The sequence below is a fragment of the Cupriavidus sp. H39 genome, assembly GCF_050271075.1.
Classification (GTDB): Bacteria; Pseudomonadota; Gammaproteobacteria; order Burkholderiales; family Burkholderiaceae; genus Cupriavidus; species Cupriavidus necator_B.
On sequence record NZ_CP189846.1, the window covers coordinates 1,806,735 to 2,031,439 of the forward strand.

A 224,705-nucleotide genomic window follows, 5' to 3' on the forward strand; every position below is an offset into this window, starting at 1 on the left:
CGGCTGCTGCAGGAAGGCGTGCCGATCCGCAACCTGCGCACCATCTTCGAAAGCCTGGTGACCTGGGCGCCCAAGGAAACCGATGCCATCGCGCTGACCGAGCTGGTGCGCGTGGACCTGGGCCGGCTGATCACCAGCCGCCACGTCGGCGCCAACCGGTCGCTCGACGCGGTGCTGTTCGAGCCCGCGCTGGAAGCGCGCGTGCAGGGCGCGATTGAAAAGGCGGCGCGCGGCAACCTGCTGCTGCTTAGCCACGACGTCACGCGCGATATCCGCGAGCAGGTGCGTGTGCTGCTGGAGAAGGCCGCGGAGAAGGCGGGCGCGGCCGGCGGTGCCGGGGCCGCGCGCGTGGTGGTGGTAGTCAGCGTCGATGTGCGCCGTTATATCAAGCGGCTGATCGAGCCGGTCGCGCCGCGCATTCCGGTACTGTCGTACCAGGAGGTCGATGAAGACGTGACGCTGGTGCCGGTGGGCTGGGTGCAGAACCCGGCCGGAGAGTGAAATGGGCGCCGACACCATCCTCGATATCACGCGCCAGGCGCTGCTGGTGGTGCTGTGGGTCACGCTGCCGGTGGTGCTGATCGGCACGCTGGTGGCGCTGGTCGTGGCGGTGCTGCAGGCGGTGACGCAGATCCAGGACCAGAGCATCGGCACCTCGGCGCGGCTGATCGCGGTGCTGGTGTCGCTGGTGCTGCTGGGCGGCTGGCTGGGCGGCGAGGTGATGCGCTTCGCGCAGCGCGCGCTGCAGACCATGCTGACCTTCCTGTAAGCGGGGGCGGCACCGATGCGCGGGCAACGCAAGAACAACGGACAAGCAAACTGACATGATGCTGGGGCACCACGGGGAACTCGGATCGACTGGCCGCGCCGCGCGCCCGCCTGCACGGCGGCCATGGCACGCCGCGGCGGCGCTGCTGTGCCTGGCGGGCGCGCTGCTGTGCGGCACGCAGGCGGCGCGCGCGGCGGACCTGCGCTGGCCCAACAAGCCGTTCCAGGCCTCGGCCAGCGACAAGCGGCTGGCGGACTTCCTGCGCGAGCTGACGGCCTCGCAGGGGACCACGGCGGTGATCGATCCCAAGGTGGAAGGCACCATCAGCGGCAAGTTCAATGAGTCGGCGCAGCACGTGCTGAAGAGCGTGTGCTCGATGTTCGGGCTGACCTACTACTACGACGGCTCGCTGCTCTATATCGACGTTGCCAGCGAGGCGCGCAGCGAGGTGCTGCCGATCGCGCGCGGCTCCGGCGCGCGCCTGCGCGATTCGCTGGAACGCATGCAGGTGCCGGACTCGCGCTACCCGATCACCATCAACGATGCAGAAGGCACGCTGATGGTGTCCGGTCCCAAGCGCTACGTCGAGACCGTGCGCGCCGCGGTGCGCGCGGTGGACGACCGCTCGATCGCCGACGAGCGCGCCGAGATCCAGCTGTTTCCGCTCAAGTACTCGTGGGCGTCGGACTTCCGCATCAACCGCGCCGGCAAGGAGATGACCGTTCCCGGCGTGGTCACGGTGCTGCGCAACCTGTACGGGCGCAACCGGACGCTGGCGGGCGGCACCGGCCCCAGCCTGGGCACCAGCCGCGGCGCCACGCGCCAGGCCAAGCTGCGCATGGGCGAGGGCGGCGGGGGCGGCATGGGCATCCCCAGCGCCGACCCGGCGCAGATGCTCGATGCCATGGGTGGCGGCGGCCTGGGTGCGGGCATGCAGAACAACTGGGGCGGCGGCCAGCTGCCGCAGTTCCAGGCCGATACCCGCCTCAATGCGGTGATCGTGCGCGACACCCCGGACAAGATGGCGCAGTACCGGCGCCTGATCGAATCGCTCGACGTCAAGCCCAGGCTGGTCGAGATCGAGGTCACCATCATGGACATCAGCCAGGCCGACCTGGACAGCCTGGGGGTCGACTGGCGCCTGCATACGCCCCATGTCGACCTGCAATTGGGCGGCGGCAACGGCAATGCGGGCCTCAGCTTCGGCAACCTCGCCAATGAAGCCGGCACCACCGCGGCGACGATCGGCAGCGGCCTGCAGTTCACCGGCGCCATCGGCAGCGACGTCACCCGCTACCTGCTCACGCGCGTCAAGGCGCTGGCCGAGCGCGGGCAGGCCAACTTCGTGGCGCGGCCCAAGGTGCTGACGCTCGACAACACCGAGGCCGCGCTGGAGAACCTGCAGGAATTCTATGTGCGCGTCGACGGCTTCCAGGACGCGGGCCTGTTCAACGTGACCGCCGGCACGGCCGTGCGCGTAACCCCGCTGGTGGTCGACGAGCAGCAGAGCCGCGCGGTGATGCTGACCATCGATATCGCCGACGGCAACCTGTCGGGCGAGACCGTCGACCGCATTCCGGTGGTGCGGCGCCGCTCCATCACCACCCAGGCGATGGTGGAAGAGGGCAAGAGCCTGCTGATCGCCGGCTACACCACCGAAGAAAAGATCAACGCCTCCTCCGGCGTGCCGCTGCTGCAGGACGTGCCGATCATCGGCAACCTGTTCAAGTTCCAGGAGAAGCGCCAGAACAACATGGAGCGCTTCTACCTGCTGACGCCGCGCCTGGTGATCCCGGGGATGAGCTGATGGCCGATTCCCGCAATCCCCGCCACGACCCCGCCCCGGCTGCCTCCGGCTGGACCCTGCGCTTTCTCGGCGGCGACGTCTACGGCCGCCAGGTCACGCTGCGGCGCGGCGCCAATGTGCTCGGCAACGCCGCCGACGTGGACATCAGCGTGCCCGGCGCCGAAGTGCAGCCGCGCCACCTGGTGCTTAACGTGGGCGAGCTGGCGGTTTCGGCCGAGCGCGTCGGCGAGGCCGCGGTCCACGTCAACGGCCGTGCCACCACGCAGCGGGCGTTCGCGCTGGCGGGCGGCGACATCCTGACCATCGGCGCGCTCGACGTGGAGTTGCTGCGCGCGCAGCCGGGCATGTCCGAAGCCACCGACACGCTGTTTGCGTGGGCCGAGTCCGGGCGGCGCGCGGCGCGCGATGCCGACGCGCAGCAAGAGGGCGGGCGCCGCCCCGGCCGTGCGCTGATGGCGGCGCTGGGCGTGGCCGGCGTGGTCGTGCTGGTCGGCGCCGGCTGGCTGGGCGCCACCTATGCCAACGGCGGGGCACCACGCACGCAGCAAGTCGACCCCGCGGCGGTGCGCAAGACCGTGGCCGCGTACCCGGAACTGGAGGTGGTGTCGCTGCCCAACGGCACGGTCACGGTCAAGGGCTTCGTCAATTCGCGCGTGGACCGGCAACGCATCGTGCAGGCGCTGGCGCCGTTCGGCCGCGGCGTGCAGCAGCAGGTGCGCTCCGCCGACGACCTGATCGAGCATATCCAGCGCTACCTCGACGAGCCCGGCGTCGGCATCGCCTACCAGGGCCAGGGCCGGGTGCTGCTGAGCGGCACGGCCGACCCCGTGGCCGGGCGCGACAAGGTGCGGCGCGTGATCGAGGATCTGCATCCGGGCGTGCTGGTGTCCGACAAGATCGATTACCGCGAGACCGCCGACAGCCGGCGCCGTCAGGTCCGCGATGGCCACATGGAGAACTGGCAGGGCGTGTTTCCCGCGCGCGTGGTCAGCATTACCGAGGACGGCAACGGCACGCGCTCGGTGCAGCTGGCCAACGGTGCGCGGTATTTCGAAGGCGCGGTGCTGAAGAACGGCGCCGAGATTGAACGGATCGACGCGGACGGCGTGGTGCTGAAGGACAGCCCGGTGCCGCCGCAGGCACGGCGATGACCGCGGCCGCGCGCGCCGTGCCGATGAATTTGCGCCCACGGGCGCAAATGCCGCTTGCCCCCGGAGGGCAGGTGTTTGACGCCAACCTACCTGAAGGAGATTGTCATGGCTGAAGTCGACCTCAATGCCAAGATGCAGGAAATCCAGCAGAAAGCGCAGGAGTTCTCCGTGAACATCCTGGGCCTGCAGGACACGCTGACGCGCCAGAACGCGGTGGTCAGCAGCGAGATGGCCCACAACACGCAGAAGGCCAACCTGGTGCAGGGCGCGATGCAGGACGTGAAGCAGACCTCGCGCACCAACTGACGGCAGCCGTCACGCGCCCCGGCCTGCCGGGGCGCCCAACGCATTGCAAGGAGAGCCATATGGACCCGACCGCCATTGCCGCCGCCGGCGCCGTTCCCGACAGCGCCACCGTCGCCGCGCACCAGTCTCCGGCCGCGGCCCCCGCCGCGCAGCCCGACCCGGCCGATGCCCGGCAGTTCGCGCAGATGGTCCAGCAGGGCCGCGCCGCCGACGGCTCGCGCACCGCGCACGTGACCCAGGCGGCGGACCCGACTTCGACCACGCTGGGCAATGCCATCCGCGCCAGCTATGTCTCGGCCGGCGAGGAATCGGCGCGCCAGGCCGCGCGCCTGCAGGAACTGCGCGACGGCATGTTCGCGTCGATCTATGAGGGCAGCACCAACGAGGTGGTGTACCAGGCCATGATGCTGCAGACCCAGTCGCTGGAGCTGTTTTCGTCCATCCACGTGACCTCCAGCATCGGCAGCGCCGGCACCAACCTGTTCAACAGCCTGCTGAAGAACCAGCAATGATGTCCAAGCCACCGCTGTGCCAGCGCCTTGCGCGCGCTGCCCGGCTGGCGCCGGCGCTGATGGCGCTGGCGCTGGCCGCGTGCAAGGTTGACCTGTACGCATCGCTGAACGAACCCGAGGCCAACCAGGTGCTGGCCGCGCTGACCGCCGAGGGCATCGACGCCGAGAAGGCGCGCGCCGACACCAGCGGCGGCACCGGCGAGGGCCAGTGGCGCGTGCGCGTCGAGGAATCGCAGTTGCCCGCCGCGCTGGAAGTCCTGCGCAGCGAAGGCCTGCCCGGCGAGCGTTTTGCTTCGCTGGGGCAGGTGTTCCAGAAGCAGGGGCTGGTGGCCACGCCGACCGAAGAGCGCATGCGCTACATTTTTGCGCTGTCGCAGGAGTTGTCGGAGACGCTGCGCAATATCGACGGCGTGGTTACCGCGCGCGTGCATGTGGTGATCCCCGCCAGCGATCCGCTGTCGGACAAGATCCGCCCGTCTTCCGCCGCGGTGTTCATCAAGCACCGCGCCGACACGGACCTGCGCCTGCTGGTGCCGACCGTCAAGGACATGGTGGCGCACAGCATCGAAGGCGTGACCCACGACAACGTATCGCTGTCGCTGGTCGAGGCGCGGCCGTTCGCGCCGCAGGCAGGCGGGCCGGGGCCCGCGGCCGGCTTCGCGCTCGGGCGCTTCGCCGCGATCGCGGTCGGCGCCGCCGTGGTCATTGCGCTGGCGGTGGCCGCCGTGGTGGCGTGGCAGCGCGGCGCCTTGCGCTGGCCGCAGCGCCGCGGCGCGCCGCGGAGCGCAAATTGACGCCGTTGGCCGCCGAGTCCGCGGTTGGCGCCTACCTGCCTGGCGCCCTGTCCGCGGCGCTGGCACCCGCGCCGCCGGCGTTGCCGGACCCGGCGCTGGCGCGCGCGGTGGCTGACTTCGTGCAGCGGCCGCTGGCGCAGCTGCATCCCAGCTGGCTGCCGGCCGACTGGCCGCTGGCCTGGCGCGGCGCGGACCGCTTCGGCGCTGCCGCCGCTGGCGTGCTGGCGCAGCCGCTAGGACTGGCCGGCGCGGGCGGCAGCCGCGACGCGGTGATCGATCACCTGCTGGAGGCGCCGGCCTCGCTGGCGCGCTTGGTCCTGCTACGGCGCAACGACCTGCGCCTGCTGGCGTGGTGGCTGGGACTGGCGGTGCACCAAGCCGGCTTTGCCAGCGAGCGCCGCATGCTGCCGGCGCAGCTGGCCGACAGCCTTGCGCCGCTGCCGGGTGCGCTGGCGGCGCCGCTAATCGGCAGCGCGCCGCGCGCGATGCGCCGCGCCGCGCGGCGGCTCGACCGCCACGCGGTGGCCTTTATCCTGAAGCGCGTGCCGGCGCTCCCAGCGCTGCCGATGAACCTGGCGCCGCTGCGCGCGCACCCGTCCGGCGCCGGGCGGCTGATGGCCGAGCGCGGCTATCGGCTTCTGTGCGGGCTGCTGGCCGCCGAGGCGCCACACGCCCAACACGCTGAGCCGCTGCTGCAAGCGCTGCGGCGCAAGTTTCCACGGCGGCTGGCGGCCTTGTCGCCGGCACCGCTGACCCCCGCGCAGGCCGCGCAGCTGCGCGAACTGCTGCTGCTCAACCTGATACCCGAACGGTTCCCCGCATGGCACTGGCTTTTCTGATCACCAGCGAAAACCTGCAGCTGCTGTCCGAGCGCAAGGTGCTCAAGGAGGCCGAGTACGCCGCCTTGCTCGACGCCGCCGCGGTGATCGAGTCGGCGCGGCAGGAGGCCATGCATATCCGCACCGAAGCCCAGCGCGAGGCCGAGGAGCGGCGCCAGCACGGCTACCGCGAGGGCTGGGCCCGCGCCCACGCCGACCACGCCGCCGCGCAGGTCAGCACCGCGGCCGAGGCCGAGCGCCAGCTGGGCGCAATGCGCCGCACCATGGCCGAGATCGTGATGAAGGCGGTGCAGCAGATTGCCGGCGAACTCGACCCCGACATCATCCTGGAGGTGGCGCTGCAGCGCGTGGAGGCGCTGGTGCGGGCCGAGCCTTTCATCACCATCCAGATTCCGCTGGGCCGCGAGCAGGCCGTGCGCAGCCTGCTCGACCGGCTGGCCGAGACGCAGGAGTGGCCGCGCCGCGCCAACGTGGTGGTGGAGCCGGGGCTGGACCCCGATGCCTGCCGCATCCAGACGCCGGCGGGCACCATGGAAGTGGGCCTGCAGGCCCAGCTCGAAGCCTTTGCGCGCCGCCTGCGGGCGGGCTGATTTCCATGTCCAGCGAACTTCCCGCCACCGATATCGAAGCCGCGCTGCAGCACGCGGCCGCCGACCTCGAACGCGCGTTCGAGCATTTCACGCCAGTGGCCATGCGCGGGCGCGTCAGCAAGGCCGTCGGCATGCTGATCAACGCCACCGGCATCCAGGCCCATGTGGGCGAGCTGTGCCAGCTGGTCACGCCCGGCGAGCCGCCGCTGCTGGCCGAGGTGGTCGGCTTCGTGCAGCAGACCGCGCTGCTCACGCCGCTGGGGCGCACCACCGGTGTGTCGGCGCTGACCGAAGTCATTCCGTCCGCGCATGGCCACCAATGCCCCGCCGGTGCCGCGCTGCTGGGCCGCGTGCTGGACGCGCTGGGCGAGCCCATCGACGGCAAGGGTGCGCTCGACGGCGTGGCGCGGGTGCCGGTGGACAACGAGCCGCCCGATCCGCTCACGCGCCGGCTGATCCGCGAGCCGCTGGCCACCGGGGTGCGCGCCATCGACGGGCTGCTGACGCTGGGCGAGGGCCAGCGGGTGGGCATCTTCGCGCCGCCCGGGGTGGGCAAGAGCACCTTGCTGGGGATGCTGGCGCGGGGCGCGTCCAGCGATGTCAACGTGGTCGCGCTGGTGGGCGAGCGCGGCCGCGAGGTGCGCGAGTTCATCGAATACAACCTGGGCCCCGAGGGCATGGCGCGCACGGTGCTGGTGGTCTCCACCTCGGACCGCTCGCCGATGGAGCGCGTGCGCTGCGCCTATACCGCCACCGCCATTGCCGAGCATTTCCGCGACCAGGGCCGGCGCGTGCTGCTGCTGGTCGATTCGCTGACGCGGCTGGCGCGCGCGCAGCGCGAGATCGGCCTGGCCAGCGGCGAGCCGCCCACGCGCCGCAGCTATCCCCCGTCGGTGTTCTCGATGCTGCCGCAGCTGCTGGAACGTGCCGGCACCGGCGTGCAGGGCTCGATCACCGCCGCGTACACCGTGCTGACCGAAGGCGAGGACGATAGCGACCCCATTGCCGAAGAGGTGCGCTCGATCCTCGATGGCCATATCGTGCTGTCGCGCAAGCTGGCCAGCGCGGGCCAGTATCCGCCCGTGGACGTGCTGCAATCGGTCAGCCGCGTGATGCCGCAGGTGGCGGCCGGCGCGCACGCGCGCGACGCGGCGCGGCTGCGCCAGTTGCTGGCGAAGTACCAGGAGATGGAGCTGCTGCTGCAGATCGGCGAATACCGGCCCGGCGCCGATCCGGTCGCAGACGCCGCAGTGGCCGCCATCCACAATATCCGCGCCTATCTGGCGCAACCCGCGGCGCGGCTCGATACCTTTGCCGGTGCGGTGGACAAGCTGGCGCACGCGACCCGCGTGCGCGAGCCGGGACCGATTGCCGGAGAAGCGCGATGATGCCCGGCAACGCCGACCCGCGCCTGGGCCAGCTGGAGGCGGTGCGCCAGCGCCGCCAGGAAGACGCGATGCGCGCGCTGCAGCAGCACCGCGCGCAGGTGATGGCGGGGCTGCGGCAGGCCGAGGCCGCGCAGCAGGCGGTGCAGGCCGCGCTGGCCGAGCGCGCGGCCTTTATCGAACGGCTGCGGCAGGGCGCAGCGCGGGGCGGGGTGTCGGTGTCGGGGCTGCTTGACGCGCAGGGCTGGCAGGGCGCCTTCGATGCCCGTATCGCCCGGACCAATGCCCGTCTGGCCGAGGTGCTCGACGACGTGGCGCAGCGGCGTGCCGCCTTCGACGAGGCGCGCCGTGCGCTGTTGCGCGCGCAGGCACGGCTGGACGGGGCGCGCGAACTGGCCCAGCGCGAACGCCGCGCGCTGCGCGCCGGCGCCGGGCGCCGCGACGATGAGGCCGTCGACGAAGCCGCCGCGCGCGCCTGGCACGCCGCCCGGCACGCCTGAGATGCAGGGAGAACTGCTCGATCCCGCCTTGCTGTTCCATTGGGGACGCGAGGTCATCATGCCGATCGTGATGGTGATGCCGCGCCTGCTGACCGCCTTTACGGTGCTGCCGTTCCTGTCGCAGCAGGCGATCCCCGGGGTGGCGCGCAACGGCATCGTGCTGGCGATCGCGCTGTTCGTGTCGCCGGGCGCGCGCATCGACCTCGACGCCGTTGCCGGCGGCCTGTGGCTGGTGCTGATCTTCAAGGAGGCCTTCATCGGGCTGCTGCTGGGCATGGCCTTCGGGCTGTTCTTCGTCGCGCTGCAGATGATCGGCGAGCTGATCGACTTCCAGACCGGCTCGGGCAATGCCACGTTCTTCGACCCGGTGACACAGCAGGAGGACGGCCCGATGGAGAACCTGCTGTCCCACTTCGGCATCGCGCTGTTCGCGGCGCTGGGGGGCTTTATCGCCATGACGGGGGTGATCGTGGAGTCGTTCGCGTTCTGGCCGGTGATGTCGTTCGGGCCCGAGATGTCGCTGGCGTCGATGGGCTTTGCCAACCTCTATGCCGGCACGCTGTTCTCGTGGGTGGTCAAGCTGGCCGCGCCGATCCTGCTGTTGCTGGTGATCGTCGAGCTGGGCTTTGCGCTGATCGCGCGCTTCGTGCCGCAGTTCGATGTGTTCCAGTTCGCGCAGCCGGTCAAGATCTCGGTGGCGTTCCTGATGCTGGTGCTGATGCTGGCGGTGATGGTGGATACGCTGCAGGGCTTCCTGCGACCGGACAATATCCTGATCGAGATGCTGCGCCGGGGCGCGGCACCATAGCGGCAACCGACGGCGGTCATGAGCGACAGCGAAAAGAACCTCGAGGCAACCCGGCGCAAGCTGGACGAGGCGCGCAAGCGCGGCGAGGTGCCGCGCAGCAGCGACGTCACCTCTGCCGTGGTGTTTCTCGGCGTGCTGGCCGGGCTGTGGCTGCTGGGGCGCTATTTCGTGCGGCTGTTCCAGGCGCTGTGGCACAGCGCCATGGGCAGCGTGCCGCAACACCTGGCGGACCAGCAGATGCTGGTGCTGGGCGAGGCGGCCGCGCGCTTCCTGCTGATGGGCGTGCTGCCGATCGTCGGCCTGGCCCTGGTGTGCGGCATCGTCGGCGCGTTCCTGCAGGTGGGGCCACTGGTGGCGTTCGAGCAGATCAAGCCGGACCTGGCGCGGCTGAACCCGGCCGAGGGCCTGAAGCGCATGTTCGCCGTGCGCAACCTGGTGAACCTGGTCAAGATCCTGGTCAAGATCCTGCTGCTGGCCGCGCTGGTCTACGTGCTGGCTCTGGGTGCGATCGAGGACGGCGTGCGCACCGGCTATGCCCGCCCCGCGGAAATCCTGCTGCTGGTCGCGTACATCATCCTGCGCATGTGCTGCTGGGCCGCGGTGATCTACCTGGTGATGGCCGTGGTCGACTACGTGCACGAGCGCCACCAGTTCATGAAGCGCCAGCGCATGAGCGTCGACGAGTACCGGCGCGAATACAAGGAGACCCAGGGCGATCCGATCATGGCCGGACGCCGGCGTGCCGCGTTCTTCGAGGCTGCGTTCTTCGGCGTCAGCGAGCGGGTGCGGGTGTCGACCGCGGTGGTGTATTCCACCCAGTATGCGGTGGCGCTCCGCTATGACGGCCCCGGCACGCTGCCGCGTGTGGTGGCCAAGGGCAGCGGCCAGGTGGCGGCGCGCATCCGCCAGGCCGCGGCCGACTACCTGGTGCCGTCGGCCTTTGATTCGGACCTGGCGCAGCGGCTCTACCTGAACGTGCCGCTGGACCGGTATATCGACCGCACGCTGTTCGAGCGCGTGGCGGAGTTGATGCGGTGGGCGAAGGGGGAGTGAGGTGATTGGGTGGGGATGTCCACGCTGCGGGTTCTCTCCCCTCTCCCGCTTGCGGGAGAGGGGCGGGGGTGAGGGCCGGCGCTGGCAATATCGACGGGCTTCACTTCGTCGACATGCTGGCCCTCACCCCAACCCTCTCCCGCAAGCGGGAGAGGGAGCACGCAAGCGGTCCAGCAAACACTGAAGCAAACGGCAAACGGCAAACGGCAAACACCAAACCCAAAACCAGAAAACTAAGCCGCAATCACCCCCGCCGCCTCCTTCTCCCTATCCACCAACAGCGGTGCTCCCGGCGGCCGCAGCAGCGTGGCCGCGCTGGCCAGCTGCACGCGGTTGCGCACGCCGAAGTGGCTGCGCAGCCGGCGCATGTGGTAGTCGACGTTGAAGATCGACATGTCCATGCGCCGCGCGATCTCCTTGTCGGACAGCCCCTGCGCCAGGCAGGCCAGGATATCGCGCTGCACGTCCGACAGGCCTTCGCGATGGCGCCCGGCAAACGCGGGGATCTCCACATGGCAGGTCAGGAACTCATGCAGCGCCAGCCCCGTCGCCAGCGCCTGGCCCACCACGGAATCGCCGATCCAGCGCCGGCTTTCGATCCCCGACATAAAGCTGATCAGCACGAATTCGCTGTTGCCGGGCATCGGCAGGTTGAGGAAGATGCCGCTGCGCACGCCGGCGTCGCGCAGGTCTTCCAGGAAGCGGCGGCGGCGCAGCGGCGGCACGTTGCCCAGCGGCGTCTGCGCCAGGTCGTCGGCATCCCACACGGTGGGCAGGCAGAAGGTGCCGGGCTGCGGCGCGCGCGGATCGATTTCATAGTAGCGCTCGCGGAAATAGCGCTCGCGCCAGCCGGGCGGGGAATAGCTTTCAAAGAAGGTACGCGGCTGGAGCTGGCCGCCGACCTGGGTGGCGGTGGCGTAGCCAAGCCAGTCGAAGCCGATGGCGCGGATGGCCGACTGCATCACGGCGCTGCGCCCTTCGTGGGTGGGCTCTGCCTGCAGCGCGGTCACCAGGCCGGGCGTGGCGCCGTGGCGCACGCGCTGCCTGACCGGCACCAGGTGGCGCTCGCCGAATACCTTGATGCCGTTGTTGGCCACCAGCGCCGGGGCGGTGCCTGGCGCAGGGGCCGGACGGGCCGTGGGGCGCGCGCTGGTTGCTGCGGTGCCATACCCGGACGCCCCCGCGTCACGGTACGGCATGACTTCCACATCTTTGATCATGTAGGCCTCCGACAACGAGTCTTGGCGTGCGACCACGGCCTTGTGAGCCGGTCCACGCGCGCAAATAGGGCAGGCCTGCGCGGCGGCGCTGCGGGGCGCGGCGCGTCGTGCCGGTCGTGGCCGTCGCTCCCGTGCTGCAAGGAGGGCGGCCATCGCCAGCGCGTATCGCGGTCTGCGCTGCATTGCCGTCGAGCTGGCGTGCCCGACTTACTGCTGACCCGATTCCCGTCGGAAGTCGATTGGGCAGGCCTCCGTAGCGGCGCTGCCCTTGTTATGTTGTCATGCATGCTGTCATGCGCCGCGCGGCGCTGGCCGGGGCGACGCATGGTGCGGCAGGTGCAGTGGTATCACAGCCACTTTCCCTGCCGCAGCTAGGGTTTTTGCTCTTGCGCCGCTACGCTTCCAGCGCCTTGCCGCGCGTTTCGGGCAGCGTCAGCGCGGCCAAGATCAGCACGCCATAGGCCGCCGCGGCAAAGATGCCGATGGCGTGGCCCAGCGACATCTGCTGGCTGACATGGCCGATGAGGAACGGGAAGAAGGCGCCGATGGCACGGCCCACGTTGTAGCAGAAGCCCTGGCCCGAGCCCCGCACGCTGGTCGGGAACAGCTCGGTCAGGAACGCGCCCATGCCGGCGAAGATGCCCGAGGCGAAGAAGCCCAGCGGGAAACCCAGCAGCAGCATCACGGTGTCGTTGACCGGGATGTGCGTGTAGGCCAGCGCGATGGTCATCGAGCCCAGCGCGAACAGGATGAAGTTGCGCTTGCGGCCGATGCGGTCGGTCAGGTAGGCGCTGGTGACATAGCCGATATAAGAGCCGACGATCACCATCGCCAGGTAGCCGCCGGTGCCCAGCACGGTCAGGCCGCGCTCGGTCTTCAGGAAGGTGGGCAGCCAGGTGGTGATGGCGTAGTAGCCGCCTTGCGCGCCGGTGGTCAGCAGCGCCGCGCGCAGCGTGATGCTGAGCAGGCGCGGCGAGAAGATCGCCGCGAACGAGGTCTTCTCGCTGGCCTGCGATTCGCGCGCCTTGTGCTCGGTATAGACCTCGGGCTCCTTGACCATGCGGCGCAGCACGATCACGAACACCGCCGGCAGCAGCCCGATCAGGAACAGTGCGCGCCACGCGGTTTCGGCCGGCAGCAGCGAGAACACCAGCGCATAAAGCAGCGCCGCCAGCCCCCAGCCTACGGCCCAGCCGGCCTGCACCATGCCCACCGCCTTGCCGCGGTCCTGCGCGCGGATAGCTTCGCCGATCAGCACCGCGCCGGCGGTCCATTCGCCGCCGAAGCCGAAGCCCATCAGCGCGCGCGCCACCAGCAGCTGCTCATAGTTCTGGGCCAGCCCGCACAGGAAGGTGAAGAAGGCAAACCACAGGATGGTCAGCTGCAGCGTGCGCACCCGGCCGATGCGGTCGGACAGAATGCCGGCGACCCAGCCGCCGGCGGCCGAAGTCAGCAGCGTGGCGGTGCCGATAAAGCCCGCGTCGGCGCGGCTGATGCCCCAGGTGGCGATCAGCGTGGGAATCACGAAGCTCAGGAACTGCGTGTCCATGGCGTCGAGCGCATAGCCGACCTTGCAGCTCCAGAAGGTGCGCCGCTCATTGGCGGTGATGTCGCGGTACCAGGAGAAAAAGCCGCGCGACGGGGCGGTCTCGGCGCTGGCGGGGCTCGATGGTGGCTGGGGGCTCTGGATACTGCCGATCTGCGTTTCCATGCATTCCTCGTCGTGGTATGTCTGGCTCGGCCGGCAAGGCGCGGTGCGCGGCGCGCTTGCCTTGTTGTGGCGGCATGCCATGCCGGCTTGCCGCGGCCGCGCATCGGTGGCGCGGCGGTGTGCGGTTGCAGCGCGTCCTGCGGTGCCTGCGCTGACTGCATTCTTGAAAGGCACGGCCGCCCGCGTCCAACTAGTTTTTCGGGCGGCGGCCGATAAGAAAAATTGATTCCTGTGCTGAATGCCCGTGAATTCGGGCCTGGCGCCGGTTCCGGTCCGTGGCGCGAAGGCCACGGCCCGCGGGTTTTCCCCGATCCCGCGGCCTGCGCTTGCCCGGGCTCTGCCAACATGCCGGAGCCGCGCGGGCATAAGCATACGGCGCGCCAGCGCGGGCGGGTTGGCGCTGGCCCTACGGAAATACGTAGGCTGGCGCGCGGCGCCGTGCTTCGGCTACGAGCCTTCGGTAATAGCACGCGCGGCCGCGCTCGGCTAGGCTTGCATCCATTCCTGTTCCCGTGCGCGTGCCGCCTTGCCGATGCCGATCCTGACCCGCCTGCCCCTGTCCACGCTGCGGTTCGCCGTGCCCGCGTTGCTGGCCGCGTGGCTGGCGCCGGCGCAGGCACAACTGATTCCCGTGGAACGCTCGGTCGAGGTGCTGGCCGATCCGGTCCGGGTCTGGCAGCTGGCGGGCAGCTACTGCGCGGTGCCGGACTGGGACACCGTCTACAAGGACTGCCGCGTGGTGCTGGGCAGCGGCAGTCCGGGCACGGTACGGCGCATGTCCCACAAGGCCGGGGGCCTGCCGGCGGTCGACGTGCTGACCGACAAGGGCCCGTACTCCTACAGTTACCGCAAGCTGTCCAGCCATACCCGCGGACGGCTGCAAGCCACGCCCGGGCAGGGCGTGGGCACCACGCGCGTGACCTGGCAGATGTGGCTGGACCCGTCGGCCGTGCCCGACGGCGCGCGCGCGGAATACCCGGCCGCGCTGGGCGAAGACATGCTGGCCGCGCTGCAGCGCATGAAGGCGCAGGCGGAAGCGGCGCAGCAAGAGGCGGAGGAAGACGCCGCGCGCGGTCCGGCGCTGATCCCGCCGCGCCAGGCGCCGACACCGTCGCAGCCATCGCCGCTGGGGGCCTGAGCGCAGCGCGTCCCGATGTTGCGCGGCAGCGAGGCTCGGTACCGAGCCTCGCTGCCAAACGCTTGTTTGCCAACGTGTCATCGCGTAGATTCTGTCGCTCAACATGCCGACGCCGGAGCGGCAGCCCCGCACCCATCGCCCATGAACCTGCGCTTTCTCGAAACCTTTGTCTGGGTCGCCCGCCTGCGCAGCTTCCGGCTGACCGCGGAAAAGCTGTTCAGCACGCAGGCCTCGATTTCCAGCCGCATCGCGGTGCTGGAAGAAGACCTGGGGGTCAAGCTGTTCCTGCGCGATTCGCGCGGCGTCACGCTGACGCCCGAGGGCCAGCGCGTGCTGGAGTATGCCGAGAAGATGGTGAACACCATGCACCATATGCGGCAGTCGCTGGACCGCTCGCGCGCTATTGCGGGGCGCGTGCGCATCGGCGCGATGGACTCGGTGATCCATACCTGGCTGTCGACCGTGGTCAAGCGCGCCATGCAGGCCTATCCGGCGCTGGAGATCGAACTGACCGCCGATGCCGCGCTGAATTTGTGCGACCAGCTGCAGAAGGGCTATCTCGACGTGATCTTCCAGACCGACCTGCTGCGGCTGGAAACGGTGCGCAATATCGAGCTGGCGCGCTACCCGATTCGCTGGATCGTCGCCACCGGCTCGGCCTGTGACCGCCCCTATGCCTCGCTCGATGAACTGGCCGCCGAGCGCGTCATCACCTTCGTCAAGAACTCGCGCCCGCACCAGGACATCCTGAGCCTGTTCCACCTGAACGGCGTGGCCTCGCCGCGCATCAACTGCGTGAACTCGGTGGCGGCGATGACGCGGCTGATCGGCGACGGCTTCGGCATCGGCGCGGTGCCGCCGGCACTGGTGCGCAAGGAACTGGCCGACGGCACGCTGTCGGTGGTGGATGTGGAAAACCATCCGCCGGCGCTGGATATCGTCGCGTCATGGCGCATCGGCGCCGGGCTGGAGGTCAACGAATCGATCGTGAGCCTGGCCACCGGCGTGGTGGCGGAGTTCTGCGCCGAAGTGGGCGAGGACATGGCCGTGCCGGTGCAGCCGCAGTCCGCGGCGGCCCACGCGGGCTCGTAGTCATCGGATTCCTTTATCGCGCTCGATCCGAAAGATTTGTTGGACGCCGGCGCCGGCGGGCGCCCAGAATCGGCAGGTCAACCCGATTTTCGCGCCGCCCGGCGCCCGCCTGCCGACATGAACCAGCCGCTCCAGCACGCCGCCTCGCTCCTGCCCGAAGACCCCGCCGCCTTGCGCCAGCTGATCCGCGCGGACCGCTACCACGGCCACACCAGCGGCCTGGCGCGCGGCCATGTGCAGGCCAATATCGTGATCCTGACGCGCGACTGGGCCTATGACTTCCTGCAGTTCTGCGCGCTCAACCGCAAGGCCTGCCCGCTGATCGACGTGACCGACCCGGGCGACCCGGTGTTCCGCAACCTCGGGCACGATGTCGACATCCGCACCGACGTGCCGATGTACCGGGTCTACCGCGACGGCAAGACCTACCACGAGACCACCCGCATCACCGAGCTGTGGCGCGACGACTTCGTCGCCTTTGCCATCGGCTGCTCGTTCTCGTTCGAGCAGGCGCTGCTGGCGGCCAATGTGCCGCTCAAGCACATCAACCTGGGCCGCAACGTGGCGATGTACCGCACCGCCATCGAGACCCGCCCGGCGGGACGGCTGTCGGGCAAGCTGGTGGTGTCGATGCGCCCGCTCAAGGCCGCCGATGCGATCCTGGCCACCGAGATCACCGCGCGCTATCCCGACGTGCATGGCGCGCCGGTACATATCGGCGACCCGGCGCTGATCGGCATCGAGGATATCGAATCGCCCGACTACGGCGACGCGGTGCCGCTCGACGCCGATGAAATCCCGGTGTTCTGGGCCTGCGGCGTCACGCCCCAGGCGGTAATCCGCGAGGCGAGGCCCGAGATCTGCATCACCCACGCGCCGGGCTGCATGCTGGTGACTGATCTCGACAACAACCGCCTGTAGCCCGGGGGGGCAGCCTCCGGGCCTACGAATTCCCATAGTTGGCCTGCGCCGCCGCGGCGCGCAGAATCGGCGGGCATGATGCCCGCGGCCTGCCCGTGCGTGCCAGGGCATCGGCAACCGTCTGACCTGCCGGCAGGCGCCGGCGTCGCCAGGAGACTTGCGTCATGCTGGATTTCATGGATGCCATCCGGGCCGCCGCGCGCGCGGCCGCCGAGGCCGCGGCCCGTGCCGCCGCCGAAGCCGCGCGCGAGGCTGCCGAGCGGGCCGCCCGCGAAGCCGCCGAACGCGCCCAGCGTGCGGCCGAGGCGCGCGAGACCCAGCGCCAGCAGGACACCCAGAACACCCAGCAGGCGCAACAGCCCCAGCCAACGCAGCAAGACCCGCAGGCAAAGGCCGCGGACCAGCCCGACAAGCCGCAAGCGGTCGCCGTCACGCCCGCGCTCTACACCACCAACGCCACCGGGGTGCAGGCACCGAAGGCGATGCAGGTCGATGCGCCGGCGCCCGAGAAACCCAAGACCGACCCCGCCGAGGAAGCCCGCAAGAAAAAGGAAAGCGATGCCAGGGCGCTGACCGATGGCTGGCAGCAGGAAGCGCAGGACGCCTATGACAAGGTCGTGGCTGACCTCGACGGCCGCGCCATGACCGACAAGCAGTGGCAGCCGCTGGGCCTGAAGTACGGCAACGTGATGGGCGGCGCGCAAAACGAGTTGCGCGTGGCCGCCAACAACGCCGCGGCCACCGGCAAGGACGTCAAGGCCGCGGTCGAGGCCAAGGCCGAAGAGATCCGCAAGCGCTATGACGACCCCAATGTCGCGCTGAACGTCGAAGAGACCAAGACGCAGTTCCTGAAGAACGAGGGCACGCAGCAGGCGCGTGACACCCAGGGTGCGCGCTTCAACGTGATCCTGGCGCAGGAAAAGGCGCAGCGGGCCACGGCCAGGGTCGACGAGGAACAGGCCGCGTATTTGAAGATCCCGGGCGGCATCCGCCGCTTCGAGCTCGAGGCCGACGACCAGCTGGTGGCCGCGCGCGACGCCCTTGAAACCGCGCAGCAGGAACGGGTGCAGGCCGAGGATAGCTTCCTCGACGCCATGCAGAAAGAGATCGACACGATCGCGGCCAACGGCTACAAGCAGGACGCCGACCAGGCCCTGAAGGATCTGCGCAACGCGCCGCACGACCGCAGCCTGTCGATGGCGGACCGCTCGTATGACCTGACGCAGGCCAACAGCAAGGTCAGCGACGCCGACGCGCAGCTGAAGGCGCTGGGGTCGGGGCAGGGCGTCAAGGTGCCGGACAGCTATCGCGAGCAGGCGGTGCAGGACCTGAAGGCCCGCTACGGCACCGACGGCGGCATGGGCCAGCTCATCGACCGGGTCGACCTGCGCGGGCGCATCGCCGGCGAGATGGCGCACCTGACGCCATCCACCGACTTCGAGCGCGAGCTGGCGCAGAACGACCCCACCACGCTGGCAATGGCCCAGGCGCAGGGGCTGACGCTGGACCCTGAAGCCAAGTCCGACCCCAACTCGGCCACGCCGCGCGACCTGCCGCAGGCGGAGCGCGCGCTGATGGAGCACAACCCGGCCGGCTACGTCATGCTCAAGTCGCTGGGCGCGGATAGCCTGGTGCCGGACGCCAACCTGCCGGCGACCGACCCGGCCAGGGACGCCTACGACAAGGGCGTTGCCCAGAAGGGCCTGCTCGGCTACACCGTCGAGCAGGTCAAGGCGCGCAGCGAGGATCCCAAGCTCAGCCAGGCCGAGCGCGACCAGGCCGCCAGCGGCCTGAACCGGATGCTCGGCTTCATGGAGGGCTCGGTGCCGCTGCGCGTGGACGCCATGACCCGCGGCATCGAGCAGAAGCTGGACAGCGGCGACGTCACCGGCGCGCTGCAGATCCGCAAGGCCGGCGCCGATGCCGCGCAGACGCCCGAGGAACGCCAGCTTTACGTCGACGTCCACAACGACCGCTTCAGCGGCGACCTGTTCAAGGCGCAGATCGAAGCGTCAATGGACAAGGGCCTGAAGGACCAGACCACCGACAAGGACGGCAAGCCCATCATCGGCCAGGAGAAGATGTATGCCGACAAGGTCGGGCTGTACCTGCAGCAGGTGGCGCCCCACCTGATCGAGGAGGATGCCGGCACGCTGCTGGACACGGTCCGCAGCGGATACGGCGAGGACTGGCGCGGGCGCAACAACAGCATGGCGTCCGGCTACAACGACTGGGACGATTTCTACCACGGCCTGGCAGCGGTGGTGGACGCCGCCGACGCCGGCTACTACGCACGCAACCAGAACGCCGAGCCGGGCAGCGGTCCGGCCGCCACCAGCACCGCCGCATGGCTGGCGGGCAGCGACGGCGACATCCGCCTGCTGCGGTATGAGAACCAGATGGGCAGTCCCCGCCAGGGCCGCATCTACGGCGGCGCCGAGGATGCGGCGGCCAAGGGGCACTTCGGCCTGTCCGCCGCCTACGAACGGGCGCTGCAGGACAGCGACGACACCCCAGCCGCAGCCGACAAGGACCTGCAGCGCGCGGTGCAGCGCGGCAGCGAAAAGTATGGCCAGACCGAGCAAGCCAACGAAGCCAACCAGCGCTTCGCGCTGGACAAGGATGAGATCCTGCGCCAGACCTTCGACAGCCTGGCGATGCGCAAGGAAGAACTGAGCGCGAAGGCCTCGGACGAGAAGGGGCTCTCCGAGGCCATCGCCCTGGGCGCGCCGCAGGGCGACGCCAAGGCGATCAAGGAGCAGATCGCCGAAGACGCCAACGCTGGCACCACCGTCAAGGCCATCCCGATGTACGTGACCGGGCCAGGCGGCGTGCCGTACCAGACCGCGGTGTTCGCGTTCGAGGGCAAGGACGGCAAGACCCTGTGGGTCGACGACCAGGGCGCGGTCTATGGCAAGGAGGAACTGGACGCGAAGCGCGATTTCCAGGAGAACAACCTGCTGTCCGACAAGGGCACGGTGTACTTCGCCGAGAACCTGGAGCTGGGCCGCGATGGCCATGCCGGCTATGCGTCGATGGACGCGCACATCGTCACCACCAGCGAGAAAGTGTGGGGCTGGGTCAACCTCGGCGTGGCCGCGGTGGGCGCGGTCGCGGGCGGGGTGCTGGCGGTGGCCTCGGGCGGCACGCTGACGCCGCTGGTGGCAGCGGCGTGGGTCGGCATGGTAGGCAGCATGGGGTACGGCGTCGGTACCTCGTGGGCCGCGCTGGACAATATCTCGGACCATGGCCGCTCGGTCAATCCCTTCGCCAGCCAGGAAGCGATGGCGCAGTGGCTGAACGTCGCCGGCTCGCTGGCGGGCATGGGCGGCATGGGCCTGGCCAAGACCGGCGCGCTGGCGATGAACGCCGGCACCCGGCTGGCCGGCAGCACCAACCCGCTGCGCCAGATGGCGGGCGGCATGCTGACCCATAGCGCCGGCCACTACGGCACCGCCAGCCGCGTGCTCAATGGCGTGGGCTTCGGCATCGGCGGCGTGCAGACCCTGCAGCAGGCCGCCACGTTCGCCGCGCACGGCAGCGAGATGAGCCTGTCGGAAAAGCTGCAGAACGGCGCCATGCTGCTGATGGGCGCCACGCAGATGCTGCCATTTGCCGTGCAGAAGCGCATTGGCGAATCCGTGCGCGACGGCTACCAGGCGACCATGCGTGGGCGCGGCGCCGCCGCGGGCGACCCGGCCGGCATCGGCAGTCCGGGTCGTGGCGTGGCACCGGACGCGCTGGGGGCGTTCCGCGAGGGCGATGGCGCGCCAGCCGCGACGCGGCCCACCACGCGCCGCGGCCCGGCCGGCCGCGACGCCGAGGGCCAGCCGCTCGCGCGCACCGACGCCGATGGCCACTCCGGCCGTTCCGGCAAGCAGGCGGACGGCGAAGCCGCGCCGGGCGCGGCCAGGCCTGCGACCCCAGAGCGTAGCAACGGCAGCAGGCCGGCGACCGACGGCGGCGCCGCGCCGCCGCGCGACCTGCGCACGCCGCAGCGGCTCACGCCCTGGCAATCGGCCAGGCTCAGCACCGCCGCGGCGTTCGACATGGCGGTCACGCGCGGCGCGATCCTGCAGGAACGGGTGATCCACGGCATGATGGACCGCGCCATGAGCCGGGCCATGGCGCGCTACATGACCGAGTCCGCCGCCCGCAGCCAGTCGGGCGAGCGCAGCGGCGGCAGCCGCGCCGACGCGCCCGTGTCCGCCTCGCGCCGCCGCACCGCCAGCGGCACGCCGGCACTGGCGCGCGCGCCGCGGCACCACACCGTCGACGGCGAAGCCGGCGTGCAGCGGCGCACGGTCAGCCACGGCCCCGCGGCGGTGGCCCATGCCGACGCTGCCGATGCCCCCGCGCGCCTGTCGCTGCGGCAGAACGCAATCTCGCCGCTGGACAACGTGCTGTGGATCGACGGCAGCATGGAAAACATCGGCGTGCCCTACGGCGCCGAGCTGGCCGCGCGCGCGCTGGTGGATCTGGACTCGGTGATGATCGTCACCGGCCCGCTGACCGCCCATGGCCGCGCCGAGACCAACGGCCCGGTCGGGGCGGCCTCGCTGGGGGCCTACCTGGCCTCGCTGGGCAAGGACGTGGTCTATGTCACCGACCGCGCCCATGCGCGCACGCTGCGCAAGATGCTGCGCCAGGACCTGAACCAGCCCAATGCGCGCGTCGAGACCTTCTCGGCCCGGGACTTTGGCAGCGCCGGGCGCCAGTCGCGCGCGCTGCTGGCGATGCACAAGCCGCAGGCGGTGGTGGCGGTGGAAGTGGCCGGGCGCAACACCAACAACGAATACCGGCTGCTGAACGGCGAGCAGGTGCGCGGCAACGCCATGCTCGACCAGTTGCTGATCGACGCCAACGACATGGCCGACATGGTCACCATCGCCGTGGGCGACCACGGCAACGAGGCCGGCATGCGCGCCGCGCGCGACCGCCTGCTGCGCGACATGGCGGTGGAAGACCAGGTTGCCGACAGCTGGTCCGACGTCGGCGCCGACCACCTGGTGACGGGCATGAACTCCAACCTGGCGGCGCAGGCCATCGGCTTCGGCGTGCAGCGCGCGCTGGGCCACGACCGCGGCATGCCGAGCGCGGAAGCGGTGGGCGCGCTGCTCGACACCATGGCGCGCCACAAGGCGCGCGACGGCGTCACGCTGGAGGTCGGCGCCACCAGCGTGCGCGGCTACGACAAGACCGTGCAGAAGGGCGTCTACGAACTGCTGCAGAAGGCGGCCGAGCGCCTGCCCGCGGGCCTCGACATGGCGCAACTGTTCGAGGGCATCCAGCGGCGCTTCCTGCCCGACGGCATCGACCCGGCCGACTTAGGCATCCGCGTGCAGGACGACGCCATCGTCATTACCGCGTTCGACTCCAGCAACGGCGGCCTGCTGGCCGCGCAGAACATCGCGCGCCATACCTATGCGATGACCGGCAAGGCGGTGCAGGTGGTGGCGTTTACCGACCATGCCGCCGGCACCTACGGCGGGCGCGAGCGCGGCGACCTGGTGAACCTGGTCCACGCCGGCGTGGTGGCGGCGCAGAAGGCCAAGGGCGCGGTCGACCTGTTTGCCTGCAACACGGCGTGCACGGCGTTCCCGGAGGCGCTGGCCGGCACCCACCAGGCCAAGGTGGTCAACCTGATCATGCAGACCGCGCCCAAGATCGTCACCGAGGGCGGCGCGCGGCCGGTGGTGGTGGCCACGCCCGGCACGGTGAAGCTGCACGCCTACCTGAAAGCGGTGACCGAAGCCAGCGGCGGCAGCGTCACGGTCAAGGAGATCGGCGCGACCGAGTGGGCCGATGCGGTCAACAACCTGATGCACCTGGCCGACGGCCCACAGCTGGAGCAGCTCAAGGGGCTGGTGGCCAAGTACATCAACGCCGAGCAGATCCCGGCCGACGCGACCTCGCTGTGGTTCTGCTGCACCCACTACCCGGCGCTCGAGACGCTGGTGCGCCAGCAGCTCGATGCCATCGGCCGCAGCGACGTCAAGCTGATCGACCCGATGCAGTACCAGGCGCGCAAGGGCGTGGAAATGCTGGTCGACCAGGGCCTGATCGACCGCGCCGCGCTGCTGGAGCAGCCGCTGGACCCGTCGGCGGTGCCCGACGACAAGACCTTGCCGACCATTGTCTTCACCACCGGCCAGCCGTCGCGGGTGTCCGGGCTGGCCCACGCCATGGGGCGTCGCCCGGATATCCGCGTGTTCAAGACCGCATTCGGTGAGGCGGCGGACGTGTCGCCGGCGCTGGCGCTGATCGACGGCGGGCGCCACCTGTCGCCGGTCGACCGCATCAGCTTCAACTACATCGGCCGCGGCCTGCGTGAGTTCTACATGCCGGGCGGTGCCGAGCGCGCCGCGGCGTCGCTGGAAGACGCCAGCAACGTGATGCTGGTCACCGGCTTCTCGGTGGCCAAGGACATGCCGGAAACCGATGGCCCGCCGGGCACTGCGGAGCTTGGCCGCGCGCTGCGGCTGCGCGGCAAGCAGGTGACCTATGTGGTCGACTCGACCAACCGGCCGATCCTGGAAGGCATCCTGCGCGAGATGGGCGAGCCGCTGGACAATATCCGCGTGTTCGACGCGCCGATCGACGGCGCGGCCGAGCCGGCGCGCGCGCTGCTGCGCGAGGTCGGCCCCGACCGGGTGATGGCGATCGAGCTGCCATCGCGCAGCGCGCGCGGCACCAAGCACAATATGCGCGGCATCGGCATCGACGGCTTCAACCCGGCGCTCGACCAGATCGTGCTGGAAGCCAATGCCATCGATGGCATCGAGACCCTGGGCGTCGGCGATGGCGGCAACGAGGCCGGCATGGGCGGGGTGGGCGGGCTGATCCCCCGCGCGCTCGACGGCAGCGATATCGCCGCGGTGGTGCCGGTGGACCATGTGGTCACCGCCAGCGTGTCGAACTGGGGCGCCTACGCCGTCTCCGCACTGCTGCTGCGCCGGGGCAATATGCCGGAGCGCTTCCAGGGGCCCGAGGAACTGGGCCGCGTGTTGCAGGCCGCCGCCGATGCGGGCGCGGTCGACGGCGTCTCGCGCGAGCGGGTGGCGACGGTGGACGGTTTCTCGACCGCGGTGCACCAGGCGGTGATCACGCTGTACGGGCGCGTCGCCGCCGGCGGCCAACCGCGCGGCCCGGGTGCCGCGCGCGCGCCGCTGCCGGGCGGGCCGGCGCTGGCGCGCACGCCGCTGGCCGAGGCCGCCGAGGCCGTGGTCGCGCACGGCGGGCAAATGCCGCGCAGGGATGCCGGCGATGCCGACCACGCCGGCAGCCAGCCAGTGGCGGCCATGCCCGCCGCGCGGCCGGCGCTGCGCGATGGCAGCTGGTCAGTGCGCGACAGCGCGCCGAGCCGCACAGCCATCGAGACCACCGTCGACGGCATCCATCAATCCGGCGGGCGCCTGGCCGGCGTGCATTACGTGGTGACCCATGGCGAAGGCCTGTCGGTGCCGCTGCGCGCGGGCCTGCCGGAGGCGTCGTTCACGTCGTTGCAGCAGGCCATGCGCGACCTGGGCCCGGCCCTGCAGGCGGGGGGCAACTTCCGCATCGCCATCGTCTCGCAGCGCGAAGCGGCGCGGCACGGCGCGGTCGATGCGCGCAGCGTGATCGGCACCGTGCCGCTGTCGCTGCGCGGGCACAAGCCCCACGCGGGACGCTTTGCGCTCAATCCGGACTACCACGGCGATATCCGCGCCGCCTTGCCCGACGACTTCCGCGCCGGCCTGCCGCTGGTGCGCCAGCAGGACGGGCGCCGCATCGACGTGCTGGCCCAGCTGGAGCAGTTCCCGCGCGGGCGCGCGGACCTGGACCTCGCCCAGGAGGCGGGGCAAAAGACCTTTGGGGACGAGGCGGTGGCGGTGTCGGTGCCTCAGGTTCCCGGGCACTTCACCGTGCGCGCCGAAGGGTTGTTCGGCGGCATCGCGATGCAGGCCGGCGGCGGGCGCGGCGATGGGCCGTCGCCGTTGCTCGATGCGCCGGCGGTGGTCGACCGCATCCGCGCGCATCCGGATTACCAGGAAGGCATGCCGGTGGTGCTGTACGGCTGCTATGGGCAGGACGGGGTGGTGTCGCTGGTGCAGGAGCTCGCCACCGGGCTGAACGCGCGCGTCTACGGCGCGGACGGCCGGCTGGACGTGGATGCATTCCACGCGCCTGGCAGCGAGCTGGCCTATGGCGCGCGCCTGCGCGTGGCAGCGGATCCCGCCACGCTGGCCGGTTCGGGCGCGCCGGTTCACGTGCAGGATGGCGGCCGCTTCCACGGCGCCATGCCGGCGCTGCCGATGGCCGCGGTCACGAGCGGCGGCAAGCCGGTGCGCCAGCATGCGCCGCGCGCCGCGGGCGATCCGGTGCCGGCTACATGGCAGCACGCTCCAGACCGCTGGGCCGAACTGGCGCTGGGCGAGCCGGCGGTGCGCGTCAACGCGCCCCGCGATCACCTGGTGGTGGTCGGCGCGGTGCGCCCGGAGGGCGGCCTGCGCGGCGACGAGGGACAGGGCGTCGGCGCCCATGAGCTCGCCTTCCTGCTGGCGCACGACTGGGAACCCGGCCAGCCCATCGTGCTGGCGCTGGACGGCGCGCATGGCCCGCAGGGACGCATGCTGGCGCAGCAGGTGGCCGACGTGATGCGCACCGAGGTGCTGGTGCCGGAGTTTGCGCTGCGCCGCGGCGCCTACGCGCGGGATCCGGCCAAGAGCCAGATCGACCTGGCGCAGCCCGGGCGCTGGCGCCGGCTGTCGCCGCAGCCCGATCCCTACGCCGGCCACAGTTTCAAGATCGACCACCACGGCAACGTGTTCCTGCGCCGGCCCGACGGCACCCGCGAACGGGTGCGGCTCGAGACCTACCTTGGGCCGCGGCTGGGCAGCGGCGGCGCCAAGACCGTGTTCGCGCTGGGCAAGGACCTGGCGGTGGGCATTGCCAACGAGGCCTGGCTGGGGGACATGGTGCACGGCGAGCGCGCTGCCATGGCGCAAGCCGCCGGCGAACACGGGCTGAACACCGTGCGCAGCTTCGGGCCGGCGTCGTTCGAGGCGTTCGGGCGCCCGGCCATCGGCTATGAGCGCTACGCGGCCAGCACCAAGGACCTGTTCGATGCCGCCGGCCAGATGCGGCCCGGGCATGCCGGGTTGCTCAACGGCCAGTCGGCGCGCGATATCGCCGCGCTGGTCGACACCATGAAAGCGCGCGGCTTGCACCTGGGCGACGTGGAGTTCGCGCTGTTCCCGGACGGCACGGTGAAGGTGGCCGACCTGACCCATGTCGAGACCGGCTCGACGGCATCGCAGGGCAGCGCCGTATACCGCATGCTGGACCGGATGCTGGACGCAGCGCGTGCCAGGAGCAGCGAAAGCGGCCAGCGCGGCCAGGGCGGCGAGGGCGGGGTGGTGCGCGCCACCATCTCGCACGGGCCCGCCGGCAACGCACCGCCACCTGGGGGCAATGGACCGCGGCCCTGGAAGGTGCGCACCGCGCTGGCGGCGTCGGCGGCCGGCACATTCGCCGCCGCCTCCGGCGCCGCGGCGATCTCGGCGCAGACCGGCGCCAACCTGGTGCTGACCAGCGCCGGCTGCTTTATCTACCGCGGCAGCGTGGCGATGGGGCGCACCTTGCATGCCAACAAGGTGATCCGGCGCGCCGGCACCCACGCGCCCGCCGATATCGCCTGGCTGCGCCGCACGCTGACCGAGAAGCCCGGCACCGCGGTGTGGGGCATCAACGACAAGAACCAGCAGAAGTTTGCCAAGGCGCTGGACCAGCTGGAGGCCTACGCCCACCACGCCGACAAGAAGGACCTGCCCGAGGCCCCGGACAAGATCCGCGAGGCGCAGGCGGTGATCGGCACCATCGGCGCCTCGATGCTGACGCCCGACACCCGTGCCGGCCAGGTCAACGACTCGCTGCAGCTGGCCACGCTCGCGATCAACAACGGCAACACCATGCTGTGGTTCGGCGAGCACGGCGTGACCCAGATCGGCGAGCCGCTGACCTACAGCAGCGCGGTGTTCCTGGCCGCCAATTCGGTGCTGAGCACGGTCAATTTCGCTGCCCGCGCGGGTTATCACACCGGGCTGGCCCAGCCCGCGCTGCTGGGCGCGCGGCTGCGCAAGTTCGTGATGAACGCATATTCGGTGGGCGCGGTGCCGCTGGCCGTGGCCGACATGGTGCATACGGGCGGCGTGGTCGGCGCGATCGAGGCCGGCAGCCTGGCGGTGTTCGGCATCGGCGCGCACCTGCAGTCGCGCAACGAGCAGAAACTGATCAACACCGAGAAAAACCGGCTCGCCAGGGCCGCCGATCCCGACGCCGTGGAGCAGCCGGTCACGCCATGGCTGGTGCAGAAATGGGATTTCTTCGGCCGCGCCATGCCCAAGGGGCTGGTGCTGCTTGGCGGCGGTGTGATCGTCAATTTTGGCGCCAAGATCCTGATGGAGCTGCTCAAGGACGAGGACAAGGGCAAGGGCGTGCCGCCTGCGGCGCCGACGCCCAGCGGCGGCCCGTCGACCGCGCCGCCGACCGGTCCTGGCACGCCCCCGCAGGAGCCGCCGAAGGAGCCACCGAAGGAGCGCCCCGCATCCGGCTCGGTACGCGTGCAGCCCTATAGCCCCGGGCAGGTTGCCAGCTCCACGCTATGGGGTATCGCCGGCGCGCATCTCGACACGCTGCTGTCCGACGGCCAGAAGGCCGAAGCGCAGGCGCAGGCGATGACGCCGGACCAGCAGGTGGCCAACTTCGCGCTGCGCGAACTGATCAACCTGAACCCGCGCTATCGGCTGGCCGACAACCCGGACCATCTGGAGCCCGGTTGGGAGCTGGACGTGACGCGATAGGGCAGGTTGCGCGCCGCGCGTCTCAGCCGCTGCCGTGGCGCTCCAGGTAGTCGGCGAACTCGTCGCGCACCACCGCTTCGATGCGCGCCAGCTCGGCGTCGGTGATGTCCTCGAACAGCTTGCGTTTGCGCCGCGACAGCTCGCCGTGGTTCTGCACGATCAAGTCGATCAGGTTCGACAGCCGCGACTGACGCAGGTCGAGCCAGCTTTCGAGCCGGGTCACGCTGGCGTCGTACGCGCGCAAGTACTGGATCTCCTGCGCCAGGTCTTGCTCGACGCACTGCTCGATGCACTCGAACACAAATTCGCACAGCGCGGTGGCGTCGAACGAGGCATAGAGCCAGTAAGGCTGCGGCGACTTGATCAGGATGGTGTCGCTGTCCGCATCCAGCGCGTAATTCAGCAGCGCCGTGCGCGGCGCCGAATAAGCCTTCAGCAGGCCGGCGTAGACATCGATCTGCTTGAGCATGCGCGCCGACACCGGCAGCACCACGCCTGCGGGCGTGACGCCGGCCTGGCGCAGCAGATGGTGGATCAGGAACCGGTGCAGGCGGCCGTTGCCGTCATAGAAAGGGTGGGCAAAGACAAAGCCGAACGACACGCAGGCCGCCACCACGATCGGGTTTGCCGCCTGGGCCTGGACCAGGTCCGCCACCGCGGCGATGCCGTCCATCATTGCGCCCAGTTGCGCGGGCGGCGGGGGAATATAGTCGGCGATATTGCGCAGCCGCCCGCCGCGCGACAGCCAGTTCTGCTGGTCGCGGAAGCTGTATTCGGCGCGCAGCCCGGAAATGATCTCGTTCTGCCACTCGCACAGCTGGGTTTCGGTCAGCGGCGCACGCTGGCCGGCATATTCCAGCAGCCGCCGGAACTTGGCGACGCGCTGGTTATCCGGAATCTCATGCTCGATCGAATACGTCGAGCGGGTTTCGGCAAGGTAGAGATAGTCCACCGCCCGCGCCAGCAGCTCCGGCTCCAGGCGCCGGATGGCCGCGCCCACCCGGCCGGGCAGATCCGCGGCAAGCCAGCGCGCCAGCTTTTCGGTCCGGCGCACCACCGGGCAAAACGCCGCCGGCCCGAGATGGTTGTTCTGGATGCCAAACTGCAGGTCCGGCGTTGAGGGGCCGGTAAGGTATTCCGCTTCATCCAGCGCCAGCACCCGGGGCGCGCCGGCCGGCAGCCTGTAGTCGAACTGCGCCCCGGCCAGCCATTTGGCGTAGAAGGCGCTCAGCCGGGCATAGCGCGAGCTCGGCGTGGCTGCCAGCCATGCGCGGATGTCCTGCACCGCCTGGGTATGTTCGAACAGGGCTGCTAGTACGGTCAGGTCCAGCTGTTCCTTTTTCAGCGCAAAGGTGAGGTGATCCACCGTGGTGTCGCCGCCGCGGTAGCGGTTGCGGGGGTAGATCGTGCGCGTGGTGCCGTCCGGCCCGGTGTGCGTGCTGAGCACGCCGGTCTTGTCGGCCAGCGCCGAGGTGCAGCGCAGCGGGGGGACGCGCAGGCCGAACTTGCGTACGAGGGCGTCGTATCCCAGTGGGGCATGAGCCATACGGGCGTCGGTGGAGTAGGGTCAGATCCCCGCGGAGCTTACCATAGCTTCTACAGGACTTACCAATATGTCTACTTCTGACCGAGTTCTAAAAATTTTGTCTATGAGGGCGGGCCCGTGGGGGCGGCTGGCCGACCGGTGAACCGGCTTTACGAGGTGTTCTACCGGGTTTGCTGTTTCATCTATTCCGGACGCCGCCGATGACGGTTTTGTCTACGTCGATCCTGAAACGCGGCAACTGCCGGGACGCCAGCTTAATGACAGCCTTGTCATAATAAGGCCGGTTTTCCCATAACCATGTCCTACCCCCGGCAAATTCGCTCAGGGTTTTCTCTGGTTTTGCTCATTAATAGTCGCCAAACCCATTTTCCCTATTTGATTGGTTCACATAATCGCCTATAACTGCAACTACATGTTGCGGCCGATGTCACGCACCATGACTCAGCCCGCCAGGTTCGCCTGCGGGCATTTTTTTATGTTGGCGATAGATTAGGGGCGGCATTTAGCCCGAACTTGGCCGTCCTGGCGCATGATAATCATGACAATTCTGTAATGATGACAACTTTGTCATCATTACATTAATGTAATGATAATCCCATTTCCTGGCCGGGAAGCATTCAGAAAAAATCCTCATCTATTCCGGTGGTGTGCCGCAATGCCGCGCCAGTAAAGGAATTCCGGTCACCCGCTGATAGCGTCGGAGAACCATGCATGCGGCTTCCGATGCGATTTCTTCCTGAATATCCGGACTCAAACCAGGTCTCTCATTAATTCAGTGAAAACCCTGCCCCGCCTTTCGCTTGACTTACTTGATATATCACATACTGTGTATCCCATCGCCGCTCCTGGATAAGCGAGAGGTGAGGGCGGAGACCTCAGGTCGGCGTCGTTATAAGAGGCAAATAAATGCCAATGACATAGGAGACATGACATGCCAGCAGCCACCCCTAAGCCCAGGCGCAGCGCGTCCGCATATTCCCCCGCCCGGTCGCACGTTAATGGCCAATCGATTCAAGGAGCGCGTAATGAGTAATCCATCGGCAGCGGGGCTGGGCGTCAATCACCAGGTCCCGGAAGGTACTCGCTGGATGCAGTTGATCGTGGGGGTGGTGTGCATGATCGCCACCGCCAACATCCAGTACGCCTGGACCCTGTTCGTCCCCGAGATCCAGGACACCTATGGCTGGTCGCGCGCCAGCATCCAGATCGCGTTCACGGTCTTCGTGCTGGTCCAGACCTGGCTCGCACCCATCGAAGGCTACTTCATCGACAAGTTCGGGCCGCGCATGATGGTCGCGTTCGGCGCGGTGTTCATCGGCGCGGCGTGGTGCATCAACTCGCAGGCGACCACGCTGATGGGCTTCTACATCGGCGCGGCGGTGGGTGGGCTTGGGGTAGGCTCGATCTACGCCACCTGCATCAACAACGCGCTCAAGTGGTTCCCGGACCGCCGCGGCCTGGCCGTGGGCCTGACCGCCGGCGGCTACGGCGCGGGCTCGGCGGCGACCATCCTGCCGATCGCGGCGATGATCGAGTCGCAGGGCTTCCAGCACACCTTCCTGTTCTTCGGGCTGCTGCAGGGTTCGCTCGCCTTCGTCGCGGCGTGGTTCCTGCGTTCGCCCAAGTCGCATGAGGTGAAGGCGTCGCAGAAGCTGGTCCAGGCCACGCGCGACTACACGCTCAAGGAAGCGCTTTGCACCCGGCTGTTCTGGCTGATGCTGGTCATGTTCGTGCTGGTCGTCACCGGCGGCATGATGGCCGTGGCACAGCTGGGCGTGATCGCCAAGGACCTGGGCGTGAAGGAGTTCAAGGTCGACCTGCACTTCTTCGTGATGGCCGCGCTGCCGCTGGCGCTGATGCTGGACCGGATCATGAACGGGATCTCGCGCCCGCTGTTCGGCTGGATCTCGGACAACATCGGCCGCGAAAAGACCATGGTCATCGCCTTCACGCTGGAAGGCCTGGGCATTATCGCGCTGGGCTACTTCGGCAGCAACCCGTACGCGTTCCTGATCCTGTCGGGAGTGGTGTTCCTGGCCTGGGGCGAGGTCTACTCGCTGTTCTCGGCACTCGCCGGCGACGCCTTCGGCACCAAGCACATCGGCAAGATCTATGGCGTGCTCTACACCGCCAAGGGCATCGGCGCGCTGTTCGTGCCGATCGGCAACCTGATGATGGAAGCGACCGGCACCTGGTCTACCGTGCTCTACACCGTGGCAGCCATGGACCTGACCGCGGCCTTCCTGGCCATCATGGTGCTGCGTCCGGTGCTGAAGAGCCACGTAGCGACGGCCAGGAGCCTGTACTCCAAGGAGACGGCGGCGGCTGGCACGCAAGTACCGGCCTGAGTGGAGCGAACCCGGCGCGTAGGCCGGGCACGCAGGCGTTTCGGCACAGAATGGGCGGGCTTCTTCGGAAGCCCGCTTTTTTTGTTGTTGGGGCTGTGGTGGGCGCTTCGATCGGATCGGGCCCGCCCCCATGACTAGCCGCACATCGGGAAAACCATTATTTGAGACCATGTCAAAAATAAATACATTATTGGCGCGGTCTCAAATAACGCGGTAGAAGCGGGCCGGCGTCTCCAGTGGAAAAACGCGCCCGCACATCCCGAGGGCCGCACGCCGCCGACGAGACCTCCAGACGGCTCCGGCGGCGCCTTTCCCATACCCGGAGGAGCCATGAAACGAATCCTGTCCATCGCGGGCGCCATGCTCGCGGCGGCGACCACGCACGCCCATGCGCAATCATCGGTCACGCTGTATGGCGTGGCGGACGTTGGCGTCGAATACCTGAACCACGTTCCCAGCGCGGGGCAGGGCGAAAACCTGTTCCGCATGACCTCCGGCAATATCGCCGGCAGCCGCTGGGGCATGCGCGGCGTGGAGGACCTCGGCGGCGGGCTGAAGGGCGTATTCGTGCTCGAAGGCGGCATGGTGCTGGACACGGGCATGGCATCGCAGGGCGGCCGCCTCTTCGGCCGCAAGGCCTATGTCGGGCTGGACAGCGCGAGCTTCGGCCAGTTCACGCTGGGCCGGCACCACAACCTGATGTTCGACCTGATCATCACCTTCGACCCGATGTATTTCGCGCCCAAGTACTCGTCCTTCAGCCATGACCCGTGGCTGGCAGGCCGCGTCGATAACGCGGCCAAGTACTCGGGAAAGTTCGGCGGCCTGACGCTGGCGGGGCTGTACAGCTTCGGCGTCGATGCCACGGTCGCCAACGGCTCGGAGCTGCCCGGCAACAGCCGCGTCGGCCGCGACATGAGCGCGGGCTTCAGCTACCAGGCCGGCAAGGTACGGTTTGGCGCGGTCTACGACCAGCTCAACGGCAATGTCGCAGCCCGCGCGGGCCTGACCGAGCGCCGCTATGTCGGCGCGGCGGCAGTCGATCTCGGCCCGGTGACGGCATACCTGGGCTACCGGCGCCTGGCGAGCCAGCTGCTGGCGTCGATGTCGCGCACCGACCTGGTCTGGACCGGTGCCAACTGGAACATCACGCCAAGCCTGGCGCTGACGGGCGCCGTGTACAAGACCAACGACCGTACCTCGGCGAAGGACCCGGTGTCGTTCGTATTGTCGGCCGACTACCGCATGTCGCGGCGCACCGATGCCTACGTGACGGCGTCCTACACCAAGAACAAGGGCGGCTCGGCGCTTGGGGCGAACGGGTTTGACGGTTCGGTGCTGCCCGGCGCCAACCAGATCGGCGCCGTGATCGGCATGCGCCACAGCTTCTGAACCGGCACGGCAGGATCTTCTGCGCGGCGCAGCCGTACTTTGGCGGCACGCGCCAAGCGGTGCATGCCGCTTCTTTTCCGGTGCGATTGGCCAAGCAAGGTTTACCATTATTTGACACACTATCAAATAAATCCTACATTATTGAGACCGTAGCATTTAGCCCAGGAGACATCGTGACAGAACTAGACAAGGGACAGGTCACCGCAGGCATGCGGGGGGCATCATGGGATGCGCGCCTGATGTCCCGTCCTTACCAGATGGTGCCTTATGCACTCGGCACGGCTGACGGGCAGCGCACGCTTGGCTTCCTGTTTACCGTGACCGGCAAGGAACAGACCGTGGTATCGCTGATGCACCCGCGCGAGATGGCGATCACGCACTACCTGGTGCCGTTCGTGCTCGACGCCGGCTGCGCCTGCTGGGTGCAGGGTCCGCGTTCGATCGGCAACGACCTGCGCCTCGAGCATGAACTGGCGCTGCTGGACGTCGCCGCCGGCATGGCACACCTGCGCGAACTGGGCTACGCGCGTATCGTGTTGCTGGGCAACTCCGGCGGGGCGGGGCTCTATACCTTCTATAACCAGCAGGCACAGACGCCACCCGGGCAGCGCATCGCCCGCACCCCGGGCGGGCGCCCGACCGGCCTTGCCGAGGCGCAGATGCCGGAGGTGGACGGCATGATCCTGGTTTCGCCGCATCCGGGCCAGGGCAAGCTGCTGATGAGCGGCGTCGACCCCTCGGTGACCGACGAGGACGATCCCATGCAGACCGATCCGTCGCTGGATCCGTTCTCCGCGGCCAACGGCTTCGATGCCGCCAGCGGGCGCGGCCAATACGCAGCCGCGTTCATCGAGCGCTACCGCGCGGCGCAGGTCGAGCGCGTCGCGCGCATCGATGCGTGCGCCAGGCAGATGCTGAAGACCAAGCAGGAGGCGCGGCAGCGCGTCAAGGCCGGCACCGGCTCGGATGCGGACCGCCGCATCGCCGCGCACGCGCCGGTGTTCCAGGTCTGGCGCACCGATGCGGACCTGCGTTCATGGGATATCTCGATCGATCCGTCCGACCGCAAGACCGGATCGCTGTGGGGCAAGGATCCGTTCGTGTCGAACTGGGGCAGCGTCGGCTTCGGCCGCGTGGTGACGCCGGAATCATGGCTGTCGACCTGGTCCGGACTGTCGTCGAACGCGGCGCTGGACCGGACCCTGGGCGCCCTGCACCAGCCCACGCTGCTGCTGGAATACACCGGCGACCAATGCACGTTTCCGGCCGATATCGAGACGATTTACCGCCAGATCCCGAGCGAGCGCAAACAGCATCTGCGCGTGCGTGGCAATCACCACGGCATGGCGCTGAGCCGGGACGAAGAGCCCGGCCAGCGCATTGCCGGCCGCCACATCGTCGCATGGCTGCGCGCAAACATGGTGTAGGCGCGCCGCAAGAAACCAGGCCACAGGGCAGCGCGCCGTCCCCCCCGACATTGCCGCGCGCAGTTCCACGACAGAAAAGGGTAGACAGACATGTTGCAGAACTACAGCGTACGCCCCCCGCAATTGCTGGAAGGCGTCCGATATCCCGACGAAGACCGCCTGCGCCGCTATGTTGCCGAAGGCGTGCTGACCCGCGAGACGCTGGCCGGCGCTTTCAAGGCATCGTTCCGCCGCCATGCCGGGCGCCTGGCGCTGGCCGGTCCGGAAGGCGAGCTGACTTATAGCGACCTCGACGAGCAGACCGACCGTCTCGGCGCCGCGCTGCTGGCGCTCGGCATGAAGCCGCTGGACCGCGCGGTATTCCAGTGCGGCAACTGCAACGAGCTGTTGCTGACGTTCTTCGCCTGCCTGAAGGCGGGCATCATTCCGCTGTGCTCGCTGCAGGCGTTCCGCAAGCTCGAGATCGGCTACCTGGGCCAGCTGTGCGAGGCACGCCTGCACTTGGTGCAGGGCGACGACCCCAGGTTCGATGACGTGGCATTCGCGCAGGAAATGCAGGACGAGGTGCCAAGCCTTGCCTATATCCTGCAGGCCCGAGGCGAACGGCGCGGCAAGGCCGTGCTGCTGGCCGACCTGATCCGCGACATGCCGCTGGAACAGGCGCGCGCGCGCCTGGCCGAAGTGAGCCACGATCCCTTCCAGGTGGCGGTATTCCAGCTTTCCGGCGGCACCACCGGCGTGCCCAAGATCATTCCGCGCTTCCAGAGCGAATACCTGTACAACATGCGGGCGGTCGCGGCCTGCAATGGCTACACGCAGGACGACGTGCTGTTCTTCCCCACGCCGTACATGCACAACCTGAACATGGGCTGCTTCTTCGGCCCGTTCCTGCTGAGCGGCGCCACCGTGACCGTGACCCCGGATATCGGCGAAGAGAACCTGCAGCGGCTGGTGCGCGACTACCGCCCCACCTGGTTCGGCGTGGCCGGCCCGATCCTGACGCGCATCGCGCCGGAGCTGGCCAAGGCCGATGCTGCGGAGCGTGCCCGCCGCAACTTCATCGCGCCCAAGAATGCCGCGGGACTGACCCGGCTGACCGGCTCGCCGACGCACCATATCTTCGGCATGACCGAAGGCGTGATCATGTTCGCGCGCCGCGACGACCCGCAGGAGATCCGCGACACCTCGATCGGCAGCCCGGTCTCGGCGTGGGACGAAGTGAAGATCGTGCATCCGGGCACTGAAGCGCCCGTCGCCGACGGCGAGGCCGGCGAAGCGCTGTTCCGGGGGCCTTACACCATTCGCGGCTACTACAAATCCGAGCAGGAAGACGCCACGCGCTTTACCGCCGATGGCTTCTACCGCTCCGGCGACCTGATGTCGTCGCGCGTGGTCAATGGCAAGCGTTACTACTTTTTCTGCGGCCGCATCAAGGACGTGGTCGACCGCGGTGGCGAGAAGATCAATGCCGAGGAGCTGGAGAACGTCATCAACCTCCATCCCGCGGTGCTCGCCTGCGCCGTCGTCGGCATGCCGGACCGGGTCTACGGCGAGCGCGTGTGCGCCTTCGTCGTGCCCAAGCCGCCTGCCACGAGCCTGACGCTGCCGCAGCTCACCGACTACCTGCAGCAGGCCGGCCTGGCCAAGTTCAAGTGGCCGGAGCGGCTGGAAGTGATCCGCGAATTCCCGCTGACCGCTTCCGGCAAGCTCAGCAAGGCGCTGCTGCGCCAGCAGATCATCCAGACGCTCGAGGCCGAAGCGGCTCGCAGCAATACCACCGAAGGGAAGTGATATGACCGAAACGACCAACCCCGGCGCAGCGCCGTCCGTGCAGTTGCACGGTGTCCACCACACGGCGCGACCCACCTGGAAACTGGCCGAAACCGTGCATTTCTACCGCGACCTGCTCGGTCTGCCGCTGGTGCATGCGATCTCCGCCAAAGGCTGGGGACCGGACAACCATGCTGATTTCCTGCACTTCTTCTTCGACAGCGGCAACGGCAGCACCATCGCGTTTTTCTACTACATCGGCACCGAGCGGCCCGGCTGGCTGACCGTGCGCGAACACTACCAGGACCGCGCCACCCATACCGCCTGGCGCGTGCGCGACGAGGCCGAGCTGCTGCAATGGCGCCAGCGCGTCGAGGCGGTGGGCATTCCGCTGCGCTACCAGATCCGCCATGAGGTGATCGAGTCGATCTACTTCAACGACCCCAACGGCTACCCGATCGAAATCACATGGCAGGTGCGGCCGTTCAGCGCAGCGGATGCACTGGACGCGAAGCTGACCCTGGACGCCGCCATCGCCCTGGAAACAGCGTCCGGCGACGGCACGCCGTTTGGCTCGATCGAGCCGGTGTGGCAGCGCAAGGGCGCGTCGATCGGCAACGGGGCGACGGCCGCCGGCAAGGCGTCGGTGTTTGTGCTCGACGTGCCGGAGTTTGCCGCGCTAATCGACGTCGCCGGCAAGACCGAGGGCTACGCCACCGCGGCGCTTGGCAATGGCTATGTGCGCATCGACGGCAACCCCGGCATCAGCTTCCGGCGCAAGGCGCTGGGCTTCAAGCCGGCGGTCTGGTATGGCGCGCTCACCGGCGGCCTGGCCGGACGCATCGAGCAGTTCGACATGGATGCCCTGGTCATCGCCCCCGGAGATGCAGCATGAAGATCGCCATCATCGGGGGCGGGCCGTCGGGCCTGTTCCTGTCGATCCTGCTCAAGGAGCGGCTCGCCAAGGTCGACATCGACATCTACGAGCAGAATCCGGAAGACGCCACCTTCGGCTTCGGCGTGGTGCTGGCGGATACCGGCCTGTCGAGCCTGCGCGCGGCGTCGCCGACCGTGGTGGACGAACTGGCCCGGGCGATGCGCTTCAGCGACCGCCATTCCATCGTCAGCCACGAGTTCCCGATCACCATGAAGCGCCCCGGCGCGGGCGGCGGCGCGATCCCGCGCATCCGCCTGCTGCAGATCATGCAGGCCCGTGCGCGGGAACTGGGCGTGCGGATCAGCTACAACCAGCGCATCAGCGATTTCGCGGCGCTCGAGGCCGACCTGGTGGTCGGTGCCGACGGTGTCAATTCGCTGCTGCGCGGCGCCAATGAGGAGGGGTTCGGCACCCGGCGCCACAGCCTGACCAATCATTTCGCATGGTACGGCGTGGAGAAGGCGTTCCCGAACCCGGCGCTGGTATTCCGCAAGCACCAGGGCGGGTACTTTGTCGCGCACTACTACCCGTACTCGGACTCGATGAGCACCTTCGTTGCCGAATGCGATCACCAGACCTGGATCGATTTCGGCATGGAGGCGATGACGCCGGAGCAGCGCCAGGCGCTGTTCGAGCAGGTGTTTGCGCCGGAACTGGGCGGCTACCGGCTGGTGTCGAACAACTCGGTGTGGCGGCAGTTCCCGGTGATCGTCAACGACACCTGGCATGTCGGCAACCAGGTGCTGATCGGCGATGCGCTGACCAGCGCGCATTTCTCGATCGGTTCCGGCACGCGCATCGCGATGGAGGATGCGATGGCGCTGGCCGATGCCATCGTCGCCAACCCGGGCGACGTGCAGGCAGCGCTGCGCCGCTACGACACGGTGCGCCGCCCCGAGAAGGCCAAGCTGATCCGCGCCTCCGAGGCCTCGTACAACTGGTACGAGCGCATCCGCGAGTGGATGGAGCTGCCGACGCCGCATGAATTCGTGTTCCGCTTCATGACGCGCACGGGCCGGGTCGACCTGAACCGGCTCAGGGAGCAGTACCCGAACCTGCTGGCCGAGCTGACCGCGGCCGGCGTATCGGTCGATGCGGTGGCCGCGGTGGCGGCGGAGCGGCAGCCGTGATCCGCGCGACCGAGTACGTGCTGAGCACCGCGCCATTCGTGGTGCGCCGCACGGTGCGCTGGGGCGACTGCGACCCGGCGGGCGTGGTCTACACCGGCCGCTTCACTGACTACCTGCTGGGCGCGGTCGGGCTGTTCTCGGACCACATCGCGGGTGGTGCGGGGCGCCTGGGTGCCGCGCACGGCGTCGGCACTCCTTGCAAGGCCATGCGCTTCGAGTTCGTCGGCACGCTGTGGCCGGACGACGTGACCGACATCGAGTGCTGGGTGCAGGCTATCCGTACGCGCTCCTACGACATCCGCTGCATGGCGCGCCGCCCGGATGGCGCGCCGGTGTTCGACGCGGTCTTCTCGCCGATCTGCGTGCGGCTGGACGAGCGTGTCGGCACGCCCATACCGGACTCGCTGCGCACGGCGCTGTCGGCGTTCCTCCGTCCCGCCGCGTAGCGCGGCTTTCCCCCGCCATTCCCGCAACCATCATGCAATACAGAATCGGACAGATCGTTCCCAGCTCCAACATCACCATGGAGCGCGAGGTGCCGGCCATTTTCGCCGGCCGCATGCAGGCCTTGCCTGAGCGCTTTTCCTTCCATTCCAGCCGTGTGCGCATGCACCGCGTGGTCGCGGAAGAACTGGAGAAGATGAACCGCGACATGGGCCGCTGCGCGCAAGAACTGGCCGATGCGCGCGTCGACCTGATGAGCACGGCCTGCCTGGTAGCAACCATGTGCATGGGCCAGGGCTACCATCGCCAGGTGATCGAAGACCTGAACGCCGCCATCGACGGGGTGCCATACCAGCCAGCGATCATGACCTCGGCAGGCGCGCTGGTGGAGGAACTCAAGGACTTTGGTGCTAAGCGCATTGCACTGCTGGCGCCGTACAGCGACGCGCTGACGCGGACGGTGGTCGACTACATCGAAGGCGAAGGCATAGCGGTCAAGGACGCCATCAACTTCTCGATCCTCGACAATCTCGATGTCGGCGCCCGCGACCCGATGCAGTTGTTGCAGGACGTCAGGCGTCTGGATACCGCCGGTGTCGACGTGGTGGTGTTGTCGGCGTGCGTGCAGATGCCATCGCTGCCGGCGATCGAACCGGCGCAGCTGGCACTCGGCATCCCGGTGACTTCCACCGCCGTGTGTACCGCGCGCCAGATGATGCGCCGCCTGGGCCTGCGCGCCGAGGCGCCGGGCGCCGGCGCACTGCTCGGCAGCAAGGCCGGGCTCGCCTGAGCGGACCACTGGTGTCATCACCGCCGCCCGCAGAGGCGGCCTGCATCCTGGAACCGGAGACAAGCTATGCAGCAAGCCCCACAACCGGCGCCCCGCGCCGGCAGATGGACCTATGCCGCCGTCATTCTCGGCGCGGCGCTGGGAATGCTGGCGGGCTACGCCCCGCTATTCAATGCCACCGCCGGCGTGTTCGTGCGGCCGCTGGCTGCGGAGTTCGGCTGGGGGCGCTCGGAAGCGTCGTTGTCCTACGCGGCCTCGATGTTCGGGCTGGCGATCGTCAGCCCGCTGGTTGGGACCATGATGGACCGCTACGGCATCCGCCGTGTGATCGCGGTCTCGGCGCTGGTGTTTGGCCTGGCCACGGCGTGCATGGCGCTGCAGAACGGCAGCAAGGCACTATGGGTCAGCCTGTCGGTAGTGGTCGGCGTGTTTGGCGCGGCCACGTCCGTGCTGGGCTACCTGGCGGTGCTGCCGCAATGGTTCGACCGCCGCCTGGGACTGGCCCTGGGCATCGCGATGTGCGGCCTAGGCGCCGGTACCGTGCTGATGCCTGCCACCGCGCAATATCTCGTGACCGGCTATGGCTGGCGCACCGCGTATGTGGCGCTCGGGCTAGGCTCGATCGTGCTGTCGCTGCTCGCCTGCGCGCTGCTGCGCGAACGGGTTCCAGGTCGCGCGGCAAGCCGCCGCGCGCCGGCGCCCGCCACCGCAGGCGTTCCGCTCGGGCAGGCGGTGCGCAGCTACCGCTTGTGGGCGATCTGGGTCGTATTCGTGCTGGGGTCGTCGGCGACGCTTTCGCTCGGTCCGCATTTGCCGGCAATGTTCGCGGACAAGGGCTTCAGCCCCGCCGATGCGGCCCGCAGCGCCTCGATGGTCGGCGTCGGGCTGCTGATCGGCCGAATCCTGACCGGCGTGCTGATCGACCGCATCCACGCGCCGCTGGTGGCGTGTGTGTTCTTCTTCGGCGGCGCGATCGGCATCTACCTGCTCGGCGTCACCAATGATTATCAGGTACTGCTTTTCGCCACCGCGCTGATCGGCCTCACCATCGGCGCGGAGGGAGACCTGATTTCCTTCCTGGTGCGCTCGTACTTCGGGCTGCGCGCGTTCGGCGCGCTGTTCGGCATTGCATTCTCGGGCTACGGCTTTGGCGCGGTGATCGGGCCGGTGGGGCTGGGCGTGTGGTTCGACCGACATGGCAGCTACGCGTTGCCGCTGCTGTTGCTGCCGTGCATGCTGCTGGTGGCAGGGGCGCTGGTCTTGTCGTTGGGCCGCTACCAGCGGCATGGCGCCCGCGGCGCCGGCGTGCCGGAGCCGGCGGGAGCCTGAATTTTTCGAACGGGGTGGGGCGGAGTAGAATTCCCATGGCCGCAATTTCCTTGCGGCCATGCCTACGAACGGTCAAACCGAAGATGCCTGCCGCCCGCAAATCCCCAGCCGTTGCCAGCAAGACCGCCGCGTCGTCAACCGCGCCGGCCGCGCCGCGCCGCCGCGGCCGTCCGCCGAAGACGGATTCCCCGATCGGCGCCGAACCCATGCTCAGCCGCGTGGCGATCCTCCAGCACGCGATCCGGCTGACCAAGACCGTGCCGCTGGACCAGATCTCCATGGTCCAGCTGGCCAAGGATTTCGGCGTCGCGCCAGGCCTGATCCACTATTACCTGGGCGGGCGCGACCAGCTGGTTTCCGGGGTGCTCAACGACTACTACCGCCAGCGCGTCGGCCGGCTGCCTTCGCTGACGGGCGACTGGCGCGCCGATGTGGAAGCGATCGCCCGGCTGAGCTTCGAGGTGGCGGTGGAGAACCCCGGCGTCAGCATCTACGTTGCCTCCCACAACCGCTTCCGCCTGTTCCAGGACGTCGAGCCGGGGGAAACCGACTACGGCATGGAGTTCTTCAACCGCATGACGTCGGCGATCATGCAGGGCGGCTTTACGGCCGAACAGGTGGCGCTGGGCTACCACCTGATCGCGCAATACCTGGTTTCCGCCAGCATGGCGGAAGCTTCACGCCAATTGCCCGTTTACCACCAGAGCTTTATCCAGAAGAAGCTCGAATCCGCATCCGAACTCCAGTATCCCGGCGCGCGCTTTGTCAGCAAGGCCTTCTCCAGGCTGTCTTCCGATACCGCGTTCGAAGAAGGCCTGCGCATCACGCTGGACGGCATCGAGGCATGGCAGCAGGACAAGCGCCAGCCCGCGCGCAAGCCACGCAGCAAGGCCGCCTGAAGCCGGTTTCCCGTAGCCACCGGCGTGCCGCCCGAGGCGCGCTGAGTCGCCCCGTAGCCCCCTCCGTCCGTAGTGGTAAGTCCGTATTTGATACATAGGCAATTAATCTAGAATTAATTGACGCTATATCAAATAAGCATCGCCGCGCCGCCCCCGGCAAGCGATGCATGGCCACTACATACGGGAGACCACATGAATCGTCGCGCCTGCCTCGGGCTGTTTCTTCTCGCCGGGGTGACTGCCCCGGCCTGCGCCAACGCTGCCGCGTATCCGGACAAGATGGTGCGCATCGTGGTGCCATCGATCGCTGGCAGCGCGCCGGACATCATCGCGCGGCAGGTGGCCGAGCGCCTGACCGCAACCTGGAAGCAACAGGTCATGGTCGAGAACAAGCCCGGCGGCAACGGCATCATTGCCATGAACGTGCTGCGTCAAGCGGCGCCGGACGGCTACACGCTGGGGCTGTTCCACGCCGCCGCGGCGGTGATCACGCCCATGATGTACAAGGAGGCAAAGTTCGACATCCAGCGCGATACGGAAGTCGCGTCGACGCTGGCCTATACACCGATGATGTTCGTGGCCGATCCCAAGGCCGGCTACCAGAGCCTTGCCGACGTGCTCAAGGCCGGCAAGGCACATGCGGACGAAATTGCCATCGGCAGCCCCACGCGCGGCTCGGTGCCGCACCTGACCGCCGAGATGATGGGCCAGCTGCAGCAGGCCAGGTTCCGGCAGGTCAGTTTCAGCGGCACCACGCAGGCGATCCAGGCCGTGGTGAAGGGCGATGTCCCGGTCTACGTCGACGGCATTGCACCGCTGGTGCCGCTGGTGCGCAGCGGCCGGCTCAAGGCGCTGGCCGTCACCGCCGATACGGCGTTGCCCGGGCTCGACGGCATCCCGCTGGCGAAGGATGTGGCGCCTGGGCTGGTGGTCAAGGGCTGGTTCGCCTTGTTTGCCCCCAAAGGCACGCCCGCCGCGGTGCTCGACGAAGTCAACGCCGCGGTTGGCCGGACGCTGGCGCAACCGGCCTTTGTCGCACGGCTGAAGGATCTTGGCACCTACCCGATGGCACAGGGCCGCGAGCCGAGCGCCCGCTTCGTGCAGGCGGAAAAGCTGCGCTGGGAGCGCGTGATCCAGCAGGCGGGCGTGAAGCCGGAGTAGGTGGTCAACCAGGACGAGCAGACCATGAACAACAACACAATCCGTACTGCGCCGACCTCGTGGCCGACTACCCGTCGCTGGTGCTGTTCGGCACATCGGACAGCCTGAGCGGGCGCAAGCTGCCCGTATGCGTGTTCGGTCCGGGTTCACGTGGCAAGCTGCCGCCGATCAACGGCAGCGCCAGCGGGGTCTCGGCGATTGTTTCGCCGGACAACCCCCCCGCGGCACCACTGCCATGACCGAGGCGATATACCCCGCCTTTGCCACCGACATCAACGACAACATCCTCGACAGCCCAGCCCCAGCCGCAACCTGATCCGGCTGGCCCAGGGCGCCGACGTGCTGGTGCACGAGGTGATCGTGGTGCATTCCCATACTGCGGTGGAAGATGCCGGGGCGGTGGCGCAGGCCGCCAGGGTGAAGGTGCTGGTGCTGTCGCACCTTGCGCCGGCGGACAGCGCACAGGGACACTGGGCCCGGGCAAAGCAGGGTTTCGATGGGGAGGTCGTGGTCGGCAAGGATCTGCAATGGATACCCTTGCGGCCGACCCGGCCCGGCTCCTGAGCGAGCCCGGGACAGGTGCGGGCGCGGCGCCGACATCGCCGGCGCCTGCGTGCCCGTCATGGCTGGCTCTGTGATAAAGGTACGCCTGTGCCTACCCCATCGCGCTCCAACGCGAATCCGCCATGTTCCAGGTGCTCGCGCCTTGCCCATCCCTGTCGCCCTATGTCGACGGCTACTGGTTCGTGCAGGACCTGGAAGGCGCCTACGCCGGCAGCGATATCACCACCTGCCCCTACCCCGGCGCGGTGTTGTCGGTCAACTTCGGCCGTCCCAACGCGATGGTCGGCGGCCCCACCGTGCCCACGGTGTCGCTGCTGGGCTGCCAGTCGGCCAGCCGGCGCTGGCGGTCGTGGTCCGACACGTATTTCGTCATGGCGATGCTGAGCGGGGCCGGCCTGGCGCGGCTGTTTCCCGGCATCGGGCCTGATTGCAGGGACCAGTTGCTGGATCTTGCCGGGTATCTCGGCGACGGGGCCGTCCATGCGTTCAGCGCCGACCTGAGCGCCGCCTGGATGCCGGCGAAAATCGTTGCCAGGCTGGACGCATGGTTGCTGCGGCGCCTCGCGGCGCTGCGGCCGCCGGCCGCGCTGCAGTCGATGCGCGCGGCCCACGCGTTGTTGCGCCAGGGCCGGCAGGTACAGGAAGTCGCCGCGATGATGGCGGTCAGCCGGCGCCAGCTGAACCGCTGGTTCGAGCAGCAGCTGGGACTGGGCCCGAAGCAGCTGATGGACCTGGAGCGCCTCCAGCACAGCATCCAGGCAGTCCAGCGGGGCGCAGCCGATGCGCTGGATGGCTACTGCGACCAGGCCCACCAGATCCGCGCGTGGCGCCGGCGCGTGTCGCAGACGCCGGGCGCCTATGGGCGAAGCGGCCCGTCGCCGCTGGCGGCGTCATTCGGGCAGCGCCCGGCCGGTGCGCCGGCGTTCTACCTCTGAGCCGGGCGCAGGGGCTCGCTGCCCGGCCAACCGTGTCCCAAACGTTCAATACAGCGTTCCCGCGCGGTCGCATGCTGGCGGCCTGAACGGAGAGAACCATGAACGCTGCAACCCTGCCGCCGGAGCGCGGTTTCATCACCTACACGGATGGCACCACCGTTTTCGAAGGCTACGTCGCCAGGCCGGCGGGCGTGGCGGCATCACGCACGCCGTGCGTGCTGCTGGCCCATGAGTGGAGCGGCCTGAACGCGGCGATGCGCCGCTGCGCTGACCGCTTCGCGGCAATGGGCTATCTGTGCTTTGCTGCCGACGTGTACGGCAAGGGCGTGCGCGGCGACGAGCGCGGCGACAACGCGCACCTGATGGGCCCGCTGATGGCCGACCGCGGCTTGCTGCGCCAGCGGCTGCTTGCCGGGTTCCAGGCGGCGCAGCGCTTGCCGGGCGCGGACCCGCGGCGGATGGCTGCGGTGGGCTACTGCTTCGGCGGCCTGTGCGCGCTCGATCTGGCACGCGCAGGCGCGCCCGGCCTGGTGGCTGCGGTCAGCTTCCACGGCGTGCTGCAGCCCCCGCGTCTCGGCGCGCAGGGCCCGATCGGCGCCAGCGTCCTGCTGCTGCATGGCTGGGAGGATCCCATTGCGCCGCCCGCGGACGTGCTTGGCATCGCCACGGAGCTGACGCAGGCCGGTGCCGACTGGCAGTTGCATGCGTATGGCCATGTGCGTCATGCGTTCACGTTCGAGGGCGCCAACTTTCCGGAGCGCGGCATTGCCTATGATGCCGCGGCCGACCGGCGTTCGTGGGCGGCATGCGAGGCGTTCCTGGCGGAGCGTTTCGCGGTGGGCGCCACCGGCACGCCGGCGTAGGCCGCTCAGAGCGCCTGTTGCCGCGGCAGCCGCGCGCGGCAATGGCACCAGCGTCGGCGAGACCCCCCGGTGCCGATGCGGTTTCCTCCCTGACGCTAAAATCACAGGATCTTTGTCCTTCGCGAGAACAGCATGGAAGAGCTGGCCGGCCGCATCGCCTTCATCAAGGAGGCAGAGCGCCTGAAAAACGTCCTGCGCAGCGCGCATACGTCGACCGGGCGGCGCGAGAGCACCGCCGAGCATACCTGGCGCCTGTGCCTGATGGCGATCACCTTTGCGGACCAGCTCGGCGCCGTGGATATGGCCCGGCTGTTGCAGCTCTGCGTCATCCATGACCTGGGCGAAGCCTTGCACGGCGACATCCCCGCGACCGAGCAGGCCGGCACGCCCGGCAAGTCGGAGCAGGAGCGCGCCGACCTGGTCGAGCTGACCAGGACGCTGCCGCAGGCGCTGCAGGCCGAGTTCCTGGCGCTGTGGGAAGACTATGAATACGCCGGATCCCGCGAGGCGCGGATCGTCAAGGCGCTCGACAAGCTGGAGACCCTTATCCAGCATAACCAGGGCCTGAATCCGCCCGGTTTCGATTACGCGTTCAATCTCAGCTACGGGCAGAAGCACACCGCCGCGGAACCGCTGTTCGCGGCGCTCCGGGCCATGGTCGACGAGGAGACCCGGGAGCGCGCCGCCGGGAGGTGAGGGGGACGTGGAAGGCGCGGGCGCGCTTTACGCGCGGCCCTGCATAAGTTTGCGGCTTTGATGGGGCGTCAGCCCCTTCCACCGGCGATACGCGCGAAGGAAGTTCGACACCTCGCCGTACCCCAAGGCCTCGCCCACCTGCGTCAGCGTCAGGCCGCTTTCCAGCAGTTCATCGGCGAGCGATTCGCGCACTTCCTCTTGTAGCTGGCGAACGCTCGTCCCTTCTCCCGCAAGCCGCCGATGCAGAGTGCGTGAAGTCATGTTCAGGTCGGCGGCCAGGGTTTCCAGGCCAGGCAGCGAACCCGGCCTCGCGACAAGCCGCGCGCGCCTCAAGCGCGGCAAAATTGCTGTGCCGCCGCCGTAACAGCGGCGTTGCCGGCAGGATGAGGCGTGCCATGCCTTGTGTTTCCCGACGCACTAACCGCCCGCCGCCGCCGCGGCGATCCTGCCGCCGGCTTGATCCGGATTAAGCGCCCGGCGCCTGCGCCTCCTAGACTGCGTAAGTACCCGTCAACGTCAGGAATCTCACGGAATCACGTCATGGACTTCAGAACCATAGTGGTCGACCTCGGTGACGATGCTGCCCGAGCAGCGCGCATTGCCACCGCCGCCCGGCTCGCCGCGCGATCCGGCGGCACCGTGGTCGGGCTGACGGCAACCGGAACTCGCCTTGAGCCGTTCCGCGGGGCAGGTGAAGAGGCAGGCAAATACGCTTCGCTTGCCGGCAGCCATCTGCACCAACTGGTTGCCAGTCACAAGGAAGCGCTTGGCGCCGGGACCGGGCAAATCTCGCCTGGCATTGCCACGCGGCATATCGTCATCGATGCCGAGCCCGGCTGGGCGCTTGCCGAACAGGGCCGTTACGCGGATCTCATCCTGCCCGCGCCGCCATCGTCCGAAGCCGATGTGCCCGCGCTGATGGCCTCGGCGGCGGACTACGCGATGCTTAATGCCGGTAGACCGATTCTGCTGGTACCAAGCCACGCCGGACCAGGCCTCGGTGGCCATGCCGCCATCGCCTGGAACGGCGGCCGCGAGGCCGCGCGGGCTAGCCGACGCATTGCCATGGCTGGCACATGCCAGCGCGGTTTCCGTCCTGGTCGTCAGCGCGGGAAAGCGTGGTCCTGCCGTGGAGGAACAAGCCTACCGCGATAGCGCGAACCGACTGGTAGCCTGGCTGGCCAGCCATGGCGTCGGTGCCAGTGTGCGGACCGGCGAGGGCGACCCTGACCTCGTCCTGCCGAAACTTGCGCGCGCGGCTCAAGCCGACCTGCTGATCGCCGGTGGCTATGGCCGCTCAAGGCTGCGGGAAATGATGCTGGGCGGAACGACCCGCGCCTTGTTGCGGCAGCAAGGCGTGGCAGTGTTCATGTCGCATTGACGCGCTCGCGGGCGCGGGGCCGGCCGGGAGGGTCGCCGTGCGTGCTCGGTATGTGGATCAGCCTCGGCCATGCGGTGACGCGGCCCGACAGTGGCGGGTAAAGTGGCCGCTGGTTCGCTCAGGGCCGGATTGCTGGTGCAGCCAGTCACCGATGACAGGCATGGCAACTATCCTTTTCCGTAGCGTCGATCCGGGCGATGGCGGCGAACGCCTGGTCGAGGTCCGCCAGCAGGTCCGGCACCGCTTCGAGTCCAATATGCAGGCGGATCACGGTGCCGTGCGCGGACCAGTCGGCAACGCTGCGCGCGCGGCGCATGTCGGCCAGCATGGCCAGGCTTTCGAAGCCGCCCCAGGATGCGCCGATGCCGAACAGTTTCAGGTGGTCGACAAAGCGCTCCGGGGCGACCGGGGCCTGCGACCGTAGCGAGAACGAGAGCAGGCCATTGGTGCCGTGGCAATCGCGCAGCCACAGCACGTGGTTGGGATCATGGGGCAGGGCGGGGCAGAAGACCTCTGCCACCTCGGGCCGTTCGAGCAGCCATTGGGCGACGGCGAGCGCGCCCGCCTGATGCTGCGCGAGCCGCGCCCCGAGCGAACGGATGCCCCGCTGCACCAGGTAGGCATCGTCCGGGCTCACGGTCATGCCAAAGGCATCGGCCATCGTGGCCAGCGGCTGCCACGCGGCCTCGGTGGTGCACACGGTGCCCATCATCACGTCGGAATGGCCCCCGAGGTATTTGGTGGCTGCCATCAGGGAGATATCGGCGCCCAGCTCCAGCGGACGGTAGAGCATGCCAGAGCCCCACGTGTTGTCCGCCGCAACCAGGGCGCCGTGCGCATGCGCGCAGGCCGCCAGCGCGGGCAGGTCGCACATTTCGTAGGCAAGCGAGCCCGGCGCTTCCACATAGACGAGCCGCGTCTCGGGACGCAGCTTCCCCGCGAGATCCGAGCCATTGGCCGCATAGAAGTCGGCCGCGATGCCGTGCTGCCGCAGGAAACCACTGGCCAGATTGCGTACTGGCTCGTACACGCAGTCGGGCAGCAGCACTTGCTGCCCGGGGCGGACATAGGCCAGGATAGTCATCGCAGCCGCGGCCAGGCCTGACGGAAACAGCCGAGTCCGGTGGCCGCCTTCCAGCGTCGTGACCATGTCCTCGAGCGCGAAGTTGGTGGGATTGCCGCGCGCGCCATACGTGAACAACCGTTCGGTGTGGCGCCGCGCGCGCATTTCGCGCTGCTGCGCGACGGATTCGAACAGCACGGTGCTGGCGCGCACCACGGGCGGGTTCACGGGCTGGCCCCCGGGCACGCTGGCGGTGCGTCCGGCGTGGGCGATACGTGTGGAGAGCGCTTTCGTCATGGCTTGCCTGCAGGTTGGCGCGAGGTGCGCAAGGGTCGTCGCAAGGCGCGTGCCCGGTTCAGTCGACGTGGGCGCCCGAGAGCTTCACGATCTGCGACCACCGCGCGATGTCATCCTTCAATTGCGCGGCGAACGCATCCGGGCTGTTGGCGACCACGGCGCTGCCTCCATCGTTGATGGTCTTCACCACGTCAGGCATCTGCAGCACCTGGACGATGGCGCGGTTCAGCAGCGCGACGCGTTCCGGCGAGGTGCCGGCCGGCACGAAGAAGCCATACCAGTCCTCGAAGCGTGCGTTGCGATAGCCCAGTTCCTCCAGCGTGGGCACGTTGGCGAAAATCCCGAGCCGGCGCGGGCTGGTCACGGCCAGCGCCCGCATGCGACCGGCCTGGATGAAACCGGCCACCGACGATGTCGAGGTGATCAGCACATCGACCTGCCCGCCCAGCAGATCGTTGATAGCCGGCCCGGCGCCCTTATAGGGCACGTGCTGCAGCCCGACGCTGCTGTTCTTGTCGAGGACCACACCCACCAGGTGCGACAGCGTGCCGTTGCCGGGTGTGGCATAGGTGATTTTCTGCGGCTGCGCCCTGGCCTGCGTGGCCAGTTCCTCGAACGTCCGCCATGGCGCATTCGTTGCGACCACGATGGCCAGCGGCGCGGCGTTGATCTGCGTGACCGGGACGAAGTGCTTGACCGGGTCGAATCCGGGCGTGCGATACAGCGTCGGATTGACCGCCATGATCGACACCTGCGAGGTCAGCACCGTATAGCCATCTGCCTTCGATTCGGCCACATAGCGCGCGCCGATATTGCCGCCCGCGCCACCACGGTTGTCGGTGACCGCGCTCTGGCCCAAGACCTGCGACAGGCGCGTGCCCACGATGCGTGAGACGGCATCATTGCCGCCGCCGGCGGGGAACGGCGACACGATCCGCAGCGGCTGCGACGGAAAGCCGTTGACAGGCGCCAGCGGCTGCTGCGCCAGGGCGGCGGCGGAAAGTGCGAGCGTGCATGCGGCGACCACTTGCCGCGACAGGCGGGATGACATCGGACGGAACATGGGGCGACCTCGGATTTTCTATGGCGGGTTGTGGGGCCTGGCTCGGGGACTTCAGGGGCTGCGGATTCAGCCCAGGGACGGGAAACGGAATGTGGCCAGCTCCTGGGAATCGAGTTGCGCAATCAGGCCCGTTTCCCAGGCCAGGTATTGCCGCGCGGCGGCCTTGTTGCCGTCGTGGCGGTCATGCACGAAAAAGAGGTAATCGATACACCGTGCATCGGGCAGCGTGTCGGCGCCTTCGCGCACGGCATGGCCGGCATCGCGCCACGCCGCAAATCCGCCCCGCAGCCTGCGCAGATCGCGATAGCCAAGCGCGTTGAGGTCGGCCGCGGCCAGCTCGGCGGGATCGGCGGCATCCGCGTCGCCGACCAGCACCAGCGTGGTGTCTTGCTGCACGCCGCTCAGGTCTTGCGCCAGCCGCGCGCGAGTAGACCAGCGGGAGCCGGCAATGTGGCCGGCGCGATAGGCCATGCTGCCGCGCAGGTCGAGCGCGAGCATCGACTGGTTCGCGATGCCAGCTGCCACTTGCGCGGCGTTGACGGTGGGCAGCGCGGTGATGTCTTGCCCTGGGCCATGCGCGGCGCGCAGGCCAGTGGCCAGCCCCGCTTCGAGGCCGCCCGCGAGCACTACGGCGTCGTGCCCCATCTGACGCAGCCAGCTGGCTACCACCGGCGCTCGCACGCCCTCGGCGTCGAACAGCACGAGCCTGGCGCGGCGTACGCCGACAAACTGGTCCGTGGCCTGGATCAGCTGGCCCCCGGGCGCGTGCTGCGCGCCCGGCAGGGTCTGCGCGGCGAACTCTTCGGCGGTACGCACATCGCACAGGAACGTCGAACGGTGGGCTTCGGCCAACCAGGCGCCCGCCTGCGCCGCCTCGATGTGCGGCACGCCGAAACGCCGTGCCAGCGTCCTGGCCGCATCTCTAGCGGTATCGAGGCCCAGGGGGTTGCCGTTGTCCGGATAGCGCGCCGTGCTGCCGTGTTCGAGCGCGAAATCGTTCAGGTACCAGCCCTGGGTACCGTTCTCCAGCGCATAAACCGGATTGGCGATGCCGAAATTGATCAGCGTCTGCGCACCGATGATGCTGCGCGTGCGGCCAGCGCAGTTGATCACGATGGGCGTGGTGGCATCGGGCACGAGGTCGCGCAGGCGATAGGCAAGCTCACCGTTAGGGCAGCAGATCGCGCCCGGAATGTTCATCTTGCGGAATTCGCTGGCCGGACGCCCGTCGAGCACCACCGGCGCCCTGGGGCCCGCTTGCATGGCCGCCAGTTCCCGGGCGCTGACGCGCGGCGTGTGGTAGTGATGCTCGGCCAGTTCCCCGAAGGTCTTGGACGGCACGTTGACGCCGGCGAACAGCGTGTAGCCGGCTGCCACCCATGCCGCCATGCCCCCGTCCAGCACAAAGACATTGGTGTAGCCAAGGCGCGCCAGGGCCCTGGCGGCGGCCTGCGCCACGCCGTCGCCATCGTCGGCCACCACGATGCGCGTGCCGGGGCGTGGTGCCAGGCGTCCCACATCGAGTTCGAGCCGGCTGTAGGGCAGGGGAACGGCATAGAAGGGATGGCCCTCGCCATACTGGCCATGCTCACGCACGTCGAACAGCGCGATTTCGTCCGCATCGTGCAGCCAGCCCTTGAGGGTGGTGGCATCCACGGCGGAACAGGCGGCTTGGGAAGCTTGCGTCATGAAATTTGGGCGAAAAGGGGGGTGTGTCCTCGCGCCACGCGGAGGATCCGGAGGGGTTCTCGGAAAAGGGGGCGGGGACGCCGCCCCGTCAGGCAGCGGTCTAGCGGCGGGTCTGTACGCCCACGTTCATGACCTGGCAGCGCCCCGTTTCCAGGTCGAACGTCAGCCGCTCGGTCAGCGTTTCCAGCGAGCGGCCGTACATGTGCAGATGGCGGATGACCGCGTCGCCGCGGATTTCCACCGAATGAATGTCGTCGGGCAGCAGCGCGATGCCGTGGCGCGGGCCAACTTCCACGGTACGGTCGTGCTCGAGCGTGCCGAAACCGGGCTGGCTGCCGTCATCCGTACGGATATAGACATCATTGAACTCAACGCCGCTCACGCCAGCCACGCAGGCCCACGTGGTGTGGTTATGCGGCGGAACGCGTTTGCCGGGCCGCATCACGTTCAGGTACAGCGCGTAGGTCTGGTCCGGATCCTCGGCGATCAGGTAACGCGCCTGGCGTTCTTCAGCTTCGGGCGGCGGGTAGTCGGCTTCGCCCCAGAACTCGGTGCGGGCGGCCAGCTCCTCCACCAGCGGCAACACCTTGGCGAGGCTCTCACGGGTGACACCGCCTTTGGCTACGATATTTCTAATGGATGCGATGGTTTCGCCAACGGCTGACTGGCGCTGTGCTGCGACGGACATGGTGCGATCAATCCTTGCAATCTCGGTTTTTCGGGGATACAACGATGCTTCGTGTTTCACTGTAATGAACCCCTGCTAAGAAAACCACTTAATGCGCGACAAAAACCCATCAGCGGATCTAATGAATGCGTAATCTGGATCTCGACCTGCTCCGCACCCTGGTAGCCATTGCCGACCACGAGACGTTTGGCGCAGCTGCCGGGGCAGTGCAGCGCACCCAATCGGCGGTCACCCAGCAAATGCAACGGCTCGAAGAGCAACTCGGGCTGGCCCTGTTCGAGCGGCACGGCCGCGGCAAGCGACTCACACGGCATGGCAAGAAACTGCTCGAATACGCGCGCCAGATGCTCAGCACCAACGACGAGGCGCTGCGCATGCTGCGCGAAGGTGACCTGACCGGATCGCTGCGGATCGGCGCGCCGCATGACGTCGCCGATACCATCCTGCCGGCACTGCTGTCGCATATCGCGCGGTCGTCGCCGGCATTGCGGCTGGAAATCCATGTTGGCAGAAGCCCCTTCCTGATGGAGTCGCTGCGGCGCGGCGAGATCGACCTGACGGTGTCCACGCGCGAGGACAGTACGCTCGACGGGATTGCGCTGCGCACCACGCCGACGATCTGGGTCTGCGCCGCCGACTTCGCCTACGAGCGCGGAACAGCGGTGCCGCTGATCCTGGCCGACGAACCCAGCCTGTTCCGCAAACTCTCGCTCGAGGCGCTGACGCAGGCAGGCGTGCCCTGGCGCATCGCCTACCTGGCCCCGAGCCTGATCGGCATCAAGGCGGCGCTGCGCGGCGGGCTGGGCATCACGGCGCGCAGCATCGACCTGCTGCAGGCGGACATGCGCATCCTTGGCGAAAGCGACGGCCTGCCGCGGCTGCCCGATGTCACGTACTACCTTTGGGCGCGTCCCAACGCGGTCAATCCTGTCGCGCGACATGTCTTCTCGATGCTCAAGACGGCCTTGCAGCGCGGACTGGCCGGCGCCTGACGGCATGCGAGCGTTTCCCGGGCGGTTGCAGAGACGTGATCGTAGGGCGGGTCACGCATGCCGCAAAGGAACAAGTTCGCGTATCGATATGCGACGGGGTGCTTCATTGGCTGGCGGGGACAAGCGGGCGCTGGCGGAAACCCCCCGGGCGAACAGGGATGACCTGCTCGCTCTGCCGTGGCAGCCGGTCAAGGGGCCGCCAGCCAACCTGCAAACCATTCACGCGAAGGGCGGCTCGAATGCCCGCACGGGCGGCGCCACTTCGTCGAAACGTTCGACCTGCACCGCGGTGAGCTGACCGCTGCAGCCCTGCGCCAGGGACGACGTGCCTTGGTCCCGCGTGAGCACGTTCGGATTGCCGTGGGCGCACAGCGGCTGGCCTTTCGCGTCGGTGGCGGGGTCGAACCACGCGCCGGTGGCCAACTGCACCACGCCCGGCATCACATCGTTCGACAAGGCGGCACTTGCAAGGCATGCGCCCCGTTCGTTGAACAGCCGCACCAGATCCCCCTCGGCGATGCCACGCACCGCCGCGTCCGCCGCGTTCAGCGTGCACACTTCACGCCCGTCGCGCTTGTTGCCGACACTGTGCGCGCCGAAATCGAACTGGCTGTGCAACCGGGTGGCTGGCTGGTTGGAAATCAGCGTGAGCGGATGCGCTGCCGTGAGCCCGTCGGTGGGCGGAAGCCATGCCGGATGGCCGGGACAATCGGCATAGCCGAAGCCCGCGATCACGGTGGAGTGGATCTGCACCTTGCCGCTCGGCGTGGGTAGAGGATGCGCGTCCGGGTCGTCGCGGAACGCGCGTAGAATGCCGCCGTCGTCCGCCTGCTGGGGCAGCATCAGTTCGCCTCGCTCCCAGAACGTGTCGAAGTCCGGCGCGTCCAGGCCCATCTCCGCGAGGCCGGCACGCGTGCGCTCATACAGGTGGCGAAGCCATTGGCCGCTGGTCCGTCCTTCCGTGAAGGCGTCGCGCCGGCCGAGTCGTTCGGCCAGATCCGCGAAGATGTCGTAGTCGTCCCGTGCCAGCCCGCGCGGTGCGGCGATCCGGTGCATGGCCACCATCAGCGGGTCGGTCGGCGTGGCGCCGATGTCCTCGCGCTCCAGCGTCATCGTGCACGGCAGCACGATATCGGCGTGCCGGGCGGTGGCGGTCCAACCGATCTCGTGCACGATGAAGGTGTCCAGCGTGCGGAACGCGCGGCGCAGCCGGTTCAAGTCCTGATGGTGGTGGAAGGGATTGCCACCGGCCCAGTACGCCAGCCGAATGTGCGGATACGCGAGGCGCTGGCCGTTGTAGTCGAAGGGCTCGCCCGGATGCAGCAGCATGTCGGCGATGCGCGCCACGGGAATGAACGCCTTGATGCCGTTCGTGCCCTGCGGCAGCGCTGCGACCGGCACCGCGTTCATGCGCTTGCCGTAGTGCGCCAGCGTGCCCAGCGCATAGTTGTAACCCCCGCCCGGCAGACCGATCTGGCCGAGCACCGCGGCCAGCACGGCGCCCATCCACACCGGCTGTTCGCCATGCTGGGCGCGCTGGAGCGAATGCGCGACAACAACCAGTACGCGCCGGCCTGGCAGCGAAAGGGCGAGGTCGACAATGGACTGCGCCGGCAGCCCACATATCGGCGCCGCCCACGCGGCTGTCTTTGGCACGCCATCGGCGCGCCCCGTCACATAGCCTTCGAACTCGGCCCACCCTTCGCAGTATCGGGCGAGGAAGGCCTGGTCGTGCAGGTCGCGGGACACCAGTTCGTAAATCAGCGCGAGCATCATGGCGGTGTCCGTGCCGGGCCGCGCAGCGAGCCACTGCGCCTGCGCCTCGTCCGGCATGTCGGTGCGCAGCGGGCTGACCGAGACGAAGCGACAGCCGCGCGCCGCGGCCCTGCGCATCGATTCCCGCTCGATGTGCCGGCTGATTCCGCCGCTAGCGACGCGCGAGTTCTTCAGGGCCATGCCGCCGAAGGCGAGCACCACGTCGCTGTGCGCGACGATCTGTTCCCACGTGACGTTGCGGCGGGCGACGTCGTCCATGCTGCCCAGGATGTGGGGCAGGATGACGGCCGACGCGCCGGCGCTATAGCTGTTGACCGAGCGCACATAGCCGCCTAGCACCGTATTGAGAAAGCGATGCACCTGGCTCTGCGCATGATGGAAGCGTCCGGCGCTGGACCAGCCGTACGAGCCGCCGAAGACCGCTTCCAGGCCGTGCTCCGTCGCCACGCGCCGCAGCTCCCGCGCGATGCGGTCGAGCACCTCTTCCCAGGACATCGGCACGAACGTGTCTGCGCCGCGCCGGTCGTCCGGCCCCGGACCATCATCCAGCCAGCCCCTGCGCACCATTGGCGTGGTGACACGCACGCGGTGATCTAGCGCGTTGGTGAAGTTTTCGATCAGCGGATTGGGGTCGGGATCGCCAGGATGGGGCCGCACTGTCAGCGTACCGTCCGCCCACCGCGCCGAGAAAACGCCCCAATGGGCGCTGTGCGGTTTGAAGTCGGGGTCGCGTCGGGCAGGATCGCGGGATACGGGGTCGGGTGGGGAGGGGAGCATTGGCAATTCGGTTCGGTGAAGGGGCGGCGGCGACGGGTTAGTCGGCGCCAAGGCCGCCGCGCTGGACGGCCCGTCGATACCTCGCGATATCGTCCTGCACAAACTTGCGGAAGGCGTCGCCGTTCAAATGCGCCTCGTGCGCGCCATCGGCCCGGAATACGCGCAGCAGGTTGGGCTGCCGCAGTGCGGCCTCGACATGCCGCGCGATGGTGTCCGTCACGGCCTTCGGCGTGCCGGCGGGCGCCGCGAGGCCATACCACTGCGTCATGGTGACGTCGATGCCGGACTCCTTCAGCGTCGGCACGTCCGGCATGGCGGGCTCGCGCCGGGTTGAGGTGGTCGCGAGCACGCGCAACGCGCCCGACCGGATCTGGCCCATCAGCGGCGTGAAGGGCGCGAAAAGGCTATCGACCTGCCCACCGATAAGATCGGTCACCGCCGGTCCCGATCCCTTGTAGGGCACGTGGAGGATATCGAGCGCGGCCTGCTGCTTGACCATCTCCATCGTGATCTGCGCCGCGCCGCCGGCGCCCGTGGACGCATAGCTGACACCACCTTTGCGCGCCTGTGCAACGTATTCCTGGAGCGTCCTGAATTTGGACGTGCCGCTGACGATGAGCGCATAGGGTGTTTCCACCAGCTCGCTGATCAGCACGAAGTCGTCCGGGACGCGATAGGAAAGGTCCTTGCGGATGGCCGGCGCGCTGGCAAGGTTGCCGCTCATTGCCAACAACAGCGTATAGCCATCCGGCTTGGCACGCGCAACCACCTCGGCGGCGATATTGCCGCCGGCGCCGGGCTTGTTCTCCACCACGATGGTCTGGCCCATTTCGCGGGACAGCGCATTGGCAATGGCACGGCCATACAGATCGCCACCACCGCCTGGCGGAAAGCCAACCAGCAGACGCACGGGCCGGCTGGGATACGCCTCGGCGGCGCTCGCGACGCTTGCGGTAAGCATCGGCGCCAGCGTGCCCAGGGACAGCAGGCCGGCGAGCATGGCACGACGCGCGGCGAGCCGCCGCGTGGGTACGATCCGGATATCGCGGGCAGGCATGGCAGAACGGTCTCCTTGGTATCGTTGTTGTCCCGGCCTGGGTGGCGGGGCAGGGCCCCGGATGGCGTTACGGTGCAGCGCCTGTGGCGATGGGGGCGTCGGGCTGTGCGCACCACTCGCTCCACGATCCGGGATACAGTGCGGCCCCGGGCAGGCCGGCGATCTCCAATGCCAGCAGGTTGTGGCAGGCGGTCACGCCGGAGCCGCACTGGCTGACCAGTTCGGTGGGCTGCCGGCCGTCCAGCACGCCCCGGAATTCCTCCCGCAGCGTTGCCGCGGGCTTGAAGGCGCCCGTCGCATCGAGATTGTCGCGAAACAGCCGGTGTCGGGCTCCGGGAATATGGCCGCCTACCGGGTCGATGGTCTCGTTCTCGCCGCGGTAACGATCCGGCGCCCGCGCGTCGACCACCAGCCGCGCCGACGTGCCGATGTTGGCCCGCACCGTGGCGTAGTCCACGGTGCGGGTTAGCGACGGCAGCATGGACAAGTCTCCCGCCACAGGCGTTGACGGCACTTCGCGCGTCACCCGCAGGCCAGCTTCCTTCCATGCGCCGAGCCCCCCGTCAAGGACGGCCACGGCCTCGTGACCGAGCCAGCGCATCAGCCACCACAGGCGGGAAGCATACATGCCGCCGGCATTGTCGTAGGCCACCACCTGAGTGTGGCGCGATGCGCCCAGCGCCGCCATTGCCAACACGAAATCCTTGGCGGCCGGCAGCGGATGACGGCCATTGCATCCGGTCTTCGGCCCGCTCAGCGTGTCTTCCAGATGGACGTAGTGCGCACCCGGGATATGGCCTTCGTCGTAGGCGCGGCGCCCTGCGCCGGTATCGCCGAGCTCGAAACTGCAGTCGAGGACGAGCAGGGAGCCGGCCGTGGCGTCGGCCTCCAGCTGCGCCAGTTCGGCGGGAGAAATCAGGGTCCGGAAGATCGTCGACATATCAGCCCTGTTCCTTGAAGGCGGCGTGCGCGTCCATGGCGCGGAGCGAGTAGACATAGGCCGCGCCGGCATTGAGATTGTTAGCGAGGGTTTCGGTCCAGTTTTGCAGCATGGTGTGTCGGTATCCTTCGGTTTGGTCAGGGAGCGATCTGGGCCAGCAACTCGGGGGACGCGGCCTTCTTGTAGCGCGCGATGTCGTCCATGATGTAGCGCCGGAAGGCGTCCAGCGGCACATCGCGCTCCATCGCGGCGTCCTTGCGAATGGCTTGTTTCACGTCGGGCTGCGCCAGCGCGCGCGACAAGTGCGTGGATAGCGTCTTGAGCACCGGTGCCGGCGTGCCGGCCGGGGCCACCAGGCCGTACCACTGCGTCACCACGACGTCGACACCCAGCTCCCTGAACGTCGGTACGTCTGGCAGCGCCGGACTGCGCTCGGAGCCGGTCAGCGCCAACAGGCGCAGCTGACCCTGCCGCACCTGGCCCACCAGCGGCGATGCGGTGGCGAAGAAGCTGTCCACTTGCCCGCCCATCAGGTCGGTAATGGCCGGACCCGAGCCCTTGTACGGCACGTGCAGCATGTCGATGTTCGCTTGCTGCTTGATCATCTCCATGCCGATATGCGCGGCACCGCCGGTACCCGTGGAGGCAAACGACAGCTTCTGGCTACGGGACTTGGCCAGCAACGATTTCGCGTCGCTGAACCTGGAATTGGCGGACACGAACATGCCATGGGGCGCCTCAAGGATCAGCCCGATGGGCGCAAAATCCTCGACCTTGTAAGGCAGCGTGGCGGGCTTGAGGGCCGGCGAAACCGCCAGGTTTCCGCTCATCGCGAGGAGGATCGTGTAGCCGTCGGGCTTCGCCTTGGCGACGAGGTCCGCGGCGATGTTGCCGCCCGCGCCGGCGCGGTTTTCCACCACCACCTGCTGGCCCAGCGTCTTGCTCATCACCGCGGCGAGCAGGCGGCCATACAGGTCGCCGCCACCACCGGGCGGGAACCCCACGACGAGCTTGATCGGCTGCTCGGGGTAGGCCGCGCGTGCGCCTTGCGCCATGGGCGCCATGGCGACGACGCCAAACAGCGCGGCCGCCACGCCGCGCAGCCATCGGCCGTTGAAGGGTTGCCACCGCCGTGCGGCAGCATGCGCAGTCGGGATTGCCATGATGTTGTCACCTCCAATATCGTTATGTCGTCTTGTCGTGGTGTCCGGCTGCCGTCATGTCGGCATGTTGACGTCGCACGCGGCCCCACTATCGCCCAAGCCAGGCTTCGTTTTGCTGGTCCACCACGCGGTCCACCGACGCGGCGCACTGGCCCAGGTAGCCGGCCGGGTCGGTCAACCGCACGATCTCTGCTTCTCCCAGCACGTCGGCAAGATGCTTGTGACCCCGCATGGCCTCGGCGAAGTCGAGCTTGTTGGTGATGCCCGCCATCGATGCCTCGTAGATCCACTCGTGCGCGGTCTGCTTGCCGACGCGCCGGCCCAGTTCCAGCATCACGTGCTCGGACAGCAGGTAGCCGCGCATGCGGTCCAGGTTGGTGGCCATCGCGGCGTCGTCCACGCGCAGGCCGGCAAGCAGGTTCTTCGCCTGGAACAGCATGGCGCCGGCGATGAGGCAGCATTCGGGCAGCGCTTTCCATTCCATCTTCCACGCGATGCCATCGCGTTCGCCCTCCTGCACCATGCCCTCCAGCATCATGGTGGCGTTGTAGCGCAGCGGCCTGGACAGCCCGGCAAGGTTTTCGGCCGAGGTGGGGTTACGCTTGTGCGGCATGGTGGAGGATCCCAGCTTGCCTTCGGAGAACGCTTCCTCGACTTCGGCGAATTCATTGCGTTGCATGTTGAACAGCTCGTTGCCGATCTTCGACAACGTGGCGCCGATCATCGCGAGCAGCAACGCGTATTCGGTGAAGCGGTCGCGCGCTGGCGCCCAACTGATGGCCGGCGTGGCCAGACCGAGCTTCTCCAGTGTGCGGCGCTCCACTTCCTGCGCCTGCTCGCCGAGTGATGCCTGGCTGCCGACGGCGCCCGCCACCATGCCGACCAGCACGCGCGGCTCGCATTCTTTCAGGCGTGCGTGGTGCCTGCCGAGTTCGTCCAGCCAGATCGCGCACTTGTGGCCGAAGGTAATCGGCAGCGCCTGCACGCCGTGCGTACGGCCCGCCATCGGCGTGTCGCGATAGGCGCCGGCCAATCGGGCCAGCTCCGTCCCTACCGTCTTCATGTCGCGCATGGCGACTGCATGGAATTCCTTGAGCTGCAGCGCCACGCCGGTGTCCACCACATCCTGCGTGGTTGCCCCGTAATGGACCCACTCACCATGTTCGCGCGCGCAACGCGACTGCAACTGCTTGAGCGCGGGCACCAGCGAATGCTTGATGCGGCGGATCTCGGCGGACATCTGCGCTAGGTCGATGTTCTGGATCTTCGCCTTGTCGGCAATGTCCTTTGCGGCGGCTTCAGGAATGATGCCGAGCTCGGCCTGCGCCGTTGCCAGCGCTGCCTCGAAATCCAGCCACTTCTGCACGCGGTTTTCCTCGGAGAAGATCGCGCGCAGTTCGTCGGTGCCCCACAGGTGCTGGAGCGATTGCATGTCGAATACGGATACGGGCATGGAGATCCTGGAGAGGAAGAGTAGGGGGAAGGAGCGATAGCGGCCGACTTCAGCGCAACGCGACCAGCCGCTCGCGCGGCAGCACGCGGCCGGGGTTGAAAATGTTGCCGGGGTCCAGCGCAAGCTTGACGCGCGCCATCACGTCGATGGCCACCGGCGACTTATGCTCCAGCAACGCGGACTGCTTGAGCCGGCCGATGCCGTGCTCGGCCGAGATGGAGCCGTGCAGCCGCGCCGTGACCGCATGGACGATGTCATGTACCTCGTCCTCGCGGGCGCGGAATTCGGCATCCGCCATGCCGGTGGGCTTGCTCTGGTTGTAATGCAGGTTGCCGTCGCCCACATGGCCGAAGCACACCAGCCGGATGCCAGGAACGGCTTGTTCGAGCGCGGTACTGGCTTGCGCAATGAAGTCTGGGATCTGCGAGGTGGGAACGGAGATGTCGTGCTTGATCGACGGGCCATCCAGCCGCTGTGCTTCGGGCACGTGGTCGCGCAGCGCCCACAGTTCGTGGGCCTGGCGTTCGGATGATGCGATCACCGCATTCAGCACCAGGCCGTCTTCCATGGCGGCACCAAGCACTTCCTCCACGGCGGGTGACAGATCGATCAGCGCCGAGGTTTCGGAAACGTCGAACAGCACTGCCCACTCGTAGTCGCCCTGCAGCGGATCCCGCATGCCGCCCACCGGATTCGCCAGCACCTGCGACAGCGCCTGCCGGCTGATCAGCTCGAACGCCGTCACGCGCTCCCCCACAGCGTCGGTCAGGCGCGCAAGCATCTGCACCGCGGCGCTCGGATCGTTGACGGCGATCCAGGCTGTCAGTACGTTGCGGGGCCGCGCGTAAAGCCGCAGGGTCGCGGCCGTTACCACGCCCAGCGTGCCCTCGCTGCCGATGAAGAGTTGCTTCAGGTCGTACCCCGTGTTGTCCTTGCGCAGCCCGGCAAGGTTCTCCAGCACGCGGCCATCGGCCAGCACGACTTCAACGCCCAGGGTCAGTTCGCGGGCATTGCCGTAGCGCAGCACCTGCTCGCCGCCGGCATTGGTGGACAGCACGCCGCCCACGGTAGCGCTCCCTTCGGAGGCCAGCGACAGCGGGAACAGCCGGCTTGCGGCGCTCGCCGCCTGCTGCGCGGCCAGCACGGTACAGCCGGCCTCCAGTGTCAGCGTATTGTTCAGGCAGTCGACGCGGCGCACCGCCGTCATCCGGTCCAGACTGAGGACGATCTCGGCGCCCGATGCGTCGGGCGTGGAGCCGCCCACGAGGCCCGTATTGCCGCCTTGCGGTACCACGGGCACGCCGTGCGCGCTGCAGGCCGCCACTACCGCGGATACTTCCCCCGTGCTGGCCGGCCGGACCACGGCGCGCGCTACGCCAGGATAGGTTCGCCGCCAGTCAGCGACATAGCGGGCAACATCTTCGCCAGCGGTCAGGACGTTGGCATGGCCAACGATTTCCGCCAGTCTCTGGAGAAAAGAATCTCGCGATTCACTGCGCTGCATCTCAAACCCGCCTGATATGGCGCGCGGCATGGCTCGGTGGCCAGGCCATCGGCGACAATAGTGATTCGGCAAAGGCAGGGCCACGTCCTCCCAAGCCCGACCAGCCTGTACCGGCCGGGCCCTGCCTCCTCGTTTTACGCTCCATTCGTTAGTTCATTGAATGAAATGTGTTTTAATGAATGAAACTATAGGGAGCGCCCGTATCCCTGTCAAGGGCGGATTACGAGAACACAGACCAACGACATGAACACTTCACGTACCAAGCGCACGACCCGCACGACAACGCGCACCACAACGCGCACCTCGACCGGCACGCCGCCGGATGGCGACGATGCCGGCCTTGAGGCGACGGACGACACACAGGCGAACGGCGACGATGCCCGCAGGCCGCCCGCCGGCGTGCTCGAGCGAGGCATCGCGATCCTCGAGTGCTTCAGCGAGGATCGCCTGCGCCTGTCGCTGCGGGACTTTGCCGAATGCACCGGCCTGGACAAGGCCACGCTGCTGCGGCTGCTCGGCGTGCTCACGCGTGCCCGCATGGTTCACCGCTTCGAAAGCGGGGTCTATGCGCCTGGGCCCGCACTGCTGCACATGGGCATGCTCTATCGCAGTACATTCGATCTCGGCACCCGGCTGCAGCCCGTGCTGCACAACACGATGCGCGAGACCGGAGAGACGGTCGCGTTCTATGTGCGTAGCGGCGACGAGCGGGTGTGCCTGTTCCGGGAGAACACATTGAAAGAAGTGCGGCACCACGTCGAGGTCGGGACCAGGCTGAAACTGGCCGACGGCGGCTCGTCGGCCCATGTGCTGAAGGTCTTCACCGGCGGCAATACGCCGCTGGCGCACGACATCCGCGACAAGGGCTACGCCATGACGCGGGCCGAGCGGATTGCCGAGATGGCATCGGTTGCGTTGCCCGTGTTCGAGAGCGACGGCACGTTCCTCGGCTCACTGGTCGTGATCGGCCTCGCTTCGCGCTTCAGCGAGGAGGCCCAGCTGCACGCCGTCGAGGTGGTACGGCGCGAGCTGGCGTTGCAGGGCTTCGGTACTAGGCCATCCGTTACACGTTAAACAGATCCAGCGCGACCTCGCAGCGCTCAGCGTCCTTGTCCGCATCGGCAAAGCCGGCGCACCAGGCGGACAGGCGCGTAGCAATGGCGTCGTCCATTGCCGGTACGAAGGCGCGCATCCGGGCCTGCAGCGCCGTCCAGTCGTAGGGGTATTCGGGGTCGCCGCGCCGCAGCTCGCGCAGCGCGGCAAGGCGCTGGCCGTCGCGCAGCACAATGGTGACTTGCGCTGGCCGCTTCTGCGGAAACGCGGCCTGGTACTCGTCGCGCGGGAACACCGCAATCTTCCTGGCTAGCGCGCGCAGCGCCGGCGTTTCGAGCTCGGGCCTTTCCATGTCCTCGATGCCAAGCGAGCCTTTGTGCAGCAGTGTCGCGACAACGTAGCGCAGGCTGAAACAGGTCTCGGCAGGCTTGGATGGCCAATGAACCCCGGCAATCTTCAGCGCATGGGGAAAGATCTCCACGTCGATCGACTCGATCTCGTCTACCGTAAAAGCATGCTCGTCCATCAGCGCACGCGTGGCATCCAGCGGCGTGAACAGTTGCGCGCAGCAGGGCCACGCCTTGATGGTGGCAGTATTGAGGCGCTCCGGCTCGTCCGTGTCCGGTTCCAGCACCTGCAGCGGGCCGTCGCCGGCCAACAGCGCATACATGCCGCGCTTGCCCGTCATGAAGCCGCGCGCGCCCGGAAATCCGGCGCGTGCGGCGAACGCTGCGTAGAGGCCATTGCGCACGGCAAAGGCCGGATGCAGCGCTTTCGACTCGTGCGCGTCGTCGTCCACCAATTGCCACAATCCCGCCGCCTGCGTGGCGCCGATGCCCATCGCATGATGCAGTCCGGTGGCGCTCAGCCCAAGTGCCACGCCCGCCGCCGCGGCCGCGCCGACCGTTCCGGCGGTAGCCGTGGCATGAAAGCCGGCCGCATGGCGCGTGCCGAGCGCCTCTCCCACGCGTAGCGACACTTCGTAGCCCGCAGTGATGGCGTCCGCTACGCGGCGCTGCGTCAGGTTTCCCTCCGCCGCCAGCGCCAGCACCGGCGAAATGGCAATGACGCCAGGATGCAGCATCGCGGCCCGATGCGCATCGTCGATCTCGCGCAGATGCGCGATGCCTGCGTTCGCGAATGCCGCGGCCAGCGGCGTCATGGTGGCGCCGCCGAACACCGGCGCGGCACCCTCGGCGGGCGACAGATCCCGGGAAAGCGACCGCAGGGTAGCCGCTTGCGGCATCGGCAGCGCGGACCAGCCGGCGGTAAACCAATCCAGCAACGCCTGCGCGAGCCGTTCCCGCGTGGCCTGCGACCGAGGCCGGCTCTGCAGCGCGGTGAGATAAAGGGCCAGTTTCGCTTCGGGAAGGTTTGCCATATACTGGTTTCAATGAATGAAAGACATTTCATTGTATAAAACTTTAGGCGTTCGCCAATGACGATCTGCATCCAGCCCTTTTTCGATCGCGCGACTTTCACCTTCAGCTATGTTGTGGACGACGGCGCGGGGGAGTGCGCCGTCATCGATCCCGTACTTGGCTTCGAGATGGCAACGGGTCGCACCGATGCCGCGCCGGCCGACGCCATCGCGGCGTTTGTCGCCGCGCGGAGCCTGTGTGTGCGGTGGCTGCTGGAAACCCATGCCCATGCCGACCACCTGTCGGCAGGTCCATACCTGCGGCAACGCTTCGGAGGCAGGCTTGCCATCGGCGCGGGCATTGCCGACGTGCAGCGGGTGTTTGGCAACATCTTCCACCTGGATGACGTGAGCCAGGACGGCTCCGATTTCGACCAGCTGTTTGCCAACGGCGATACGTTCTCCATCGGGCGGCTGAAGGCCACTGCGATGGCGGTGCCAGGCCATACGCCGGCGGATATGGCCTATCGCATCGACGATCCAGACGGCGGACCACCGGCCGTGTTCGTCGGCGATACGCTATTCATGCCCGATGTCGGCACCGCGCGCTGCGACTTCCCCGGCGGCGACCCCCGGCTGCTGTACCGCTCTATCCGAACGCTGCTGGGCCTGCCCGGCGACACCATGCTGTACGTGTGCCACGACTACCCGCCCAATGGCCGGGAACCGGCCTGCCGGACCTCGGTGGCCAAGCAGCGTTCCGGCAACATTCATGTGCGGGACGGGGTCGAAGAGGGCGCTTTTGTGGCAATGCGGCGGGCGCGCGACCAAACCCTCGCGATACCGGCGCTGATGCTGCCGTCCGTTCAGGTCAATATCCGCGCCGGCCGTTTGCCGCCGCCCGACGCGAACGGCACGGCCTACCTGCGTATTCCGCTGAATCGCTTTTGACGCCCAGCATCGACTGCTGTTTGCTGGCGTGCTGCAGCTCAACCCGGAGTGGCTTCCGAGCGTGTCTGGACTGCAAGTGCTGTGTGGGGAGTCTCCTTCTGTCGAAAATTATTATCACGACGGAACTTCGAGGGCGACCAGCCGCCTGCACTAGTTGATATATCGGGAGTGCTTCGCCGATAAGGGCCGCTGCTCAGTCAAATAGCACCGCTGGCTAGCGCTGAAACGTGATGTGGATAGTCCCGCTCTCGGCCGCTTCCGACGTCACCTTGTATCCGGCTTCCAGGCCGCGCAGATCGTCCCAAAGGCGTACGCCCCGCCCCAGAAGAATGGGAGTGATGGCCACGTGGAGGCGATCGATGAGTCCGGCTTTGAGGTAATCGCGAAGCATGGTTGGCCCGCCACCTATCCGAACATCCTTGCCGTGGGCGGCTCCCAGGGCCCGATGCAGTGCATCAACCGGATCTGCCGCGAGGAAGTGGAACGTGGTGCCACCTACCATTTCGATGGAAGGCCGTGGCTTGTGCGTCAAAACGAAGACCGGGCAGCGGAATGGCGGCTCGTCGCCCCACCACCCCTTCCAGTTCGGATCATCGCGATGGTCGTGCAGTCCGAACTTGCCAGCCCCCATGATCTCCGCGCCAATGTTCTCGAAGTAGTCTTTCGCATAAGCGTCGTCCAAGCCAGTGGTGCCTTGGCCGGTGGTGTCATGGAGCACGCGCTCCCGGAACGTCCTTGTGGCGACATAGGGCCCCACCAGGCGCGCCCAGTCCGCGCCGAAGGGGTTTTCAGGCGTTTTGTCTGTCGTGGTTGCGAAACCATCGAGCGAGATCATAAGGTCGGCACGAACTACCATCGGACCACTCCAAATCACTAAGGTATGTGCCATAGTATCGCATCCAAACGATTAGGCAAGTGCCTTTATGTTATTGACCCCCTGCGCTTGCTCGCTCTACGATGCTGTATGCCTTTCCACACGACGCCACTCGACCTTGCCTTCCATGCTCTGAGCGATCCGACGCGTCGGGCTGTGCTGTCGCGCCTTGTCGAGGGAGAGATGCCGGTCAGCGTGCTGGCAGAGCCTTTTGACATGGCGCTGCCGTCCTTCGCCCAACATCTCAAGGTGCTGGAAGATTGCGGGTTGATCGCCAGCGAGAAGCGTGGGCGCAGCCGTTGGTGCCGGCTGGTGCCGGAGCGCTTCGAGGAGGCGGCCAACTGGATGGAAGCGGAGCGCCGCCGCTGGACCGAGCGGCTCGACCGGCTCGAAACATTTTTGGACAAGACGGGAGCGAGCGACGATGGAAAAGCTGTTTGACACCTGGTCGCTCGACCGGGAGATCGTGGTAGTCAAGGTACTGAAACACCCGCGCCATAAGGTCTTCGCTGCTTGGATGGACCCCGAAGCGCTGGCGCAATGGTATGGCCCGGTTGGCCTAAGCATAGAGAACCACACGACCGACATTCGGGAGGGCGGGGAATGGCGATTCGATATGGTGGGCATTTTCGAAGGCCGTGAGCAGCGCTTTCCCAGCCTCATGCGCTTCTTGAAAATCGTGCCAAACGAACTGATCGTGGTGGATTATGGCACCCCGGAACCCGGCGACCCGGAACGCTTCTACATGACGATCACCTTCGATGAACAGACAGACGGCAAGACCGTGCTGACCATGCGCCAGCTTCACCCCAGCCGCGAGCGCCGGCAGGTGGTCGTCGGGTTCGGTGCAGTGGAGTACGGGTTGCAGACATTGGATGGGCTGGCGGCCTGGCTGGAGAATCGATAGCCGCTCATCTGGAAGTATGGGCGGCGCGCTGAGAGGCTTCACAAGCAGCGCCGGGATGGACGCCTCAAGCCGGTTTTGCTGCCGCTCTTGACGCGATTTTACGTTGGAGCACTTGCAGGTCAACCCGGAGCGGCTTCCGAGCGTGTCTGGACTGCACCAATCGTCTGCTGTCGCCACAACCAGCTTCGGCGACGCGATTTAACATAAGCTTTATCGTCGCTGCGGGACTACCTGCTGAACTACGCCAGAGCGGGGCTCCGGCGCTGTCCCATGCTGTTCAGCAGGGCTTCAAAATTTACGGCAAAGCGGTCGGCCAGCGATGCCCAAATCCGGCGTAGCTCCGGATTCTTCGTGCGCTCTGCATGCGCTGCCGTGACCACGGCGGCGGGATCAATATCCAGCACGCGCGCCACCTTCACGGCAGTTTCATCATCGAAGCCACCAAGGCCGTTGCGGTACTTGCTGACCGCCGAACGCGAAATGTCCAGTTCCTTGGCAATCGCGTAGTCAGAGGCGCCGCCAAGCTTGGCGCGCACCGCCTCAAGAAATTCAAGAGTCGTTTTCATCACTACCCCTAGTTGATCTACCCAGACCGAAGGATAGTCAACTGTCCCTTAACGAGCAACGTCATCTGTGTGCGGACGTTCTCATATGGTTGACTGTTCTCGGACGGTTGACTATATTCCGATCCAGACGCGCGGTGCCGCCTGGAACCCTACCCGCCAGGGCTGGCCCGTACAGCCAGCAGGCGCCGCGCTCTCCCGTTAGGGAGCTTCCGCAACAGGGTAGGGGTTAGAGGGGTGGTCACATGTCGTTACAAATTTCATACCGGCAGTTCGACGCGTTCATCTCCCGCAAGGTAGATGACCAACGGGCATGGGCCTTGGAAAGCGGTAAGCCAGTTCACCCGAGAAATCTTGTTCGGGGCGTTATCGTGGAAATGATGCTGCGTGACCTGCTGGACGGTTTCAACACCGTGGAAGCGCTGCGCCAGCGCATCAGCGAAGTGGAGGGCGCACTGTGAAGCCCTCCCGCATCCATCGCACCGCCTTGGGCGGTTTCACCATCGACGGCCCGTTCTACCGCCGTCCGTCCCGCGCCGCCATTCTGGCCGATCGATTCTTCCACTGGCTGGGAGCCTGACATGTGCATGCCGCTGATGTGCTTCTTCGCGTGGTACGTCGCCTATGCCGCCTTCATGGAGGCCAACGGGCTATGAGCAAATCGACCGCCGCCGCCGAGGCGCTGGCCGCGTGCCGCGCCGCACTGGCCCAGCCGAACCGAAACAGCCAGGTGCAAGACTGGCAACTGTGCGGCAAGCGCGTGGTGCTGGTGCCGTGGATTAACGGCACCTTCCGCGCCGTCACAATGCGCGTCTGGTAAGCGCATGTCTTGGATATACACCCGCGACCGTGGCAGCAGCTTGCCCGCGCTTCCGGAACTGCAGGAAGCGCGGGCTCGCGTGCCGGTGCGGTGGTATAACCGCGCGCTCAAGGCCGCCGACAAGGCCGGGCGCGATAGCGCGGCCCGCCTGGACCGCCCCGATATGTTCGACTTGGGCGCCGCCGCTGGCGCCGTCGCCGCGTTCCTCGCGGACCATGCACCGCAGGGCCTGCCGGTGCGGCCAGACGCCACCGATTACGAAATCTGCATGAAGGCGCGCAAGATCGCCGCTGACGTGCTGTTGCGCACCACCGGCCTGGACACCGGAGACGCGCTGGTGGTGTGCCTCGCGGAGTGCGAGCGCCAGGGCACCGCGCCGCCCAAGGTGACGGCGCCCGAGGAAAGCCCCGACCCGGAAGCGCACAAGGCAGCCGGCATCGTCGCGCGCGTGCGCTGCGAGCTTTGGTGGCGGCGCCGGCTGCGCGCGGCCCATATCCGCCAGCTGGAACATTCGAACATCCGGCTGCACTACGTGCATTACCGCAGCGACCCGTACGCCAGCAATGACGCGGTGCGCCGTCGGCAGGCGCAGAACCGCCGCAACGCCGCCACCCTGGCCGCCACCACGCTGGAAAACGAGCTGGGGCACCGCTTCACGCTGGCCGAGCTGGCGGAAAAGTCCGTCGCCAACAGGGCGCTGCGCCGCGGCGAACTGATGACCCGGCTCAAGGGCGCCGAGGAACTGGCCGATGCCGCGGCCTTTGCCGGCGTGATGTTCACGCTGACGTGCCCAAGCCGGTTCCACGCGGTGAAGCAGCTGGGCCACAAGTGGAAGCCGAACCCGAACTATGACGACACCCTGGACCCGCGCGCCGCGCAGCTGTACCTGCGCGGCGTGTGGGCCCGCATCCGGGCCGAGTTGGCTCGCCTGGGCGTCGTCTACTTCGGCGTGCGCGTGGCCGAGCCGCACCACGATGGCTGTCCGCACTGGCATGGCCTGCTGTTCTCCGATGATCTGGACACCGTTTGCCGCGTCATCCGCGCGCACGGCCTTAAGGACACGCCGGAAGAGAAGGGCGCCGACGAGCGCCGCGTGCGCTTTGAGCGCATCGACCGCGCCAAGGGCAGCGCCGTGGGCTACATCGCCAAGTACATCGCTAAGAACATCGACGGCCACGCGGTGGGGGACCACAAGACGAAAGAGGGCTACGTGGTGCAGGCCGACATGCTGGGCGATGACGTGATTACGCCGAGCCAGCGCGTGGAAGCATGGGCGGCCTGCTGGGGCATCCGGCAATTCCAGTTCGTAGGCGGGGCACCGGTGGGCGTCTGGCGCGAGCTGCGCCGCGTGAAGGCAGAGGACGTGCCAGACGAAGCCGAGAGCGCGGAAATCCGCGCTGCCTGGTCGGCAGCGCAGCGCACCGAGGACAAGCCAGCCAGCTGGGCCGAGTACGCGCGCGCCATGGGCGGCGTGGCCGGCGAGGGCAAGCGCATCGCGATCCGATACACCGAACGTATGGAGCCGGGCCGTTACGGGCTGACGCTGCGCAAGGTGCCGCACGGCGTGCAGGCCATGGGCCGCGCGCACATCGTGGACGGCATTTGCGACTACTGGCGCGCCGCGCCGATCTTCGTTCCGGCGACGCGCTACACCTGGACGAAGGTTGAGCGCAGCGGCGAAGCCGCGAGCACTCGGACTCGTGTCAATAACTGTACGCGCCCGGCGGAAAGCCCGATCGCGAAGCGTTACGAAACCCGGCCGGTGTGGCTGGTACAGCTGGAGAAATCCGACCATGAGGCCTCGGAAATACCACAGCAATGCAGAAAGACAGCGGGCATACCGGGCCAGGATGAAGCGGACACGGCTAATCGAGAGGCAATTCATGCGTGAGCAGATGCGATCGCGAGTACTGGGCGTTACGAAACCCAAAGGGGAACAAAGATGACTTTTCTGGAACGCGCCAACAAGGCGCTGTTTGTGTATGGGGCAATCCTGCCCGCCGATATCCGCCAACTGCTGAAAGACATGGCTGCGGCTATCGATCAACTCAGGGAGAACAAGCAATGACCATCAAAACCGAACTGCAAGCGCTGCTGAGCGCCGTGGAAAGCCTCAAGCCCCATGTGCGCGACACCGGTGATACCGCCTACGGCGCCGCGCACCACCAAGCAGAAATGGTGCTGGGCATGGCCGATGCCCAGCTGTCGCCGCCGACCGAACCGACCGAAGCCATGAAAACGGCCGGCATCAACGCGCTGGCGAACCTGCCGGCCGACACGACTGCGGCCGGCGTGGTCGATGCCGTGCTGAGCGCCGCGCTGCTGGCCGGGCAGGGGGCCTGACACCATGAGCAAATGCACCTGCCCGGTTTGCCATCAGGGCGCGCGCTGGTCCGTCATGAAGGGCAAGGGGCGGGTGTGCATCGTCTGCACCGCGCCCGGCTGCGGCATCCAGCTTTTTGCCCGGTCGGACGATGCCGACGAGAAAATCCGCGAGCGCTTCATTCTGGGCGAGCCCGAACGTAACGAACGTAACGTAACGGACGCCGCGCCAGAACGTACGGAGCTGCCGCAGGGAGGGCTGATGGCATGGGAGGCCTGATCGAACTGGGCGCGCTGGACACGCTCAAGCGCAAGGCACACGCATTCGAGAGCCAGGCGGGGGCAGACCTGCCGCCGCTGCCGGGAGAGCCGGAGCCGGTTGACCCGGCTGTCGAATGGGAAATGTCCATCACGCTGCTGGTGACGGTGCTGTCGCCAGCGTTGCCATACCTGCCGACCGTCTACACCCCGGACACCATCAAGGCGCTGGCCGGCGCCATCGTGCCGGTGGCCGACAAGTACGGCCTGAGCGTGGGCGGGATCATGTCCGGGCCGGAAATCGGCCTGCTGCTGGTGGCCGGGCCGCTGGCGCTGTCCACGTATGTGGCGCACCGGGCGTGGCGAGAACAGCAGGACGCCGAACGTACGTTGGACGCCGCGCCGCCGCCCGAAGTGGTGGCGCCGCAGCCGCGCTCGCACCTGGGCGAGAACATGCAAGACACTGGCGGGCGCCTGCCTGCCATCCGGGGGTGATATGGAAGGAACGGAAATCGCCAACGCCGCCGCGGCGGCGGCTGGCAGCGCGAACATCGCGCGCATCATCGGTGTGATTGGGGCATCGGGCAGCGGCAAATCGCGCTGGCTCAAGGATGGGTTGCGCCGCATGCGGCCGCCGCGCCTGCTGATCTGGGATCCGCGGGACGAATACAGCGAGTTTGGCCAGGTCGTGACGGACATGCGCGAACTGGTGGAGATTCTGGCCGCGCTGGGGCCGCAGGACGGCTTCCGCATCGTCTACCAGCCCGGCGACGACATGAGCACGTACCGGTGGAAATTCGACCTGCTGTGCGAAATCGCCTACCAGATCGAGCGCCTTGTGTTCGTGGTGGAGGAGGTCGCGGACGTGACCAGCGCCAGCTACGCGCCGCCGTTCTGGTCGCGCCTGTCGCGCAAGGGCCGGCACCGCGCCATGACGCTGTTTGCCGTCACACAGCGCCCCGCCGTGGTCGACAAGACGTTCTTGGGCAACTGCACGCTGATCCACTGCTGCCGGCTGAACGACAAGAACGACATTTCGGTGATGGCGGCCATTCTCGGCGTGCCGGTCGATGACGTGCGCAACCTGCGCGCCGACCCGGACACCGGCGTGTTTGAGTTCATAGAGCGCCAGATGCAGACCGGCCGCACCGGCATCGGACGACTCGATTCGCGCGGAAGCCACACCGCAAAGCCCGTACGTAACGTACGTACGTTGCCGGAGCCGGAGGCGGCTACGTAACGTAACGGCGCGGCCTTGCCGGTGGCCGGTGGCCTTGCCCATAGTTGGAACCAAGCGGGGTCGATCCCCGATTTTGCACACGCATCTTTCGGGGAGAAAACCATGGGCGTGAAGGAAATTGGCAAGGCAGTGGCGATGACCGCCATTGCGCTGGTCATCATCAACCAGGGCAAGAAGTTCCTGCCCGATTCGGTCGCCAAGCTGCTGGGCTGAGCCATGAGCGATATCAAGAACGCAATCAAGACCACGGCGCTGGTGCTGGCCGTGATCTACGTAGCCCGGCGCCTGCCGGTGACTGACCAAATCGTCGCCACCGCGCTGGTGGGCTGAGGAAAACACGAATGTCGATCATCCAACAACTGCCGCCGTTCCTGAACGTGGTTGCCAACGGCGTTGCCACGCTGCAGATCCCGCGCTATGCCAACACGCTGAACCGCGTGGTGCTGAACCTGCTGGGCACCACCTTCACCAAGGCGATGATCGCCGATATCAAGGTGAAGATCGGCGCGCGAACTGTCTACAACATCAGCGGCACGCGCCTGGACGCCATCAACAAATACAAGGGCATCTTCGATGCTGCGGACTTCCTGACCATCGATTTCAACGAGCGCGACGCGCCGAGCATCGACGGCAAGGAAGTGGGCGGCTACGACATGACGGCGTGGCCTGACAACCTGAATCTGGAAATCACCATCGCGGGCGCGACCGCGCCGCAGCTGACCGGCTACATGATCCTGACCCCGCCGCAAGGCCAGGGCGCGGGCGAGCTGATCCACAAGCTGCTGTACTTCCCGGCTTCCACGAGTGTGGCCGGCAAGTTCCCGATCAACTTCTCGGCCAAGGGCGCGCTCATCAAGCGAGTCCACATGTTCTACAGCGGCACCGACTGGACCGCGACCACGGACGGCAACGTCAACCGCGTCGAGGTCAAGAAGAACGGCCTCATCGTGTGGGATGCCACAAGCCGCGTGCAGCGCTTCATCGAGCAGGAACAGCGCAAGGTGCCGCAGTCCAAGCACTATTGCGTCGATTTCATCTACGACAACAACCAGTCGGGCGCGCTAAAGACCGCCGACGCTGCGGCGCTGGAGTTCAATGCGTTCCTGACCGCCGCCGATGGCCTGGACGTGTATGTCGAGGTGATCGACCTGCCGTTCAACCTGTAAGGGGCGCGCCATGGGTGAATGGGACACGGTACAGCCGCAAAGCTACTTTTCCGATCCGATGGTGAGCACCGCGGCCGATGCCAGCGACCTGAACCCGCTGGCGCAGACCGGCGCTGACCTGCTGCGCATGGGCTTCTCGCGTCTGATGGACGTGCAGACCGTGCGCGCGCTGCAAGGCACCAACACCGCCGCCGTGCTGCAATCCAACGGCATGACCATCACCACGGCCCCGCGTGGCGCCACGCCAGCCTTTGCGCTGTTCGGTGGTGGCATGATGCCGCTGCTGGTGGCCGGTGCGGTGATCTACCTGCTGTCGGGGAAGGGCTGATATGTCGCCATACGGTCAAGCCGGCATGAGCGCAGGCATGGGCCTATTGGCGGCCAATCCGTGGACGGCGGGCATCATGGCCGCCAGTTCGGTGGTGGGCCAGACCATGGCCGGCCCGGACCCCAGCAATACCGCGCTGTCGGGGTCGGGCATGTTCGACCAGCACTTCGATGGTTCCGGCTGGGTGGTGGCAACAGGCGGCAGCGAGGCCAGGGCATTGCCGACGCTGACCAGCGCTGTGCAACAGACCGCGGGCGAAGCGCTGGGGCTGCTGAACAATCCGATGGTGCTTGTGGCCGGCGTGGTGGTCGCGCTGGCCTTTTTCAGGCGCGGGCAATGAAGATCGAGATTACGCCAGAGGTATGGACGGATGCACACGATGCCGAAATCCATGCCGCGTTTCACGGCCACGCCAAAAGCGACGCCAGCGGCGGCCTAGTCAAGTCGACCGAATACGGGCGCGACTATGGCACGTTCTGCCGCGTGTGGCGCGATGGTGAGCCGGTGGCGTGGTATGTGCTGATGGCGCATTGCCACGCCGAAACGACCGAAATAGAGATCGCGCTTGCGCATGGCCGGGCGGATTTTGACCTTGTGGCCGAAGTACTGCCGCTGATCGAAATTCAGTGCAGGGACGCGGACGCTATCCGCATCACGACGTGCCGGCCGGGGCTGATTAAAAAGCTGCGGCGCCTGGGCTATCGAAGTGAAGCCGTGGTGCTGCGCAAGCGGGGAAAACAATGAGCAAGATCGGCGGGCCGAGCGCATCAAAGCAGAGCGAATCGACCAACATCAGCAACACGACCAGCACGACGAACAACACCGACAACCGCATGGTGAATGACGGTGGCGTCGGCGTGAGCGGCACCGGCAACAGCGTGTATGCGACGGTGACGGACGGCGGCGCCATCAATGCCGCCTTCGACTTCGCCAAGAGCAGCACCGAAACCACTTACAAATCGACCGCCGACGCCATAGGGCTCGCGCGCGACGGTTTGAAGATGAATCTTGACCAGTCGGCCATCAATGCCAAGGGCTTCCTTGACAGCATGGGCAAGCTGCTGGACACGGCCAAGAGCGTGAACGAGAACGCCACGGCGAACGTGGCAGCGGCATACAGCAACGTGCAGGAAATCGGCACTGGACAAAAATTCCTCGTGGCGGGCGCGCTGTGCATCGCCGGAATCGTGGCCGTATCGAAAATGAAGGGGTGAGCGTGGGAATCATCGAGTCCGTACAGCAATACGATCTGAACATTCCCGCGGGCGGTGCGCAGGCCATTGACGTGGCCGGTGATCGTGTGCAGTTCCTGTCCGCGACGGACCCGTTTGCGCAGATCGAAATCCGCCCGAACTTCGCGCAGGGCAATATCAGCCTAAGGCCTGGGCAGGGCTTCCGGTTCAGCGAGCAGGTGACGCGCTGGGTTGTGTTCAACCGCAGCACCGTGGCGCTGTCGGGATACCTGCTGATCGGGTCGGGGGATTTCTTCGACCAGCGCATCAGCGGCGACGTGAACGTTCTGGACAATTCGAAGTCCCGAACGCTCTCCGGCGATGCCTTCCTCGCTTACATCTACCTGCTTCCCGCTGCTGGGGAGAGTGCGCACACGCAGGTTTGGAACCCAGCGGGGAGCGGCGTTCGCGCTGTGATTCGCCAATTCTCTGCCTCGTCTGCTGTTGCTGGCGCCATCACGCTTGCGAGTCATACCTCGCCGCTGTCGACACTGTCTCCGCAAGGCAATCCGAAGAGCAGATATCTCACGGTGGGGCGCGCCACAAAGCTGGAGAGTCGCGTGCAGTCGTCCGCCGCTCTCATTGCCGCCACAAACAATATCTACGCAACGCAAATCGCCGCCGGCGGAAAGGCCTCCGAGGTTTTCACGTCGCCGCTCATTCTGGACCCAGGGGTAGGAATGATTGTGCGCTTGGAGGGCGCGGCGGGGGCGGCAGTCACCGTGAATGCGGAAGTCGAAGAGGTAGCGATCTGATGACACGCTATGAGTTCGCGCTGCTGGCTCTGGCCGCCGTGGGCTATGTGGTGTGGCGGGACTGGCAGCGCAGCGAAGAGCCAGGCGCGCAGGCGCCGGACTTCATTGACCAGGCAGAAAACCTGTTCTACGACGCCGCCGAAGGCACGATGTTCGGCGGCACTGAGGAAACCGATATGGGACAAGCCGCGAACAACCGCGCAGCCTTCCTGATGATGATTCGCACCGCTGAGGGCACGGCGGGCGCCGATGGATACCGCACGCTGTTCGGCGGTGGCCTGTTCCAGTCCTTCGCGGATCATCCGCGCCAGGTGGTGACGGCCATGTCCAACGGCAAGCCGATTAGCAGCAGCGCGGCGGGCGCCTATCAGTTCCTGCGGCGCACGTGGGACACGCTGGCGGGCCGGCTAGGTCTGACGGACTTCACGCCAGCCAGCCAGGACGCCGCCGCTATCCAACTGATTGCGGACGCGGGCGCGCTGGGCGACGTGGACGCCGGCCGCTTCGCGTTGGCAGTGCGCAAGGTGCGCAAGATTTGGGCGAGCATGCCCGGCGCCGGCTACGGCCAGCCGGAAGTGGCGCTGAACCGATTGCAAGCCGCATACGAGGCGGCAGGGGGTGTGGTGTATGGCTAAGGCAGCGGCAGGGGGCGGTGGCCCGGATTTGCTTTTGATGGCAGCGGTGGGCGCGATGGCGTTTCTCGCGCTGCGTTCGCGTGCGGCCACGGCGGCTACTGGCGTGCCGGCAGCGACCGCCGTGCAGTTGCGCCCGGACTATACGGCGCAGCGAAACATCGCTTACACGCAGGCCGGTTTGGGTCTGGTGGGCACCATCGCGGGCATGTTCGGGGCGGGCTCGCCGGATGCCATTCTGAGCGGCGGCCAGGTTTCAGGCGTGTTCGGTGGCGGCAACTCCAATGCGCTGGAATACAACGCATTCAATGGCTATCTGGGGCAGTTGGGGATGGACGCCACGGACGGCTGGACGCCAGCGCAGTTCGGCAGCATGAACGGCGCGTACACCTTCGGCTCGCAGGTAGAAGCGCCCAGCCTGGGCAACTACATGAGCTGGTGACATGAAAGACGCCACCGCAAAACTTCTGCTGGCCGGCGCCGCCATCGCGGCCATTGCCTTCGTCGTAAAAAAAAACGGCGGACTGGCGGGTGCGGCTGCGGGTGCAGCAAGCGCGTTGGTGGGGGCAGTGGGGGATGCGGCCAGCGGCGCCGTGCTGGGGATCGGTGACGCGCTAGGCGTGCCGCGAACCGACATGACCGAGTGCGAGCGAGCGATTGCCGAAGGGCGCACGTGGGATGCCTCGTTCGCCTGCCCGGCTGGCAACTTCTTAAGTTCGCTGGTGAGCGATCGCCAGCCGGATTTTGCGTTGGACGGCTACACGGGCACGTATGCCGAGCGGCCTGTCAACGCCTGGACGGTCACCGAGAACGCGGGCGGTGCGGCCTTTGTGTACCCGCGAATCAGGAGAGCACAGTGAAATTTCTGCAACGTTTGCGAGAGCCGTCCACCATGGCCGGCCTGTCGGGGCTGGCGGTGATCGTCGGCGCCAATCCGACCAAGGTCAATGCCGTGTCGGCGGCCATTGCCGCCGTGCTGTCGGCGCTGGCAGTGTTCCTTCCGGAAAAGGGCCAGGGCGAGTGATGGACGCGGTCACGCTTGACGCGCTGAAGTACATCGCCACGGCCTTGATGAGTGCCGGGGCGGTGTACGGCGGCATCCGTGCCGATCTGCGCGCCATGCGGGCCAGCATCGACCGGGCGCACGAGCGCATGGACAACCATTTGCAGGGGCACCGGTGAGCGGGCAGGGATGGATACCTACGCCGGCCGAGATCGGCCGGGAAACGCTGATTGTGATAGGGGGCGTGATCTGCGCCGCCATCATTCTGTCGCGCTTCCCTGGGCTGAAATCGTGGATTGCGGATCAAGGGACGGTCACGCTCAAGGATGGGCAGGGCCGGGTATTGTGGTGACAACAGGAGAGAGCATGGCAACGAAGAAACGCAAGACGCCGCCGCGCAAGGCCAACGGCCAGTTTCGCAAGCGCAAAAAGCGCTGATCGGTTCGCGCTGCACAGGGGATTGCCCGGCTTCGGCCGGGCTTTTTTCGTTACACTGGCGCCAGAACAAGGGGGGAATATGCGACGTATCGCGGTTGTGGCGGTGGTGGTGCTGGCGGGCTGCGGCCTGCGATATACGGGCACCGAACAGCAGATGCAGCAGGTAGCGCGAGGGACAGCGGAACTGCTCAAGAAAGACCCCTACAGTGACACGGTGACCAGTGCCGGCACCGGCGCGCATCTAGCGCTGTCCACGCTGATACCCGCGGAATCGAAGAGCGACGATTTGGCATGCATGCCGGGTGTGTTGGCAGGATGCGTGAGGCCTTGGCAGGCTGGCGCGGTGACCGGCCAGCGCCAGCAGCCGGCAACGGACTTCACCGGCCTGCCGAACGATTTCTACAAGACCACGTCCATCGGCAAGGACTAGGCTTGCATCTGGCCAGGTTCCGGCAGCGGCGTCACGCTGGCCGGCTGGGCCGGAGCCGGTTTCGGCTGCGCGCGCCGTGGCCGGAACTGGATCACCTCGCCGCTGACGATGCCGAGCTTGGGCAGCAGATGCGCGTAACCCATTTGCCGGGCCATCTCGTCACGCTCGAGCTTATCGAGGCGCATGACGTGGACAGTCCACCAGGGCGCCGGGCGCTTGCCTGACTGCCAGGCGCGGGCCGTGGCCGGGGAGCACCGCAGGCGGCGCGCAAGGTATTCGGACGGGATGCTACGCGCCCAGTGTTGGAATTCCAGAAGATTTGCGTGTTGTGAAGACATGATGACCCGTTCTATGAAAAAGCCCGGTCTGTGCCGGGCTTGGAAATATGAATCGGGGCGGCCGTGGCGCGCATCACGCGCGAGAGGGGTTTTCATCCTGAAAGCCGCGCCGGCTATACATTCGCGTCCCGCAGCAACGATTTAACATAAGCTTTATTATGCGAAACTAATGTGTTAGACCCAAATAGTAATGTCGTACTTGAGCCAAATAGAAATGTCGTACCCCCTTGCCAAGGCTGGCATGCTGGCGGCTTTCCGTCTGTCCGAGACCGGAGGCAGCCATGCCCAAGCCCGAGACCATCACGATGGCGATGCGCGAATTGGATCGGCTCAAGGTGATTCAGGCCGTGGTCGACCATGGCCTGGCAGTCTGGCGCGCGGCCGAGAAGCTCGGCTTGTCGCGGCGCCAGGTGGAACGGCTGGTGTTGCGCTACCGTGAAGACGGTCCCGGCGGCCTGGGCTCGCGCAAGCGTGGTCGTGACAGCAACCGCCAGTTGCCGCCCGGGCTGGAATCCCGCGTGCGCGGCCTGATCCGCGACAGTTACGCCGACTTCGGCCCGACCCTGGCCGCCGAGAAGCTGCGTGAGCGCCATGGCATCGACCTAGCCACGGAGACCGTTCGCCGCATCATGATCGACGCCGGCTTTTGGGTGCCGCGCAGGCTGCGCCCGCCCAAGGTCCACCAGCCAAGGAACCGCCGCGCCTGCCTGGGCGAGCTGGTGCAGATCGATGGCTCCGACCACGCCTGGTTCGAGGACCGGGCGCCGGCGTGCACGCTGCTGGTCTATGTCGATGACGCGACCGGGCGGCTGATGCAGTTGTTGTTCGTGCCGACCGAGTCGACGCCGGCGTATTTCAGCGCCACGCGCGCCTATGTCGAGCGCCATGGCAAGCCGATGGCGTTCTACAGCGACAAGGCCGGCATCTTCCGCGTCAACGCCAGGGACGGCGCCGAAGGCCGCGGCTACACCCAGTTCGGGCGCGCGCTGTTCGAGCTCAACATCGACATCCTGTGCGCCAATTCGAGCCCGGCCAAGGGCCGGGTCGAGCGGATGAACGGCACCTTGCAGGACCGGCTGGTCAAGGAACTGCGGCTGCGCGGGATCAGCACCATGGCCGCCGCCAACGCTTTTGCGCCGCATTTCATCGCCGACTTCAATGCGCGCTTCGCCAAGGTGCCCAGGCGCGACTTCGATGCGCACCGGCCGCTGCGCGGCGACGAGGACCTGGAACGGATCTTCAGTTGGCGTGAATGGCGCAAGGTGTCGGCCAGCCTCACGTTGCAGTACGACAAGGTGCTGTACCTGCTCGAGGACCGCCCCGAGCACCGGCGCTTGATGCACCGCTATCTCGAGGTCGCCGAGTACCCGGACGGCAGGATCGAGTTGTGGGCCGATGGCGCTGCCCTGCCCTACACCACCTATGACCGGCTTGGCGCGATCGACCAGGGTGCGATCGTTGAGCACAAGCGGCTGGGGCACGTGCTGGCCATCACGGCGCAGGTGCAGGCGCAGCGCGACAGTCGCCAGCAGGCGGGGCCGTCGCGCACGCTGCAAGGCGAACCTGCCCGGCCCCATCGCGCGCCGCTGAACGTCAAGCGGCAGCGGCTGATCAACCGGCTCGATCTGGAGCGCGCAATCGCTGCGGCCCCGCTCCAGCGGAATGCGGACATTTCAACTTGGCCCACCGCGCAGCCACCGCCCCACCCTGGGCCAGACTCAGTCACGTCAGGCCAGCCCCACCGCGCTACGGCCGACCCCCAAAAGCATCAAAACCCGCACAAAAAGCACGCTCGGACTGACATTTGAATTTAGCAGGCGCCCCGACCTTTCAAAACCGCCTAGACATAATGTGTTGGTCTTTTTTTAGTAATGTCCGCTTCTGGCTAAGTTCACATGTCCGAGTTTGGCAGGCGTAAGCTTGACGGCTTCCAGCGCGCGGGAGCCCGCCATGCCAGCAGGAGTCATTACCATGACGATGCGGCAGATCGACCGGCTCAAGGTCGTTCGTTCAAGCGCTGGCTCGCTTGGCCGATCGACACATTGCGAATTCACCGCCTGGAGATCCCGCATGCCTACCGGAAATGTTCCACGTTCCTCGCGTGGCTAGGCGTGCTCGGTGACATGGCTATCAAGTACTCCATTCGTTAGCCGCGGCGATGCCACCACGCTGAAGCCCGCCGGGTGGCGGCCGCGTGTCTCGGGTCTTCTCCGGCGTGGCCGACTAATGATCGCTGCTGATCAGCCATTGTGAGCCAGTCCAGCGATAGGCCAACTCCTTGGATTTATGGTCGGCGCCAGAGTCACGCCCTCACCCACTCCCCCGCGCGCGGCCCGCCTGCCGGGTGCTACCATTGCGCGGCATTCTGTACAGATAGACCGGTTGCCAATCGCCCGTCGTCGCGCCGACCGCGTGGTCGCGATGTCATCAAATATTCCATGGAACTGCGTCAACTCCGCTATTTCGCCAAGGTCTGCGAGCTCGGCAGCTTCGGCAAGGCAGCGCTCGAACTGGGACTTGCGACCTCCGCGCTCAGCCAGCAGGTCAGCAGGCTCGAACGCGAACTGTCGACGCGCCTGCTCCAGCGCCAGTCCACAGGGGTGGTGCCAACCGATGCCGGACTTGCATTCCTGCGGCAGGCCCAGCTGACGCTGCGCCACGCCGACGATGCGGTACGGGCCGCGCAGCAGGCGCGGCTGTCCGGCCATGTCAGCATCGGCCTGGCTTCGACTACCGCCGCGGTGCTGGGCGTGCCCCTGCTGCGGGCAATGGCTACGCGTTATCCCGACGTACGGGTCCACGTGGTCGAGGCACTGTCCGGGCATCTGAGCGAGATGCTCAACGCGCGCAGGCTGGATCTGGCCATCGTGTTCCGTACCGAAACCGCGCGCCGCTGGAGCGTGACGCCGCTCCTCGATGAAAAGCTCTATGTGCTCGGAGCTGCGGGCCTGCCGGGCCTGCCGGTCAGCCAGCGTGCCCGGCTCGCGCAACTGGGGGAGCTGCCGCTGATCCTGCCGAGCGTTACCCACGGGCTGCGCGCTCTGCTCGACGCGGCCTTTGCGCGGGTGCGCGTGACACCGAACGTGGTGGCGGAGATCGACGGCCTGTTGATGCTGATGGACGCGGTGCGCGCAGGCTTTGGTGCCACCATCCAGCCGGGCGCGGCGACCGCGCGCCTCAATGATCCGACGCTGGTCCGCTCGCTGGTGGTCGACGCCCAGGTTGGACGGCACAACCTGCTGGCCAGCCTTTCCGATGACGAGCTGTCGCCCGCGGCACTGGCCGCGCGGGTGGTGCTGGCCGACACCGCGCGCGGCCTGGTTCGCGACGGCGCGTGGTTCGGCGCGACGCTCCACAAGGATTGAGATCGGACAACCGCGCCGACATCAACCGCCTCCACGCGGGCCGGCGCGACGGTCCGATGGCCGGCCTCAATCGACCGTAATCTTCCGTTCCTTGACGATCGCGCCCCACTTTGCGCTCTCCTTCTTCATGAAGGCAAGCAGTTCCGGCCGGGTGGTTGGCTGCGGTGTCAGGCCATGCTTGTTCAGCGCATCTTTCACCTGCGCATCGTTCAGCACCTTGACGACCTCCTGATTCCAGCGATCGAGGATGGGTGCCGGCGTCTTGCCAGGGGCCACGAAGGCATACCAGTTCAGCGCCTCGAAGCCGGGGTAGCCGGATTCCGCCACGGTGGGGACATTCGGCAGGTACGCCGGCCGTACCGGACCGGTGGTGGCCAGCGGCACCAGCTTGCCGGCCTCGACTTGCGGCATCGCAGTCGGCGGGGCCGCAAAGTAAGACGTCACCCGCTGGCCAAGCAGATCCTGGAGTGCCGGTGCACCGCCCTTGTATGGAATGTGGACCATCTCGATACCGGCACGCTGGTTGAACAGTTCTCCCGCCAGATGGGAAGCAGAGCCAGCGCCGGTCGACGCATAGTCCACGGCGCCGGGCTTCTTCTTCGCCAGTGCGACCAACTCGGCCAGGTTCTTCACGCCGGCGCCCTTGTGCACCACCAGCATATTGGGAAAGTTCACGCCGCCCGATACAGGCGCCAGATCCTTGAACGGATCGTAGGGCAGCTTCATGAGATGTGGCGCGATGGTCAGTGGCCCGATCGAGCCGAACAGCAGCATGCTGCCATCCGCCGGACCGCGAGCCACCAGTTGGTGGGCAATATTGCCGCCAGCGCCGCCACGGTTGTCGACGACTACCGGCTGGCCGAGGTTGTCCGCCAGCTTCTTGGCGATCAGCCGCGCGGCGGCATCGGCGGCGCCGCCGGCGGCGAAGCCGACCACCAGCGTGACCGGCTTGCCGCCGGCGATGGGCTGCGCTTGCGCAACACCTGATGACAGGGAAAAGCAGAGCGCGGCCAACAAGGTTGCGCGCAGGGTCGGTCGACGGTCCATCGAATCGGTCTCCGTATTGTCGTTCTGGAAAGGGTTATTCTGGAAAGGCGTGGGGACGGCCATCCGCCGGGCAGCCGCTCAGTCCGCCCCGAGCCCTACCGGGTTCGGCCGGCGCTTCTCCACCGCGTGGCGCAGCAGCGCGGCACTGCGGAACACGCCGTGGGCAAACTTGCCGTAGGGCATGGTGGCGAACAGCGCCATCACCGCGCCCAGGTGCAGGCACAAGAGGATGGCCAGCGCCGGCGTGCCACGGCCCAGCCACAGCGCCAGGCCGCTGGCGGCGGTAAGGAACAGCAAGGCGATGAAGCCGAGATCCATCGGCCGCTGGCTGTGCGCCAGGTGCAAGCGGTGACGTTGCAGGTTGAGCCAGCCGAGCCCCGCGGTGCCGATCGCGAGACTGACACCACCGATGGCGCCGAGCAGCTTGGGCAGGCTCGGCAGTTCATATGGCGCGTGCCAGCCGAAAGCGTAGTGATAGACCGTCGCCACTGCCGTTGCGGCAAAGCACAGCAGGAAGCCATAGAACGTCAGGTGATGGAAACGCCGGCGTGACAGCGTGAAGGCGTCGTCGGCATTGTTGCAACCGGCACCATGGCCGCCGTCGAGGTATTTCAGCCGCAGCACGGCGGCACCGGCTTCTGCCGCTGCCGGCGCGCTTACCGGGGCACCGCTGGTCGCGGGGGTGACTTCGCGCCAGAACCTGCGTACCCCCATTGCCAGTGCAAGCACCACGAAGCCGAACACAGGCGCAAACATCGACACCAGCAAGTTATGCGGGAACAGCGCATAGAAGTTTCCAGTGGCCGGAGCGCGCCACAAGGTGCCGTTGAGCGCCACGGCCAACAGCAGGAACAGCGTCAGCCCGAGTGCCAGGGCCAGCGACAAGGTGAGGCCATTGCGCCGGTACAGCATGCCGAGCTTTGGCGGCCACGCATAGTCCTGGTAGGTCTGACCACGGACCTCCGCCAACGCTACCGGGATGTTGACGGCAAACTCGTGCGGCGGCGCGTACTGGCAGGCATGCAGGCATGCCCCGCAGTTGTGGCACAAATTGGCCATATAGTGCACGTCGGCACGGCCAAATTCGAGCCGCCGCGTCATGGCGGGAAACACCGCGCAGAAGCCTTCGCAATAGCGGCAGGCATTGCAGATCTGCAGGATGCGCGCGACCTCGCCCTCTGCAGCCGTCAGCGGCAATACGGGATGGATCGGAATCACGCGTCGGTCAGTGCCGCCCAGGCCTTGCGCGTCGGCATGCGCCTGATCGACCAGCTCAGCTAGCGATGGCATTGGACTGCTCCATGTCGAAATCGGGATGTCGGAAATCACAGGCACGCGCGGCGCTCACGCCGGCGATGCGGCCAAAGGCCGTGCCGATCGCCATGCCGACGCCCGCGGTATAGCCCTTGCCCAGTACGTTGCCGGCCATCATTTCGCCGGCGACGAACAGGTTCGGGCTAGGCCTGCCATCAAAGTGGACCTGCGCCCGCTCGTTCACCTTGAGGCCCAGGTAAGTGAAGGTCACGCCGGGACGCAGCGCGTACCCGATATAGGGAGGCGTGTCGAGCGGCCGCGCCCAGTGCGTCTTGGCCGGTGCGATGCCGTCGGTGGCGCAATCGTCCAGCACCGTGTGGTCGAAGCTACCGGGCCGGCACGCGGCGTTGAAGGCTTCCACGGTCCGCACGAAGGCTGCTTCCGGCACGCCGAGCTTGCGCGCCAGTTCTCCCAGCGTATCGGCGGTCGTGCCCGGGAAGACCGGCGGCATGAAGCGGCCGATGGCCTTCTGGTCAATGATCGAGAAGCCGATCTGCCCCGGCTGCTGCGCGACCAGGCGTCCCCAGATCGCATATCGCTTGGGCCAGAAGTCCTCGCCCTCATCGTAGAAGCGCGCCCCGTCGCGGTTGACGACCACGCCGAGCGAGACACAGTCGATCCGCGTGCAGATGCCGCCGTCATACAGCGGAGCGCGTGCGTCGATCGCCACCATATGGGCCTGGGTCGGATCGCCGATCGTATCGGCCCCCGCGTCGATCATATGGCGCAGCAGCACGCCCTGATTGAAGCGCGTGCCCCGGATCAGAAAATTGTCCGACGGCCATTCGCCGCGTTCATTCTGGCCCCAGGCTTCACGCAGCCAGTCCCGATTCGACTCGAAACCGCCGGCGGCCAGCACGCAGGTCCTGGCCTCGATGCGTTCGCCGGTAGCGGTCATGGCGGCGATGAAACGGTCGCCGTCGCGTTCGATGGCGGCAACCGGGGTGTCGTAGCGGATCTCGACACCAAGTGCCTCGGCACTGCGGAAATAGGCATTGACCAGCGCCTTGCCGCCGCCCATGAAGAAGGCATTGGTGCGCGCCACGTGCAGCGCCCCTGACAATGGCGGCTGGAAATGGACGCCGTGTCGGCGCATCCAGCCGCGGCATCGCGACGATGCACGGATCGTCATGCGCGCGAGTGGCTCGTTAGTGATGCCACCCGTCACCTTCAGCAGGTCCTGCCAGTATTCCTCTTCCGGGTAGGCATCGACCAGCACATCCTGTGGCGCGTCATGCATGCAGCGCAGGTTGCGGGTGTGCTGTGAATTTCCCCCGCGCCATTCGCGCGGCGAGCCTTCCAGCAGCAGCACCGAGGCACCCGCTTCGCGCGCCATCAACGCCGCGCACAGCGCGGCATTGCCGCCGCCGATCACCAGCACATCTTTCATGGGGAATCTCCTTGTGGGCTCGACTGTATGCAAGGCCCGATGGAGACGAAAGGTGACGGTGATTAAGACGTGTTAAGTTATTGTGAAGGGTCGGGGTGATGACCGGAACTGCCGGACCAGAGGGCAAAATCCACCAACTGGGGATCCCTATTCCTTCACGCTCACAACCGATGTCCCCATCCAGCTTGTTCTCAGGGTCAGGACAGAGGTCTGGCACGAGCCGTTTCCATCGCGGTGTGCCCCCAACGCCAACAGCGGGGACGGCCGAAACCGTACCCCGCTGCGCTCTTCCGCCCAAAACTGTCAGGGCTTGACCGCGATCGCCCCGATCTCCACGGCGACATCGCGCGGCAAGCGCGCCACCTGTACCGTCGCCCGCGCCGGCGTGACGCCGGTGAAGTAAGTCCCGTAGACCTCGTTCATCTTGGCGAAGTCATTCAGGTCCCTCATATAGACGGTGGTGGAAACGACGTTGGCCATCGTCATCCCGTCGGCCGCCAGTACCGCCTTCAGGTTGTCGAGCACCAGCCGGGTCTGGGCCTCGATGGGCGCGTCCTTGAGCAATTCGCCCGTCCTGGGATGGATCGGGATCTGGCCGGCAAGATACAGCACGTTGCCGGCGCTGACCGCCTGGGAGTAAGGCCCGATGGCCTTGGGGGCTTCGGCCGACGAGACCGCGCGTAGCGTGCCGCCGTGCTGGGCGCAGGCCGAGAGCGATGCCACGCCGCCAAGCGCCGCGGCAATCAGAGCGATAGATCGTTTCATGGACTTGACTCTTGTTTGCAGTGACACGGGCCGGATCAAGCCATGGCCCCGGACAGGGTCCACATCGAATCCACCACCCGGTCGATGTCGTTGGCGTCGTGCCACAGATGCGTGGAAATGCGGATGCCGTAGTGCTGCGCCGGCGCGCCGATCACGTCGAAATTCACCGAACGGATCACGAAGCCCGGGGCAAAGTCGCTCAGCATACGGTTCACGAACATCGTGGACTTTTGCTGGTTCATGACATCGTCGCGATTGCGGAACGGATTGAAGCAGGTCAGCGCGGACACCAGCTTCGGATCGTCCTTGGGTGAGTACAGCGCCTCGACGCCCCACCGTTCGACGATTTTCTCCTTCAGGTAGGCCGACAGCGTCAGGTCGTAGGTTTCGATCTTCTTCCTGCCGATGCTATCCCACATTTCGCAGGCGCGCGCCAGCGCCCGGAACATCGGCACGTGCAGGCTGCCGCAGGACGTCACCGTGGCGGCGATGTCGTAGGTACCGCGCGCCTGCCTGACGTAAGAGCTGGTATGGATCGGATACCACTCCGGCAGCGGCAGCGGATTGGACGGACGCATCTTGTTGCGGATCACCAGGATGCCGGTGGACCCGGGACCGCACTGCCACTTATGGCCCGCGCCGGACATGAAGTCCATGCCGAGCGCGCCGTAGTCGTACGCCATCATGCCCGGCAGGTGGGCACCGTCGACGATGCTGATCAGGCTGTGGGCCTTCACCACTTGCATCAGGTCGGCGATCGGCAGCATGGTGCCGGTCTTGTAGGTCGGCGACGACCACATCATCGCGCGCACCCGCTTTCCCTGCCCCTTCAGCGCGCGGATGCGCTCGTCGAACAGCTGGACATAAGTACTTGCGGTCTGGTTGTTGCCGACCGGCAGCGCTATGGTCGAGACCTCGATGCCGTAGCGGTCCACCGCGATGTTGAGCGGGGTCAGGCCGCCGCCGTGTTCGTGGTTGGTGGTGACCACCACATCGCCCGGTTCCCACTTGATGCCGAGGATCGCATGGCACATGCCCGACGAGGTATTGCCGGAGAACGCCACTTCGTCGCCGTCGACGCCGAAGCCCTTGGCCACGGCCGCGCGCAGGTCGGCCAGGTTGCCATAGCCGCTGCCGGAATCCGCGGCCTTGGCCAGGTTTTCCTGGCCGAAGACATCGAGCACTACCTTGGGCATCGAGCCGCCGGTGCCGATGTTCATGTAGACCTTCTCTGGCTTGAGTACGAACATGCCCTGCACTTCAGACCAGAAGGCTTCGTCCTGCGCCAGCTGCGAACGCAGGTCTGACGACGCCGCCGACGCGTCATCCGAGCAGGCGCTGATCAGCGGCGCAAGGGCCAGCGAGCCCGCGCCGTAGGCCAGCATGCGCAGGAATTCGCGCCGCTTGGGTGTCCACCGCGCCAGGTCCTCCGGCTGCCATTGCGTCGCGACAGCCGGTCTCTGCGTTTGCTTCAGCTCGTCCATGGTGCTCTCCCGTTGTGTCCCACGATCGGCGCAGCGGCGCGTTTGCGTGCCCGCATGCCTGGCGCCCGTTCTGGAAAAAAGTCTACGCAAACAACGGCGGCGGCAGCAGCACGACTTTCCCTTACGCAGTAATACAGAGAGCGCGTTGCGCGCTGCAATGACGGTGCATGCCACCGCCCTGCCCTGGTGCCACGGCACCAAGCATGGACACATCGCACACGTAAAGGGCAATCAAGGGCGATCAGCAGTCCGCCGCCAGCGCCGCGTCGGCCAGCGGGATCGCGTGCAGGTCGGAGAAGTGCACCGCGTACTTCACCAGTTCGGCGCGGCCCCCAACCTGGAGCTTGCGGCGCAGGTGCAGCCGGTGCGTTTCGACGGTGCGCACCGAGGTTCCGAGCCGCTCGGCGATCTCCTTGTTGGAGCGGCCCTCGGCCAGCAGCTTCAGCACCGTGGCCTCCTTCGGTGTCAGGGCGCGGCGCGAAGACGGCGGCGGCTCATCGGTCTGCAGAAAGGCCTGCAGCTCGGCGTTAAGGTAAGTGCCGCCGGCCGCGACCGTGCGGATCGCGTTGACCAGCTCATGCGCGGGCGCTTCCTTGAGGACGTAGGCGGCCACGCCGAGGGCAAAGGCGCGCCGCACGTACTCCGGGTCTTTGTGCATCGACAGCGCGATCACGCGCACCGCGGGGAAGCGTTCGGCAAAGCGCGCCGCAAGCTGCAAGCCGTTGGCATCGGGCATGTGGATGTCCGACACCACCAGGTCCGGACCATGCTGCGCGGCCAGGACCATGGCTTCCTCGACGCTCGCCGCTTCGCCCACCACCGTCATCTCGCCGGTGGCCTCCAGGCGCAGGCGGACGCCGTCCAGCACAAACGGATGGTCATCGACCAGCAGCACACGAAGGTTGGCGGTCATGCAGCAGGTCTCCTTGCAGGGGGAAGATGGCCCAGGGCTGGGTCGGGTCGGGCCCGGATTGTTGAGTCGGGCTCTGGCTGCGGCAGGCGCAGCCGTGCTTCGACACGGGTGCCGGCGGGGCCGGTATGCATGGCAAAGTCGCTGCCTTCCAGGCTTTCGATGCGCTCGCGCATATTGCGCAGGCCGATGCCGCCCTTGCCGTCGGCACGGACCTTGTTCAGGTCGAAGCCATGGCCGTTGTCCTCGATCGTCAGCGCGACGTGATGGGCGCCGCCGGCGAGCGTGACCTGGACCCAGCCGGCCTGCGCGTGCATGAGGGCGTTGTTCAACGCCTCCTGCGCGACCCGGAACAATGCGGTCCGCTGGGCCTGCGACAGCGCCGGGATGAAGCCCTGCTCGGTGAAGCGCAGGTCGACTGCGCGCTGGGGGCACAATTGCTCGACCAGCATGCGCAGCGCGGCGGCCAGTCCAAGGTCGGTCAGCAAGGCCGGATGCAGGCCGTGCGAAACCCGGCGGATCTCGACCAGCGCCTCCTGCAGGCGGCCCAGACCCTGCGCCAGCAGTGCCTGCGGTGCGAGGCGGCGCGATCGGTGGTCCTTTGCCACGTCATTCTCCGGCGCTTTTTCTGTGTCCTGCTCCAGATGCACCTGGGCCGTCTCCAGCAGATACTTGGACGACACCAGCACCTGCACCACGCCGTCATGCAGCTCGCGTGCCACGCGGGCACGTTCCTCCTCCTGCGAACTCACCACGCGCCGCGCCAGGCGCCGCAGTTTCTCGCCGGAGATGCGGGAATTGCGCAGGTTCCACGCCAGCCAGGCAAGGCTGATCAGCATGACCGAGCCGATCGCCAAGGCCGTGAGCCGTATCTGCGTATCACGCAGCGTGCGGGCGGCATTGGCATCGAAGGCGGCCAGCTCGCGCTCGATGTCGTCCATATAAAGGCCGGCGCCGATAATCCATCCCCAATGGTCGGCTGTCTTCACATACGACATCTTCGGCGCCTCGGCGCGTGAGGACGGCTTGATCCAGTTGTATCGGACAATGCCGCCGCCGGCGTGCGCCTGGTTGATCAGCATCCTGGCCTGCTCGCTGCCGGTATCGGCCGGGTCGCAGAAATCCACGCCGTCGATTCCCATGCTGCCCGGGTTCAGCAGCACGTTGCCGAAGCGATCGTAGACAAAGAAGTAGCCGTCATTGCCGAAATGCATGCGCGAGAGCGCGGCCAGCACCTGTTGCTGCAGCGCGGCTTGCTCTCCGCTGCCCTGCGCGATGCGAGCCAGCGTGGCATGGCCGAGTTCGACGTAGTGGCGCAGTTCCTTTTCCTTGCTGGCCACGTAGACGGCCTGGACCTGTTTGCGGTCCTGGCGCGCATGGCTGACCATCTGGTACGAGACCGCCCAGGTCACCAACAGGAAGACCACCAGCATGAAGGCCGCCGCCAGGGCGACCGTTCTCATGCGGATCGTCATGCTTTGCACGCGTGGGGGCAGATGGATCATCGCGGGGGCCCAGGGGAGCCGGTCATACTTGGGGTGGCAGGCCGACTGCAAGCCCGCCGACGAAACACCGTGCCGGCGTTGGCGAGAATGCCGACGCCGCCACGACAAATCGATTCCTCCCCATTCGATTGATCGAAACCGCCCCCTACGCGCGTTCTGGTGCCGCGCTTTGCCGGGTGGTTTCTCGACCCCTGATGCAGCCGGCGAACGGATGGGCTCAACCGATATGCATCAGGAAACCTATGACGTTTCGTGGCAAAAAGCAAGCAGCGTGCCGGAGCGGCCAACGCAGAATGCAAGCGCGATCGCACGTCGATTGGGGCGATTACCGATAACAATGCAGACATGGCCCGCGGGCGCGACAAGGAAATGCACCAGAAATATGTGCTGGCGTACTAAGCCGCGGCCGGAAAGCTGCCAAAGTCCACCTGGCGGATGTTTGCGCCCCGACGAATTTCCTTTGCGCTGCACAGACACTCATGCCTGGGAAACGCTTGCCATCGCACCACATTGCCATGCGTCCGGCCGTGACCCCGACGCTGGCTGCTTGCGCCGTCGTGCTGGCAATGTCGGGCTGCGAGCGGGAAGCCGATCGCCGCACTGACGCCCCGGTGCCGTCCGGCACCGCATCCGTGGCAGCGGCGCCCAAACAGGTGCCCGCGCACGCGCCAGCGCAACGCCCGTTGCCGGCATCGGCGCCGGAAGTACCGCCGCGGCCATGGTTCGACGACATCCTGGATGCCCAAGGCAAGCTGGTGCGGGAAGCCTATCTGGCCATTGCCTCCGATTACAGCAGCGACGAGGCCATTGCCTATCGTTACGGCCCGGCCAATACCAGGCCGGTGGCGACGGCGCCGACCCACTGGCAGCCCGGCGACAAGACCTTCTATCCGCACGCCAATGCCTGCTACCAGAAGGAATTTCCCAAGGCCGAACTGGATTACAACCTGAAGGTCCTCTATCAGCTGGGCCAGCTGGATTGCTCGCGCAACGATTACGGCAGCAATATGGGGGATGTCATTTATCGCGCCGATGCGGCGTCGGACCCTGGCGTCACCTCGCTGCTCACACTGGGCCTGAGTGCCGGGACGGTTGCCGAGAAGCCGCAGTTGCCGTGGGTTTATGGGCATGTCTCGACCGACCCCCAGCTGAACAATCATATTGCGGCCAATGGCGACGTATTGCCCAGGCGCCCGATTGCCATGGGACGCTGCAGCGAACACGATTGCGCCCAGGCCCTGATCGCGTTCCAGAACGGCCTGATTGCCTCGGTGGGCAGCAATACCGCCTCGCACGCCGCCGCGGTGAAATTGCCGGCGGGCAAGGTGCCGACGGCGATTGCGATCACGACCAATTCGGAATTCGCGCTGGTAACGGTATGGGATACCGTCAATTTCAAGGGCCAGGTGGCGGTGCTGGCGCTGGGCAGCCTCGCCGATGGCAGCAAGGTGGGCGGGCCCTATGACCCCAGCGCGGGCTCGTGGCCGGGCCTGTACCCTGGCCTGCGCAACATGTCGAACTTTGTCTTTATCAAGCTGCTGGGCTTTATCGACCTGCCCGGGATGGTGGCACCCACGGACATATCGGCGGTCACGGATTTTGGCGTGATGCAGGACAACAGCACGCAAGGCTGGCTGGTCGACCCGGTCGGACGCCGCGGCGCCAGCCTGACCAAGACCGAGGTGAACCCGGCCACCAGCAGCGTCAACCAGAAGAGCTTCACCCGCGCCGGCATCAACGGCAAGCTGGTGTCGCGGGCCGGCGTGGCCGCGGTGATCTCGAAGTCCGAGAAAAAGGTGGTCTTCCTGAACCTGAAGCCGCTGTTCGACAAGGTCAACCAGGCCTACTTCGAAGGCAGCCATGCTTCGCTGCAATCGACCCTGGCCAACACCGGCCCTGGCGATGCACAGTGGCCGCCGGTATTTGCCGTCGACAACTACGCGCCGACCATCGTCAAGTCGATCAGCCTGCCGCAAAAGCCCACGGCGGTCAGGATTTCGATCCTGCCGATCCCCGGCCGCGCCTGGGTGGCCACCGAGGAAGGCAAGATCCGCGCGTTCTCGGTGGCGGGGCTGCAGTCGGGCCGCAACCCTGATCCCAAGCGGATCGAGGAGATGCTGAGCGTCCAGGTCGGCAAGAACCCCACCAGCATGAAGCACCATGTCATCGTGGGACTCGGTAATTCCAACACCAGGCTGTGGGTGGTATCGCGCGGCGCGCAGAAGATCCAGCTGGTCGACATGGTCGACCTGACCGTCGAAAAGACGCTGCAGGACTCGCGTATCGTCGATCCCATCACGGTGGACGAGACCCAGCAGAGTCCCTTGCTGACCAGCGTGATCACCATTACGGATTACACCGGCAGGCAGGTGATGAACTATCGCTACGCGCCGATCGCCCTGCAAGGCGGCAATACGCCGCTGGCTATCGGCATCGGCAAGTCGGGCAATGCGCCGTTCGAGTTCGGCGGCGCCTATGAGGTGCCCGGCAAGCCGTTCGATTTCACCCAGAGCAATGTGCCCTGATGGCCCTGCCGCGTTCTGCCGGCAGGATGCGCATCGCCTGAACGCCGTTACGGCGCGCTGACCAGCACCGCCGTGGCCGGGTCTGGCGGCGCGTTGCCCTCCATCACCACCAGTTGCACCGGTGACGGCGCCTGGGAAGACAACGTCGACACCACCTCGCGCAGCGGACCGATCGCGGTGCCGTTGGCCATGCCGGCCGGGTTGGTCTTGAAGCTGGCCACGGGGGTCTTCTGCGCGCCCACATAGACGCTATAGCTGGTTTCCGGCTTCAGCTTGAACAGCGAGACCTCCAGCGCATCGACCACGCCCAGGTTACGCGCGACCACAAAACCTTTGGCCTCGCCGCTGGGCGGCTTAAGGGCAATGTTTACGGGGTCGCTATTCGCCCGCGCGACCAGGTTGTCGGTGCCGGCACCAGCGGGCACGGCGTTGCTGACGTAGACCAGCGCCTGCGGCGCCTGGCCCACCGGCACGCGCGCTGTGACGTGGTTGGAAGCGGTGTCGATCACGTCCACCGCGTCGCCGTTTTCCAGGCCGACATAGATGCGTGAGCCGTCATCGGCCGCCCAGATGCCATGTGGCAGCGCGCCGACCGGGATGGTCGCGGCCAGCGTGGGCGTAGCGTCGGTGGTGAACACCTTCACCACGTTCTCGCCCCCCACCGTCACGTAGGCGAGCGTGCCGCGGGCAGTGCGGGCAAAGGCCAGGTGGTTGGTGATAAAGCCGGTATCGAACACGCCCTTCACTGCCAGCTTCTCGGTATCGATGCGCGTGACCTTGCCCACGTCCTTGTGCGTCATCCAGACTTCCTTGAAGTCGGGCGTGAATTGCAGGAAGGGCGAGAACGGGCTGGCCACGTCCAGCCGCTTCACCACCTTGCGGGCCTTGACGTCGATCACGTCGACCACCGGATTGAAACTGGACACGACGAAGGCAAGCTTGCCAGCCGGATGGAACAGCACCATGCCCGGTCCCGCCGTGGTCGGGATGCGGCGGGTTTCACGGAACGTGGCGGGGTCGATGACCGAGATGTAGTCCTCGCCGCGCACCACCACCCATACCTCTTTCCCGTCGGCGGTAAAGAAGCCCTCATGCGGAGAGCGGCCGATATAGGCAATGCCCTTGACCCGGTTGGTGGCGGTATCGATGAACGCGACCGAATTGGAGCCATTGGAGATGGCAATCAGCGTCCGGTGGTCCGGGGAGAACCCAAGGCCGTGGACGTTGAGTTCGCCCTTGTACAGCGGCGACAGTACGTCGGGCCGTGCATTGCCCAGCCGGATCTGGCCCAGCAGCCTGTTGCCGGCGGGTTCGATCACCGACACGGTGTTGCTGTTCTGATCCGCGGTGTACACGCGGTCCTGCGGTTGCGGGGCGGCGCCGGCCAGTGGCGCGCCGAGTGAAATGGCCAGGGCGACAAGCGTTCTCTTCTTCATGGCGGTAACGGGGCTGGATGCGATGGGTATGCGGAGCGGATCAGGCATGGACCGGTCAGCGCGGTGGTATGGCACTGGGCGGCGGTGCCGGGTTGCGCTCGAGCCACGCCTGCATCAGGCGTATCTCGTTCTGCTGCTCGGTGATGATGCCCTGGGCCAGGTTGCGCAGCGCCGGATCCTTGCCGTACAGCAGCAACGCCTTGGCCATGTCGATCGCGCCCTGGTGGTGGGGGATCATCATGGCCACGAAGTCATGGTCGGGAACGCCGTTGGTAGGGGCCTGCGTCATGCCGTGGTGCATCACGGCCATGGCGTCATCGATCAGGCCGGCATAGGGCTTTGCGGTGCTGGCAACAAAGGCGGGGGGTGCCGCCGCGTGGCCGGGGTGCTGGTGAACGTTCTCGGCGGGCACGGCAAGGCTCGCGGCCGACAGGCACAGCGCCGCCAGGGCGCGTGCCACGGTGCCGGCGCCATGGCGTGAGCAACTCCATTGCATCGCGGGTCTCCGGTTTGCCCGGCCTGGCGTGTGCCGGGCCCGGGCGATTACCTGCATATACACATGAGATGCCAGGTCTATTCCGTCACGGAGGAAAAATTTTTCCCGGCGTGGCGGGGCCTGGCCCGCTACGGGCAAAACCCGGTCAAGGCTTCCCTTCCCCTGCGGCCTGGCCGTCCAGGTATTTCAGCACCTGGAACGCTGCCTTCACCCGCTCCGCGACCGGGAAGTTCTTGTTCGCCAGCATCACGATGCCAATGCGCTGCGACGGCACGTAGGCGACATAGGCGCCAAAACCATTGGTCGAGCCGGTCTTGTTGACCAGCATGTCGCTGCGCGCCGCTTGCGGCGGCTCCAGTCGCGCCACCGGCTTGGCCTCGAACACCACCTGCGGCGAGTTGCCGGCCAGCACGCTGTCGCGCTGCGCCGGCCAGGCGTACATCTCCCAGGCCAGCCCTTGCACCATGTCGCCGACCTTGAAATAGCCGGTGCGGGTCGTGGCAAGCGCGCGCTGCAGGGTCTGGTCCAGCCCGGTGCTGTCGATGTTGGCCATGACAAAGCGCATCATGTCGGCCGCCGTGGTTTTCACGCCGTAGGCCTCGGCATCCAGCACGCCGGGCGTCACGCGGACCGGCTTGCCGTCCCTGGCGTAGCCATAGGCATAGTCACCCATGCGTGCCTGCGGCACCGTGATGTAAGTGCTGCGCAGCCCCAGCGCGGGGAACAGGGTCTGCTCCATCAGCACGTCGAACGGCTGCCCCATGCTGCGGGCGGCCAGATAACCGAACAGGCCGATGCTGGGATTCGAGTATTGCCGATGGGTGCCGGCGGCATAGCGCGGACGCCAGTTGCGGAAATAGTCGAGCATCTTGCCGGTATCGGTGACAGTCTCCGGAAACTGCAGCGGCAGCCCGCCGGCCGCATAGGTGCCCAGCTCCAGCAGGCGGGTCGCGCCCACGCTGCTGCCCGCCAGCTGAGGCAGGTACCTGGCCGCGTTGTCGGTCAGCGACAAGTCGCCGCGGGCCTGCGCATAGGCAGCCAGCGTCGCGGTGAAGGTCTTGCTGACCGAACCGATCTCGAACAGCGTGTCGGCGTCGACCTTGCGGCCGCCGGCCTTGGCGGCCACGCCGTAGTGGAAGTCGTACTGCTTGCCGCCGGCCGTGACGGCCACGGCCATGCCCGGCACGTCATGCGCCTGCATCACCGGCTGGATGGCCGCGTCGACGACACGCTTGAGCGCGCCGGCATCGACGGCCGCCTGGGCACTGGTGCCGCAAAGCAGCGCGGCAGCGGCAATGCCTTGCATTGCCTTTTCAAGGGTTTTGTTCATATCAGACCATCGGACCGTGGTGTGCCGGCAAACCGGCGTTAGCCGGCGCGGGCAAATATACGAGACTTTACCGGCTTCCCCGCGTGGCCCCATCGAGATCGGTATTCGATTCCCGCTCTGGATCGGTCCGCCAGTCATCGTTCTGTCATCCACCCCCGCCAGAATGCGCAGGTCATTCAAGTCAGGGGAGTCGACATGACGCATGCAATTGAAGTCCGCGGGCTGAGCAAATCGTTCCGTGCGGACCGCAAGGCGCTTGACGATGTCACGCTGCAGATCGCACCAGGCGAAATGGTCGCCTTGCTGGGCGCGTCCGGATCCGGCAAGTCTACGCTGCTGCGCCACGTGGCTGGCTTTGTCACCGGCGACGCCGGCGCCGGCGAGATCCTCGTCAACGGCCGCCACGTGCAGCGCAACGGCCGCCTTTCGGCCAACGTGCGCCAGGTGCGGCGCGAGATCGGTTTCGTATTCCAGCAGTTCAACCTGGTGGGGCGCCTTCCGGTCATCACCAATGTGCTGGTCGGCATGCTGGCGCGCGTGCCGCGGTGGCGCGGTCTGCTGCGCTGGTTCAAAGCCGATGAAATCCGCAGCGGGCTCGATGCGCTTGCGCAAGTTGGTATAGACGACTATGCCTTTCAGCGGGCCTCGACGCTGTCAGGCGGCCAGCAGCAGCGCGCCGCCATTGCGCGCACGCTGGTGCAGAACGCCAGCGTGATCCTGGCCGACGAGCCGATCGCCTCGCTCGATCCGGAATCCTCGCGCCGCGTGATGTCGCTGCTCAGGCAGATCAACCGCACCCGCAAGGTGGCGGTGGTGGTATCGCTGCACCAGGTGGACGTGGCCATGCGCTACTGCCCCCGGGTGGTGGCACTGCGCCACGGCAAGGTGGTCTATGACGGCCCGTCGGCGGCGCTGACGCCAGCCATGCTGCGCGATCTCTACGGCACCGATGCCGACGAACTGCTGCGCGATGCCGTGACGGAAGACGACGCCGCCACCGCGCCCATGCCGGCGCCGGCGCTGGTCACGATGAACCTGGCAGCCGCCTGAGCGGTTGCCCACCGACCCATTTACCCCGAAACCGCTTTCCACCGGAGTTGCCCATGCTTCGCAGAACCTTTGTCGCCGTCGTGGCCTCGGCCATGGTTGCCCTGCCCGCCCTTGCCCAGGAGGCCAAGAGCCTGAGCATCGGCTTTATCTCGACCGAATCGTCGTCGAACCTGAAGACCGCCTGGCAGCCGCTGATCGAAGACCTGAGCAAGACCCTTGGCGTGCCCGTCAAGCCGTTCTTTGCCTCCGACTATGCCGGCATCATCGAAGGCATGCGCTTCAACAAGGTGCAGATCGCCTGGTTTGGCAACAAGTCGGCGATGGAGGCGGTGGACCGCGCCAGCGGCGAGGTCTTTGCATCGGTGATCGACAAGGACGGCAACCCGGGCTACTGGTCGGTGCTGGTGGTCAACAAGGACAGCGACCTGAAGAGCGTCGAAGACGTGATCAAGCGCGGCAAGGAACTGACCTACGGCGCCGGCGACCCGAACTCTACCTCGGGCACGGCGGTGCCGGGCTTTTACCTGTGGAGCGCGAACAAGGTCGAGCCCAAGACGCTGTTCAAGGCCGTGCGCATCGGCAACCATGAAACCAACCTGCTGTCGGTGCTGAACAAGCAGGTCGACGTGGCCGTCAACAACACCGAGAACCTGGAGCGCTACCGCATCAATACCGGCAAGAACGCCTATGACCAGGTGCGCGTGCTGTGGAAATCGCCGCTGATCCCGGCCGACCCGATGGTCTATCGCAAGGACCTGCCGGCTGAACTGAAGAAGAAGATCCAGGCCTTCTTCGTCAACTACGGCAAGGGCCCCGACGCGGCGCGCGAGAAGCAGGTGCTGGCGGCCCTGACTTACCAGGGCTTCCGCGCCTCGAACGATGCGCAGCTGGTGCCGATCCGCCAGATCGAGCTGGCGCGGGAGAAGGCCAAGATCGAATCGGACACCACCCTGGCCGCCGCCGACAAGGAAAAGCGCCTGTCCGACGTGACCCGCCGCCTGGCGGAGCTGGACAAGGCCGCCGGCAGCGCCACCAGCACGCAGTAAGCCGCCCGCTGCCGGCACCCTGTTCGCTCCGTCTCACCGAGGCCGGCGGCCCGTCGCCGCCCGCCTCGCACCGTTTTCCCATTCCCGTTGCATCCGGACCGCACCATGACCGTCACCGCCACGCCCGGCCTGCCGCCTACGCCCCGAAGCCATGTGCGCCCGCCGCGCCCGCCCCTTGCCGTGCCGCTGACGTGGGCGGTGCTGCTGGCCATGCTTGGCCTGTCGTGGCAAGGCGCGGACATGCGCCCGCTCGACCTGCTGCGCGATTCCGACAACATGGCCAGGTTTGCGGCAGACTTCTTCCCGCCCGATTTCCGCGACTGGCACCACTACCTGGACGAGATGCTGGTCACCGTGCAGATCGCGCTGTGGGGCACGGCACTGGCCGTGGTGTTGGCGGTACCGCTGGGGCTGCTGTGCTCGGCCAACATCGTGCCGGCGTGGGTCTACCAGCCCGCGCGCCGCATCATGGATGCGTGCCGTGCCATCAATGAAATGGTGTTCGCCATGCTGTTCATCGTCGCGGTCGGGCTGGGCCCGTTCGCCGGCGTGCTGGCGATCTGGATCCACACCACCGGGGTGCTGGCCAAGCTGTTTGCCGAAGCCGTCGAAGCCATCGACCCGCGCCCGGTGGAAGGCGTGCGCGCCACCGGCGCCAGCCCGGTCGCGGAGATCGTCTACGGCGTGATTCCGCAGGTGCTGCCGCTGTGGCTGTCGTTCGCGCTGTACCGCTTCGAGTCCAACGTGCGCTCGGCGTCGGTGGTGGGCATCGTCGGCGCGGGCGGAATCGGCACCGTGCTGTGGGAAATCATCCGCAGCTTCCAGTACGGGCAGACCTGTGCCGTGATGATCATCATCATCGCGTTCGTCTCGGCCATCGACATCCTGTCGGCGCAGATCCGCAAGGTGCTGGTCTGAACGCCATGCTGATCCCTGACGCCCCGCGCGCCCTGCGCGAAGTGCGCGGCTCCGACGCGGAGCTGCTGCACCTGTCCGTGCTGCTGGCCGCGATGGACGGCGAAGCACCGCTGCCGCTGGCCACCATGCGCGAGCGCTATGCCGCGAGCGCTATGCCACCATGCGCCGCTATCCGGACTACCGCTGCTACATGATGGTGGGCGCGGACGACGTGCCGCTGGGCACCTTCAGCCTGCTGGTGTTCCCCGTGATGGTCCACGACGGGCGCCCCGAGGCCATTGTCGAAGCCGTGGTGGTGGCGCCGGCCGCGCGCGGCATGGGCATCGGCACGGCCATGATGCGCGAGGCGATGCGCCTGGCGCGCGAGGCCGGCGCGGCCAAGCTGGCGCTGTCCTCCAACGCGCGACGCCTGCGAGCCCACCACTTCTATCGCCAGCTCGGCTTTACCGAGCATGGGGTCAGCTTCAGCATCGGGCTCTGAAATCAGGCCTGTCGGGCCGCTGCAGGCGCCACGCCCACCAGTTGCGCCAGCGCCGCCACCGCGGTCTCCAGCCCCGCGCTGTTGTCGATTTCGACCAGCCGGCATCCCGGCGGCACGGCGAACGCCTGCCGCGCGCGGGCCAGCCGTCTCGCAATCGCGTCTTCCGCTTCGCGTCCGCGCTGGCGCAGGCGCGCGGCCAGCACTTCTGGCTGCACCCGTACGTGCACCGCGCACAGCCTGGGGTAGCGCGCCACGGCTTGCGGCAGGTACTCGCGCGAGCCGTTGACGATGACCGTCAGGCCGCGCGCCAGCCATTGCTCGATCTCGATGCCAATGCCGTAGTGCAGCCCGTGGCTATGCCAGTCCAGCGCCAGGCAGCCCAGCGACCGGCGGCGGTGGAATTCGTCGGGCGTCAGCGCCACCGAGGCTTCGTTGGCGTCGGCGGCGCGGGTGATGTAGCGATGCGCGATGACAATGCGGTGATCGCTTCCCAGGCGCTCGCGCAGCGCGCGCAGCAATGAGTCCTTGCCGCTGCCGGATGGGCCCATCAGGTAGAACAGGCCGTCTCCGTCGGCCACGGTCGCCGCGCTCATGCGCCGAGATACGCCGCGCCGGCGCCATCCGCGGTGCTGCCGTCGAAGCCGTAATGGCGGGCGACGACAAAGTTTTCGCCCGCAGCCGGCTGCACGAAGACGCTGATGCGGTCCACCTGCAAAGGCGACTGCAGCAGCTTGCCGCTGGCTGCTTCCAGTTGCGCGATCGCGGCGCGCTGGCTGGCGGGATCGAGCATGCCGGTCAGGGTGATATGAAAGACGAAGGTGCCGAACACATAGGGGTAGCCCCATGCGTCCAGCATGCGACGTTCTGCATCGGTCAGCTGGTGCGGCGTGCGCCTGGCCAGCTCCTGCGCCGAAGGCGGCGCGCGCAAGGGCTCGAACGCCAGGACACAGGCATCGGCCAGCACCTGCATCGGCGGCGAGCCGCCATCGGCGAGCCCCCACGCGACAAAACCACGCAGCGCGCGCAGCGCCAGCGGTGCGTCGAACGGCGCCTGCCGGCGCGCCAGGTCCCGGGCCGTGGCATCGACCATCGCCCCATTGGCGCCGGGGGCAAGCCGGAACGGCGGCTTCAGCGTGGCGTGCAGGCCGTAACGGGCCGGCGCGCTGACCCAGTCAGCCGGCACGGCGGGCCGGTCGCCGGGCGCGGGCAGCGTGGCGCCGGTGTCGGCGTCGCGGCCCAGCCACTGGTTGCCGAAGGTGCGCAGGGGGCCGGATGGCGACAGGTAGATGGCGTAACGGTATGCGGCTTGGGTCATGCGGCAAGGTTACCAGCGGCGCTACGCGCGGGCAGGCGCAGATTGCCCCGGTTTGGTGGGGTTGACCGCAGACAGTAGCGCAGGCAAATGACAGCCGGATGTCTAGACCAATCCTGGACGCGCGCATCAGTCACGGTCGGACACCGTCAGCTGCACCCAGTCGCCGGCGAAACGCACCACGCTGTACTGCACCGGATTGCCGTCGATATCGACATTCAGCGCCTCGACCTGCAGCACCGGGCGCGTCTTGGGCTGGTTCAGCATCCGCGCCACCGGCGCGCTGGGCATCGCCGCGGTGATGCGTGACCACTTGCGCGTGTAATCCGCAATGCCGAAATGCGCCAGCGCCCGCGATACGGACTGCCTGGCGCGCAGCACCTCGTCGATGCCGGCAAAGCGCTTGAGGTCGAAGTAATGCTCGGCGACGTCGATGGTGCGGTCCTCGGCCTTGCCGAGCATCTGCGCATGGAGCAGTCCAGCGGTGCGCGCCAGCCCGAGATGCCTGGCAATCTCCGGCGCGCGCACCACCTGGCTGGCGACGAACTCGGCGTGGCCGCGCATGCCCTGCGCCGCCAGGTTTTGCGAAAAGCGCGTGCGCCGCCCGATGGCGTAGTCGATCGCGTGTTCCTGCACGAAGGTGCCGCGGCCCTGTTCGATGCGCACCAGCCCGCTCTGTTCCAGCTCGCCCATGGCGCGGCGGATGGTATGGCGGTTCACGGCGAAGCGGTTGGCCAGCTCGGGTTCCGGCGGCAATTGTTCCCCGGGCTGGTACAGCTTCTTGCGGATGTCGTCCGCCAGCGCCTCGCCAATCTGGCGCCAGACGGCGACGCCCGAACCCCGTTCCACTTCTCGATCAGACATCTTGCGCTGTCCTCTTGTCATCAAGCGTTAACCCATGCCGTGCGATTGTGCCTGAGTCATGCCGCGCTGGCGGCGTGCCCGAGCAATGCCCTGCCCCGTCATGAAAGGTTCATTTGTGTGTGGTCTAGTGGCTGCGTGTTCCAGCCAACGACATCTAAACGTATAGACGTATAGGGGTGATGATGCAAAGCGAAACCGCACGCACCGACGTGCCCGGCGTTCATGCTGCCCGCGCCGCCTGGCTGCGGATCCTGGCGACCGCGCCCACCGAAGCGCTCGACGGCGCCTACCAACGCCTCGCGCAAGCGCAGGCCCTGCCCGCCTACCGGCTGCTGCGCAAGCCGGAGTCCGGCATGGCGATGGTGCGGGGCCGCGCGGGCGGCACCGGGGCCCAGTTCAACCTTGGGGAGATCACGGTAACGCGCTGCGCGGTGGTGCTGGAGGATGGCGCCGCCGATGCTGCCGCGGGCGTCGCCTATGTGCAGGGACGCAGCGTGCGCCATGCCGAGCAGGCCGCGGTGCTGGACGCGCTGCTGCAGCGTCCGGCCTGGCACCAGCGCGTGCAGGAACTGGTGCTCGCGCCGCTGGCCGACGCACACGCCGGCCGCGCCGCGCAGGCGGCGGCAACGGCCGCGCAGACGCGCGTCGAGTTCTTCACCATGGTCCGCGGAGAAGACTGAGATGCACACCGCCCAACCAATGCTGTCCACGCCGGCCGCGGCGCTGCTGCCCGGCTTCAACGACCCGGTCGACGACGCCCAGCAGGTGTTCCGCGCCGCGCTGCGGGCGTTTGCCCACCCGGGCCAGTTGCAAACGCTGCCGGCCCGCAGCGGGTTGCCCGAGGGCTTGTCGCCGGCGCTCGCCGCACTGTTGCTGACACTGGCCGATGCCGATACGCCGGTCTGGCTGCCCGCCGGCGTGCCGGCCGGGGCGCGTGCGTTCCTGCGCTTTCACTGCGGCTGCCGGCTGACCGACGAACCCGGTGCCGCGGCCTTCGTCGGCGTGCCGGCCGGCCATGCCCTGCCGGCGCTGGCGGACTGCGCACAAGGCGACCCGGCCTTCCCTGACCGCTCGGCCACGCTGCTGGTGGAAGTGGCCTCGCTGGCCGAGGGCGAGACCCTGACGCTGCGCGGCCCCGGCATCGAGCACACGCAAGCGCTGCGCGTGACCGGCCTGCCGGCGGGCTTCCGCGCCGCCTGGCGCGCCAACAACGCCGGCTTCCCGCTCGGCGTGGACCTGCTGCTGTCCAGCGGCGACCGGTTCTGCGCGCTGACGCGCACCACCATCGTGGAGGACTGACATGTACGTAGCCGTCAAAGGGGGCGAACGCGCCATCCTCAATTCCTACCGGATGCTTGATGCCTATCGCCGCGGCGACACCACGGTGCCGGAACTCACGCTGGCTCAGATCCGCGAGCAGATGCCACTGGCGGTGGCGCGCGTGATGGCCGAGGGCTCGCTGTACGACCCGCACCTGGCGGCGCTGGCGCTCAAGCAGGCCGCCGGCGACCAGATCGAGGCCGTCTTCCTGCTGCGCGCGTATCGCACCACGCTGGCGCGCTTCGGCTATACGCAGCCGCTCGATACCGGCGCGATGCGCCTGCAGCGCCGGATCTCGTCGACCTTCAAGGACGTGCCGGGGGGCCAGGTGCTGGGGCCCACCTACGACTACACCCAGCGGCTGCTGGATTTCTCGCTCGAAACCGGCCGCACGCCGCAGCCGCTGGCCCCTGAGCAGGAACCAGTGGCCGCCACCATGCCGCGCGTGACCAGCTTGCTGGAAGCGGACGAGCTGATCGAAGCCGACCAGATTCCCGCCGGCGATCCCGCCCCGCCCGACCTGACGCGCGAGCCGCTGACCTTCCCCGCCGGCCGCGCCGCGCGCCTGCAGAACCTGGCGCGCGCCGATGAAGGCTTCCTGCTGTCGATGGGCTATTCCACCCAGCGCGGCTACGGCAACTCGCACCCGTTCGCTGCCGAGATTCGCTACGGCACGGCGGAGGTGGAACTGTTCGTCGAAGAGCTCGGCTTCGCCGTCACCATCGGCGAGGTCGAGCTGACCGAATGCCAGATGGTGAGCCAGTTCGCCGGCAATGCCGACGAGGCGCCGCGCTTTACGCGCGGCTATGGGCTGGTGTTCGGCTACAACGAGCGCAAGGCCATGTCGATGGCGCTGGCCGACCGCGCCATGCGTGCCGGCGAGCTTGGGGAGGCCGCCGACGCGCCGGCCAACGATATTGAATTCATGCTGTACCACAGCGACAACGTCGAGGCCTCGGGCTTCGTGCAGCACCTGAAGCTGCCGCACTACGTGGACTTCCAGGCCAACCTGGAACTGCTGCGCCGGCTGCGCGCGGAGGGCGCCGACGCGCCGGACTGCGCCAGGGCAGCAACCGTGGCGGCACCGCCGCCGGCGCAATCAGAGCCACAGCCGCAAGAGGAGACGCTGGCATGAGCGCCGCCGACACCACCATGGCCGCGGGCGTCGCCCGCGACGAGCACTACAACTTTGGCTATCTCGACGAATCGACCAAGCGCATGCTGCGCCGCGCACTGCTGAAGGCGGTGGCGATTCCGGGCTACCAGGTGCCGTTCGGCAGCCGCGAGATGCCCCTGCCGTACGGATGGGGCACCGGCGGCATCCAGGTGAGCGCCGCGATCATCGGCAAGGACGATGTGCTCAAGGTGATCGACCAGGGCTCGGACGACACCACCAACGCCATCAATATCCGCCGCTTCTTCGCCCGCGTCACCGGCGTGCCGACCACCGAGCGCACCGCCGAGGCCAGCATCATCCAGACCCGCCACCGGATTCCGGAAACCCCGCTGCGCGCGGGCCAGACCGTGGTGTTCCAGGTGCCGATTCCCGAGCCGCTGCGCTGGCTGGAGCCGAGCGAAGGCGAGACCCGCACCATGCACGCGCTGGCGGAATACGGCGCGATGCACGTCAAGCTGTACGAGGACATCGCCCGCCACGGCCACATCGCCACCACCTACGACTACCCCGTGATCGTCAACCAGCGCTACATGATGCGGCCTTCGCCGATACCGAAGTTCGACAATCCCAAGCTGGACCGCAGCCCGGCGCTGATGCTGTTCGGCGCCGGCCGGGAAAAGCGCGTCTATGCGGTGCCGCCGTACACCGCGGTCAAGAGCCTGGACTTTGCCGACCATCCGTTCACCGTGGAGTCATGGTCCAACTGCTGCGCGCAGTGCGGGGCCACCGACAGCTACCTGGACGAGATCATCACCGACGACGCCGGCACGCGCCGGTTCGTGTGCTCGGATACCGAGTACTGCGCCGACCGCCAGGCGGCGCAGGCCGTCAAGACCGCTGCCGGAGCCGCGCAATGAGCGCCGCACCGCTGCTGTCGGTGCGCAACCTGACGCGCACCTGGGACGGCCGGCACGGCTGCCATGACGTCAGCTTCGACCTGTATCCCGGCGAAGTGCTGTGCGTGGTGGGCGAGTCGGGCTCCGGCAAGAGCACGCTGCTGCAGGCGCTGTCGATGCAGGCGCCGGCGCAGCGCGGCAGCGTCAGCTATGCCATGCGCGAGTCCGGCCTGACCGACCTGGCCACCTTGTCCAGCGCGCGCCTGCGGCTGCTGGCGCGCACCGACTGGGGCTTCGTGCGCCAGCATGCGCGCGACGGCCTGCGCATGCAGGTCAGCGCCGGCGCCAATATTGCCGAGCGGCTGATGGCCGTGGGCGAGCGCCACTACGGCAACCTGCGCGAAGCGGCGGGCAACTGGCTGCAGAAGATGGAGATCGATCTGGCCCGGCTCGACGACGTGCCCGACACTTTTTCCGGCGGCATGCAGCAGCGGCTGCAGATCGCGCGCAACCTGGTCACGCATCCGCGCCTGGTGTTCATGGACGAGCCCACGGCCTCGCTCGATGTCTCGGTGCAGGCGCGGCTACTGGACCTACTGCGCCGCCTGGTGGCGGACCTGGACCTGGCCGCGGTGCTGGTCACGCACGACCTGGCCGTGGCCAGGCTGCTGGCGCACCGCACGCTGGTGATGCAGGGCGGGCGCGTGGTCGAGCAGGGCCTGACCGACCAGATCCTCGACGATCCCCAGCATCCGTACACGCAGTTGCTGGTTTCTTCCATCCTGCAGGGCTGACCACGATGCATGCAGAACACCCACAGAAGCTCGTCGAGGTGCGCGGCCTCGGCAAGATGTTTACGTTGCACAACCAGGGCGGCATCCGCCTGCCGGTCCTGCGCGCGATCGATTTCGATGCCTTCCGCGGCGAATGCCTGGTCCTGGCCGGGCCTTCGGGCACCGGCAAGAGCACGCTGCTGCGCTGCCTGTATGGCAATTACCTTGCCACCGAAGGCAGCATCCGGCTGCGCGATACCAGCACCGACGGCGCGCCGTGGGTCGAGCTGGGCGATGCCACCGAGCAGCGCGTGCTGAAGCTGCGCCGCGACGTGATCGGCTATGTCAGCCAGTTCCTGCGCGCGATCCCGCGCGTGGGCGCGCTCGACGTGGTGGCCGATCCGCTGCGGCAGCGCGGCGCCAGCCACGACGAGGCCCGCGCCCGCGCGGCCGGGCTGCTGGCACGGCTGAACCTGCCGCGCCGGCTGTGGGAGCTGCCGCCCGCCACCTTCTCCGGCGGCGAGCAGCAGCGCGTCAACATCGCGCGCGGGCTGATCGGTGGCCATCCGATCCTGTTGCTGGACGAGCCCACCGCCTCGCTGGATGCCGACAACCGTGCCGTGGTGGTCGCGCTGATCCGCGAAGCGCTGGCCGAAGGCCGCGCACTGATCGGCATTTTCCACGACGAAGCCGTGCGCGAGGCGGTGGCCACGCGCCTGCTGCCGCTGCGCCCCGCCGCCGCCCTCGCCTGAACCGAACCGCCCAGAACGGAGCCAGACATGCCCGCGACCTACCTGACCCACGCCACCCTGGTGTTGCCGGACCGCGTGCTGTACGACAGCGCGCTGCTGATCGAGGATGGCCGCATCGCGGCGATCGAGCCGGCACCCGCGGCCGTCCCCGCGCACGCTGCCGTGGTTGACCTGCATGGCCACACCGTGATGCCAGGCCTGGTGGACGTGCATTCCGACGCCATCGAGAAAGAGGTGGAGCCACGCGCCAGCGTGCTGTTTCCGCTGGACTTTGCCGTGGCGCAGGTCGACCGCCGCAACGCCGCTGCCGGCATCACCACGCCCTATCACGCGCTGTCGTTCGCCGGCAACCAGTTCGGCGTGCGCAACGTCGACACCGCGGCCATGGTGGTGCGCACGGTCGCCGCCTACCGGCAGCACAGCCTGGTCGACAACCGCATCCATTGCCGCTACGAGGTCACCGACGCCGGCGCGGTGCCGGTGCTGGAAGCGCTGATGGCCGAAGGCGTGGTCGACCTGCTCTCGGTGATGGACCACTCGCCCGGCCAGGGCCAGTTCAAGACCCTGGACGCCTACCTGGCCTACATGATGGGCAACCACGGCATGAGCCGCGATGCGGCCACCGATGCCGCGCGCCAGAAGGCCGCGGCGCTGGAGGGCGCGCACGAGCGTGTCAACCGGCTGGTGGCGGCGGCGCACGCGCTGGGCATTCCCACCGCCAGCCACGACGACGATTCGCCGCAGCGCATCGCCGCCATGCACGCGCTGGGCGTGCGCATGAGCGAGTTCCCGATCAACCTGGAGACCGCGCGGGCCGCCTGCGCGTGCGCGCTGCCCACCATCCTGGGCGCGCCCAACGTGCTGCGCGGCAAGAGCCAGAGCGGATCGATGCGCGCCATCGACGCGATCCGGGCGGGCGCCGGCACCATCCTGTGCTCGGACTACCAGCCCTCCACGCTGATCGCCGCCGCGTATGCCGCCGGACGCCAGGCCGGGCTGCCGCTGAACCAGGCACTGGCGCTGGTCACGGCCAACCCCGCCGACGCCTGCCGGCTTGCCGACCGCGGCCGCCTGACGCCGGGGCTGCGCGCCGACGTGATCGCCGTGTCCGAAGTGGCCGGCCAGCCCATGGTCACCCATACCTGGTCGGGCGGGCGGCTGGTGTTTGCGGCGGGATATCCGTCGCTGCGGCCCGCCGGGGATGCGGCCATGCCGCGCCAGGCGGCGCTGCGGGAAGTGGCGTAATGGCTGGCCGCATGTCGCTACCCGGCGCCCTGCAGCAGCCTCTCGATGCCGCCATCACGCTGCGCGCCGAAAGCGCCAGCACAGCGCTGCGCGAGAATACGTCAGTGGCCGGCGTCACGCCGCGGGATTGAACCCCAGCGCCGCGCTGACCGCGCGCGCCTCGCGCCGCACGGCGCTGCCGATGGGGCCGTCGATGGCGGGGTCGAAGCCGCCGGTGGCGCCCAGCGCGGTCAGCACCGCGCAGACCCGCCCGGTGTAGTCGCGCACCGGCGCCGCCACCGCGCTGATGCCGGTCAGGTTGGTGTCGCGCACCCAGGCGCAGTCATCGGCCTGCACGGCGCGGCGCAACGCGCCAATGGGGTCGCTGGCATCGAGCTGCGCCCGCCGCGCCGGGCTGGCGGCCGCAAGCTCTTCCCTGGCCTGCGCGTGGACGCCCTTTTCATCAAGCAGACCCAGGAACACGCGCCCGGTGGCAGACCACAGCAGCGGCATCACCGAGCCCGCGCGCACGTTCACCGTCACCGGCAAGCCCGGTTCCTCGAAGCGCAGGATGGTCGGGCCCTTGTTGCCCATCACCGCGACAAAGCAGGTCACTTCCAGGCTTTCACGAAGGCGCACCAGCGACGCCTCCGCCAGCCGGATCGGGTCGGCCTGGCGCATCGCGGCCATGCCGATCTGCAGGGCCTCGAAGCCAAGGTGGTATTGCTGCGTGCCCGGTTCCTGCGCCACCAGGCCTTCTTCCACCAGGCTGACCAGGTAGCGATGCACCTTGGCCGGGCTTTCGTCGATATGCGCGGCCAGCGCAGTCAGGCTGGCGCGCCCGCCCAGCCGCGCCAGTCCCTTCAGTACGGCCATGCCCGTGACGGCCGACTGCACGCGCTGGCGCCGTTCCCGCGGGCGGGTCGGGGTCGCTTCAATGATGGGTTCGGTAGCTTTGGATCGGGGCATGGCGGAGCTGCGCGACGGTTGCGGGTCTTCACGGCGACAGCGGACGATGGCACGCCGTGACATGGGGCCGGTTCAAGGTTAACCCGCATTCAATCATTACGCAATGCGTATATGATTTACGCAAATCAGAATCACCGGTGCCAGGACGCCGGCCCACCTAAGGAGACAAGACCCATGCCCCGCCCCCGCTTTGCCTTTTCCGTGCGCCTGGCCATCGGCGCGCTGACCCTGCCGGTGCTGGCCGCCGCCCCGGCCCACGCCGCCGATCCCTACCCCGCCAAGCCGATCCGCTGGATCGTCCCGTATGCCGCGGGCGGCGGCTCCGATTTCCTCGCGCGCACCATCGGCCAGGGTCTTTCGGCCAAGGTCGGACAACCCGTGGTGGTGGATAACAAGCCCGGCGGCAATACCGCCATCGGCGCGGCCGAGACCGCGCGCGCGGCGGCAGACGGCTATACCGTGCTGTCCGCCGATAACGGCACGCTGGTTTTCAATCCCGTGCTGTACAAATCGCTTTCGTACCACCCCGGCAAAGACCTGGCCCCGGTGACGCTGCTGGGCCGGTTCCCGATGATCCTGGTGGTGGGTGCCGCCAGCCCGGCCAAGAGCGCGAAGGAATTCATCGCCCAGACCAAGGCCACGCAGGGCGGCATCAACTACGGCTCGGCCGGCGCGGGCAGCCCGCACCACCTGGCGATGGAACTGCTGAAGGTGGAAGCCGGCCTGTCGATGACGCATGCCCCATACCGCGGCGCCGCCCCGGCGCTGTCAGACGTGGCCGCCGGCCAGGTCGCCGCGATGATGGTGGACTATGCCGCCGGCGCCGGCTTCATCAAGGGCGGCAAGGTGCGCCCGCTGGCCGTGGCCAATGCCACCCGCCTGCCGCAGCTGCCGGACGTGCCGACCTTTGCCGAGCTGGGCTACCCGCGCGTCGAAGCCGCCGCGCTGGTCGGCATGGTGGTGCCGGCCGGCACGCCGCCCGACGTGATCAACACGCTCAACAAGGACGTGGTCGCGGCGATCCGCGAGCCCGCGGTCAACAAGCGGCTGGTGGACTTTGGCGTCGAGCCGGTGGGGAATACGCCGGCGCAGTTCAGCGAGCTGCTGCGCAGTGAAACCGGCCGCTGGACCAGGCTGATCCGCGACCTGAAGATCACGCTGGACAACTGATTCCGGCCCCGACACCGATTGGTCGTCCGGCACGCCCGGACGGCACTGTTTTTTTTGCCGGGCATCGATGTGCCAGGCATCGATGTTTGCCCGATGTTCGCCAGGAGTACGCAGCATGACCACCCCCTCCCCCGGCACCGCGCGCGGCGGCTGCCCGATCGACCACAGCGCCCTGACCGCCCCCAATGGCTGCCCGGTCAGCCACAACGCGGCGCAGTTCGACCCCTTCGGCGACGGCTACCAGCAGGACCCGCCCGAATACGTGCGCTGGTCGCGCGAGCAGGAGCCGGTGTTCTACAGCCCGCAGCTGGGCTACTGGGTGGTCACGCGCTACGACGACATCAAGACGATCTTCCGCGACAACCTGACTTTCAGCCCGTCGATCGCGCTGGAGAAGATCACCCCCACCGGTGACGAGGCCAACGCCGTGCTGGCCACGTACGGCTACGCCATGAACCGCACCCTGGTCAACGAGGACGAGCCCGCCCACATGCCGCGCCGGCGCGCGCTGATGGCGCCGTTCACGCCAGCCGAACTGGCGCACCACGAGCCGCTGGTGCGGCGCCTCACGCGCGAGTATGTCGACCGCTTTATCGACGATGGCCGCGCCGACCTGGTCGACCAGATGCTGTGGGAAGTGCCGCTGACGGTGGCGCTGCATTTCCTGGGCGTGCCCGAGGAGGACATGGACCTGCTGCGCCAGTACTCCATCGCCCATACCGTCAACACCTGGGGCCGGCCGAAGCCCGAGGAACAGGTCGCGGTGGCGCACGCCGTGGGCAACTTCTGGCAGCTCGCCGGCCGCATCCTCGACAAGATGCGCGCAGACCCGTCCGGCCCGGGCTGGATGCAGTACGGCCTGCGCAAGCAGAAAGAGCTGCCCGAGGTGGTTACCGACTCCTACCTGCATTCGATGATGATGGCCGGCATCGTGGCCGCGCACGAAACCACCGCCAATGCCTCGGCCAACGCCATCAAGCTGCTGCTGCAGCATCCCGACGCATGGCGCGAGGTCTGCGAGGATCCGTCGCTGATTCCCAATGCGGTCGAAGAATGCCTGCGTCACAACGGCTCGGTGGCGGCATGGCGCCGGCTGGTCACGCGCGACACCGAGGTCGGCGGCATGCGGCTGCCGGCCGGCAGCAAGCTGCTGATCGTGACCTCGTCGGCCAACCATGACGAGCGCCATTTCGCCGATGCCGACCTGTTCGACATCCGCCGCGACAACGCCAGCGAGCAGCTGACCTTCGGCTACGGCTCGCACCAGTGCATGGGCAAGAACCTGGCGCGCATGGAAATGCAGGTCTTCCTGGAAGAACTGACGCGCCGGCTGCCGCATATGCGCTTGGCCGCGCAGACCTTTACCTACGTGCCCAACACTTCGTTCCGCGGGCCCGAGCACCTGCTGGTGGAATGGGATCCCGCACAGAACCCCGAGCGCCGCGATCCGGCCCTGCTCGCCGTGCGCCAGCCGGTGCGCATCGGCGAGCCCTCGGCGCACACCATCGCCCGCACGGTCGTGGTCGAGCGCGCCACGCCGGCCGCCGACGGCGTGCTCCGGCTGCGGCTAGTGGCGCCAGACGGCAAGCCGCTGCCGCGCTGGGCGCCGGGCTCGCATATCGACGTGGAATGCGGCGACACCGGCCTGTCGCGCCAGTATTCGCTGTGCGGCGATCCGGACGATGCGGCGGCGCTGGAGATTGCGGTGCTGCGCGATCCCGCCAGCCGCGGCGGCTCCGCCTGGGTCCATGGCAGCGTCAGGGCCGGCGACCGCCTGCGCATCCGCGGGCCGCGCAACCATTTCCGCTTCGACGAACAGTGCAGCCGGGCCATCTTCATCGCCGGCGGCATCGGCGTGACGCCCGTGAGCGCGATGGCGCGGCGCGCCCGCGCGCTGGGCATCGACTACGCCTTCCACTACTGCGGGCGCTCGCGCCAGGCCATGGCCATGCTGGACGAATTGCAGGCGCTGCACGGCGCGCGGCTGCAGGTCCACGCCAGCGACGAAGGCGGACGCGCCGATTTCGCCAGGCTGCTGGCGCAGCCTGAGGCGGGCACCCAGATCTATGCCTGCGGCCCGCAGCGCCTGCTGGACGCGCTGGCTGAATGCTGCGCGGCGTGGCCGGCGGACGCGCTGCGCGTGGAGCATTTCGTATCGCAGCTCGGCACCCTGGATGCGTCGCAGGAACAGCCCTTTACCGTCGAGCTGAAGGACTCCGGCCTGGTGCTCGAAGTGCCGGCGGGCCAGACTCTGCTGGGCGCGCTGCGCGGCGCCAATATCGACGTGCAGAGCGACTGCGAGGAAGGCCTGTGCGGCTCGTGCGAGGTGCGCGTGCTGGCGGGCCAGGTCGACCACCGCGACGTGGTGCTCACGCGCGCCGAGCGTGACGCCAATCACCGCATGATGGCGTGCTGCTCGCGCGCCTGCGGCGGCGGCCGGCTGGTGCTGGAGCTCTGAGCGCGCCAGCCTCAGGCCGTAGCGTCGAAGGCGTCGTGGTACCGGACCGTTCCGGCCGGACAGGCGCCGTCGAATGCCAGCGCCTGGAAATACTCCGGCGGCACGCCCGCCAGCACCAGCCCGGGGTGCGCGGCAAAGCCGAAGCGTCCGTAGTAGGCCGGCTCGCCCAGCACCACGCAGCCGGCTGCGCCCTGGCGGCGCAACGCATCCAGCGCCGCGCGCACCAGTTGCGCGCCGATGCCCTGCCCCTGCCGCGGCGGCACCACCGAGAGCGGCCCTAGCCCATGCCATCCCGCCGCGCCGGACGAGACCGTTACCGGCGAGACCGCAACATGCCCGACCAGCGCAGCGCCGTCCTGCGCCACCAGCGACACGGTCAGCTGGCCGGCGCGGCGCAGCGCATTGACGATAAGCGCCTCGGTGTGGCTGGTGTGCGGCGCATCCTGAAACGCGGCAGTGGTCAGGCGGGCGATGGCGTCGGCGTCGGTGGGCAGTTCGGGGCGGATTTGCAGCGGCATGGCGATGGGAGCGGCGAATGCGCGTAACGAAGGGCGATTGCGCGCGATTCTACCCCTGGCATGCCAGGGCCGGCACGGCAAGCGCGCCGTTGCGGCGTAGGACAAAGCCTGACAACGGCCGCAAGGACACAGGGCTAAAGTAGCAGCGCACCCGCCGCCGCCCCCGTTCCGTTTGCCTCATGTCCCCTGACCCCGCCGCCGTCGACACTTGCCCCACCCATGATCACCGTCGCTGGCGCAGCGCTGCCGCGCAACTGAGCCTGTCGTTGCTGGCCACGGCACTTGCCGTTCCCGCCACGCTGGCCGCCACCGTGGCCACGCCGCCGCCGTTATCAGGCCTCGCCACGCTGCTGCTCGGCACGGTGCGCGGCAAGCCTACCGGCATGAATGGCGTCACGCGGCTGACCACCGGCGATGCCGACCGGGAACTGCGCCTGGCCTGCCAGGAGCTGATGCGCGCAGGCCCGGTCGACCTCGACGACACCACGCGCTTTGATGGCTGCGTGGCGCGGCCAGGCAAGATCGTCGAATTTCACCTGAAGGTCTCCGGCGTGGACGCGACCCGCGACGATACCCGTGAGTTCATGGCCGCGGCCAAGCCCATCCTCGAGCGCGGCATCTGCCGCAACCCGGATGTGCCGGTGCTGGGCAAGCTGGGCGTCAGGCTGCGCTATCACTATGTGGCCGGACAGAAGCAGCTGGTCCTGCTCGACATCCCGCCTGACCAGTGCCACCGCAGGTGAGTCGGCGTACCTCGCCGCCTCAAGCCCCCCGCCCGTCCCCCAGGACCTCATCGCAGACCGCGAGCCAGGCCCGGGCCGCATGCGACAGGTAGCGCCCCGGCGACCAGATATGGGCCATGGTCCAGTCCACGGCCGGTTCGGTAAGACGCGCCATGGCCAGCGTATCTTGCGCCTGCAGTCGCTCGGCCAGCGGCTGCGGCAGGAAGGTGGTGCCCAGCCCCGCCGCCGCCATCGACGCCAGGAAATCCCAGTGTCCGCTGCGTGCCACCACCTTCGGTTCGATGCGCGCTTCCAGGAAGGCCTGCCGCAGCTTGCGCGTCAGCGAAAAATCTTCGGTCAGCATCACCAGCGGCTCGTCGCGCAGCGCCGCCAGCGATACCGTGCGCCCGCGCGCCCAGGCCGCCTTGCGTGGCCCCACCGCCCAGATCGGATGGCGGCCGAACTGGCGTGTTTCGAGCGCCAGGCCGCTGTCCCCTGGCAGCACGGTGGCGCCGACCTCCAGCTCGCCGCTGGCCACCAGTTGTTCCACCACCTGCCCGCCGTGCTCGTCCAGCGTCAATGACAAGTTGGGATAGCGCTGCCGGAATGCGCTGACCGCCGGCGAAAAGAACAGGTTGACCATCGGCGGGATGCCGACCGTCAACTGCCCGCGCCCCAGCGAAGACAGGTCGGAGACCTCCAGCGTCAACCGGTGCACCACCCCCAGCGCCTCCTGGCCGCGCTCGTACACCACGCGGCCCACGTCGGTCAGGCGCACGCTCTTGCCTTCGCGAATCAGCAGCGGCTGCCCGACCTCATCCTCGAGCTGCCTGACCATCTTGCTGATGGTTGACTGGGTCACGAACAGCGAAGAGGCGGCCTGGGTAAAGCTGCGCAGCCGGGCAGTCTCGACGAAATAGCGCAGCGCACGGATATCGATGGGCATGGTGGGGTGGAAGGCGCGCGCGCCGGCCGGCGGACTTGCGTTCCATGAAGAAATCGAATGGAAAGGTCGATATTAAATCATGAATGGAATGCTTAGGGTGCGGCTACACTTCGCTTCCACGCACGCTCCTGTCCAACCGCGCCCTTGATGAAGCGCGGAGCGGCAGGCGGCTGCAAGCGCCCCCAACCTCTTCAAGACCCCGCTCCATGGCTAGCTGGCCGAATGCACGACAGTGGCTGTTCTCGCTGAAGGCATTCGCCGCCGCGATGCTCGCGCTTTACATCGCGCTGGCGCTGGGCCTGCCCCGGCCGTACTGGGCCATGGCGACGGTGTACTTCGTCTCGCATCCCCTGACCGGCGCAACCCGCTCCAAGGCGGCCTACCGCGTGGCCGGCACGGTGCTGGGCGCCGCCGCCGCGGTGGCGACGGTGCCGCAGCTGGTCAACATGCCGATCGTGCTGATGGGCGCGATCGCGCTGTGGATCAGCGTGCTGGTGTACCTGTCGCTGCTGCAGCGCACGCCGCGCAGCTATGTGTGCCTGCTGGCGGCCTACACCCTGCCGATCGTGGCCTTGCCGGCGGTCAGCCAGCCGGCGCAGGTCTTCGATATCGCCGTGGCACGCATCGAAGAGATCGTGATCGGCATCGTCTGCGCCGGGCTGGTGGGCGCGGTGGTGTTTCCGGCCAAGGTCGCCCCGGCGCTGCGCGCGCGTGCCGCCACATGGCTTGCCGACGCGGCGGCGTGGGCCACGGACATCCTCGCCGGCAGCCCGCGCGCCGCACACAGCCGCCACCGGCTGGCCGCCGACATCCTGGCGCTGGACCAGCTGGTCAGCCAGCTGGCCTATGACACCGAAGGCAGCCATACGCTGCGCCATGCGCGCGCGCTGCGCCGGCGCATGACCATGCTGATGCCGCTGCTGTCGTCGCTGGACAGCGTGCTGCAGGCCCTGCGCTGCCAGGCCGGCGGCATCCCGCCAGACCTGCGCCGGGCGCTGGCGGCAACGGCCGCGTGGCTCGGTGGCGATGCCGTCTCGGCGCCGCCGGCCGCGCCAGAGGGCTGGCGGATCCCGCCGCGCGCCGGCGCGGGCGGCTGGCATGACGGCCTTGCCGCCACCGCGGCCGACCAGCTGCAGCGCCTGTGCGCCCTGTACGGCGAATGCCGCGCGCTGCAGCAAGGCATGGGCGACCACCGGGCCGGCACGGCACTGCCACGCGCCGAAGGCGGCGCGCGCACTGGACCGGAGGCTGCCGGCCACCACCATGACCACGGCATGCTGCTGTTCGGCGCGCTGTCCAGCGGACTCGCGGTGTTCTGCGCGGGGCTGCTGTGGATCTTCTCGGGCTGGGAAGACGGCGCCGCGGCGGTCGCGGTGGCGTCGATCGCCTGCTGCTTCTTTGCCGCCATCGACGAGCCGCGGCGCATGGCCGGCGCCTTCGTGCGCTGGAGCACGGTCTGCCTGCTGATCTCGTCCGCCTACCTGTTCCTGGTGGTGCCGCATGCGCACACCTTTGAAGCGCTGGCCGCGATGCTGGCGCTGCCCTATCTCGGCATCGGCCTGCTTATGGCGCGGCCGGGGTTCCAGCTGATCGCGATGCTGCTGTCGGTCAACACCGCGGCGTTCGCCAACGTGCAGGCCGTGTTCGACGCGGATTTCCTTGCCATCTTCAATACCTGCCTGGGCAGCGCCGCGGCCATGGTCTACGCGCCGCTGTGGTCGGTGGCGGCACGCCCGTTCGGCGCGCGCGCAGCGGCGCGCCGATTGGTACGCGCCAGCTGGCACGACCTGGCGCAGGCCGCCACGCTGCGGGCCACCGATGGCGATGCGCGGCTGGGCGCGCGCATGCTGGACCGGCTGGGTCAACTTGTGCCGCGCCTTGGCGCGGCCGGCGATCCCTTGTCTGCGGACGGTTTCCATGCGCTGCAGGTCGGCTATTGCGCGCTGGCACTGCACCAGGCGCTGCCGGACTTGCCGCCGTCGGCGCGCAAGCCGGTGCGCCGCGTGCTGGCCGCGGTGGCGCGGCATTTCCGCGCGCAACTGCGCGCGGGCCATCGCGTACCGGCGCCAGCGGGGCTGGCCACCGCCGTGGGCGAGGCCATGGCCGCGGTGGCGGCCAGCAGCCGCTCCAGCCAGCGCGGCACGCTTGGCGCGCTGGTGGTGCTGCAGGTCACGCTGCTTCCCGGCCCGGTCATGACCCCGTCCCGCTGATCTCCAATCGTCCCCGCTGCCGCCCCATGCTTAGTGAAATCGACCTCTACGGCGTGTTCGTGCCCGGCGTGCTGGTGCTGGCGGTGCTGGCCTTTGCCGCTGCCACGGCGATCCGCATGGTGCTGGCCGCACTGGGTTGCTACCGGCATATCTGGCACCGCTCGCTGTTCAACCTTTCCCTCTATGTGATCGTCCTGGGCGTCGTGGCCGCCGTTTGCGCCGCGGTGCCCGGACTGCCGTCATGACCTTCCGACTCCGCCCCTTGCTTCCCGTGCTGCCGACGCTGTTGGCCGCGATCGCCGCGCTGCTGGTGCTGCGCCACCTGTGGGACTACTACACTGCTGCACCCTGGACGCGCGACGGCCACGTGCGTGCCGACATCGTCCAGGTAGCGCCCGATGTTTCGGGGCTGGTGACGCGCGTGCTGGCACGCGACAACCAATACGTCCAGCCCGGCGAGGTCCTGTTCGAGATCGACCGCGACCGCTACGCGCTCGCGCTGGAGCAGGCACTGGCCGCGCTTGCGACCCAGCGTGCCGCGCTGGCGCAGGCGCGGCGCGAAGCCGCGCGCAACCGCGACCTGGACGGCGTGGTCTCGGCCGAAGTCGCCGAGCAAAGCCACGCGCGCGTCGAGCAAGGCCAGGCCGCGCTGGCGCAGGCCGAAGCCGCGGTGCGGCTGGCCCGGCTGAACCTGCAACGCACCAGCGTGCGCAGCCCGGTGGCGGGCTACCTCAACGACCGGCTGCCACGCCTGGGCGACTACGTGTCAACCGGGCGACCGGTGCTGTCAATGGTCGATGCCGGCTCCTTCCACGTGGAAGGCTATTTCGAGGAAACCAAGCTGCACCGCATCCACATCGGCAGCCCGGTGGACGTGCATATCATGGGCGAGCCCCGGCACCTGCGCGGCCATGTGCAAAGCATCGCCGCCGGCATCGAGGACCGCGACCGCAGCGCGGGTTCCAACCTGCTGCCCAACGTCAATCCGACCTTCAACTGGGTGCGGCTGGCGCAGCGTGTGCCGGTGCGCATCGCGCTGGAGAACGTGCCTGCCGATGTGCGGCTGGTGTCGGGCCGCACCGCCACGGTGAGGGTTCGCGAACCCGGGCGCGGCGCGGGCGATGGCGCGGGGCCGAGATCGTGAGACGCTCCAGAGTCTGGCTGGCATGCGCCGTGGCGGCCTGCCTGTGCGCGTGCACCACGGTGGGCCCCGATTATCGCGTGCCCGAAAATGCGGTGGTACGCGCGCCCGCGGCCAATGGCCCGTTGCAAGGTGCGCAGGCGCGGGGCGTGGCCATCGCACCCGTGCCCGACGACTGGTGGCGCCTCTATGAAGACGAGCGGCTCGACCAGCTTGTCGCCCGGGCGCTGGCGGCAAACACCGATATCCGCGCCGCTGCCGCCAACCTGCGCCGTGCGGTCGCGCTGCTGCACGAGGTGGAAGCCGAAAACCTGCCACAGGGCAGCGCCAGCGCCAGCGTGTCGCGCGCGCAACTGTCGGGCGAGAGCTTCTTGCAGCAGGCCCAGCCGCCAGTGTTCAACCTGGGCGACTTAGGCCTTGGCGTGTCCTACCTGATCGACTTCTTCGGCCAGCTGGCACGCGCCGACGAAGCCGCGCTGGCCGGCGCGCAGGCCAGCGCGGCGACGCTGGACATGGTGCGTGTCACGGTGGCCGCGCAGACCGTGCGCGCCTACGTGCAAGGTTGCGCGGCCACGCATGACCTGCACGCCGCCACCCAGCAACTGGCGATACAGCAGCGCGCGCTGGATGCCGCCCGGCGCCTGCTCGCGGCGGGCCGCGGCGAGCCCGCCGAGGTGGCGCGCGAACATGCCCGCGCCGAAGCGCTGCGCGCCACGCTGCCCCCGCTGGAAGCCGCACGCAGCGCCGCACGCCACCGGCTGGCGTTATTGCTCGGCCAGGCGCCGGCGGCGCTGACAGAGGGCGACGTCGCCTGCGCTGCCGAGCCCACGCTGCGTGCGCCGCTGCCGGTCGGCGACGGCGCCGCGCTGCTGCGCCGACGGCCCGATGTCCGCCAGGCCGAACGCGAACTGGCCGCCGCCACGGCACGCATCGGCGTGGCCACGGCAGACCTGTATCCATCGATCCGCATCGGCGCCAGCGCCGGACTGAGCGGCGTGCTCAGCCATCTCGGCAGCGGGCCCACGGCGCGCTGGAGCATCGGACCGTTGGTGAGCTGGACCTGGCCCACCAACGGCGTACGGCATCGCATCCACGGCCAGGAAGCCTCCGCGGATGCCGCGCTGGCGCGTTTTGACGGCGTGGTGCTGCGCGCGCTGCAGGAAACTGAGACCGCGCTGTCGGCATACGCGCGCGAACTGGAGCGCCACGCGGCCCTGCATGCCGCCAGCGAGGGGGCCGCGGAAGCCGCGCGACAGCAGCGCCGGCTATGGGAGGCGGGACGCCTGCCCTATCTCGCGCATCTTGATGCCGAGCGCGACCTTGCCGCCGCGCAGGCGGCGCTGGCGGCATCCGCCGGCCAGGTTGCCGCGCGGCAGGTCGACTTGTTCCTCGCGCTCGGAGGCGGCTGGCAGACCGCCCCCAAACTGACCACCGTCCCTGAATCGATGAATGAAAAAAACGACTGAATGATCTCCAGTTAAATCATCACGGGAATACCTGGTCCTGACTACACTTCGTCCCGTGCCCGCAGACTTCAACGCGGCGGCACCGCCCAAAAGGCGCATCCCGGACGGCGCAGGCGGCAAACCCGCCATGCCTGCGCTGCCCTTAGCGGGGCAGCCGTCCTCCTACCCAAAAAACAGCAGACATGCATAAAAAAGCTCTCAAAGCCCTTCTTGCCACGTCCCTCTCCATCGCAGCAATCGGTGCCATCGGTGCAACCACCCCCGTCATGGCACAAGGCCTGAACGACCGCGGCGTGGCCGCTGACCGCTCCGGCTACGCGCTTCACAACGGCAAGCGCGATCCATTCACCGAAGGCGCGCATGTCAACGGCAAGCGCGACCCCTTTACCGATGGCGCACGCGTCAATGACCAGCGTGACCCGTTCACCGACGGCGCCCACCGCGCGGCCGGCCTGGAAGTCGCGGCCATGGACCGCAGCGGTGTGTCGGCGGCGCCGTCGCATCGCGGCGCGCGCGCTTCGGCCGCGGCCTGATCTGGCCGCGACATCACGCTGCGTGCTACTGATCCGCGCGCTCCGGTGCTAGATTGAGAAGGCGTGCCGCCGCCCGCCGGTGGCGCGCCTGACAAGCCACCCCACCACAACCGCGAGGAGCCGCGCATGTCCCTTCCCCATCTTGCCTCAGGACAAATCACCAGCGTGCTGCCACTTGGCGCGCGGCTGGACCAGACCGCCACCCAGGCGCTGTTCAAGGAAGGTCCGCTCGAAGTGATGCGTCTGGTGCTGAAAGCCGGCAAGCATATGCCTCCTCACGCGGTGGATGGCCCCATGACCGTGCAATGCCTGGAGGGCGAGGTACGCGTGCGGGTAGACGGCACCGAACGCCAGTTGCAGCAGGGCGACCTGCTCTACCTGGGGCCGTGCGTGCGCTACGACGTGACGGCGGTGTCCGATGCCTCGGTGCTGGTGACGATGGTATTGCCCGGCAGCCGCTGAGCCTCGCTTATGCCTCGCTCGGCTGCCAGCGCGCGCTGGCGGCCACGAAGGCCTCGATCAGCGCCGCGACCGGTGCGCGCCGCAACGCCGATTCACGCACCAGCACGCCCACTTCTCGATAGAGCGGCCCGCCCGGCAGCGGCACCTGCACCACGCCGGAGGTCTCGCGCAGTGGCACCAGTTCGGCCGGTATGATGGCGCAGCCAAGGCCCGCCGCCACCATCTGCAGGATCACCGCCGGCTCGTCGAGCTCCATGCCTTCCCTGACCCAGAGCCGTTGGCGCTTCAGGTAGCGGTCCACCAGCTGGCCGCCGGTACTGTGGCGGTTGTAGCGGATGAACGGCAGCGCCTCCACCAGTGCGCGCAATTCCGCCGGCGAGCCGCCCGGTGCGATGCCGACGAAGCGCTCGCGTACCAATGGCACCCACTTCAGGTCCGGCGGCAAACCCAGCCGCGGCCGGATCAGCACGGCTACGTCGAGTTCGCGCGCATCGACCTGTGTCAGTAGCTGGGTCGACATGCCCGGCACCACGTTGACGTGCGAGTCCGGGAAGCGCTGGCGAAAATGCCGCATCGCCTCGGCGAGCAAGCTGGCCTGCACGGTCGACACGGCGCCCAGTTCAACCGGCGCGGCATCGGCGTGCGGGCCGGCGCGGTCCTTCATGGCGGCATAGAGCTCGACAAAGCGCCGCGCCTCCGGCAGCAACCGGCGCCCGGCTTCGCTGAGCGCGACCGACTTGCCGGTGCGCTCGAACAGGCTGCAGTCCAGGTCCTCTTCCAGGCGCCGGATCTGGGTGCTGACGGCGGACTGCGTCAATGCCAGCCGCGCCGCCGCGGCGGAAAACGATCCCGTATCGGCAGCCGTCAGGAAGGTCTGGAAGTAGCGGATCATCTATCGAAAACTCTGATGCTCAGGGCGAAAATGATTCGCTTCATATTACGGGTTGCGCTGGCTACAATCAACCCGCAGGCCTTTCCAGGCGATCTTCAGAACCCGTCCTTTCCATCAAACCCCATGAGCACGACTTCCCCGATCCCCTTGTTCCACCTGGCGTTTCCCGTTCGCGACCTGGCCGAAGCGCGGCGTTTCTATGGCGAGTTGCTGGGCTGCCCTGAAGGCCGCAGTTCGGAGGCGTGGGTGGATTTCAACTTCTATGGCCACCAAGTGGTGGCGCACCTGTCGCCCGAGGAATGTGGCCACCGTGCGACCAGCGCCGTCGATGGCGACGATGTGCCGGTGCGCCACTTCGGCGCGATCCTGCCGATGGAGGAATGGGAGGCACTGGCCGGGCGCCTGCGCGCAGCCGGCACGCGGTTCGTGATCGAGCCGCACGTGCGCTTCAAGGGCCAGGTCGGCGAACAGGCCACCATGTTCTTCCTGGACCCGTCGGGCAACGCGCTGGAGTTCAAGGCGTTTGGCGACCTGAGCCAGGTGTTCGCCAAGTAATCCCCGCCGGCGCGGGCGGCTGTCAGGCGATGCGGCGCATCGCCTCGCGGATCGGCTCGGCCGCGGTCGGGCGCACCAGCCTGGCCACTTCCTGGCCGTCGCGCAGGAATACCAGCGTCGGCCATAGCTTGATGCGGAAAGACCGGCCCAGCGGCCGTCCGCTGCCGTCTTCGATCTTCAGGTGGCGCAAGTCGGGATGCACGGCAAAGGCCTCGGCCAGCGCCGGCTGGGCACGCTGGCAGTAGCCGCACCAGGGTGCGCCGAACTCCAGCACGGTGGCGCCGGACAGCGTATCGACTTCCGTGCGGGTCGGCTCGGTGGCTGCGTAGTGTTGGGTCATCGGCATGGTGTTTCCTTTCCTGTGGCGTGACAGTCTGCCTGCCAGATTCATTCCAGGCGGCCAGCACGTAGGGCTGGCTTGACGCCATCCATGGCCGCAGCATGCCCCATCCGCAGCGCCACCGTGTAATTTCTACGCCGGCGGCGCGATTTCCCACCATGACGGCAGCAAGCCGCGCACCTGCGCCGCGGCAAAGCGGTCATCGATCAGATACAGCACGCCCCGGTCCTGCTGCGTGCGAATCACCCGGCCGGCGGCCTGTACCACCTTGCGCAGCCCGGGATACAGGTAGGCATAGGCGTAGCCCTGGCCGAACACCTGCTCCATGCGCGCGCGGAACTGCTCGTTGACGGCGTTGAACTGAGGCAGCCCCAGCGTCGCGACGAAGGCGCCGATCAGGCGCTCGCCCGGCAGGTCGACGCCCTCGGCAAAGGCGCCGCCGAGCACCGCAAAGCCGATGCCCTCGCCGCCCTCGGCAAAGGCCGCCAGGAACGCCGCTTGCGCGGCTTCGTCCATGCCCCGGGCCTGGACCCAATGCGGGATGTCCGGGTGCGACCCGGCAAAGCGGGCGACGGCCTGCTGCAGGTATTCGTGGCTGCTGAAGAAGGCCAGGTAGTTGCCGCGGCGCGCGCGGAACTGGTCCGCCATCAGCGCCACGATGGCCGGCAGCGACTGCTCGCGCCGCGCATAGCGGGTGGAGATGCGCGAGGCAATCCGCACCGACAACTGCTCGGCGCTAAACGGCGATGGCACTTGCACGCGCGCACAATCGGCCGGCAAGCCCAGCGTGTCCAGGTAATAGTCGGCGGGATCGAGGGTCGCCGAAAACAGCGTGACCGAGTGTGCGGCGGCAAGCCGCGGGCGCAGGAACGGGGCCGGGATGACATTGCGCAGGCAAAGCCGGGCCTGGTGGCCGCGGCGGCTGCGTGGCGCGCGCTGGATATCGAACAGCGAATGCGCATCGAGCTGTTCGGCCAGTCGGGCGAAATGCAGCGCGTCAAAGTAGAAGCGCTGCAGCGCCGGCTCCTGCGCGCCCGGGTGCTCGGTCATGTAGGCCAGTGCCGCCGCACAGCATTCGTCCAGCGCGCGGCGCAAGGCCACGGGCACTTCCGGCAGGACCTCGTAGGCCTCGTCACCCTGGCGCGCCAGTGCGTTCCACTGGCGCGCCAGCCGTGCCAGCGGCCGGGACACCGCGGCGGGCGCGCTGCGGCGCAGCTCGCGCAGCGCTTGCGGATCCAGCTCCGCGGTGTACATCGCGCGGCCGCGCTCGACCAGGTTGTGGGCCTCGTCCACCAGCACGCTGGCGCGCCAGCCATTGGCCACGGTCAGCGCATACAGCATCGCGCTGCGGTCAAAGTAGTAGTTGTAGTCGGCCACCACCACGTCGCTCCAGCGCACCAGCTCCTGTGCCAGGTAGTAAGGGCAGATGCCGTGCTGCCGTGCCAGCTCGCGCACCGCGGCGCGCTCGCGCACCGGCACGGCGCGCGCCGCTTCGCGCGCGGCCGGCAAGCGGTCATAGAAACCGCGCGCCAGCGGACAGGATTCGCCATGGCAGGCCAGTTCCGGATGCTCGCAGGCCTTGTCCCGCGCAGTCAGTTCCAGCACGTTCAGCGGCTGCGCGCCATGGCCGCGCAAGGCGGCGGCGGCGTGCAGCGCCACCCCGCGTCCGGTGGAGCGGGCCGACAGGAAGAACACCTTGTCGAGCCGCTGGCCCGGCATGGCCTTGAGCACGGGGAACAGGGTCCCGACCGACTTGCCGATGCCGGTGGGCGCCTGCGCCAGCAGGTGGCGGCCGGCGCGATTGGCGTTGTAGACCGCCTGCGCCAGTTCGCGCTGGCCCGGGCGGAAGCCCTGGTGCGGGAACCTCAGCTGCGCCAGCGCGGCATCGCGCGCCTGCCGGTGCGCCAGTTCGGCCTGCGCCCAGTGCAGGAAGCGCTCGCAGGACTGGACAAAAAACGCCTCGAGCGCCGGCGCGTCGAAATGCGCCACCACCGGGTGTTCGCGCTGGCTGACGATGTCGAAATAGACCACCGCGATGTCCAGCCCGGGCAGCCCCAGCTTGCGGCACAGCAAGCAGCCGTAGATCTTGGCTTGCGCCCAGTGCAGATGGCGGTGGTTGTCCGGCACGGCGGCATCGCCGCGGACCGTCTTGATTTCTTCGAGCCGGTTGGCAGCCGCATCGTAGCCGTCGGCACGGCCGCGGACATGGAGCGGACCGAAATCCGCGGACAGCGCCAGTTCCGCCTGGTAGCCCGCACCGCGACGGCCCGTCACGACGCCATGCCCTGCCATCCCCTCTTGCGCCGACGGCGTCGGCACGAAGCGCAGGTCCAGGTCGCCCGCCTTGGCGGTGAACTCGCACAATGCACGGACGGCGACGACGTACCGGGGCGGCGCCGGCGCAGTGGCCGGTGCGGGCGTAACAGGAGGGGGCGGGACGGGGGCGGACACAACCACAAAGACGACGAAAACTGTATAAATATACAGTATCGGCTTGGCCGGCGAATGCCCTGCCGCGTAGCGGCAACCGCTTCGCTACAGCATGCGGCCGCGCCGTCGCCCTTTGCCGGCGGACAGCGCAATGCGGGCCGGACGGCTGCGCCGCGGTGGCGTCCCCGCGGCTGCGGGCCCAGCCGGCGCGGTGCCAGCCTGCTCCCGGTACTCCGCAAGCAGGCTTTCCCGCTGGCGTACCCGCTCTTCCAGCACCGCGATCGCCTGGCCCAGCTGGGTCATTTCGCTGCCCTGGCGCGACGCCGCCTCGGCGGCTCGGGTCAAGCGCTCGACCGCCGCCCTGCGTTCGGCTTCAAGCAGCTTTTGCGCTTCCCTGGCTGCCACGCGCGCCGCATCCAGTTCCAGCGCCATACGGCGCTCGTTGGCGGCAGTACGCTGCGTCAGCATTTCGCGCTCCTGGTCCCAGGCTGCCCGCTGAGCGTCGAAATCGTTCTGCATGGCATCGCGCGCGGCCAGCGCTGACGCATGCCCGGCGCGCAGCGCTTCGGCTTGCTGCTGCCACGCGGCCGCAGCCGTTTCGGCGCGCGCCGCGCGCTCCGCCGCCTCGTCGCGCGCCCGCGTCAGTTCGGCCAGGGCAGCCTCCGCGCCGTCGAGCCGCGCCTGCATGACCTGACGTTCCTGCGCCAGCGCTTCGCGCTCCTGCTGCAGCGCTGCGTTGGCTGTCGCCAGCGCCGCTTCCCGCTGTGCCAACGCGGCCTCGGCCGCGGTCCTGGCGCTCTGCAGCGCCGCCTCCCACAGATAGCGTGCGGCTTCGGTGACCGGCTCAGGGCAGCCGGGCGCTGGCGCGAACCCCTGCGGGTCCTGGATCCGCCCGCCCAGCGCGGCAAACCATGCATCCAGGTGCGGGCTGACCGTGTTCGGCGAGCCGCGCCCCAGGTGCAGGCGGATACGTTCGATGGTCGGCCGCTGGCCCGTCTTGAGCAGGCTGTCGGCGGCTTGCCAGACGTCGTCGCGGGTGATGCCTCGGCTGCGGAGCGGTTCCATTTGAGATCCGGCAATTTCCTGGAAAGTCACAAATAAGGTTCGATAATGAAGGCTTATCGAGCGTTATCCCTCGTTATTGTATGATATAGTACAGCATACATCATATCCCATATGATACGCATCCGAGACGCCCACGAGGCCTATTTCCCACCGATTCCCGCTGATGTCGACTTACCGGCCCCGCTCCGCACGTCCCAACTGGATCCTCTCGCCGAGCAGGCGGCCAACGCGTTGCGTCAAGAGGGAGAGTCCCAAAACACCGTGGCCAGCTACCGGTCCGCATTGCGCTACTGGTCGGCCTGGTATGCCCTGCGCTACCGGCAGCCGGTGCGGCTTCCGCTTGCGCCTGCCGTCGTTATCCAGTTCATCGTCGACCACGCCACGCGCCAGACGCAGCAGGGCCCCGTCTGCGAGATGCCTGCGGCAATCGACCAGGCGCTGGTCGCTGCAGGATGCAAGGCGCGACCCGGCCCGCCCGCGCTGTCCACGCTGACCCACCGGCTCGCGGTCATCGCCAAGGCCCACCGGCTGCAGGGCCTGCCTAACCCGTGCGCCGATGCCAGCGTGCGCGAACTGATGGCCAGCACCCGCCGCGCCTACGCGCGTCGCGGCCACCGCCAGGCACGCAAGGCCGCGCTCACCCGTGCGCCGTTGCTGCGCCTGCTCGATACCTGCGATGGCTCGCTGGCCGGGTTGCGCGACCGCGCGCTGCTGTTGTTCGCGTGGGCCAGCGGCGGACGCCGCCGCTCGGAGGTCGCGCGCGCCACCATGGACCACCTCACGCGCGTGGGCCCGGGAGATTTTGTCTATGTGCTGGGGTGGTCAAAAACCAATCAGTCAGGCAGCGAGCGCTCCGAGATCGCCAAGCCCGTCACAGGCGCTGCCGGACAGGCCCTCGAGGCATGGCTGTCCGCCGCGGGGATCGGCCACGGCCCACTGTTTCGGCGCATCCGCCGCGGCGGGCATGTGGGAGAAGGCTTGTCGGATGCGGCGGTCAGCCGCATCGTCAAGGCGCGTTGCGCGCTGGCGGGGCTGGACGGCGACTATTCCGCGCATTCGCTGCGCTCGGGGTTTGTCACGGAAGCCGCGGCACAGCAGGTGCCGCTGGCCGAAACCATGGCCATGACCGGCCATGCCAGCGTATCGACGGTGGTCCGTTATTTCCGCGCGGCCGACGCTCGGCGCTCCCGCGCGGCGGACCTGCTGGCGCCGGATGCCAGCGAGGGCCCCTGAGCGACTCGCCATGTCCGCCAACCATGCGCCGGGGCCGGCGCAAATACGGGTATTTCGCTAGCCGGCGCCTCTGGCTCGCCCTGCGGGGCCTGCCTATACTGGCAGGCGCGCGGGACAGTGCCGGCACAGGCTGGACGCCGCGCGCGGAAAATCCGGCAGACAGTCACCGCGGCGCAAGCGCTGGCGGTACAGGCGCGCAACGACGCACCGCTGCCCGGACCCGATCAAGTGGAAACGCGGAGATGGGCATGCCCAACGAACAATTCCTCGCCACGCAGGAAACGCGCCGCTCAGGGCTGAAGGCCCTGCGCGCAGCCCTGCTGCAGGTTCACAAGGAAGTTATCGGCTATGACCGGGCGCAGTATGAACGGCTGAACGGTCCGATACCGGCCGGCCTGTTTGTGCAACTGGTGACTGAAGACAACTACTTCCGCTGGCTCGACCCGCTGTCGCGCCTGATCATCGAAATCGACGAAGAGCTGGAAGCCAAGGAACACCACGACGACACCTGCCGTGCCGTCGGGCGCGCCGCCGAAAAACTCTTCAGCGACGGCGCCGATGCCGCGTTCCGCAAGCGCTACCAGGAAGCGCTGCAGGACGAGTCCGGTGTCATCGTCGCGCACGGGCGGCTGATGTCCGTGATCGGGCAGCTGCGCCAGCTGCCCTAGCGCGCCCGCAAGCTTTTACTTCCCCGGCTTCGGTTTGCCGGGCCGGCGCGGCCCGTCAGTATCAACCGCGACCGGGTCGCTGGCGGGGAAGGTGTCCTTCAGCGCCTCATCCAGCTCACGCTCGATCAGTTCGTCCCGGGATTGCTGCTGCGCGGGCGTGCGCGGCTGGGGCTGTGGCTTCGGTGCGGGCTTGCTCATGGCGATAAAGCTCCGTTGGCGAACGTGAGCCGATGGTAACCCTGTCGGCACAGCATTGCTATCCTGGCGCCTGCGGCTCAGCGCGCCCTTCCGCCGCCACCACCATGCCCGCCGCCATGCCAGCCACCGTGCCCGTGGTGGCCGTTGCCGTGCCAGTGATGACCACCGTATCCGCCGCCGCCATAGATGAAGGCGAAGCTGCCATAGGCAGGCCACGGGCGGTAGTAAGGATAGCCGTACGCCGGATAGGCTGGGTAGGCCGGGTAGGCCTGGTAGTACGGCGTCGACGCCGTGTAGACGGGATATGCCGGATACGGGTCGCTGGCATACGGATACGCCACGCACCCCGCCATGGCGGTCGCAACGACGATCACTCCGATACCGTATTGCATGATGCCCTCCCCACCATCAGCGTTCAGCCTGCGGGAACTGCCAGGTACGGAAGTTAGACCGCGCGGCAGGGCCTGCATTCCGCATGCCGTCCCGGCGTGACGCACCCGGGGCAAGCCATAGGCGTTCAGGTGCCTATATCGGGACAAAACAAAAGGCATATTTAAGAAGTGTCCGATATTCACATGAGAAACAACGGAATACATTGTTCTTGCACCCGACCCTGGGTGCCCGACAGAGCCAGGTTGCCCCCCTTCCTGGCTCCTTGCGTTGCCACGATGGTCCCCGCCATCGTGGCATTTTTTTATGCAGCGGCTGCAGACACAGGCCCTCGCTACAGGCCCTTCTCGACCATCTCGAGCACGCGCTGGCCCAGCACCTCCGCCTGCTCGCTGGCGCGGCTGCGCAGGGGACCGTCGATCAGCAGGATCGCCAGGCCGTGCACCGCCGACCACGCCAGGTATTCGGCGCCCGGCCGGCGCTCCCCCGGCAGCACTCCCGCTTCCACGAGTTGGTCCAGCGCCGCGCCCAGCAGTTGAAACGGGTTCAGGCCACTGTTACCCGCCTTGGCCGGGTCCGCGTCGTCCTCGACTTCGTCCGGTACCGAGAATGCGGTGCGGAACAAGCCGGTTTCGGTCAGGGCAAAACGGAGATAGCCCGTGCCGACCGCGCGCAGGCAGGCGCGCGCATGCGCGGCGGCACCGCGCCCCGGGCGCAGCCCGCCGATCTCGGCCTCCATGGCAATCGCCAGCGAAGACAAGGCCGAGGCGCGTACCGCCTGCAGCAGGTCTTGCCGGCTGGAGAAATGGCGGTACGCGGCATTGGGCACCACGCCGGCGCGCCGCGTCGCTTCGCGCAGCACGATGGCGTCAGGGCCGCCCTCGCGCGCCAGGTCGATGCCGGCGTCGAGCAGCGCGCGGCGCAGGTCGCCATGGCGGTAGGTCGCCCGCCCGGGCGGTGCGGAGGCTTCCCGGTTCATGCGGGCCTCCTGGAAAACGAATGACGGTTCATGATGTGCAGAGTCTTATAGTGAACAGTGTACACAATCAAACCGTCACAGACTTGTTGCATCGACGATGGCAAGGACGCTGACAGCTGCAAGCGCGCGTGTCAGAGGATCGGCGCGAACAGCTTGGCGACGTGCATCGCCACCCGCAGCGGGGCCGGCGCCGCGAGGAACTCGTCCAGCCCGACCCGACGGGCTTGCGCGAAATCGGCCTCGAGCATTGCCGCCACTTGCGCCGCAAAGCCCGCGTCGGCAGTCATCACCATTAGCTCGAAATTCAGACGGAAGGAACGGTTGTCCAGGTTCGCGGTGCCGATCGCGGCGGCCTCGTCGTCGATCAGGATCACCTTCTGGTGCAGGAAGCCAGGCTGGTAGCGATAGATCTTGATGCCCGCGGCAATGGCCTGGTGGGCGTAGAGCGTGGAGGCGGCATAGACCACCAGATGATCCGGCCGGGCCGGGATCAGGATGCGGACGTCCACGCCGCGAAGTACCGCCAGCCGCAGCACCGCGAACACGGCTTCGTCCGGGACGAAATACGGCGACGTGATCCACACGCGGTGCCGCGCCGCCTGGATCGCCTCGACAAAGAACAGCGAACAGGTTTCCTGCGCATCGGCCGGCCCCGACGGAACCACCTGGCAAGTCATGCGCCCGCCCGCCTCCGGCGGCGGCATCAGCAGATGCGGCACCTCGCGCGCGGCCCAGTACCAGTCTTCGGCAAAGGCCATCTGCAAGTCCAGCACGGCACTGCCGCGCAGCGCGATATGGGTGTCGCGCCAGGGCGCCAGCGGCGGACGCTGGCCCAGGTATTCGACGCCGACATTGTGGCCGCCGACGAACGCTTCGCAGCCGTCGACGACCACCAGCTTGCGGTGGTTGCGGAAGTTGAGCTGGAACCGGTTCACGAAGCCGCGGTGCGTGGAAAACGCCTTGGCCTCGACACCGGCATCGAGCAGCGTGCGCACGTAACGGCGCGACATAGCGTGGCAGCCGATGCGGTCGAACAGGAAGTACACCTTGACGCCGGCTTGCGCGCGCTCGCACATGAGCGCCTGCAGGTGCTGGCCCAGCGCATCATCGTGGACGATGAAGAACTGCACGATCAATACCTGCTTGGCGCGCGCCATGGCGGAAAAGATGGCTTCGAAGGTCTGCTCGCCGTCGATCAGCAGCCGCACATCGTTGTTGGCCAGGCACGGCATGCCGGTCAGGCGCGGCAGCGCCCGCATGCAGGCCTGGACTGGCGCGTGGACCACGCAGGCGCTGCGGGCTTCGCGCTCGCGCGGCGTCATGCCGTGGCGGATCTCGCGCAGCCGGTCGTCGTTGAAGCGGCGCGCATCGACATAGCCGGCGAAGGTGCTGCGCCCGAAGATCAGGTAAGGCACCAGGGTGAAGTACGGCATCATCAGCAGCGAGCCTGCCCAGGCAATCGCGCCCGGCGCGGTGCGCACCGTCATGACGGCATGCAGCGCGGCCACCACGCCTACGACGTGAAAGGCCAGCACGATGATGGCGATGACGCTTGGGCTCTGCAGCATCGGGTGGGCTTGTGTCCCCTGACCGGGTCGCGATGCGCGCTATTTTGGCACAGCGCGGTCTGGTTGTAGGCGCCGGCTGCCATTCGTCTGCCAGCGCTGCCTTCTTTTTTGGCACGCCGATGGCATGACCATGCCAGGCGGCTGTCAGGGCATCGTCCCCCCGCTTGTCCACAGGAACTGTGGACAACTTTCCGTAGCGTCCGCGAGCCGGCCTCGACCTCCCTGATGCCGACGGCTCACGCCGGGCGAATCAAGAAAATCGACAGATATTTCAGCAATGTCTGATTGTTTTTCCGACTGCACTTTTAATACGCTTTCTGGCTGGGCGCGGCGCTGCCGTTCGCCTTCTGCGGCCCGATCGTTGGTGGCCGCTTTCCCGTTTCTGCCCGTATCCTGCCCTGTGGTCCGCCTTCGATGAATATTGCGCTGCTCATGGGCTTTTCGCCCCAACTCCGTACCGTGGCCGAACTGCTTGAGGGCACCGGTTTCCGTTGCCGCGTGTTCGAGACCGGACGGGAGCTGATCCTCCGTGTCAGCCAGGAGCCTTACGACATGCTGCTGATCGACGATGCCGTGTCGGACCTGCCGGCCCTGGAAGTGGTGCGCGCGGTCCGCAGCGCCCGCTCGGGCGACGTGCCCATCATCCTGCTGGCTGCCGACAACAGCGAAGACAAACTGGTCGACGCGCTCGATGCGGGCGCCGACGACTACGTGTGCCGCCCGCTCAATGGGCGCGTGCTGATGGCGCGCATCACGGCATTGCGTCGGCGCGTTACCGGCGAACGCGTGCGCCAGGGCCTGGTGGTGCAGGCCGGCCCTTACCAACTGAACAGCATGGGGCGCTTCGCCACGCTCCACGGCGAGCGCATCGCCATGACGCCGAAGGAATTCGATCTGGCCATGATGCTGTTTTCCAACGTCGGCCGCGTGCTGGCCAGCGAGCGCATCCAGCAGGCGATCTGGCGGCACGAACTGCCACCGCTGTCGCGGGCGCTGGCGGGACTGATCTCGCGCCTGCGCAAGACGCTGCGCATCGGCGTGGCCAACGGCATCGTCATCACGGTGGTCTACGCGCACGGCTACCGGCTTGACGTGCTCGAAGAGCGCATCGCGCCCAGGCTGCCAAAAGCGGCAACCCGGACCACCGTGCCCGAGCCCTCAGGCAGCTGAGGCACGCTATGCCGGCAGGGTCGCCGACAGCGCCAGGAAGTCGAGCACGGCCATGCCGTCGGCGAGCGCTTGGCCTCGCGCTTGGCAGCGGCCGCCGCAGTGCCGATCTGCTGACTGCCCAGCCGTTGCAGGCCGGCCACGCCCTCGCCACTGACGCACACCACGCCCACCGCCATCGATACCGGCGGAAAGAACACCGGCCTCCCGTGCCGGTCTTCGCCATGCATGCCGCCGGCGGCGCGGTCCGGCGGCGCATACATGGCGCGCGCCGCATCGTTGAAGCGCAGGATCGCAGCCCGCATGCGCTCGGCCCAGTCGCCGCTCTGGTACAGCACCAGGAAATCGTCGCCGCCCACGTGCCCGAGGAAATCGCGGGCCGGGTCGCACGCCTCGGCCAGGATCGCGGCCGCGCCCTTGAGCATCTCGTCGCCTTTCCAGTAGCCGTACTTGTCGTTGAACGGCTTGAAGTGGTTCAGGTCGACATAGCAGGCATGGAACTCGCTGGCGGCCTCGATCAGGCGCTCGATATGCTGGTTCAGCGGGATATTGCCCGGCAGGAAGGTCAGCGGATTGGCGTAGCGCGCCGCTTCCATGCGCACCTCGGTGATTGCCCGGATCAGGTCCGCGCCGGTGCCAAGCCCGATATAGCGGCCCTGGTCGGTGATCACGAAACCCTCGGCCAGCGGACGCGTGTTCTCGCCCGACAGGATCTGCGCCATGTCCTCCAGGCTGGCACGCTGGTCAAAGCACGCCGGATCGCGGCTGGCCATGGCGATGCACGCCTTCTTGCCATAGAGCTCGCGGTGGAACGGCGCCGCGTAGCGGTCGATAAACGCCTGGCGGCCAATGATGGCCAGCGGCCGCCCTTCATCATTGACCACCGCCACGGCCTGCAGGTCGGGCTGGTCCTGGAAGGTGCGCAGCACCGCATCGTTGCTGGCCGCAGGCGACACCGTCGGCGCCGGCCGCACCAGCCTTCCCGCGGTGATGCCCGACCAGCCGGAGCGCACCATCTGCGGAAACACGGCAATGCGGCGCGATGCCAGCGCCTGCCGCACGTGCAAGGCGGCCTGCGCCACCGGTTGCGCCACGGGCCGTCCCACGTAATAGCCCTGGGCGCCGGTCACGCCCAGGTCGCGCACCACGGCCAGTTCATCTTCGTCTTCAATGCCTTCGGCGATCACGCGCCCGCCAAAGGCGCTCATCATGCGCAGCAGTGCGCGCAGGATCTCCAGCCGGCGCGAACAGGACGCGATGCCGCGCACCAGCGACTTGTCGATCTTGACGAAATGCGGCGACAGGTGGGCAAGCAAGTCCAGGTTGGCATGCCCGGTGCCGAAATCATCCAGCGCGTACTGCATGCCGAGTTCCCGCAACACCGCCATGGCCATGCCGAAGCTGACTGCGTCACCGATGGGCGTCTGTTCGGTGACCTCGATCACCAGCCGCGACGGTGCCATGCCGGCTTCGAGCAAGGCCGCCATCAGGCGCCCCCGGTCGGCCAGCAGGTGGCGCAAGGTCTGCGGGCTGAAATTGAGGAAGAGCTTGCCGGGCAGGTCGAAGCTGCGCCACGCGACCAGCGCGGTGCGCGCCGCTTCCACCTCCAGCGCGATGGTGGCGCGGACGCCTTGCGCCAGCCGGAACAACGCGTCCGGCGCCGCCCAGGGGGAGCCCACCGGACCGCGGATCAGCGCTTCATAGCCGAGGATGGCGCCGTTGTCTGCCTGCACGATGGGCTGGAACACGGCATGCAGCGGCGGCAGGCGCACCGGCGCAAACACGGTCTCGTCTGGGGCAATGCCGGCAGCGTCGGGCGCGGGATCATGCTGGAGCGTGGCGACAGTCAGGCCATTCATAGGAGCAAGCGGGGGATGGTGCGGCAGCGATCAGGGGCGCAGCGCGGCCCACATTGCATGACATCCACATGACAGCGCGATGACAGTCCATCTTGCGCCTATGTCACGTCGGCGTCACGTTGATCGACGACGATCCCGTGCGCCGCTGCGACTGTCCCGTATAGAGGGCAGCGCCAGCCGCGAATCGGGTCAAGCCCGGGTGCCGCAGGCCGGTCAGGCCGGCGCGCCCGTCTGGAGTCATCTCCGTGTTGCAAGTGTTCAAGACATCCCTGCCCGGCCACCGTCGGGCCGTTGCGCCCGCGCGCGGGCTGGCCCGGCTGGGCCGCCTGCCACTGGTGGCGCGCCTGTGCGTCGCCTTTGCCCTGGTCTACCTGTTTGGCGCCGCGGTCGGTCTGACTGGCATCGCCAACCTGGTCTCGATCAAGGCGCGCACCGATACCCTGTACCAGCACGACATGCACGGCGCGATCTCGGCGGAGCGGGCGCAATCAGCGCTGGCGGCGCTCGGGCGGGCCCAGCTGGCGCTGACCATGGCCACCAGCAGCGCCGAGCGCGACGGCGCCGCCGACGAGATGGCGGCGGCCCTGTCGCAACTGGACGCGGCACTGGCCGGCGTGCACCGTGCCGCGCCGGCGCAGGCGGCGCCACTGCTGCGCGAACGCCAGCGCGCCAGCGAACTGGCGCAGGCCTACGTGGCATTGCTGCGCAAGCAGCCGCTGGATCCGTTGCAGTTCGACAGCGCGGTCTCGGTGGACGGCCACTTCGTCACCGAGCAGCTGCAGCGGCTCAGCCACCAGGTTGAGGCGGTACGCCGCCAGCAGGAGCAGCAGGCCGCCGCTACGGTCGCCAGCGTGGCCACCAGCCAGCTGCGCGCGCAGGCCTGGATGGCGGCGCTGCTCGGCGCCAGCCTGCTCGCCGCCGCCGCGCTGGCAGCGATTGCGGCGCGCAGCCTGCGTGCCGAACTGGGCGGCGAGCCGCGCGATGCCGCCGACATCGCCCGGCGCATTGCGGCGGGCGACCTGACCGCCCCGATCGCGCTGCGCCCTTCGGACCACAGCAGCATGCTGCACCATGTGGCCGGCATGCGCGACCAGTTGGCCGGCGTGCTGGCACGCATCCAGGCCAGCGCCCACGAGATCACCGCGGCCAGCCAGCAGATCGCGGCGGGCAACCAGGCCCTGTCGGCACGAACCGAGCAGCAAGCCAGTGCCCTCGACGCAACCACCGACCGCATGCAGGCGCTGGCGGCGCACGTGGCCGCCGCGCATGCGCAGGCCACGGAATCGAGCGAGATGGCCAGCGCGGCACGCGCCGCCACCGATGACGGCGCAGCCGTGGTGCAACGCATGCGCGGCGCGATGGATGCGCTGCATGGCCATTCGCGCCATATCGCAGAGATTGTGGGCGTGATCGAAAGCATCGCGTTCCAGACCAATATCCTGGCACTGAACGCCGCCGTGGAAGCGGCGCGCGCGGGCCCGGCAGGCCGCGGCTTTGCGGTGGTGGCGCAGGAAGTGCGCGCGCTGGCGCAGCGCAGCGCCGACGCGGCGCGCGAGATTGGCGGCATCGTCGGCAATGCCACGCACGAGATCCAGCAAGGCGCCAGCCTGAGCGGCAGCGTCGTGGCGGCGATGGACCGGATTGCCGCGACGGTGGGCCACAGCCATGCGCTGGCCGAGGGACTGCGCACGCTCGCGGACGAGCAGGCCGACAGCGTGCAGGGCGCCAGGCAGGCCGCAGCGCAACTGCGCCAGACAGCCGAGCAGAATGCTGCGCTGGTCGACGAACTGGCCGGCCAGGCGGCGCGGCTCGACCAGCAGGCCGCCGCGCTGGCCGCAGACGTCGCACGCTTTCGCTTCCAGCAGCCCTGACCTCGCGGCTGCGGGAAAGATGTGTCGGGTCGAAACATTTGTCATGACGACGTAACCCGCATTTACGTCTTCCGCGACGAAGTTACAGATATGTTGCAACTGAACCAGCCCCGGTAACGTGACAGCCCGGTTCCGGCGAGTAATCTTGCTTCACACCAACTGAACTGGCACCTGCTCAGGAAACCATGGCTGAACGACTCATCATGCTGGACGTACCCGGCGTCCTGTACTCCGACCGCTCCCGCGCCCGCCTCGGCGGCATTCCGGATTCGGGCACGCCGCGCGACGTCAGGTTCTTCGACCCGGTCGCCCTTGGCTTGGTCCGCAGGCTGTTCGGCGTGGCTGGCGCCCGTGTGGTGGTATCCGATGCCTGGCGCCGGGGCACGCCGGCGGCCATCCTGCAGCAACTGGACCTGCAGGTCGAAGCCATGACGCCGCCGGCCGCAGGCGGCCACGGCGCCGAGATCGAAGCGTTTTTCGCCCAGGGCGCGCGCCCGGGCCATTACGTGATCCTGTCCTGCGCCCCGGCGGGGTCGATGCCCGAGGCCCTGCGCGAGCATCTGGTCACGGTCGACCCCGCCGTGGGCCTGACCCTGGAAAACTTCCAGCAGGCTCTGGATATCCTGGGCGTCGCCTGCCCCTCGACGGTGATGCCGGCGCCGAAGCTGGATGCCGGGCTCAAGGCCAAGCTGGCGCAACTGCAGCAACTGGCGCGGGACAACCCCGCCCGCTTCGGCAGTGCGCTGGCACCGGCACGCGAAGTGACGGCCGTCCACGCCTGAGCTGCCGCTGCCTTGCAGTTCCCCGCGGGGCGCCCATGGGCGCCCCGTTTTGCATCCGATGACCCTCAACGCGCGATACCGGCTGGCCCGCTGCGTGGGTCTGGCGTACCGGGCCCGGCGATCCCGTATCATGCTCGCTGTCGCCGGCCCCATGCCGGAGCTTTGTGCCAGGACCCGCCATGCCTCACCTCGTCATCGAACTGACTGAAAACACTCGCCTGAACTGCTCGCAGGAAGAATTGCTGGATGAGGCGAATGCCGCCCTGCTGGCTTCCGGACAGTTCCAGGAAGCGGATATCAAGTCGCGCTGTATCACGCTGTCGACCTACCGCCAGGGCATCGATGCCGTCGAGCGCGCCTTTGTCCATGCGCGCCTGTCGATCTTGGACGGGCGCGATACCGCCGTCCGCCAGTCACTGGCGCAGGCCGTCTGCGACGTGATCGCCGAAGCCGTGCGCTCGGGCGGCGGCACCGGACAGAATGTGCAGGTGTCCGTAGAAGTGTGCGAGATGGCGCGCGCAACCTACGCCAAGCAAGTGGTGGCTTGATTGCCGCCGCATCGCGCGGCCAATAAAAAGCCCGCGGCCGTTGCGGCCGCGGGCGGAAGCTTCAGGAAGACTCCGGAAGCTCTGTCATGGGGAGCGCCCCCGCACCCATGACGTAGTGGATTCTAGGTGGCGAACATGGCCACCGACTTGACCTGGATTAAACGCAGCCGGATTGATGCCGGCGGCCATAAAAAAAGGAGCCGGCAAGCGGCTCCTTTTCTTTCAGACAACTGGTGCAGATCAGGCTGCGGCGTCCTTCAGCTTCTTCAGCGGACGGACCTTGACCTTGACGCTGGCCGGCTTGGCCGGGAACCAACGCTCTTCACCGGTGAACGGGTCCTTGCCGAAGCGCTTCTTCTTGGCCGGCACTTGCTGCGCCGTGACCTTCAGCAGCCCGGGCAGCGTGAACTCGCCTGCGCCCTTCTTGTTCAGCGCGCTGACGATGGTGTTTTCCAGATGGGCCAGCACCGTCTTCACGGTCTTGGGTTCCAGTTCCGTCTGAGCTACCAGGTGAGCGACCAGGCTCGACTTGTTGAAGGTGTCCTTCAGCGGGCGCGCAACGGGCGCAGCGGCGGGAGCAGCCTTCTTGGCCGGCGTGGCCTTCTTGGCGGCAGCCTTCACGGGTGCCTTGGTTGCCGCAGCCTTCTTGGCGGCGGGCTTGGTTGCAGTCTTCGCGGTCGGTTTCGCTTTGGTCGCCATATCGATATTCGTAGGTTGAACAGATGGATGCCGGCAGGTCTGATGCGCTGCTACGGAGCGTTGCGCAATCGCCTGATCGACGCCCACTGAATCATAGCGGAAAGTACCGTAAGTCAAGGGGTTTTCATGCACGCGAAGCGCAAAACCCGGTGAAAACCCCGGGTTTTGTCGCGGCTTTGCCTCAGTGCAGCGCGAAAACGGCCTACGTCCCCCCGCTTTGGCACGCGCGGCCGCAGCGACGAAGCCCGGCGCGCGACGCTGTGCATGCGTCTGGACGCTACCGTTCGCGCTCAATCCCCGCTGCAGATCGCCAGCAACGCGCCGGGCGGCGAGCGCTCCGAACGCGATCAACGCCACGCTCAGCAGCGACAGCGGTACCGCCGCCGCGATGCGGCCGGTCCGGATGACGTTGCGGAGATCGCCGCCTGTATGACGGCAGCCTGGGGCTGGCATCGCGCCCGCTGGGCGGTCTGGCCGCCCGTCTGCGGCTGCCGGTCGGGCAGCCCTGATCAGTGCGCGCGGGCGGCCATGGCGTCGCGCGTATCGCGCGCCAGCCCCAGCGCGAAGGCCGTTTCGGCCACCAGGAACAGCGGGCCGATCAGCAGGCCGACCAGGTCATCGACGAAGGCGGGCTTGCGTCCTTCGTAATAGTGACCGATGAACTGGATCACCCATCCCACCACGAACAGGCCGATGCCGAGCGCGAGCCACCAGCCCGTCGGCATCGCCGCGATATGCGCGCCAGCATAGAGGAACAACGCGAGGATCAGCGCCATCGCCACCCCGAAGCCTAGCGACAAGCGCAGGTAGAACAGGCACGACAGGATATACAGCAGCATGGCCGGCGTCAGCACGGCGCTGCCATCGCCCAGAGCCAGTGCCGGCCGTGCCAGCAGCGTGGTCACGGCCAGCACGATCATCGGGATGCCGACGAAATGGGTGAAGACATTGCGCGGGTCGCGATGGTAGGCGGCGTAGTTGGCGAGATGTTCGATCAGGGTTTTCACGGGCGTCTCCTGGACTTCGCGGTGGTGCGCGCGCGGCGGGCGCGAGGTGGATTTATAGTAGTGGGCGTGCATCGGCCGGTCTGTCAGGTTTTTGACATTCCGCCAGGTGCCGAGAACGGAGACCGGCATGCGACCGGCGAGCCCGCCACAGCGCGCTCTCCTCCCCCACCACCCCAAGGCGCAGCCCGCCGATATGATGTCCAGTCCGACGCTGCCATGCAGCGACCCACTTGCCGCGGTGCGCGCTGGCGCGTGGTTCAGCCAGTTGCCGCCGGCGCTGCGCCAGGCGCTGGTGGACGACGGCGGCCTGCGCCGGCTGGTCGCCGGCGAGACCCTGTTCGCGCGCGGCGATCGCTTCGATGGCCTGTATTGTGTCGCCAGCGGCACCATGCAGATCCACGCCAGCGCCGCATCGGGCAAGGCCGCGGTGCTGGGCCTGCTGGAACCCGGCACCTGGTTCGGCGAGATCTGCCTGTTCGATGGACTGCCGCGCACCCATGACGCGCGCGCGGCCACCGCCGCCACGCTGTGGCATGTGCCGCGCGCCGCGCTGGCGCAGCGCCTCGCGCAGCAGCCGGCGTGGTGGCAGGCGTTCGGGCAACTGCTGGCAGCCAAGACGCGCGAAGCCTTCCACTATGTCGAGGAAGCGCAGTTGCTACCGCCGGCGGCGCGTGTCGCGCGGCGGCTGGCCGCGATGGCCCATGGCTACGGCAATCTGCCGCACGCGGTGGCTACGCGGCGCGTGCGCATTGCGCAAGAGCAGCTGGCGCAGATGCTGGGCCTGTCGCGCCAGACCGTAAACCACGCGCTGCGCGACCTGGAAGCGCAGGGCCTGCTGCGTCTTCAATATGGCGGCATCGAACTGCTCGATCTGCCCGCGCTGGAAGCGCTCAACTGACCGCACCGTACCGGAGCCCCGCAACCCATGACTACCCTGGACGCCGCCCAACTGGACGCCTGGCTGGCGCGGCTCGGCATCGCCGCGCCGCCGTCGCCCACGCTGCAAGCGCTGGATGCCGTGCTGGGCGCGCACTTGGCCAGCATTCCGTTCGAGAACGTCGACCCACTGCTGCGCCGCCCGGTGCGCATCGACCTGGATGCCGTGTTCGACAAGCTGGTCACCCGCCGGCGCGGCGGCTACTGCTTTGAACTCAATACGTTGCTTGGCGCCGGGCTCGGCGCGCTCGGCTATATGGTGACGCCGCTGGCCGCGCGCGTGCGCTGGGGCGTGCCGGACGACGTCCCGACCATGACCTCGCACATGCTGCTGCGCGTGGAAGTGGCGCACCGCAGCTATCTGGCCGATGTCGGCTTCGGCGGCCCCACGCCGTTCCGCGCGATGCCGCTGTCCGAGCCGGCCGACGACGGCTTTCCCTATCGGCTTGCGCCCTCCCCGGCGCAAGCTGCGACCGCCGCATTCCACAGCTACGACCTGCAGGCGCATGGCGACGCGGGCTGGTTACCGGTGTACCGTTTCGACCTGACGCCGCAGCCATGGATCGATTTCGTGGCGCGCAACTGGTATGTCTCGACGCACCCCGACAGTGTCTTCCTGCAGCGCCTGATGGCCGCGCGCACCGATGGCGGCACGCGGGTGACGCTGGCCAACGGCGAACTGGCCGAGCGCGCCCCCGACGGCAGCGTGCGCCGCACGCAACTGCAGCATGCCGACGCCGTGGTGCAGGCCCTGTCAGACCGTTTTGGCATCCTGCTGGACGAGGCCCTGCGCAACGACCTGAGGGCCACGCTGCCCCGCTTGCTGGCGGCTGCGACGGCATCCGCGGGCAGCTGAAGCGCGCTTGCGCGATGCAGCATCGGCTCCATGCACGGCGCGCATTGCCCGCAGAAAGAATGCTGATAAGGCCGGTAACCGCCACCCAGCGCTGTGGACTCGGCAATGGCCGCGCCACATAATGTCCCGGCGACAACGCCTTTCGGGCGTCTGCAGCACGATAGCGCGGCACCCCGCCGCCAGCACAAGCCGGCCAGCACCGCTGACGCCGGCGCAGCCATACAGGAGACTCCATGTCATTGTTCGATCTGACGGGCAAGGTTGCCGTCGTCACGGGCTCTTCGCGCGGCATCGGCCGCGCCATCGCCGAGCAGATGGCCGTACAGGGCGCCAAGGTGGTGATTTCCTCGCGCAAGGCCGAGGCCTGCCAGGAAGTGGTGGATGCCATCAACGCCCGCCATGGCGCCGGCACCGCGATTGCGGTCGCGGCCAACATCTCTTCAAAGGAAGACCTGCAGCACCTGGTCGACGAGACCAACCGCGCCTTCGGCAAGATCGACGTACTGGTCTGCAATGCCGCGTCCAACCCGTACTACGGGCCGATGAGCGGCGTGTCGGACGACCAGTTCCGCAAGGTGCTGGACAACAACGTCATCTCCAACCACTGGCTGATCCAGATGGTGGCGCCGCAGATGATCGACCGCAAGGACGGCTCGATCATCATCGTGTCGTCGATCGGCGGCCTGCGCGGCTCGCCCACCATCGGCGTCTACAACATTTCCAAGGCTGCCGACTTCCAGCTGGCGCGCAACCTGGCGGTCGAGTTCGGGCCGCACAATGTGCGCGTGAACTGCATCGCCCCCGGGCTGATCAAGACCGACTTCGCCCGTGCGCTGTGGGAGGATCCCGAGCGCTACAAGCAGTCCACCCAGGGCGCCCCGCTGCGCCGCATCGGCGAGCCCGTCGAAATCGCCGGCGCGGCCGTGTTCCTGGCCTCCGCGGCCAGCACCTTCATGACCGGCCAGGCCATGGTGGTGGACGGCGGCGTGACCATCTGAGCCTTTGACGCACGCGTTGCATGGCGGCCGGCGCTGACTGCGCCGGCCGCTTTCCTGCATTTCCCTCAACCTGCAGTGCAGTTCCGGGAGGCAGTCCATGTCGAGCAATACGCAGTTGGCCAGCCATTGGCCGGTCATGTCGCTGGCCGAGGCGCACGCCCGCCTGACCGCGCCCGGCGCGCCCTTCGAAACCGAAACCCGCGTGATCCGCGGCATCCCCACCACGGTCTGGAAGAACGCCCCGCCCACGCTGCGCGAGCTGCTGCTGGCCACGCGCGCGTTTGCCGAGCGCACCTTCGTCGTCTACGAAGACGAGCGCGTCTCCTACGATGCGTTCCTGCGCGCCGCCGTCGCCATGGCCCAGGCGCTGGTGCGCGACGGCGTGCGCAAAGGCGACCGCGTGGCACTGGCCATGCGCAACTTGCCCGAGTGGCCGGTGGCGTTCTACGGCGCGCTGCTGACCGGCGCCATCGTGACCCCGCTCAATGCCTGGTGGACCGGCCAGGAGCTGGAATATGGCCTCGCCGATTTCGGCAGCCGCATCGCGATTGTCGATGCGGAGCGGCTCGACCGGATCCTCGAACACCTGCCGGGCTGTCCGGCGCTGGAACGCATCTACGTATCGCGCGCGGGCACTGCCCCGGCCGAGCCGCGCGTGACGGCGCTGGAAAGCGTGATCGGCCCTTCGGCCAGCTGGGCGGCGCTGCCGGACCAGGCGCCGCCGGCAGTCGAAATCGATCCCGACGACGACGCCACCATCTTCTACACCTCGGGCACCACCGGCAAACCGAAGGGCGCGCTGGGCACGCATCGCAACTCCACCTCGGTGGCGGTGGCCGGCGGCTTCAGCCCGCTGCGCAACCTGCTGCGCCGGGGCGAACCCATGCCGGCGCCGGATCCGGCCGCGCCGCAAAAATCAATGCTGCTGGCGGTGCCGTTCTTTCACGTCACCGGCTGCATGGCGGTGCTCAACGGCGCCATTGCCACCGGCGGCAAGATCGTGCTGCTGCACCGCTGGGACGCGCTGCGCGGCATGGAACTGATTGAGCGCGAGCGCTGCACCGCGGCGGGCGGCGTGCCCACCATCGCGTGGCAGATCCTGGAGCATCCGAAGCGCGGCCGCTTCGACCTGTCGTCGCTGGAGAACATCAACTATGGCGGCGCGCCTGCTTCGCCCGAACTGGTCCGGCGTATCCGCGAGGTGTTCCCGCTGGCCGCGCCGGGCATTGGCTGGGGCATGACGGAAACCTCGTCCACCTTCACCAGCCATAGCGCCGAAGAGTACGTGATGCGCCCCGACAGCAGCGGCCCCGCGCTGCCGATCGGTGAAATGAAGGTGGTCGACGGCCGCGGCCAGGCGCTGCCGCCCGGTGAAACCGGCGAACTGATGGCGCGCGGCGCCAATGTCGTGCGCGGCTACTGGAACAAGCCCGAGGCCACTGCCCAGACCTTTGTCGATGGCTGGCTGCGCACCGGCGACATTGCCCGGCTCGATGAAGAGGGCTACGTCTATATCGTCGACCGGATGAAGGACATGCTGATCCGCGGCGGCGAGAACATCTACTGCATCGAAGTGGAAAGCGCGCTGTACGAGCACCCCGCGGTCATGGACGCCTCGGTGGTCGGACTGGCGCACCGGACGCTGGGCGAGGAGCCGGCCGCCGTGGTCAGCCTGAAACCGGGCATGCAGGCGACCGAGGCCGAGCTGCAGCATTTCGTGCGCGAGCGGCTGGCGGCCTTCAAGGTGCCGGTGCGCATCCTGATTTACCACGAGATGCTGCCGCGCAATGCCAATGGCAAGATCATGAAATCGAACCTGCGCAAGCTGTTCGACGCAGCCGCGTAAGCTCAAGCAGCGCGACCGCATCGATCCGACCCACCAACAAGGAAGCAAAAATTGACCGACCAAGCCAAGCCGGATCCCTTGCTGTTTAACGCCGTGCGGGCCCTTGGCGCGGCAGCACTGGCCGCGCTGCTGGCCGGCTGCGCCGCCGGTGGCACCAACCTGTCCGCGGTGCCGGAGTTGCGTCCCGGCGTGCCGGCCGGCTACCTCGCCGCCGATGCGCGCCCCGACAGCCTGAAGCTGCTGTCCGCGCCGCCGGCGCAGGGGTCGGCCGCGCTGGCGCTGGATGAAGAGTCCGCGCGCCAGGCCGGTTCGCTGCGTGGTTCGCCACGCTGGCAACTGGCTGCCGAAGATGCCGTGCTGACCTTCCCCCAGGCGGCCAGCGCCTTTTCCTGCGCGCTGGGCGTGCCCGTCAGCGAGAAAGACACCCCTTACCTGAACATCCTGCTGCGCCGCAGCCTGGTCGACGCCGGCCTGTCCACGTACAAGGCCAAGGACCATTACAAGCGGACCCGCCCCTTCGTTGCCACCAAGACCCAGATGTGCACGCAGGCCGAGGCCGCCAAGCTGGAGAAAGATGGCTCCTACCCGTCCGGCCACAGCGCCATCGGCTGGGCCTGGGCGCTGATCCTGACCGAGATCGAGCCGGCCCGCGCCAATGAGTTACTGGCGCGCGGCCGTGCCTTCGGGCAGAGCCGCGTGGTTTGCAATGTGCACTGGCAGAGCGATGTCAATGCGGGTCGCACCATGGCGGCAGCAACGGTGGCGCGGCTGCATGCCGACCCGACCTTCCGCGCCGACCTGGAACGGGCCCGCGGCGAAGTGGCTGCCGCGCGCGCGGCGGGCGTGCGGCCATCGCGCGACTGCCAGGCGGAAAGCGCAGCGCTGGCGCCCTGAGCCCAGCACAACGGCACAAGCCGCCGGCGCGGTTATTTCACCGGAATCACCGTGCCGGCCGGCACCGGTACGGCGGTCACGCTATTCTGCGGGCTGCCGCTGACGATGCGATCCGAATACGTCAGGTAGACCAGCGTATTGCGCTTGCGGTCGACGGCGCGCACCACGTGCAGCGCCTTGAACAGGATCGACATGCGCTCGGAGAAGACATTGTCCTGCTGCCTGATCGGTCCCTTGAAGCCGATCGGGCCCACCTGCCGGCACGCGATCGAGGCCTCGGGCGGGTCCTCCGCCATGCCCAGCTGGCCCTTGATGCCACCGGTGCGGGCGCGCGACACGTAGCAGGTAATGCCGTCCACCTGGGGATCGTCATAGGCTTCGATCACGACCTTGTCGGATCCGGTCATGCGGAAATTGGTGCTGACGCTGCCGATCTCCTCGGCACTGGCAGCCGCAGCGGCGGTCACGCAGGCGGCGGCCAGCAGGGTGCGGACGAATAGGTGGTTGCGCTTCATGGCGGTATCGCGAGGCATTGGCACTCAGTTCACGGACGACTTGATGTCGCCGTGGCGCTTTTCCATTTCCTGGCGCAGCGCGCGGCGCTGCTGCGCGGCGGCAAAGCGCTGGCGTTCGACCTCGTCGCGCGGCTCCAGCGGCGGCACCTCGGCGGGGGTGCCGTTGTCGTCCACCGCCACCATGGTGAAATAGCAGCTGTTGGTATGGCGCACCAGCTTGCTGCGGATGTTCTCGGTGACCACCTTGATGCCGATCTCCATCGAGCTGCGGCCGGTGAAGTTGACCGATGCCAGGAAGGTCACCAGCTCGCCCACGTGGATGGGCTGGCGGAACACCACCTGGTCTACCGACAGCGTGACCACGTAGCGGCCGGCATAGCGGCTGGCGCACGCATACGCCACCATGTCCAGGTACTTGAGGATGGTGCCGCCGTGGACGTTGCCGGAAAAGTTGGCCATGTCCGGCGTCATCAGCACGGTCATGGAAAGCTGGTGGGACAGGTCATTCATGATGCGGGATACGAAGATTGCGGGGGCGGGATTGCCGGCATGCGGGCGCCGGCAGTTTAACCCGGATCGCCGCGCCGTTGCCGGCGGGCATGCCGCAGCGCGGCCCCCGGCCCCGGGGCACAAAAAAAGCGGCCTGCCAGGCCGCTTCTTTCGCTATGGACGCAAACTGCTTACTTTTTCTTGTTCACGGCGTCCTTGAAACCCTGGCCGGCCGAGAACTTGACCGTCTTGGCGGCCGGAATCTTGATGGTTTCGCCGGTGCGCGGATTGCGGCCGGTGCGGGCAGCGCGCTTGCCGGCACTGAAGCTGCCAAAACCCACCAGCGTTACAGAATCGCCCTTTGCCACTGCCTTCTTGATACTGTCCAGCGCTGCGTTGAGCGCACGCTCGGCGGCGGCATTGCTCAATTCTGCTTCCGCGGCGATGGCCGATACCAGTTCACCTTTATTCATGGCTGATTTCCCTTGTTGGTCGTCGTCACCGATGTGCGTGCCTCGCGGCAGGCCATCGATCGGCGCAGTCTAATCTGCCCGTCGCGCGTTGAGCAATCCCCAGTGGCACCAATGCGACAAAAAAACCCGCAAATCCTTGCTTGAGGCCGGTTAGCGGGCAATTTCCCCTGCTGTTCGCGCTTGCCAGGCGCCCCTTTATGCCAGGCTCGAGCGGCAGTTCGGAATCGTGCCCGCGAAAACTACGCAGCATAGGACAGATTCCCCGAAATGGGGCGATGCACCACAACGGGTCGCCCGATGCGCCCTTTCGCTCCATGCTGGCGCAGCGCGGGTCCGCCGCTGACGGCGGGCCCATGGCCACCGTGCTGCACGAGATCGACTGTGTGCGGCATGCCGGTGCGGCTTTTTACCCGGCACGGTGCAAGCGGCACCAGGATGCAGCCATCACTGGAACGCTTTTTGCATACTGATGCGCCCATTTTGAGCATGAGGTCACTTATGGACAACTGGAAGACCGGCACCGACGCGCTCTTTATCCTGCTTGGCGCCATCATGGTGCTGGCCATGCACGCCGGCTTTGCGTTCCTTGAACTTGGCACGGTACGCAAGAAAAACCAGGTCAATGCGCTGGTAAAGATTCTGGTGGATTTCGCCGTCTCCACCATCGCCTATTTCTTTATCGGCTACACCATTGCATATGGGGTGCAGTTTTTTTCCGGCGCCGAAACGCTGGCCCAGAAAAATGGTTACGAACTGGTCAGGTTCTTTTTCCTGGCGACTTTTGCCGCCGCCATTCCTGCGATTATCTCCGGCGGTATTGCCGAACGCTCGCGCTTCAACCCGCAACTGGTCGCCACGTTCGTGCTGGTGGGTTTTGTCTACCCGTTTTTTGAAGGCATGATGTGGAACCAGCGCTACGGCGTGCAGGACTGGCTGACGCGTGTTGCCGGCGCGCCCTTCCACGACTTTGCCGGTTCGGTGGTGGTGCATGCGCTGGGCGGCTGGATTGCGCTGCCCGCGGTGCTGCTGCTGGGCGCGCGCCGCGGCCGCTACCAGAAGGACGGCCGCATCAGCGCGCATCCGCCCTCGAACATCCCGTTTCTGGCGCTGGGCGCCTGGATTCTTGCGGTGGGCTGGTTTGGCTTCAATGTGATGAGCGCGCAGACCGTCGACAAGATCAGCGGCCTGGTGGCGATCAATTCGCTGATGGCGATGGCCGGCGGCACGCTGGCCGCCTGGATGGCCGGACGCAACGATCCGGGCTTTGTCTACAACGGGCCGCTGGCCGGCCTGGTGGCGGTATGCGCAGGCTCAGACCTGATGCATCCGCTTGGCGCACTGGTCACCGGTGCCGTGGCGGGGGCGCTGTTCGTCTATATGTTCACGCTGGCGCAAAACAAGTGGCATATCGACGATGTGCTTGGCGTGTGGCCGCTGCACGGGCTGTGCGGCGCGTGGGGCGGCATCGCCGCGGGCATCTTCGGCGCGAAGGCGCTGGGGGGCCTTGGCGGGGTGTCGCTCGGCGCGCAGTTACTGGGCACCCTGCTTGGCATCGTGGTGGCGCTGGCCGGCGGCACGCTGGTCTATGGCACGCTGAAGCCGCTGGTGGGTATCCGCCTCGACGCCGAGGGCGAGTTCAATGGCGCCGACCTGACGCTGCACCGGATTTCCGCGACCCCCGAGCGCGAAACCAACTGGTAATACCCGCCAGCGCATTTCCGATATAAACCGACGAGCCGTGCAACGCGGCTTGTCTTAACAATTATTTGCTTGCACTTCCAGGCGCGGCCTCTCAATAATTGCCGTGCCCAGGGATTGCGCCGCCACGGCGCGCAGGGGCTCGCACGCAGCGGCCGGCTGGTTCGGGGATTGTTGGGTCGGCGGCTGAGCGTCACACCCACATGAAAGGAATACGCCGATGGACGCCTCTACCTTCGACAACCTCAAGACCCTGGTGGTCGCCTACGCTACCGAATTCGGCGTCAAGATCCTGGCGGCCCTCGCCTTCTGGGTCATTGGCCGCTGGCTGATCCACGTCGTGGTGCGCATGGTGCAGAACGCGCTCGGCAAGCAGAAGGTCGATCCCACGCTGCTGCGCTATGTCGGCTCCATCGTCACCGTGACGCTGAATGTGGTGCTGGTGATCGGCATCCTCGGTTTCTTCGGCATCCAGACCACCACCTTTGCCGCGCTGATCGCCGCCGCCGGCGTGGCCATCGGCATGGCTTGGTCGGGGCTGATGGCAAACTTTGCCGCCGGCGCCTTCCTGGTGGTGCTGCGCCCGTTCAAGGTGGGCGACTTCGTCACCATTGGGGGCATAAGCGGCACGGTGCGCGAAATCGGCCTGTTCGCGACCACGCTGGACACGCCGGACAATGTCCAGACCGTGATCGGCAACAACAAGATCTTCAGCGACACCATCCAGAACTTCACCGCCAATGCGTTCCGGCGCGTGGAACTGAAAGCGCAGCTGGCCGGCAGCACCGACGTGGCCGACGCGTCGGCACTGCTGAAGACCCGCATCGCCGAAATTCCCAACGTGCTGGCCGAGCCGCCGGTCGACGTCGAGATCCTGGAGTTCACGCTGGTCGGCCCGGTGCTGGCGGTGCGGCCCTATTGCCACAACGACCATTACTGGCAAGTCTATTTCGACACCAACCGCATCCTTCGCGAATGCTTCGGCCAGGCCGGCTACGCCGCGCCGATGCCGGCCCACATGGTAGTGGTCCAACAGGCCGCGGCGCAGCAAGCTGCCGCGCAGCAGGCCGCCTGAACTGGCGCGCGGCGGCGATGTCAGCGGGTGCCCGGGCGTGCGCCTGCGCCCGAGCGCCCGTAATGGCGCATCAGCACCGCGCCGGCGCCGCAGGCCGCCATCACCACGCCCAGCGGCAGCGCGCTGCCGTCGCGCCACACGCTGACCGCGGCGCCGCCGAGCGTGCCGAGCGAAAACTGCAAGGTACCCATCAATGCCGAGGCCGTGCCGGCGCGATGCCCCTGGTGCGCGAGCGCCAGCGCCGATGCGTTCGGCGAGACGCAGCCCAGCGCACCGATAAACACGAAGAAGCCGGCCAGCAACACCGGCAGCACCGCCATCCCCGCCAGTGCGGCCACCGCCAGCACCGTCCCCGCGGCAAGGGCCGCCAGCAGCGTAGCGCCCAGCACCTGGTCGAGCGAACGCCCGCGCACCAGCCGGGCATTGAGCTGCGACATCGTGATCAGCCCCAGCGCATTGGCACCGAACACAAACCCATAGTGCGAAGGCGCGATGCCGTGCAGTTCGATCAGCACGAAGGGCGAACCCGAGATATACGCAAACATGCCCGCCGAGCCGAAGCCGGCCGACAGCGAATAGCCCAGGAACTCCCGGTCGCGCACCAGTTCCGCATAGCTGCGGGCCACGGTGCCGAGCCGCAGCGGCGCCACATGGCCGCGATCCAGCGATTCCTCCATGCGCAGGTGGACCAGCAGCAGGATCAGCAGCCCGGCCCCCGCCAGCACCCAGAAGATGGCGCGCCAGCCCGATACGGTCAGGACTGCACCGCCGATGATCGGCGCCAGGATCGGCGCCACGCCCATCACCAGCATCAACGAGGAAAACGCCCGCGCCGATTCATGCGCCTCAAGCCGGTCGCGGATCACCGCCCGTGCCATCACCATGCCGGCGCAGCCCCCCAGTGCCTGCAGGAAGCGCCATAGCATCAGCGATTCCACGTTGCGCGCCAGCGCGCAGCCCACGGCGGCGACGACGTAGAGGCACAGCCCGACATAGAGCGGCGGCTTGCGCCCGAAGCGGTCGCTGAAGGGACCATAGAAGGCTTGTCCGATTGCGAGCCCGACCAGGAAAGCGCCGAGGGTCAGCTGGACCTGGCCGATGTCGACGCCCAGATCGCCCGCCAGCGTCGGAAAACTCGGCAGGTACATGTCGATCGACAGCGGCGCGATCGCCATCAGCGAGCCGCAGATCAGCAGCCAGGCAGGAAAACGCGGCGTCGAGGCGGCGCTTGGGGAATGAGGCATGGAGGACAGTATCCGACGGCGATGGCGCTGCCCTGCGCAGCCGTACCGCACGGGCCGCGCAGGGAAAGACCTAATTGTTGCACAACATAACCAATGCGGCGGGGCCGCGACTAAGATCGCTTGCGGCCAGTCGCGCAGGAAAACCGGCCTGTCAGTTTCCCTGCCGAAGGCGGGTCCGGCAAAGCTGGCAAACCTCGCAGGATTGGTGAATAGTGGCGTCAGGCGCTGGCGTTCATGGCCTCTGCCACGCCGCAGCGCGAACACGCTTGCGGGACGCGACTTTCATGCGCCACGGGGTCGAGGGTACAATGCCAGCCTGTCGGCGTAAGACTCGCCGTCGGCCTCGCAGAGAGGGACGGCAAGTACAGGTCCCCGCAACATTAGCCTGCATGAGAATACGACACACGCCGCTTTTCGCTTCGCCAGGCATCGCCGCACTCGCGGCCGTGCTGCTGCTGCCGCTGCCCCTGACGGCCAAGGCAGCGCCGGCGCAGTTGCGCACTGCCAGCGTCCCGATGCTGGTTCCCGCGGCTGATGAAGCCGACCCGGTGGCCCGCATGCTCAAGGGCGCGGCCACCGGCCAGAACACCGGCGCCGCCGGCGTGCCCGAACTGCTGCGCAACGCCACCCGCCCCGACAACGTGCTGGCGCGCGCCTGCCGGCAACTCAACGACGCCCTGCCGATCGAGATCGACGGCGAGACCCGCCTGCGGCGCTGCCAGTCGGTTCCGGGCAAACACGTGTTGTTCCAGCTGGAACTGACCAATTACCGTGGGCCGATGCTGGACCTGGCCAGTTTCGAGGTGAATTACGCCGCGCCGTTGCAGCGCAATATCTGTGCGAACCGCGATGTCGAGATCCTGACCAAGCTGGGCGTCAGCATGTTGTTTCGCTACATGACCCGCAAGGACCGCGGCGAGCGCCGCATCGGCGACGTCTATATCAACGGCCCGATCTGCAGCGCTGCGCTGCGCTGACAGGCGACCGCCGCAAGCAAAACGGCCCGCTCGCGCGGGCCGTTTTTTTGCCTTGTGCAACCCGCTTCATGCGGCGCGCGGTCGCAGCGGCACCACGTTGGCGGCGCGCCGTACCAGCATGCGCGTGTCTTTCCAGCCGGCGTCGGCCAGCGGCGAGCCCCACACCAGTTCATGCAAGCGCGCCAGCGCGAACGGATTGCCGAGCAACACATGCTTCTGCGCCGGCGTGAGCGCGCGCGGCCCGTGCGTCAGCGCATGCTCGACCAGGCTCTCGTGGCGCTTGCGTGCCGAATCCGGCTGCACCACGCGCGGCGTCGCGGTCGCGCACATCAATGCATTGGTGACCGGGTCCACCACGGCGTCGATGAAGTTCGGCGTTTCGGCGGCATTTTCGACATGCTGCTGCGTTTCAACGATCTCGCGCGGCACCAGCGTTTCTTCCGGGATCATGAACAGCCCGGCGTTGCGCGAAACGCGCCCCAGCGACACCCGCGACAGCATCACCGACAGCGGGATCGACAGCGCCAGCGACCCGACGATCGGCAGCAGCCACAGCACATAGGACGGGTTCAGCCAATACACCAGCCCGCCCCACGCCAGCCCCAGCGCGGTATGCCAGCCGTGGCGGCGGAAAGCTTCGCCCCAGGTGGTCTCGGCATCTTCGCGCGGCGGCGATTTCCAGGAAATGCCCCAGCCGCTGTACGCCGCGATCACGAACTTGGTATGGAACAGCATGCGCGTAGGCGCCAGCAGCGCGGACAGCAGCACCTCGATCAGCATGCTGGCAAAGAGCTGCACCGCGCCGCCGTAGCGCCGCGCCTGCTTCATCAGCAGCGCCACGCTGGCGAGCTTGGGCAGGAACAGCAGCGTGGCCGTGGCCGAGAACAGCGCCAGTGCCTTTTCCGGATGCCATTCGGGCCAGGTCGGGAACAGCTGGTATTGCTGCGTAAAGTATTCCGGCGGCACCAGCGCGTGCTTGGCCAGCATCGCCGTGGACAGCAGCAGGAACAGCAGCCACAGCGGGGCCGACAGGTACGCCATGATCCCGGTCAGGAACACCGCGCGGTGCACGACGTGGAAGCCCTGCTTGAGCCACAGCCGGAAGTTCATCAGGTTGCCCTGGCACCAGCGGCGGTCGCGCTTGACCTCGTCCAGCAGGTTCGGCGGCAGTTCCTCGTACGAGCCCTCGAGGTCGTAAGCAATCCACACGCCCCAGCCGGCGCGGCGCATCAGCGCGGCCTCGACAAAGTCGTGCGACAGGATTTCGCCCGACAGCGGGCCGCGGCCTGGCAGCGGCGCCAGCGCGCAGTGTTCGATGAACGGCCTGACGCGGATGATGGCGTTGTGGCCCCAGTAATGCGACTCGCCCAGTTGCCAGTAGTGCAGCCCGGCGGTGAACAGCGGGCCGTACACACGCGTGGCGAACTGCTGCACGCGCGCATAAAGCGTTTCGCGGCCCACTGCCAGCGGCGCGGTCTGGATGATGCCGGCGCCGGGGTTGGCTTCCATCAGCCGCACCAGCGTGGCCAGGCAGTCGCCGCTCATCACGCTGTCGGCGTCGAGCACCACCATATAGCGGTACTTGCTGCCCCAGCGGCGGCAGAAATCGGCCACATTGCCGGTCTTGCGCTTCACGCGGTGGCGGCGCCAGCGGTAAAAGATGCGGCCGAAGCCGCCGACGGCGCGGCACAGTTCCATCCAGGCATCGTGCTCGGCGGTGCGCAGGTCCGGATTGCCGCTGTCCGACAGCACGATGAAGTCGAAGTTGGACAGGTGCGGCGTGCGCGCCAGCGATTCATAGGTGGCGCGCAAGCCCGCGAAGACGCGCGTCACGTCTTCATTGCAGATCGGCATGATGATCGCGGTGCGGGCCTCGGGCGCTATCGGCGCGTCGGGCCGGTCCGGCACCGCCGAGCGCGAGATCAAATGCTTGTCGCCCCCCTTGGCCAGCACCAGGAAGCCCATCATCGCGGTCCAGAAGCCGGCCGACACCCATGAGAACAGGATGGCGAACAGCACCAGGATGGCGATCTCGAGCGGATCCGTGCCGTGGTACGGCAGCACGTTGGTCATGAAGTACGTCGCCAGCACGGTCTGGAGCGCGACCAGGCCCAGCAGCACCCAGCGGCGGTGCGAGCCCGCGGGATGCCATTTGCCTTCGGCGTCGGGCCCGTCGTGCAAGGTGTCCCACGTCTCGGGCACCGGCGGGCGGCCCAGCATGCGGCGCCACGTGTTGCGCAGCCAGCCAGTAACGATATGCGGCGGCCACTGGCGCGGCACCATCGAGCTGCGCTCGGGCGCGGGGCCGGTGTCGGCCTTGACGGTGCCGTCTTCGCGCCGCCGCAGCAGCGGCGCGCCGCCAACCTGAGGATTGCCGTAAGCCATGGCGAAGCGGCGGCCCACCGAGGCGTAGGCGCTGCTGCCGTGCGCCGGCGGCGTGTCCTTGCCGGCCAGGCGTGACTGCAGGCGCGTGATCGCCTCCTGCGCGTCGCGGCCATCGGCCGTGACCGGGATCACCGGCGCCACGGAAGCCCGCGGCGTGGCGGGTGCCGCCGCGGCGGCGGCCATGCTCGGGCTATCGGCCAGCAGTTCGCTGCGCGCTTCCGGCGATACGGGCAGGCGGTCGAGATAGCGCTCGCATGCCGCCGCCTGGGCCGGTCGCTGCTTTAGGCGGGGGGTAAGATGTAGCTCCACGTCTCGGATAGGGTTGTATTGCCGTTGCGAAGATAGCCGCGCAACTCTACCGGCTTGGTTTCATCCTTGCGGCGCATCAGCATGGTCATGCGCCAGCCACCGGTCGCGTCATTGCGCTGCACCGATGTCTTCAGCAGCTCGCCGTTGGCATCGGCCGAAACCACCGGGTCGATGCGCACGTCCGCCGGCAGCCTGCGGAAGGCCGGGCCTTCGAAGTCCACCACCAGCGAAAAGCTCGTGTCCTCCTTGCTGCGCGTCTGGCCCTGGCCCATGCGGGTCTGGGTCACCCACGACAGCGGCGGCTCTTGTTCGCCGTCCTTCTGCCACAGCAGGCGGTACTCGTAATCGAAGGCTTGCTTCGGCTTGGGCGGGTTGTCCGGCACCCAGTACGCGACGATGTTGTCATTGGTCTCGTCCGGCGTCGGGATCTGTACCAGCTCCACCCGGCCCGAGCCCCAGTTGCCGCGCGGCTGCACCCAGCCGCTTGGCCGGCGCTCGTACCATGCGCCGATCTCCTGGTAGCTGTTGAAGCTGCGATCGCGCTGCATCAGCCCGAACCCCTGCGGATTGGTCGCGGCGAACGAAGTCACCAGCAGCCGCTTGGGATTGACCAGCGGGCGCCAGACCCATTCCCCGGTGCCGAGGTGGATCGACAGGCCGTCCGAGTCATGCACCTCCGGCCGGAAATCCTGCGCGGGCGACGGCTGGTTCTCGCCGTACAGGTACATGCTGGTCAGCGGCGCGAGGCCAAGCTTGGTCACGTTCTCGCGCAGGTAGAGGCGCGACTTGACCTCCATCGCGGTCTCTGCTCCGGGCTTGATGGTGAAACGGTACGCCCCGCTCATGCGGCGCGAATCCATCAGCGCATAGATGGTGATTTCCTTGGCATTGGGGCCCGGGCGTTCGATCCAGTATTCAACGAAACGCGGGAACTCCTCGCCCGAGTTGAGCGCGGTATCCACCGCCAGGCCGCGGGCCGAGAGCCCGTACCACTGGTCCTTGCCGAGCGCGCGGAAGTAGCTGGCGCCGAGGAACGACGCCAGCTCGTCCTTGCGCTTGCCCTGGTTCAGCGGATACAGGATGCGGAACCCGGCATAGCCCAGGCCCTTAAGCTTGGCGGCATCGACCTTGTGCGGGCCGTAGTTGAACGCGGAAGGGTCGAAGCGGAATTCGCGCACGCTGTTGCCGACCACTTCATGGATGCGCACGGGCTGGTCGAACACCATGCCCTCGTGGAAGAACGACAGCTCGAACGGCGAACGCGTGCCGCGCCAGGCGAAGCGCTCCGGCTTGTATTCGATCTCGCGGTAGCGCTCGTAGGTTAGCTCGCGCAACTCCCGCGGCAGGTTCTGCGCAGGCGCCTTGTAAGGCGACGCCGCCAGCTGGCGCGCGCGCGCCGCGACGGTGTCGAAGTCGAACGCGTGGGCCGCCATCGCACACAGCGCCAGCGCCCCCACGCCGAACCAGCCCGCGATCCGTGCACCGGCCCGCGCGGCGCGGCGACGGGCACCCGGCCCGGCGGGCAAGGTAAACGGTTCGGCAATTCGTGGCGTGGCGATCTGTGACATGTATGCCAGGGTGAGCGGTTGAATCGGAGCGGTCGGCATCGGCGACCTGAACGAAGAAGGACACGGCAAGGGATGAGCCGGGCGCCGAGCGGCGAGGCCCTGACGCGGGGCAAGTTGCCCGCGGGGCACCGTGTCCGGTTTGTTGCGATGCGCAATAAACCATAGCAACTCGAGACGCAAAAGTCACGTTTCGATCACGCAAGGTTTGAAACAAAATGTTGGTGAGGTAGCCCGAAAGCCGCACCACGTCTGGCTTTCCGGACGATGAGGTCACATCGCCCCAGGTTTCGGCGAGCGCAGCGCGCGTAGGCAGTCACGCCCGCTCGCCGGGCCGGTCCGAACCGCGCCCGGCCCAATTAATACACTGTTACTTTTTGGCGCCTTCGCTGTAGGGATCAAACTTGCCGCTCTTGGCGCCTTCGGAATAGGGATCGAACTTGCCGCTGTTCATGCCGCCCTGGCTGAACGAGTCAAAAGACTTCTGCGCCCCGCCCTGGACCGGCTCCATCTGATCAGGCCGGGCGCCCGGGTTCAGCGAGGTCACGTTATCGCTTTTTGCGCCGTCGCTGTACGGGCTGAACTTGTCCTGCTTCGCACCGTCGGTGTAGGGATTGAATTTGTCCTGCTTGGCACCGTCGGTGTACGGATTGAACTGGTCGGCCTTGCCCGCGGTCTGGGCGTGCAGCGTGCCAAAGGCACAGGCGGCGGCCAGGCCGATTGTGAGATAGCGCAGCGTCATGGGATCTCCTTTCGCAGGAATGGGGCGCCCGTCGCGCAGGCGGCACGATGGGGCAGAAATCAACGCTAGGTCAGGGGCAGGCAGGTGTCAACCGCAGGCCGGTTGCCGCGGTTGGCGTGCCGCGCCGGCAATCATCGTCCACCGCCCGCATTGCGCTTACAATGCCACTCGAACGCCACCATGAAGCCACAAGGAACCGTCATGCTGCCTCGGCAAACCACCCCCAACGCCAGCCTCGCCCGCCCCGCCCTGCGTGCCGCATTCGCGGGCGCGCTGGGAGCTGCGCTGCTGTTCGGCGCCGCTCCGGCGCAGGCGTATTTCGACAACTACCTGAGCGGCACCATCATCGGCACGCTCAACGAGAAGGAAGGCGCGTCGCTGGCCAAGTCAGTGCGCACGGCGCTGAACGACACGGCCGATGGTCAGTCCGTGGCATGGACCTATCCTGCCGCGGCAAGGCGCCAGCAGATCGACGGCACCATTACCCCGATCGAAAGCAAGACCGACAAGGGCCAGCCTTGCCGGCGCCTGAAGTCAGATCTCAAGCGCGGCAGTGCCGAAGAACACTGGAGCGGCTGGTTCTGCAAGCAGTCCAACGGGCAATGGAAGTCGCGCCACGTGGGCGAATAAGCTGGCCCGCAGCAGGCTGTGCCGCGCGGCGCCGGCTCAGCGGCAGAGCTTGCGCAGCAATTCCCCGGCGATGGTGCCCGGCCCGGCCACCTGGAAGGTGTACTGCGGCGCGCGGATGGTATAGAGCGAGTCGCCGCGCGCAAAGCGCTTGCTGTAGAGCGTCTGCTCGACCACGGCGAACATCGATGTGGCGCAGTTCAGCACCATGCGCCTGAGCGAAGAGCGGATCGGCTCGCCGCTGGCGGTGCGGATCACACCCGACGGCGAGTTGCGCATCACCACCACGCCAACCTGTGTGCCCTGGCGGCGCACTGCCGACTGATCGAAATACGAAATCACGCCATTGGCGCCCATCAGCGGCAGCCAGCGCTGCGGATCGGGAGCGCCGGGGTCCGGTGCGGCCACCAGGCGGCATCCTTCCCTGGGCGTCGAGCGGAACACGGTACCGGTGCCGGGGACCTGGCACTCGTAGAGGCCAGCGGCAGCGGCCGGGCGGGCAGCGGTGACCGGCGCCGCGTCGGCGGCCGGCGCGGCGCCGTCATCGGCGTGCGCCTGCGGCAGGGCCAGGCCGAACACGCAGCCAGCCAGCGCGGCTGCATGCCGAAAAATGCGGAACATCATGGAATTACCCTCATATAGACGGGAAAAAGCGATCCGCATTGTCGCACAGGATGCATGCATTGCGGCGTGCCGGGACGCCTCGATCCATGCATCCGGGCTGCCTTCAGCCGTGCAGGCGCCGCCAGGTAACCAGATCCTCGATGGTCAGCACCGGCAACTGGTACATCTCCGCAAAGGCCAGCGCTTCCACGCGCCGTGCCATGGTGCCATCCGGGTTCATCAGCTCGCACAGCACCGCGGCGGGCGACAGTCCTGCCATGCGGGCCAGGTCGACTGAACCTTCGGTATGGCCGCGGCGCTCCAGCACGCCGCCGTCGCGCGCCACCAGCGGGAACACATGGCCCGGGCTGACCACGGCATCGGCGCCCGCGCCCTCGGCAATCGCCGCGCGAATGGTGGTGACCCGGTCGGCCGCGCTGACTCCGGTACTGACGCCCTCGCGGGCCTCGATCGACACGGTGAAGGCGGTGCCGTACTGGCTGCGGTTGTGCTCGACCATCGGCCGCAGGCCCAGGCGCCGCACCTTGTCCGTTGGCAGGCACAGGCACACGATGCCGCTGCATTCGCGGATCATCATGGCCATGTTGGCGTGGGTCAGGCGCTCGGCGGCAAGGATCAGGTCGGCCTCGTTCTCGCGGTCGTCGTCATCGAGCAGCACCACGGGCCGGCCTGCGCGCATGGCCTCGAGGGCCTGCTCGATGCGCAACTCCAGTGCGCGCGGATCGGCGTGCGCGATGGGATCGGGCGTGCCACGGGCGGTGGCATCCGCGGACACCGCGGGGGCAATGGCTTCGGTGGAAAAGCTAGACATGAAACGCTCCTGGTTCAGCATCGATGGGCGTTCCAGGGGAAGGGTCAACGGAACTGCAAGGCCCGCACGCGGCACGGCCGGCACGCGCACGAACCGCCGCGCCCTGCGCGCGCGCAAGGCTCGGCAAACCGCAGGGCCAGGCAAGCACCAGGCCACGCGGGCAAGCTCCGTTCATCTTCTTTCATCCGGACTATGACCGTCGGCCCTGGCCTCTCACCAGGTCTGCTGACCTCGCACGGGAATGCGAGCGCTCGCGGGCTCGCCGGACACGCGCTGCGCGTCGCGGCATACCGCCGGTGGGGACTTTCACCCCGCCCTGAAGACGTAACGTAACCGGGCCGGCCAAGCGGCCGGCACCGGCCCGCGCATGTTAGCACGATTGTCCCTGGTCACTACGGGCCCCGCGCGAAGCTCGTATCCTGGTGCGGCCCGCGCCGCGGTGCCGGCCACGCTCGGCCTCGGCAACGTGCCTTGCGGTGTACTACAAATAGGGTAAGGAGGCAGCGCCTGGGGCTGCAAGCGATAGTTTTCCCGTGGCCTGCCTGACCACAATGCAGCATCTTTTCAGCGTGCTTCCCATGCGCCGACCAGACCAAGAAGCCAGACAAGACAGCCATGCGCATTGCATCCCGTTCCTCACGACCTCACCCGCGCGGCGCTGGCGGCAGCCGCGCCGCGCCGCCATGGCGGCGCTGCTTGCGCTGGCCGGGTGCCTGAGCGCAGCCGCGCGCGCGGCGCCTGCCGTCCAGCTTGGCTATGGCTTCGACGACAGCCATCATGTGCAAAAGGCGGAGATCGCCATGCTGTGGGATTCCGGCCTGGCGTGGGGCAACCCGCAGGGCTGGCAGGTGGACCTGCAGTGGGAAGTCAACGTTGCGCGCTGGCTCAGCGACAGCAACAACAACCCGAACGATTTGTGGGAGTTTGGCGCGTCGCCGGTGGTGCGGATCGGATGGTGGCGGCACACGTGGGTGCCGTTCCTTGAGCTATCGGTGGGCCCGCGGCTGCTGACCGGAACGCGGACCTCGGACGACCACGTCATCTCCACCGCGTTCCAGTTCTCGGAATACGCCGGACTTGGCGTGATGGTCGGCAAGGACCGCAACTTTACCGCGGGCTACCGCATCCAGCACCTGTCCAATGGCGGCATCAAGGAGCCCAATCCTGGCACCACCTTCCACGTCATTTACCTGCGCTACCGCTTCTGACAGCGCGATCATGCGACCCGCCCCGCGTTTCAAACAGCATGCGCGTGGCGTCGTCGGCCGGGAAGAAGCATTCGATGCGCAGCTCCTGCAGCGTGACGTCCTGCGGAATGCCAAGCGTGGTCAGGGTCGAGAACAACGACGCACGGAACCCGCCCGCATGCAGCACCACGGGCAGCAGCGGCGGCGGCGGCCCGTCGCTGCCGTCATCCTCGGGCAGCAGCACGCCGCCGGGGCCGACCATGTCCGGATGCCAGTCGGCAATGCGTGCGAACAGCGCGCGCGCGGTCTGGTCGTGCGCCTGCACCTGCAGCTCCTGCCATACGCGGCGCAACAGGTAACGGCCAACCTGGCGCGCATTCTCGATGACGGGCCACAGGCCGTCGGGATCGAACACGGTCAGCATCAGGTTGATCCGGTGCGGATCGTCGGCAAGCGATGCCGGCGCGCGGCCACCCAGCAACGTGTCGAACATGCGACGGTAGGCGGGATTGGCGTCGACCAGGTTCCAGAAGCGGTCCAGCACCACGGCCGGGTACGGCTCCTGCTTGGCCAGGATCAGTGCGATCGCCTGTTGCACCATTTGCAGCGGCGGCGCGGTCAGCGCGTGTTCGCTGTACGCAGGGGCAAAGCCGCTGGCGAGCAGCAGCCGGTTGCGCTGGCGCAGCGGCACGCCCAGGCGCTCGGCCAGCGCCAGCACCATCTCGCGGCTGGGACGGGCGCGCCCGGACTCAAGGAAGGAGATGTGGCGCTGCGACACCCCGGCGGCCAGCGACAGCGCCAGCTGGCTGTAGCCGCGCTTGCCGCGCCAGTAGCGCAACAGTCCGGGGAAGTCGAGAGTGGCCTCGGAGGCGGGGGTCAGCGTTTCCATGCTGGCTATTACAGCATGGCGGCGGCCTGGCGGCGAATACCTGGCAGGTAATCGAAACGATCCAGGGCCTCGATCCATGGCCTGGGAAGCGTCCCGTTTGCGTCGGGCGCATCACAGTGGCGACGTTGTGTAACAGGCGAATGGTATGCTTGATCTTTTCAGACACCCGGCGCGCAGAGGGCGCGCACCCTGATGGAAATTGCCATATTACTGGCGCTGATCCTGCTGAACGGCCTGTTTGCGATGTCCGAGATCGCACTTGTTACAGCGCGCAAGGCACGGCTGCAACGCCAGATCGAGAACGGCGACCGCGGCGCCATTGCGGCGGCCAAGCTGGGCGAGGACCCCACCCGCTTCCTCTCGACGGTGCAGATCGGCATCACCTCGATCGGGGTGCTCAACGGCGTGGTCGGCGAATCGACGCTGGCGCAGCCGCTGGGCGTGTGGCTGCAGGGGTTCGGCATCTCGGCCACCACCGCCAGCTATGTGGCCACCGCGATCGTGGTAGCAGGGCTGACCTATTTTTCCATCGTGCTGGGCGAACTGGTGCCGAAGCGCCTGGGCCAGATGGCGCCCGAGGCGATCGCCCGGCTGGTGGCGCGCCCGATCGGCTGGCTGGCGGTGGCGTCGACCCCGTTCGTCAAGTTGCTGTCGAGTTCCACGCGGCTGGTGCTGCGCCTGCTTGGCACCAAGGTCGACCGCGGCCCCGGCGTGACCGAGGAAGAAATCCATGCGCTGCTGGTGGAGGGTTCCGAAGCGGGCGTGATCGAGCAGCATGAGCACACCATGGTGCGCAATGTGTTCCGGCTCGATGACCGCCAGCTGGCATCGCTGATGGTGCCCCGCGGCGACGTGGTCTACCTCGACGTGGATGCCACGCTGGACGAGAACCTGCGCCGCATCGAAGAATCCGACCACTCGCGCTTCCCGGTGGTGCGCGGTGGCATGCACGACATCATCGGCGTGGTCAGCGCGCGCCAGTTGCTGGCGCGCCGGCTGCGCGGCGAAGAAGCCGACCTGCAGGCCGCGGTGCAGCCCGCGGTGTTCGTGCCGGAAAGCGTGACCGGCATGGAACTGCTGGAAAACTTCCGCGCCTCGGGCGGGCAGATCGCCTTTGTCATCGACGAATACGGCGAAGTGCTGGGCCTGGTGACGCTGCGCGACCTGATCGAAGCCATCACTGGCGAATTCAAGGCCGAGGCGGCGGGCGAGCAATGGGCGGTACAGCGCGACGACGGCTCGTGGCTGCTCGATGGGCTGATCCCGATCCCCGAGCTGAAAGACCGCATCGGCTTGCGCCAGGTCCCAGAGGAAGAAAAGGAGCGCTACCACACGCTGTCCGGCATGCTGCTGTTGCTGCTGGGGCGCCTGCCCCAGATTGCCGACTCGGTGCAATGGGGTGACTGGCGCTTCGAGATCGTCGACATGGACGGCAAGCGCATCGACAAGGTGCTGGCCGAGCGCCTGCCCCCGCAGGCCGGACCTGAGGAAGAGACCACCGGCTGAGTACCGGAGGCTGGCAGCGCCGGCCTCTCCGCGGCGCCAACACCGTCTTCCTTTTGGATGGCGCCGCATTGATCCAAATCAAATGCAGTTGCGACCGAATCACTTTGGCGCAATCTGCAACGCCCCGCTCCATTCCCTTCGCTTATGATCTGGCTGCGCGGCCCGCATCCGGCCGCGGCACGCATGGCTGCACGAAGGGCAACGACTGCGACCGCACCGTGCCGGCGGCCTGCCGAAGAACCATTTCAGACACGGGGAGACGCGTGCGCCGCAAGCCATTGTCCGGCGGCCCGCAAGACCATGCATGGATCCTGATGCCGACGACATCGTCGAGGGCGTTGCCGCGGGCGGCAGTGGCGCGATGCAACCGTCCGCGCTGGTGTGCGCGCTGAGCGCGCGCCGCGGCGGGGCCGGGCAGCCGGCGGCTATCCTGGCGATCCGCCTGGACCGCTTTGCCAGCGCCTGCGCAACCCTCGGGCCGGAGCGCTCTGCCAGGCTGCGCGGCATCGTGCAAGCCCGCATCGCCTGCCTGCTGCCGCCGGGCGCCTTCATGCACTGGACTGGGCCTGCCGATCTGGTGGTAATCACCGCGCTGCCCACAGGCGTGCCGGATCCTGGCCACGTTGCCAGCCGCGTGGCCGACGACCTGTCCCGGCCGTTCGCGCTGGAGGGCTTCGAGCTGCATCTGTCCTGCAGCATCGGCGTGGCCAACGACCACGCCGACATCCCGGCCGAGCGCAGCCTGCAGCAAGCGTTCGACGCCATGCTGCGGGTCAACCGCCAGGGCGGCGCTGGCCTCGCGCGCGCCGACAAGCCGGTGTCCCCACCCGCGGCCCCATTGCTGGCGGCGCTGCCCGCCGCGCTCGAGCGCGGCGAGCTGAGCCTGCAACTGCAGCCGCGCGCCGACCTTGCCGGTGCCGCCGTCAGCGGCTATACGGTGCGGCTGCGCTGGCAGCATCCCGTGCTCGGCCGCGTGGCGCCGCAGGATTTCCTGCCTGGCGTCGAAGCGCTCGGACTGGTCGGCCGCATCGGCAACTGGGTGCTGGAAAGCGTGCTGCCGCTGGTGCGTGCCGCCGAGGCCATCGCCCCGCTTCAGTTCACCCTGCTGGCCTCGAGCGCGCAACTGCATCGCCCGCAAATGGTGGAAGCCCTGGCGCAGGCGCTCGATGCAGGCGGCATCGCCCCGGCGCACCTGTGCATCGAACTACCGGCCAGCACGGTGCCGACCGACACCGACCTTATCGACCGTTTTGCCGCCCTGCGCCGGCGCGGGCTGCAACTGGCGCTGGGGGATTTCGACGACAGCCCGGCCTGCCGTGAGGCCCTGGCGGCGCTGCATCCGGACGCCGTCACGCTGGATGCGAGGGGCCTGGGCCATGCGCGCGAGCACCGCTGCCGTGCCGACAGCCTGCGCGACGCCTGCCGCGCCGCGCGGCGCGCCGGCGCCTCGGTCTGCGCCAAGGGCATCGAAACCCGCCAGCAGCTGGACGCGGTGCGTGCCTGGGGCTGCCAAAGCGTACAGGGCTACCTGCTGGCGCAACCGTTCCCTGCCGTATGGCTGCTGCAGACCCATGCGGCGATCCAGCAGCGCGCCCGGGCAGTGCTGGCGCCGCCAGCCTGACCGGCGGCCGCCGGCGGCGCGGTTGCACGATTTACAAATTGCGACATACCAGCTATCAACACCGCGCACAGCGGCGGTAAAATCTGCGGCAATCCCAAACTTGATGAATCCCTTGATTCAGAACCCTCAAAAAAGGAGCCCGGCGTGAAGAAAGGTTGGATCTGGTGCGTTTTGTTTGCCACTCTGTTGGCGGGTTGCAACACGATGGCGGGGCTCGGCCAGGACATTCAGCGCGGCGGCCAGAAGCTGGAAAGCTCGGCAGACCGCCACAAGTAAACCGGCCAGGGCTGCATCGAAGCAAAACGGCACGCCCGAGGGCGTGCCGTTTTGCTTTGTCGCGCGCTGGTTACCGCGCGGGGCTCAGCGCTTGTCGCGCAGTGCCCTGGCCTGTTCGGCCAGCGTGCGGATGCGCGCCCAGTCGCCGCCGGCGACGGCATCCTTGGGCACCACCCACGACCCGCCCACGCACACCACATTGGGCAGCGCCAGGTAGGATGGCGCCAGCGCGGCATCGATGCCGCCGGTCGGGCAGAAGCGCAGCTGCGGCAGCGGTCCGCCCAGCGACTTCAGCATCGGCACCCCGCCGGCGGCCTGCGCCGGGAAGAACTTCAGGAAAGTGAAGCCGGCTTCCAGCGCCGCCATGGCCTCGCTGGCGGTGGCGACGCCTGGCAACAGCGAGATCCCCGCATCTTGCGCGCCCTCGGCCAGCGCCGGCGTCAGGCCGGGCGAGACCGCGAACTGGGCGCCCGCGTCGCGCACGGCGTGCAGTTGTTCGACGTTCAGCACCGTGCCGGCGCCTACGCATGCCTGTGGCAGCGCCGCCGCGACCGCCCGGATGGCTTCCAGCGCCACCGGGGTGCGCAGCGTGATTTCCAGCAGCGGCAAGCCGCCGCTCACCAGCGCCTCGCTGACGTGCAAGGCCTCGTCGACCGAGTGGAATTCCAGCACCGGGATGACTGGCACATCGGCAAGGCGTTGAAGCAGCGGGGAAGTCTGGTTTGACATGGCGATCTCGCGGTGGGTGGGTTCAGGAAAACATCAGGCTTGGGCAGCGGCTCAGGCGATTACCGATACCGACTGCGCCAGTCGGGCCAGCACGGTCTGCGCGTCGGGAATCGGCGCCACCGCGCCATAGCCGGTGGTGGAAAGTGCTGCCGCCACATTGGCATAGCGCGCCGCCTCGAACGGATCGGCGCCCGCGGCGAGCCGCGCGACAAAGCTGCCGCCGAAGCAATCGCCCGCGCCGGTGGCATCGACCGGCTCGACCGGATAGGGCGGCACCAGCGTGCGGGACTCGGGCGTGGCGACATAGGAGCCCTCTTCCCCAAGCTTCATCGCGACCAGGCCGATGCCGCAGCCGAGCAGGTAGTCGGCGATGGCATCGCGGTCGTCCAGGCCGGTCAGCACGGTAATGTCGTCCCAGCTGGGCAGGCAGACGTCAGTCATCCGGAACGCTTCCCGCATGATGCCGCGCGCGCGCGCCAGCGACCACAGGCGCAGGCGCAGGTTGGTGTCCAGCGTGACCTTGGTGCCGGCCTTGCGCGCGTGCTCCATGGCGTCCAGGCCGGCATCGCACGCGCTCGTGCTGATCGCCAGGCTGATGCCGGACAGATGCAGGTAGCGCGCCGACGCGATCGCGCCAAGCGGCAATTGCTCATGCTGGTAGCGGCTGGCGGCGGAGCCTTCGCGCAGGTAATCGAAGCGGTGACCGTGGTTGTCGTGCGAGACGAAGTAGACCCCGGTGGGCGCCCCGGCGTCGATATGCACATGACGTGTATCGACCCGCTCCTGCGTCCACAGCGCGCGCAGGCGCTCGCCGAAGGTATCGGCACCGACCGCGCAGATATAGCCGGTACTGGCGCCCTGGCGCGCAGCGGCAATGCAGAAGTTGGAGGTATCGCCGCCAAAGCCCTGCAGGTAGCGCGACGGATCGTCCGGCTGCTGGTTGAATTCAACCAGCGGCTCGCCGTAGGCCAGGATGTCGATGCTCATGGGGCCGCTTGCCTCAGAAGAAAGTTTGCACGATGTCGATCACGCGCATGTCGCGATCCAGCACCGGGATATGGCGCCACTTGTCGAAGGTCAGGCACGGGTGCGAGATATCGAAGGCGATCATGTCGCCGACCTGGATGTCGTCGCCCGGCCGGACCTGCAGGTAGGCGTGCTGGTCCATCATGCCGGTGACTTCCCAATGCGCGGGCACGTCCACCGGCGCCTCGGCACCGGGGCGGTAAAGGCGCGCCGGGATCGGCATGCCGGCGTCGAAGGCGGCATCGCGCTTGCCCATGCCGATGATGACGCGGTCGGGCTCCGGGATCGACTGCACATACGCCCACAGCTGCAAGGCCGGCAGCAGTCCCTCGCGCATCTTCTGCGCGACCGGATTGCTCGCCAGGATGCGCTGCTGCGCGGCGCGATAGATGCCCACGTCGTGGGTCAGGTAGCAACCGGGGCGCAGCACGATATCGAGCGGCGCACCGATGTCGGTGCGCGCGAATTCCTCGGCCACCACGTCGTACCACGCCGAGCCCGCGCCCGACATCACCACCGGGCTGCGGCCGAAGCGGCCCTCGCCAGCCAGCTGCCGCGTCACCGCCACGGTGCGCTGCAGGAACTTGCGGATATCGGCTTCTTCCTTGAGCACACCTTCGTAGATTTCCACGCCGGCCAGCGACAGCGCCTCGGGCCAGCGCGCCAGCGCGTCGAGCACCGCCTGCTGCTGCGCGTCGTCGCGTACGCCGGTACGCCCGCCTTCGACACCGAGTTCAAGCAGCACCTGCAGCGTCTGTCCACGCTGCTGGAAGAACTTGCCGAGCTGGTCGACCAGCGCCGCCGAATCCACCAGCGCGAAGAATTCAAAGTCCGGATCGCGCAGCAGGTCCGCGATGATCTCCATGTTGCGGCGGCCGACCAGCTGGTTGGCCATCAGCACCCGCTTGACGCCGTGCGCATGCGCGGCAGCGGTCTGGTGCGCGGTGGCCAGGGTGATGCCCCACGCCCCGGCACCCAGTTGCCGGGCAAACAGCTTGGGCGCCATGGTGGTCTTGCCATGCGGCGCCAGCCGCACGCCGTATTCGTCCATGAAGCGGCGCATCCATTCCAGGTTGTGCGCGAGACGGTCTTCATACAGTACCGCGGCCGGCAGGCTCAGTTCTTCCCGCAGCAGGTTCCAGCCGGTCTGGCCCGCCGCGTCCGGGGCCATGGGGGCCTCCATCCGGCCCAGCGCCTTGTTGAGCGGATCGATCACGCCAGCCTGATACTTTATTTCACGCATGCCTGTCATCACCCTGAAAAAATCTGATTGACGTAATGATAGCCCTGAAAATAAGATATTTCATCCTTGTTATAAAGTAACACGCCAGCACGCGGCAGCACCAGTGCGCAGCCAGGACGAGTGCCAATGCTCAGGCGCCAGTCACTGTTATAGCCCCTGTCCGCCTCGACTGCAGCTTTCGTCACATTACGAATCCAAACGCGCTTCGCCCAGACCCACACCGACCATGACCGCGCCCTTCGACATCCTGACCCGCATCGCCGAGCGCGGCCCCGCCCTGCGCCTGGCCGAGCAGAAGGTTGCGCAGGTGGTGCTGGAAGACCTGGCCGGCGCGGCAGCGGCCAGCATCAACGAGCTGGCCCGCAAGGCCGGTGTCAGCGAGGCCAGCGTGACGCGCTTTGCCAAGGCCATCGGCTGCCGCGACGTGCGCGACCTGAAGCTGCGCCTGGCCCAGGCCACCGCGGTGGGCGCGCGCTTCCTGCAGCCGGCAAGCGCCGCAGGCGAGGCCGCGCCGGCCACACTGGCCGACAGCATCCACGCCGACATCCTCGGCGCGCTTGAAGCCAACCGCGGCCTGATGGATGCGCAGCGCATCGAGGCTGCAGCGCGCCTGTTGCTTGGCGCACGCATGGTCTACGCTTTTGGCATGGGCGGCGGCTCCTCATTCATGGCCGATGAAGCGCGCCACCGCCTGGCGCGCCTGGGCCTGCCGGTGGCCAGCTACCAGGATGCCCTGCTGCAGAAGATGGTGGCGGCCACGCTGGGCCGCGACGACGTGGTGCTGGCCTTCTCGGCCAGCGGCCGCGTGCCGGAGATGCTGGCCAGTTGCGATATCGCGCGCGAATACGGCGCCCGCCTGGTGGCCGTGACCGCGCTGGGCTCGCCGCTGGCCGCGCGCGCCGACGTGCTGCTGCCGGTGCGCACGCTGGAGACCGATTTTATTTTCAAGCCGTCGGCATCGCGCTACGCCATGCTGATGGTGCTGGACGTGCTGGCCACGCAATGCGCGCTGCTGCAGCCGGACCAGAGCAAGGAGCGCCTGCGCCGGCTCAAGTACGTGCTCGACAGCCATCGCGGCGACAGCGGCCCCGGCAAGGGCCCCGACAGCCGCCAGCCGCTGGGAGACTGACCATGCCACACCTGTTCGATACCCTGATCCGCTGCGTCACGCTGCTCGACGGCTCCGGCGCGGCCGCGCGCCTGGCCGACGTGGCCTTGCGCGATGGCCGCATCGCCTGCATCGATGCCCCCGGCGCCATCGATCCCGATGCGGCCGCGCACGTGGTCGAGGGCGATGGCCTGGTGCTCGCCCCCGGCTTTATCGACGTGCACACGCATGACGACACCAACGTGGTGCGCCAGCCCGCGATGACGCCGAAGCTGTCGCAGGGCGTCACCACGGTGGTAGTCGGTAACTGCGGCATCAGCGCCGCGCCGGTCACGCTGGCAGGCGAGCCACCCGACCCGATGAACCTGCTCGGCCATGCCGACGCCTTCCGCTATCCGGATTTCAAGGCCTATGTCGACGCGGTCGAAGCCGCCCAGCCGGCGGTCAATGTCGCCGCGCTGGTCGGCCATACCGCGCTGCGCAGCAACCATATGGACCGCTTCGACCGCGCCGCGACGCCGGAAGAAATCGCGGCAATGCGCGCGCAGCTGGAAGAAGCGCTGCAGCACGGCGCGCTGGGACTGTCCACGGGCCTGGCCTACGCCAACGCCTTCAGCGCCCCGACCGAGGAAGTGCTGGCGCTGGCCGAACCACTGGCCAAAGCCGGCGCGCTCTACGCCACCCACCTGCGCAGCGAGTTTGCCGAGATCCTTGACGCCATGGACGAGGCCTTTCGCATCGGCCGCCATGCGCGCGTACCGGTGGTGATCTCGCACCTGAAATGCGCCGGCGTGGCCAACTGGGGCCGCAGCACCGAGGTGCTGGACGCACTGGACGGCGCGCAGCGCTGGCAGCCGGTAGGCTGCGACTGCTATCCCTACACCGCGAGCTCATCCACGCTGGACCTGAAGCAGGTCACCAGCGACTTCGACATCATGGTGACATGGTCCGAAGGCGCGCCGGAGATGAGCGGCCGGCTGCTCGCCGATATCGCCGCCGAATGGCAGGTCGACCTGCTCGAAGCCGCGCGCCGGCTGATGCCTGCCGGCGCCGTCTACCACTGCATGGAAGACGCCGACGTCGACCGCATCCTCAGCCATCCGGCCACGGTGGTCGGTTCGGACGGCCTGCCCAACGACCCGCTGCCGCACCCGCGCCTGTGGGGCGCGTTCCCGCGCGTGCTGGGGCACTATGCGCGCGACCGTGAACTGTTTCCGCTGACCGTCGCCGTCAACAAGATGACCGGCATGTCCGCCGAGCGCTTCGGGCTGCACGAGCGCGGCTTCGTGCGCGAAGGCTACTGGGCCGACCTGGTGTTGTTCGATGCCGCCACCATCCGCGACGCGGCCAGCTTTACCGATCCCATGCAACCGGCCGAGGGCATTGCCGCGGTCTGGGTCAACGGCGAGCTGTCATGGCAGCAACGCCAGAGCACCGGCGTGCGTGCCGGCCGGTTCCTGCCGCGCGGCGCGGGCTGACCCGCTCGCAGCGCCGCGCTTCCCTCCCCTATCCCACCCATCTCCAGGAGTACTCATGGACATCAAACGATTCGGCGTCGAAGGCGGCACCGGTACTGGCGGGCAGCACATGCCCTTTGCCCGCGCGGTCGCGGCCGACGGCTGGCTCTACGTCTCCGGCCAGGTGCCGATGGTCAACGGCGAGGTCATCGACGGCGGCATCGTGCCCCAGACCCACCAGGCCATCAAGAACGTGCTGGCCATCCTGGCCGAGGCCGGCTATGGCCCTGAGCACGTGGTGCGCTGCGGCGTGTGGCTGGACGACACCCGCGACTTTGCCTCGTTCAACAAGATTTTCAAGGAATACTTCGGCGCCAACCCGCCCGCGCGCGCCTGCGTGCAATCGAGCATGGTGGTCGACTGCAAGGTCGAGGTGGACTGCATCGCCTACAAGAAGCCGGCGGCCTGAGCCTGCTGCCGATTGCTGATCGCTGATTCCTGATTGCCTGCCCCCTCTCCCGCAAGCGGCAGAGGGGAAAAAACCAAAAATCCAACCATGCCGCCACAAGCGGCTTTTTTTCCACGCAAGGAGACAATATGGGTGCCGTCACCGGAACCACGCTCTTGGTGTATGCGCTGATCGCCGTGATCGCACTGGTGGTGCTGATCGCGCGTTTCAAGCTCAACCCGTTCATTACCCTGGTGGTCGTCTCGGTGCTGCTCGGCTTTGCCGTGGGCATGCCGATGGGCGACATCGTCAAGTCGTTTGAAGCCGGCGTCGGCGGCACCCTCGGCCATATTGCGCTGGTGGTGGGCCTGGGCACCATGCTCGGCAAGATGATGGCCGAGTCCGGCGGCGCCGAGCGCATCGCCAACACCCTGATCGATTTCTTCGGGGCGAAGAACGTGCATTGGGCCATGGCCACCATCGCCTTTATCGTCGGCCTGCCGGTGTTCTTCGAGGTGGGCTTCGTGCTGCTGGTGCCGATCGCCTTCAACGTGGCCAAGCGCACCGGCACGTCGATGGTGCTGGTGGGCATCCCGATGGTGGCCGGCCTGTCGGTGGTGCATGGCCTGATCCCGCCGCACCCGGCGGCGCTGCTTGCGGTGACGGCGTATGGCGCCGATATCGGCAAGACCATCATGTATGCGCTGATCGTGGGCATTCCCACCGCCGCGCTCGCCGGCCCGCTGTTCGCCAGACTGATGGACCGCTACGTCAAGCTGCCCGAGTACAACCCGCTCGCCCAGCAATTCACCGAAGAGGACGAGCGCGTCAAGGCATCGCACGAGCTGCCAGGCTTCGGCATCACGGTGTTCACCATCCTGCTGCCCGTGATCCTGATGCTGATCGGCAGCTGGGCCGACCTGTTCACCACGCCCAAGACTTTCGCCAACGACTTCCTGAAGCTGATCGGCAACTCGGTGATGGCGCTGCTGATTGCCGCGCTGGTGAGCTTCTACACCTTCGGCAAGGCACGCGGCTTCAACCGGGAAACCATCCTCAAGTTCACCAACGAGTGCGTGGCGCCCACCGCCATCATCACGCTGGTGGTCGGCGCCGGCGGCGGCTTTGGCCGCATCCTGCGCGACTCGGGCATCTCCAACGCCATCGTCGACGTCGCCACCGGCGCCAACGTGTCGGTGCTGGTGCTTGGATGGCTGGTCGCGGTGATGATCCGTATCGCCACGGGCTCGGCGACCGTCGCCATGACCACCGCGGCGGGCATCGTCGCGCCGATCGCCGCCAGCGTGCCCGGCACCCGCCCCGAACTGCTGGTGCTGACCACCGGCGCCGGCTCGCTGATCCTGTCGCACGTGAACGACGGCGGCTTCTGGCTGGTCAAGGAGTATTTCAACATGACCGTGGCCCAGACCTTCAAGACCTGGTCGGTCTGCGAAACCATCATCTCGGTGGTGGCGCTGCTGCTGACGCTGGGCCTGGCCACGCTGGTCTGAACGTCGAAACGGCGCGCCGGGGCCGCGCCACGCGGTCCCGGCAGATGGTGGACGCATGCAAGCGCTGCCCGCCTGAAATGCGACGCCTCTCATCGATTCCCCGGCACGGGAAGCCGATACTGGAGGCGTCATCGGTGACCGGTGAGCGGGTGCGATACGCACCGCAGGCCTGCGGTGCGCAAGCGCTGCTTACCGCCCCATGAGCGCCATGGCTGTTGCGCGCGTGTGGGCGTCGGCGCATACCTACGCGCACCGCTGCGCTTGCCTTGATTCCATTTTTGATGCATATTGACATCAACTTTGAAGCAAGGAGCCTGGCATGCGCACCACCGTCACGATTGATGACGCCCTGTATGAACAAGCACTAGAGATGGCGGATCCGGGTATGGACAAATCTGATCTTTTTCGTGAGGCAATCAAGACCTTCGTCCGGGTACAGGCAGCCAAGCGGCTTGCCGCGCTGGGCGGCGCCGTTCCCGACATGCAGGACGTGCCCCGTCGTACTGCCGAGCCCGATGCCAAATGAGCGTGCTCGTCGACACCTCGGTGTGGGTCGACCATTTCAGGTACCGCAATGACGCACTGGTCCGCCTGATGCAGGCTGACCAGGTGCTGACCCACCCGATGGTCGTGGCTGAACTCGCCTGCGGGACGCCTCCGGCACCACGGGACCGGACCCTTGGCGACATCAGTCTGTTGCAGACTGCCAGGCAGGCGAGCCTGGGGGAAGTCATCGCGCTGATCGAGCACGAGAAATTGTATGGACTGGGCTGCGGCCTGGTGGACGTCTCATTGCTGGCTTCCACCTTGATTACGCCGGGTGCCCGGCTGTGGTCGCTGGACCAGCGCCTCAACGAATTGTCCGTACGCTTTGGTGTCGCACATCGACCGCGGCTGCATTAGGCCGCTGCGGCCGCCACGCTGGTCCGGCATCGCCAGGGCCCCGGGCGCAGGTCTGGTGTGGGGGGCTCAACGCAAGGTTTACATGGCCCGGGCCACCGCCTAAGGTCAACCAGACAGTGACTTGCCGGGAAACGCCCCATGTCGATCGACCGTCGCTCATTCCTTGGCTTGGCCGCGGGGCTGGCCGCCACCGGGCTCGGGCCAGCCGTGCCTGGTCATGCCGCCACCGTTGCAGCGCCCCTGCGCCGCAACATCCCCGGCACCACTGAAGCCCTGCCCGTGATCGGCATGGGCACCGCCGACACCTTCGATGTCGGCACCGGCGCTGACGAACGCAAGCCACTGGCGGAGGTAATGGGTCTGTTGCTGCAGACCGAAGGCTCGGTGGTCGATACCGCGCCCAGCTACGGCACCGCCGAAGCCGTCACCGGCGAGCTGCTGCGCGCGGCCAATGCCCGCAACCGGGTGTTCCTGGCCACCAAGATCTCGGCCCGGGCCGGCGCGCCCGCCCAGGCGCAATGGGCGCGCTCGCTGGCCGACCTGCAGGTGGACAAGGTCGACCTGCTGCAGGTCCACAACCTGATCGACTGGCAAAACAACCTGCGCTGGCTGCGCGAACTGAAGGAACAGGGCCGCATCCGCTACCTGGGCATCACCCATTACCGCGAAGACGCCCACCAGGCGCTGGAAACGATCGTGCGCAGCGAGCGCGTCGACTTTGTCCAGGTCAACTATTCCGTGGCCGAGCGCAATGCCGAACGCACGCTGCTGCCGCTGTGCGAGGCGCGCGGCGTGGCGGTGCTGGCCAACCGGCCGTTCCAGGACGGGCGGCTGTTCCGTGCCGTCAAGGACCGTCCGCTGCCGCCGTGGGCCGGCGATATTGACTGCGGCTCATGGGGCCAGTTGTTCCTGAAGTTTGTCGTCAGCCATGCGGCCGTGACCGCCGCGATCCCGGCTACCTCCAAGCCGCGCAACATGGCCGACAACCTCGGCGCCGGGCTGGGCCGCATGCCCGACCCCGGCCAGCGCGAGCGCATTGTGGCGCTGCTGCGCTAAGTCGGCCTGCCGTGGACGATCCCGAGCGCGAACCACCTGCCAGCGGCCTGGCCCGGCTGTGGCGCGGCTTTGGCGTCCGCACCGGCGAAGCCGGCGCGGTGGTGGCCGGTTTCCTGTTCTTCTTCTGCCTGTTCGCCAGCTATTTCATGCTGCGCCCGGTGCGCGAGACCATGGGCATTGCCGGCGGCGTAAAGAACCTGCAATGGCTGTTCACCGCCACCTTCGTCGTGATGCTGGCCGCGATCCCGCTTTACGGCGCGGTCTGCGCGTGGCTGCCGCGGCGCCGCTTCGTGCCATGGGTATACGCCTTCTTCGTTGCCAACCTGCTGGCCTTTGCGCTGGCCACGCGCGCCCTGCCGGACAACGTCTGGCTGGCGCGCGTGTTCTACGTGTGGCTGTCGGTGTTCAACCTGTTCGTGGTGTCGGTGGCGTGGAGCCTGATGGCCGATGTGTTCAGGCCCGAGCAGGCGCGCCGGCTGTTCGCGCTGCTGGCCGCCGGCGCCAGCGCGGGCGGACTGGCCGGGCCGGTGCTGGGCGGCTGGCTGGTGCCGCAGATCGGCCTGACCGGGCTGATGCTGCTGTCGGCCGCGCTGCTGGCCGCGACGCTGCCTGGCGCAGGCTGGCTGTTCGGCTGGCGCCGGCGTGCCGGCGCGGGCCAGGCGCACCCGGAGCAAGCCGCTGCCGGGGCGGCGCAGGACCCGGCCAACCCCATCGGCGGCGGCTTGCTGGCCGGGCTGTCGCTGCTGCTGCGCTCGCGCTATCTGCTTGGCATCGGCCTGTTCGTGATCCTGCTGGCCACGGCCAGCACCTTCCTGTATTTCGAGCAGGCCCGCCTGGTGGCCGAGGCCTTCCCCGAACGCACGCGCCAGACCCAGGTGTTCAGCGCGCTGGATGCCGCGGTACAGGCGCTGACCATCGTGGTGCAACTGTTCTTCACCGGCCGCATGGCGCGCCGCTATGGGGTCACCATGCTGCTGACCGCAGTGCCGCTGGCCGTCACCGCGGGTTTCCTTGTGCTGGCCCTGCTGCCCACCTTCGGCGTGCTCGCGGCCGTCATGATCCTGCGGCGCGTGGGCGAATACGCGCTGCTGCGCCCCGGGCGCGAAATGCTGTTCACCGTGGTCGATGCCGAAACCAAGTACAAGGCCAAGAACGTCATCGACACCGCCGTTTACCGCGCGGGCGATGCGGTGAGTGCCTGGGTCAAGACCGCCATCGATGCGCTGTCGGGCCATCCCGCGACGGTAGCCCTGGCAGGCGCCCTGCTGGCACTGGCGTGGGCCGGACTGGGTTGGTGGCTGGGACGGCGGCATGAGGGACAGCTTGGCCCCAAGGAAGCCAGTCTTCGCCGTGCCACGCAAAATCCGGCGGCACGCTAGCTCCCGGGTCAAGGGTTTTCCCGGTTGACGCTGTCCCTGCGAAGCCATACATTGGCCTCGCAGATCTAGATAAGAGACCATCTGTAAGATGGTCTCTTCGCGCCTTGCAGTTGCTGCGGCCTCTTACAGAACAAGTAAAAGGAGACCGCCGTGCAACCTTCTGCGATCAAGCTTCGTGGCATCGATGATGTCATTGCCTACATAGATTCCTGCCCTGGCATACGCGGCAGGGCCGCTGCCATCTGGTGGCTCGCCCTGGGCGGCCTGTTCCTCGACGCGTTTTCCAATTCAGCGCTAAGCGCAGGCCTCGGGCCAATGACGCGCGACCTCCAGCTGGTGCCCGCCAAGGTTGCGCTGCTGACGTCGTTCGCATCGTGGGTGGCCATTGCCTTCAATCCGATCGGCGGCTGGATGGCCGATCGCTGGGGCCGCGTCCGGCCGCTGATTCTCGCCAAGGTGCTGGCGGTAGTCGGCGCTGTGCTGGTCGTGTTCGCGCCGGGATTCGAGGTGATTCTGGCCGGGCGCTTCTTTGTCGGCGCGGCCTATGGCATCGACTTTGCCATCGCCATGGCCGTGCTGGCGGAGTTCACGCCGGTGAAGCTCAAGAGCCGGCTGAACACATGGCAAGGCATGTGGTACACGGCCGTCTGCGCCAACCTGCTGCTGGCGCTGCTGTTCTACTCGTGGGACGTCGGCGATACGATCTGGCGCTACTCGGTGGCCGCCACGGCGGTCTTCGGCGTGGCCATCCTGCTGCTGCAGGGCCTGTTCCTGGTGGAAAGCCCGACCTGGCTGGCCCGCAAGGAACGGCTCGAAGCCGCCGCCAGCGCCATGACGCGCATCTACGGGCGCGCCTTCATTGCCGCGCCGCCGGCGGAGCGGATCCCCGTGCTCAACCAGGCGCGCCGCGGCCTGGCCAACGTGCTGCTGATCTTCCGCGGCATCTATCTGCCGCGCACCATGCTCGCCGCCACCGTGCAGATCGGCCAGTCGATCCAGTACTTCGCGATCGGCTGGTACCTGCCGCTGATCAGCGCGGCGCTGTTTGGCAAGGACTTTGTCTACGCGACCATCGGCGCGCTGGTGTTCAACGTATGCGGCATTGTCGGCGGCTTCCTGTCGCCGCTGGTCGGCCGCACGCTGGGCCTGCGCCGCGCCTCGGCGTTCGGCTTCGCGGCGGTGTTCGCCATGCTGCTGATGCTGGGCCTGTTCAACGGCAAGATGCCGATGTGGATCGCCGTGGTGGTGCCGTCGCTGTTCATCCTGTTCCACTCTGCCGGCCCCGGCGCGAATGGCAAGAGCTTGTCGTCCCTGTCATTCCGCAGCGAACTGCGCGCCGGGGCCAACGGCGTCATCGGCGCGCTCGGTGCCATTGGCGCCGCACTGGGCTTGCTGGTGTTCCCGCTGTTCCGCGCGCAATACGGGCTGGAGACTACCTTCCTGATCCTTTCGGTAGTGCCGCTGCTGGCCAGCATCATCTGCTTTTCGATCCGCTGGGACCCCACCCGCACCGCGGTCCATCCCGATAACGAAGCCGATGCGCCGCAGTTCAAGGGCGACGCGGCGGACGCATCGGGCTTTATGCAACCCGTGATCGAAAAGGCCCGGCCATGACCCAGCGCAGCAACGTCATCCTTGCGATCGATGAAGGCACCTCGGGCACGCGCGCCGCGGTGGTGGCTGCCGACGGCCACGTGAAGTGCCTGCACTACGCCGCGCTGGAGATCCACAGCCCCTGCCCCGGGGTGGTGGAGCAGGACGCCGACGCGCTGCTCGCACGCACGCTGTCGGTTTGCCGCGCCACGCTCGCGCAGGCGGCTCATGAAAACCTGGACGTGGTTGCCCTCGCCGTCGCCAGCCAGCGCGCCACCGCGGTGCTGTGGGACACCGCGACCGGGCGCGCGTTGGTCCCCGCCATGGTGTGGCAGGACACACGCTATGCGGCCGAACTCGACCAGCTTGCGCCGGCGTGGGACACCGCGCTGCGCGAAACCGTAGGCCGCCCCGTCGGTGTGCGCTCGCCGTACCTGTGGGCCGCACGGCATCTGCGCGACACGCCGGCGGTGGCCGAAGCCTTGCGCGAGCGCCGGCTCGCCTTCGGCACCATCGACACCTGGCTGCTGTGGCACCTGTCGACGGCGCGCACGTGCCTTACCACGCCGACCAACGCGACCTCCTGCAATGCCTACATGCTGACCGGGCATCGCTACCGGCTCGACTGGATCGATGCGCTCGGCTTCCCACGGGAACTGCTGCCGGAGTTGCGCCAGGATGCGGACGATTTCGGCCGCACCCGGCCGGACGTGCTGGGCATCGACGTGCCGATCCTGGCGTGCGCCGGCGACCAGCTTGCCGGCGCCATCGGCCTCGGATGCCTTGATGCCGGGCAGGCGATGTGCCTGCATGGCACCGGCAGCTTCGTCGACCTGGTGGTCGGCCCGCAGCTTCCCGCACGCAGCGGCAGGTCGGACAGCACCCTGACCATGACCGCGCGCCGCCACCACGGCGTCTCGCACTTCTCGGTCGAGACCTTTGTCGCCACCACCGGCTCGGCGCTCAACTGGGTCTGCGACAAGCTCGGCTGGTTCGACAACGCCAGGCAGATCAGCGCGCTGGCGGCCACGGTGACGTCGGCGCGGGGCGTGATCTTTATCCCGGCGCTGACCGGCCTGCGCGTGCCGCGCATGCAGCCCGAGGCGCGCGCGGCACTTGCTGGCATCTCGCTGGCAACAACGCGCGCGGAGATGGCCTTTGGCATCCTGGAAGGCATCGCCCATTCCGTAGCCTCGTGCATCGAGGCGAACCAGGACATTGCCGGCGTGCCGGTGTCGGCGCTGGTGGTCGGCGGCGGACTGTCCGGCAGCGACGCGCTGCTGCAGATGCAGGCCGACCTCAGCGGTGTTCCCGTCCACCGCATGAAGGAGAGCGACCGCGCCAGCCTGCGCGGCATTGCCTACCTTGCCGGCGCTTCCGGCCTGCTGTGGGACTCCATGCAGCAGGCGCGCGCGACCGCGGCACCCGACGCGGTGTTCGAGCCAGCGCTCGACGCGGCGCAGCGTGCCGAGCGGCGTGCGCTCTGGCATGCGCGCGTGGCCTCCGAGCTCGACCATGCCGACGCGCGCGCGGCTAGTCAGGACCACGACTGCCGTCAGGCCCATTAACCCGGAGCAACCCAAGATGGTGATTTTCCCCTCCCGCAGCGCGAACCGCGAGCGTGCCGCCTTGACCGGCACGGAGCCATTGCGGCTGGTGCACGCAGACCAGCTCGGCCGCCTGGAGGCCGATGCCTTCGACATCCTGGTGGTCGGGGGCGGCGTCACCGGCGCCTACGCCGCGCTCGATGCCAGCCTGCGCGGCTACCGCGTGGCGCTGGTAGAGAAGAACGACTTCGCCGCAGGGACCTCGTCCAAGTCGTCGAAGATGGTGCATGGCGGCCTGCGCTATATCGAACAGGGCAACCTCGGTTTGGTGCGCCATTCGCTGCTGGAGCGCCAGCGCCTGCGCCGCAACGCGCGCCACCTGGTGCAGCGGCTGCCGTTCCTGTTCCCGGTGATGGAGCGCGACGGCGTCTTCGACAAGCGCCTGGCCAAGGCCTTCGGCAGCCTGCTCTGGACCTACGACCTGGCCGGCGGATGGCGCGAGGGCATCCTGCACCAGAAGCTGACCAAGGCGGAGGTGCTGTCCCACTGCCCGACCTTCAACGAAGAACACCTGACCGGCGGCTATCTGTATTTCGATGCGCGCGTCGACGATGCCCGCCTGACCCTGAACCTCGCGCGGACCGCGGCGTTCCACGGCGCAGCCGTGCTCAACCATGCCACCGTCACCGCGATCACGCGCGACGGACACGGCAAGGTCGATGGCGCCATCGTCCACGCCGGCGAGCGCGAGCTCCGCGTGCGCGCGGGCGCGGTCATCATGGCCACCGGTGTCTGGCTGCGCGACTGGACCGGCCACAAGCCGGGCGAGGACAAGACGCTGCACATACGCCCGGCCAAAGGGGTCCACGTTGCCATCCCGTGGCTGAAAATCCGCAATGACTGCACCGTGACGATCCCGGTGCCGGGCCGCAATCGCCGCGCGACCATCACGCGGTGGGGCAACGTGTCGTACCTCGGCACCACCGACGAAGACTATGACGGCGATCTCGACAACGTGCTCTGCACCCGTCAGGAACTCGACTTCCTGCTCGAAGGTGCGCGCTCGGCGCTGAAGGTCGACCTCTCGGCGCAGGACGTGGTGGGCAGCATCGCGGGGTGCCGCCCGCTGGTGGCCCCGCCCGGCGGCAAGACGCTGGAGATCCGCCGCAACCATGAGATTCATGTCGCGCACGACGGGCTCGTGACCATTGTCGGCGGCAAGCTCACGACTGCGCGCCACATGGCCGAGCAAACCATCGATGCCGCGCAGCAGGTCATCGGCAAGCGCGGCAAGTGCATGACCCGGTCGGCGTATCTGCTCGGCGCGGCCGGCTATGACCCGCAGGCCATCGTCGCGTCCGGCGGCATGGCCGCGCACCTGGGCGAGCGCTACGGCACCGAAGCGCGCTTCGTCAGCGACATCCTGCAGGCGGACCCCGCCCTCGCCCGGCCCATCGTCGAGGGCCTGCCCTACACCGAAGCCGAGATTGTCTATGCCGTGCGCCACGAACTGGCCGGCACGGTCGATGACGTCTTGTCACGGCGCATCCGCGCGCGCCTGATGGCGCGCGATGCCTCCGCCCGCGCCGCGGCACGGGTGGGCCAGATTCTTCAGGCTGAACTCGGCCTGGCCGAAGCCGCGGTGGCGCGGCAGGTCAGCGAATACCTGGCGGCAGTCGCCGTCGAAAAATCCGTCCTCATGGGAGACCCAGCATGATCAGCAAGGAAGCCATCAAGCGCGGCTACAACCGCGGCAACTATGTCATCGGCGCCCACACCCCGCCCGGCTATGCGGCGAACCTCCACGACACCCCGGATGCGCCCGGCCTGCAGCGCGACGCCATCGCCGTCGGCGCGGCCGATGTCGCGGCCCTGCGCAAGGTGGCCGACGAAGTGTTGACCGATACGGCCAATGTGGTGGCATGGACCCGCGACTGGTGGGCCGGCTCCATGATCACGGAGACCGCCGGCAAGCCGGCCACGCCGCGCGCAGTCATCGTGCGCGTCTCCACTGTGGAACAAGTGCAGGCCGTCATGCGCATCGCCAGCGCCGGCGCCATTCCGGTCACCGTGTCGGCCGGGCGCAGCAACGTGACCGGTGCCGCCCTGCCCGTGCGCGGCGGCATCGTGCTCGACGTGTGCGCGCTGAACCGGCTGGTCGGGTTCGACCAGGCCAGCCAGATCGTCGAGGTTGAAGCCGGCATGTTCGGCGATATCTTCGAACAGACCGTGCAGCGCGAATTCGGCATGACGATGGGCCACTGGCCGTCTTCGTACGCGATCAGCACGGTGGGCGGATGGGTGGCCTGCCGCGGCGCCGGCCAGCTGTCCACACGCTACGGCAAGATCGAAGACATGGTGTTCGGCATGGACGTGGTGCTCGCCGACGGCACCTTGGTCACCGTGGGCGGCTACTCGCGCGCGGCGCTGGGGCCGGACCTGCAGCAGCTGTTCATCGGCTCCGAGGGCATGCTGGGCGTGATCGTGCGCGTGCGCCTGAAGCTGCATCGCCTGCCCGACTACGGGCGCGCCATCGCCTATGGCTTCCAGACCTTTGCCATCGGCCTGGAGGCCTGCCGCGAGATCATGCAACGCGGCGCCAACCCGGCCGCGCTGCGCCTCTATGACGCGCTGGAAAGCGGAGTGCAGTTCGGGCTGCCCGACACCAATGTGCTGCTGGTTGCCGACGAGGGCGCGCGCGAGATGGTCGATGCCGTGATGACGATCAGCGAGCGCGTGTGCGCGGAACTTGGCGACAAGCTGGACAGCGCGGCCATCTTCGAGCGCTGGCTCGACACGCGCTACCTGACCGGCAAGAGCGCCGAGGGCTTCAAGCGCGGCCCAGGCTTTGTCGCCGATACGCTGGAAATGTCCGGGCCCTGGCGCGACCTGGCGGCAATCTACGCCGACGTGGTCAAGGCCATCAACGCCGTGCCGGGCACCCTTGCCGGCTCCGCGCACCAGTCGCATGCCTACGTGGACGGCGCCTGCCTGTATTTCTCATTGCGCGGCGAGGTGGCGGTGGAGGATCGCCAGCAATGGTATCGCCAGGCATGGGATGCGGCCAACGCAGTGCTGATCCAATACAATGCAGCACTGAGCCACCACCACGGGATCGGGCTGCTGCGCGCGCCATACATGGCGGCGTCGCTGGACACGGCCTTCCCGCTGCTGGCGGCAGTCAAGCACGCGCTTGATCCGCAGCATCTGCTGAACCCCGGCAAGCTGGGCCTCGGTGACCGGCTCGCCAACGAACCGAAGTAATCCGCATGGACATGTCCCTCGGTGCGCGCCTGGCGCGACACCCCGTCATCGGCACGCTCTACGGCGTCGAGCAGATCGGCGCCGTGCTTGAAAGCGTGGCTGAAGTCTGCATCGTCGCCAATGTCGAGCTGCGCAAGCTGCAGCCGGTGATCGCGACGCTGGCCAGCGCTGACAAGTACGTCATCGTCAATATCGACAGCTGCGAAGGCCTGTCGCAGGACAAGGGCGGGGTCGAGTACCTGGCCGATATCGGGGTGACCAGCCTGGTGTCCACCCGCGTGGCAACAATCCAGCGGGCCAACCGCGCGGGCATGGTGACGATGCAGAAGGTCTTTGTCACCGACCGCTCCACCTGGCCGCGCAGCGTCAAGGCGCTCGAGCAGAGCGACCCGAACCTGGTGCAGCTGATGCCGGCGCCCATGCTGTCGCACCTGCCGCAAGCGGACCGCAAGGCGCTGCCGCCGATCGTGACCTCCGGCTTTGTCTGCAACCGGGAGGATATCCGCGGCGCGCTCGCCCATGGCGCCGTGGCCGTCTCCACCAGCGACCGCAAGCTCTGGAGCCTGGACGCGAAAGCGCTCAAGCCATGAGCCGTCCACCGCGCACGGCCCCATGCATGGCAGCTTTCGCTGACCGCTGATCGGCCAAAGTTGGCGTGCCAGCGCCGGAAGATCGTATAGTCATGTCCTCGGACCGGGCTTGCTGGCCCGCGCGCCCTTCTTTGCCGCGCCGCCCGCAAGCCGCACCCCCATTCCTGATCCCGGAGGACCCCCATGAAAACCAAAGCCGCCATCGCCTGGAAAGCCGGTGCCCCGCTGACCATCGAAGACGTGGACCTGGACGGCCCGCGCGCCGGCGAAGTGCTGGTGGAAGTGAAAGCCACCGGCATCTGCCATACCGACTACTACACGCTGTCCGGCGCCGACCCGGAAGGCATCTTCCCGGCGATCCTGGGCCACGAGGGCGCGGGCATCGTCACCGACGTCGGCCCGGGCGTGACCTCGCTCAAGCCGGGCGACCATGTCATCCCCCTGTACACGCCGGAATGCCGCCAGTGCAAGTTCTGCCTGTCGCGCAAGACCAACCTGTGCCAGGCAATCCGTAGCACGCAGGGCAAGGGCCTGATGCCGGACGGCACCTCGCGTTTTTCGATCGACGGCAAGCCCATCTTCCACTACATGGGCACGTCGACCTTCGCCAACCACATCGTGGTGCCGGAGATCGCGCTGGCGAAGATCCGCCCGGATGCGCCGTTCGACAAGGTCTGCTACATCGGCTGCGGCGTGACCACCGGCGTGGGCGCGGTGCTGTTCACCGCCAAGGTCGAGGCCGGCGCCAACGTGGTCGTGTTCGGCCTGGGCGGCATCGGCCTGAACGTGATCCAGGCGGCGAAGATGGTCGGGGCCGACAAGATCATCGGCGTCGACCTGAACCCGGGGCGCGAAGCGATGGCGCGCAAGTTCGGCATGACGCATTTCATCAACCCGAAGGATGTCGACAACGTGGTCGACCACATCATCCAGCTGACCGACGGCGGTGCCGACTATTCGTTCGAATGCATCGGCAACACGCAGGTCATGCGCCAGGCGCTGGAGTGCTGCCACAAGGGCTGGGGCAAGTCGATCATCATCGGCGTGGCCGAGGCCGGCGCCGAGATCTCGACGCGTCCGTTCCAGCTGGTGACCGGGCGTGAGTGGAAGGGCTCCGCCTTCGGCGGCGCGCGCGGCCGCACCGACGTGCCGAAGATTGTCGACTGGTACATGGAAGGCAAGCTCAATATCGACGACCTGATCACCCACACGTTGCCGCTGGAGCGCATCAACGACGGCTTCGACCTGATGAAGCGCGGCGAGTCGATCCGCTCGGTGGTGCTGTACTGAGGACCGCGCCGACATGGAACTGATCTCGCAACACGGCTGTCACGGCGGCGTGCAGCGCTTCTACCGCCATGATTCGGCGGCGATCGGGCTGCCGATGCGTTTCTCGGTCTACCTGCCGCCGCAGGCGCAGGCCGGCGCGCGGGTGCCGGTGCTGTTCTACCTCGCCGGCCTGACCTGCACCGAGGAAACCTTCATGATCAAGGCCGGCGCGCAGCGTTTTGCCGCCGAGCACGGCCTGATGCTGGTCGCGCCCGACACCAGCCCGCGCGGCGCGGGCCTGCCGGGCGAGGCGGATGCGTGGGACTTCGGCGTCGGCGCGGGGTTCTATGTCGATGCCACCGAGGCGCCGTGGCACAAGCACTGGCGCATGGAAAGCTACGTGGCGGATGAGCTGTTCGAACTGGTGACCACCGCCTTGCCAGGCGATGGGGCGCGCGTTGGCATCTGCGGGCATTCGATGGGCGGGCACGGTGCGCTGGTGCTGGCGCAGCGCCATCCGCAGCGCTTCCGCTCGGTGTCGGCGTTCGCGCCGATCGCCGCGCCGTCGCGCTGCCCCTGGGGCGAGAAGGCCTTTGCCGGCTACCTCGGCAGTGACCGCGCCACGTGGGCGCAGTACGACGCCAGCGAGCTGATGGCGCGCCAGCCGGGCGCGCCGTTTCCTGCCGGCATCCTGGTCGACCAGGGCCTGGATGACCAGTTCCTGCAAAGCCAGCTCCATCCCGAGGCATTCGCCGCGGCCTGCCAGGCCGTCGGCCAGCCGCTGACGCTGCGCCGGCACAGCGGCTACGACCACGGCTACTACTTCATCACCAGCTTTATCGCCGACCACATCCGGCACCACGCGGCACAGCTGTAGCCGCGCCGCTTCAGTCTTCCGCCAGCCGGCGGTAAGCCCCCGGGCGCGATCCGGTCCAGCGCCGGAACGCCCGGTGGAATGCGCCCGGCTCGGCAAAGCCGAGTTCGGCCGCGATATCCGCGACCGCGCGGCCGGAATGGCTGAGCGCCTCGATCGCAAGGTCGCGCCGCAACGCATCCTTCAGGTCCTGGTAGCTGACGCCCTCCTCCATCAGCCGGCGCCGCAGCGAGGACGCCGACAGGTTCAGGCTGACCGCCAGGTCTTCAAACGTGGGCCATTGATCCGGACGCTGGTTGCGCAGCAGCCGGCGCACGCGCGCGCCCACGCTGCTGCGGTCCGAGTACTTGACCACCACGTTATGCGGGGCATCGCGCAGGAAGGCCTTGAGGCTGCGCTCGTCCTGGCGCACCGGCTGCGCCAGCAGCGCCGCGTCGAAGACCAGCGCCGTGGCCGGCTGCCCGAATGCCAGCTGGCGCGAATACATGACGCGGTATTCCGCGCTGTAGGGCGGCTCGGCATAGTCGAACGCCGCCAGCCGCACCGGCACGCGCCGCCGCAACAGCCAGCTCATCAGGCCATGCAGCATGATCAGCATGGTTTCCTTGGCAAACACGCCGGGTTGCCGCCCCAGGTGCGCGCACGGCGCGGTCAGCACCAGCGCGGCCTCTTCGCCATGGCGCTCGAGCCGCACGCCGATATCGTCGAGCAGCAGCCGGAAGTACCGCGTGATGCGCTCCAGCCCCTGCGCCAGCGTGCGGCTGCCCGCCACCGCATGGCACAGCATGGCAAAGCTGCCGCATTTCATGCTGCGCGAGTCCTGCCCGAAGAATTCATCGTCCAGCGCCGCGGCCACGGCCAGCCATAGCTCGCTGTAGCTGACGGCCGAGACCCGCGCCTGCGGCACCGCCAGCAGCGCCGGCGCAATGCCGGCGCCACGCAGCACCGGATCGGGGTCGATCCCGCGCGCACGCAGCCCCGCAATGGCGTGGTGGACGAAACAGATGGCGACACTGCCTTTTTCCATGGCGCTGAGGGTGGCAAACGAGGGTGGCAAACGAGTTCAGGAAGATTGGCGGATTTTGGCATAGGAGCCCAACCCGGGCGTTCCTACACTGGCCGCAGGTCAAACGCCGAGCGCGCATTCTGCCTCAGTTGCAGCGCCGCTCCAAACGCCCCATCCCAATCTGCCATGCACAGCGACTACACCGAAGAGCAAACCATGATCCGCGACAGCGCACGCGCCTTTGCCACCGAACGGCTGGCCGTGGGCGCCGCGCAATGGGACCGCGACGGCCGCCTGCCCGACGAGGTGGTCGCCGAAATGGGCGCGCTGGGCCTGCTGGGCATGATCGTGCCCGAGGAATGGGGCGGCACCTATACCGACTACGTCGCCTATGCGCTGGCCATCGAAGAGATCGCCGCCGGCTGCGCCGCCTGCGCCACCATGATGAGCGTGCACAACTCGGTTGGCTGCGGGCCGGTCCTGCACTACGGCACCGATGCGCAGAAAGAGCGCTACCTGGCCCGGCTGGCCAGCGGCGAGCTGATCGGCGCGTTCTGCCTGACCGAGCCGCAGGCGGGCTCCGAGGCGCACAACCTGCGCACGCGCGCCCGCTTCACCGACAACGGCTGGGTGCTCAACGGCAGCAAGCAGTTCGTCACCAACGGCCAGCGCGCCGGCGTGGCGGTGGTGTTTGCCTCCACCGAACCGGAACGCGGCAAGAAAGGTATCTCCGCGTTTCTGGTACCGACCGACACGCCCGGTTTTATCGTTCACGCCCCGGAGAAGAAGCTGGGCATCCGCGCCTCGGACACCTGCGCGATCACGCTCGAAGACTGCATCGTCCCGCACGACGCGCTGCTCGGCGAGCCCGGCGAAGGCCTGCGCATCGCCTTGTCGAACCTGGAAGGCGGCCGCATCGGCATCGCCGCGCAGGCGATCGGCATCGCACGCTCGGCGTTCGAAGCGGCATGCCGCTATGCCTCCGAACGCATCCAGTTCGGCCGCGCCCTGCGCGAGCACCCGCCCATCGCCAACATGCTGGCCGACATGGCCACCGAACTGAATGCCGCGCGGCTGCTGGTGCATCGCGCCGCGCGCATGCGCAGCGAGGGCGTGCCGTGCCTGTCCGAAGCCTCGCAGGCCAAGCTGTATGCGTCGGAACTGGCCGAGCGCGTGTGCTCCAAGGCGCTGCAGATCCACGGCGGCTATGGCTACCTCGAAGACTACCCGGTCGAGCGCCATTACCGCGACGCCCGCATCACCCAGATCTACGAAGGCACCAGCGAGATCCAGCGCATGCTGATCGCGCGCAGCCTGTGACCCCTTCTTTCCCTGCCAACAAACAACACCTCCGGAGACAATGATGACCGCCGTGCCCAAGACCGACCATGCCGTGCCGACCGTACCGCTGCTGATCAACGGCGAATGGGTGGAATCGTCCGCCGCCGAGTTCCGCAACGTGGTCAACCCCGCCACGCAGGAAGTGCTGGCACGCGTGCCGCTTGCCACCGCCAGCGAAGTGGCGGCAGCGGTGGGCGCCGCGCACCGCGCCTTTGCCACCTGGCGCCATACGCCGATCGGCGCGCGGCTGCGTGTCATGCTGCGCTTCCAGGCGCTGATCCGCGAGCACAGCAAGCGCATCGCCGCCATCCTCACCGCCGAACAGGGCAAGACGCTGGCCGATGCCGAAGGCGACATCTTCCGTGGGCTGGAAGTGGTCGAGCATGCCTGCTCGATCGGCACGCTGCAGCAAGGCGGCTTCGCCGAGAACGTCGCCGCCACCGTCGACACCTACACGCTGCAGCAGCCGATCGGCGTCTGCGCCGGCATTACGCCGTTCAACTTCCCGGCGATGATCCCGCTGTGGATGTTCCCGATGGCGATCGTCTGCGGCAATACCTTCGTGCTGAAGCCGTCCGAGCAGGATCCGCTCTCTACCATCGAACTGGTCAAGCTGGCGCTCGAGGCGGGCGTGCCGCCGGGCGTGCTGAACGTGGTGCACGGCGCCAAGGACGTGGTCGATGCGCTGTGCACGCACCCGGACATCAAGGCGGTGTCGTTCGTCGGCTCGACTGCGGTCGGCACCCACGTCTACAACCTCGCCGGCGCGCACGGCAAGCGCGTGCAGTCGATGATGGGCGCCAAGAACCACGCGGTGGTGCTGCCCGACGCGCACAAGGAGCAGACGCTGAACGCGCTGGCGGGCGCCGGGTTCGGCGCGGCGGGCCAGCGTTGCATGGCCACTTCGGTGGTAGTGCTGGTGGGCGCCGCGCGCGACTGGGTGCCTGACCTGGTGGCACGTGCCCGGACGCTCAAGGTCGGCGCCGGCGCGGAGCCAGGCACCGATGTCGGTCCGGTGGTTTCCGTGGCGGCAAAGGAGCGCATCCTCGGCTTGATCGCCGCCGGCGAGCGCGAAGGCGCCACGCTGGTGCTGGATGGCCGCGGCGTTGAGGTGCCCGGCTATCCGCAAGGCAACTTCATCGGCCCGACCATCTTCACCGATGTGAAGACCGACATGTCGATCTACACCGAAGAGATCTTCGGACCGGTGCTGGTGGTGATCGGCGTGGAAACGCTGGACGACGCCATCGCGCTGGTCAACCGCAACCCGTTCGGCAACGGCACCGGCGTATTCACGCAAAGCGGCGCCGCGGCCCGCAAGTTCCAGAGCGAGATCGACGTCGGTCAGGTCGGCATCAACATCCCGATCCCGGTGCCGGTGCCCTACTTCAGCTTCACCGGCTCGCGCGGCTCCAAGCTGGGCGACCTGGGGCCGTATGGCAAGCAGGTGGTGCAGTTTTATACGCAGACCAAGACGGTGACGGCGCGCTGGTTTGACGACGCTACGGTGAATGATGGAGTGAATACCACCATCAGTCTGAAGTAAGGCAGGGAGTCAAGCGTACCCGTTGCCTTGCTCCCCTCTCCCGCGAGCGGGAGAGGGGCTGGGGGTGAGGGCCGGCGCTTGCAGGACCTCATCCTCTTGCAAACCCTCGGCACGCCACCCCGAACAGTCTGAAGCAACGCAGCAGCAATAGACACTCCCGCCCTCTCCCCCGCCCCTCTCCCGCAAGCGGGAAAGGGGAGAAAACAAGCGGGATTCGAGATTCATCATCGAAGGAGACCCCATGCATATCGCCTTCATCGGCCTCGGCAACATGGGCGCGCCCATGGCGCGCAACCTGCTCAAGGCCGGCCACACACTGACCGTATTCGACCTGAACGCCAGTGCGGTGGCATCGCTGTGCGCCGAGGGAGCCGCCAGCGCGGACTCGGCGCGCAAGGCCGTCGCCGAAGCGGACTTTGTCATCACCATGCTGCCGGCCGCCGCCCATGTGCGCAGCGCCTACCTGGGCCAGGACGGCGTGCTGGCCGGTGTCCGGCCAGGCGTGCCGCTGGTCGACTCCAGCACCATCGATCCCGCCACCGTGCGCGAGCTGGCCGCGGCTGCCGAGGCCCATGGCAATGCGCTGGCCGATGCGCCCGTCTCCGGCGGCACCGTCGGCGCGCAGGCCGGCACGCTGACCTTCATGGTCGGCGCCACCGAAGCCCTGTTCGCCCAGGTGCGTCCGGTGCTGGCGGGCATGGGCCGCAACCTGGTCCACTGCGGCGGCACTGGCACGGGCCAGGTCGCAAAGATCTGCAACAACCTGATCCTGGGCATCTCGATGATCGGCGTGTCCGAGGCGATGGCACTGGGCGTCAAGCTCGGCATCGATGCCAACGTGCTGGCCGGCATCGTCAACACCTCCACCGGCCGCTGCTGGGCCTCGGATACCTGCAATCCCTGGCCCGGCGTGATCGAGACCGCGCCGGCGGGACGCGGCTACAGCGGCGGCTTCGGCGCGGACCTGATGCTCAAGGACCTGGGCCTGGCTGCCGACGCCGCGCGCAGCGTGAAGCAGCCGTTATTCCTCGGCGCGCTGGCGCAGCAAATCTACCAGGCCGTAAGCCATGCCGGTGACGGCCAGCTCGACTTCTCCGGCGTGATCCGCCAGTACCTGTCCGCCACGGACAAGGAGGCCACGCAATGATCGAGTTTGCCCTGCAAGGCCACGTCGCCACGCTGACGCTGAGCCGCCCGCCCGCCAATGCCTTCACCGCCGACGGCCTGCAACAGTTGCGCGAGCTGGTGGCGAAGATCGACGCCAGCCCCGAAGTGCGCGCCGTGGTCGTCACCGGTGCCGGCGAGAAATTCTTCAGCGCCGGCGCCGACCTGAACGGCTTTGCCGAGGGCGACCGCGCGCACGCGCGCGTGATGGCGCAGCAGTTCGGCAGCGCCTTCGAAGCGCTGCAGAATGCGCGTCCCGTGGTAATTGCCGCGATCAATGGCTATGCCATGGGCGGCGGGCTCGAATGCGCGCTCGCCTGCGATATCCGCATCGCCGAGGAACACGCGCAGATGGCGCTGCCCGAAGCCGCCGTCGGCCTGCTGCCGTGCGGCTGCGGCACGCAGACGCTGCCGTGGCTGGTGGGCGAAGGCTGGGCCAAGCGCATGATCCTGACCAACGAGCGCGTCGACGCCGCCACCGCCTTGCGCATCGGCCTGGTGGAAGAGGTGGTGCCGCGCGGCCAGGCCCTGGCCACGGCGCTGGCGATGGCCGAGCGCGCGTGCAAGGTCAGCCCCCGTGCCGCCGCGCACAGCAAGCGGCTGGTGCACCTGGCACGCCAGGGCGTGCCGCGCCAGGCCGCGCTGGCGCTGGAGCGCGAGCGCTTTGTCGACCTGTTCGACGACGCCGACCAGCGCGAGGGCGTCAACGCCTTCCTCGAGAAACGCGCGCCGCAATGGCGCAATGCCTAGAAACCAGCCATGCGCCTCACTGAAGAGACCAAGTCCGCCAACCTGGATGTTGCCGAGGCGGAAGTCCTGTTCCAGGTAGTCAACGGCGTCGGCATTGCCACGCTGAACCGGCCGCGCCAGCTCAACGCCCTGTCGTACCCCATGATCGTCGCGCTGGGCGCGCGGATGGAAGCCTGGGCGCGGGACGACGCCATCCGCGCCGTGGTCCTGCGCGGCGCCGGCAGCAAGGCCTTCTGCGCCGGCGGCGATATCCGCGCGCTGACCGACAGCTACCGCGACGGCACGCCGCTGCACCGCCGCTTCTTTATCGACGAATACACGCTGGACTACCGCCTGCACCGCTACCCCAAGCCGCTGGTGGCGCTGATGGACGGCATCGTCATGGGCGGCGGCATGGGCCTGGCGCAAGCCGCGCACCTGCGCCTGGTCACCGAACGCTCGCGCGTGGCCATGCCAGAGACCGGCATTGGCCTGGTGCCGGACGTGGGCGCCAGCCACTTCCTGTCGAAGCTGCCGGTGCAGCTGGCGCTCTACCTGGGCCTGACCGGCGTCAGCATCGGCGCGGCGGACGCCTTGCTGTGCGGGCTGGCCGACGCGGCGGTGGACAGCGCGACGCTGGCCGGGCTCGAGCAAACCCTGGCCGGCATCGAATGGGGCCATGACACGCTGGCAGACCTGCGCCATGCGCTGGTGCGCGAGCCCGTGGCCAGCGCCGCCGATGCCCCGCTGCTGCAGGTGCTGCCGGCACTGCTGCAACATTTCCCGGCGCACGCAACGCTGCTGGAGATCGTGGCCGGCCTGGCTTGCCAGGACGACCCCGCCTACACCGCATGGGCCACGCGCACCATCGATGTCCTGCGCACCCGCTCGCCGCTATCCGCGTGCGCCACGCGCGAGTTGCTGCTGCGCGGACGCCGCTTGGACCTGGGCGACTGTTTCCGCATGGAGCTGGCGGTGGTGGTCAACACCTTTGCACAGGGCGATTTCATTGAAGGCGTGCGCGCGCTGATCGTCGACAAGGACAACGCCCCGGACTGGCGCGTCAAACGCTATGACGCGGTCGACGATGCCGACGTCCAGGCGCTGTTCCGGCCGTGGTGGGCGCCGGGCGAGCAGCCGCTGCCGCTGCCCCCGCTCGGCTGAGCGGATGCCCGCCCGTGAGCCTCGACGCGCTGCTGGCGCGCAGCCCCTGGGCCACGGCCCTGACCCCGGCGCAACGCCACCGCGTGCGTGCCGAGCTGCGTGAACGCGCGGTGCCGCAAGGCGCCTATGTCATCCGCAAAGGCGACCTCGCCGACAGCTGGCTGGGCGTCGCCGAGGGCCTGGTCAAGGTGCATTGCGCCTCGCCCTCCGGCAAGCGCGCGACGCTCACCGGCGTGCCGGCCGGCGGCTGGCTCGGCGAAGGCTCGCTGCTCAAGCGCGAGGCGCTGCGCTATGACGTGGTGGCGCTGCGCGATTCCCGCATCGCCTGCATGCCGGGCGCTACCTTTCGCTGGCTGCAGGAGAGCAGCCTGCCTTTCAACCGCTATCTGCTCGACCAGCTCAACGAACGGCTGGGCCTGTTCATCGCCACCGTGGAACATGAACGGCTGCACGGCATCGAAGGCCGCGTGGCGCGGGCACTGGCCACCTTGTACCATCCGGTGCTATGCCCTGGCCTGGGGCCGGCGCTGCATCTGACCCAGGAAGAAGTCGGCCTGCTGGCGGGGATATCGCGGCAGCGGGCCAATGCGGCGCTCAAGGTGCTGGAACAGCAGGGACTGGTACGGATCGACTATGGCATCGTCCATGTGCTGGAGCTGGAAGGCTTGCGGCGGTACTGAACAGCAGGCGGTCAGCGGCGACGCCAACCGCCTGCGCACGACGCTGGCCTAGGGCACATACCGCTCGACGGCATCGAGCTCGGTGGTGCCATTCGTACCGCCGGACACCAGCACCGATCCATCCGGCAGCATGGCGGCGGCCGCGCCGCTACGTGGGACGGACATGGCGGCTGCGGCGGTCCAGGTGTCGGCCCCGGGATGGTAGATCTCCGCACTCGCCATGCCATAGCCCCCGGCGGCCAGCACCCGGCCGTCTGCCAGCAGCGTCAGGGCAGGCAACACCCTCCGTTCACTCATGGCGCTGGGAGTCCAGACCGAACCAATGGGGTCATACAACCAGGCCTGCGGAGGGCCCGCAAAATCGCCGACGACCAGTACCTTGCAGTTTGCCAGCAGGACGGATTGCGCCAGGACGTGCGAAGTGCCGGGGAACGGCACAGTGACGGTGGGGCCCATGCCGTTGACGGGAAACCGCTCCGCTAACACTGCCATGCCCCTGCTGGAAATGCCGCCGACCACCAGCACGGTAGCGCCGTCCGGCAACAGCGTGGCGGCATGCTGGGTGCGCGGCGTCGCCAGCGTCGTGCCCAATCTGGTCCAGGTGTTCAGGGCGGGATCATACAGTTCAGCTGAACCTTCGAATGTCATCCCTTGATTGCCGCCGATAACCAGCACCTTACCGTCTGGCAACAGCGTGGCGGTATGCCTGAGCCTGGGCGCTGCCATGCTCCCGGCCGGACTCCAGGTTCCGGTGGTCGGATCGTAAAGCTCTGCCGAGGCAATCGCGGTCCCTACAACCATCGCGCCGCCGGCAACAAGGACCTTGCCATTCTGCAGGCGCGTGGCGGTGTGCTCATACCGCGCAGAGGCAAGGCTGCCGGTGGCGGTCCAGGTTCTGGCGTTGCGGTCATACAGGGCGGCGGCGCCCGTTGGTCCCATGGCGCCGATGCCGCCAACGGCGAGCAACCGGCCGTCGGTCAGCAGCGTGGCGCTGTGGTAGTGCTTGGCTTGCAGCATGGAAGCCTCGGGCACCCAGCTACCCCGCGCCGTCACGGCAATCCGCACCTGCGCCTGCAGGCTGCCGGCGCGATTGGTGGCGGTGACGGTGTAGCTTGCCTGCATCTGCACCGCCTGCGGGGTGCCGGCGATGACCCCAGTCTGGGTGTTCAGGCTCAGTCCTGCCGGCAACGGCGGCGACACTGAATAGCTGGCGACAGGGCCACCCGTGACCTGCGGTGTATTCGCTACGATGGCCTCCCCCGCCACATACAGGGCAACGGGGCTGGCGTACTGAAAACTGGCAGGCGGCGCGATCGCGGCTTGCACCTCGATGCGGAGTTCCACGGTGACACTGCCTGCGGAGTTGGTGCCCGTGACAACGTAGGGTGCTGGCGCGGCGGTTGCAGCGGGCGTGCCGCTGATGACGCCGGTTTGCGAGTCGAAGGCAAGCCCGGCCGGCAACGCGGGTGTGATGCTGTAGTGCGTGATGGTCCCCCCGCTGCTGGTCGGGCCGATCGGGGCAATGGTGTCGCCAACGGTAAAGCTAACGGCCGTGACTGAATAGGCCAGGCTGACAGGCGCCGCCGTGCCGTCGCGCACTTCGATCTGGATGCGGGCGGTCGCCGAGCCGGCACGGTTCGTCGCGGTCACGACGTGGTGGGCCGCGGCGGTGACGGTGGTCGGCGTTCCGGTGATGGCGCCAGTAGCTTCATCCAGGCGCAATCCTGCCGGTAATGGCGGCGCCACCGAATACCGTTCGATCGCGCCGCCGCTGGCGCTGGGCAGATTCACTGCGATGGTCTCGCCGCGGACGTAGCTCGCCGCTGGCATGTGGTAACTGAGGCCGGCCGGCGGCTGCATTGGTGCTTCGACAGGCGGTGCCGGCCCATCGTCGTCCGAGCACGCTGACAGCAGCGCCGCACACAGCAGTACAAAGACAACCAGCCACGGCTGGAAGAAACGCCGCCCCTCACAAGGCTGGGACGCATGCGCACGGCTGGCAATGGAGGTCATGAGGAGTGGGTCCGCAGGTAATGGTTTTCCGGCGGCCCATCTCCGTGGCCGCCGCGACGCGCCCACATTTAAGCATCGCATCGCGGCGTTGGGCAACGCAATCTGGCGACTTCCATCGCGCGAGACGCGTTACCTGACCCGTTCGGGGGAGTGCAACGAGCGTGTCAGGGCTTCACCAACCCATCCGCCCGGAACATCGCCTTGATACCGCGCACCGCCTGCCGGATGCGCGATTCATTTTCGATCAGCGCGAAGCGCACGTACTCGTCGCCATAGTCGCCAAAGCCGATGCCCGGGGACACTGACACCTTCGCCTTGGCCAGCAGCTGCTTGGAGAATTCCAGCGAGCCCAGCGCGCGGTAAGGCTCGGGAATCCGCGCCCAGATATACATCGACGCCTTCGGTATCTCCACCGGCCAGCCGGCCTCGATCAACCCGCGCGCCAGCACGTCGCGGCGCGACTGGTATTGCGCGGCGATCTCGCTCACGCATTGCTGGTCGCCTTCCAGCGCGGCGATGGCCGCGATTTGCAGCGGCGTGAAGGTGCCGTAGTCGTGATAGCTCTTGATGCGCGTCAGCGCCGCCACCAGGTCCGGATTGCCGACCATGAAGCCCACGCGCCAGCCGGCCATGTTGTAGCTCTTCGACAGCGTGAAGAATTCCACCGCGATGTCCTTGGCGCCCGGCACCTGCATGATCGATGGCGCCTTCCAGCCGTCGAAAACGATGTCGGCGTAGGCCAGATCGTGCACCACGAAGATATCGTGCTTGCGCGCCAGCGCGATCACGCGCTCGAAGAAGTCCAGCTCCACGCATTGCGCCGTCGGGTTGGACGGAAAACCCAGCACAATCATCTTGGGCTTGGGATAACTGCCGCGGATCGCGCGTTCCAGCTCGGCAAAGAAGTCGATGCCGGGCACCAGCGGCACCGAGCGGATGTCAGCCCCGGCGATGACCGCGCCATAGATGTGGATCGGATAACTGGGATCGGGCACCAGCACGGTGTCGCCGCGATCCAGCGTCGCCAGCATCAGGTGTGCCAGGCCTTCCTTGGAGCCGATGGTGACGATGGCCTCGGTATCCGGATCGATGTCGACGTCATAGCGTTGGCGATACCAGTGCGAGATCGCGCGGCGCAGCCGCGGAATGCCCTTCGATGCCGAGTAGCCGTGCGTATCGGGCCGCTGCGCCGCTTCCGTCAGCTTGGCCACGATATGCGCCGGCGTGGCGCCGTCGGGATTGCCCATGCTCATGTCGATGATGTCCTCGCCACGGCGGCGGGCGGCCATCTTCAGCTCGGCGGTGATATTGAAAACGTACGGGGGAAGGCGATCGATGCGCGCGAAGCGACGCTTGCCAGAAGCGGCAGTCATGAGGGATTCCTTTACGTAAGCGCCCGGAACCGTCCGAGCGACGTCGGCAGCCTCTGTCTTGGCTGCCGGGGACTCATGTTAGCGGGGATACGTCGATTGCACAACGGCCCCGTGTGGCCGTGCGCGACGGATCAAAGCAGCTTGCCGCCCGGCGGATGCGTTGGCCGCTCCGCCGGCAGGTTGCGCACGATGCAGTCCAGCGCGCGCGAATCGGACTTGCCGCCCAGCGCCGCGCTGACCGAATCGCGATACTGCGCCGGCGAAATGCGCCGGTAGTACAGCCGCGAAGTCTGGTCCAGCCAATAGACGTAATTGTCGTCGTCGCGGCTGCCGCTGGTGCGCAGCCAGTCGCTGATGTTGCTGGAACCGACCACCATATCGGGGCACGCGGTTTTCAGCGAATCGAGATAGGCGTTGAAGCCCTTGGCCTCGATATTGCGAACGGAATCCGGCGCGCAGGCGGCCAGCATGACGCTGGCAACCGCCGCGGCGGCGATGCGCAATAACTTGACGGCAAACGGCATGGCGCTTCTCCCGGCAATCAAGATGCCGCCATCTTAGGGCATGCGCACCTCCGCGTACACCCCGCGGCAGCTTCAGTCGTCCAGCGTCTCGTGCACCGCCGACGCACCGCGCTTCCAGTAGGCCGAGGCCCGGATGCGCTTCTTGTCGATGCCACGCTCCGTGACCAGGTACTGGCGTACGGCTTTCATCGCAGCGCCCTCACCGGCGGCCCACACATAGCCCTCGCCGCGTGGCAGCGCCAGCTTGCGCAGCGCGCCTTCCAGCAAGCTGCCTTCGGGCGCATCGCCCCGGTGCAACCAGTGCAGGTCAAGCTTCGCTGCGCTCGGCAGCGGAATCTGCGCGGCGGCATCGCCCACTTCCACCACGACGATGGCATGGGTGCCGGCGCCCAGCTCTTCCAGCCTGCGGCCGATCGCCGGCAGCGCCGTATCGTCGCCGATCAGCAGGTGCCAGTCGAACGCCGTGGGCACCACGAACGAGCCGCGCGGGCCGCCCACGCCCAGGTACTGGCCCGGCCGCGCCTGCGCCGCCCAGGTCGACGCGGGACCGTCGCCGTGCAACACGAATTCGAGATCCAGCTCCTGCTTCGCTGCATCGTAGCGGCGCGGCGTGTAGTCGCGCGCCGCCGGGCGCGGCTGGCCCTCGGGGAAGGCGATGCCGTCTGAGGTTACCTGTGGCAACACCGGCTTGTCATCGCCGGCAGCCGGGAAAAACACTTTGACGTGATCGTCGAACGATGCGGAGACAAAGTCCTGCAGGTCAGCGCCGCCGAGCGTTACGCGCAGCAGTTGGGGCGAAACCTGCGTGGTGTGTACTACCTGCAGCAGGCGCATCTTGAGCGGATGGCGCACGCGTTGCACGGTCAGGTCGCGTGCCGAAGCCTGGTTATTTTCATTCATATTTGAATTCCTTGAGAGCAGTTGTGCCTGACGGACCAGGTTGCCGATGGCCGCAGCCAGCGTCAGGGCCACGTGTTAAGTCTTGCGTACCGCGTCGATCTCCGCCGCGGCGCGCAGCAGGATCTCCGCGATGCGGCGCTGCTCGTCAGCGCCCGCATCGCCGCGCAGCGCAAGCGCCCGCTTGATCGCGGCGCGCGCCTGCATCAGCTCGGGCAGCCAGCCGCCCTGCTCCGGCTCGGGCTGTGGCTCTCCGCTCATGGCGCGCCGCATCCATTCCATCTTGCGCGCCACGTGGCGCAGCTTGGCGATCATTACCTCGACACGCTCACGATTGGCCGCGAGATGACCCTTGCCCGTGCCCGACAACTGGTAGCGCTTCTTGTTGCCTTCGGTATCGACGGAGGCGTAGCCGACTTCCTCCAGATAAGTCAGCGCCGGATACACCACGCCGGGGCTGGGCTTGTAGAAGCCGTTGGTGCGCGTCTCGATCGCCTTGATCAGCTCGTAGCCGTGGCTCGGCTTTTCTTCGAGGATGGCCAGCAGCAGCAACTGGAGGTCATCGGCACTGAACTTGCGGCCGCGGCGCCAGCCTTCGTTGTCGAAACCGCCGGGATCGTCGTGCCCACCCCGGCCAAAGCCGTCATCATGGGCGCCGCCCCAGAAGCCGCCCCCATGGCGGCCCATGGCGTGGCGAGCGAAATGTCGTTGGAAGTGGGGCCCAAGGCTCATGGAGAGAAGACGGCCACGGCCTGAACGGTCAAAAGGATGGGAATGATGGCGCATGACTACCTCCGATATGTCGCAAACCATATCTTACGATATATATCGTACGAGCTAAAGTCAAGCGCTTCGCCAACCGGCGGTCTCCGTAGACCATGTGTCCTGCCGCACATACGTGCCTTGAGTATTGCGTCGGCACTTTCCAACATTCATTTAACGCCAAGCACTGCGACAGACGGTGTAAAGCGGAAAGGCAAGACGAAGAACAAGAACAACGACCGGGGAGAAAGACATGCGCGCCACCACGCAGCGCAGGCTCGCAGCAGCCTGCTTCGGCGCCATGATGTTGGCGCCGTGGGGCACGGCGGTCGGCGCCATGGACGATGCGCTGCTTAGCGCAGAACCGGTGGGACCGGCGGCGGTGGGGTATTTCGCCGAACCGGCCTATGACGTGGGCAGTCATTACCAGGGCGGGCACTTACGCGCAGGATACAAGCTGTCGCCGGCCTGGTCGCTGGAAGCGGGCTACTGGCGCCGGCATGTCAGTTATGCCGATGATTCCGCCGGCATCGACAGTTGGCTTGCCTCCACCAGCTACGGCCTGATCGCGACACCCGATGCCGGCCGGAAACTGACGCTGCGCCTGTCCGCGTGGGGCAACTACACCGCAAGCCTGCGCAAGTCCGGCGCAATACCCGGCAACAAGCTTGACGACTTCACCATCGCCCACCCGAACGACACGCAGGTGCAGGCCGACCTGATCTACACCGGACAGCCGTGGCCCAACCACTCGCTGAGCGGCTTTATCAGCGGCGGCTATAGCTGGGTCCGGGCCGGCGATATCCAGGGCACCCTCAAGCAGAATTCCTGCCTGTACAACGTCCGGGTCAGCGCCGACAACATGGCGATCGGCACCCTGGCGGCGCCATGCCGCGTGGGGCGCGCCACCATCGCCAGCGGCGGCTTCCGCCTCAATGCCGCCGACTTCGGCGTTGATGCCGGCAACAGTTTCAACGACAGCGGCGCCTTCGTCGGCGCGGGTGGCTCATGGCGCTGGCGCTACGGTGCCTGGAGCTTCACCGCCGGCTATCACATGCAGTATTTCTTCCGCGAACTGGACGATCGCTACATGGCCTATGGCGGGGCCAAGACCCAGTTCAACCAGACCGTTCTGCTGCAGGCCGCGTACACGATTAACCGGCGCGTCGACCTCTTCGTGCGCGGACAAGGCTCGCAGAACAGCCTGATGGGATATGTGCCGATGCTCTACAACCCGGTCACGGCCAGCCGGCTGGACCGTAGGTACGGGCTGTTCTCGATCGGGCTGCGCATCAGCGGGTTCTAGCCGCAGCGCGCGCTGGTCAGCGGCGGCGCAGCCGCACGCGCACCCCATTGCCCGAACGAATCGTCACGCGCCCCACCACCTTCGGCACATGACCGGGATCCGCCTCGACGCGATAGCGGCGTACGATCGTGGCAAGGATCAGCACCGCCTCCTGCGTGGCGTAGGCGGCTCCAATGCAAACACGCGGCCCCTTGCTGAACGGGATATATGCGCATTTGGACGATTCCTTGCCGGCAGCCGTATCAAAGCGTTCCGGATCGAATTCATCCGGCCGCTCCCATAACGTGCGATGGCGATGCAGCAGCCATGGCGAGATCAAAATCGGGGAGCCCGCCTTCACCGACTTGTCGCGGATGCACTGCGACTGTGCCGCCTCGCGTACGAAGAACCCCACTGGCGGGTACAACCTCAGTGTTTCGCGGAACACATTGCCAACCGCCGGCAGGCTCTTGATGTCGCTTAGCTCAAAATCACGCTCGCCGACTGCTTCCTGGATCTCCGAGAGCATCTTGTCCTGCAGGTGCGGGCATTGCGAGATCAGGTAAAGCGCCCAGGTCAAAGCACTGGCTGACGTCTCGTGGCCGGCGAGGAACAGCATGCAGACCTGGTCCACCAGATCTTCATAGCTAAAGCGATCGCCGTTGACCGCATCGACCGCATCCATCATTGCGGCAAGGATGTCCTGCCTGGCGCTGCCCTGCCCGCTGTCGCGCTCCGCCATCCGCCGCGCGATGATCGTGGACAGGATTGCCCTGATCTTCTTCGCCGCGCGCCTGCTTGCCCACGCCGAAAACACCGGCGGCAACCGGTAGATCATCAGGATCATCGCCCGTTGCGCGTGATGCTGGAATTTCAGAAAGGCGTCGTAGATCTCCTTCGCCGCGGACTCCTTCAGGTTCTCCGACAGGATGGTGCGGAAGATGATGTCGGCCGTCACATAGGTCATCTCGCCGTCGACCTCGTACGAACGCCCATCCGTAACCTCATCGAGCCGTTGCGTCATGCCCGCCACCGAATCGGCCATCAGCGCGAACACCAGCCTGAGCCGCGCCTGCGCGAACGCCGGCTCCACCAGGCGGCGCTGCCGCTCCCACAGGTCACCGTTGGTGGTAAAGATGCTGGTGCCCAGCAGCGGCTCGAGCATCCGGTGCATCAGCTTGTGCTTGGGATATGCATGCGCATCTCCCAGGATCCGTCGCACCCAGTCGGCGTCGTTCACCATGAAGATGTCCATGCCGGGCTGGGAGATCTTGCCCATCTTCATCGAGTAGCTGCGCTCGAACAGCACGTCGATCCAGGAATTCCAGCCTCGCAGGAAGCGCAACAGGAACGAACTCTTGCGCGTGTGCGGCTTGGGATATGGGGGCTGGAAATTCATGGGGGCGATTCAATAGGGCTGGACGCGGCTTGGACCCGCCGTCATCCGGAAATAGTCGTACTCGTTCGGCAGCGCGCTTGCCATCAGGTACTGGAAGTGGAGGCGCTGCTTGCTGCGTTTGATGCGCAGGAACTCCTGCTGGCTGAACATGCGGAACGGGCGCACCACTTGCGCAACCGGGCGTGCAACCGTGGCGCCGTGAATGCCGGAGATATCGAGCGGATTGGCCTGCGAGAAGCACAACGAATCGGCGCGCGCGTTCATGTCGAACCACTGGAGGTCACGCGCATCGGCCAGGCGCTGCAGATCGCGGCGAAAGCCCTTGGCCGACGGTATCAGGCTCAGCAAGGGGATGCACTGGCCCAGCGTGACCAGCGTTACACGGCGCCGCTGAGCCGGCGTCAGCACCCGCGCCAGCCGCGCCGCCAGTGAAACCGCTACGATCGACCCGACACTGTGGCCGACCACCAGTGCCTCATCGCATGGCGATTTGTCCAGGTCTTGGCGGACCCAGTCGGCCAACGCATCGATGCGCGCGATGACGTCCTCCGGCTCCCGCTCGCCCCATCCCTGTACGAAGCGGTAGATCCGCAGCAGCCAGAACACCGCCAGCCGGTTCGCCAGCGCCATGCCACCACCGAACAGCGCGGCGCCGGCAGCCATGCCACCGGCCCGCGACAACCAGGCATTGCCACCCACGGCGCCAAGCATTGCCTTGACACCCACGCCGCAGCCGACTGCCAGCATCAATAGCAAAAACAGGTACATCAGTGGATATAGCGCACTGTAGAACGGTCCGCGGAACGTCTTGCTGAGCCGGCCGAACGCCCCGCAGACGATGTAACGCCCGTAGCTGGCGAGCGCCGAGACAACCAGCTTCGCCAGGCTGGGCTCCCAATGCCGGCGCACCAGATCGTCCCAGTGCAGGAACTGGTAGTGCGTCGACACGGCATGCCCGCCCCACTCCCCGTCCACGTTCCAGGCGCTCACATGCTCCGCAAGCCTTGACCGGGCGCTTACGGTCACCGTCCCGCCATGATGAACCGCCTGCTTTGCCGATTCTTCGCGATACAGCCGGTGGTAGTAGGCTGCACCGCGCGGATCGAAACCACTGACGTAATAGACCTTGCGGTGCTTCACCTGGTCCGCCGCGACCTGCGCAGCCTCTTCCTGAACCAGGGCGTCCATCATTGCGTCCGGTGATGCAGTTTCTTCTTCAGCACTAAGTCCACCACCGGCTGCTCACGCTTGTTCGCACGGCGGCAATGGTCCTTCTGAAACTTATCGGTGAACCAGATGATGAAGCGCGCCCACCAGCGGTGCTGCTCACGCCAGGCATGGGAAGAAACGGACTCCCAGGCATAGCCGTTGAGCAGCGTGGCGTTGACAAAGTGGTCCAGCGCACGAACGCCGGCACGGCCACGTTCGGTATTGCCGAAGAAGCCGATGTAGACGATCAAAAGGTATCCGAGGACGGCCAACGGGACGATGAAGACCATCAGCAGGAAGCCGGCGATGCGTTCTCTCATGACTGCGGGGGCGAGATTAATGATTGAGGGCGATGGGGGCGGGGGGCGCCAGAGGCAGGTCAGCCAACCTGCTGCATCGAAAGGAAAGCAGGAGCGCTGGCAAGCCAGCGCCCGGTAGTATAACGAGAGACGGCCTCTATATCGGTGTGTCAGCCAGCGGCGCAATCACGCGAGACGGAGTTACGGTTTGCATTGTTGTAGTTTTGAAACACAGGGGTAGATCCGACTCACATGCGGCTGCGTCCGGTTCATGCGATCCTTAATCCCGGATAATTGAGCATATGCGGGTTTCCTCCTATTTGTACCAGAGTCCTATCGGTCGTTGAATAGCCCATAGCCGGTGCCGGCGCGATAAAGGACTAGCAATGCTGACCATCAGTCTTATTTTGCTGTCTGTTGCTTGCCTGGCCATAGCCGTCATTGAATCCGCCGCCCAGGATTTTAACGATGAGCACATTTGAGCGAGACGCCGTCAGGGAAAGCAGACTACCTACCCGAGCAGTGCGGCTAGAACATTTACTGTGGCGGTGAAGTCCCACACTCTTCCGCTGTAGGCGTCCGCTGTGACCAGCCCCACAACAAAGAGCGAGTGGGCCAGCCGCCGCCGTTGCAACCTCCAGCGTTGCCGGTCCGGAACCTGCGCCAGCATCTCATCGGCATAAAACGACGAATTGATCTGCGAAACACGGATCAGGTAATTCCGGAATCGCGTAAAGGTGTTCATGTCCACGGCACCAGGATCGTTCCAGAAGGCATCCAGCGGCCCCTGGTACGTCAATCCTGGTTTGGCGTAGAAGCAGCGGCCAAGCGCAATCACCGGTACACGGTGGAACAAGGCTTGCAGCCCGGTGGTCGAGTTAACGGTCACCAGCCCCATGCAACGATGCAGCAGCGATGGCAGGTGCGCGTCGTGAATATAAAGAATGCGCCCGCTCGCACCAAAACGTGACGCACACGCCTCAATGGTCGCAGAGTAGTCCGTATGCCCGCGATCCATCGGATGATGCTTGAACACGAGTACGCTGTCGGCCGGCGCATGAGAGGCGAACGAAAAAATCGTCCACTCGATAAAATCTTCGATACGCCGCCATGGGCTATGCACACGGATCTGGCTGTCGTTGTAGACCTGCAGCGGCGCCAGGAAAAAATGAGGATGATCGCTTGCCAGTAGCCGCTCGCGCAGTTCTCGTTCCTGCCAGCGATAGAACTGCTTGCGGAGTGCCGCCCGAATCCACCGGCCCAGTTCATGCACACCGATCGGTTTGTGATGCCGGTAATGAGGATAGCGGCGTGCTTCAACCATACCGCCGGTGAAGTACCAGAACGAGTGCAGCGCCATCTTCCGGAATGAGTGCGCGAATTTGCGAGGCCTGGAAGGAACCGCCACCTTGGGGACATCTTCCATCGCCAACGGTGCAAGCGGAGAATCCGCATTGACGCCACCGCGCTCCAGCGTGATGTAGTCCGGCCGCACATAGCCCTCTTCGAACGCCCAGAAGGCGATGCCTAGCGCCTCGGTCACCCGAGCTGCTATACGGTGCTGACGACGACTGGTTCCGAACACGACAACCGCGTCGATGCGACGCTGCGCCAGCAAGTCGCGCAAAAACGCCTCCCACAGCACCATCGGCTGCGTGAAGCGGACAACGTTGTCCGCACGGTAAAAGACATCGTCGCCGCCATTGAAATTGACTTTGGTAACTTGGCTACCTTTCGCGACAAGCAAGTCGCGAAGGCGCGAAAAAAACGGCCCGTTCGGCCCTTGCAGTAGCAGGATGCGCCGATGCCGGGCAATCTGGTCGATGCTTGCCTGCTCGGGCACGACCGGCCCTGCAACATCTTGTGCAGCCATATCCCCACTGGCTCTCGTCAGATTGGGTATATCAGTGCTTCCAGCTGTCTTCCTGAACGACAACATTTCCCCGACCCTCGCGCTGCGCTTGTTTTCCGCTACGTCTATTTTGATTCTTGCTTGGTGCCGCCCTATTGTTCTGCCGCAGATACAGGCCGACGCCGTCCGCCACTATCGCCTTGGGACTGCCCGGCGCCGCCGCAATTTCTGCCCCGCCGTGTTTCTGCACCTGCCGCCGCATCTCGCCAGCGGGTCCATGGCCCGAGTACCCGCTGCATCCATCGCTGCAATAATCGCGCACCAGCCCTGGGCGGCTCATTGCGCCACGACAACATGTGGTCTACCGCCTGCTCCGGAGTGGCAAAGCTGTCCCGCGCATCGCGCAAAACGTAGCGCGGATACAGAACCAGCGCTCCCGCCACAAGCATGTCGAGCGAAAGCTGGCGGCGCCGACGAAGCAATTCGCACCTGTCGTCAGTCAAGCCCCAGCCAGCGTAGAACGGCGCACCATGCGTCGTGACCGGCTTGCCACGCAACAGGGCCTCGAACCCCGCCAGGGACGTCAGCACGTGCACGCTGTCGACAGCCGCGATCAACCGATCCATGGGGCAATCCGACACCACTTCGTCGCAAAGCGCCGCTAGTTCGGACTCGGCACCGCGGTCTCCCCGCAAACCGGTCATCACGTCCGGATGCGGCTTGTAGACGATGTAGGCATCCGGCGCTTCTGTGCGCACGGCCTCAATCAGCGCGCGGTTGGTGCGGATGCCGGGGGCTCCAAACCGGAGAGAGGCGTCCGCTTCCACCTGACCTACAACCAGGATTACCTTGCGGACCGCCGCCGGACGGCTCCAGGTTCCCGCTCCAACGTTGTACTTGGTCAGGCCGGCATTGACGATCGTCTCCCGGAGGCGCGCCGCGCGGGAAAGCGTCGCGGAATCGAATTCCGCACTCGTCAACAGCTGCTCCAGATCGGATTCCCTAGTCGCGTCGTAGTAAATGCCGGTACGGTCGAACACCCAGGACAGTGGCCGGATCAACTGTGCGCCCAATCCAACGGAACGCAAGAAGCCGTCCTCCACGGTAATCACGGAAAGATCGGCGCGAGTCGAGGTGTCGATGGCCCGGCCCCAACGCACAACGGTCATGCCGTGCGGAACGGCGCCCAGGGTCCGATGAAAGACAATCTCGTTCCCTTGCAGGAAATCCCGCAGGATCGGGCGCTTCCAGCGCGAAAATCCGACCGCATGCAGAGGCGCAGGGAATTGGTGACGCATCCGGCGTTGCAATGCAAGATAGTCGATCGCCTCTTCCGCCTCGCAGCGCTCACCGGAATGCGGCAGGACGTAGCGCGTGTACCGGACCAGGGCAGCAAATGCCAGTTGCTCCAGCGGAACGGGATGACGCCTGGAAGGCCCCGGTAGATCGTCATTTGTCAGCCCCCAGCCAGCATAGAACGGCATGCCAAAGGTATGAACGGTTTTGCCGTGAAGGAGAGCCTCGAACCCAACTTGCGAAGTGACAACAAACACCGCCTGCGCCTGGCGTACCAGCGAAACGACGTGTACGTCATCCTGCAACCGCGCCACACGCGGATAGCTGCCCGCGTCGAGAATGCTGCCAAGATAGCCCCGCTTGCGCCCAAGTGCGACCTCGGGGTGCTCCTTGACGACAATCTGGCAGTCCGGGTAATTGAGCAGCGCGGACTCCAGCATGCGCCGGAAGCTATTGCCATCTGCCTGGCCAAACTGGACAGAGGCATCGTTGGCGGTCTGGTCGATAACCAGGACATACGGCTTCGCAGGCAAGACAGCAGGCGCCGGCGCATAGTTGTACTTGGAAATTCCCGCTGCACGCCAACGCTCGATCAGACGTTGCGCTCTTGCCCGCTCCATTTGCGTGAGGGGCATGGTGACCATGGCTTCAAGCCGGGAGGGTTCCGAACAATCGTAGTAAATGCCAAGGTCATCCACGACCAGCGAGCAAGTCTGGGACCCCGCGCCCGGATGCAGCGAGCGCAGGAATCCATCCTCCAGGCATAGGAAGCGTCTGATGTCGCGCGAACGCGCGAACGCTTGCGCCTTGCGTGCGCTCGGGCGCCGTCCCCAGGCAGCGATGCCCGTGAGCGTTGCACGTGCGCCGTGCAAGGAATGCACCGCGATCACCTCTTCGCCAAGAAAGGTGGAGAGGTGTTCAATGCGGCGAATGCCGCGGGAAAGAATGCCGATGGCACCCTCAGACGGAAGGCTCATCGGTCCCCAGGTCATGAATCTGTAGGATGCCGACTACGCGCCCCGAATCATCCTTGACTACCAGTGCCCCAATCCGCGCAGCATGGATCCGTGCTTCCGCGTCGGCAAAGCGGTCATCGGGGGACGCCACTTTCGGATCGGTCGACATGATTTGTCTGGCGCGGATCGCCTTGTAGTCACAATCCGAATCGAAGGCCCGGCGCACATCCCCGTCCGTGATGACGCCAAGGAGCATATCGCCCTCCATCACCAAGGCCATACCAAGACGGCCGCGGTTGATGACATGCACAACATCGCGGAAAGAAGAGTCCGGCTTGCAGATCGGCAGATTCTCCTTGTGCATCACGTCGGCGACCCGAGTCAGCAGTCGGCGACCGAGGCTTCCACCGGGGTGAAAACGCGCGAAATCCTCCGGCTGGAAATCACGGTTCACGGAAAGCACCACGGCAAGGGCATCGCCCATTACCAGCGTTGCAGTTGTCGAACTGGTGGGCGCAAGGTTGTTGTTACAGGCTTCCCGCTCGACCGAGATATCCAGCACAACGTCACTGTGCTTGGCCAACGTGGAAGTGTCCTTCCCGGTCATCGCGATCACCGGGTTCTTCTGATGCTTCAGGAACGGCAGAATACGGATCAGCTCTTCCGTTTCTCCGCTGTTGGAAATCATCAGCACCACATCGATGGGCTTGATCATGCCGAGGTCACCATGGAACGCTTCACCCGGATGCACAGAAAATGCCGGCGTCCCGGTCGATGCCATGGTGGCAGCGATCTTCTTCCCGATCAGGCCCGACTTGCCCATGCCGACGACAACCACACGGCCCCGGGCACCCAGGATAATGTCGATCGCCTTTCCAAAGTCCGCGTCAATACGGCTCGACATGCGATCCAGTGCCTGCATCTCCGCGGCAACGACATTGCGTGCCAATGTAATGACCCCAGTCATCTCTTTCCTTCCCTGCTTGTTTTTGTTGCTATTCGTTTCTACTTGTCAGTAGTGCTTCAACTATTGCGCGACGCCAGACATCACCGTGGCAAAACCCTCGGCCGTCCCAAAAACCTGCGCCTTCCCTTGCGCAAGAAGAATGGCATCGGCCAGCTCACGGAACGCACCCTCTCCACCACGGGTCGACAGCACCCCTGTAGCGCGCGCTTTCACATAGCTGGCAGAATCCGGGACCGCGTACGACAGACCGCATGCTGCAAATGCAAGCAAATCGATGCTGTCGTCGCCGATACAGACGGTTTGCGCTGGCGTTGCGTCCGCCTGGGCCATCAGCGCGCGGCAAGCGGCAAACTTGTCCTTGACGCCAAACTGGAAAAGCGTGACGCCAAGGTCAGTCACACGCTTACGCAGCGTTTCCGAGTCGCGGCCGGACAGAACTGCCACGCGCACGCCGTTTTCTTCCAGTAGACGGATACCAAGCCCGTCACGCACATGGAAGCGCTTCAGGCACTCGCCGGTGGCATCGTAGTAGATGCCACCGTCGGTCAAAACGCCATCCACATCGGTGATCACAAGGCGCACGTCAGCCAAGGAGGGCAGCAACCCCGGCTGGTTTCCAGCCATCAGCGCACACACGCGTGCAAGGCACTCCGGCGTATCCACGCCCGGGCCAGTAGGGCCAACCTCAAATGCCCGGATTCGCATGCCTGCTGCCAGCAATCGCAATTGCTCCAGCTTCTCTGCGTGCTCTACCATCGGCTGAGGCAATTCCGCGTACGCGGCCAATACCTCGCGACGGTATGCGTACACGCCAACGTGCTTGAGGTATGTGGCCACGTGCGCGTCTCGCGGGTACGGGATAGGTGACCGACTGAAATACAGCGCATCGCCATTCGAAGCCAGGACAACTTTCACCGTGTTCGGGTTGAGCGCCTCGTCCCCATCGATGCTGTGACAGAGCGTACCGACCTGCACCGATGCATCGTCGCACATGCCCGCAGCCAGCTTGGCAATGTCCGCCGGTCGAACCAGCGGCTCATCGCCCTGCAGGTTGATGTAGATGTCAGCGGGCACATGCGTCATCACTTCCGCGAGACGATCCGTGCCAGATGGATGGTCAGGCGACGTCATGACAGATTGGCCGCCAAAGCCTTTTACTACCTCGGCCACACGTGCATCGTCGGTGGCTACCAGGACGGCATGGACGTCCGACACCTGGCACGCCCGTTCGTAGACGTGCTGAACCATGGGCTTGCCCAGGATATCCGCAAGCGGCTTCCCCGGCAGGCGCGTTGATCCATAGCGTGCCGGAATAATGATGGCAACTCGGTCCATTTCCCCGTTCAACACGAGAGCAGCTCCATCAATCGATGTTCAACGGGGGCAGCGACTTCACAAGGTCGTCGATCGCCTTTACTTGCGCAAGGAACGGCTCCAACTTGTCGAGCGGCAATGCACTCGGTCCATCGCACTTGGCATTAGCCGGATCGGGGTGTGCTTCGAGAAACAGGCCGGCCAGGCCGACGGCCATTCCAGAGCGCGCCAGTTCCACAACCTGCTGTCGGCGGCCACCCGATGCAGCGCCTCCGGGATCGCGCTGCTGGAGGGCATGAGTCACGTCGAAGATGATCGGCATATCGTTCGTGACTTTCTTCATCACGCCAAAGCCAAGCATGTCGACGACGAGGTTGTCGTAGCCAAAGCAGGTGCCACGGTCGCACAGGATCAGCTGATCGTTGCCGGCTTCCTTGAACTTCTCGACGATGTTCACCATCTGCGTGGGACTCAGGAATTGCGGCTTCTTGATGTTCACTGGCTTGCCGGTCTTGGCAAGGGCGACAACGAGGTCTGTTTGGCGGGCCAGGAAGGCGGGCAGTTGCAATACATCTGCCACCTCACCGACGGGCTGTGCCTGCCAAGATTCGTGAACATCTGTGATCACGGGCACGTTGAACTCAGCCTTCACTGTTTCTAAGATCCTCATGCCCGCTTCGAGGCCGGGGCCGCGGTACGAATGAATGGAGGACCTATTAGCCTTATCGAAGCTCGCCTTGAAAACAAAGGGTATTCCGAGTTTGCTGGTTACACGTAGATACTCCTCACAAGCTTGGCGAGCAAGGTCAGCAGATTCCAGCACATTGATTCCGCCAAAAAGCACGAATTGCCTTAAATTATCAACCAAAAAATTCGAAATCTTTAGCATAGAATCTATATTTATGAAATTTCACCCAACGATAAAATTCGAAGAATGGCCAATAGCAAAATGTGCTATTAGATGCCAAACAGATCAGCGAGCCCCAGCCACGCTGATGTTCCGAAACTTCTCAAGCTGCTCCAACGCGACGTGAATATTGCCAAATTCCAACAATGATAATTGCTCAAAGGGCAAAGTCCACCATTCAGAAGCTAACAACCGCGTCACAACTTCCGAATCAAATCTCTCACCAATCTTTTTAGCTGGTACACCACCCACTATCTCATAGGGCTTGACATCTTTGGTTATGACGGCACCCGCACCAATTACTGCACCAGTGCCGACGGTCACGCCGCACGAAATCAATGCCCCGGCACCTATCCAAACATCATGACCTATAGTGGTCGGGCTATGAAATTGCCACTTTTCCTTTTGCAACGATGTATACCCGGGAACTCGTGCAAATAAATTTCTGGAAAATTGAAAAGGATGTGAACTTAAAAATTTTGTTGGATGCTTAGCAAGTCCAATTTGGACATTCCGGCCAATTGAGCAAAATTTTCCGATTTTTACGTGAGGAAAGACAACCGCGCCGACATTTAAGTAGGTATATGCTCCAAATTCGGCCGGAGCATATACTATTGCTCCATCGGCGATATCAATTGCATCGGAAAAAATTAATGCCGTATTGACTTGCGCAGTTTCCGCAATACGACCACCTAGCGCCGCACAGCGATCCCTCATTTGCCGGGCAGCTTCCTTTTTTGCTGTTCGATCGTCCTTCACCGTCAACACCATTGTCTTTTTTATAATTACACGCCTCTATAAAATCTTTGCAATCGATCTAATGAGCGGATTTTTCGCATCCCTGAAAAATGCTTTCGGATCATTTCTAAGTTTTTTAAGTTTCCGCTGCGTCAGATTAGAAGTGGCAGTACGAGTTGGTTCAATCGCGATTTTCGAGACAACAATGTTTGCGACACTCTTTACGACTGGAGACTTTTGCGTTGCCGGTAGGGGCTTGGTCGCAGCGACCTTCTTTATAGCACCCAATCTTCTTTCTAAGCGAGGAACGCCCAATGCTGGAGATTCAGGGATCAACCATTCGTCCAGCGCCTTTAGAAGAAAGGTTTCCAAATAGAAATATTCATCGATCGTCAAATACGAGCCTGGTAGTGCCTTGATCAAGTCGACGACATCATCCACATCTTTTACATCGTGGGTGAATCCTTTACCCGCGTAAAAGGCCTTCCCACATTGAATCGGTTTAACGCCCCCAACAGCAGCTTCAATCAGACTCTGCGAATTGATACCTACAACGAAATCAGCCTCCCTGATGAGATCGGCAATCGGATAATCTTCAACAATCTTTAGGCGATCATTTTCACCAAACATCTTGATCAGATGCTCTTTTGTCAAAGCACTACGAATATGTGCTTTCTTTTGCTCCCATGGATGCGCCTTGAAAACTACATATGCATCTGTCTCAGTGATAATTTTATGAATGCACTCAGTATAAAAGTTAACACTGTGAAAACCGACTTCACCATTATTCAGCAAAGAAAAATCGTTAAGCACCTGGCCGAAGATAGCCACGACCTTGGCGCCAACATGAAATAGCCTTTTCCCGGTCGCAGTCGGTTGCTTAACATTCTTGTTTGCCATTTCAGCAAGCCGCAGACCGAGGGCGGCACGTCTTCCTCTACGTGCAGGCCCCGAAGTTGGCACATCCAGGCTCTTATACACCCCATTGGACCGGAGTGCCGAGTTATTTGGCAGGGGGCTATGCCGCGCCTCCAGATAATAATCTTTCCCTGTAAAGAAACTTTCGCAGATATAAAGCATGCCTTGACGTCGTTTCATCAAGACAGAAAGTACACGAGCATATATAAGACTGCCGGAGAAGAGAAAGGCAAAGTCGAATACCGGCTTTTCTTGTAAAATACTTCGCCAACGATCGAACCAAAATCCAACGGCGGCGACATTATTTAAAAGAACGTCTCGGTTCTCCCTCCACGCGAGATCGAACAATTCTCGTTCTGTCCGGCCATAGTCAGTTCTGCCTACCCAGAAATCAGTCGGCGCCAAAAAACAGAGCATCTCTGCTTTACAAAGAGAAAAGCACGATACTCCCGCCTCAGTCAGGCTGAATACTTCATCAGAGGTCAGCGAGTTCAATGCCTCACGATATGGAACTACTTCCTCGCTGTTCGAATAATCGCCGAAGGCCGCGATCAGGTGCGCGGGATGCGATACCACAAGCATCTCGAATTGCGCCTGCTTCAAATATTCGAGCAAGCTTGGAAAATTTTTGCTCTGAATATGGAGTTGATCCGCTATCAACGCGCGCTTAACCATGACGAAAACCTCCAACGATCTCGTGCGTCACATTTTCGTAAATCTCGAAGATCCTGTTTGCGTGCTGCTCCCAGGTAATACCGCGATGCCTCATCTCAAATGCCCCCTTTCTAAGCGAAAGATTCTTCTTCTCGTTCAGAGCCCAATCGCTGATATTCTCCGCGTCGGTCACCGGATCCATTGTGAGATGTAAACCATTTACCCCATTACTGACGAAGTCATACGCCATACCAATGGGATTACACAGCACCGGCACAGCCGAACCTATGGCCTCGGGAATATTCGCTGGGCCTCCTTCGAACCATGAGGCCATAAGCAGAAAATCAAGTGACCGGTAAACTGATGCAACCATCTTATAAGGAAGATTTTCATAAGCCGTTGTCTCGTAGCCGTATCGCTCGAGAATAGCTGCATCAAATGTTCGGCCCTTACCAATGAGTACAAATTCAAACTCCGTAGGATCTAGATGTTGGGCCAGTTCGTAGATGTATGCTTCGCCTTTCACCTTCCTAGGATATCGCCTCGAAATTAATCCAATACGCTTTTTTTTCGAACTTCTAGACTGCGATTCAATTTCCTCAGCACTCGAATATCTTGGAAAAATATATTTCTTATTGTACCCATGCGGAATTACCACCGTATTGGTAATGCCTTGGTCAGCGAGAAAGTTTTTCTGAAGGGTATTCAAGCAGTGAACTTTCGTGGCTTCTCGATAACGATCTAGAAATTTGTCGACGGCGAGGGATGTATCATCATCTTGAAGATCGTGATGAACGGTGACGACGCAGGGCGATATCAGTTCCTTTTCGAGATTCGGCCGGTGATAGTGACGTATGAAGTAACCGGGCAAGGCGGCCTCTGACTCGACTTGTTTAATTCCGCTCGAAGAAAAGGCTTTATAATAGCCGAGAATATCGGCAAATATGCCGCTCGCGACGGCATTGGACATTACATGATTGATCGTTATCATTTTTATAATCCCAAAACTACCTTCGCGCTAATAGCAATCTGATAAAGAATCTGGAATACATCCTTCGCAAACTGACGCGTCTTGAAGTCCACCTTCGGCAACACCATGATTTCGTCGCCCGCGCGCACCGCGTCATCCTTCTTGCCATCCGAGAAGCTGCCATCCCGATGCGCGATAATCACGCGCGACGTGTCAGCGTTCTGCGAGAAGCCACCGGCCTGCTGGATGAACTCATCCAGGTCCATGCTCTTGTCATAGGCAACGGCATTGGGGAACAGCACCTCGCCGCTGACCAGCACAAGGCCGTCCTTGACTGGCACACGCAGGATGTCGCCGTTCTCAAGAAGCAATTCGTTGCGCGCCGTGGATTTGGCGATCAGCGTCTGACCTGTTGGTTCGATCTTCTTGGCGCGCTCGACCCACTGCAGCACCAGCGCAGCTTCTTCCTTGCGCAGTTGCGCTTCTTCCGCCGTCCCGGAACGAGCCGTCAATACGCTGGACTCCAACGTCTTCAGCGTGGTGCCAAGCAGCGCCTTCTGGCGCGCCTTCACGCTCTGGCGGAACAACTGGATGCTTTGTGGATCTGATTCCGGCGTGAACTGGACCTGGCTCAGGAGTTGGCCCATGCGGCTGCCATACGGCAGGACAAATTCCTGCGGGCCGGTATGCTCGCCTTCAACGCGGACGGTGATGGTCCCCGGTCGCTTGTCGGCAGTAAATTCGATCTCGTCCCCATCCCGCAGATCGATCTGGTTGCCTTGCGAGATCGGGAAATACTCGACGTTCCGGACAGTGCCGGTATTGCGCACCACCCGCACGTTGGTGGCTTCAGGTAGCGGCTTGGCCAGGCGAACGAGTTGGTCGAGGCGGGCCTGGTCGCCCATGAACTCGAATCGCTTCGCGTTTTCTGCCAGACCACTGACCTTCACGGTCTTCTTGCGGGACTGGACAAAAATGACGTCGCCGTTGTTCAGTTGCCGGGAGGTCAGATCGCCCTTCAGCAGGAAGTCATACAGGTTCACGACTTCCAGCGTTTGATTGCCCCGCTTGATCGCGACGTCCAGGAACGATCCACGGTCCGGATCGATACCGCCGGCCTGGTCGAGATAGCGCAGGACGCTGTCGCTCGACGTGCCGTCGTACATGCCGGGCCGGCGAACGGCACCGGTCACATACACACGCACCGGTTGGGCTGCCAGCAGGCTGGCGTAGATCGACACCTTGCTGGCAAACACCCGTCGCAGCGCATTGCTGATTGCCGTCTGCAGATTGCCGTTGGTGATGCCCTGCACCCGGAATGGGCCGATCTCGGGCAACAGGATGGTGCCGCTGGCGTCCACGGTCAGCACCGTGTCGACGTTGTAGCCGTTCCAGATCCGCAACTGGATTCGGTCACCGACCGAAATCACATGGCTGGGATTGAAGATGGATGCACTGTCACGGCTGAACGCGCCGGTGAAAAGCTGCGCGCCAAACGCGTCACTCGCCATGTTGGCGGTGTAGTCGTTGTTCTGCGGAGCGCTCTCCGGCAGAGGCGTTTCGGCTCGAGCGGGGACCATGGGCACGGCAGCCGCGCCCGTATTGAACGTGGTGCCAGCGGCTGATGTGCCGCCCTGCGCTGCAATGACCGCATAGTCCATTTGCCCGATGGCGGGCGACTGCGCCATGCGTGTTCCAGCCTGTGCAAACGCACTATTGAAGGCCGCGAGACCTGCGGCGGCCACTGCAAGGGTGAGGATTCTTCTAAGCATGACTAGTCCCGGTGGTCGCGGATGATGGCGCTCATCAACTGCACGACGCCAGCAAGCATCAGTGTCATCAGGACAAAGACCACGATGTTGTAAATGCGCCTGGGTTGAAGCGGATATTCCGGGCGAGTCGGGCTCTGCACGACGGCCACATTCTTGAGTTTGCGTGTCGCCTCGATCCGCGCTTTTTCCAACGCGCCGATGGCGGTCTTGTAGATGTCGAAAGCGAATTCCGCTGCAGCTTGCAGCCGGTCGTGCTCTTCCACGACGCGGTTCAGGCCGCGGCCTTTGGTGGAGACCATCCGGCCACGCTGTTCTGCCATCTGGCGCTCGACAGCGGCGATCTGGGCGTCAAGCTGCTGGATTGCAGGGGACTGGGGCGTAAAGACGTCCTTGAGGGAATTCCGCTTGACATGCAGTTCGGCAAGCGTTGCCTCGGCGTTTGCCACCACGGTCGAGAGGCTTTCAACTTCACCGCGCGGCGATACCAGGCCATTGGCGTTCTGATATGCAACCAACGCCTGGCGGGCCGCCTTCAGGCGTTCGCCCTGGTCGTGAACCTGTTTCTCGATATAGACCACCTGCTCGCTGGCGATGCGGTGGGTCATCTCGTTCATGAAACGTTCGCCATCGCGCACCAGCTCGGTGCTGACGGCGAGAGCCATTTCCGAGGTGTACGCCTGGACTTTGATAACTAAAACGCGGGCGAAGTCATCGTATTCGACGCTCACGCGTTTCAGGTAGTAATCATGAAAACGCTCAAGCGATGCATCCTCGAACCAAAGCCGGGACAACGGGTCCCGGCCGCTGTCCGCGTAGTGCTTGCGCAGGCCCAGCCGCTCGTCCAGCTTCTTGAGCATGTCCACGGAGAGCAGGTATTCCCGCAGCAGAAGCAGGTCCTGTGGCGCGGTATTGCCGACCAGCAGCGAGGTAAAGTCGCTCGCGCTCGCACCCACGCCGTCGCTGCGCTCGATGACAACGCGCGCTTCGGACACATAGAGGTACCCACGCAGACTTCTCGGAATTTGTCACGGAGAAGTAGGCGGAAACTCCCGCCCTTTTCTGCGGATGCTGAAAACGCGACACTGCTTCGTAAGGGCAGTGGATCGCACGCGGATAAGACGCCTCCGGGTACGCCCTACTTCCTAGTCGCCGCGCTGTCTGCGTCGCGCCGGACCTTAACAGTCGCGCAGCCGCGTCGGAATCTTCTCAATTCGTCTGCCACGTTGAATTCGGTCCGCTCGATTCGATCGGCGAAAAAAAGGCGGCAAACATTTGCCGCCCTCTGTAAGACAATTGGATGCTCAGCAAGGGAGATGGTCGTTGTACGTCAGCAACAACATCCGGCCACAACCACCAGCGCGCGGCGTTTGCCACTACTGCAAGCGATACCAATAGCAACCGTCTGCCGCCAGTTCCCGCACCGCTTCGCCCCGATGGAGCAGGTAGTTCAGATGCGCGATGCTCTCCCCGGTCGCCATTCCCAGCAACCCGCCCGCCCCCGTGATCGGCCGTGAAAACAGCTCGCCGAACACATCCACCGCCCGCTTTGGCTCCGCCAGGGCCTCACGCAGCCGGTCCAGTGCTTGCAGCTGGCTTGCCCGCAGGTAGTCGATGCGCGCGTGCAAGCCGCCGAACGGCTCGTTGTGGGCCGGCAGCACCAGCACATCGTCCGGCACGGCCGCCTTGACCTTGTCCAGCGACGACAGCCAGTCTTCCATAGGATCGGCGTCGGGCTCGGTGGGAAACACCGACACATTGGATGAGATCTTGGGCAGGACCTGGTCGCCGGAGACGAGCAGCTTCAGTGAGGGGCAATAGAGGCAGGCATGCTCAGGCGAATGGCCGGTGCCGATGACGACCTTCCAGTCGTGGTCACCGATGCGGATGATGGCGCCGTCTTCCAGCCGCCGGAAAGTTTCCGGCAAGGCGTGGACGAATTTGCCGAAGCCGCCGAAGCGGGTGCGGTACACCTCGATCGCCTCGTCATCCCAGCCGGCCTTGCGATAGAACGCGATCGCATCGTCCGGGGCGGCGCGCCCCGTATCCGCGGCGAGAACGCGGCACATCAGGTATTCGAGCCGCGTCATCCACAACTGGCAGTCGAATTTCCCGGTCAGCCAGCCGGCCATGCCGATGTGGTCCGGATGCATGTGGGTCACGAACAGGCGGGTCAGCCCGCCGTCGAGCGCGCCGCCCCTGGCGAACAGCGCGCGCCAGGCCTGCGCGGTTTCCGGGGTCTGCAGGCCGGCATCGACCGCGGCCCAGCCGTTGCCGTCGCGGATGGCCCACAGGTTGATATGGTTCAGGCCGAGCGGCATCGGCATGCGCAGCCACAGCACGCCGGGTGCGACTTCCGTGGCGCGGCCGGGCTCCGGCGCGTCGCCGCATGGGTAGTCGAGTTGGGGCTTTTCCAGGGAGATGGGGGCAGCAGCGAGGGCGATGTCGGGGGATTGGGCGGTCATCGGTGTCTGGGCCGGTGGGTCGGCCGTGCTATGCGCGGTGGCCCCGGGGCAGCGATGCCCCGGCCCGCGCGTTCTGGATAGCTGACACCTTAGCCCAGATGGGCGATTCCTGCTACGCGCGCCCTGTCCCGTTCCGCCGCATGAAAGGACAGTGGGCTACTTCGCTGGCGCCGGCAGCACCTTGCCCGGATTGAGCAGGTTCAACGGATCGAGCGCCTGCTTTACCTGCCACATCAGTTCCAGTTCCACCGGCGACTTGTAGCGCGTCAGGTCGTCGCGCTTGGCTACGCCGATGCCGTGCTCGGCCGAGATCGAGCCGTTCTCCGCGTGGGCCATGCCGTCGACTAGCACGGAGACCTGCTCATACCACTGCGCCAGGAAATCCCTGGCGGGCTGGTCCTTTGGCCGCAGCGGGTTGAAATGCACGTTGCCGTCGCCCATATGCCCGTAGATCACCATGCGCGCGTCGGGCACCAGTTCCAGCACCTTGGCCGACGCCTCTTCGACAAACGCGGCGATGCGCGACAGCGGCACCGAGACATCGCACTTAATGCTTCCGCCGGTGCGAGTCTGCGCGTCGGAGATCTCTTCGCGGATGCGCCAGAAGGTCTGCGCATCCGACAGGCTCGCGGCCACGGCGGCGTCCAGCACAAGGCCCTGGCTGAAGCCGGATTCGAGGATCTCCATCAACGTGGCGTTAAGGCTTTCAGCGTCGGTGCCGGAGGTCAGCTCGACCAGCACCATCCAGTCGTGCCGGCCCTGCAGCGGCGCGGCGACATTGCCAAGGTATTCCAGCACGAGGTCCAGCGCGGGCCGCGAGATCAGCTCGAACGCGGTCACAGCCTGGCCGGACAGGCGCTTGGCTTCGCCGAGCAGGGCCACGGCAGCGGCGGGATCCTGCACCGCGACGAAGGCCACGGCGCTGCTGCGCGGCTGCGGCATCAGCTTGAGCACGGCGCCGGTGATGATGCCCAGCGTGCCTTCCGCGCCGACGAACAGCTGCTTCAGATCGTACCCGGTGTTGTCCTTGCGCAGGCCGCGCAGCGACGAGTAGATGCGGCCATCGGGCAACACCACCTCCAGGCCCAGCACCAGGTCGCGCATATTGCCGTAGCGCAGCACCGCGGTGCCGCCGGCGTTGGTCGACAGGTTGCCGCCGATCTGGCACGAGCCTTCCGAGCCGATGCGCAGCGGGAACAGGCGCTGCTCGGCCTCGGCGGCGCTGCGTGCCGCGCTCAGCGTAACGCCGGCCTGCACGGTCATGGTGTCGTTGATGGGATCGATGCCGAGCACGCGGTTCATGCGGCTCAGGTTGACGACCACGGCGGTGCCGCTGTCATCGGGCACGGCGCCGCCCATCAAAGAGGTATTGCCGCCCTGCGGCACTACCGGCACGCGGTGTCGGTGGCACCACTGCAGCACCTGGCTGACCTCTTCCGTCGAGGATGGCAGTACCACCACTTGCGCCTGGCCGCGATAGATGCCGCGGTAGTCGGTGACGTAGGCCTGCGTGTCAGCCTCGCCGGCGCGGCAGGCGCTGGCGCCGACAATTGCCTGCATCGCGCGCAAGGTGGTGTCTGGGGTCGGTAGCTCGGCGGTCATGGAGATAAGGCGAAGAAGTTACGGGTCAGTACGCGGCGGAAGGCTTGTCGGCAGCGGCGCCTGGCTGCGGCTCGCGGAACGAAGCGGCCAGCTTGCGCGCGGCATTGGCGTACAACACCACATCCACGCCGGTGGCCACGAAGGTGCAGCCCAGGTCGAGGTAGCGGCGCGCCAGCGCCGGGTCCGACGTCAGCGTGCCGGCGGCCTTGCCGCTGGCGATGATGGTGCGCATCGCGCCTTCGATGGCGGCCTGCACTTCCGGGTGGCCGGGGCGGCCGCGGTGGCCCATCGAGGCAGCCAGGTCGGCCGGGCCGATGAAGACGCCGTCGACACCGTCCACCGCGCAGATTGCCTCGAGGTTCTGCAACGCGGTGACGGTTTCGGCCTGCACCAGCAGGCAGATCTCATCATCGGCCACGTCGAGGTAATCGGTGCGCGCGCTCCACTGCGAAGCGCGCGCAATGGCGCTGCCGACGCCGCGGATGCCTTGCGGCGGATAGCGCGTGGCGCTGACCAGCGCGCGGGCCTGTTCCGCGGTATCGACCATCGGCACCAGCACGCTGCGCGCGCCGATATCGAGCAGCTGCTTGATCAGCGGCACTTCGCCGGCCACGGCGCGCACCACCGGCTGGACCGGATACGGCGCCACGGCTTGCAGCGCGTGCAGCGTCGAGCGCAGGTCGTTGGGGGCGTGCTCGCCGTCGATCAGCAGCCAGTCAAAGCCTGCGGTGGCCGAGACTTCGGCCAGGTACGGCGTCGCCATCGACAGCCACAGGCCGATCTGCGCCTGGCGCGCGGCCAGTGCGGTCTTGAAGGGATTGTTTGCGGGCATGGAGGGTTCCTGGTCTCGAGGGATGCGGCTGGCGCTCAGCCGAGCTGCCCCTGGCAAAGGTACTTGGTATGCATGTAGTCGTCCAGCCCATGGCGCGAGCCCTCGCGCCCGTAGCCGGATTCCTTGACGCCGCCGAACGGCGCCGCCTCGGCCGCGATCGCGCCTTCGTTGATGCCGACCATTCCGGTTTCCAGCGCCTGCGCCACGCGCCAGATGCGGCGGATGTCACTGGAGTAGAAGTAGGCGGCCAGGCCGAACGGGGTGTCGTTGGCGTCGCGGATCACCTCGGCTTCATCGCGGAAGCGGAACACCGGCGCGACCGGGCCGAAGGTCTCTTCGCACGACAGTTCCATCGCCGGGGTCGCGTCGACCAGCACCGTCGGCGCGTAGTAGTGCGGGCCGTCGTCGGTGCGCACGCGCTTGCCGCCGGTGACCACGCGCGCGCCCCGGGCAACGGCATCTTCCACATGGCGCGCGATCTTGTCGACGGCGCGGGCATTGATCATGGGGCCGATCTGCGCGGCAGCTTCGGTCGCAGGGCCGACATGGAGCGCGCCCACGCGCTGTGCCAGGCGCTCGACAAAGGCGTCGTGCACGGCGTCATGCACGTAGACGCGGTTCGGGCAGACGCAGGTCTGGCCGCCGTTGCGGAACTTGGACGCCATCAGGCCATCGACCGCGGCGTCGAGATCGGCATCGTCGAAGACGATGAACGGCGCGTTGCCGCCCAGTTCCAGCGAGAGCTTCTTCAGCGTTGCCGCGGATTCGCGCGCCAGGTGCTTGCCCACCGGCGTGGAGCCGGTGAACGTGATCTTGCGCACGCGGCTGTCGGCCAGCCACGCATCGACCACGCCGGGCGTATGCTCGCGCGAGGCCGTGACGATGTTGATCACGCCGGCGGGCATGCCGGCCTGCTGCGCGAGCCATACCAGCGCCAGCGCGGTCAGCGGCGTGTCCTCGGCGGGCTTGGCCACCACCGTGCAGCCGGCGGCCAGCGCGGGGGCGATCTTGCGGGCGATCATCGCCAGCGGGAAGTTCCATGGCGTGATTGCGGCCACCACGCCGACCGGTTCCTTCAGGACCAGCAGCTTGCGGCCAGGCACGGCTTCCGCGACGATATCGCCGCAGATGCGGGTGGCTTCCTCGGCAAACCACTCGACATACGAGGCGCCGTACTGCACCTCGCCGCGCGCTTCCGGCAACGGCTTGCCCTGCTCGGTCGAGATGATGCGCGCCAGGTCTTCCTGGTGCGCAAGGATCAGCGCGTGCCAGCGCTTGAGCAAGCGGGCGCGTTCGCGCGCGGGCCGGCGGCTCCATTCCGGAAATGCCGCCGCGGCGGCATCCACGGCAAGGCGGGCATCGCCGGCATCGCTGTCGGGCACATTGGCAAAGGCCTCGCCAGTGGCCGGGTTGGTGACCGGCAGCCGGGCGCCCAAACCGGCATCGCGCCATTGGTCGTCAATCAGGTTCTGGCTGCGCAGCAGCGCTTGCTCGGAAAGAATCAGCATCGATGTAGGAGAAGGGATTGCGGAACGCGTTCTTAGCTGACGATGCCCAGGTGCCACGGCACGAACTCATTGTCGCCGAGGCCCAGCGCTTCGCTCTTGGTCGGCTCGCCCGAGGCCGCGCGCAGGATATGTTCGAAGATCCGCTGGCCCATCTGCGGCACGCTCAGCTCGCCATCGAGCACCAGGCCGCAATTGATGTCCATGTCTTCTTCGAGCCGGTGGTACATCGCCGAGTTGGAGGCCAGCTTGAGCGTCGGCGCGGGCTTGGAGCCGAACATCGAACCGCGCCCGGTGGTGAAGCAGATCAGGTTGGCGCCGCTGGCGATCTGGCCGGTGACAGCCACCGGGTCATAGCCGGGCGAGTCCATGAAGACAAAGCCGGCCTGGTCGATCGGCTCGGCGTACTCATACACCGCCTGCAGCGGCGTGGTGCCGCCCTTCATCGCCGATCCCAGCGATTTCTCGAAGATATTGGCCAGCCCGCCCTGCTGGTTGCCGTGGCCGACCACGCCGTTGAACTGCGCGTTGTGGCCGGCGGTGTAGCGCTCCCACCAGGCGAGGCGGTCCAGCAGCTTTTGCCCGACTTGCGGCGTCACCGCGCGGCGGGTCAGCATGAACTCCACCCCGTGGATCTCCGGCGTCTCGGACAGGATCGCGGTGCCGCCATGGCGCACCAGGATATCCATCGCCGCGCCAAGCGCCGGATTGGCGCTGATCCCGGAAAAACCATCGGAGCCGCCGCACTCCAGCCCGATCTTGAGGTGGCTGGCGGAGACCGGCTGGCGCACCGCGGCGTTGGCCGCGGGCAGCATCGATTCGATCGCGCGGATGCCGGCCGCGATAGTGGCGCGCGTGCCGCCGGTATCCTGCATCACCAGCGTATGCACCGCGGGGCCCGGCTCCAGTCCTTGCGATTCCACCAGCGACGCCACTTGATTGCGCTCGCAGCCCAGACCGACGATCAGCACGCCGGCCAGGTTGGGATGGCGCGCATAGCCGGCCAGCGTGCGGCGCAGCACATCGAAATGCTCGCTCGGCGACGACATGCCGCAGCCGCTGGTCTGCGCGAACGCCACCACGCCATCGACGTTCGGATACAGCGCCAGCCGCTGCGGCGTGAAATGCGCGGCAATCTGGCGGATCACGGTGGAGGAGCAATTGACCGACGACAGGATGCCGATGAAGTTGCGCGTGCCCACGCGCCCGTCCGCCCGGACAAAACCGTTGAAGGTGGCACGCTGCGCCTCGGGCACGTAGTCGACCGGCCGCACGTCCTGGCAGAAGGCCGGGTCACGATAGAAATCGACCAGCGTCAGGTTGTGCGAATGCACGTGGTCGCCCGGGGCGATATCGCGCGCGGCCACGCCGATGACGGTGTCGAACTTGCGCACCGGCGTGCCGGCCGCGATGGCGCAGGCCGCGATCTTGTGGCCGGCCGGCACCTGCGCGCGCACGCGCACGGCGGGGTCGGCCAGCTGCTGGCCCAGGCTGAGGTCGCTGCGGGCAACCAGCACGTTGTCGTGGGCGTGCAGGCGGATGACGGGATTGGGATTCACTGTGACTTGGCCTTCGACGCGCAATCAGCTTTGCTGCAGCAGTTCTTTCAGCTTGAGGCGCTGGATCAGCTGGGTTTCCTGGTCATAGACGCTGGCGACATACTTCTTGTAGTCAGGCCCGTCCAAGTACATCACAGGCGCATCCAGGCGCGCCGCGACCTGCTTGAATTCGTTGCTGACCACGGCGGCGCGGAAGGCGTCGCGCAGCTTCTTTTCCACGGCAGGCGGCAGGCCCTTGGGGGCGCCGATGCCGTTGGGGGCTTCCACCACCACGTTGTAGCCCAGCTCCTTGAGCGTGGGCGTGTCCTTGAAGCGGGTCGCGCGCTGTTCGCCCCAGGTGGCCAGCAGGCGCAGCTTGCCGGCTTCCACGTGCGGCGCCCACGAGCTGGAGTCGGCGAGCAGGTCCACCTGCCCGGCCAGCACGTCTTGCAGCGCGGCCGCACCGCCCTTGTAGGCGATCGCATTGAACTGGATGCCCGCGGCCAGCGCGAACTGTTCCATGCCGACATGGGTGGCGCCGCCGATGCCGGCGTGCGCATAGGTGACCTTGCCGGGGCTGGCCTTGGCGGCGGCGACGACGTCCTGCAGCGTCTTGTGGCGCGAATTGGCCGGCACCGCGATGCCGAAGGTCTGGCCCGAGGTGCGTGCCAGGTAGGTCAGCTCGGTGCGCGGGTCGAGCTGCAGCATGCCGAGCTGCGCGAAGCGCGTGACCGAGATCGGAATCTGGCCGATGGTGTAGCCGTCGGGGTTGGCGCGGGCCAGCGCCTTGGTGCCGATCATGCCGGACGCACCGGCGCGGTTTTCCACCACGATCGACTGCTTGAGGATGCCGCCGGCCACCTGGCACAGCGCGCGCATCGACTGGTCGGCAGTGCCGCCGACCGGCCATGGGCAGATAAAGGTGATCGGACGCTCGGGATATTCGGCGGCCAGCGCCCGGGCCGCGGGCAACAGCACGCCGGCAGCGCCGGCAGCGGCACCCGCCGCGGCGCCAATGAGCAGGCGGCGGCGCTTGGCATCGATGGGGAATCGTTGAGTCATGTTGCGGGTGTCTCCGATGTCTTGATTATCGGCGGGACCGGCGTTGCCAGCCTCGTCATGCCCGCATTCTGTGGCGGTCAAACATAACAATCCAATCGAAAATCGGCATTGCTTCATAACCTTATGGTTAGGTAGACTGCCGGCCATGGTACAGATCGACCGCGCGCTGCGCTCCAATATCAAGCTGCGCCACCTGCAACTGCTGGTGGCGCTGGACGAGTTTCGCCACCTCGGGCGCACCGCGGAGTTCCTGTCGGTGAGCCAGCCGGCGGTGTCCAAGGTGCTGACCGAAGTCGAGAGAATGCTGGGGCTGGCGCTGTTTACGCGTTCCACCCGGGGCACCGAGCCGACACCTGCCGGCGAGTCGCTGGTGCGCTTTGCGCGCTCGGTGCTGGCGCAGTACGAGCAGACCCGCGACGAGATCGCGGCGGTGCAGAGCGGCGCCTCCGGCCGTATCCGCGTGGGCTCGATGGGCGCGGCGCTGCCGGTGCTGCTGGCACAGGCCGTGGGCACGCTCAAGCAGCGCCACGCGCATGCCACCGTGCTGGTCGAGGAAGGGGACCTGACCCACCTGCTGCCCAAGCTGCGCCTGCGCGAACTCGACCTGATCGTGGGCCGGCTGGAGCCGGGCTACGCCGCGCCAGACCTGCTTACTGAAGCGCTGTATGAAGAGCCCATGGTGGTGGTGGTCCGGCGCGGCCACAAGCTGGCGCGCAAGGCCCGCCCCGGCTGGGCCGATCTGGCCGCGATGCCATGCGTGCTGCCGCCGCCCTGGGCATCGCTGCGGGTGAAGATCGAACAGGCCTTCTATCGCCACGGCCTGCACCCGCCGCAGGATGTGATCGAGACCTCGTCCTACCTGGCCCAGGCCACCTTTGTCGGGCAGCGCGGGGCGGCCGGCTTCATGGCCGAATCGGTGGCCATGGCGCTGCAGGAGGAAGGCAGGCTGCAAGTGCTGAAGATCGAGGTGCCGGTCGAGCTGCCACCGGTCGGCATCATCACGCTGCGCGAGCGCGCGCCGTCGATCGGCACCGATCAGCTGGTGGCATGCCTGCGCGAAGCCGCGGCGGCGCGTGCGTAGCGTTCACAGCGGCATCCGGCGCGCTTGCGCCATCGCTGTTAGGATCATGCTCCGAGAGGCCGCGCGCCAACCAGGCAGGCCCCGAGCCAGGAGACATCCATGCCCGAGAAAAAGGCCATCCTAGTCGTCGGCGCCGGCGACGCTACCGGCGGCGCGATTGCGCGGCGCTTCGCCCGCGAGGGCTACATTGCCTGCGTCACGCGCCGCCATGCCGACAAGCTGCAGCCGCTGGTGCAGCAGATCCGCGCCGACGGCGGCGAAGCCCACGCCTTCGGCTGCGACGCGCGCAAGGAAGACGAGACGGTCGAGCTGATCGCGCGCATCGAGCGCGACATCGCGCCGCTGGAGGTGGCGGTCTTCAATATCGGCGCCAACGTGCAGTTCCCCATCGTCGAGACCACCGCGCGCGTGTATTACAAGGTGTGGGAGATGGCCTGCTTCGGCGGCTTCCTGATGGGACGCGAGGCCGCGCGCGCGATGCTGCCGCGCGAACGCGGCTCGATCTTCTTTACCGGGGCCACCGCCAGCCTGCGCGGGCGCGAGAACATGGCCGCGTTTGCCGGGGCCAAGCACGCGCTGCGGGCGCTGGCGCAGAGCATGGCGCGCGAACTGGGGCCGAAGAACATCCACGTCGCGCACCTGGTGATCGATGCCGCCATCGACACCGAATGGATCCGCGAGACCTTCCCGGAGCGCTACGCCGCCAAGGCGCAGGACGGCATCGTCAATCCGGAGCATATCGCCGATACCTACTGGATGCTGCACCAGCAACCGCGCGACGCGTGGACCCATGAACTGGATATCCGCCCGTGGATGGAACGCTGGTAAGGACAAGAGCGCCACCAGCAACGCACACAGACCTACGACAACAGGAGACAGGCCGTGACCAGGCAAGTGGAATTCTTCTTCGATTTCGGCAGCCCGTATTCGTACCTGGCATGGAAAGAGTTGCCGCGCGTGGCGCAACGCACCGGCGCCACCATCGTCTGGCGCCCCATCCTGCTTGGCGGCGTGTTCAAGGCCACCGGCAACCACAGCCCGGCCGAGGTGCCTGCCAAGGCCGGCTGGCTGCATGGCGACACGGCGCGCTGGGGCAGGCGCTATGGCGTGCCGTTCCGGCAGAACCCGCATTTCCCGGTGAACACGCTGATGCTGATGCGCGGCGCCACCGGCTACCTGCGCCATGACGAAGCGACCTTCCTGCGTTATGCCGACGCCATGTTCAGCGCGATGTGGGAGCACGGCCGCAACCTGAACGATCCGGCCGAGATCGGCGCGGTGCTGACCGCCGCCGGCTTCGACCCGCAGGCCGCACTGGCGCTGGTGGATGACCCGGAGGTCAAGCAGGCGCTCAAGCGCGACACCGAGCACGCGGTCACGCGCGGCGTGTTCGGTGCGCCCAGCTTTATCGTCGGCGACGAGCTGTTCTGGGGCAACGACCGGCTGTTGTTCGTGGAGGAAGCGCTGGCACAGGCCTAGCCCGCACTGCGCGCGAGCAGCGCCGGCACGGAAGTGGCCAGCAGAGCCACGCCGGAGGCGGTCAGCAGCGCCAGCACGATCTTGCGGAAGGTGGCCTCGCTGATGCCGAGATAAAGCCGCGTGCCCAGCAGCGTGGGCACCAGCATCGCGGGCGCCACCACCAGGAACATCGGCAGCATCTCGCGCGTGACGATGCCCTTGCCGACATAGGCAGCCATGGTCATGGCCAGCGTGGCAAGGTTGAAGTTCTGGATCACGGCGCGCTGCTCGTCCTTGTCGAAGCCGCGCAGCGTGCACCACAGCGTCGGGATCACGCCGGTAAAGCCGCCGATGCCGCCCATCACGCCGCCGGCCGCGCCGGCGACGCCGTCGGCCATGCGCCCGCCCACGCCGATATGCGGCAGTTGGCGCGCCATCAGCATCACCGGGCACCACAGCGTGAGGAAGCCGCCGAGCACGGCCTTGAACCACTGCGCATCGAGCATCGGCAGGATCGCCACGCCCAGCGGAATGCCCGCCAGT

Annotated in this window: 217 protein-coding genes and 1 riboswitch (2 of these 218 cut by a window edge); of the genes, 131 read left to right on the forward strand and 86 right to left on the reverse strand. The window is 67.0% G+C overall.

Features of this window, described 5'->3' with window-relative positions; genetic code table 11:
• The 13 genes from sctV to ACOCMH_RS08605 all read left to right on the forward strand — a co-directional run.
• Positions 1-501, forward strand: the 3' end of a protein-coding gene (gene sctV / locus ACOCMH_RS08545; protein WP_427306498.1) for a type III secretion system export apparatus subunit SctV. The gene continues 1,656 nt to the left of window position 1, outside the view; only the last 501 of its 2,157 coding nucleotides appear in the window; the start codon falls outside the window, past its left edge; it ends in the stop codon at positions 499-501.
• A gap of 1 nt (position 502) precedes the next feature.
• Positions 503-769: an EscS/YscS/HrcS family type III secretion system export apparatus protein gene (locus ACOCMH_RS08550; RefSeq protein ID WP_018007333.1), complete on the forward strand. Its 267-nt coding sequence runs from the start codon at positions 503-505 to the stop codon at positions 767-769.
• Between the two features lie 55 nt (positions 770-824).
• On the forward strand, positions 825-2,576 hold the full coding sequence (gene sctC / locus ACOCMH_RS08555; protein ID WP_427306500.1) for a type III secretion system outer membrane ring subunit SctC: 1,752 nt from the start codon (positions 825-827) through the stop codon (positions 2,574-2,576).
• Positions 2,576-3,727 carry a type III secretion system protein SctD gene (locus ACOCMH_RS08560; protein ID WP_427306501.1) on the forward strand — a complete coding sequence of 384 codons (1,152 nt, stop codon included), beginning with the start codon at positions 2,576-2,578 and terminating at the stop codon, positions 3,725-3,727. Before sctC ends, ACOCMH_RS08560 begins: the two co-directional genes overlap by 1 nt.
• A 105-nt stretch (positions 3,728-3,832) precedes the next feature.
• The gene (locus ACOCMH_RS08565; protein WP_018007336.1) at positions 3,833-4,033 is read left to right on the forward strand and encodes a hypothetical protein; all 201 of its coding nucleotides are present in this window, start codon (positions 3,833-3,835) and stop codon (positions 4,031-4,033) included.
• A gap of 59 nt (positions 4,034-4,092) precedes the next feature.
• The gene (locus ACOCMH_RS08570; RefSeq protein WP_427306504.1) at positions 4,093-4,545 is read left to right on the forward strand and encodes a hypothetical protein; all 453 of its coding nucleotides are present in this window, start codon (positions 4,093-4,095) and stop codon (positions 4,543-4,545) included.
• On the forward strand, positions 4,542-5,339 hold the full coding sequence (gene sctJ, locus ACOCMH_RS08575) for a type III secretion system inner membrane ring lipoprotein SctJ (protein ID WP_427306506.1): 798 nt from the start codon (positions 4,542-4,544) through the stop codon (positions 5,337-5,339). Before ACOCMH_RS08570 ends, sctJ begins: the two co-directional genes overlap by 4 nt.
• The gene (locus ACOCMH_RS08580; protein ID WP_427306507.1) at positions 5,336-6,178 is read left to right on the forward strand and encodes a type III secretion system protein SctK; all 843 of its coding nucleotides are present in this window, start codon (positions 5,336-5,338) and stop codon (positions 6,176-6,178) included. The genes sctJ and ACOCMH_RS08580 overlap by 4 nt, the downstream gene beginning before the upstream one ends.
• Positions 6,160-6,768, forward strand: a complete 609-nt coding sequence (gene sctL / locus ACOCMH_RS08585; RefSeq protein ID WP_427306508.1) for a type III secretion system stator protein SctL — start codon at positions 6,160-6,162, stop codon at positions 6,766-6,768. The genes ACOCMH_RS08580 and sctL overlap by 19 nt, the downstream gene beginning before the upstream one ends.
• Before the next feature lie 5 nt (positions 6,769-6,773).
• Complete coding sequence (locus tag ACOCMH_RS08590) at positions 6,774-8,156, forward strand: FliI/YscN family ATPase (protein WP_427306510.1); 1,383 nt, start codon at positions 6,774-6,776, stop codon at positions 8,154-8,156.
• A complete protein-coding gene (locus ACOCMH_RS08595; RefSeq protein WP_427306512.1) occupies positions 8,153-8,653 on the forward strand; it encodes a type III secretion protein HrpD in 501 nt (166 codons plus the stop codon). The genes ACOCMH_RS08590 and ACOCMH_RS08595 overlap by 4 nt, the downstream gene beginning before the upstream one ends.
• Positions 8,598-9,461: a type III secretion system export apparatus subunit SctT gene (gene sctT, locus ACOCMH_RS08600; RefSeq protein WP_427306514.1), complete on the forward strand. Its 864-nt coding sequence runs from the start codon at positions 8,598-8,600 to the stop codon at positions 9,459-9,461. The genes ACOCMH_RS08595 and sctT overlap by 56 nt, the downstream gene beginning before the upstream one ends.
• A gap of 18 nt (positions 9,462-9,479) precedes the next feature.
• The gene (locus ACOCMH_RS08605) at positions 9,480-10,514 is read left to right on the forward strand and encodes an EscU/YscU/HrcU family type III secretion system export apparatus switch protein (RefSeq protein ID WP_427306515.1); all 1,035 of its coding nucleotides are present in this window, start codon (positions 9,480-9,482) and stop codon (positions 10,512-10,514) included.
• 233 nt (positions 10,515-10,747) lie between these two features.
• Here ACOCMH_RS08605 and ACOCMH_RS08610 read toward each other — a convergent pair whose 3' ends face one another.
• Both ACOCMH_RS08610 and ACOCMH_RS08615 read right to left on the reverse strand, forming a co-directional pair.
• Positions 10,748-11,734 (reverse strand): autoinducer binding domain-containing protein, encoded by a 987-nt coding sequence (locus ACOCMH_RS08610; RefSeq protein WP_427306517.1) that lies wholly within the window; start codon positions 11,732-11,734, stop codon positions 10,748-10,750.
• A 394-nt stretch (positions 11,735-12,128) separates the two neighbouring features.
• The gene (locus ACOCMH_RS08615; RefSeq protein ID WP_427306519.1) at positions 12,129-13,445 is read right to left on the reverse strand and encodes an MFS transporter; all 1,317 of its coding nucleotides are present in this window, start codon (positions 13,443-13,445) and stop codon (positions 12,129-12,131) included.
• Between the two features lie 532 nt (positions 13,446-13,977).
• Here ACOCMH_RS08615 and ACOCMH_RS08620 point away from each other — a divergent pair.
• The 4 genes from ACOCMH_RS08620 (at position 13,978) to ACOCMH_RS08635 (ending at position 27,437) form a co-directional block, all read left to right on the forward strand.
• Positions 13,978-14,583, forward strand: a complete 606-nt coding sequence (locus ACOCMH_RS08620) for an SRPBCC family protein (protein ID WP_427306521.1) — start codon at positions 13,978-13,980, stop codon at positions 14,581-14,583.
• A 141-nt stretch (positions 14,584-14,724) separates the two neighbouring features.
• The gene (locus ACOCMH_RS08625) at positions 14,725-15,675 is read left to right on the forward strand and encodes a LysR family transcriptional regulator (RefSeq protein ID WP_427306523.1); all 951 of its coding nucleotides are present in this window, start codon (positions 14,725-14,727) and stop codon (positions 15,673-15,675) included.
• A 117-nt stretch (positions 15,676-15,792) separates the two neighbouring features.
• The gene (locus ACOCMH_RS08630) at positions 15,793-16,596 is read left to right on the forward strand and encodes a putative hydro-lyase (RefSeq protein ID WP_427306525.1); all 804 of its coding nucleotides are present in this window, start codon (positions 15,793-15,795) and stop codon (positions 16,594-16,596) included.
• Positions 16,597-16,760: 164 nt separating this feature from the next.
• Entirely contained in the window at positions 16,761-27,437 is a 10,677-nt protein-coding gene (locus ACOCMH_RS08635; protein ID WP_427306527.1) for an LWXIA domain-containing protein, read from the forward strand.
• 22 nt (positions 27,438-27,459) lie between these two features.
• Here the strand turns inward: ACOCMH_RS08635 and ACOCMH_RS08640 are convergent, their stop codons facing one another.
• Positions 27,460-28,983, reverse strand: a complete 1,524-nt coding sequence (locus ACOCMH_RS08640; protein ID WP_427306529.1) for a Fic family protein — start codon at positions 28,981-28,983, stop codon at positions 27,460-27,462.
• A 1,025-nt stretch (positions 28,984-30,008) separates the two neighbouring features.
• Between ACOCMH_RS08640 and oxlT the strand changes: the two genes are divergently transcribed.
• The 16 genes from oxlT to ACOCMH_RS08720 all read left to right on the forward strand — a co-directional run bounded on the left by oxlT (position 30,009) and on the right by ACOCMH_RS08720 (position 45,668).
• Positions 30,009-31,331, forward strand: a complete 1,323-nt coding sequence (gene oxlT / locus ACOCMH_RS08645; RefSeq protein WP_427306530.1) for an oxalate/formate MFS antiporter — start codon at positions 30,009-30,011, stop codon at positions 31,329-31,331.
• Between the two features lie 330 nt (positions 31,332-31,661).
• Positions 31,662-32,723, forward strand: a complete 1,062-nt coding sequence (locus tag ACOCMH_RS08650; protein WP_427306531.1) for a porin — start codon at positions 31,662-31,664, stop codon at positions 32,721-32,723.
• A 239-nt stretch (positions 32,724-32,962) separates the two neighbouring features.
• A complete protein-coding gene (locus tag ACOCMH_RS08655) occupies positions 32,963-34,150 on the forward strand; it encodes an alpha/beta hydrolase (protein WP_427308408.1) in 1,188 nt (395 codons plus the stop codon).
• A 90-nt stretch (positions 34,151-34,240) separates the two neighbouring features.
• A complete protein-coding gene (locus ACOCMH_RS08660; RefSeq protein ID WP_427306532.1) occupies positions 34,241-35,941 on the forward strand; it encodes an AMP-binding protein in 1,701 nt (566 codons plus the stop codon).
• Position 35,942: 1 nt separating this feature from the next.
• The gene (locus ACOCMH_RS08665) at positions 35,943-36,815 is read left to right on the forward strand and encodes a VOC family protein (RefSeq protein WP_427306533.1); all 873 of its coding nucleotides are present in this window, start codon (positions 35,943-35,945) and stop codon (positions 36,813-36,815) included.
• Positions 36,812-37,987, forward strand: a complete 1,176-nt coding sequence (locus ACOCMH_RS08670; RefSeq protein ID WP_427306534.1) for an FAD-dependent monooxygenase — start codon at positions 36,812-36,814, stop codon at positions 37,985-37,987. The genes ACOCMH_RS08665 and ACOCMH_RS08670 overlap by 4 nt, the downstream gene beginning before the upstream one ends.
• The gene (locus ACOCMH_RS08675) at positions 37,984-38,433 is read left to right on the forward strand and encodes an acyl-CoA thioesterase (protein WP_427306536.1); all 450 of its coding nucleotides are present in this window, start codon (positions 37,984-37,986) and stop codon (positions 38,431-38,433) included. The genes ACOCMH_RS08670 and ACOCMH_RS08675 overlap by 4 nt, the downstream gene beginning before the upstream one ends.
• Before the next feature lie 32 nt (positions 38,434-38,465).
• Complete coding sequence (locus ACOCMH_RS08680; protein ID WP_427306537.1) at positions 38,466-39,221, forward strand: maleate cis-trans isomerase family protein; 756 nt, start codon at positions 38,466-38,468, stop codon at positions 39,219-39,221.
• Positions 39,222-39,287: 66 nt separating this feature from the next.
• Positions 39,288-40,550, forward strand: coding sequence for an MFS transporter (locus ACOCMH_RS08685; RefSeq protein WP_427306539.1), 1,263 nt, complete (start codon positions 39,288-39,290; stop codon positions 40,548-40,550).
• A gap of 83 nt (positions 40,551-40,633) precedes the next feature.
• A complete protein-coding gene (locus tag ACOCMH_RS08690) occupies positions 40,634-41,449 on the forward strand; it encodes a TetR/AcrR family transcriptional regulator (protein WP_427306541.1) in 816 nt (271 codons plus the stop codon).
• Positions 41,450-41,641: 192 nt separating this feature from the next.
• Positions 41,642-42,610: a Bug family tripartite tricarboxylate transporter substrate binding protein gene (locus ACOCMH_RS08695; protein ID WP_427306543.1), complete on the forward strand. Its 969-nt coding sequence runs from the start codon at positions 41,642-41,644 to the stop codon at positions 42,608-42,610.
• 59 nt (positions 42,611-42,669) lie between these two features.
• A complete protein-coding gene (locus ACOCMH_RS08700; protein WP_427306545.1) occupies positions 42,670-42,849 on the forward strand; it encodes a hypothetical protein in 180 nt (59 codons plus the stop codon).
• Between the two features lie 124 nt (positions 42,850-42,973).
• Positions 42,974-43,174 carry a hypothetical protein gene (locus tag ACOCMH_RS08705; protein ID WP_427306546.1) on the forward strand — a complete coding sequence of 67 codons (201 nt, stop codon included), beginning with the start codon at positions 42,974-42,976 and terminating at the stop codon, positions 43,172-43,174.
• Positions 43,175-43,296: 122 nt separating this feature from the next.
• Positions 43,297-44,109, forward strand: a complete 813-nt coding sequence (locus tag ACOCMH_RS08710; RefSeq protein ID WP_427306548.1) for a helix-turn-helix domain-containing protein — start codon at positions 43,297-43,299, stop codon at positions 44,107-44,109.
• Between the two features lie 98 nt (positions 44,110-44,207).
• Positions 44,208-44,972, forward strand: a complete 765-nt coding sequence (locus tag ACOCMH_RS08715; RefSeq protein ID WP_427306550.1) for a dienelactone hydrolase family protein — start codon at positions 44,208-44,210, stop codon at positions 44,970-44,972.
• Between the two features lie 132 nt (positions 44,973-45,104).
• Entirely contained in the window at positions 45,105-45,668 is a 564-nt protein-coding gene (locus ACOCMH_RS08720) for an HD domain-containing protein (protein WP_427306551.1), read from the forward strand.
• A gap of 27 nt (positions 45,669-45,695) precedes the next feature.
• Here the strand turns inward: ACOCMH_RS08720 and ACOCMH_RS08725 are convergent, their stop codons facing one another.
• Together ACOCMH_RS08725 and ACOCMH_RS08730 are read right to left on the reverse strand one after the other, a co-directional pair.
• Complete coding sequence (locus tag ACOCMH_RS08725) at positions 45,696-46,010, reverse strand: helix-turn-helix domain-containing protein (RefSeq protein WP_427306553.1); 315 nt, start codon at positions 46,008-46,010, stop codon at positions 45,696-45,698.
• 183 nt (positions 46,011-46,193) lie between these two features.
• Positions 46,194-46,676 carry a hypothetical protein gene (locus ACOCMH_RS08730; protein WP_427306554.1) on the reverse strand — a complete coding sequence of 161 codons (483 nt, stop codon included), beginning with the start codon at positions 46,674-46,676 and terminating at the stop codon, positions 46,194-46,196.
• Between the two features lie 121 nt (positions 46,677-46,797).
• On the opposite strand from ACOCMH_RS08730, the gene ACOCMH_RS08735 reads away from it, so the two are divergent.
• Entirely contained in the window at positions 46,798-47,049 is a 252-nt protein-coding gene (locus ACOCMH_RS08735; RefSeq protein ID WP_427306556.1) for a universal stress protein, read from the forward strand.
• Positions 47,050-47,194: 145 nt separating this feature from the next.
• On the opposite strand, the gene metC is transcribed toward ACOCMH_RS08735, so the two are convergent.
• The 4 genes from metC to ACOCMH_RS08755 all read right to left on the reverse strand — a co-directional run bounded on the left by metC (position 47,195) and on the right by ACOCMH_RS08755 (position 51,849).
• On the reverse strand, positions 47,195-48,409 hold the full coding sequence (gene metC / locus ACOCMH_RS08740) for a cystathionine beta-lyase (RefSeq protein WP_427306558.1): 1,215 nt from the start codon (positions 48,407-48,409) through the stop codon (positions 47,195-47,197).
• A gap of 58 nt (positions 48,410-48,467) precedes the next feature.
• Positions 48,468-49,472 carry a Bug family tripartite tricarboxylate transporter substrate binding protein gene (locus tag ACOCMH_RS08745; protein ID WP_427306560.1) on the reverse strand — a complete coding sequence of 335 codons (1,005 nt, stop codon included), beginning with the start codon at positions 49,470-49,472 and terminating at the stop codon, positions 48,468-48,470.
• Between the two features lie 66 nt (positions 49,473-49,538).
• Positions 49,539-51,161, reverse strand: a complete 1,623-nt coding sequence (locus tag ACOCMH_RS08750; protein WP_427306562.1) for a rhodanese-like domain-containing protein — start codon at positions 51,159-51,161, stop codon at positions 49,539-49,541.
• A 100-nt stretch (positions 51,162-51,261) separates the two neighbouring features.
• Entirely contained in the window at positions 51,262-51,849 is a 588-nt protein-coding gene (locus ACOCMH_RS08755) for a hypothetical protein (protein ID WP_427308410.1), read from the reverse strand.
• A 125-nt stretch (positions 51,850-51,974) separates the two neighbouring features.
• Here ACOCMH_RS08755 and ACOCMH_RS08760 point away from each other — a divergent pair, with 125 nt between their 5' ends.
• The gene (locus ACOCMH_RS08760) at positions 51,975-52,841 is read left to right on the forward strand and encodes a LysR substrate-binding domain-containing protein (protein WP_427306564.1); all 867 of its coding nucleotides are present in this window, start codon (positions 51,975-51,977) and stop codon (positions 52,839-52,841) included.
• Positions 52,842-53,060: 219 nt separating this feature from the next.
• Here ACOCMH_RS08760 and ACOCMH_RS08765 read toward each other — a convergent pair whose 3' ends face one another.
• From ACOCMH_RS08765 to ACOCMH_RS08790, 6 genes are all read right to left on the reverse strand, one after another.
• Positions 53,061-55,394, reverse strand: a complete 2,334-nt coding sequence (locus ACOCMH_RS08765) for a molybdopterin guanine dinucleotide-containing S/N-oxide reductase (RefSeq protein WP_427306566.1) — start codon at positions 55,392-55,394, stop codon at positions 53,061-53,063.
• Positions 55,395-55,431: 37 nt separating this feature from the next.
• A complete protein-coding gene (locus tag ACOCMH_RS08770) occupies positions 55,432-56,451 on the reverse strand; it encodes a Bug family tripartite tricarboxylate transporter substrate binding protein (protein ID WP_427306567.1) in 1,020 nt (339 codons plus the stop codon).
• Between the two features lie 67 nt (positions 56,452-56,518).
• Complete coding sequence (locus tag ACOCMH_RS08775) at positions 56,519-57,382, reverse strand: sulfurtransferase (protein ID WP_427308411.1); 864 nt, start codon at positions 57,380-57,382, stop codon at positions 56,519-56,521.
• A 146-nt stretch (positions 57,383-57,528) separates the two neighbouring features.
• The gene (locus ACOCMH_RS08780; protein WP_427306568.1) at positions 57,529-58,554 is read right to left on the reverse strand and encodes a Bug family tripartite tricarboxylate transporter substrate binding protein; all 1,026 of its coding nucleotides are present in this window, start codon (positions 58,552-58,554) and stop codon (positions 57,529-57,531) included.
• A gap of 88 nt (positions 58,555-58,642) precedes the next feature.
• Positions 58,643-60,007, reverse strand: coding sequence for an adenylosuccinate lyase (gene purB / locus ACOCMH_RS08785; protein WP_427306569.1), 1,365 nt, complete (start codon positions 60,005-60,007; stop codon positions 58,643-58,645).
• Between the two features lie 49 nt (positions 60,008-60,056).
• A complete protein-coding gene (locus ACOCMH_RS08790; protein WP_427306571.1) occupies positions 60,057-61,511 on the reverse strand; it encodes an FAD-binding oxidoreductase in 1,455 nt (484 codons plus the stop codon).
• Positions 61,512-61,754: 243 nt separating this feature from the next.
• Between ACOCMH_RS08790 and ACOCMH_RS08795 the strand changes: the two genes are divergently transcribed.
• Positions 61,755-62,585, forward strand: a complete 831-nt coding sequence (locus tag ACOCMH_RS08795) for an IclR family transcriptional regulator (protein WP_427306573.1) — start codon at positions 61,755-61,757, stop codon at positions 62,583-62,585.
• On the opposite strand, the gene ACOCMH_RS08800 is transcribed toward ACOCMH_RS08795, so the two are convergent.
• The gene (locus ACOCMH_RS08800; protein WP_427306574.1) at positions 62,575-63,945 is read right to left on the reverse strand and encodes an MmgE/PrpD family protein; all 1,371 of its coding nucleotides are present in this window, start codon (positions 63,943-63,945) and stop codon (positions 62,575-62,577) included. The two genes, ACOCMH_RS08795 and ACOCMH_RS08800, sit on opposite strands and share 11 nt — an antisense overlap.
• Before the next feature lie 57 nt (positions 63,946-64,002).
• Here ACOCMH_RS08800 and ACOCMH_RS08805 point away from each other — a divergent pair, with 57 nt between their 5' ends.
• Positions 64,003-64,875: an MBL fold metallo-hydrolase gene (locus tag ACOCMH_RS08805; protein WP_427306575.1), complete on the forward strand. Its 873-nt coding sequence runs from the start codon at positions 64,003-64,005 to the stop codon at positions 64,873-64,875.
• A gap of 214 nt (positions 64,876-65,089) precedes the next feature.
• On the opposite strand, the gene ACOCMH_RS08810 is transcribed toward ACOCMH_RS08805, so the two are convergent.
• Complete coding sequence (locus ACOCMH_RS08810; RefSeq protein ID WP_427306577.1) at positions 65,090-65,764, reverse strand: dihydrofolate reductase family protein; 675 nt, start codon at positions 65,762-65,764, stop codon at positions 65,090-65,092.
• Between the two features lie 75 nt (positions 65,765-65,839).
• Between ACOCMH_RS08810 and ACOCMH_RS08815 the strand changes: the two genes are divergently transcribed.
• Positions 65,840-66,190, forward strand: a complete 351-nt coding sequence (locus ACOCMH_RS08815) for an ArsR/SmtB family transcription factor (protein WP_427306579.1) — start codon at positions 65,840-65,842, stop codon at positions 66,188-66,190.
• The gene (locus ACOCMH_RS08820) at positions 66,174-66,656 is read left to right on the forward strand and encodes an SRPBCC domain-containing protein (RefSeq protein ID WP_427306581.1); all 483 of its coding nucleotides are present in this window, start codon (positions 66,174-66,176) and stop codon (positions 66,654-66,656) included. Before ACOCMH_RS08815 ends, ACOCMH_RS08820 begins: the two co-directional genes overlap by 17 nt.
• A gap of 239 nt (positions 66,657-66,895) precedes the next feature.
• On the opposite strand, the gene ACOCMH_RS08825 is transcribed toward ACOCMH_RS08820, so the two are convergent.
• Positions 66,896-67,222, reverse strand: coding sequence for a DUF3693 domain-containing protein (locus ACOCMH_RS08825; protein WP_427306582.1), 327 nt, complete (start codon positions 67,220-67,222; stop codon positions 66,896-66,898).
• Positions 67,223-67,464: 242 nt separating this feature from the next.
• On the opposite strand from ACOCMH_RS08825, the gene ACOCMH_RS08830 reads away from it, so the two are divergent.
• The 22 genes from ACOCMH_RS08830 to ACOCMH_RS08935 all read left to right on the forward strand — a co-directional run bounded on the left by ACOCMH_RS08830 (position 67,465) and on the right by ACOCMH_RS08935 (position 77,843).
• The gene (locus ACOCMH_RS08830) at positions 67,465-67,680 is read left to right on the forward strand and encodes a hypothetical protein (RefSeq protein ID WP_427306584.1); all 216 of its coding nucleotides are present in this window, start codon (positions 67,465-67,467) and stop codon (positions 67,678-67,680) included.
• Positions 67,677-67,799 (forward strand): hypothetical protein, encoded by a 123-nt coding sequence (locus tag ACOCMH_RS08835; RefSeq protein ID WP_427306586.1) that lies wholly within the window; start codon positions 67,677-67,679, stop codon positions 67,797-67,799. Before ACOCMH_RS08830 ends, ACOCMH_RS08835 begins: the two co-directional genes overlap by 4 nt.
• Positions 67,800-67,871: 72 nt before the next feature.
• Positions 67,872-68,039 (forward strand): hypothetical protein, encoded by a 168-nt coding sequence (locus ACOCMH_RS08840; protein WP_427306587.1) that lies wholly within the window; start codon positions 67,872-67,874, stop codon positions 68,037-68,039.
• A gap of 4 nt (positions 68,040-68,043) precedes the next feature.
• The gene (locus ACOCMH_RS08845) at positions 68,044-69,930 is read left to right on the forward strand and encodes a replication endonuclease (protein WP_427306589.1); all 1,887 of its coding nucleotides are present in this window, start codon (positions 68,044-68,046) and stop codon (positions 69,928-69,930) included.
• A gap of 51 nt (positions 69,931-69,981) precedes the next feature.
• Entirely contained in the window at positions 69,982-70,107 is a 126-nt protein-coding gene (locus ACOCMH_RS08850; RefSeq protein WP_427306590.1) for a hypothetical protein, read from the forward strand.
• Positions 70,104-70,382 (forward strand): hypothetical protein, encoded by a 279-nt coding sequence (locus ACOCMH_RS08855; protein WP_427306592.1) that lies wholly within the window; start codon positions 70,104-70,106, stop codon positions 70,380-70,382. The genes ACOCMH_RS08850 and ACOCMH_RS08855 overlap by 4 nt, the downstream gene beginning before the upstream one ends.
• Positions 70,383-70,386: 4 nt before the next feature.
• Positions 70,387-70,641 (forward strand): hypothetical protein, encoded by a 255-nt coding sequence (locus tag ACOCMH_RS08860; RefSeq protein WP_427306594.1) that lies wholly within the window; start codon positions 70,387-70,389, stop codon positions 70,639-70,641.
• Positions 70,629-71,114, forward strand: coding sequence for a hypothetical protein (locus ACOCMH_RS08865; RefSeq protein WP_427306595.1), 486 nt, complete (start codon positions 70,629-70,631; stop codon positions 71,112-71,114). The genes ACOCMH_RS08860 and ACOCMH_RS08865 overlap by 13 nt, the downstream gene beginning before the upstream one ends.
• A 1-nt stretch (position 71,115) precedes the next feature.
• The gene (locus tag ACOCMH_RS08870; RefSeq protein ID WP_427306597.1) at positions 71,116-71,859 is read left to right on the forward strand and encodes a hypothetical protein; all 744 of its coding nucleotides are present in this window, start codon (positions 71,116-71,118) and stop codon (positions 71,857-71,859) included.
• A gap of 341 nt (positions 71,860-72,200) precedes the next feature.
• Positions 72,201-73,025 carry a major capsid protein P2 gene (locus ACOCMH_RS08875; protein WP_427306599.1) on the forward strand — a complete coding sequence of 275 codons (825 nt, stop codon included), beginning with the start codon at positions 72,201-72,203 and terminating at the stop codon, positions 73,023-73,025.
• A gap of 10 nt (positions 73,026-73,035) precedes the next feature.
• Positions 73,036-73,353, forward strand: a complete 318-nt coding sequence (locus ACOCMH_RS08880) for a hypothetical protein (protein WP_427306600.1) — start codon at positions 73,036-73,038, stop codon at positions 73,351-73,353.
• Between the two features lie 37 nt (positions 73,354-73,390).
• Entirely contained in the window at positions 73,391-73,693 is a 303-nt protein-coding gene (locus ACOCMH_RS08885) for a hypothetical protein (RefSeq protein WP_427306601.1), read from the forward strand.
• Positions 73,690-74,097: a hypothetical protein gene (locus ACOCMH_RS08890; RefSeq protein ID WP_427306602.1), complete on the forward strand. Its 408-nt coding sequence runs from the start codon at positions 73,690-73,692 to the stop codon at positions 74,095-74,097. The genes ACOCMH_RS08885 and ACOCMH_RS08890 overlap by 4 nt, the downstream gene beginning before the upstream one ends.
• Positions 74,094-74,567: a hypothetical protein gene (locus ACOCMH_RS08895; RefSeq protein ID WP_427306603.1), complete on the forward strand. Its 474-nt coding sequence runs from the start codon at positions 74,094-74,096 to the stop codon at positions 74,565-74,567. The genes ACOCMH_RS08890 and ACOCMH_RS08895 overlap by 4 nt, the downstream gene beginning before the upstream one ends.
• 2 nt (positions 74,568-74,569) lie before the next feature.
• A complete protein-coding gene (locus ACOCMH_RS08900) occupies positions 74,570-75,340 on the forward strand; it encodes a hypothetical protein (RefSeq protein ID WP_427306605.1) in 771 nt (256 codons plus the stop codon).
• Entirely contained in the window at positions 75,340-75,975 is a 636-nt protein-coding gene (locus ACOCMH_RS08905; protein WP_427306606.1) for a glycoside hydrolase family 24 protein, read from the forward strand. Before ACOCMH_RS08900 ends, ACOCMH_RS08905 begins: the two co-directional genes overlap by 1 nt.
• Positions 75,968-76,414: a hypothetical protein gene (locus ACOCMH_RS08910; RefSeq protein ID WP_427306607.1), complete on the forward strand. Its 447-nt coding sequence runs from the start codon at positions 75,968-75,970 to the stop codon at positions 76,412-76,414. Before ACOCMH_RS08905 ends, ACOCMH_RS08910 begins: the two co-directional genes overlap by 8 nt.
• Position 76,415: 1 nt before the next feature.
• Positions 76,416-76,832 carry a hypothetical protein gene (locus tag ACOCMH_RS08915; protein ID WP_427306609.1) on the forward strand — a complete coding sequence of 139 codons (417 nt, stop codon included), beginning with the start codon at positions 76,416-76,418 and terminating at the stop codon, positions 76,830-76,832.
• On the forward strand, positions 76,829-76,996 hold the full coding sequence (locus ACOCMH_RS08920; protein WP_427306611.1) for a hypothetical protein: 168 nt from the start codon (positions 76,829-76,831) through the stop codon (positions 76,994-76,996). Before ACOCMH_RS08915 ends, ACOCMH_RS08920 begins: the two co-directional genes overlap by 4 nt.
• Positions 76,996-77,154 carry a hypothetical protein gene (locus ACOCMH_RS08925; protein ID WP_284454407.1) on the forward strand — a complete coding sequence of 53 codons (159 nt, stop codon included), beginning with the start codon at positions 76,996-76,998 and terminating at the stop codon, positions 77,152-77,154. The genes ACOCMH_RS08920 and ACOCMH_RS08925 overlap by 1 nt, the downstream gene beginning before the upstream one ends.
• A gap of 10 nt (positions 77,155-77,164) precedes the next feature.
• Positions 77,165-77,413, forward strand: a complete 249-nt coding sequence (locus ACOCMH_RS08930; protein WP_427306613.1) for a hypothetical protein — start codon at positions 77,165-77,167, stop codon at positions 77,411-77,413.
• Between the two features lie 79 nt (positions 77,414-77,492).
• On the forward strand, positions 77,493-77,843 hold the full coding sequence (locus tag ACOCMH_RS08935) for a hypothetical protein (protein WP_427306615.1): 351 nt from the start codon (positions 77,493-77,495) through the stop codon (positions 77,841-77,843).
• Here ACOCMH_RS08935 and ACOCMH_RS08940 read toward each other — a convergent pair.
• Positions 77,840-78,028 (reverse strand): hypothetical protein, encoded by a 189-nt coding sequence (locus tag ACOCMH_RS08940; RefSeq protein ID WP_427306616.1) that lies wholly within the window; start codon positions 78,026-78,028, stop codon positions 77,840-77,842. The two genes, ACOCMH_RS08935 and ACOCMH_RS08940, sit on opposite strands and share 4 nt — an antisense overlap.
• A gap of 458 nt (positions 78,029-78,486) precedes the next feature.
• On the opposite strand from ACOCMH_RS08940, the gene ACOCMH_RS08945 reads away from it, so the two are divergent.
• Together ACOCMH_RS08945 and ACOCMH_RS08950 are read left to right on the forward strand one after the other, a co-directional pair.
• A complete protein-coding gene (locus tag ACOCMH_RS08945; RefSeq protein WP_427308413.1) occupies positions 78,487-79,989 on the forward strand; it encodes an ISNCY family transposase in 1,503 nt (500 codons plus the stop codon).
• A gap of 630 nt (positions 79,990-80,619) precedes the next feature.
• Positions 80,620-81,546, forward strand: coding sequence for a LysR family transcriptional regulator (locus ACOCMH_RS08950; RefSeq protein ID WP_427306617.1), 927 nt, complete (start codon positions 80,620-80,622; stop codon positions 81,544-81,546).
• Positions 81,547-81,612: 66 nt separating this feature from the next.
• Here ACOCMH_RS08950 and ACOCMH_RS08955 read toward each other — a convergent pair whose 3' ends face one another.
• The 7 genes from ACOCMH_RS08955 to ACOCMH_RS08985 all read right to left on the reverse strand — a co-directional run bounded on the left by ACOCMH_RS08955 (position 81,613) and on the right by ACOCMH_RS08985 (position 89,919).
• Positions 81,613-82,593: a Bug family tripartite tricarboxylate transporter substrate binding protein gene (locus ACOCMH_RS08955; RefSeq protein ID WP_427308414.1), complete on the reverse strand. Its 981-nt coding sequence runs from the start codon at positions 82,591-82,593 to the stop codon at positions 81,613-81,615.
• A 78-nt stretch (positions 82,594-82,671) separates the two neighbouring features.
• Positions 82,672-83,883 (reverse strand): tricarballylate utilization 4Fe-4S protein TcuB, encoded by a 1,212-nt coding sequence (gene tcuB, locus ACOCMH_RS08960; RefSeq protein ID WP_427306619.1) that lies wholly within the window; start codon positions 83,881-83,883, stop codon positions 82,672-82,674.
• A complete protein-coding gene (tcuA, locus tag ACOCMH_RS08965) occupies positions 83,867-85,297 on the reverse strand; it encodes an FAD-dependent tricarballylate dehydrogenase TcuA (protein WP_427306620.1) in 1,431 nt (476 codons plus the stop codon). The genes tcuB and tcuA overlap by 17 nt, the downstream gene beginning before the upstream one ends.
• 303 nt (positions 85,298-85,600) lie before the next feature.
• Entirely contained in the window at positions 85,601-86,062 is a 462-nt protein-coding gene (locus ACOCMH_RS08970) for a RidA family protein (RefSeq protein WP_427306622.1), read from the reverse strand.
• A gap of 35 nt (positions 86,063-86,097) precedes the next feature.
• Entirely contained in the window at positions 86,098-87,546 is a 1,449-nt protein-coding gene (locus ACOCMH_RS08975) for an aminotransferase class V-fold PLP-dependent enzyme (protein ID WP_427306623.1), read from the reverse strand.
• Between the two features lie 241 nt (positions 87,547-87,787).
• Complete coding sequence (locus ACOCMH_RS08980; RefSeq protein ID WP_427306624.1) at positions 87,788-88,459, reverse strand: response regulator; 672 nt, start codon at positions 88,457-88,459, stop codon at positions 87,788-87,790.
• Positions 88,456-89,919, reverse strand: a complete 1,464-nt coding sequence (locus ACOCMH_RS08985; protein WP_427306626.1) for a cache domain-containing protein — start codon at positions 89,917-89,919, stop codon at positions 88,456-88,458. The genes ACOCMH_RS08980 and ACOCMH_RS08985 overlap by 4 nt, the downstream gene beginning before the upstream one ends.
• Before the next feature lie 294 nt (positions 89,920-90,213).
• Here ACOCMH_RS08985 and ACOCMH_RS08990 point away from each other — a divergent pair, with 294 nt between their 5' ends.
• The gene (locus tag ACOCMH_RS08990) at positions 90,214-90,360 is read left to right on the forward strand and encodes a hypothetical protein (RefSeq protein ID WP_427306628.1); all 147 of its coding nucleotides are present in this window, start codon (positions 90,214-90,216) and stop codon (positions 90,358-90,360) included.
• Positions 90,361-90,455: 95 nt separating this feature from the next.
• Positions 90,456-92,486 carry a hypothetical protein gene (locus ACOCMH_RS08995; RefSeq protein WP_427306629.1) on the forward strand — a complete coding sequence of 677 codons (2,031 nt, stop codon included), beginning with the start codon at positions 90,456-90,458 and terminating at the stop codon, positions 92,484-92,486.
• A 47-nt stretch (positions 92,487-92,533) separates the two neighbouring features.
• On the opposite strand, the gene ACOCMH_RS09000 is transcribed toward ACOCMH_RS08995, so the two are convergent.
• From ACOCMH_RS09000 to ampC, 3 genes are all read right to left on the reverse strand, one after another.
• Entirely contained in the window at positions 92,534-93,922 is a 1,389-nt protein-coding gene (locus ACOCMH_RS09000; protein WP_427306631.1) for a YncE family protein, read from the reverse strand.
• A 55-nt stretch (positions 93,923-93,977) separates the two neighbouring features.
• A complete protein-coding gene (gene copM, locus ACOCMH_RS09005; RefSeq protein WP_427306633.1) occupies positions 93,978-94,418 on the reverse strand; it encodes a CopM family metallochaperone in 441 nt (146 codons plus the stop codon).
• Between the two features lie 145 nt (positions 94,419-94,563).
• Positions 94,564-95,748 (reverse strand): class C beta-lactamase, encoded by a 1,185-nt coding sequence (gene ampC, locus ACOCMH_RS09010; protein ID WP_427306635.1) that lies wholly within the window; start codon positions 95,746-95,748, stop codon positions 94,564-94,566.
• Between the two features lie 195 nt (positions 95,749-95,943).
• Between ampC and phnC the strand changes: the two genes are divergently transcribed.
• From phnC to ACOCMH_RS09035, 5 genes are all read left to right on the forward strand, one after another.
• Complete coding sequence (gene phnC / locus ACOCMH_RS09015; protein ID WP_427306637.1) at positions 95,944-96,798, forward strand: phosphonate ABC transporter ATP-binding protein; 855 nt, start codon at positions 95,944-95,946, stop codon at positions 96,796-96,798.
• A 53-nt stretch (positions 96,799-96,851) separates the two neighbouring features.
• Positions 96,852-97,844 (forward strand): phosphonate ABC transporter substrate-binding protein, encoded by a 993-nt coding sequence (gene phnD, locus ACOCMH_RS09020; protein ID WP_427306639.1) that lies wholly within the window; start codon positions 96,852-96,854, stop codon positions 97,842-97,844.
• Positions 97,845-97,949: 105 nt separating this feature from the next.
• Positions 97,950-98,762, forward strand: coding sequence for a phosphonate ABC transporter, permease protein PhnE (gene phnE / locus ACOCMH_RS09025; protein ID WP_427306640.1), 813 nt, complete (start codon positions 97,950-97,952; stop codon positions 98,760-98,762).
• Positions 98,763-98,767: 5 nt separating this feature from the next.
• Positions 98,768-98,956 carry a hypothetical protein gene (locus tag ACOCMH_RS09030; RefSeq protein WP_427306642.1) on the forward strand — a complete coding sequence of 63 codons (189 nt, stop codon included), beginning with the start codon at positions 98,768-98,770 and terminating at the stop codon, positions 98,954-98,956.
• Positions 98,923-99,243 carry a GNAT family N-acetyltransferase gene (locus tag ACOCMH_RS09035; protein ID WP_427306643.1) on the forward strand — a complete coding sequence of 107 codons (321 nt, stop codon included), beginning with the start codon at positions 98,923-98,925 and terminating at the stop codon, positions 99,241-99,243. The genes ACOCMH_RS09030 and ACOCMH_RS09035 overlap by 34 nt, the downstream gene beginning before the upstream one ends.
• Before the next feature lie 2 nt (positions 99,244-99,245).
• On the opposite strand, the gene phnN is transcribed toward ACOCMH_RS09035, so the two are convergent.
• The 3 genes from phnN to phnF form a co-directional block, all read right to left on the reverse strand.
• Positions 99,246-99,836, reverse strand: a complete 591-nt coding sequence (gene phnN, locus ACOCMH_RS09040) for a phosphonate metabolism protein/1,5-bisphosphokinase (PRPP-forming) PhnN (protein WP_427306645.1) — start codon at positions 99,834-99,836, stop codon at positions 99,246-99,248.
• Complete coding sequence (locus ACOCMH_RS09045) at positions 99,833-100,558, reverse strand: DUF1045 domain-containing protein (protein ID WP_427306646.1); 726 nt, start codon at positions 100,556-100,558, stop codon at positions 99,833-99,835. The genes phnN and ACOCMH_RS09045 overlap by 4 nt, the downstream gene beginning before the upstream one ends.
• A 126-nt stretch (positions 100,559-100,684) precedes the next feature.
• Positions 100,685-101,419, reverse strand: coding sequence for a phosphonate metabolism transcriptional regulator PhnF (gene phnF / locus ACOCMH_RS09050; protein WP_427306647.1), 735 nt, complete (start codon positions 101,417-101,419; stop codon positions 100,685-100,687).
• 179 nt (positions 101,420-101,598) lie between these two features.
• On the opposite strand from phnF, the gene phnG reads away from it, so the two are divergent.
• Genes phnG through ACOCMH_RS09085 form a run of 7 tightly spaced genes read left to right on the forward strand, consistent with a single transcriptional unit; the run spans position 101,599 to position 107,522 of the window.
• Positions 101,599-102,099: a phosphonate C-P lyase system protein PhnG gene (gene phnG, locus ACOCMH_RS09055; RefSeq protein ID WP_427306649.1), complete on the forward strand. Its 501-nt coding sequence runs from the start codon at positions 101,599-101,601 to the stop codon at positions 102,097-102,099.
• A 1-nt stretch (position 102,100) separates the two neighbouring features.
• Entirely contained in the window at positions 102,101-102,718 is a 618-nt protein-coding gene (gene phnH / locus ACOCMH_RS09060; protein ID WP_427306651.1) for a phosphonate C-P lyase system protein PhnH, read from the forward strand.
• Position 102,719: 1 nt separating this feature from the next.
• The gene (locus ACOCMH_RS09065) at positions 102,720-103,874 is read left to right on the forward strand and encodes a carbon-phosphorus lyase complex subunit PhnI (RefSeq protein WP_427306652.1); all 1,155 of its coding nucleotides are present in this window, start codon (positions 102,720-102,722) and stop codon (positions 103,872-103,874) included.
• Positions 103,871-104,773 (forward strand): alpha-D-ribose 1-methylphosphonate 5-phosphate C-P-lyase PhnJ, encoded by a 903-nt coding sequence (locus tag ACOCMH_RS09070; protein WP_427306653.1) that lies wholly within the window; start codon positions 103,871-103,873, stop codon positions 104,771-104,773. The genes ACOCMH_RS09065 and ACOCMH_RS09070 overlap by 4 nt, the downstream gene beginning before the upstream one ends.
• On the forward strand, positions 104,770-105,546 hold the full coding sequence (gene phnK, locus ACOCMH_RS09075) for a phosphonate C-P lyase system protein PhnK (RefSeq protein ID WP_427306655.1): 777 nt from the start codon (positions 104,770-104,772) through the stop codon (positions 105,544-105,546). The genes ACOCMH_RS09070 and phnK overlap by 4 nt, the downstream gene beginning before the upstream one ends.
• A 5-nt stretch (positions 105,547-105,551) precedes the next feature.
• Positions 105,552-106,277, forward strand: coding sequence for a phosphonate C-P lyase system protein PhnL (phnL, locus tag ACOCMH_RS09080; protein ID WP_427306656.1), 726 nt, complete (start codon positions 105,552-105,554; stop codon positions 106,275-106,277).
• Positions 106,278-106,304: 27 nt separating this feature from the next.
• Positions 106,305-107,522 carry an alpha-D-ribose 1-methylphosphonate 5-triphosphate diphosphatase gene (locus ACOCMH_RS09085; RefSeq protein ID WP_427306658.1) on the forward strand — a complete coding sequence of 406 codons (1,218 nt, stop codon included), beginning with the start codon at positions 106,305-106,307 and terminating at the stop codon, positions 107,520-107,522.
• A gap of 114 nt (positions 107,523-107,636) precedes the next feature.
• On the opposite strand, the gene ACOCMH_RS09090 is transcribed toward ACOCMH_RS09085, so the two are convergent.
• Complete coding sequence (locus tag ACOCMH_RS09090; RefSeq protein ID WP_427306660.1) at positions 107,637-108,470, reverse strand: IclR family transcriptional regulator; 834 nt, start codon at positions 108,468-108,470, stop codon at positions 107,637-107,639.
• Between the two features lie 174 nt (positions 108,471-108,644).
• On the opposite strand from ACOCMH_RS09090, the gene ACOCMH_RS09095 reads away from it, so the two are divergent.
• Positions 108,645-109,640, forward strand: coding sequence for a Bug family tripartite tricarboxylate transporter substrate binding protein (locus ACOCMH_RS09095; RefSeq protein WP_427306662.1), 996 nt, complete (start codon positions 108,645-108,647; stop codon positions 109,638-109,640).
• Between the two features lie 115 nt (positions 109,641-109,755).
• Positions 109,756-112,098 carry a cytochrome P450/oxidoreductase gene (locus ACOCMH_RS09100; RefSeq protein WP_427306664.1) on the forward strand — a complete coding sequence of 781 codons (2,343 nt, stop codon included), beginning with the start codon at positions 109,756-109,758 and terminating at the stop codon, positions 112,096-112,098.
• 11 nt (positions 112,099-112,109) lie between these two features.
• Here the strand turns inward: ACOCMH_RS09100 and ACOCMH_RS09105 are convergent, their stop codons facing one another.
• Positions 112,110-112,616 (reverse strand): GNAT family N-acetyltransferase, encoded by a 507-nt coding sequence (locus ACOCMH_RS09105; RefSeq protein WP_427306666.1) that lies wholly within the window; start codon positions 112,614-112,616, stop codon positions 112,110-112,112.
• A gap of 179 nt (positions 112,617-112,795) precedes the next feature.
• On the opposite strand from ACOCMH_RS09105, the gene ACOCMH_RS09110 reads away from it, so the two are divergent.
• On the forward strand, positions 112,796-113,359 hold the full coding sequence (locus ACOCMH_RS09110; protein ID WP_427306668.1) for a hypothetical protein: 564 nt from the start codon (positions 112,796-112,798) through the stop codon (positions 113,357-113,359).
• 19 nt (positions 113,360-113,378) lie between these two features.
• Here the strand turns inward: ACOCMH_RS09110 and ACOCMH_RS09115 are convergent, their stop codons facing one another.
• Positions 113,379-114,284 (reverse strand): LysR substrate-binding domain-containing protein, encoded by a 906-nt coding sequence (locus tag ACOCMH_RS09115; RefSeq protein WP_427306670.1) that lies wholly within the window; start codon positions 114,282-114,284, stop codon positions 113,379-113,381.
• 206 nt (positions 114,285-114,490) lie between these two features.
• Here ACOCMH_RS09115 and ACOCMH_RS09120 point away from each other — a divergent pair, with 206 nt between their 5' ends.
• From ACOCMH_RS09120 to ACOCMH_RS09145, 6 genes are all read left to right on the forward strand, one after another.
• Complete coding sequence (locus ACOCMH_RS09120) at positions 114,491-116,494, forward strand: FUSC family protein (protein ID WP_427306671.1); 2,004 nt, start codon at positions 114,491-114,493, stop codon at positions 116,492-116,494.
• 26 nt (positions 116,495-116,520) lie between these two features.
• Positions 116,521-116,739 carry a DUF1656 domain-containing protein gene (locus ACOCMH_RS09125; protein ID WP_427306672.1) on the forward strand — a complete coding sequence of 73 codons (219 nt, stop codon included), beginning with the start codon at positions 116,521-116,523 and terminating at the stop codon, positions 116,737-116,739.
• Entirely contained in the window at positions 116,736-117,638 is a 903-nt protein-coding gene (locus tag ACOCMH_RS09130) for an efflux RND transporter periplasmic adaptor subunit (RefSeq protein ID WP_427306673.1), read from the forward strand. The genes ACOCMH_RS09125 and ACOCMH_RS09130 overlap by 4 nt, the downstream gene beginning before the upstream one ends.
• Complete coding sequence (locus tag ACOCMH_RS09135) at positions 117,635-119,101, forward strand: efflux transporter outer membrane subunit (protein WP_427306674.1); 1,467 nt, start codon at positions 117,635-117,637, stop codon at positions 119,099-119,101. Before ACOCMH_RS09130 ends, ACOCMH_RS09135 begins: the two co-directional genes overlap by 4 nt.
• A gap of 182 nt (positions 119,102-119,283) precedes the next feature.
• Positions 119,284-119,634: a hypothetical protein gene (locus tag ACOCMH_RS09140; RefSeq protein WP_427306675.1), complete on the forward strand. Its 351-nt coding sequence runs from the start codon at positions 119,284-119,286 to the stop codon at positions 119,632-119,634.
• Between the two features lie 126 nt (positions 119,635-119,760).
• Positions 119,761-120,096: a cupin domain-containing protein gene (locus ACOCMH_RS09145; RefSeq protein ID WP_427306676.1), complete on the forward strand. Its 336-nt coding sequence runs from the start codon at positions 119,761-119,763 to the stop codon at positions 120,094-120,096.
• A gap of 7 nt (positions 120,097-120,103) precedes the next feature.
• Here ACOCMH_RS09145 and ACOCMH_RS09150 read toward each other — a convergent pair whose 3' ends face one another.
• A complete protein-coding gene (locus ACOCMH_RS09150) occupies positions 120,104-120,988 on the reverse strand; it encodes a LysR family transcriptional regulator (RefSeq protein ID WP_427306677.1) in 885 nt (294 codons plus the stop codon).
• 123 nt (positions 120,989-121,111) lie between these two features.
• On the opposite strand from ACOCMH_RS09150, the gene ACOCMH_RS09155 reads away from it, so the two are divergent.
• Positions 121,112-121,543, forward strand: coding sequence for a VOC family protein (locus ACOCMH_RS09155; RefSeq protein ID WP_427306678.1), 432 nt, complete (start codon positions 121,112-121,114; stop codon positions 121,541-121,543).
• A gap of 22 nt (positions 121,544-121,565) precedes the next feature.
• Here the strand turns inward: ACOCMH_RS09155 and ACOCMH_RS09160 are convergent, their stop codons facing one another.
• The 3 genes from ACOCMH_RS09160 to ACOCMH_RS09170 form a co-directional block, all read right to left on the reverse strand.
• Positions 121,566-121,889 (reverse strand): thioredoxin family protein, encoded by a 324-nt coding sequence (locus ACOCMH_RS09160; protein ID WP_174078882.1) that lies wholly within the window; start codon positions 121,887-121,889, stop codon positions 121,566-121,568.
• A gap of 126 nt (positions 121,890-122,015) precedes the next feature.
• A complete protein-coding gene (locus ACOCMH_RS09165) occupies positions 122,016-124,247 on the reverse strand; it encodes an ATP-dependent DNA helicase (RefSeq protein ID WP_427306679.1) in 2,232 nt (743 codons plus the stop codon).
• 171 nt (positions 124,248-124,418) lie between these two features.
• Positions 124,419-125,378 carry a DNA-binding protein gene (locus tag ACOCMH_RS09170; protein WP_427306680.1) on the reverse strand — a complete coding sequence of 320 codons (960 nt, stop codon included), beginning with the start codon at positions 125,376-125,378 and terminating at the stop codon, positions 124,419-124,421.
• A gap of 111 nt (positions 125,379-125,489) precedes the next feature.
• Here ACOCMH_RS09170 and ACOCMH_RS09175 point away from each other — a divergent pair, with 111 nt between their 5' ends.
• Together ACOCMH_RS09175 and ACOCMH_RS09180 are read left to right on the forward strand one after the other, a co-directional pair.
• Positions 125,490-126,611, forward strand: coding sequence for a site-specific integrase (locus tag ACOCMH_RS09175; RefSeq protein ID WP_427306681.1), 1,122 nt, complete (start codon positions 125,490-125,492; stop codon positions 126,609-126,611).
• A gap of 242 nt (positions 126,612-126,853) precedes the next feature.
• Positions 126,854-127,279, forward strand: coding sequence for a hypothetical protein (locus tag ACOCMH_RS09180; protein WP_427306682.1), 426 nt, complete (start codon positions 126,854-126,856; stop codon positions 127,277-127,279).
• A 15-nt stretch (positions 127,280-127,294) separates the two neighbouring features.
• Here ACOCMH_RS09180 and ACOCMH_RS09185 read toward each other — a convergent pair whose 3' ends face one another.
• The 4 genes from ACOCMH_RS09185 to cls form a co-directional block, all read right to left on the reverse strand.
• Positions 127,295-127,477, reverse strand: a complete 183-nt coding sequence (locus ACOCMH_RS09185; RefSeq protein ID WP_427306683.1) for a hypothetical protein — start codon at positions 127,475-127,477, stop codon at positions 127,295-127,297.
• A 77-nt stretch (positions 127,478-127,554) separates the two neighbouring features.
• Positions 127,555-127,869, reverse strand: a complete 315-nt coding sequence (locus tag ACOCMH_RS09190) for a hypothetical protein (RefSeq protein ID WP_427306684.1) — start codon at positions 127,867-127,869, stop codon at positions 127,555-127,557.
• A gap of 332 nt (positions 127,870-128,201) precedes the next feature.
• Complete coding sequence (locus ACOCMH_RS09195) at positions 128,202-128,846, reverse strand: TetR/AcrR family transcriptional regulator (protein WP_427306685.1); 645 nt, start codon at positions 128,844-128,846, stop codon at positions 128,202-128,204.
• 131 nt (positions 128,847-128,977) lie between these two features.
• Positions 128,978-130,414, reverse strand: coding sequence for a cardiolipin synthase (gene cls / locus ACOCMH_RS09200; RefSeq protein ID WP_427306686.1), 1,437 nt, complete (start codon positions 130,412-130,414; stop codon positions 128,978-128,980).
• 414 nt (positions 130,415-130,828) lie between these two features.
• On the opposite strand from cls, the gene ACOCMH_RS09205 reads away from it, so the two are divergent.
• Complete coding sequence (locus tag ACOCMH_RS09205) at positions 130,829-131,584, forward strand: response regulator transcription factor (RefSeq protein WP_427306687.1); 756 nt, start codon at positions 130,829-130,831, stop codon at positions 131,582-131,584.
• Here the strand turns inward: ACOCMH_RS09205 and ACOCMH_RS09210 are convergent.
• On the reverse strand, positions 131,494-133,440 hold the full coding sequence (locus ACOCMH_RS09210) for a phosphodiesterase (protein WP_427306688.1): 1,947 nt from the start codon (positions 133,438-133,440) through the stop codon (positions 131,494-131,496). The genes ACOCMH_RS09205 and ACOCMH_RS09210 overlap by 91 nt on opposite strands.
• 245 nt (positions 133,441-133,685) lie before the next feature.
• Between ACOCMH_RS09210 and ACOCMH_RS09215 the strand changes: the two genes are divergently transcribed.
• The 3 genes from ACOCMH_RS09215 to ACOCMH_RS09225 all read left to right on the forward strand — a co-directional run bounded on the left by ACOCMH_RS09215 (position 133,686) and on the right by ACOCMH_RS09225 (position 136,641).
• A complete protein-coding gene (locus ACOCMH_RS09215) occupies positions 133,686-135,311 on the forward strand; it encodes a methyl-accepting chemotaxis protein (protein ID WP_427306689.1) in 1,626 nt (541 codons plus the stop codon).
• Between the two features lie 185 nt (positions 135,312-135,496).
• Positions 135,497-136,093 carry an HAD domain-containing protein gene (locus ACOCMH_RS09220; protein ID WP_427306690.1) on the forward strand — a complete coding sequence of 199 codons (597 nt, stop codon included), beginning with the start codon at positions 135,497-135,499 and terminating at the stop codon, positions 136,091-136,093.
• A gap of 179 nt (positions 136,094-136,272) precedes the next feature.
• Positions 136,273-136,641, forward strand: a complete 369-nt coding sequence (locus tag ACOCMH_RS09225) for a 5-carboxymethyl-2-hydroxymuconate Delta-isomerase (protein WP_171513427.1) — start codon at positions 136,273-136,275, stop codon at positions 136,639-136,641.
• Positions 136,642-136,881: 240 nt separating this feature from the next.
• Here the strand turns inward: ACOCMH_RS09225 and ACOCMH_RS09230 are convergent, their stop codons facing one another.
• Together ACOCMH_RS09230 and ACOCMH_RS09235 are read right to left on the reverse strand one after the other, a co-directional pair.
• Positions 136,882-137,340, reverse strand: a complete 459-nt coding sequence (locus ACOCMH_RS09230; protein WP_116340185.1) for an HU family DNA-binding protein — start codon at positions 137,338-137,340, stop codon at positions 136,882-136,884.
• Between the two features lie 509 nt (positions 137,341-137,849).
• Entirely contained in the window at positions 137,850-138,347 is a 498-nt protein-coding gene (locus tag ACOCMH_RS09235; protein WP_427306691.1) for a DUF962 domain-containing protein, read from the reverse strand.
• 196 nt (positions 138,348-138,543) lie between these two features.
• Here ACOCMH_RS09235 and ACOCMH_RS09240 point away from each other — a divergent pair, with 196 nt between their 5' ends.
• From ACOCMH_RS09240 to ACOCMH_RS09260, 5 genes are all read left to right on the forward strand, one after another.
• The gene (locus ACOCMH_RS09240; RefSeq protein ID WP_427308416.1) at positions 138,544-139,245 is read left to right on the forward strand and encodes a Crp/Fnr family transcriptional regulator; all 702 of its coding nucleotides are present in this window, start codon (positions 138,544-138,546) and stop codon (positions 139,243-139,245) included.
• 27 nt (positions 139,246-139,272) lie between these two features.
• Positions 139,273-140,139 carry an arylamine N-acetyltransferase family protein gene (locus ACOCMH_RS09245; RefSeq protein WP_427306692.1) on the forward strand — a complete coding sequence of 289 codons (867 nt, stop codon included), beginning with the start codon at positions 139,273-139,275 and terminating at the stop codon, positions 140,137-140,139.
• A 233-nt stretch (positions 140,140-140,372) separates the two neighbouring features.
• Positions 140,373-141,137 carry an SDR family oxidoreductase gene (locus ACOCMH_RS09250; protein WP_427306693.1) on the forward strand — a complete coding sequence of 255 codons (765 nt, stop codon included), beginning with the start codon at positions 140,373-140,375 and terminating at the stop codon, positions 141,135-141,137.
• A gap of 97 nt (positions 141,138-141,234) precedes the next feature.
• Positions 141,235-142,983: a class I adenylate-forming enzyme family protein gene (locus tag ACOCMH_RS09255; protein WP_427306694.1), complete on the forward strand. Its 1,749-nt coding sequence runs from the start codon at positions 141,235-141,237 to the stop codon at positions 142,981-142,983.
• Between the two features lie 51 nt (positions 142,984-143,034).
• Positions 143,035-143,877: an acid phosphatase gene (locus ACOCMH_RS09260; protein ID WP_427306695.1), complete on the forward strand. Its 843-nt coding sequence runs from the start codon at positions 143,035-143,037 to the stop codon at positions 143,875-143,877.
• Positions 143,878-143,909: 32 nt separating this feature from the next.
• Here the strand turns inward: ACOCMH_RS09260 and ACOCMH_RS09265 are convergent, their stop codons facing one another.
• The 3 genes from ACOCMH_RS09265 to ACOCMH_RS09275 form a co-directional block, all read right to left on the reverse strand.
• Complete coding sequence (locus ACOCMH_RS09265; protein ID WP_427306696.1) at positions 143,910-144,392, reverse strand: CreA family protein; 483 nt, start codon at positions 144,390-144,392, stop codon at positions 143,910-143,912.
• Positions 144,393-144,416: 24 nt separating this feature from the next.
• Entirely contained in the window at positions 144,417-144,902 is a 486-nt protein-coding gene (locus ACOCMH_RS09270; RefSeq protein ID WP_427306697.1) for an acyl-CoA thioesterase, read from the reverse strand.
• 170 nt (positions 144,903-145,072) lie between these two features.
• Positions 145,073-145,354, reverse strand: a complete 282-nt coding sequence (locus tag ACOCMH_RS09275) for an HU family DNA-binding protein (protein ID WP_010814166.1) — start codon at positions 145,352-145,354, stop codon at positions 145,073-145,075.
• A 498-nt stretch (positions 145,355-145,852) separates the two neighbouring features.
• Between ACOCMH_RS09275 and ACOCMH_RS09280 the strand changes: the two genes are divergently transcribed.
• Together ACOCMH_RS09280 and ACOCMH_RS09285 are read left to right on the forward strand one after the other, a co-directional pair.
• Complete coding sequence (locus ACOCMH_RS09280) at positions 145,853-147,055, forward strand: ammonium transporter (protein WP_427306698.1); 1,203 nt, start codon at positions 145,853-145,855, stop codon at positions 147,053-147,055.
• 217 nt (positions 147,056-147,272) lie between these two features.
• Positions 147,273-148,127: a mechanosensitive ion channel family protein gene (locus ACOCMH_RS09285; RefSeq protein WP_427306699.1), complete on the forward strand. Its 855-nt coding sequence runs from the start codon at positions 147,273-147,275 to the stop codon at positions 148,125-148,127.
• A gap of 20 nt (positions 148,128-148,147) precedes the next feature.
• Here the strand turns inward: ACOCMH_RS09285 and ACOCMH_RS09290 are convergent, their stop codons facing one another.
• Entirely contained in the window at positions 148,148-149,371 is a 1,224-nt protein-coding gene (locus ACOCMH_RS09290) for a Bcr/CflA family multidrug efflux MFS transporter (protein WP_427306700.1), read from the reverse strand.
• Between the two features lie 389 nt (positions 149,372-149,760).
• Here ACOCMH_RS09290 and ACOCMH_RS09295 point away from each other — a divergent pair, with 389 nt between their 5' ends.
• Positions 149,761-150,348, forward strand: coding sequence for a hypothetical protein (locus ACOCMH_RS09295; protein ID WP_427306701.1), 588 nt, complete (start codon positions 149,761-149,763; stop codon positions 150,346-150,348).
• A gap of 66 nt (positions 150,349-150,414) precedes the next feature.
• On the opposite strand, the gene mdoH is transcribed toward ACOCMH_RS09295, so the two are convergent.
• The 3 genes from mdoH to ACOCMH_RS09310 all read right to left on the reverse strand — a co-directional run bounded on the left by mdoH (position 150,415) and on the right by ACOCMH_RS09310 (position 155,349).
• The gene (gene mdoH, locus ACOCMH_RS09300) at positions 150,415-153,042 is read right to left on the reverse strand and encodes a glucans biosynthesis glucosyltransferase MdoH (RefSeq protein WP_427306702.1); all 2,628 of its coding nucleotides are present in this window, start codon (positions 153,040-153,042) and stop codon (positions 150,415-150,417) included.
• The gene (locus ACOCMH_RS09305) at positions 153,015-154,610 is read right to left on the reverse strand and encodes a glucan biosynthesis protein G (protein WP_427306703.1); all 1,596 of its coding nucleotides are present in this window, start codon (positions 154,608-154,610) and stop codon (positions 153,015-153,017) included. Before ACOCMH_RS09305 ends, mdoH begins: the two co-directional genes overlap by 28 nt.
• A 367-nt stretch (positions 154,611-154,977) precedes the next feature.
• Positions 154,978-155,349 (reverse strand): hypothetical protein, encoded by a 372-nt coding sequence (locus tag ACOCMH_RS09310; protein WP_427306704.1) that lies wholly within the window; start codon positions 155,347-155,349, stop codon positions 154,978-154,980.
• A 201-nt stretch (positions 155,350-155,550) separates the two neighbouring features.
• Between ACOCMH_RS09310 and ACOCMH_RS09315 the strand changes: the two genes are divergently transcribed.
• Positions 155,551-155,979: an RT0821/Lpp0805 family surface protein gene (locus ACOCMH_RS09315; protein ID WP_427306705.1), complete on the forward strand. Its 429-nt coding sequence runs from the start codon at positions 155,551-155,553 to the stop codon at positions 155,977-155,979.
• 36 nt (positions 155,980-156,015) lie between these two features.
• Here ACOCMH_RS09315 and ACOCMH_RS09320 read toward each other — a convergent pair whose 3' ends face one another.
• On the reverse strand, positions 156,016-156,600 hold the full coding sequence (locus ACOCMH_RS09320) for a surface-adhesin E family protein (RefSeq protein ID WP_427306706.1): 585 nt from the start codon (positions 156,598-156,600) through the stop codon (positions 156,016-156,018).
• Positions 156,601-156,703: 103 nt separating this feature from the next.
• Positions 156,704-157,411, reverse strand: coding sequence for a 3,4-dihydroxy-2-butanone-4-phosphate synthase (gene ribB / locus ACOCMH_RS09325; RefSeq protein WP_427306707.1), 708 nt, complete (start codon positions 157,409-157,411; stop codon positions 156,704-156,706).
• 169 nt (positions 157,412-157,580) lie between these two features.
• Positions 157,581-157,739: riboswitch (FMN riboswitch) on the reverse strand.
• A gap of 250 nt (positions 157,740-157,989) precedes the next feature.
• Between ribB and ACOCMH_RS09330 the strand changes: the two genes are divergently transcribed.
• Positions 157,990-158,619, forward strand: coding sequence for an acyloxyacyl hydrolase (locus ACOCMH_RS09330; protein ID WP_427306708.1), 630 nt, complete (start codon positions 157,990-157,992; stop codon positions 158,617-158,619).
• On the opposite strand, the gene ACOCMH_RS09335 is transcribed toward ACOCMH_RS09330, so the two are convergent.
• Positions 158,594-159,487 carry a helix-turn-helix domain-containing protein gene (locus tag ACOCMH_RS09335; protein WP_427306709.1) on the reverse strand — a complete coding sequence of 298 codons (894 nt, stop codon included), beginning with the start codon at positions 159,485-159,487 and terminating at the stop codon, positions 158,594-158,596. The two genes, ACOCMH_RS09330 and ACOCMH_RS09335, sit on opposite strands and share 26 nt — an antisense overlap.
• Before the next feature lie 192 nt (positions 159,488-159,679).
• Here ACOCMH_RS09335 and ACOCMH_RS09340 point away from each other — a divergent pair, with 192 nt between their 5' ends.
• The 3 genes from ACOCMH_RS09340 (at position 159,680) to ACOCMH_RS09350 (ending at position 162,890) form a co-directional block, all read left to right on the forward strand.
• Positions 159,680-160,993, forward strand: a complete 1,314-nt coding sequence (locus tag ACOCMH_RS09340) for a hemolysin family protein (protein WP_427306710.1) — start codon at positions 159,680-159,682, stop codon at positions 160,991-160,993.
• A 304-nt stretch (positions 160,994-161,297) separates the two neighbouring features.
• On the forward strand, positions 161,298-162,614 hold the full coding sequence (locus tag ACOCMH_RS09345; RefSeq protein ID WP_427306711.1) for an EAL domain-containing protein: 1,317 nt from the start codon (positions 161,298-161,300) through the stop codon (positions 162,612-162,614).
• A 144-nt stretch (positions 162,615-162,758) separates the two neighbouring features.
• Positions 162,759-162,890, forward strand: coding sequence for an entericidin A/B family lipoprotein (locus ACOCMH_RS09350; protein ID WP_010814145.1), 132 nt, complete (start codon positions 162,759-162,761; stop codon positions 162,888-162,890).
• A gap of 84 nt (positions 162,891-162,974) precedes the next feature.
• On the opposite strand, the gene ACOCMH_RS09355 is transcribed toward ACOCMH_RS09350, so the two are convergent.
• Genes ACOCMH_RS09355 through ACOCMH_RS09370 form a run of 4 tightly spaced genes read right to left on the reverse strand, consistent with a single transcriptional unit; the run spans position 162,975 to position 166,073 of the window.
• Positions 162,975-163,619, reverse strand: coding sequence for a bifunctional 4-hydroxy-2-oxoglutarate aldolase/2-dehydro-3-deoxy-phosphogluconate aldolase (locus ACOCMH_RS09355; protein ID WP_427306712.1), 645 nt, complete (start codon positions 163,617-163,619; stop codon positions 162,975-162,977).
• A 51-nt stretch (positions 163,620-163,670) separates the two neighbouring features.
• Entirely contained in the window at positions 163,671-164,606 is a 936-nt protein-coding gene (locus tag ACOCMH_RS09360; protein ID WP_427306713.1) for a sugar kinase, read from the reverse strand.
• A 13-nt stretch (positions 164,607-164,619) separates the two neighbouring features.
• Positions 164,620-165,888: an amino acid deaminase gene (locus tag ACOCMH_RS09365; protein ID WP_427306714.1), complete on the reverse strand. Its 1,269-nt coding sequence runs from the start codon at positions 165,886-165,888 to the stop codon at positions 164,620-164,622.
• An 8-nt stretch (positions 165,889-165,896) separates the two neighbouring features.
• Positions 165,897-166,073: a hypothetical protein gene (locus ACOCMH_RS09370; protein ID WP_427306715.1), complete on the reverse strand. Its 177-nt coding sequence runs from the start codon at positions 166,071-166,073 to the stop codon at positions 165,897-165,899.
• A gap of 41 nt (positions 166,074-166,114) precedes the next feature.
• Between ACOCMH_RS09370 and ACOCMH_RS09375 the strand changes: the two genes are divergently transcribed.
• The 15 genes from ACOCMH_RS09375 to fghA all read left to right on the forward strand — a co-directional run bounded on the left by ACOCMH_RS09375 (position 166,115) and on the right by fghA (position 182,890).
• A complete protein-coding gene (locus tag ACOCMH_RS09375) occupies positions 166,115-167,017 on the forward strand; it encodes a MurR/RpiR family transcriptional regulator (RefSeq protein WP_171513404.1) in 903 nt (300 codons plus the stop codon).
• Between the two features lie 2 nt (positions 167,018-167,019).
• On the forward strand, positions 167,020-168,474 hold the full coding sequence (locus tag ACOCMH_RS09380) for an N-acyl-D-amino-acid deacylase family protein (RefSeq protein WP_427306716.1): 1,455 nt from the start codon (positions 167,020-167,022) through the stop codon (positions 168,472-168,474).
• 55 nt (positions 168,475-168,529) lie between these two features.
• On the forward strand, positions 168,530-168,922 hold the full coding sequence (locus tag ACOCMH_RS09385) for a RidA family protein (RefSeq protein WP_012355941.1): 393 nt from the start codon (positions 168,530-168,532) through the stop codon (positions 168,920-168,922).
• Between the two features lie 128 nt (positions 168,923-169,050).
• Positions 169,051-170,412: a GntP family permease gene (locus tag ACOCMH_RS09390; RefSeq protein ID WP_171513402.1), complete on the forward strand. Its 1,362-nt coding sequence runs from the start codon at positions 169,051-169,053 to the stop codon at positions 170,410-170,412.
• Between the two features lie 319 nt (positions 170,413-170,731).
• Complete coding sequence (locus tag ACOCMH_RS09395) at positions 170,732-170,938, forward strand: type II toxin-antitoxin system VapB family antitoxin (protein WP_171513401.1); 207 nt, start codon at positions 170,732-170,734, stop codon at positions 170,936-170,938.
• A complete protein-coding gene (locus ACOCMH_RS09400) occupies positions 170,935-171,315 on the forward strand; it encodes a type II toxin-antitoxin system VapC family toxin (protein ID WP_427306717.1) in 381 nt (126 codons plus the stop codon). The genes ACOCMH_RS09395 and ACOCMH_RS09400 overlap by 4 nt, the downstream gene beginning before the upstream one ends.
• Before the next feature lie 138 nt (positions 171,316-171,453).
• Positions 171,454-172,371: an aldo/keto reductase gene (locus tag ACOCMH_RS09405; protein WP_427306718.1), complete on the forward strand. Its 918-nt coding sequence runs from the start codon at positions 171,454-171,456 to the stop codon at positions 172,369-172,371.
• An 11-nt stretch (positions 172,372-172,382) separates the two neighbouring features.
• A complete protein-coding gene (locus ACOCMH_RS09410) occupies positions 172,383-173,750 on the forward strand; it encodes an NTP/NDP exchange transporter (protein WP_427306719.1) in 1,368 nt (455 codons plus the stop codon).
• A gap of 150 nt (positions 173,751-173,900) precedes the next feature.
• On the forward strand, positions 173,901-175,364 hold the full coding sequence (locus ACOCMH_RS09415) for an MFS transporter (RefSeq protein WP_427306720.1): 1,464 nt from the start codon (positions 173,901-173,903) through the stop codon (positions 175,362-175,364).
• Entirely contained in the window at positions 175,361-176,911 is a 1,551-nt protein-coding gene (locus tag ACOCMH_RS09420) for an FGGY family carbohydrate kinase (RefSeq protein ID WP_427306721.1), read from the forward strand. Before ACOCMH_RS09415 ends, ACOCMH_RS09420 begins: the two co-directional genes overlap by 4 nt.
• 16 nt (positions 176,912-176,927) lie before the next feature.
• A complete protein-coding gene (locus tag ACOCMH_RS09425; protein WP_427306722.1) occupies positions 176,928-178,607 on the forward strand; it encodes an FAD-dependent oxidoreductase in 1,680 nt (559 codons plus the stop codon).
• Positions 178,604-180,154, forward strand: a complete 1,551-nt coding sequence (locus tag ACOCMH_RS09430) for an FAD-binding oxidoreductase (protein WP_427306723.1) — start codon at positions 178,604-178,606, stop codon at positions 180,152-180,154. The genes ACOCMH_RS09425 and ACOCMH_RS09430 overlap by 4 nt, the downstream gene beginning before the upstream one ends.
• 5 nt (positions 180,155-180,159) lie before the next feature.
• On the forward strand, positions 180,160-180,744 hold the full coding sequence (locus ACOCMH_RS09435) for a glycerol-3-phosphate responsive antiterminator (protein ID WP_427306724.1): 585 nt from the start codon (positions 180,160-180,162) through the stop codon (positions 180,742-180,744).
• Between the two features lie 183 nt (positions 180,745-180,927).
• Positions 180,928-182,034, forward strand: a complete 1,107-nt coding sequence (locus ACOCMH_RS09440; protein ID WP_427306725.1) for an S-(hydroxymethyl)glutathione dehydrogenase/class III alcohol dehydrogenase — start codon at positions 180,928-180,930, stop codon at positions 182,032-182,034.
• 13 nt (positions 182,035-182,047) lie between these two features.
• On the forward strand, positions 182,048-182,890 hold the full coding sequence (fghA, locus tag ACOCMH_RS09445; RefSeq protein ID WP_427306726.1) for an S-formylglutathione hydrolase: 843 nt from the start codon (positions 182,048-182,050) through the stop codon (positions 182,888-182,890).
• Positions 182,891-182,900: 10 nt separating this feature from the next.
• On the opposite strand, the gene ACOCMH_RS09450 is transcribed toward fghA, so the two are convergent.
• Positions 182,901-183,914 (reverse strand): AraC family transcriptional regulator, encoded by a 1,014-nt coding sequence (locus ACOCMH_RS09450; protein ID WP_427306727.1) that lies wholly within the window; start codon positions 183,912-183,914, stop codon positions 182,901-182,903.
• 165 nt (positions 183,915-184,079) lie between these two features.
• Here ACOCMH_RS09450 and ACOCMH_RS09455 point away from each other — a divergent pair, with 165 nt between their 5' ends.
• The 6 genes from ACOCMH_RS09455 to ACOCMH_RS09480 all read left to right on the forward strand — a co-directional run bounded on the left by ACOCMH_RS09455 (position 184,080) and on the right by ACOCMH_RS09480 (position 190,517).
• Positions 184,080-185,213 carry an acyl-CoA dehydrogenase family protein gene (locus tag ACOCMH_RS09455; protein WP_427306728.1) on the forward strand — a complete coding sequence of 378 codons (1,134 nt, stop codon included), beginning with the start codon at positions 184,080-184,082 and terminating at the stop codon, positions 185,211-185,213.
• A 43-nt stretch (positions 185,214-185,256) separates the two neighbouring features.
• Entirely contained in the window at positions 185,257-186,780 is a 1,524-nt protein-coding gene (locus ACOCMH_RS09460) for a CoA-acylating methylmalonate-semialdehyde dehydrogenase (protein ID WP_427306729.1), read from the forward strand.
• A 241-nt stretch (positions 186,781-187,021) separates the two neighbouring features.
• Complete coding sequence (gene mmsB, locus ACOCMH_RS09465; protein ID WP_427306730.1) at positions 187,022-187,927, forward strand: 3-hydroxyisobutyrate dehydrogenase; 906 nt, start codon at positions 187,022-187,024, stop codon at positions 187,925-187,927.
• A complete protein-coding gene (locus ACOCMH_RS09470) occupies positions 187,924-188,694 on the forward strand; it encodes an enoyl-CoA hydratase (protein WP_427306731.1) in 771 nt (256 codons plus the stop codon). The genes mmsB and ACOCMH_RS09470 overlap by 4 nt, the downstream gene beginning before the upstream one ends.
• 9 nt (positions 188,695-188,703) lie before the next feature.
• A complete protein-coding gene (locus tag ACOCMH_RS09475; protein ID WP_427306732.1) occupies positions 188,704-189,837 on the forward strand; it encodes an enoyl-CoA hydratase/isomerase family protein in 1,134 nt (377 codons plus the stop codon).
• A gap of 14 nt (positions 189,838-189,851) precedes the next feature.
• Positions 189,852-190,517: a Crp/Fnr family transcriptional regulator gene (locus ACOCMH_RS09480; protein WP_427306733.1), complete on the forward strand. Its 666-nt coding sequence runs from the start codon at positions 189,852-189,854 to the stop codon at positions 190,515-190,517.
• Between the two features lie 48 nt (positions 190,518-190,565).
• Here ACOCMH_RS09480 and ACOCMH_RS09485 read toward each other — a convergent pair whose 3' ends face one another.
• The 5 genes from ACOCMH_RS09485 to ACOCMH_RS09505 form a co-directional block, all read right to left on the reverse strand.
• Positions 190,566-192,530, reverse strand: coding sequence for a putative Ig domain-containing protein (locus tag ACOCMH_RS09485; RefSeq protein ID WP_427306734.1), 1,965 nt, complete (start codon positions 192,528-192,530; stop codon positions 190,566-190,568).
• Positions 192,531-192,694: 164 nt separating this feature from the next.
• Entirely contained in the window at positions 192,695-193,903 is a 1,209-nt protein-coding gene (gene alaC / locus ACOCMH_RS09490; RefSeq protein WP_427306735.1) for an alanine transaminase, read from the reverse strand.
• Between the two features lie 131 nt (positions 193,904-194,034).
• Positions 194,035-194,427 (reverse strand): hypothetical protein, encoded by a 393-nt coding sequence (locus ACOCMH_RS09495; RefSeq protein WP_427306736.1) that lies wholly within the window; start codon positions 194,425-194,427, stop codon positions 194,035-194,037.
• A gap of 72 nt (positions 194,428-194,499) precedes the next feature.
• On the reverse strand, positions 194,500-195,327 hold the full coding sequence (locus tag ACOCMH_RS09500) for a siderophore-interacting protein (protein ID WP_427306737.1): 828 nt from the start codon (positions 195,325-195,327) through the stop codon (positions 194,500-194,502).
• 75 nt (positions 195,328-195,402) lie between these two features.
• Positions 195,403-196,110 (reverse strand): PadR family transcriptional regulator, encoded by a 708-nt coding sequence (locus ACOCMH_RS09505; protein ID WP_427306738.1) that lies wholly within the window; start codon positions 196,108-196,110, stop codon positions 195,403-195,405.
• Between the two features lie 229 nt (positions 196,111-196,339).
• On the opposite strand from ACOCMH_RS09505, the gene ACOCMH_RS09510 reads away from it, so the two are divergent.
• The gene (locus tag ACOCMH_RS09510) at positions 196,340-197,392 is read left to right on the forward strand and encodes a hypothetical protein (protein ID WP_427306739.1); all 1,053 of its coding nucleotides are present in this window, start codon (positions 196,340-196,342) and stop codon (positions 197,390-197,392) included.
• A 16-nt stretch (positions 197,393-197,408) separates the two neighbouring features.
• Here ACOCMH_RS09510 and ACOCMH_RS09515 read toward each other — a convergent pair whose 3' ends face one another.
• From ACOCMH_RS09515 to ACOCMH_RS09605, 19 genes are all read right to left on the reverse strand, one after another.
• Entirely contained in the window at positions 197,409-198,770 is a 1,362-nt protein-coding gene (locus ACOCMH_RS09515) for a cytochrome P450 (RefSeq protein WP_427306740.1), read from the reverse strand.
• 9 nt (positions 198,771-198,779) lie between these two features.
• Positions 198,780-199,961, reverse strand: a complete 1,182-nt coding sequence (locus ACOCMH_RS09520; RefSeq protein ID WP_427306741.1) for a hypothetical protein — start codon at positions 199,959-199,961, stop codon at positions 198,780-198,782.
• Positions 199,958-200,299, reverse strand: a complete 342-nt coding sequence (locus tag ACOCMH_RS09525) for a hypothetical protein (protein ID WP_115689909.1) — start codon at positions 200,297-200,299, stop codon at positions 199,958-199,960. The genes ACOCMH_RS09520 and ACOCMH_RS09525 overlap by 4 nt, the downstream gene beginning before the upstream one ends.
• Positions 200,300-200,789: 490 nt before the next feature.
• Positions 200,790-202,151 (reverse strand): capsule biosynthesis protein, encoded by a 1,362-nt coding sequence (locus ACOCMH_RS09530; protein WP_427306742.1) that lies wholly within the window; start codon positions 202,149-202,151, stop codon positions 200,790-200,792.
• 131 nt (positions 202,152-202,282) lie between these two features.
• Positions 202,283-204,403 (reverse strand): capsular polysaccharide biosynthesis protein, encoded by a 2,121-nt coding sequence (locus ACOCMH_RS09535; RefSeq protein WP_427306743.1) that lies wholly within the window; start codon positions 204,401-204,403, stop codon positions 202,283-202,285.
• Positions 204,387-205,349 (reverse strand): KpsF/GutQ family sugar-phosphate isomerase, encoded by a 963-nt coding sequence (locus ACOCMH_RS09540; RefSeq protein ID WP_427306744.1) that lies wholly within the window; start codon positions 205,347-205,349, stop codon positions 204,387-204,389. The genes ACOCMH_RS09535 and ACOCMH_RS09540 overlap by 17 nt, the downstream gene beginning before the upstream one ends.
• Positions 205,350-205,409: 60 nt before the next feature.
• Positions 205,410-206,684, reverse strand: a complete 1,275-nt coding sequence (gene kdsB / locus ACOCMH_RS09545) for a 3-deoxy-manno-octulosonate cytidylyltransferase (protein WP_427306745.1) — start codon at positions 206,682-206,684, stop codon at positions 205,410-205,412.
• Between the two features lie 28 nt (positions 206,685-206,712).
• Complete coding sequence (kdsA, locus tag ACOCMH_RS09550; RefSeq protein WP_427306746.1) at positions 206,713-207,552, reverse strand: 3-deoxy-8-phosphooctulonate synthase; 840 nt, start codon at positions 207,550-207,552, stop codon at positions 206,713-206,715.
• 84 nt (positions 207,553-207,636) lie between these two features.
• On the reverse strand, positions 207,637-208,329 hold the full coding sequence (locus ACOCMH_RS09555) for a CatB-related O-acetyltransferase (RefSeq protein WP_427306747.1): 693 nt from the start codon (positions 208,327-208,329) through the stop codon (positions 207,637-207,639).
• Positions 208,330-208,365: 36 nt separating this feature from the next.
• Positions 208,366-209,901 carry a capsular polysaccharide biosynthesis protein gene (locus ACOCMH_RS09560; RefSeq protein ID WP_427306748.1) on the reverse strand — a complete coding sequence of 512 codons (1,536 nt, stop codon included), beginning with the start codon at positions 209,899-209,901 and terminating at the stop codon, positions 208,366-208,368.
• Positions 209,894-210,850 (reverse strand): glycosyltransferase, encoded by a 957-nt coding sequence (locus ACOCMH_RS09565; RefSeq protein WP_427306749.1) that lies wholly within the window; start codon positions 210,848-210,850, stop codon positions 209,894-209,896. Before ACOCMH_RS09565 ends, ACOCMH_RS09560 begins: the two co-directional genes overlap by 8 nt.
• A gap of 23 nt (positions 210,851-210,873) precedes the next feature.
• Positions 210,874-212,622: an SLBB domain-containing protein gene (locus ACOCMH_RS09570; protein WP_427306750.1), complete on the reverse strand. Its 1,749-nt coding sequence runs from the start codon at positions 212,620-212,622 to the stop codon at positions 210,874-210,876.
• Between the two features lie 2 nt (positions 212,623-212,624).
• Positions 212,625-213,614: a chain-length determining protein gene (locus tag ACOCMH_RS09575; RefSeq protein WP_427306751.1), complete on the reverse strand. Its 990-nt coding sequence runs from the start codon at positions 213,612-213,614 to the stop codon at positions 212,625-212,627.
• Positions 213,615-213,995: 381 nt separating this feature from the next.
• On the reverse strand, positions 213,996-215,084 hold the full coding sequence (locus ACOCMH_RS09580; RefSeq protein ID WP_427306752.1) for an MBL fold metallo-hydrolase: 1,089 nt from the start codon (positions 215,082-215,084) through the stop codon (positions 213,996-213,998).
• A 156-nt stretch (positions 215,085-215,240) separates the two neighbouring features.
• A complete protein-coding gene (locus ACOCMH_RS09585) occupies positions 215,241-216,686 on the reverse strand; it encodes an FAD-binding oxidoreductase (protein WP_427306753.1) in 1,446 nt (481 codons plus the stop codon).
• Between the two features lie 25 nt (positions 216,687-216,711).
• Complete coding sequence (gene hpaI / locus ACOCMH_RS09590) at positions 216,712-217,518, reverse strand: 4-hydroxy-2-oxoheptanedioate aldolase (protein ID WP_427306754.1); 807 nt, start codon at positions 217,516-217,518, stop codon at positions 216,712-216,714.
• Between the two features lie 35 nt (positions 217,519-217,553).
• Entirely contained in the window at positions 217,554-219,026 is a 1,473-nt protein-coding gene (locus ACOCMH_RS09595) for an NAD-dependent succinate-semialdehyde dehydrogenase (RefSeq protein ID WP_427306755.1), read from the reverse strand.
• A gap of 32 nt (positions 219,027-219,058) precedes the next feature.
• The gene (locus ACOCMH_RS09600; RefSeq protein WP_427306756.1) at positions 219,059-220,582 is read right to left on the reverse strand and encodes a UxaA family hydrolase; all 1,524 of its coding nucleotides are present in this window, start codon (positions 220,580-220,582) and stop codon (positions 219,059-219,061) included.
• Between the two features lie 24 nt (positions 220,583-220,606).
• Positions 220,607-221,623, reverse strand: coding sequence for a tripartite tricarboxylate transporter substrate binding protein (locus tag ACOCMH_RS09605; RefSeq protein WP_427306757.1), 1,017 nt, complete (start codon positions 221,621-221,623; stop codon positions 220,607-220,609).
• 145 nt (positions 221,624-221,768) lie between these two features.
• Here ACOCMH_RS09605 and ACOCMH_RS09610 point away from each other — a divergent pair, with 145 nt between their 5' ends.
• From ACOCMH_RS09610 to ACOCMH_RS09620, 3 genes are all read left to right on the forward strand, one after another.
• Positions 221,769-222,704 (forward strand): LysR substrate-binding domain-containing protein, encoded by a 936-nt coding sequence (locus tag ACOCMH_RS09610; RefSeq protein ID WP_427306758.1) that lies wholly within the window; start codon positions 221,769-221,771, stop codon positions 222,702-222,704.
• A gap of 99 nt (positions 222,705-222,803) precedes the next feature.
• The gene (locus ACOCMH_RS09615; protein WP_427306759.1) at positions 222,804-223,532 is read left to right on the forward strand and encodes an SDR family oxidoreductase; all 729 of its coding nucleotides are present in this window, start codon (positions 222,804-222,806) and stop codon (positions 223,530-223,532) included.
• A gap of 54 nt (positions 223,533-223,586) precedes the next feature.
• Positions 223,587-224,183: a 2-hydroxychromene-2-carboxylate isomerase gene (locus ACOCMH_RS09620; RefSeq protein ID WP_427306760.1), complete on the forward strand. Its 597-nt coding sequence runs from the start codon at positions 223,587-223,589 to the stop codon at positions 224,181-224,183.
• On the opposite strand, the gene ACOCMH_RS09625 is transcribed toward ACOCMH_RS09620, so the two are convergent.
• Positions 224,180-224,705, reverse strand: partial view of a sulfite exporter TauE/SafE family protein gene (locus tag ACOCMH_RS09625; protein ID WP_427306761.1) — the 3' portion only. It continues 239 nt past the right edge of the window; only the last 526 of its 765 coding nucleotides appear in the window; the start codon falls outside the window, past its right edge; it ends in the stop codon at positions 224,180-224,182. The genes ACOCMH_RS09620 and ACOCMH_RS09625 overlap by 4 nt on opposite strands.

Excerpts from the sequence above, each read along its gene's own strand:
- ACOCMH_RS08550 (WP_018007333.1), top strand. The coding sequence starts at position 503 with ATGGGCGCCGACACCATCCTCGATATCACGCGCCAGGCGCTGCTGGTG.
- sctC (WP_427306500.1), top strand. The coding sequence starts at position 825 with ATGATGCTGGGGCACCACGGGGAACTCGGATCGACTGGCCGCGCCGCG.
- ACOCMH_RS08560 (WP_427306501.1), top strand. The coding sequence starts at position 2,576 with ATGGCCGATTCCCGCAATCCCCGCCACGACCCCGCCCCGGCTGCCTCC.
- ACOCMH_RS08565 (WP_018007336.1), top strand. The coding sequence starts at position 3,833 with ATGGCTGAAGTCGACCTCAATGCCAAGATGCAGGAAATCCAGCAGAAA.
- ACOCMH_RS08570 (WP_427306504.1), top strand. The coding sequence starts at position 4,093 with ATGGACCCGACCGCCATTGCCGCCGCCGGCGCCGTTCCCGACAGCGCC.
- sctJ (WP_427306506.1), top strand. The coding sequence starts at position 4,542 with ATGATGTCCAAGCCACCGCTGTGCCAGCGCCTTGCGCGCGCTGCCCGG.
- sctL (WP_427306508.1), top strand. The coding sequence starts at position 6,160 with ATGGCACTGGCTTTTCTGATCACCAGCGAAAACCTGCAGCTGCTGTCC.
- ACOCMH_RS08590 (WP_427306510.1), top strand. The coding sequence starts at position 6,774 with ATGTCCAGCGAACTTCCCGCCACCGATATCGAAGCCGCGCTGCAGCAC.
- ACOCMH_RS08595 (WP_427306512.1), top strand. The coding sequence starts at position 8,153 with ATGATGCCCGGCAACGCCGACCCGCGCCTGGGCCAGCTGGAGGCGGTG.
- sctT (WP_427306514.1), top strand. The coding sequence starts at position 8,598 with ATGAGGCCGTCGACGAAGCCGCCGCGCGCGCCTGGCACGCCGCCCGGC.
- ACOCMH_RS08605 (WP_427306515.1), top strand. The coding sequence starts at position 9,480 with ATGAGCGACAGCGAAAAGAACCTCGAGGCAACCCGGCGCAAGCTGGAC.
- ACOCMH_RS08610 (WP_427306517.1), bottom strand. The coding sequence starts at position 11,734 with ATGATCAAAGATGTGGAAGTCATGCCGTACCGTGACGCGGGGGCGTCC.
- ACOCMH_RS08615 (WP_427306519.1), bottom strand. The coding sequence starts at position 13,445 with ATGGAAACGCAGATCGGCAGTATCCAGAGCCCCCAGCCACCATCGAGC.
- ACOCMH_RS08620 (WP_427306521.1), top strand. The coding sequence starts at position 13,978 with ATGCCGATCCTGACCCGCCTGCCCCTGTCCACGCTGCGGTTCGCCGTG.
- ACOCMH_RS08625 (WP_427306523.1), top strand. The coding sequence starts at position 14,725 with ATGAACCTGCGCTTTCTCGAAACCTTTGTCTGGGTCGCCCGCCTGCGC.
- ACOCMH_RS08630 (WP_427306525.1), top strand. The coding sequence starts at position 15,793 with ATGAACCAGCCGCTCCAGCACGCCGCCTCGCTCCTGCCCGAAGACCCC.
- ACOCMH_RS08635 (WP_427306527.1), top strand. The coding sequence starts at position 16,761 with ATGCTGGATTTCATGGATGCCATCCGGGCCGCCGCGCGCGCGGCCGCC.
- ACOCMH_RS08640 (WP_427306529.1), bottom strand. The coding sequence starts at position 28,983 with ATGGCTCATGCCCCACTGGGATACGACGCCCTCGTACGCAAGTTCGGC.
- oxlT (WP_427306530.1), top strand. The coding sequence starts at position 30,009 with ATGAGTAATCCATCGGCAGCGGGGCTGGGCGTCAATCACCAGGTCCCG.
- ACOCMH_RS08650 (WP_427306531.1), top strand. The coding sequence starts at position 31,662 with ATGAAACGAATCCTGTCCATCGCGGGCGCCATGCTCGCGGCGGCGACC.
- ACOCMH_RS08655 (WP_427308408.1), top strand. The coding sequence starts at position 32,963 with ATGTCCCGTCCTTACCAGATGGTGCCTTATGCACTCGGCACGGCTGAC.
- ACOCMH_RS08660 (WP_427306532.1), top strand. The coding sequence starts at position 34,241 with ATGTTGCAGAACTACAGCGTACGCCCCCCGCAATTGCTGGAAGGCGTC.
- ACOCMH_RS08665 (WP_427306533.1), top strand. The coding sequence starts at position 35,943 with ATGACCGAAACGACCAACCCCGGCGCAGCGCCGTCCGTGCAGTTGCAC.
- ACOCMH_RS08670 (WP_427306534.1), top strand. The coding sequence starts at position 36,812 with ATGAAGATCGCCATCATCGGGGGCGGGCCGTCGGGCCTGTTCCTGTCG.
- ACOCMH_RS08680 (WP_427306537.1), top strand. The coding sequence starts at position 38,466 with ATGCAATACAGAATCGGACAGATCGTTCCCAGCTCCAACATCACCATG.
- ACOCMH_RS08685 (WP_427306539.1), top strand. The coding sequence starts at position 39,288 with ATGCAGCAAGCCCCACAACCGGCGCCCCGCGCCGGCAGATGGACCTAT.
- ACOCMH_RS08690 (WP_427306541.1), top strand. The coding sequence starts at position 40,634 with ATGCCTGCCGCCCGCAAATCCCCAGCCGTTGCCAGCAAGACCGCCGCG.
- ACOCMH_RS08695 (WP_427306543.1), top strand. The coding sequence starts at position 41,642 with ATGAATCGTCGCGCCTGCCTCGGGCTGTTTCTTCTCGCCGGGGTGACT.
- ACOCMH_RS08710 (WP_427306548.1), top strand. The coding sequence starts at position 43,297 with ATGTTCCAGGTGCTCGCGCCTTGCCCATCCCTGTCGCCCTATGTCGAC.
- ACOCMH_RS08715 (WP_427306550.1), top strand. The coding sequence starts at position 44,208 with ATGAACGCTGCAACCCTGCCGCCGGAGCGCGGTTTCATCACCTACACG.
- ACOCMH_RS08720 (WP_427306551.1), top strand. The coding sequence starts at position 45,105 with ATGGAAGAGCTGGCCGGCCGCATCGCCTTCATCAAGGAGGCAGAGCGC.
- ACOCMH_RS08730 (WP_427306554.1), bottom strand. The coding sequence starts at position 46,676 with ATGGCCACCGAGGCCTGGTCCGGCGTGGCTTGGTACCAGCAGAATCGG.
- metC (WP_427306558.1), bottom strand. The coding sequence starts at position 48,409 with ATGACGAAAGCGCTCTCCACACGTATCGCCCACGCCGGACGCACCGCC.
- ACOCMH_RS08745 (WP_427306560.1), bottom strand. The coding sequence starts at position 49,472 with ATGTTCCGTCCGATGTCATCCCGCCTGTCGCGGCAAGTGGTCGCCGCA.
- ACOCMH_RS08750 (WP_427306562.1), bottom strand. The coding sequence starts at position 51,161 with ATGACGCAAGCTTCCCAAGCCGCCTGTTCCGCCGTGGATGCCACCACC.
- ACOCMH_RS08755 (WP_427308410.1), bottom strand. The coding sequence starts at position 51,849 with ATGTCCGTCGCAGCACAGCGCCAGTCAGCCGTTGGCGAAACCATCGCA.
- ACOCMH_RS08760 (WP_427306564.1), top strand. The coding sequence starts at position 51,975 with ATGCGTAATCTGGATCTCGACCTGCTCCGCACCCTGGTAGCCATTGCC.
- ACOCMH_RS08765 (WP_427306566.1), bottom strand. The coding sequence starts at position 55,394 with ATGCTCCCCTCCCCACCCGACCCCGTATCCCGCGATCCTGCCCGACGC.
- ACOCMH_RS08770 (WP_427306567.1), bottom strand. The coding sequence starts at position 56,451 with ATGCCTGCCCGCGATATCCGGATCGTACCCACGCGGCGGCTCGCCGCG.
- ACOCMH_RS08780 (WP_427306568.1), bottom strand. The coding sequence starts at position 58,554 with ATGGCAATCCCGACTGCGCATGCTGCCGCACGGCGGTGGCAACCCTTC.
- purB (WP_427306569.1), bottom strand. The coding sequence starts at position 60,007 with ATGCCCGTATCCGTATTCGACATGCAATCGCTCCAGCACCTGTGGGGC.
- ACOCMH_RS08790 (WP_427306571.1), bottom strand. The coding sequence starts at position 61,511 with ATGCAGCGCAGTGAATCGCGAGATTCTTTTCTCCAGAGACTGGCGGAA.
- ACOCMH_RS08795 (WP_427306573.1), top strand. The coding sequence starts at position 61,755 with ATGAACACTTCACGTACCAAGCGCACGACCCGCACGACAACGCGCACC.
- ACOCMH_RS08800 (WP_427306574.1), bottom strand. The coding sequence starts at position 63,945 with ATGGCAAACCTTCCCGAAGCGAAACTGGCCCTTTATCTCACCGCGCTG.
- ACOCMH_RS08805 (WP_427306575.1), top strand. The coding sequence starts at position 64,003 with ATGACGATCTGCATCCAGCCCTTTTTCGATCGCGCGACTTTCACCTTC.
- ACOCMH_RS08810 (WP_427306577.1), bottom strand. The coding sequence starts at position 65,764 with ATGGCACATACCTTAGTGATTTGGAGTGGTCCGATGGTAGTTCGTGCC.
- ACOCMH_RS08815 (WP_427306579.1), top strand. The coding sequence starts at position 65,840 with ATGCCTTTCCACACGACGCCACTCGACCTTGCCTTCCATGCTCTGAGC.
- ACOCMH_RS08820 (WP_427306581.1), top strand. The coding sequence starts at position 66,174 with ATGGAAAAGCTGTTTGACACCTGGTCGCTCGACCGGGAGATCGTGGTA.
- ACOCMH_RS08825 (WP_427306582.1), bottom strand. The coding sequence starts at position 67,222 with ATGAAAACGACTCTTGAATTTCTTGAGGCGGTGCGCGCCAAGCTTGGC.
- ACOCMH_RS08830 (WP_427306584.1), top strand. The coding sequence starts at position 67,465 with ATGTCGTTACAAATTTCATACCGGCAGTTCGACGCGTTCATCTCCCGC.
- ACOCMH_RS08840 (WP_427306587.1), top strand. The coding sequence starts at position 67,872 with ATGAGCAAATCGACCGCCGCCGCCGAGGCGCTGGCCGCGTGCCGCGCC.
- ACOCMH_RS08845 (WP_427306589.1), top strand. The coding sequence starts at position 68,044 with ATGTCTTGGATATACACCCGCGACCGTGGCAGCAGCTTGCCCGCGCTT.
- ACOCMH_RS08850 (WP_427306590.1), top strand. The coding sequence starts at position 69,982 with ATGACTTTTCTGGAACGCGCCAACAAGGCGCTGTTTGTGTATGGGGCA.
- ACOCMH_RS08855 (WP_427306592.1), top strand. The coding sequence starts at position 70,104 with ATGACCATCAAAACCGAACTGCAAGCGCTGCTGAGCGCCGTGGAAAGC.
- ACOCMH_RS08860 (WP_427306594.1), top strand. The coding sequence starts at position 70,387 with ATGAGCAAATGCACCTGCCCGGTTTGCCATCAGGGCGCGCGCTGGTCC.
- ACOCMH_RS08865 (WP_427306595.1), top strand. The coding sequence starts at position 70,629 with ATGGGAGGCCTGATCGAACTGGGCGCGCTGGACACGCTCAAGCGCAAG.
- ACOCMH_RS08870 (WP_427306597.1), top strand. The coding sequence starts at position 71,116 with ATGGAAGGAACGGAAATCGCCAACGCCGCCGCGGCGGCGGCTGGCAGC.
- ACOCMH_RS08875 (WP_427306599.1), top strand. The coding sequence starts at position 72,201 with ATGTCGATCATCCAACAACTGCCGCCGTTCCTGAACGTGGTTGCCAAC.
- ACOCMH_RS08880 (WP_427306600.1), top strand. The coding sequence starts at position 73,036 with ATGGGTGAATGGGACACGGTACAGCCGCAAAGCTACTTTTCCGATCCG.
- ACOCMH_RS08885 (WP_427306601.1), top strand. The coding sequence starts at position 73,391 with ATGGGCCTATTGGCGGCCAATCCGTGGACGGCGGGCATCATGGCCGCC.
- ACOCMH_RS08890 (WP_427306602.1), top strand. The coding sequence starts at position 73,690 with ATGAAGATCGAGATTACGCCAGAGGTATGGACGGATGCACACGATGCC.
- ACOCMH_RS08895 (WP_427306603.1), top strand. The coding sequence starts at position 74,094 with ATGAGCAAGATCGGCGGGCCGAGCGCATCAAAGCAGAGCGAATCGACC.
- ACOCMH_RS08905 (WP_427306606.1), top strand. The coding sequence starts at position 75,340 with ATGACACGCTATGAGTTCGCGCTGCTGGCTCTGGCCGCCGTGGGCTAT.
- ACOCMH_RS08910 (WP_427306607.1), top strand. The coding sequence starts at position 75,968 with ATGGCTAAGGCAGCGGCAGGGGGCGGTGGCCCGGATTTGCTTTTGATG.
- ACOCMH_RS08915 (WP_427306609.1), top strand. The coding sequence starts at position 76,416 with ATGAAAGACGCCACCGCAAAACTTCTGCTGGCCGGCGCCGCCATCGCG.
- ACOCMH_RS08925 (WP_284454407.1), top strand. The coding sequence starts at position 76,996 with ATGGACGCGGTCACGCTTGACGCGCTGAAGTACATCGCCACGGCCTTG.
- ACOCMH_RS08930 (WP_427306613.1), top strand. The coding sequence starts at position 77,165 with ATGGATACCTACGCCGGCCGAGATCGGCCGGGAAACGCTGATTGTGAT.
- ACOCMH_RS08935 (WP_427306615.1), top strand. The coding sequence starts at position 77,493 with ATGCGACGTATCGCGGTTGTGGCGGTGGTGGTGCTGGCGGGCTGCGGC.
- ACOCMH_RS08940 (WP_427306616.1), bottom strand. The coding sequence starts at position 78,028 with ATGCGCCTCGATAAGCTCGAGCGTGACGAGATGGCCCGGCAAATGGGT.
- ACOCMH_RS08945 (WP_427308413.1), top strand. The coding sequence starts at position 78,487 with ATGGCGATGCGCGAATTGGATCGGCTCAAGGTGATTCAGGCCGTGGTC.
- ACOCMH_RS08950 (WP_427306617.1), top strand. The coding sequence starts at position 80,620 with ATGGAACTGCGTCAACTCCGCTATTTCGCCAAGGTCTGCGAGCTCGGC.
- ACOCMH_RS08955 (WP_427308414.1), bottom strand. The coding sequence starts at position 82,593 with ATGGACCGTCGACCGACCCTGCGCGCAACCTTGTTGGCCGCGCTCTGC.
- tcuB (WP_427306619.1), bottom strand. The coding sequence starts at position 83,883 with ATGCCATCGCTAGCTGAGCTGGTCGATCAGGCGCATGCCGACGCGCAA.
- tcuA (WP_427306620.1), bottom strand. The coding sequence starts at position 85,297 with ATGAAAGATGTGCTGGTGATCGGCGGCGGCAATGCCGCGCTGTGCGCG.
- ACOCMH_RS08970 (WP_427306622.1), bottom strand. The coding sequence starts at position 86,062 with ATGAAACGATCTATCGCTCTGATTGCCGCGGCGCTTGGCGGCGTGGCA.
- ACOCMH_RS08975 (WP_427306623.1), bottom strand. The coding sequence starts at position 87,546 with ATGGACGAGCTGAAGCAAACGCAGAGACCGGCTGTCGCGACGCAATGG.
- ACOCMH_RS08980 (WP_427306624.1), bottom strand. The coding sequence starts at position 88,459 with ATGACCGCCAACCTTCGTGTGCTGCTGGTCGATGACCATCCGTTTGTG.
- ACOCMH_RS08985 (WP_427306626.1), bottom strand. The coding sequence starts at position 89,919 with ATGAGAACGGTCGCCCTGGCGGCGGCCTTCATGCTGGTGGTCTTCCTG.
- ACOCMH_RS09000 (WP_427306631.1), bottom strand. The coding sequence starts at position 93,922 with ATGAAGAAGAGAACGCTTGTCGCCCTGGCCATTTCACTCGGCGCGCCA.
- copM (WP_427306633.1), bottom strand. The coding sequence starts at position 94,418 with ATGCAATGGAGTTGCTCACGCCATGGCGCCGGCACCGTGGCACGCGCC.
- ampC (WP_427306635.1), bottom strand. The coding sequence starts at position 95,748 with ATGAACAAAACCCTTGAAAAGGCAATGCAAGGCATTGCCGCTGCCGCG.
- phnC (WP_427306637.1), top strand. The coding sequence starts at position 95,944 with ATGACGCATGCAATTGAAGTCCGCGGGCTGAGCAAATCGTTCCGTGCG.
- phnD (WP_427306639.1), top strand. The coding sequence starts at position 96,852 with ATGCTTCGCAGAACCTTTGTCGCCGTCGTGGCCTCGGCCATGGTTGCC.
- phnE (WP_427306640.1), top strand. The coding sequence starts at position 97,950 with ATGACCGTCACCGCCACGCCCGGCCTGCCGCCTACGCCCCGAAGCCAT.
- ACOCMH_RS09030 (WP_427306642.1), top strand. The coding sequence starts at position 98,768 with ATGCTGATCCCTGACGCCCCGCGCGCCCTGCGCGAAGTGCGCGGCTCC.
- ACOCMH_RS09035 (WP_427306643.1), top strand. The coding sequence starts at position 98,923 with ATGCGCCGCTATCCGGACTACCGCTGCTACATGATGGTGGGCGCGGAC.
- phnN (WP_427306645.1), bottom strand. The coding sequence starts at position 99,836 with ATGAGCGCGGCGACCGTGGCCGACGGAGACGGCCTGTTCTACCTGATG.
- ACOCMH_RS09045 (WP_427306646.1), bottom strand. The coding sequence starts at position 100,558 with ATGACCCAAGCCGCATACCGTTACGCCATCTACCTGTCGCCATCCGGC.
- phnF (WP_427306647.1), bottom strand. The coding sequence starts at position 101,419 with ATGTCTGATCGAGAAGTGGAACGGGGTTCGGGCGTCGCCGTCTGGCGC.
- phnG (WP_427306649.1), top strand. The coding sequence starts at position 101,599 with ATGATGCAAAGCGAAACCGCACGCACCGACGTGCCCGGCGTTCATGCT.
- phnH (WP_427306651.1), top strand. The coding sequence starts at position 102,101 with ATGCACACCGCCCAACCAATGCTGTCCACGCCGGCCGCGGCGCTGCTG.
- ACOCMH_RS09065 (WP_427306652.1), top strand. The coding sequence starts at position 102,720 with ATGTACGTAGCCGTCAAAGGGGGCGAACGCGCCATCCTCAATTCCTAC.
- ACOCMH_RS09070 (WP_427306653.1), top strand. The coding sequence starts at position 103,871 with ATGAGCGCCGCCGACACCACCATGGCCGCGGGCGTCGCCCGCGACGAG.
- phnK (WP_427306655.1), top strand. The coding sequence starts at position 104,770 with ATGAGCGCCGCACCGCTGCTGTCGGTGCGCAACCTGACGCGCACCTGG.
- phnL (WP_427306656.1), top strand. The coding sequence starts at position 105,552 with ATGCATGCAGAACACCCACAGAAGCTCGTCGAGGTGCGCGGCCTCGGC.
- ACOCMH_RS09085 (WP_427306658.1), top strand. The coding sequence starts at position 106,305 with ATGCCCGCGACCTACCTGACCCACGCCACCCTGGTGTTGCCGGACCGC.
- ACOCMH_RS09090 (WP_427306660.1), bottom strand. The coding sequence starts at position 108,470 with ATGCCCCGATCCAAAGCTACCGAACCCATCATTGAAGCGACCCCGACC.
- ACOCMH_RS09095 (WP_427306662.1), top strand. The coding sequence starts at position 108,645 with ATGCCCCGCCCCCGCTTTGCCTTTTCCGTGCGCCTGGCCATCGGCGCG.
- ACOCMH_RS09100 (WP_427306664.1), top strand. The coding sequence starts at position 109,756 with ATGACCACCCCCTCCCCCGGCACCGCGCGCGGCGGCTGCCCGATCGAC.
- ACOCMH_RS09105 (WP_427306666.1), bottom strand. The coding sequence starts at position 112,616 with ATGCCGCTGCAAATCCGCCCCGAACTGCCCACCGACGCCGACGCCATC.
- ACOCMH_RS09110 (WP_427306668.1), top strand. The coding sequence starts at position 112,796 with ATGTCCCCTGACCCCGCCGCCGTCGACACTTGCCCCACCCATGATCAC.
- ACOCMH_RS09115 (WP_427306670.1), bottom strand. The coding sequence starts at position 114,284 with ATGCCCATCGATATCCGTGCGCTGCGCTATTTCGTCGAGACTGCCCGG.
- ACOCMH_RS09120 (WP_427306671.1), top strand. The coding sequence starts at position 114,491 with ATGGCTAGCTGGCCGAATGCACGACAGTGGCTGTTCTCGCTGAAGGCA.
- ACOCMH_RS09125 (WP_427306672.1), top strand. The coding sequence starts at position 116,521 with ATGCTTAGTGAAATCGACCTCTACGGCGTGTTCGTGCCCGGCGTGCTG.
- ACOCMH_RS09130 (WP_427306673.1), top strand. The coding sequence starts at position 116,736 with ATGACCTTCCGACTCCGCCCCTTGCTTCCCGTGCTGCCGACGCTGTTG.
- ACOCMH_RS09140 (WP_427306675.1), top strand. The coding sequence starts at position 119,284 with ATGCATAAAAAAGCTCTCAAAGCCCTTCTTGCCACGTCCCTCTCCATC.
- ACOCMH_RS09145 (WP_427306676.1), top strand. The coding sequence starts at position 119,761 with ATGTCCCTTCCCCATCTTGCCTCAGGACAAATCACCAGCGTGCTGCCA.
- ACOCMH_RS09150 (WP_427306677.1), bottom strand. The coding sequence starts at position 120,988 with ATGATCCGCTACTTCCAGACCTTCCTGACGGCTGCCGATACGGGATCG.
- ACOCMH_RS09155 (WP_427306678.1), top strand. The coding sequence starts at position 121,112 with ATGAGCACGACTTCCCCGATCCCCTTGTTCCACCTGGCGTTTCCCGTT.
- ACOCMH_RS09160 (WP_174078882.1), bottom strand. The coding sequence starts at position 121,889 with ATGCCGATGACCCAACACTACGCAGCCACCGAGCCGACCCGCACGGAA.
- ACOCMH_RS09170 (WP_427306680.1), bottom strand. The coding sequence starts at position 125,378 with ATGGAACCGCTCCGCAGCCGAGGCATCACCCGCGACGACGTCTGGCAA.
- ACOCMH_RS09175 (WP_427306681.1), top strand. The coding sequence starts at position 125,490 with ATGATACGCATCCGAGACGCCCACGAGGCCTATTTCCCACCGATTCCC.
- ACOCMH_RS09180 (WP_427306682.1), top strand. The coding sequence starts at position 126,854 with ATGGGCATGCCCAACGAACAATTCCTCGCCACGCAGGAAACGCGCCGC.
- ACOCMH_RS09185 (WP_427306683.1), bottom strand. The coding sequence starts at position 127,477 with ATGAGCAAGCCCGCACCGAAGCCACAGCCCCAGCCGCGCACGCCCGCG.
- ACOCMH_RS09190 (WP_427306684.1), bottom strand. The coding sequence starts at position 127,869 with ATGCAATACGGTATCGGAGTGATCGTCGTTGCGACCGCCATGGCGGGG.
- ACOCMH_RS09195 (WP_427306685.1), bottom strand. The coding sequence starts at position 128,846 with ATGAACCGGGAAGCCTCCGCACCGCCCGGGCGGGCGACCTACCGCCAT.
- cls (WP_427306686.1), bottom strand. The coding sequence starts at position 130,414 with ATGCTGCAGAGCCCAAGCGTCATCGCCATCATCGTGCTGGCCTTTCAC.
- ACOCMH_RS09205 (WP_427306687.1), top strand. The coding sequence starts at position 130,829 with ATGAATATTGCGCTGCTCATGGGCTTTTCGCCCCAACTCCGTACCGTG.
- ACOCMH_RS09210 (WP_427306688.1), bottom strand. The coding sequence starts at position 133,440 with ATGAATGGCCTGACTGTCGCCACGCTCCAGCATGATCCCGCGCCCGAC.
- ACOCMH_RS09220 (WP_427306690.1), top strand. The coding sequence starts at position 135,497 with ATGGCTGAACGACTCATCATGCTGGACGTACCCGGCGTCCTGTACTCC.
- ACOCMH_RS09225 (WP_171513427.1), top strand. The coding sequence starts at position 136,273 with ATGCCTCACCTCGTCATCGAACTGACTGAAAACACTCGCCTGAACTGC.
- ACOCMH_RS09230 (WP_116340185.1), bottom strand. The coding sequence starts at position 137,340 with ATGGCGACCAAAGCGAAACCGACCGCGAAGACTGCAACCAAGCCCGCC.
- ACOCMH_RS09240 (WP_427308416.1), top strand. The coding sequence starts at position 138,544 with ATGTCCAGTCCGACGCTGCCATGCAGCGACCCACTTGCCGCGGTGCGC.
- ACOCMH_RS09245 (WP_427306692.1), top strand. The coding sequence starts at position 139,273 with ATGACTACCCTGGACGCCGCCCAACTGGACGCCTGGCTGGCGCGGCTC.
- ACOCMH_RS09250 (WP_427306693.1), top strand. The coding sequence starts at position 140,373 with ATGTCATTGTTCGATCTGACGGGCAAGGTTGCCGTCGTCACGGGCTCT.
- ACOCMH_RS09255 (WP_427306694.1), top strand. The coding sequence starts at position 141,235 with ATGTCGAGCAATACGCAGTTGGCCAGCCATTGGCCGGTCATGTCGCTG.
- ACOCMH_RS09265 (WP_427306696.1), bottom strand. The coding sequence starts at position 144,392 with ATGAAGCGCAACCACCTATTCGTCCGCACCCTGCTGGCCGCCGCCTGC.
- ACOCMH_RS09270 (WP_427306697.1), bottom strand. The coding sequence starts at position 144,902 with ATGAATGACCTGTCCCACCAGCTTTCCATGACCGTGCTGATGACGCCG.
- ACOCMH_RS09275 (WP_010814166.1), bottom strand. The coding sequence starts at position 145,354 with ATGAATAAAGGTGAACTGGTATCGGCCATCGCCGCGGAAGCAGAATTG.
- ACOCMH_RS09280 (WP_427306698.1), top strand. The coding sequence starts at position 145,853 with ATGGACAACTGGAAGACCGGCACCGACGCGCTCTTTATCCTGCTTGGC.
- ACOCMH_RS09285 (WP_427306699.1), top strand. The coding sequence starts at position 147,273 with ATGGACGCCTCTACCTTCGACAACCTCAAGACCCTGGTGGTCGCCTAC.
- ACOCMH_RS09290 (WP_427306700.1), bottom strand. The coding sequence starts at position 149,371 with ATGCCTCATTCCCCAAGCGCCGCCTCGACGCCGCGTTTTCCTGCCTGG.
- ACOCMH_RS09295 (WP_427306701.1), top strand. The coding sequence starts at position 149,761 with ATGAGAATACGACACACGCCGCTTTTCGCTTCGCCAGGCATCGCCGCA.
- ACOCMH_RS09305 (WP_427306703.1), bottom strand. The coding sequence starts at position 154,610 with ATGTCACAGATCGCCACGCCACGAATTGCCGAACCGTTTACCTTGCCC.
- ACOCMH_RS09310 (WP_427306704.1), bottom strand. The coding sequence starts at position 155,349 with ATGACGCTGCGCTATCTCACAATCGGCCTGGCCGCCGCCTGTGCCTTT.
- ACOCMH_RS09315 (WP_427306705.1), top strand. The coding sequence starts at position 155,551 with ATGCTGCCTCGGCAAACCACCCCCAACGCCAGCCTCGCCCGCCCCGCC.
- ACOCMH_RS09320 (WP_427306706.1), bottom strand. The coding sequence starts at position 156,600 with ATGATGTTCCGCATTTTTCGGCATGCAGCCGCGCTGGCTGGCTGCGTG.
- ribB (WP_427306707.1), bottom strand. The coding sequence starts at position 157,411 with ATGTCTAGCTTTTCCACCGAAGCCATTGCCCCCGCGGTGTCCGCGGAT.
- ACOCMH_RS09330 (WP_427306708.1), top strand. The coding sequence starts at position 157,990 with ATGCGCCGACCAGACCAAGAAGCCAGACAAGACAGCCATGCGCATTGC.
- ACOCMH_RS09335 (WP_427306709.1), bottom strand. The coding sequence starts at position 159,487 with ATGGAAACGCTGACCCCCGCCTCCGAGGCCACTCTCGACTTCCCCGGA.
- ACOCMH_RS09340 (WP_427306710.1), top strand. The coding sequence starts at position 159,680 with ATGGAAATTGCCATATTACTGGCGCTGATCCTGCTGAACGGCCTGTTT.
- ACOCMH_RS09345 (WP_427306711.1), top strand. The coding sequence starts at position 161,298 with ATGGATCCTGATGCCGACGACATCGTCGAGGGCGTTGCCGCGGGCGGC.
- ACOCMH_RS09355 (WP_427306712.1), bottom strand. The coding sequence starts at position 163,619 with ATGTCAAACCAGACTTCCCCGCTGCTTCAACGCCTTGCCGATGTGCCA.
- ACOCMH_RS09360 (WP_427306713.1), bottom strand. The coding sequence starts at position 164,606 with ATGAGCATCGACATCCTGGCCTACGGCGAGCCGCTGGTTGAATTCAAC.
- ACOCMH_RS09365 (WP_427306714.1), bottom strand. The coding sequence starts at position 165,888 with ATGCGTGAAATAAAGTATCAGGCTGGCGTGATCGATCCGCTCAACAAG.
- ACOCMH_RS09375 (WP_171513404.1), top strand. The coding sequence starts at position 166,115 with ATGACCGCGCCCTTCGACATCCTGACCCGCATCGCCGAGCGCGGCCCC.
- ACOCMH_RS09380 (WP_427306716.1), top strand. The coding sequence starts at position 167,020 with ATGCCACACCTGTTCGATACCCTGATCCGCTGCGTCACGCTGCTCGAC.
- ACOCMH_RS09385 (WP_012355941.1), top strand. The coding sequence starts at position 168,530 with ATGGACATCAAACGATTCGGCGTCGAAGGCGGCACCGGTACTGGCGGG.
- ACOCMH_RS09390 (WP_171513402.1), top strand. The coding sequence starts at position 169,051 with ATGGGTGCCGTCACCGGAACCACGCTCTTGGTGTATGCGCTGATCGCC.
- ACOCMH_RS09395 (WP_171513401.1), top strand. The coding sequence starts at position 170,732 with ATGCGCACCACCGTCACGATTGATGACGCCCTGTATGAACAAGCACTA.
- ACOCMH_RS09400 (WP_427306717.1), top strand. The coding sequence starts at position 170,935 with ATGAGCGTGCTCGTCGACACCTCGGTGTGGGTCGACCATTTCAGGTAC.
- ACOCMH_RS09405 (WP_427306718.1), top strand. The coding sequence starts at position 171,454 with ATGTCGATCGACCGTCGCTCATTCCTTGGCTTGGCCGCGGGGCTGGCC.
- ACOCMH_RS09420 (WP_427306721.1), top strand. The coding sequence starts at position 175,361 with ATGACCCAGCGCAGCAACGTCATCCTTGCGATCGATGAAGGCACCTCG.
- ACOCMH_RS09425 (WP_427306722.1), top strand. The coding sequence starts at position 176,928 with ATGGTGATTTTCCCCTCCCGCAGCGCGAACCGCGAGCGTGCCGCCTTG.
- ACOCMH_RS09430 (WP_427306723.1), top strand. The coding sequence starts at position 178,604 with ATGATCAGCAAGGAAGCCATCAAGCGCGGCTACAACCGCGGCAACTAT.
- ACOCMH_RS09435 (WP_427306724.1), top strand. The coding sequence starts at position 180,160 with ATGGACATGTCCCTCGGTGCGCGCCTGGCGCGACACCCCGTCATCGGC.
- ACOCMH_RS09440 (WP_427306725.1), top strand. The coding sequence starts at position 180,928 with ATGAAAACCAAAGCCGCCATCGCCTGGAAAGCCGGTGCCCCGCTGACC.
- fghA (WP_427306726.1), top strand. The coding sequence starts at position 182,048 with ATGGAACTGATCTCGCAACACGGCTGTCACGGCGGCGTGCAGCGCTTC.
- ACOCMH_RS09450 (WP_427306727.1), bottom strand. The coding sequence starts at position 183,914 with ATGGAAAAAGGCAGTGTCGCCATCTGTTTCGTCCACCACGCCATTGCG.
- ACOCMH_RS09455 (WP_427306728.1), top strand. The coding sequence starts at position 184,080 with ATGCACAGCGACTACACCGAAGAGCAAACCATGATCCGCGACAGCGCA.
- ACOCMH_RS09460 (WP_427306729.1), top strand. The coding sequence starts at position 185,257 with ATGACCGCCGTGCCCAAGACCGACCATGCCGTGCCGACCGTACCGCTG.
- mmsB (WP_427306730.1), top strand. The coding sequence starts at position 187,022 with ATGCATATCGCCTTCATCGGCCTCGGCAACATGGGCGCGCCCATGGCG.
- ACOCMH_RS09470 (WP_427306731.1), top strand. The coding sequence starts at position 187,924 with ATGATCGAGTTTGCCCTGCAAGGCCACGTCGCCACGCTGACGCTGAGC.
- ACOCMH_RS09475 (WP_427306732.1), top strand. The coding sequence starts at position 188,704 with ATGCGCCTCACTGAAGAGACCAAGTCCGCCAACCTGGATGTTGCCGAG.
- ACOCMH_RS09485 (WP_427306734.1), bottom strand. The coding sequence starts at position 192,530 with ATGACCTCCATTGCCAGCCGTGCGCATGCGTCCCAGCCTTGTGAGGGG.
- alaC (WP_427306735.1), bottom strand. The coding sequence starts at position 193,903 with ATGACTGCCGCTTCTGGCAAGCGTCGCTTCGCGCGCATCGATCGCCTT.
- ACOCMH_RS09495 (WP_427306736.1), bottom strand. The coding sequence starts at position 194,427 with ATGCCGTTTGCCGTCAAGTTATTGCGCATCGCCGCCGCGGCGGTTGCC.
- ACOCMH_RS09500 (WP_427306737.1), bottom strand. The coding sequence starts at position 195,327 with ATGAATGAAAATAACCAGGCTTCGGCACGCGACCTGACCGTGCAACGC.
- ACOCMH_RS09505 (WP_427306738.1), bottom strand. The coding sequence starts at position 196,110 with ATGCGCCATCATTCCCATCCTTTTGACCGTTCAGGCCGTGGCCGTCTT.
- ACOCMH_RS09510 (WP_427306739.1), top strand. The coding sequence starts at position 196,340 with ATGCGCGCCACCACGCAGCGCAGGCTCGCAGCAGCCTGCTTCGGCGCC.
- ACOCMH_RS09515 (WP_427306740.1), bottom strand. The coding sequence starts at position 198,770 with ATGAATTTCCAGCCCCCATATCCCAAGCCGCACACGCGCAAGAGTTCG.
- ACOCMH_RS09520 (WP_427306741.1), bottom strand. The coding sequence starts at position 199,961 with ATGATGGACGCCCTGGTTCAGGAAGAGGCTGCGCAGGTCGCGGCGGAC.
- ACOCMH_RS09525 (WP_115689909.1), bottom strand. The coding sequence starts at position 200,299 with ATGAGAGAACGCATCGCCGGCTTCCTGCTGATGGTCTTCATCGTCCCG.
- ACOCMH_RS09530 (WP_427306742.1), bottom strand. The coding sequence starts at position 202,151 with ATGGCTGCACAAGATGTTGCAGGGCCGGTCGTGCCCGAGCAGGCAAGC.
- ACOCMH_RS09535 (WP_427306743.1), bottom strand. The coding sequence starts at position 204,403 with ATGAGCCTTCCGTCTGAGGGTGCCATCGGCATTCTTTCCCGCGGCATT.
- ACOCMH_RS09540 (WP_427306744.1), bottom strand. The coding sequence starts at position 205,349 with ATGACTGGGGTCATTACATTGGCACGCAATGTCGTTGCCGCGGAGATG.
- kdsB (WP_427306745.1), bottom strand. The coding sequence starts at position 206,684 with ATGGACCGAGTTGCCATCATTATTCCGGCACGCTATGGATCAACGCGC.
- kdsA (WP_427306746.1), bottom strand. The coding sequence starts at position 207,552 with ATGCTAAAGATTTCGAATTTTTTGGTTGATAATTTAAGGCAATTCGTG.
- ACOCMH_RS09560 (WP_427306748.1), bottom strand. The coding sequence starts at position 209,901 with ATGGTTAAGCGCGCGTTGATAGCGGATCAACTCCATATTCAGAGCAAA.
- ACOCMH_RS09565 (WP_427306749.1), bottom strand. The coding sequence starts at position 210,850 with ATGTCCAATGCCGTCGCGAGCGGCATATTTGCCGATATTCTCGGCTAT.
- ACOCMH_RS09570 (WP_427306750.1), bottom strand. The coding sequence starts at position 212,622 with ATGCTTAGAAGAATCCTCACCCTTGCAGTGGCCGCCGCAGGTCTCGCG.
- ACOCMH_RS09580 (WP_427306752.1), bottom strand. The coding sequence starts at position 215,084 with ATGACCGCCCAATCCCCCGACATCGCCCTCGCTGCTGCCCCCATCTCC.
- ACOCMH_RS09585 (WP_427306753.1), bottom strand. The coding sequence starts at position 216,686 with ATGACCGCCGAGCTACCGACCCCAGACACCACCTTGCGCGCGATGCAG.
- hpaI (WP_427306754.1), bottom strand. The coding sequence starts at position 217,518 with ATGCCCGCAAACAATCCCTTCAAGACCGCACTGGCCGCGCGCCAGGCG.
- ACOCMH_RS09595 (WP_427306755.1), bottom strand. The coding sequence starts at position 219,026 with ATGCTGATTCTTTCCGAGCAAGCGCTGCTGCGCAGCCAGAACCTGATT.
- ACOCMH_RS09605 (WP_427306757.1), bottom strand. The coding sequence starts at position 221,623 with ATGACTCAACGATTCCCCATCGATGCCAAGCGCCGCCGCCTGCTCATT.
- ACOCMH_RS09610 (WP_427306758.1), top strand. The coding sequence starts at position 221,769 with ATGGTACAGATCGACCGCGCGCTGCGCTCCAATATCAAGCTGCGCCAC.
- ACOCMH_RS09615 (WP_427306759.1), top strand. The coding sequence starts at position 222,804 with ATGCCCGAGAAAAAGGCCATCCTAGTCGTCGGCGCCGGCGACGCTACC.